Origin of the sequence: Goodfellowiella coeruleoviolacea (assembly GCF_024171785.1) — a bacterium.
Taxonomy (GTDB): Bacteria; Actinomycetota; Actinomycetes; order Mycobacteriales; family Pseudonocardiaceae; genus Goodfellowiella; species Goodfellowiella coeruleoviolacea.
The window spans coordinates 287,640-518,325 of record NZ_JAMTCK010000002.1 but is presented as its reverse complement, the minus strand read 5'-3'; the positions used below and the strand labels follow the sequence as shown (position 1 = coordinate 518,325).

Below are 230,686 nucleotides of genomic sequence, written 5' to 3'. Positions count from 1 at the left end.
AGGACGTGGTCAACACCGCGCTCGCCACCCTGCAACGGGAACGCGGCACCACGGTGAGCTACACCCTGCGGGTGCTGGGTGACGACTACGGCCTGGACCCGTACTCGGTGGACGTGCTGCGCAGTGCCGCGGCGCACCGGGTTGACGTCCTGGTCAACCCGATGACCATGGAGTTCGGCTCCAGCCGACCCAACTGGGGTGACGCGGTGATCGCCGCGGCGCAGGCCACCCTGGCCCAGATGCGCCAGGTCTGGCCCGCGCTCAGCGACGCCGAGCTGAAGAGCCGCCTGGGCGTCACCCCGATGATCGGCCGCAACTACAACGGGAAGGTCTTCGACACCGGCCACGCGCGGCAGTTGGTGAGCTGGGCCGCCAGCAACCACATCGGCCTGCTGGCGTTCTGGTCGGTCGGCCGCGACAACGGCTCGTGCGCCGGCGGCGGGGTGTCCCCGACCTGCAGCGGGATCGCCCAGGGCCAGTACGAGTTCACCCGGATCTTCGCCGGGTTCACCGGCTGAACCGGCCGGCCCGGCCTACCCCCGGGGTCCACTCGGGACGGTTCGTCACCGACCCCGACCGTCCCGAGTGGACCCCTCAGTCAGGCCACAGCGCCGCGATGTCCGCCGCGCTCCAGTGCCCCCGCGCCCCCGGCAGCCCGGCCAGGTAGCCGGCCGCCCGGTGGGTGTCCCAGCCGTGGGCCTGGCGCAGTCCGGCCACCAGCACGCGCAGGTAGGCCGCTGACGGGACGACCAGGGCCACCTCGTCGTGGCGCCAGGGCGCGGTGAAGGTCAGCAGCGGGTGCCCGTCGAGGTCACCGACCCGCAGCAGCGTCTCGTACCGGCCGGGGCCGAGTTCGACCCGCCCACCGGCCAGCACCGGCCGCAGGTCCAGGTCGGTGCCGGGCGGGCGGTACATCTCCTGCGCGGCGACATCGGCGAACTGCCCCGCGGTGATCAGATACGCCCTGGCCAGGGCGGTACCCGGCAGGTCGGGATCGTAGAAGGCCCGGCCCCCGCCCCAGACCAGCGACTCGGTGGCGAAGTAGACGCCGCCGCGCAGCCGGCAGCCGGTGCTGCGACGCGGTGCCCGCCGGTCCCGGCAGCCGGGGTAGCCGCGCCGAGCACCCGGCGGACGGCCGCCCGCGAGGTAGCAGGCGAACCGGTCGGCGTGCATGTTGGAGCCGTAACTGACGTACCACACCAGTTCGGGCTGGTGGTCGGCGCGACTGCCGGGCATGTCCGCCACCGTGGCACAGCACCGGCCGGCTTGTCACCCGCGCGGTCGGCCCCGGCCGGCTCAGGGCTGCCACGCCTGCCAGGCCAGGCTGGCGGCCAGTCCCAGTCCGGCCACCCCGATGGCGATCCGCAGCGGCGCGGCCGGCACGCGCCGCACGATCGCCGGGCCGAGCCACGAGCCCACCACCAGTCCGGCGCACAGCGCCAGCGCGCCGGGCCAGTAGACCTGGCCGGTGAGCACGAAGACCAGGCCGGCGACCAGGTTCGCCGCGCCGGTGGCGACGTTCTTCACCGCGTTGGTGCGGGCCAGCGACTGCGTCCACACCGTGGACAGCAGGGCCAGCATGATCACCCCGGCCGCCGCCCCGAAGTAGCCGCCGTAGATGGCGACCAGGAACGCGCCAACACCGGTCAGCGGGCTCAGTCCGGTGTCGCCGCCGGTGGCGATCCTGCGTGCCAGCAGCGGGGATGCCAGCAGCAGCACCGAAGCGCCCGCGACCAGCCAGGGAACCACGTGGGTGAACGTCTCCCCCGGCGTGAGCAACAGCAGCGCGCCGCCGACCGCACCGCCGACCGCGGTGATCAGGCAGAGCCGGACCAGCCGATCGCGCTGACCGACCAGTTCGGGCCGCGACCCGGCGATCACGCCGATGGTGTTGCCCAGCATCGCCACGGTGTTGGTGATGTTCGCGGTCACCGGCGGCACACTGACGGCGAGCAGCGCCGGGTAGGACACCAGCGAGGCCAGACCGGCGATGGTTCCGGTCAGGCCGGCGCCCACGCCCGCCACCACCAGGAAGAGGAGCCCCCACAGCGACGTGCTCATCGTGACAGTCCTAACAGGACTGCTGCTGGGGTCCTGCCGGCTGGGTGGTTCGTGGGCGGCACTGGACGGAAAATACCGCAGGCGGAACGCGAAACACCGCCGAGTAAGGCAGAACACACCCCACCCGGCGGTGATACCGCGCACCCGACTCCGGTCCCGGCGGGCCGAGGCGGCCCAGCACGGTCCGGTGCGGACGGTCAGGCCCGGCTGCCGAACTCCACCGACTCCCTGGTCCACGCGTGCGCCTGCTCGCTGAGGGTGAAGCCCAGCCCCGGCCGGCTGGACACCCACATGCGGCCGTCGCGGATCTCCAGGTGCTCGTTGAACAGCGGCTCCAGCCACTCGAAGTGCTCGACCCACGGCTCGTGCGGGTAGGCCGCGGCCAGGTGCAGGTGGATCTCCATGGCGAAGTGCGGGGCCAGCTGCAGGTGCTGGTGGTCGGCGAGCGCGGCGAGCTTGAGGAAGGGCGTGATGCCGCCGATGCGCGGCGCGTCCGGCTGGATGATGTCGGCGGCGCTGTGCCGGATCAGCTCCCAGTGCTCGGCCACGCTGGTCAGCATCTCGCCGGTGGCGATGGAGGTGTCCAGCGAGGCGGCCAGGGCGGCGTGGCCCTGGGCGTCGTAGGCGTCCAGCGGTTCCTCGATCCAGACCAGGTTGAACCGCTCCAGGGCGCGGCCGACGCGCTGCGCGGTGGGGCGGTCCCACTGCTGGTTGGCGTCCACCATGAGCGGGACCGCGTCGCCGATGTGCTCCCGGACCGCCTGCACCCGGCTGAGGTCAACGGCGTTGTCCGGGTGCCCCACCTTGATCTTGATGCCGCCGATGCCCCGCTCCAGCGAGGCGGTCGCGTTCTCCAGCACCTGCTCGACGGGGGTGTGCAGGAAGCCACCGGAGGTGTTGTAGCAGCGCACCGAGTCCCGGTGCGCGCCGAGCAGTTTGGCCAGCGGCAGACCGGCGCGCTTGGCCTTGAGGTCCCACAGCGCCACGTCGATCGCGGCGATGGCCTGAGTGGACAGTCCACTGCGGCCCACCGAGGCACCGGCCCAGACCAGCTTGGTCCAGATCTTGGCGATGTCGCTGGGGTCCTCGCCGATGAGGTTCGGCGCGACCTCCCTGGCGTGGGCGAACTGGCCCGGGCCACCCGCGCGCTTGGAGTAGCTGAACCCGATGCCCTCGTGGCCGCCCTCCGTGCCGATCTCGGCGAACAGGAACGCGATCTCGGTCATCGGCTTCTGCCGACCGGTCAGCACCTTGGCGTCGCTGATCGGGGTGTCCAGCGGGAGGTAGACCGAGGAGAGCCGGACCCAGCTGATCCGGTCCTGGGTCGCCTCCCCCGCCTGGAAGGCGGCGGGAACGGCGGCTGGCGTGGTCGGGGTGGTGGGCGCTGCGGTGGACACACGAACTCCTTTGCTCGGTGGTGTCGGTGGGCGGGGTGCGCGGCGGGCCGGGGACCGGCGTGGTCATCGCCAGGGCACCTGGTCGTGGTGCGGTCAGCTCACCTTCTTGACCAGGTCGGCCAGCTCCGCGAGTTCGGTGTCGTCCAGATCGGTCAGCGGGGCGCGCACCGGACCGGCCGGCCGGCCGATGACCTTCATGCCGGCCTTGACGATGCTCACCGCGTATCCAGCCTTGCGGGTGCGGATCGCGCAGTAGGGCAGCACGAACTCGGTGAGGTAGCGGTAGACCAGGTCGCGCTCGCCGGCGCGCACGGCCGCGTAGAAGCGCAGCGCGAACTCGGGGAGGAAGTTGTAGATGGCCGAGGAGTAGGTGGTCACCCCCATGTCGAGGTAGGGCAGGGCGTACATCTCGGCCGTGGGCAGGCCGCCGATGTAGGTCAACCGGTCGCCGAGCCGGGCGTAGACCCGGGTCATCAGCTCCAGGCTGCCCACGCCGTCCTTGAAGCCGACCAGGTTGGGGCAGTCCTCGGCGAGCGCGGCGACGGTGGTGTCCTGGTAGACCGCGTTGGCCCGGCTGTAGAGGATCACGCCGAGGTCGGTGGCGGCGCAGACGGCGCGCACGTGCGCGGCCAGGCCCTCCTGGGTGACCTCGGTCAGGTACGGCGGGAACAGCAGGATCCCGTGGGCGCCGGCGCGCTCGGCGGCGCGGGCCAGCTCCACCGCGGTGGCGGTGCCGTACCCGGCTGGGGCGATCACCGGGACACCCTCGGGTGCCTCCCGCACCGCGGCGGTGACCACCTGCTCCACCTCGGGCAGGGTGAGGGAGAAGAACTCGCCGGTCCCGCCGGCGGCGAACAGCCCGGCGGCGGAGAACTGGCCGAGCCAGCCGATGTTGTCCCGGTAGGCGGCCTCGTCGAAGGAGAGGTCGGCGCGGAAGTGGGTGACCGGGAAGGACAACAGGCCGGAGCCCAACTGCCTGGCGATCTCGCCTGGGGAATGCTGCGCCATCTACGGGCTCCTCACCTCGGTGCGCGCGTCCTCGCCCCACTCCACTGGGTCGCGGCCGGTCCGGTTCGACGACGCGCCGTCGCGAATACGTGCCCCGAGGCTAAAATCCCCGATCGATCCACGTCCAACATAATAATTGCATCCACTGATACAGGGAAAGTATCGATGTTCTCACTGACCCAGCTCACCAGCTTCGTGACCGTGGCCGAGGAACTGCACTTCGGCCGGGCCGCCGAGCGGCTGCGGATGACCCAGCCGCCGCTGAGCCGACAGATCCAGCTGCTGGAGAACGAACTGCGGGTCCGCCTGTTCGACCGCAGCAACCGGTCGGTCAAGCTGACCCACGCCGGCCGGACCTTCCTGGTCGAGGCGCGGCGACTGCTGCGCCAGGCCGAGCAGGCGGCCCTGGCCGCCCAGCAGGCCTCGGTGGGCGAGGCCGGGTCCATCACCATCGGCTTCACCGCGGGCAGCACCTACTCGGCGCTGGGCAGCCTGCTGCGGACCGCCCGAGGGGCCCTGCCCCGGGTGGAGGTCGTGCTCCGGGAGATGGTCACCATGGAGCAGTTCGAGGCGCTGTCCGAGGGCATCCTCGACCTGGGCATGGTGCGCCCACCCATCACCCGCCCCGACCTGGACAGCCGGGTGCTGGTGCGCGAGCCGCTGATCGCCGCCCTGCCCGTCGGACACCCGCTGACCGAGGTGCGGCCGTCGCTGAGCGTGACCCACTTCGACCGCCAGCCGCTGATCATGTACTCCCCGGTGGAGTCCCAGTACTTCTACAACCTGTTGATCAGCGTGTTCCGCGGCGCCGGGGTGACGCCGGTGTTCACCCAGTACCTCAGCCAGATCCACAGCGTGCTGGCGCTGGTCAACGACGGCTGGGGGGTGTCGCTGGTGCCGGCCGCGGCGGCGCAGCTGCAGTACCAGGGCGTCACCTTCCACCCGGTCGACCTGCCCGAGGCCAACCCGGTGGAACTCGACCTGGCGTGGCGCAGGAGCAACGACAACCCCGCGCTGGCCGCCCTGCTGCGCGCCCTGTGAGGGCCGGGCCGGGGCGATCAGCGGCCGACCCGACGATTCAAGGACGGTATCAGTAGATACAAAATTAAATCTGGACGTGCATCACACCAGAAACCTACGGTCAGTCCCCATCACACCTGTGGTGCCAGCACGGCGCAGCTAGGCGTAGCCGATCCCACTGGTCAAAGGAGACTGATCACGCCATGACCGCCCTCGACCGGGCCGCACCAGCCGCTCGAACCCCCAAGCCGGGCCGCGTCCGGTACTCGATCCTGGCGATGCTGTTCATCGTCACCACGGTCAACTACGCGGACCGCTCCACCATCTCCATCGCCGGTGACGCCATCCAGGCCGAACTCGGGATCAGCTCGGTCGCGCTCGGCTACGTCTTCTCCGCGTTCGGCTGGTCGTACCTGATCGCCCAGATCCCCGGCGGCTGGCTGCTGGACCGCTTCGGCTCCCGCAAGGTGTACTGCTGGGCGATCTTCCTGTGGTCGGCCTTCACCATGGCCCAGGGCGCGGTCGGCAACTTCAGCATGGGCACCGCGGTCGGCCTGCTCTTCCTGCTGCGCCTGCTCGTCGGACTGGCCGAGGGGCCGTCCTTCCCCGGCAACTCCAGGATCGTGGCCGCCTGGTTTCCCACCAGGGAGCGGGGCACCGCCGCGGCGATCTTCAACTCCGCGCAGTACTTCGCCACCGTGGTGTTCTCGCCGATCATGGGCTGGCTGGTGACCAACCTGGGCTGGGAGCACGTGTTCACCATCATCGGTGGCATCGGCGTGGTGCTCTCGCTGGTCTGGATGAAGGTCATCTACGCGCCGCGCAACCACCCGCGCCTCAAGCAGCCGGAGCTGGACCACATCATCGCCGGCGGCGCCGTGGTCGACATGGACCAGAAACGCGATCCCGGTGAGAAGACCGCGCCCCGCGGCGCGAACCTGCGCTACCTGCGCAAGCTGCTCACCAACCGGATGATGCTGGGCGTCTACATCGGACAGTACTTCATCAACACCCTCACCTGGTTCTTCCTCACCTGGTTCCCGGTCTACCTGGTGCAGGAGCGCGGCATGACGATCCTGGAGGCCGGCGTGGTCGCCTCGCTGCCGGCGCTGTGCGGGTTCGCCGGCGGCGTGCTCGGCGGCTTCCTCTCCGACTCGCTGCTGCGCCGCGGCCTGTCGCTGACCGCGGCCCGCAAGATCCCCATCGTCACCGGCCTGCTGCTGTCCACCAGCATCGTCATCTGCAACTACGTGGACGCCTCCTGGCTGGTCATCGGCTGCATGGCGCTGTCCTTCTTCGGCAAGGGGCTCGGTGCCCTGGGCTGGGCGGTGGTCGCCGACACCTCCCCCAAGGAGATCGCCGGGCTGAGCGGCGGCCTGTTCAACACCTTCGGCAGCCTGGCCGCGATCACCACCCCGATCATCATCGGCTACATCATCAACTCCACCGGCTCGTTCGAACTCGCCCTGGTCTTCGTCGGCGCCAGCGCGGTCATGGCCGTGGTGAGCTACCTGGTCATCGTGCGCGGCATCACCCGGCTCGACATCAGCGACCTGGACGACAAGCCCAGCGCGGTCGCCGCCTGACCGGTCGACCCGAGAAGCCGGCCCACACCATCCACAGTGGACGGGCCGGTTCCCCGGCGCTGAACCGCACGCGGCAGCGCCGCGCGGCCGACCCCGGGTGGTGCGCGGTTCAGTAGCGCCAGCGGAGCGCGGGCCAGAGCCGCGACCAGGGGGCGGTCGGCCCGGTGCACAGCGCGATCTCGGTGCCCTGCTCGTCGTTGGCCAGGCCGACGCCGTTGTCGTTCACCTGCGCCACCTCGCAGCCGGCCAGCGCGTCCCGCAGTGCGGGCGCCGCGCCGACACCGCCGACCAGCACCACCGGCCCGGTCCGCTCGTCCGGCGGTGGCCCCCAGTCCGCATAGGACATGTGCCCCGAGTACGGCGGCGGCAGCCCGTAGCGCGCGCCGTGGTGTTCGATCGCGCCGGCCTGACCGTAGTTCCTGGTGAGGATCACCGCCCCGGCCCGCTGGTCGGGCGGGATCCGCTGCCACACCCGTGCGACCGCCGCGGCCAGCTCCGGCCAGCCGACCTGTTCCCCCGCCTCCTTGTTCGCCGCGAGCACCGGGCCGGCCAGCCACGGGGCCGGCAGCACCGGCAGCCCGATCACCACGGATGCCCCCGCCGCCACCCCGGCCACCGCGCCGAGGGCCATTCGCGCGGCCGGGCGGCGGACGCGGGCCAGCCAGCGCACGGTCGGCTCGGCCCCGGCGGCCAGCAGCAGCACCAGCAGCGGCAGCGCGTAGTAGGGCTTCCCGCCGGACACCAGCACTTCCCCGCACAGGACCGGGTAGCTGACCGCGAGGCACCGGGCCCAGCGCAGCCCCGGGTCACGCCACAGCCGCACCAGACCGGCCAGCCACACCGGCACCAGCACCGGCGAGAGGTACACCAGCTGCATCGGCACGAACAGCGCCCGGTTCTCCGCGCCGTCCTCCGCGCTGATGCCGGCGGCCACCGCCAGCAGCGGGAACCCGTGCCCGGCCTGCCACACCACGACCGGCGCGGCGAGCAGGGCGGCCACCCCGACGCCGGCCAGCAGCCAGCCGCCGCGCAGCACGGCGCGCGGCCCGACCACGAGCAGCGCCACCCCCAGGGCGGACACCAGCAGCAGCACCAGCCACTTGTTGGCCAGCCCCACCCCGACGGCCGCCCCCACCGGCAGCCACCAGCGGGCATCACCGGTGCGCAGCAGGCGCAGCACCAGCAGCCCGATCACCACCCACACCAGCAGGTCCACCGTGGTGGTGGACAGCATGTGCGACACCGCCAGCACGAACGAGGACAGCGCGGTCGCCGCGGCCGCCAGCAGCTGCGCGCCCCACCCGCCACCCACCTCCCGGGCGACCAGGGCGACCACCACCACGGTGGCCGCCCCGATCAGGGTGGCCGCGACGCGCAACCCGCTCGGGGTGGCCCCGAACAGCGCGGTGGCGGCCCGGGCGAGCAGCGGCGTGATCGGCGGCTGGTCGACGTAGCCCCACGCCGGGTGCGCGCCCGCGGCCAGGAAGTACAGCTCGTCCCGGTGGAAGCCGTACCGCCCGGACAGCGCGGTGAGCACCGCGACCTGCGCGGCGACCACCAGGCCGACCGGCGTCAGCGCGAACCGGGGCAACCGGGCCGTGCGCCCGGTCCCCGCGGTGAGGGCAGCCCCGCTCATCCCGGCCTCCCGCCCGCCGGCGGCGGCCCGGCGGGTGGCCCGATCGTAGCCAGCCGACCCGGCCGGGACGGGCGGTTTCCCCCGGCGTGGCCACCGTGGAACGGCGCGGTCAACGACCGGGTGATCGGGGGCCACCCGGACCGCGTCGCTCAGCCGAGGTCCCCGTCGGCCGGCGTGGTGCTGCCCTGGTGGACGGCCGCGTGCACGCGGTCGCGCATGGCGTTCGCGTCCTGATCGGACAGTGTGCGGTGCAGGTGCCGCAGGGTGATCCGGACGAGCAGGTTCTTCTGGTCGGTGCGCGCGCCCAGCCGGGCCAGGGCGCGCTCGGGCAGGTCGGCACACGGTGTCTGCTGGAGGATCTCCACCGACTCCACGCAGTCGGCGTCCGCGCCGAGCGCCTCCCGAACCCGGTCGCCCAGGTCCTCGGTGTGGTCGTCGGCGCCGACGGCGATGGAGATGTCCCGGCGGATCGCCGGCATGGTGGACACGGGCCGGTAGCGGGTCAGGTCGCCCATCTGCTCGACCACGCCCGGATGGGTGGAGCGCAGCAGCCGGATGTCGGGAATGTCCTTGAGCAGCATGAGCATCCGGTCCAGCCCCAGGCCCAGGGCCAGGCCGCTCCACGAGTCGTCCAGCCCGGCCCGGGCCAGGACGGCGGGGTGGGCCAGGCCGCACTCGGCGACCTCGATCCACGCGCCGTCGCGCAGCACGTCCACCTGCCGGCCGGCCACGGTGTACGGGTGCGTTCGGGCCTCGCGCCGGTCGGTCGCGCCGGGCAGCAGCGCGCCCAGCACCGTGCTGATCATGTCGTCGAGATCGGCCTCGGTCAGGCGCGGCCGGCGGCGGGTGAGCCGCCACAGGTCGAGCTGGTGCGGGGTGCCGGTGTGCAGCCGGTCGATGGCGTCGCGGCGGTAGACGATTCCCGGACACACCAGCAGCACGTCGGCCGCGGGATCGCCGGCCAGCGTCCGCAGTGCCGCGGGGACCATCGCGCTGGAGTGGCTGCGCAGCACGCGCCCGTGGTCGACGTAGCGGGTGTAGCGCGCGTCGCGGGTGATGTCGCTGCGGTCGTAGCCCAGGTTGTCGTAGTTGTCCTCGACGGTGACGACGCGGTCGCCGCGCACCCACCGGACCTGGCACCTCCACCGCGCGGCCAGCGCGTCGACCACGCGGGTGAGGACGAGTTGGATCGCGTGGGGGCCGGCGGCGGGGTCGGTGAGGTCGCGCACGGACAGGTCGCGGGTGAGCTGGTCAGGGGTGAGCCAAGCGGACATGGCGGGTCTCCTGGGGCGAGCGAAGGGTGATCGGGACGAGGGCACTCCCCCTGACCCGATGGCTCGCCGGACGAGACCGGTCAGCGCGTCTGGCGTGGCACGACGTCGGCCCCGTGGCGCCCACGAGGGGCCAGGGGGCGGATAAATCGGCGCGCACGCGCGGCGTCTGCCACGGCGTCAGGGTAACAACGGGACACCCAATTAGCGAGCGCTTGCAATTGCTGTCGCCCACCATCCCCACCCGGGTCTGGGTGTCGCCGATGTGCCTGTGCTCGGCCGCCAACTGCTGCGCGAGCCCTCCTGGGGCGCGCCGCGCAGCAACTCGGCGGCACCGTGTCCACCCCCGACCAGTACGGCTACGCCATCAACCGGTGAGGCGGCCCCGGCGCGATCACCTCCAGCGCACCGGGCCGAACCCGGATGGTCGCCGGCAGGTCGGCGACGTGGTCGCCGTCGGCGTACAGCGCCAGCGGCCGGTTCGCCGACAGCGTGACCACCCGCCCGGTGCGCAGCCGGGTGCGCGGCCCATCCAGGTGACCGCCGGTGCGCGCCCGCAGCAGGGCGCGCGCCAGGGCGGGCCGGGAGGAGTCCCCCAGCGTCAACACGTCCAGCAGGCCGTCGTCCAGGACGGCCGTGGGCACGATGCGCACGCCGTTGCCGTACACCCCGGAATTGGCCACCACCACGGTGTGGCCGCGCACCCCGGTGCGCACGCCGTCGACCTCCACCGTGTAGTCGACCGGCCGCCAGGTGAGCAGGGTGCGGGCCGGGGCCAGCCGGTACAGCAGCGGGCCCGGCACCCAGCGCCGCCGGTTGATCACGTGGTTGGCCACCGAGTCGATGCCCGCGTACGCGTTGCCCACCACCACCTGGCCCGCGACCTCCAGCACGTCCACCCGGCGACCGACCCCGGACAGCAGCAGACCGGCCAGGGCCGCCGGGTCGCCGGGCAGGCGCAGGGCCCGAGCCAGGTCGTTGCCGCGGCCCGCCGGCACGATCGCCAGGGTCCCGTCGGCGGCCACCACACCGGCCGCGGCGTCCCGGACCAGCCCGTCACCGCCGACCGCGACCACCACATCACCCCGATGGGCGGCCTGTTCGGCCAGTTCGGTGGCGTGCGCGGCGCTGCGGGTCGGCACCTGCCGCACCACCGCACCTCGCGCCCGCAGCAGGTCGGCCAGTCGGGCCCAGATCAGCGCCGCCCGCCTGGTCCCGGAGATCGGGTTGACCAGTGCCGTGAACCCGCGCACGTCAGATCAGCACACCCGGGTTGAGCACGCCGGCCGGGTCCAGCGCGCGCTTGACCGCCCGCAGCAGGTCGGTCCCGAGCGGGCCGACCTGCTCGGCGTGGGCGGCGCGGTGATCAGTGCCCACCCCGTGGTGGTGGGTGACGGCCGCACCGCGGCGCAGGATGGCGGCGGTGGCCGCCTGCTTGGCCGCCGCCCACTGCGCGAGCGGGTCGTCGGCCTGGGCGCACACCACGGTGAAGTACAGCGAGGCCCCGGTCTCGTACACGTGCGAGATGTGGCAGAGCACGACGGCGGGGGTGCCCGCCTCGGCCAGCGCGGTGGTGAGCGCGTCGGTGACCGCCGCCCGCAGCGCCGGCAGCTCCGACCAGAACGCCGCCGTCTCCAGGGTCTCGGCCAGCGCGCCCGCGTCGAGCAGGGCGTCCCGCAGGTAGGGGGCCTGGTAGCGGCCGGAGCGCCAGGCCTCGCCCGGCTCCGGCCCCAGCGGTGTGCCACCCAGCTCGGCCAGCACCGCCGAGGCCGCGGCGCGCCTGGCCGCCACCTCGGCCGCCCCGCCCTCGTAGCCGGTGACGACCAGGCACCCACCCGGCCCGCCGGCCAGCGTGACCGCGGTCTCCAGCTCGTCGGACAGCCGCAGCACCGTGGGCAGCGGGCCGTCCTGGGCCAGGGCGCGCAGCGCGGTCGTGCCCGCCGCGAACGACGGGAACCGCCAGCCCTCGTACACCCGGCTCGCCGGCACCGGCCGCACCCGGACCCGCACCGAGGTGATCACGCCCAGGGCGCCCTCGGAGCCCAGCACGAGGTGGCGCAGGTCCGGTCCGGCCGCCGACTTCGGGGCGTGGCCCAGCGCGAGGGTGCCGCGCGGGGTGGCCAGCTCCAGCCCGACCACCATCTCGTCGAAGCGCCCGTAGCCCGCCGACGCCTGCCCGGCCGAGCGGGCCGCGGCGAAACCACCGATGCTGGCGCCCTGGAAGGACTGCGGGAAGTGCCCGAGGGTGAAGCCGCGCTCGTTGAGCAGCCGCTCGGCCACCGGGCCGCGCAGCCCGGCCTGCAGCGTGGCGGTGCGGGACACCTCGTCCAGCGCGACCAGCCGGCAGAGCCGGCGCACGTCCAGCGCGACCACCCCGGAAAAGCCCGCCCTGGCCGGGGTGAGCCCACCGACCACGGAGGTGCCCCCGGAGAACGGGACCACCGCGACGCGGTGCCGGGCGCACACCGCCAGCACGTCGACGACCTCGTCGTGCGTGCCCGGGAACACCACGGCGTCCGGGGCGTCGGCCACGTCCCCACGCCGCAGCCGCAGCAGGTCCGGGGTGGACCAGCCCCGGGTGTGCGCCAGCCGGTCCTCGGCCGCGGTGCTGACGTGCTCGGCCCCCACCGCCGCGGCGAGCGCGGACCGGGCCGCCTCGGGCAGCACCGCGGCCGGTAGCTGCACAGTGGACAGATCAACGGCCGGGCCGCGCGCACCCGGCCGCACGCCCAGGTGCCCCAGGGCGGCCCGGATCGCCTCGGGCAGGCCGGGCGGCGGGTTCGGGTTGCCCCACCGGTAGGGGTGCTGGTCGATCACGGACAGGTCGGGCTCGGTCACCGCGGTCCTCCACTCCCTCGCGCTGATACACTGTGGCACATGATGTCTCAGCGTCGCACCCCTGCGCTGGACGCCGCGGCGCGACCGGCCGAACCCGCCCGCGCCGCCAACGCCATCCCCGAGGACCGCATCCTCGACTGCGCGCACGACCTGCTGCTGGCCGTGGGGATGCGCGGACTCAACATGGCCGAGATCGCCCGCCGCGCCGGCATCTCCCGCGCCACCCTCTACCGGCGCTGGCCCAACGTCACCGCGCTGACCGCGGCCCTGGTCACCCGCGAGTTCGCCGCCGTGGTCGAGGCCAACATGCGCGACGACACCGGCACCGGACGCGAACGCCTGGTGCGCCTGGTCGTGCGGGTCGCCGGCGCGCTGCGCGACCACCCGCTGCTGCGCAAGATCGTCGACGTGGACCCGGAATTCCTGCTGCCCTACCTGCTGCACCGCCGCGGCCGCAGCACCAACCACCAGCTGGCCCTGCTGGAGGACAGCCTGCGCGCCGGCATCGCCGACGGGTCCGTCCGCCCCGGCGAGGTGGCGCCCCGCGCCAGGGCGGTGCTGCTCACCGCGTGGTCGTTCGTGCTCACCGGCCCGGTGCTGGCCAGCCCAGCGACTGGCCCAACACCGCCTGGCCCAGCACCGACCGGCGAGGTGTCCATCGAGGCACTGGACGCCGAACTGGCCGCCCTCCTCGACCGCTACCTCGCGCCGTGACCGCCCCCAGCGCCGCGCTCAACGCCGCCCGCCGCGCCCGCGACCTCGACGAACTCAGCCGGGGGCGACCCGTTGACGTGCTCGTGGTCGGCGGCGGCAGCACCGGCGCCGGCATCGCACTGGACGCCGCCTGCCGCGGCCTGTCCGTGGTGCTCGCCGAAAAGCACGACCTCGCCTTCGGCACCAGCCGGTGGAGTTCCAAACTCATCCACGGCGGACTGCGCTACCTGGCCAGCGGCCAACTCGGCATCGCCCGCGAGAGCGCGGTCGAACGCGGCATCCTGCTCACCCGCACCGCACCCCACCTGGTGCGGGCCCTGCCGCAACTGGTGCCCCTCACCCCCGCGGTGTCCCGGGCCAACGCGGCACTGGTCGGCGCCGGGTTCCTCGCCGGCGACCTGCTGCGCGCCACCGCGGGCACCCCCGGCCACGTCCTGCCACCACCCCGCCGCGTCAGCGCCACCGAGGTGCACCGCCACGCCCCCACCATCCGCACCGACCAACTGCGCGGCGGCCTGCTCAGCTGGGACGGCCAGGCGCACGACGACGCGCGGCTGGTCGTGGCCATCGCCCGCACCGCCGCCCGGCACGGCGCCCGCATCCTCACCCGCTGCGCCGCCGAACAGGTCACCGGCCGCGGCGCCGTGCTGCGCGACCAGCTCACCGGGCAGGCCATCAGCCTCGACGCCCGCGTGGTCATCAACGCGACCGGCGTGTGGGCCGGGCAGGTCGCGCCCGGCGTGGCACTGCGCCCGAGCCGAGGCACCCACCTCGTGCTGGCCCAGGACAGCTTCGGCGGACTGGCCGCCGGACTCACCGTGCCCGTACCCGGCGAACACAACCGGTTCGTGTTCGCGCTGCCCGCACCCGATCGCAGGGTGTACGTCGGACTCACCGACGAGCCCGCCCCCGGCCCGGTCCCCGACATCCCCCACGCCACACCCGCCGAGATCGACTTCCTGCTGGACACCATCAACGCGGTGCTGCGCACCCCGCTCAGCCACGCCGACGTGCTCGGCACCTTCTCCGGACTGCGCCCGCTGCTGGACACCGGCACCGGCCGCACCGCCGACCTCTCCCGCCGACACCAGGTGCACACCGCACCCGACGGCCTGGTCACCGTGGTCGGCGGGAAACTCACCACCTACCGGCGGATGGCCGAGGACGCGCTGGACGCCGCACTGCGCGCCGCCGGCATCCCGCACCGCCCGTGCCGCACCCACCGCCTCCCCCTGGTCGGCGCGGCCACCCGCGCACAGCTCGCCGCGATCGCCGCGCCCCGCCGGCTGGTGCGCCGCTACGGCACCGAGGCACCCGCCGTGCTCGCCCAGGCCCAGGGCGATCCACGACTGCTCGAACCCATCACCGAGGACACCGCGACCACCACGGCCGAACTGCTCTTCGCCATCCGGCACGAAGGCGCGCTGGACGAAGCCGACCTGCTCGACCGGCGCACCCGCATCGGACTCGTCCCCGCCGCCCGCACCCGCGCCCTGCCCGCCGCCCGCGCCGCCCTCGACCACGCCCTGCCCCACTGAACCCGACCAGCAGCGGCCGGCCAGTCGCCACACCGCCCCCACCGCACACCAGGGGCGCCGAAGCCGTCACCGACCCCGGCGCCCCTGGGCACACCCACACGTTCTAGTCCTGCTACCCCGTGGCCCGCACCAGGCTCAACGGACGCATGTCGGTCCAGTGCTCGGTGATGTAGTCAAGACAGGACTGCCGGTCGGTCTCGTTGAGCACGACCGACCAGCCGGCCGGCACCTCGGCGAACGACGGCCACAGCGAATGCTGGCCCTCGTCGTTGACCAGCACCACGAAGCTTCCGTCGGGGTCGTCAAACGGGTTGGTCATCGATCAGCAGCCTCCCTTGAGTCCACCGTGACGGCGTCCCGCCCATCTTGCCCTGCCAACACCGAACCGGACCGGGGAAATGCGGTCACCACCGAGGAAGCACCTGGACGGCGGCATGCCCCCGGCCCGCCGAGTCCGCTCACGCGGTCAGCGGCAGGTGGCCACCGCGGCCTGGTTGTCGCTGGTGCCCGCCAGCACGCCGGCATCGGTCAACGCCGAACCCGAGGCGCCCGCGCTGAAACCAACGGGTGGCGTGGCCACCGCCTGACCGTTCTGGAACAGCCGCTGGATCAACCCGTCCGGCACGCCCTGCCACCCGGTCACCAGCCCGTCGGCGTTGATCGCGTTCGCGCCGTAGCGCGGTCCCAGGTGCCACTGCACCGCACCGGACAGGTCCCAGACCACGATGCCCGCGTCCCTGCCACCGAACTCGGTGCCCAGCACGCGACCGTTGCGAATGCTCACCGGCGACGCCCAGGCCCCCGAGGCGACCGGCGGCAGCACCACGCTCTGGCCGGCCGCGTCCCACAGGCGAGCCTCGATCCGCACCCCCTCGGCCGAGTCCAGACCAACGGTGCCGATGACGTTGCCCGCGTCGTCGATGCCATTGGCCGACGCCTCGCTGCCCGCCGGCTTGGGCAGCAACCGGAACGAGCCCGGCTCGGCCGCCGGCCACACGATGATGTCCTCACCAGCCGTGCCGACGATGTCGCCGGCCGCGTTGACGTCCACGGCCTCCACCCAGTTCGCCCCGGCCGGCACGGGAAGGTCCTGGTAGCTCCCGTCGGCGAAGCGCACCGGGTGCCGCCCCAGCTCATCGCGGTAGTAGCCGACCGCGACACCAGCCTCGTTCAACGCGGTGACCGTGGTGGGCGCACCGTGCGCGGACCCCAGCACCCAAGGCGCCCCAGCCGCGTCCACGCTCCACACCACTGGCACTTCCGTGTCACCGTAGTCGTTGCTCACCGCACCGAACACGTGCCCGGCGTGGTCGGTTCCCCTGGCGTACTGCTGGGCGAACCCCTCGACCTCGGGCAACCGCTGAACCGTCCAGGCGCAGTCCGCCGACACCGGAGCGGCCTGGGCCGTGACCGGGTACAGCCCGAGGGCGAGGGCAACCACGGCGGCCCCGGCGAGCCGACGGCTGGTGATGACGCGCATTCACGCTCCCTACTCGATCGATATTCCACCTCGACCCTAATCAGGAGTCGATCGCCGTCGACGTCCTTCCGCCCACGCGATCACCGCCGCCCGGAGCAGCAACACCACCGCGCGTCCGGACACCGGGCGCGCGTTCACGCCCGGCCACCCCGACCGGGCGGACACCGACCGGCACGTCACCCAGACGAGCGATCCGGAGCGGGTGCCGGGCACCGGCCGCGCGGTTGACACTGCTTGCATGTCCGGCGCTGACCTGCCCCCGCCCGAGCACCCCATCGACACCGAGGCGTTCTTCTCCCGGTGGCCGACGGGTGCGGAAACCATCGAGCTGTGGAACGGCTGCCCCTACTTCGCCGGCGACTTCGACGAGCGCGACGTCGCCGTTGCCCAACGGGCCTTCCCCGGCCGGGAAGTCGTGCTCGCCGACGGCGCCATCATCATCTGCCCGGCCGGCCAACCCGACCGATACCGGCAACACGACCACGGCTTCTCACACCGGTGACCGGCGCGCCACCGGCAACCAGCACCAGCACGACACCACCGACCACAGTGGACACACCACCGACTCACTGGCGCCTGTGCACCACCTTCACGCGCGCCGCAAGCAGAACCAGCTCCACGGAGCCACTGACCCCAAGCCCACAGTGGACGGTCACCCCCGAACCCGACCGTCCACCGTGGATCAGTTCCAGCGGGCCAGGCACGCGCAGTCGTCGTCCACCTGGCGGCAGACCACGACCAGTTCGTGCCGAACCACCTCAGCCCGCAGGCACTCCAGGTCCGTGCACTCCAACGTGCCGTCGACGTGCACCACCAGGGTGCCGTGACAGTGGTCCACGCCGTGCCGGCAGCCAGGGCAGTGCACGCTCACGACGCCCGCCCGGACGCGCTCGCCTGCCCCACCGCGGCGGCCAACTCGTCCCGGTTCATCCGCGACCGGCCGGGAATCTCCAGTTTCCGGGCCATCCGGTCCAACTCCGCCTTGCTCATCGCCGCGACATCGCGAACCGCCCCAGCCTCACCACCGCGCTTGCGCCCGGCAGCCGGCCGCCGAGCCGACTCGGGCGAGCGCCGGCGCGCCGTCCTGGCCCCCGTGCGCTCCGTGCCTCGGCGCTGCCCGCCGTGTTGCTCCCGGGTGCGCTCCACACTGCGGCGCAACGCCTCCAGCAGATCGGTCACCTCGGTCGGCTCGGGTGGGCCGCTCTCCGCGACGACCTCCCGCCCCTCCCGCTTGTCCTCGATCAACTTGGCGACCCGCTCGGAGTAGGTGTCCTGGAACTCCTCCGGGTGCCACGGTCCGCTCATCGACCGCACCAGGGCCGTGGCCATGTCGAGTTCCCGGCCACGCGCCTTCGCGTCGTCCTCGGGCAGGTTGGTCAACTGCTCGTGCGGATCGCGGATCTCGTCGGCGAAGTGCATGGTCTGCAGCGCCAGCACACCCCGGTCGGCGCGCAGCGCGGTGAGGTACTCCTTGCCGCGCATCACGAACGTGGCGATGCCCACCCGGTTGTCCGCTTCCATGGCCTGCGCCAGCAGGCTGTAGGCGCGGACGTAGTCCGGTTTGGCCGGAGCCAGCCAGTAGGTCCGCTCGAAGAAGACCGGATCGATCTCGTCCAGGTCGACGAACACCGAGATGTCGATGGACCGGGAGCGGCCCGGCGCGATGTCCTCCAGTTCCTGGGGCTCCACCACCACGTACTGGCCGCCGCCCACGTCGTGGCCCTTGACGATGTCCTGGTAGGCGACCTCGTCACCGGTGCGCTCGTTGACCCGCTTGTAGCGGATCCGGTCCGACGTGCCCCGCTGGAACTGGTTGAAGTGCACGGTGTGATCCTCGGTGGCGCTGAACAGGCCCACCGGGATGGTGACCAGGCCGAAGCTGATCGACCCCGTCCAGATCGCTCGCGCCATGCCGCTGCCCTCCTCGTTCCAGCCCGCCCGTCCTACATACCCACTGCTCACCGCGGTTGAACCGGTTTTCCGTCACTGATCGACCGGACGCGCCCGCTTTCGCCGGACAGGCGGCTCGGAGGACTGTTTTTTGTCCACACTGAAGCAATAGTGAATTAATTTCACAAATTTTGCGCGGGCACCCGGTGCCAGCGGTTCCCACGCGGCGAGTCGGCCCGCTAGCGCCGGCCTGCCCGGGGCCGCACGACACGCGCTCGGTCGCCGTCCCCTCCGCCACGCACGCCCGCACGACCACTGACCGCACCAGCCCGCACCGCCTCGGCCGGTGCGGGCACCGGTCACCTGGCGAACAGGCCGACCAGGGTGCCGCTGCCGATCTGGTGGCTGCGGACCGCGGCGCTCACCTGGTCGGCCGGGGTGTTCTGGTCCAGGCCCAGTGGCGTGTCCACGGCGCGCAGCCGGAACACGTAGCGGTGCGGGCTGTCGCCGATCGGCGGCCGGGGGCCGCCCCAGCCGCGCTCCCCGTAGTCGTTGTGGCCCACCACCGCGCCCTCCGGGACCTGGCCCTCGGGCATCCCGGTCACCGTCGGCGGGATGCCGCTGACCAGCCAGTGGATGAACGAGCCGCCGGGCGCGTCCACGTCCTCGCAGACCAGCACGAGTTCCGCGGTCCCGTCGGGCACGGTCGTCCACTCCAGTGGCGGCGAGACGTTGCCGCCGTCCCAGGAGCAGCGCTCCGGGATGAAGGCGTGGTCGTTGAACCCCGAACTGCGCAGGGTGATGCCGCCCGGCGCGGGCGACGCGGGTTCGTCCAGCGACGGGGAGCCGCGGCTGGTTCCCCGGACCCCGCGCGGGCCGCCCGCCCGCTCGTCGTCCGGACGCCTCGGCGGGTGCTCCTGCTCAAGCTCGGCGTTGGCCTCCTCGTCGGCCCGCTGGTCGGGTATGCCGTGCTTCTCGTGGTCCGAGCGCAGCCGGGTCCGTCGCACGTCGTAGCCGTGACTGCCCGGGTCTGGCATGAGCCCACTCCTCACTGCCGGTGTCCTCCTGGTTTAGCCAGGCGTGCCCGGCCAGGGCGATCGGCAAACCTCGGCGCCGAGCCCGGTGCTACCTCGGGGCCAGCGCGGCGAGGCCGAACAGGTCGAACAACTGCTGCTGGGTGGCGTCTCGGCTGGTCAGCAGGTGCCGGGTGGGTGGGCGACCACCGGTGGACGGGTAGCGCAGCACGGTCTCGCCCAGCTGGGCGAGCTGCTCCAGCAGCTCCCGCACGGACAGGTCGAGGCCGGCCCGGTCCGCCTCCCGGCGCATCAGGTGGGTGACCGCGGTGGTCAGCATGGTCACCAGCGTGTGCACCGCGATCCGCTGGTCGGTCCAGTGCGCGCCCGGCGTGGGTGCGGCGACGAAGCCGCCGTTGAGCATCCGGAACGTGGAGTCGAGGTGGTAGCGCGCCCGGTGCGCGGTGATCACGTCGGCCACCGGCCAGTCGTCGTGGTTGGTGACCAGCAGCTGCTTGCCGAAGAACTCCTCGCCCAGCCGGGCCAGCGCGGCCTGGTCGATCCGCCAGTCCAGGGAGTCACCGGTGAGCCGCGCGGTGAGCACCCGGTCCACCCAGCGCACCCGGGTGATCCGGGCGATCTCGGTGCGCAGCTGGTCGCGGGGCCGGCGGTTGCGGCCCTCGGCGAGCGCCCTGGCCAGCCCGTCGAGCTGGCGGGTGGCGCTGCTCAGCGCCTGCGCGAGGCCACGGGCCTGCGCCGCGTGCAGCCGGGCCGAGTGGGTCAGCACCACCCGCCGCCGCACCCCGAACACGCTGGCCCGGGTGTCCAGCGCGGTCAGCCCGGCGAACCGGTCCGGGTCCACCGGCGTGCGCGCCGAGGCGGGTCTGGCCAGCAGCTCCGGGTGGTCGCCGAGCGGCAGCGCGCCCACGAACCGCTGGTCGGCGTCCAGGTCCAGTTGCGCGTGCTGGCTGGCGTCGAACACCAGCGTGCCGGAGGTCTCCCCGACCGCGGCCCGGTGCCGGGTGGCCAGCCGCTCGGCGACCGCGCCGAACGGCACCAGGCCCGGGCTGTCCCGCCGGTAGGCGTGCCAGGTCAACGGGATGGCCCCGTCCCTGGTGACCAGCACGGTCAGCCCGGTCGGGGTCGCCGCCGCGGTCTCGGTCTCCGCGTAGGTGGCGAACCCCGGCACGTCCACCGTGAGGGTGCTGGGCCGCGCCGGGCCCAGCCACCGCCACACCGACGCGGCCACCGCCTGCTCGACGCGGTCCAGGTGCGCCCCGGTGAGCCGGGCGGTCGCCCGCCAGAACAGCTCGTCGCGCACGGCGTCCGCGGGCGGTCGGGGCCGCACGAAACGCCGGGCGGCGGTGTTCGCCCACCACTCGGCGAGGCTCGTGGCCGGCGCGGTCGCCCGGTGCAGCACGGCGAGGGCGAGGTAGTTGCCCACCGACACCCGCCCTCTGCCCCGCCCCACCACCTCGTCGACCACGCGCGCCAGCTGGAGCCGCTCCAGCGTGGCCCAGACCGCGGCGACATCCCCGAAGGACAGCTGCCTGGTGCTCGCCGGCACGGCGCCGGCGCCGTCCAGTGCGGCGACGATGTCCTCGGCCGACCCCAGGTAGCGCTGCGCCACGATCCGGGGGCGGCCGTCCACCCGCCCGGACTCCACCAGGTAGTAGTACGTCCGCCCGTTCACCCGCTTGCCGATCACCGACGCCACACTTTAGGTAATACGCGTCCAGGGGTGCTGCCGACAACCGACCGGCACCGGTTGACCAGCCACGACGGTGGCGAGGCTTGACCTGATCGGTGGAGTCGCCGGAAACGGTGATGGGGCAGGCGATCCGCGCCGACCTACGGTTCTGGCATGGCTCTCGCTGACCCGCAGGACCGTCCGACCGCCTCCGCCATGCGCCGGGCCCTGGCCAGGGCCCGGGACGGCAAGTCACTCGACCCGGCCGAGGCGGGCGTGCTGCTGCACGCGCGCGACAACGACCTCGCGACCCTGTCCGAACACGCGTCCCGGGTCCGCGACGCCGGACTGGCCGCGGTGGGCCGACCGGGCGTCATCACCTACAGCCGCAAGGTGTTCATCCCGCTGACCAGGCTGTGCCGGGACCGCTGCGGCTACTGCACGTTCGCCACGGTTCCCGGGCGGCTGGACGCGCCCTTCCTGACCCCCGACGAGGTGCTGGAGATCGCCAGCCAGGGCGCGGCACTGGGCTGCAAGGAAGCCCTGTTCACCCTCGGGGACCGACCGGAGGACCGCTGGACGGCGGCCCGCGAGTGGCTGGACGCCCACGGCTACGACGACACCCTGTCCTACGTGCGGGCCATGGCCATCCTGGTGCTGGAGCGGACCGGGCTGCTGCCCCACCTCAACCCCGGTGTGCTCAGCTGGCAGGACCTGCAGCGGCTCAAGCCGGTGGCACCGTCCATGGGCATGATGCTGGAGACCACCGCGCGCCGGCTGTTCACCGAGCGGGGCGCGCCGCACTACGGCTCCCCGGACAAGGACCCCGAGGTGCGGCTGCGGGTGCTGGACGACGCCGGCCGCAGCGCGGTGCCGTTCACCACGGGCATCCTGATCGGGATCGGCGAGACCCACGCCGAGCGCGCCGACGCGCTGTTCGCCATCCGCCGGGTGGCCAGGGCCTACGGCGGCATCCAGGAAGTCATCGTGCAGAACTTCCGGGCCAAGCCGGACACCAGGATGCGCGCCACGCCCGACGCGGACCTCCAGGAGCTGGCCGCCACCATCGCGGTGGCCCGGCTGGTGCTCGGGCCGAAGACGCGGATCCAGGCGCCACCGAACCTGATCGGGCAGCAGTACGAGCTGATGGTGCGGGCCGGCATCGACGACTGGGGTGGGGTGTCGCCGCTCACCCCGGACCACGTCAACCCGGAACGCGCCTGGCCGGCCATTGCCGAACTGGACCGGCAGACCTCGGCGGCCGGCTACCGGTTGGCCGAGCGGCTGACCATCTACCCGGAGTACGTGCTGGCCGGTGAGCCGTGGCTGGACCCCCGGGTGGCCGGGCACGTGGCCGCGCTGGCCGACCCGGCCACCGGCCTGGCCCGCACCGACGTCGTCGTGCGGGGGATGCCGTGGCAGGAACCCGACGGCGGCTGGCAGCAGGCCGGCTCCGGCCGCACCGAACTGCACGTCGAGGTGGACACCACCGGACGCGGTCAGGACCGGCGCGGCGACTTCGACTCGGTGTACGGGGACTGGACCGAGCTGGCCACCAGGCTGCCGTCCGCCCCGCGCCGGATGGACACCGACATCGCGGCGGCGCTGCGCCGGGCCGAGCGCGATCCGGCCGGACTGTCCGATGAGGACGCGCTGGCGCTGCTGCACGCCGACGGGTCCGAACTGGACGCGCTGGCCGAGATCGCCGACGGGCTGCGGGCGGACGCGGTGGGCGACGACGTGACCTTCGTGGTCACCCGCAACATCAACTTCACCAACGTCTGCTACACCGGCTGCCGGTTCTGCGCGTTCGCCCAGCGGCGCACCGACGCCGACGCCTACACCCTGTCCCTGGCCCAGGTGGGTGACCGGGTGGACCAGGCGTGGCAGGCGGGCGCGACGGAGGTCTGCATGCAGGGCGGCATCCACCCGGACATGCCGGGGACGGCCTACTTCGACCTGGCCCGGGAGGTCAAGCGCCGCCAGCCCGGGATCCACCTGCACTCCTACAGCCCGATGGAGGTGGTCAACGGCGCCTCGCGGACGAACCTGTCCATCCGGGACTGGTTGGTCCAGGCACGCGAGGCCGGTGTGGACTCGCTGCCCGGAACGGCCGCGGAGATCCTGGACGACGACGTCCGCTGGGTGCTCACCAAGGGCAAGCTGCCGACGTCGAGCTGGGTCGAGGTGATCACCACCGCGCACGAACTCGGCATTCCCACCACGTCGACCATGATGTACGGGCACGTGGACACCCCGGCCCACTGGGTGGGCCACCTCAAGCTGATCGCCGACCTGCAGCGGCGGGGCATGGAACGGCACGGCCGGCGCGGGTTCACCGAGTTCGTGCCGCTGCCGTTCATCCACCAGAGCGCGCCCATCTACCTCGCGGGGCTGGCCCGGCCGGGCCCGACCGTGCGGGAGAACCGGGCCGTGCACGCGCTGGCGCGGCTGCTGCTGCACGGACTGATCGACAACATCCAGTGCTCCTGGGTGAAGCTGGGTGAGCAGACCTGCCGCGCGGTGCTGCGCGGTGGGGTGAACGACCTGGGCGGCACCCTGATGGAGGAGACCATCAGCCGGATGGCCGGGGCGAACAACGGCTCCTACAAGACGATCAGCGGATTGGCGTCCATTGTGGAGCCACTGGGTCGACCGCTGCGGCAGCGCACCACCACCTACGGCACGCCCGACGCCGAGCGCGTTGCCGCCGCGCTGGCCAGCGACGGTGTGGCCAGTGCCGTGCGCAACCCGCTGCCGATCGTGGGCTGACCCGCGCGGGCGAGTCCGCGGACAGCGGGGGGAGGTGGACGGTTAGCCGGCCCCGGACGGGGAAAGCCCCTGGTGGTCTGATCGGTCCAGTGTGGACCGCGGCCTGTCGTGTCCCCGCACTGAGGGAGTTCACGTTGAAGGTCTTGATCACCGGTGGGGCGGGCTACATCGGTAGCACGATCGGCTCGGCACTGCTGGACCGGGGCATCACCCCGGTCGTCCTGGACAACCTGACCACGGGCAGTGCCGAGTTCACCCGCGGCCGCACGTTCTACCGCGGTGACATCGCCGATCCGGCACTGCTGGACCGGGTGTTCGCCGAACACCCGGACATCCACGCCACCGTGCACTGCGCCGCGCTGACCGTGGTGCCGGAGTCGGTGGCCCACCCGTTGCGCTGCTACGAGGAGAACGTCGCCAAGTCGGTGGAGCTGCTGCGCAACCTGATCCGCAACGGCTGCGGCCGGCTGCTGTTCAGCTCCTCGGCCTCGATCTACCAGCCGGGTGAGGACTTCTCCGTGGACGAGACCTCCCCGGTGCGGCCGACCAGCCCGTACGCGCGCAGCAAGGCCATGATCGAGCAGGTGCTCGCCGACGCCGCGGCCGGCGGGGAGGTCACCGCGCTGTCGCTGCGCTACTTCAACCCGGTCGGCGCGGATCCTCGGCTGCGCTCCGGCTGCCAGCAGCCCAACCCGAGCCACGTCCTGGGCAAGCTGATCAGCGCGTGGGAGCGCGGCGGCACCTTCCAGCTCACCGGCGTGGACTGGCCCACCCCGGACGGCACCGGCATCCGCGACTACATCCACGTGTGGGACCTGGCCAGGGCCCACGTGCACGCCCTGCTGCGCTTCGACGAGGCCGTGTCCGCCAGCCAGGAACCCGGCTACCAGGTGGTCAACCTGGGCACCGGGCGTCCCACCACCGTCCGCGAACTGGTGCGGACCTTCACCGCGGTGGCCGGCACCCCGCTGGCGACCGAGGAGGTGGCGGCCCGGCCCGGCGACACCGTGGGCGCCTACACCCGCACCGAGCGGGCCCGGCGGCTGCTGGGGTGGCGGTGTGAGCACACCCTGGCCGACGCCATCCGCGACGCCCTGCGCTGGCGGGCCCGCTGGCACGGGCGCCACAACCCCCGTGCGGGGCAGCCCCTGCTGGCCGAGGCGGTGTCCCCAGCCGGCGAAGCGCCCTGACCTGCCCTACGGTGCGGTGGTGGGCAAACTGCATCCGTCCCTGGACCGGGTTCTCGACGCGCACACCCACCTGTCCGGCAGTGACAGCGGGGAAAGCCCCGACGCCATCGTGTCCACAATGGATGACGCGGGGGTGGACAAGGCGTTCGTGTTCGCACCGCTGCTCAACACCCGCTCCTGGCAGCTGGACGAGGACGACCTCGAACACATCCAGACGCACAACGACTACTGCGCGGACATCTGCAGCGCGGCGCCGGAGCGGCTGTACGGCTTCTGCGTGCTCAACCCGACGCCGTCGCTGGGCGGCGGTGACAAGCACCAGGCCGTGTCGCTGATGGTGGAGGAACTGCACCGCTGCTACCACGATCTCGGGCTGCGCGGCGTCAAGATGGTGCCTTCGGGCTGGTATCCCAACGACCCCGCCATGCTGCCGCTGTACGAGGCGATCGCCAACGCCCACATGTACACCGTCTTCCACGTCGGGATCTTCCTGGACGCCAAGGAGGGCAGCTTCTGCCGGCCGGCGTTCTACGAACAGGTGCACCAGGTGTCGACGATGCGCGTGCAGCTCGCCCACCTGGGCTGGCCCTGGGTGGACGAGACCCTCGCGGTGCTCGCCCAGGAGAAGATGACCCACGGTTCGGACCCGGCGCGGTGGCAGATGCGCGCCGACGTGTCCTTCGGGCCCCCGGACGACTGGCAGCTGTCCAGTTGGGAGCGTGCGCTCACCAGCGTCGAGCCGCAGCGGCTGATCTACGGCTCGGACGGGTTCTGGCCGATGGAGGCGGACCGGTACGTGCAGGCGCACCTGCTTCCCCAGCTGGGCGTGTTCGAGACCGCGGCCACCCTCGGTCACGTCGCCGAGGAGGGTACGGACGAGCGGCACCAGCTGCGGCAGCAGATCTTCTTCGACAACGCGTGGAGCCACTGGTGCAACGCGGTGCGCGAGCCCCAGGCACCGCGCCGGGCGGGGCGAACGATCAGCACCCCCCAGGCCGCGCAGAAGGCACACTGAGGCCGCGATGAGCGCCCGCCGGTTGCTGTTCGTCGCCGACTCCCTGGACGTGGGGGGCGCCGAGCGGGTGCTGGTCGGGCTGGCCGGCTCCCTGACCAGGCGGGGCCACCAGGTCACCATCGCCGCCTCGGTGGGCGGCAGCCTGGTCGACGAGGCCCGGCGCGTCGGGGCGGACGTGCGCGTCCTCGGCCAGCAGTTGGTCAAGCGCCGCGTCGACCTGGCCTTCGCCAACGGCCTGCGCGCACTGCTGCACCAGCGCCCGGTCGACCTCGTGCACACGCACATGTACGCCAGTTCGATCGCGGCGGTCCTGGCCACCCTGTCGTCCGGGCCACCCGTGGTGGTGCACGAGCACAGCGAGGCCGGGTGGCGCGGCGCGCGGGAACGGGCGATCTGCCAGTGGGCCTACCGCCGGGTGGGCGCGGTGATCGGCGTGTCCGAGCAGATCCGGCGCCGACTGCTCGACGTCGACCGGGTGCCACCGGACAAGGTGCACGTGGTGCGCAACAGCCTGCCGGCGCTCACCCCGCCGGCGGCGGGCGCGCCGCTGCCCCGCCCGGCCGGCCCGCTCGTGGGCGTGGTGGCGCGGCTGCAACCGGAAAAGGGCGTTCAGGTGTTCCTGCGGGCGGCGGCACGCCTCGCGGCCCGGTTCCCCACCGCCGGTTTCGTGGTCGTCGGGGAGGGCCGGCAGCGCGCGGCCCTGGAACGGCTGGCCGCCGATCTGCGGGTTCCGGTCACCTTCCTCGGTTTCCGCGCCGACGCGCCGGCCCTGGTCGCCCAACTCGACCTGCTGGTGGTCCCGTCGTTCAGCGAGGGCACGCCACTGGTCGTGCTGGAGGCGATGGCCGCCGGGGTCCCGCTCGTGGCCACCGCCGTGGGCGGCATCCCCTCGCAGGTCCGGCACGAGGTGCACGCGTTGCTGGTGCCGCCGGGCGACGAGGTGGCGTTGGCCGAGGCGGGTGCGCGGCTGCTCGGTGACCGCGCGCTCGCCACCCGGCTCGGCGCCGCGGCCAGGCTGCGGTGGCGGCGCGAGTTCAGCGGCGTGGCCATTCCCGAACTGGTCGAGGGGATATACGACAGCGTGTTGGACTCCTGGACACGGCGGGCGGCACTGCGATGAGCCAACGGGACGATCGGATGGGCACCGGCGCCGGCGGAACGGCGCAGGTGGTGGTGCGGCGGGCCACCGAAGGCGACGTGGCCGCGATCCTCGACCTGCTCACCGAGTACGACCAGCCGCGGTCGTACTTCGCGCCGTGGTACGAGGCGGATCCCAGCTACCGGCCGGAGCAGTCCTGGGTGGTGGCCGAGGACGGCGCGCTCGCCGCGCACGTGCGGCTGTACGAGCGGACGCTGCTCGTCAGCGGCGCACCGATGCGCACCGCCGGCGTCGGCAACGTGATCACCGTCAAACACGCCAGGGGACGTGGTTACGCGAGTCGGGTGATGCGGGCCGCGCTGGACGCCGCGACCGCCGCCGGGCACGCCTACTCGCTGCTGTGGACCCACCTGCCTGACCTGTACGCGCGCTACGGGTTCGGGCCGGTGCCCGAAGAAGCGGTGACGGCCACCGCCGACCCCGACACCGGCGCCGGTGGCACGCGGGTGCGCGCCGCGGTGGCGGACGACCTGCCGGCCGTCCTGGCGCTGCGCTGCCTGCGCAACGCCGACCGCAGTGGCCCCAGCATCCTCGACCTGGAACTGTTCCAGGCCGCGCGGCAGTGGCTCGGCGACGAGATCCTCGTCGCGGAAGAACACCTCGCAGAACAACACGTCGCGGAACAACCCCAGCAACGGCCGAGGGCGCAGACCGGGGAACCCGGTGGCCAGCAGGCGCCAGCGGCGGGCGCGCTCACCGGCTACGTCCGCTACCGTCCCGGGACCGAGCGGGTGGAGATCCTGGAACTCGGGGTCGACCCGAGGGACGCCGAGACCGGCCGCGCCCTGTTGGCCGCCGCGGCGCGGCCCACCCAGGGTCGGCTGCGCGCCGTGCTCCCGCGCACGCTGCGGCCCCTGCTGGACCCGTGGTCGGCCAGCGACACCAGCACGACGGGGCTGATGGGGCGTCCGCTGTCCGCGCCGGCACTGGCGAACGCGCTCAGCCACGTCTGGCCGGCACGGCTGGCGCGGGCCGGCTGGCAGCAGGCCAGGGTGCCGCTGGCCATGGCCGACCGCGGCGTCACGCTGCGGGTCACCGACGCGGCGGTCACCGCGGAACCCACCCTGCCGGAGTCCTCACCCATGCCCCACCCGGCCGAGCCCTCGGCCGCCGCGCCCGAGGACACCCGTCCACTCACCGGCGAGCAACTGAGCTGCCTGCTGCTGCGCGGCCACGACGCCGCCACCGCACGGCTGGTCGCCGACCGGCGGGACCGGGACGTGCTCGCCGCGCTGTGCCCGGAACAGGACTTCGTGATCTGGCCCGCCGAGCAGTTCTGACCCGCCCCGAGCGGTTCTGCCCTCCGCACTTCCGAGGGTCCCGCGCTCCCGGGGGTCCCGCACTCCCGAGGGCGGACGGCCAGCGGCCACACCGCACGCGGTGACCACAGTGGACCGTCCGCCCCGGCCCTCAGTGCTCCTCCCCTCCTCAGTGCTCCTCCCCGGCGCGCAGGAACGCCTCCAGTTCCTCCCTGGCCACCTCGTCCGGCCGCTGCACCGGAGGACTCTTCATGAGGTAGCTCGACGCGGACAGCACCGGACCGCCGATACCGCGGTCCTTGGCGATCTTGGCCAGGCGCACCGCGTCGATGATGATGCCCGCGGAGTTCGGCGAGTCCCAGACCTCCAGCTTGTACTCCAGGTTCAGCGGCACGTCGCCGAACGCCCGCCCCTCCAGCCGGACGTAGGCCCACTTGCGGTCGTCCAGCCACGGCACGTAGTCGGATGGTCCGATGTGGACGTTGCGGGCGCCGAGTTCGCGGTGCAGGTTGCTGGTCACCGCCCTGGTCTTGGAGATCTTCTTGGACTCCAGCCGCTCCAGCTCCTTCATGTTCAGGAAGTCCATGTTCCCGCCCACGTTGAGCTGCATGGTGCGGTCCAGCTGCACGCCGCGGTCCTCGAACAGCTTGGCCAGCACCCGGTGCGTGATGGTCGCGCCCACCTGGCTCTTGACGTCGTCGCCGATGATGGGCACGCCGGCGGCGGTGAACTTGCGCGCCCAGACCGGGTCGGAGGCGATGAACACCGGCAGCGCGTTGACGAACGCCACGCCAGCGCGCAGCGCGCACTGCGCGTAGAACTTCACCGCGGACTCCGATCCCACCGGCAGGTAGCAGACCAGCACGTCGGCCCGTGTCTCGCGCAGCGCGGTGACCACGTCCACCGGGGCCGTCTCGGACTCGCTGATCGTCTCGCTGTAGTAGCGGCCGAGCCCGTCCAGGGTGTGCCCGCGCTGCACGGTGACCCCGGTCGGCGGCACATCCGCGATCTTGATGGTGTTGTTCTCGCTGGACACGATCGCGACGCTGAGGTCGAAGCCGACCTTCTTGGCGTCCACGTCGAACGCGGCGACCACGTCGATGTCTCTCACGTGGTAGGGCCCGAGCCTGACGTGCATCAGGCCGGGAACGCGAGCTGTCTCCTCGGCGTCGGCGTAGTACACCAGGCCCTGCACGAACGACGAGGCGCAGTTGCCGACGCCCGCGATCGCCACCCGCACCGCGCCCCTGTTGTCCGAGGCAATGTCCTCAGCCATGGTCGCCCTTCTCCTTTAGCAATCAGGTGGAGCCTTCTGTTCGTGGAGCTACCAGGCTGATGGCGGACACGCTCTTCCCGACCGGCCGGAAACTGGTCTCGGTACCGGGCGGTCCCCGGCGCCGGCGATCCCCAGTGGACACTCCCCAGTGGACAGACTCGCCGTGCCGGGCGATCCGGAGCGGCTGCCGCGCCGTGGGCTCAGTTCCCTGATAACTCGAACGGAAGCTACCCGGGGCCGGAACCGGTAAACGGGCGGTGCGCCGGGGGCTACCCCGCGCCTCGACGCGAGCCGGCCAGGACGAGCGGCAAACCACCCGGCCGAGGTAGGGCGGCGGGTTCAGACGTCGATGGTCGCCGTCCCCGTCCAGCCCCGCTCGTCCCGGGCCATCCGCAGGCCGTGCAGGGTCACCGCCTTGGGCACGGCGCCGGTCACGTCGAGGGCGTCGACGGGGGTGACGGCCATGCGCAGCCGCGGCCCGCGCGCCCCGCGGTCGACGGCCACGTCCAGCGGGACCACGCCCTCGGTGTCGAGCAGGTAGATGACCTCGTCGAGCACGGCCACCAGGGCGTCCTCGGCGCTGTCCGCGGTCAGGTCGGACTCCACGACGCGCTGGGCCGACGCGCCGGCGGTGTCGGCGAAGCTGTCGACCAGCGCGGCCACCGCCTCGGCCAGGCACTCCTGTTCGGTCGGCGCCCACGCCTGGATGCGGATGTCCGCGGTGTGCGGCAGGCCGCGGTGGCCGCGCGGAGGGCGGTCGGCCGTCATCCCTTCACCACTCCCAGTGGCCGCAGCCGCGCGATGGTGCGGCACAGCCCGGCGCCCTCGGCGGTGGCCACCACTTCGGACACGTCCTTGTAGGCCACGGGTGCCTCCTCGACCAGACCCCGGCGCGACGCGCCGCGCACCGCGATGCCCTGCTGGCCGAGTTCCCGCAGCAGGTTGTTCGCCCGCACCGTCTTGGCCGCCTGGTGGCGGCTCTGCACCCGGCCGGCGCCGTGGCAGGTCGAGTGGAACGCACCGCCGCCGGGCACACCGGCCAGCACGTAGGAGGCGGTGCCCATGGAACCGGGGATGAGCACCGGCTGTCCGGCCGCGCTCAGGTCGGCCGGCAGTGCGCGGTGGCCGGGGGGCAGCGCCCTGGTCGCGCCCTTGCGGTGCACGCACAGCGTGCGCCGCTCGCCGCCCACCTCGTGCTCCTCGATCTTGGCCAGGTTGTGCGAGATGTCGTACACCAGGTCCAACCCGCACCCGGTCGCCGCGCGGAACACCGCGGCCGCCGCCTCACCCAGCACCTGCCGGTTGGCGCGGGCGTAGTTCGCCGCCGCGGCCATGGCGCCCAGATAGGCCTGTGCCTCGGGCGAGGACACCGGGGCACAGGCCAACTGCCGGTCCGGCACGTGGATGCCGTACCGCGTCATGGCCTTCTCCATCACCCGCACGTGGTCGGTGCAGATCTGGTGCCCCAGGCCGCGCGAACCGCAGTGGATCATCACGCACACCTGGCCGGGCCGGAGTCCGAAGGCCGAGGCCACCTGGTCGTCGTAGACCTCCTCGACGGCCTGCACCTCCAGGAAGTGGTTGCCCGAGCCCAGGCTGCCCACCTGTCCCAGCCCCCGTTCCACCGCGCGCTGGCTCACCTGGGTGGGGTCGGCGTCCGCGACGGCGCCGCCGTCCTCACAGCGGTCCAGGTCGCGCTGCACCCCGTGGCCCTGCGCCACGGCGTAGCGCGCCCCGCCGCGCAGCACCCGGTCCAGTTCGTCCGATCCGGACAGTGACCACACCGCGCCCCGGCCGACACCGCGCGGGATGGCCCGATCCAGGCCGTTCATCACCTGGTCGCACACCCGGGCGAACTCGTGGCGGTCCAGGTCGGCGGCCAGCAGGCGGACGCCGCAGGAGATGTCGAAACCCACCCCGCCGGGGGACACCACACCGTCGGCGTGCACATCGGTGGCGGCGACACCGCCGATCGGAAAGCCGTAGCCCCAGTGCATGTCGGGCATGGCGTAGGAGGCCGAGACGATGCCGGGCAGGGTGGCCACCTGGGCCACCTGGTCGAGGGACCGGTCCTGGTCGGGGTGGGGCAGCAGGGTCCTGGACACGAACACCACGCCCGGTACCCGCATCTCGCCGTGCCGGTCGATCCGGAAGCGGTACGGCGTTTCCTCGATGAGTTCCATCCAGGTCTCCGGCGGTGCGTTGGACAACGCCCGTCGCCGGCCTGGATCTCGTCCCCCTGGCGGTCAACGCCGTCGGCTCGGGGCGGGCGCGAAGCTGCCGTTCGTGCGGCACAGGGTCTTCGGCTACCCGAGCCCCAGCGGCTTAAACGCGCCAGCTCAGGTGCGCGGGAACCGACGTGGCTCGCCGGTCCCCGCCGCGTGTGGCAGGCGTTGCGCCGCTGGTCACTCCGCCTTGGCCGCGATGCGCGCCAGGCGCGCGGGCGTGGGCCAGCGGACGTTCCAGGCCCAGCCGAACTTCTCGAAGGCCCAGATGACGCGGGCGGAGATGTCGATCTGGCCGCGCTTGACGCCGTGCCGCGCGCAGGTCGGGTCGGCGTGGTGCAGGTTGTGCCATGCCTCGCCGAAGGACAGGATCGCCAGCGGCCAGAAGTTGGCGGCCTTGTCCCGGCTCTTGAACGGGCGCTCGCCGATCATGTGGCAGATCGAGTTGGTGGACCAGGTGACGTGGTGCAGCACCGCGACCCGGACCAGCCCGGCCCAGAAGAACGCGGTGACCGCGCCCCACAGCGACCAGCTGATCAGGCCGCCGAGCAGGGCGGGCAGCAGCAGGGTGGCCGCGGTCAGCAGGGGGAACAGCCGGTTCACCGCGACGACGTTCCGGTCGGCCAGCAGGTCGGGGGCGAACCGCTGCTTGTTGGTCAGGTCGCGCTCGAACAGCCAGCCCATGTGCGCGTGCCAGAAGCCCTTGGCCAGGGCTGCCGGACCGGTGCCGAACAGCCACGGCGAGTGCGGGTCGCCGTCCCGGTCGGAGAACGCGTGGTGGCGGCGGTGGTCAGCGACCCAGATGATGGGCGGTCCCTGCACGGCCATGCTGCCGGCCACCGCCAGCAGCACCCGCAGCCAGGGCTTGGCCTTGAAGGAACCGTGCGTGAAGTGGCGGTGATAGCCGATGGTCACGCCGAGTCCGGTGAACGCAAAGAAAGCCACGCCGAGGATGACATCGGTCCAGGTGAGTCCCCAGCCCCACGCGAACGGGATCGCGGCGATTAGCGCCGCGAAGGGCACCAGGACAAAAATGTAGACAAGGATCTGCCGCCCGGTGCCGGCCTGCCCTTCAAAGAGCGGCTGTGGTCCGGAATTCGTCGCCCTGGCCGGGCCGGAAAGTGTACTCGTCATAAAGTAAACCTCACGATGTCAAAGTAGGCTGGCCTTACCTACGGTACCGTAACTTCCGCGAGGCTACACACTGAGCAGCTCAAGCGCCAGAGTTTCGGGAGCCGGAACGCCTCGCGGAGCAGCGCGGAGAAAGCCGCTCCGGCTCGCCGACAGGCCAGGCCGAGCATCGTCCAGCACCCACCGCGGAACGTCCGCGGTGGGCCACAAAAGTAGCCCCAGGTCGAATAACACGAATCTCACACGAGACGCGCCGGACCACCGAAAACCAGTGACCGTTCCAGGCCGGTTACTCGGAATGCCAACGTTCTCCGCGCGCGGAGTTCCGGGCGTCGAGAAATCCCCGACAAGGCGTCGCGGAATTCCGAAACGATCCCGTACCACCGGGGTGGGCTAACCCCTGGCGGGTGCGGACCGCCCGACCAGGTGCTGACCGAACCAGTCCGCGGCGAGTCGGGCCACCTCCTCCAGCGCGCCGGGTTCGGGGAACAGGTGCGTCGCCCCGGGCACCACGTCCAGCCGGTGCGGCGCGGCCAATGCGTCGCCCGCCCGCAGGTTCAGGTCGAGCACCTGCTCGTCGCGGCCGCCCACGATGAGCAGGGTGGGCGCGCGCACCCGCACGAGCGCGCGGCCGGCGAGGTCGGGCCGGCCGCCCCGGGAGACCACGGCGCGCACCTGGTCCGGCCGCTGGGCGGCGGCCACCAGCGCCGCCGCGGCCCCGGTGCTCGCGCCGAACAGGCCCAGCGGCGGCGGATCGGCCGCGTCCCAGGCGTGGGCGGGCCGCCACAGGTCGAGCTGGTCGATGGCCGCGACCACCCGGGTGGCCAGCAGGTCGATGTCGAAGCGCAGTTCGGCGGTGCGGATGTCACGCTCCTCCTCCTCGGCGGTCAGCAGGTCGAGCAGGAGCGCGGCGAACCCGTCCTGGCGCAGGATCTCCGCGACCGCGCGATTGCGGCTGCTGTGCCGGGAACTGCCCGAACCGTGGGCGAACACCACCACCCCGCGGACCGAGTCGGGCAACACCAGATCGCCCGCCAGGTCACCGCCAGCGGTCTCGACGCTCACCGGGGTTGTCACCGCGCGCTCACCTCCCACCGCAGGGGGTACCACCGACCAACGCACAGAAAACCCGTCCACGCGCGAACGACGACCGGCACAGCAAAACCGGCCACACACCAACGGCGAGCGGCGAAGCAGCGTGCGGCGAAGCGGCGAGCCGCGGCGGGTCAGGCCGTCGCGCGCGCCGGCACCGGGACGCGCGCCAGGTCGGCGGCGAGCACGATGTCGCCGTCGAACACCTCGGCCGCCTGTTCGGCGAAGCCGCTGACATCGGCGTAACGCCGGGAGAAGTGGGTGAGCACCAGCCGTCGCACCCCGCACTCGGCCGCCACCCGCGCCGCCTGGGTGACCGTGAGGTGCCCGTACTCGGCTGCCAGCTCGGCGTGCTCGGCCAGGTAGGTGGACTCGATCACCAGCAGGTCCGCCCGCTCGGCCAGTTCGTAGACGCCGTCGCAGAGCCGGGTGTCCATGACGAAGGCGAACCGCTGGCCCGGTCGGGGCGCGCTGACCTGCTCGACGGTCACGGTGTGCTCGCCCACGCGCAGCGTCCCCTCCCGCTGCAACCGGCCCACGTCTGGCCCGGTGATCCCCCACCGGGCGAGCTGGTCGGGCAGCATCCGGCGGGCGTCGGGCTCCACCAGCCGGTAGCCGAACGAGTCGATCCGGTGGTCGAGCGCGCGGGCCTCCAGCACCCCGAACGGGCCGGTGGCCACCACCCCTGGCCCGGCGACCGGCTCCGCCACCAGCTCGGCGACCTCATGGAAGGCCGTGGCGTGGCGCAGCCGCTCGAAGTAGTGCTGGCCGGAGGCCGGGTAGTGGGCGATGACCGGGTGCGACACGTTGTCCACGGACAGCCGCTGGACGATCCCGGGCAGGCCGAGGCAGTGGTCGCCGTGGAAGTGGGAGACGCAGATCCGGTGGATCGCGCTGACCGGCACCCCGGCCAGCAGCAGCTGCCGCTGGCTGCCCTCCCCCGGGTCGAACAGCAGCCCGTGGCCGTCCCAGCGCAGCAGGTACCCGTTGTGGTTGCGGTGCCGGGTGGGCACCTGGCTGGCGGTGCCCAACACCACGAGTTCACGACTGGCCACGCCGGGACCCTACGGCACGCGCCCGGCCCATCCGAGGAGGTCGACCCGGCAGCGTGTGCTCGCCGTGACAGCGCACCAGCGATCAGCCCACGGCGGCCCGGTGTTCGGCGCTGGCGTCGGTGATCGGCTCGGCGTGTGCCTCGGCGACACCAGCGGCCGCGAGCGCGTCCAGGGCCCGTTGCAGCACCACGGTGTCCTCCAGGGTGTGCACCTCGGTGATCCGCGCCCAGCGCATCGCGATGAACTGCATGAACACGTTCTCGTAGCGGGTGCCGTCCGGCAGTGGGGCGCTGACCCGCACCCGGGTGGCGACCTTGGTGGACCACGGCCACCCGCTCACCACGACGTCCTCGACCTGGAACGTCGTGTTCGGCAGCAGCCGGAGGCTGCGCTGCCACCACAGCCGCAGCGCCGCCGTGGTGTGCCGCTCGCCGGACAGCGCGTGCTCGCCGTAGAAGCGGTAGGTGAACCGGGGCGCCATGCCGTCGACCATCGCCTCCCACCTGCCCGCACTGATCTCGTCGAACGTCGCGCGGACCTTGCTCGCCACGATCCGGTGGTACATGGACCCTCCCCAGTGAGTTCAATAGCAGTACTCACTAGACCAGAGTGAGTTCAATAGCGCAACCCAACCGGTACTACGCTGGTGGGGTGCGGCAGACAAGCTTCGCGGACATGCAGTGCTCGCTGGCCAGAACGCTGGACGTGGCCGGCGACTGGTGGTCTCCGCTGATCCTGCGGGACCTCTACTTCGGCATGCGCCGGTTCGACGACATCGCCCGCGATCTGGGCATCTCCCGCAACCTGCTCACCAGCCGGCTCAACGCCCTGGTCGAGCACGGGGTGGTCGCCAGGACCCAGTACCAGGACCGGCCGCCGCGCCACCACTACCAGCTCACCGAGTCAGGGCGCGAGCTGGTTCCCATCCTGATGGCGCTGACCGCCTGGGGTGACCGCTGGGCCACTCCGGAGGGCGGACCGCCGATCCGGTTCCAGCACACCGAGTGCGGCCACCGGTTCACCCCGACCGTGTCCTGCTCGTCGTGCGCGCGGCCGATCACCGCCGACACCGTGGCGCTCTCGCCCGGCCCGGGAGCGCGCACCGGCCCGGGCACCGCCCTGGTGCACGAGTTCGTCCCGGGCGCCGAACCCGGTGGCCCGGCCGAGGTTTGACGCCCCTGACTCCCCCGCCCCAGGCTGGGTCGGACCGCCGGCACTGCCGCCGCAGGGAGTCGCCATGACCTCCACCACTCCCCGGAGTCCCACCCCGCGGTGTCGCTGACCCGAACCGGACAGTCCGAACCGGACGCCCGCGCGCTCCACTTCGTCTCCTCCGACACGCGACCTCGTGTCGCACCTTGTCACAGCGGGCGGCGCAGCCCGTCCAGCACGAGGGTGACGACGTCGTCGGCCTCGGCCCGCCAGCCGGGGCGGTCGTGGGCCGCGCTGATGCCGTGCAGCACCATCATCACGGCACCGGCGTCCACGTCGTCGCGAACGGCACCGTCCCGCACCGCGGCGGCCACCAGGTCGGCGACAGCCTGCTCCAGCGCCCGGCTGCCCTCGGCGAGATCACCCGAGCGATCGGCCATGAGCGTGGCCAGCGTCCGGGCCAGGCCCTTGTGGGCATCGATGTGGTCGACCATGCCGCGCAGGAAGGCCGCCAGAGCCTCCGCCGCGGGCAGCGTGGCCCGCAGTTGGCGGGCGCGGTCGCACAGCGCGGTGACTTCCCCGTGGTAGACCGCCTCGGCCAGCGCCTCCCGGGTGGGGAAGTGGCGGTACAGCGTGCCGGTGCCCACCCCGGCCAGGCGGGCGAAGTCATCGAAGCGCAGGTCGAAGAAATCGCCGGCGTCGAAGACCTCTCGTGCCTTGGCGATCAGGGCGTCGCGGTTGCGTTGGGCGTCGGCCCGCAGCGGCTTGTCGGCGGTCATGCGCTACCTCGCGTTGACAAATGGAGATGATCTCCATATTTTCGAAAGTGGAGATGATCTCCAATTCAATCGTACCCCGCGAGGTGCAACGTGAAGATCCTGATGTTCGGCCGAGGCGTGATCGCCACTGTCTACGGTTGGGTCCTGCAACAGGCGGGACATGACGTCGAGTTCTACGTCCGGCCGGGCCGCGCGGCGACGTACGGAGACGCGGTGGACCTCGACCTGATCGATGCGCGGCGCCGGGTGTGGGGGCAGCGCGTCGTCGAGAAGTGGCCGGTGCGATACCGCGAGGCGCTGGCGCCGGACCACGACTTCGACCTGATCGTGCTCAGCGTGCCGCACCACCGCCTCGCGGAGGCGACGGCCTTCCTGTCCCCGCGTGTCGGCCAGGCCACGGTGCTGGTCTTCGGCAACATCTGGACCGAGCCGCTGGCCGCGATCGGCGCACTCCCCGTCGACCAGATCGCCTGGGGCTCTCCCCAGGCCGGTGGCGGTTTCGGCGCGGACGGCGTGCTCCGTGGGGCGCTGCTGCCTTCGGTCATCTTCGGCACTCTCGGCCAGCCCCCCACCGACCGGGAGCGGGCCGTGCGCCAGGCGTTTCGCGAGGCCGGGCTCCGCCCCAAGGAGCGGCCTGACTTCCGCGGCTGGCTGTGGGTCCACTTCGCGTCGGATGCCGGCCTGCTCTCCCAGGGCCTGCGGCTGGGTTCCCTGTCCAAGCTGGCCGGGGCAACGGGCGAGCTGCGCCAGGCGCTGCTGGCTGGCCGCGAGCTGCTGCCGCTCCTCCAGGCGCGCGGCGTTGACCTGCGCCGTCACCGGGGCGGTGTGCTGCTGTTCCGGGCGCCCACCTGGCTGACGGCCCCCGTGCTCGCCTGGCTGACCGCTCATGTCGCGCCCGTGCGCGTGAATTTCGCGGCGCACTCCGCCCCCGACGCCGAGGAGCCGCGTGAGATCTGCCGGGACACCCTGGCCGAAGCACGACGGCTGGGCATCTCGGTACCGCGACTGGAAGCGGCCGAACCGAACTTCGCCCGTGCGGGGACCGGTCGAGTCTGAATCCACCGGTGTTGTCGGTCCCGGTGGTCCACCGCGGCTCCCTGGTCCACCGCAGCCCAGAACCAAACCCGGTCGCACCGGTCGACCAACCGCAGTTCACACCCGGCTCTTCGCTGTCCCCGACGGCGGGTGGGCCTGGGTGGTCAGCCGCCACGAAGACGTGCGAACCGTGTTGAACGACCGGCGGTTCAGCGCCGACCGGCAGCATCCGGACTTCCCGCAGCTGGTCAAGGGCGAGGCCGCGGCCCGGCGGCCGGACGAGGAGCGCACCCTGATCGCGATGGACGCGCCCGAGCACGGGCCGGCGCGCAGGGCCGTACTCGGCGAGTTCACGGTGCGCCGGTTGGAGGCGCTGCGGCCGCGGATCCAGGAGATCGTCGACGGGCAGATCGACGCGCTGCTGGCCGGGCCACGGCCCGGTGACCTGGTGACAACGCTGGGCGGCGTGGTCGGACCCGCGCGAGGTCCACTGTGGACAATCACGTCGGGTCGGGTGGCGCCCGCACAACCCAGGACCACCCGACCCGGCCCGCCTCAGAACGCGCTGGCCCGGACGGCCAGGACGTGCCGGGACCCGGCGTGCTCGCTGAGGGTCCACATCTCGTCGCGGGACTTGACGTAGCTGAAGTCCTCGGTGCCGTAGGGCAGCGCCGCCGAGTTGATCTTGACGCTCTGCCCCTGCACCCAGGTGACCAGGTCGCCCTTGGCGCCGGGGTTGCTGCGGGAGATGTAGTACTTCCCGTTCACGCTGGCCGCGCCCTGCATCGCCCTGATGTTGACCTCGTAGGCCCAGGCCGCGGTGGCGGTCCCGTTGGTGGCGACCAGTTCGCGGTTGGTGTAGTCGATGTTGAACCGGAACAGCCGGCTGCCGTCGCCGACCTCGTCGAACTCGCCGACCAGGATGCTGTCCGGGCTGGTCGTGCGGTCCAGCGACACGAACGAGAAGCGCATCCTGGTCACCCCGCTGGGGACCGACTGCTGGTAGGAGAACTTCTGCGGCAGCACGTACAGGTAGCCGTAGGCGCTGTAGGTGCCGTCGCTGCCCCGGCCGATGACGCCGTCGTTGGCGGTGGACACCTGGAGGATGTTGTTCAGGTCGAACACGCGCAGGCCGTTGTTGGTGTCCACCACGTACAGCAGGTTGCCGTACCACATCAGCCCGCCGGCGTGGATGCTGATCGCCTTGTAGCTGGGATTGGACCCGCTGGTGGTCGGCTCGACCAGCAGCACGTGCCGGTACACCGGCTTGGTCGGCGTGGTCCGGTCCACGAAGCTGATCCGCACGCCCTTGGCCGGCGCGGTGCCCGAGTCGTACCACGACACCAACACGACGTCGCGCCCCTCGTAGGTACCGGCGTCGTAGGCGTCCGCGCTGGTGGTGATGCCCTGCGGAATCCACTCGGTGACGGTGTTGTCCCCGGACTGCCAGTCGAAGCCGGCGGCGAAGTTCTTGGCCTGGGCCGCGCCCGCGCTGGCCGACATCGGGGTGGCGGTGCGGTTGGCGCTGTCCAGCACCGCGCTGACGCTCGCCCTGGGCAGCGCGTTGACCAGGGCGTCGTACGCGCTGTTGTCCGCGCTCCGGATCAGCTTGAAGTTGCTGGACGGCAGGACCGCCGCCGAGGCGGTACCCGGGAGCAGGGCCCCGACCGCGCTCGCCAGGGCGGGCGCGAACAGGCCCGCCAGCACGGTTCTTCTACGCAGGGTCGTCATTGTTGGAATATAACCAACTAGGGAAGATTTCCGGTTCCTCCGAACGGATCATTCCCGGGTAACACGACGGCACCTGACAACGGGACCATCCGGCCGGCGGCCGCAGTGTGCGGGGCCGCCGGCCAGCGCGTCGTCAGGTGCCGCCAGCGAGTGTCGTGACCTACAGCGCCATTACCTACAGCGCCACTACCTGGAGCGCCACTAGCTACAGCGCCACCCCGAGCAGGGCGTCCACCGCCGTGCGGATCAGCGCCGGAGCCGCGGCGTCATCGGCGCCGGAGCGCCGGCTGAGCGCCTCGCCCACCCAGGCGTCCACGGCGGCCAGCGCCCTGGGCGTGTCCAGGTCGTCGGACAGGTGGTCGCGCAGCCGGGCGACCGTGTCCTCGGCGGGCGGCCCCGAGGGCAGCTCCACCGCCTCCCGCCACCGGGCCAGCCGGGCGGTGGCCGCGGTGAGCAGGTCCTGGGTCCACGGCCGGTCCTGGCGGTAGTGCCCGGACAGCAGCGCCAGTCGCACCGCCATCGGGTCGGCCCCGTCAGCGCGCAGCCGGGAGACGAACACCAGGTTGCCCCGGGACTTGGACATCTTCTCGCCGTCCAGCCCGATCATGCCGGCGTGGCTGTAGTGCCGGGCGAACGGGTGCTCGCCGGTCAGCGCCTCGGCGTGGGCGGCGCTGAACTCGTGGTGCGGGAAGATCAGGTCCGATCCCCCGCCCTGCAGGTCGAACGGCAGCCCGAGCCGGTTCAACGCGATGGCGCTGCACTCGATGTGCCAGCCGGGCCGCCCCGCCCCCAGCTCGGAGGGCCAGGACGGCTCCCCGTCCCGCGCCATCCGCCACAGCAGCGCGTCCAGCGGGTGGCGCTTGCCCTCGCGGTCCGGGTCACCACCCCGCTCGGCGAACAGCTCCACCATGGTGGCCTCGTCGTAGTTCGACTCGTAGCCGAACCGGCCGGTGGCGCTGTGGTCGAAGTAGATGTCGGGGTACTCCGGGTCGGCCACCCGGTAGGCCACCCCGTCGGCGAGCAGCTTGGCCACCGCCACCACGATCTCCGGAATGGACTCCACCGCGCCCACGAACTCGTGCGGCGCCAACACCCGCAGCGCCTCCATGTCCTCCCGGAACAGCGCTGTCTCGCGCATGCCGAGCACCACCCAGTCGTCCTGGTCGCGTTCGGCGCGCTCCAGCAGCGGGTCGTCGATGTCGGTCACGTTCTGCACGTAGTGCACCTCGTGCCCGGCGTCCAGCCACTGCCGGTGCACCAGGTCGAACGCCAGGTAGGTGGCGGCGTGGCCGAGGTGGGCGGCGTCATAGGGGGTGATGCCGCAGACGTACATCCTGGCGGTCTTGCCGGGTGTCGTCGGCCGGACCTCCCTGGTGGCCGTGTCGAACAGTCGCAGCGGGCGGGGCTGCCCGGGAACCTTCGGCACGGGCTGGGATGACCAAGTCTGCATGACACCGACCCTAACCTCTGCCGCCGGCGGTGAAGGACGGTCATGGCGGGCGTCCGCGCTGTGAGACGGTGCGCCGCCGCGGTATCACGGTCCGTCACCGCAGCCGGCCCCGTGTCCGCCCGACGGGCGCGGTGGTGACGCACGGTCCGGCACCGGCAGGCGCAGCGTGACGCCGGGCTCCCACCCGAGGTCACTCGCCGGCGCCCCGCTCGGCGGTGATCCGCAGCCGGCCGTCGGCAACGGTGACCCGGGCGGTGTCGCCGGGGTTGAGCTGCCCACGCAACAGCATCTCGGACAGCTCGTCGTCGAGGTCGCGCTGGATGGCCCGCCGCAGCGGCCGGGCACCGAACTGCGGCTGGTAGCCGCGGTTGGCCAGGTAGTCGACGGCCTCGTCGCTGACGTCGAGGGCGACGTGCTGGGCGTGCAGGCGACGTCGGCTGTGCTCGACCAGCAGGCCGGTGATCGCGTGCAGCTGCTGCCGGCCGAGCCCCTGGAACAGGATGATCTCGTCGATCCGGTTGAGGAACTCCGGCCGGAAGCGCTGGCCGAGCAGGTCCATCAGCTCCTGGCGCAGCTCCGCGACGGGGCGGCCGGCCGTGGTGGCCGCGAGGATGCGGTCCGCGCCGATGTTGCTGGTCATGATGACGACGGTGTTGGAGAAGTCGACCGTGCGCCCCTGGGCGTCGGTCAGCCGGCCGTCGTCGAGCAGCTGCAACAGGGTGTTGAACACGTCCGGGTGCGCCTTCTCGATCTCGTCGAACAGCAGCACGCAGTACGGCCGGCGCCGCACCGCCTCGGTGAGCTGCCCCGCCTCCTCGTAGCCGACGTAGCCGGGTGGCGCGCCGACCAGGCGGGACACCGTGTGCCGCTCCTGGAACTCGCTCATGTCGAAGCGGACCATCCGGTCCTCCGCGCCGAACAGCGCTTCGGCCAGGGCCCTGGCCAGCTCGGTCTTGCCCACCCCGGTCGGGCCGAGGAACAGGAAGGACCCGTCCGGCCGGCGCGGGTCGGCCATGCCGGCCCTGGCCCGGCGCACCGCCCTGGCCACGGCGCTGACCGCCTCGTCCTGCCCGACCACGCGCTCGTGCAGCTGCTTCTCCAGCCCCAGCAGTCGTTCCTTCTCCTCCTCGGTGAGCTGGGCGACCGGGATGCCGGTGGCCCGGGACACGACCTCGGCGATGTGCTCGGGCGTCACCTCGACCACCCCGCCCGCCGCCGACTCCCTGGCCCGCCGCAGCTCCTCCTCGGCCTCGGCCAACCGCTGTTTGAGCTGGCCAGCGCGCTCGTAGTCCTCGGCGGCGACCGCGCTGTCCTTCTCCCGCCGCAGCGAGGCGACACGCTCCTCCAGTTGCCGGGTGTCCGGGGCGGGCGTGCGGGACCGCAGCCGCACGCGGGCGCTGGCCTGGTCGATGAGGTCGATGGCCTTGTCCGGCAGGAACCGGGCGGTGATGTAGCGGTCGGACAGCTCGGCGGCGGCCACCAGCGCCTCGTCGGTGATGCGCACCTGGTGGTGGGCCTCGTAGCGGTCGCGCAGTCCCCGCAGGATCGCCACGGTGTCCGCCACACTGGGTTCGGGCACCAGGATGGGCTGGAACCGGCGTTCCAGGGCCGGGTCCTTCTCGATGTTGGTGCGGTACTCGTCCACCGTGGTCGCCCCGATCACGTGGAGTTCACCGCTGGCCAGCGCGGGTTTGAGGATGTTGCCGGCGTCCATCGAGGAATCCCCGCCGGCACCGGCGCCGACGATGGTGTGCACCTCGTCGACGAAGAGGACGACCTTGCCCTCGGCGGCACGCACCTCGTCGATGACGTTCTTCAGCCGTTCCTCGAACTCACCCCGGTACTTCGTCCCGGCCACCATGCCGGCCAGGTCCAGGGTCACCACCCGGCGGTCGGCCAGCGGGTCGGGCACGTCGTTGTTGACGATGCGCTGGGCGATGCCCGCCACGATGGCGGTCTTGCCCACGCCCGGGTCACCGATCAGCACCGGGTTGTTCTTGGTGCGCCGGGACAGCACCTCGATGGTCTGGTCGATCTCGTCCTCCCGACCGACAACCGGGTCCAGCTTGCCCTCCCGGGCGGACCGGGTCAGGTCCCGGCCGTACTGGTCCAGGGTGGGTGTCCTGCTCGTCGCGCCGGCCCGCCCGCCGTCGCCACCACCGGCAAGGCCCTCGCCGCCGGAGGTGCCCAGCCCGCGCAGTGCCTGCCCGGCCGGGGTCTCCGCGTTGGCCGCCAGGCCGAGCAGGATGTGGTCGGGACCGATGTAGCTGGCACCGGCCTGCCTGGCCTGCGCGTGCGCGTCCAGCAGCGCCCGCTTGACCGCCGGGGTCAGCGGTGGTGTCTCGGCCGAGGGCTCCCCCTTGGCGACGGCCTGCTCCATGCGGGTGGCCAGCCGCTGGGGATCGGCGCCGGCCTGCTCCAGGATCTGCCGGGTGGTCGGCAACTGCGTCGCCGCCCACAGCAGGTGCTCGGCGTCCAGGTTCGGGCTGCCCCACTCGGCGGCCTGCTCCGCCGCGCGCTGGATCAGGTCGCGCGCCTGGTCGGACAGCAACCGGGACAGGTCCACCCGCTGCACCGGCCGGCGGGGGGCCATCCCACCGAACGGGTCGCCGCCGAAGAACCGCTGGATCAGGTCGTCAAAGGGCGCGCCGAAACCGCGCCCGCCAAAGGGCTCACCGGACACCGCGCTCACTCCTCGTCCTGTTCGTCCTGTTCGTCCTGTCGAGCGGAAGCCGCCCAGCGGACAGCGGTTCCACCACCCGCTCCCGGGGATCTCCTTGCTCCCCAACGGCTTCCCACCGACACCCCCGGCTTAACCAGCCAACGCGCCGGGTGCGCCGAGCGCGCCGACGCACGGCCCGGGCAGTGTGCCCACGCTCGTTGGCACGGGTCCGCGAGCGTCGAGCACCGCGGGCCGGCCCACCGGCACGTGGCCGCCCGCTGCGCACACCCTCCCCGCGCGAGAGCTGACTACAGTCGGGCTGAGTGGTGGTCGGCCCAGGCCGAAGTAGCTCAAGGAGGGCGCGCCGTGCCAGCCGTGGACGTCGTGGTGGTCGGGGCCGGGATCGTCGGACTGGCGACGGCGCGCGCCGTGCTGCGCGCGGCACCCGGCACGTCCGTGCTGGTGCTGGAGGCCGAGGCGCGGTGGGCGGCCCACCAGTCCGGCCACAACAGCAACGTGATCCACAGCGGCCTGTACTACGCGCCAGGCAGCCACAAGGCGCGGATGGCCCGGGCCGGCGCCGAGCGGATGATCCGCTTCTGCGCGGAGCACGCGGTGCCGGTGCGGCGCACCGGCAAGCTCGTGGTGGCGACCAGCCCGGCGCAGCTGCCCCGGCTCGACGCGCTCGTCGCGCGCGGCACCGCGAACGGGGTGACCGTGCGCCGCATCAGCCAGGCCGAACTGGCCGAGCGGGAGCCGCACGTGCGGGCCGTCGCCGCCGCGCACGTGGCGGAGACCGCGGTGACCGACTACGCACGGGTGTGCGCCGCGCTGGTCGCGGAGATCACCGAACTCGGCGGCGCGGTGCGCACGTCCGCGCCCGTGCACCGCATCGACATCACCGACACCGAGGTGGTGCTCGGCCTGCCCCAGGGCCGGGAGCGGGCCGGCGCGCTGGTCAACTGCGCCGGCCTGCACAGTGACCGGGTGGCGCGGCTGAGCGGGATCAGACCACCCGTGCGCATCGTCCCGTTCCGGGGCGAGTACGCCGCGCTGCGCCCGCACCGGTCCGCCCTGGTGCGCGGCCCGGTCTACCCGGTGCCCGACCCGGACCTGCCCTTCCTGGGCATCCACCTGACCCCGTTGCTGGACGGCACCGTCCACATCGGTCCCAACGCGGTGCCGGCGTTCGCCAGGCACGGCTACCGCTGGCGGGACGTCGAGCCCCGGCTGCTCGCCGAACTGGCCCGCGATCCCGCCGTCCGCGGACTGGCCCGCCGGTACTGGCGCTACGGCCTGGCCGAGTTCGCCCGGTCGGCGATCTGGCCGCTGTTCGTCCGCGACGTCCGCGCCATGCTGCCCGACGTGCGCGGCGCTGACCTGGTGCGGCACGGCTCGGGCGTGCGGGCCCAGGCGGTGGACGACAGCGGCCGGCTCGTCGACGACTTCGTCATCACCCGGGCCAGGCGCGCGGTGCACGTGTTGAACGCGCCCTCCCCCGCGGCCACCGCCAGCCTGGTGATCGGCGAGCGGGTCGCCTCGGACGTGCTCGACGAGCTGCGCCGCAGCTGACCCAGCACGCCGGGCACGGACGCCCCACCGAGCCCCAGGGAGAACTTTGTCCTTAATGGACTGTCCACACGGCAGGGTGTGGGCGCGCCGGGTCAGCGGTACTTCGCCACGAGGTACTGCTGCCAGCTGACCGTGCCGGTCGGCTGGGCGTCGGTGGTGAGGTGTCCGCCCCGGAACGCCGCGCCCAGCGTGCCCGGCAGCGTCAGCCGCAGCACCGGGCGCCGCGTGCCCCGCACCTCCAGCCACTGCCTGGCCGCCTCGTCGAAGGCCAGCACCTCGGGGCCACCGAAGTTCTCGACCGACCCGCTGGGCCCGCGCTCGATCCGGTCCCGGATCCGTTCGGCGACATCGCCCACGGCGACCGGCTGGGCCGCGATGCCGGGATCGGTGATCAGCACACCCAGCTTCGCCATCATGGTGAACGCCCGGTCCACGAAGGCGTGGAACTGCGTTGCCCGCAGGATGGACCAGGGCAGCGGCGCGTCCCTGACCACCTCCTCGCCGCGCACCTTGCTCTGGAAGTAGCCCCACGGCACCCGGTCGGTCCCCACGATGGAGGTGTAGAGCAGGTGGCTCACCCCGGCCCTGGCCGCCGCCTCGGTGAGCAGCCGGGTGCCGTCGATCTCGACCCTGTCGGTGTACTTCCCCTTGTACGGCGCGGCCGCCAGGTGCACCACCGCGTCCACCTCGGCGACGGCCTCGGCCACGCCCGCGCCGGTGGTGAGGTCCGCGGTGATCCAGTCGATTCCGCTGCCCGTGTCCGGCCGGGGTTTCCGGCTCGTCGCCCGCACCGCGACACCCGCCTCCCGCAGCGCCGGCAGCACTGCCGAGCCCAGCACACCCGTCGCACCGGTCACCAGAACCCGCATCGCGTCTCCTCGGTTGCCTGTCATGCCCCACCTGACGAGGCAGCCGGGCAACGTGTGACAGTGATCCGGGCAACAGGTGCCAACAGGCGTGGGCAGCACGCCGACCTCGGCCGGCTAGCGGGGCACCGGCTCGACTGGCTGGTCACCGGCGCGGTCCCGGTCGCGGCGCAGTCCCATGCCCGCGATCGGCACCAGCACCAGGGTCAACCCGGCCGACACCGCCAGTCCACCGTGGACACCCACCGCCGTGATGAGCGGCCCGGCCAGGCCGAGCCCGATCGGCGCCGCCAGCACGGACACCGCCGACCAGAGCGTGAGCACCGGCTGCTGCTCGTCCTGGTGCAGCACCGACTGCACGAGCGTGTAAACCACCGGGGTGAACGGCGCGTACACCACACCGAGCGCGAAGAACACCGCTGTGGCCAGCGAGGCAGTGGGCACCAACAGCAACAGCACGACCACCAACCCCTGGGCCGCGATGATCGCGACGAGCAGCCGCTGCTGCGGTAACCGGCGCAGCCAGTTGGTGCCGATCGCGCCGATCAGCGTGCCGATCCCGAACCCCGCCCAGATCACCCCGAGGGTGGCACCGTCGCCGCCCAGCGGTCCCCGCACCAGCAGCGGCAGGGCCACCTCCACCGGCATGTAGAACAGGTTGACGCAGAACACCACCACGCACAGCCGCGCGGCCATCGGCACCCGGCGCAGAATGCGCAACCCGGACGCGGGGATGCTGGTGCCGCGCACCGAACCGGACTGGGCTGGCACCACCACCAGCAGCACGACCAGCAACAGGAAGAAGGAGAGCCCGTCGACCAGCAGCGCCACCCCCGGCTGCCCCACGGCCGACAGCACCCCGCCGAGCACCGGCCCGGCCGCGTAGAGCGTGATCCCCTGGCTGGTGCTGAGCAGTCCGTTGACCGCGAACAGGCCCGCCGGCTCCACCAGCGCGGTCATCACCAGACGCCGACTGCTTATCGCGACCATCCGGAACACCGACCCGAACAGCAGGCCGCACACCAACACCGGCAGTGACAGGTCCCCGGACAGCGCCAACACACCCAGCCCGACGAACAGCACCCCGCGCAACAGGCAGTCCCAGATCAACAGGGCTCGGGGTGGCACCCGCAACCGGCCGAGCCCGATGGCGAACGCCAACGCCGTGGCGAGCAGGTACGGCGCGGCCTCCACGATCGCGATCACCAACGCGGCCGGCGTGTCACCCCGCACCGCCAGCGCCAGCAACGGCAGCGCGGTGACGAGCATGCCGTCACCCACACTGGAGATCACAACTCCGACGAGCAGCGGCGCGAGCCGCCCGGTCCGCAACACCCGCCAGTACGACCAGTCATCACCGCTTTTCACGCGCGCAATCGTGATACTTCGACCGCAGTGGAGGTCAACAACTTTCCGGCCGACTGCCACCTGGTGAAAGAATCGGGCCATGGCCGTTTTCGCGCACCCCGACCGGCACCACGTCGCGGTACTCGTCCGGCACGGCTTCCTGCCCATCGAGGTCGGCATCGCCCACCGGTTGTTCCGGGAATCCCGCTCGGCCGGGGGCAGCCGGCTGTACGAGGTCGTGACGTGCTCACTCGCCCCCGGCGAGGTGCGCACCGACACCGACTTCACCGTCAACATCACCCACGGGCCCGAAGCCCTCGCCGAGGCCGACACCATGATCGTTCCAGCGTCCAAGGAGCACGAGCCGCGCGAGTCCCGGCTCAGCGGACCGCTGGCCGACGCCTTCGCCCTGATCAGGCCGGGCACCAGGATCGCATCGATCTGCACGGGTGCCTTCGTCCTGGCCGCGGCCGGGCTGCTCGACGGCCGCAGGGCGACCACGCACTGGCGAGCGGCGGACGAGTTCCGGGCGTTGTTCCCGTCGGTCGAACTCGACCCGAATGTCCTCTACGCCGACGAGGGGGACGTGCTCACCGCGGCCGGCGTGGCCTCCGGCATCGACCTGTGCCTGCACATGATCCGACGGGACCACGGTTCGGCCGTGGCCAACGACGTCGCCCGCCGCACCGTGGTCGCCCCGCACCGGGAGGGCGGGCAGGCCCAGTTCATCCGCCGGCCGGTTGCCAGGCCGATGTCATCCTCCACCGGCAAGGCCCGCGACTGGGCTCTTGAGCACCTGCACCTGCCGCTGAGCCTGGAGGACCTGGCCGCCAGGCAGGCCATGAGCGTGCGCACGTTCACCCGCCGGTTCCGTGAGGAGGTGGGGACTTCGCCGGGCCAGTGGCTGATCCAGCAGCGCGTCGAGCGCGCCAGACAACTGCTGGAGGAAACCGATTTGTCCGTTGACCGGATCGCGCGGGACGCCGGCTTCGGCACGGCCACCTCGCTGCGCCAGCACCTGCAGGCCGCGATCGGCGTCTCCCCCAGTGCCTACCGGGCCACGTTCCGCGGCCCGACAGCCGCAGCCAGTGCCTGAACGCCGGGGCGCGCCAGCAGCAACAGTCTGAGCAGAGCGGGAAACAGCGTGCCCGGGCAGCGGTCGCCAGCGCCTGAACGCCGGGGCGCGCCCAGCAGCACGGCCTGAGCGAGCGGGAAGCAGCGTGCCCGGGCGGCGGCCGGCAGTGCCGACAGCCCCCCGGGACAGTGGAACACGGTCAGCTGCTCTTCGCCACCAGGCCAGGGCTTGCGCTGACCCGCTCCCGGTCGTCCGCTGACGCGGCAGCGGCCGGGCGGATGATCGCGTACCCCTGGCGTTCGGACGCCCGGAACGAGGACTCGGGCGAGAACACCAACTCGGCCAGGGGAACCGGTTTGTGGTAGAAGCACATCGAGGTCGGGACCCCGAAGATGTCGGCCGATCCCACGAAGAAGGGCAACTCGGCCAGGAGGTAGCGCACGCCGGCCCGAACCTGTTCAGCGGTTGGCTCGTCGCCGTCGAGGTAACTGCGCAACACGACCCGGCTCATCGCCAGGCAGCGGCTGCTCAGTTCGGCATCCTGGTTGAACGCCTCCTCCGCCCGCGCGCGAAGGGCTTGGTAGACGGGATTGGTCAGCAGACTCGACAACAGGTGGAGATGCCCCTCCACCGGCGCCGAGTCGTCAACAGCCCGCCAGGCGCGCACCACGCGGTTGCGCACGGCGTTGATCTCGCCGCGTGCCTTCTGGGTGGCACGGGCCGGCGGGTAGCCGATCGCCATCAGGTTGTCGACAAACGCCGAGTCCGGCACGATGACGTCGACTTGGGTGAAGCGGGCGCGGACCCAGCGCAGCAGTTCGGTCAGCAGCCCGACCCGGAAGTAACTGTTGCCCGGGCTCACCCCGACGACGACGTGGTCTCCACGCTCGTAGATGCGCTGACAGGACGGTGTCAGCGGGATGAACTCGAAATCTCCGCGACCGGCGGTGGACGGGGCTGGGGAAGGACTTGGCTCACAAACGCCGCGTTGGACGCTCATCAGATCTCCCGGCCGTCTGCTCGTTTCGTTTTCGCGTCGGCACTAGGCTCGGGTGAGCGTCCAGGTCTCGTACAGCGCGTCCGCCCCGGCCGGCTGCTGCGAGTAGTTGTCGAACACCTGGATGTCGACGAACCCCGCGTCCCCGGCGAGCCGCCGGACGATGTCGTGCTCGTGCACGTACATGCGGTGCAACTCGGTGGTCCTGGTGTACAGCCCCTCGGGCAGGCTGCTGTCCCGGGTGAACTGGACGTAGGTCAGGTCGCTGTACCTGCCGGCCTCGTCGGCCGCGAACTTCCAGAGGAACGCCGCGTCACCGAGGTCGGTCGCCAGCACGTTCGTGCCGAACCGCTCGACCATGTGCTTCTGGAGCATGGTGCGCCCCATGATGTCGAAGACGAACGTCCCACCTGGACGGAGCACCTGCGCCACCGACTGGAAGGTCCTGCCGAGAACCGCCTCGGTGTCGGGCAGGTAGTTGAAGGCCGCCGCGGAACTGATCACCGCGTCGAACTGGTGCCGCAGCGGGATGTCCGGCAGCACGGCCTGGACCAGCTCCACCCCGGCGCCCAGCCGCTGGCGGGCCTGGGCGAGCATCGCGGCGGACTGGTCCAGACCGCTCACCGCGTACCCCCGCCGGATCAGCTCCTGGAGCATGAGCCCGGTGCCGCAGCAGATCTCCAGGACCTCGTGCGTCGGCGTGGCCTGCCTGGCCCACAGCTGCGTCAGGAAGTCACCCATGCGGGTGCGCGGGCTCTCGTGCCAGCCGCCGACGACCCACTCGACCAGGCGGTCGTAGTTGGTCGCGACCTCGTCGGCGTAGAACCTCTGCTGCCCGGCGATCACGTGCGCCGGTTCCATCGTCTCGGGTTGTGCGGTCATCTGGTTGCCCTCCAAAACGGACGGTGTTGTTTCCTGTTGTGCTTCCTGTGGCACAACAGCGGCTTGGGAAACTGGGGCTCGGGAAACTGGGGCTCGGGGAACTGGGGTTTGGGAAACAGGGGTTTGGGAAACTGGGAAGCCTGACGTGCGGGCACGGGCACCACTCGGCCGTGGACGCGGTGCCGGTGGTGGTGGTGTCGGGGGCTGGCCGCCGATCCGCTGGCGGATCTGCCGTGTCGTGATCAGATGCGGTAGGCCGTGACCAGGACATACCGCAGCTCTGCGAGTGTGTCCGCGCGTTCCAGCGCTGAGGTGGCGCGCTCGAACTCGTCCTCGCCGAGGTGTCTCACGTAGACATCGCGTTCCTGGCGCATCGCCTGGGCCAGGCGGGTGTACGAGTACCGGGTGTGCTCGGTGATGTCGCTGATGTCCACCAGTTCCAGACCGGCGGCGGCCAGCAGTTCCTGGTACTCCTCGGCGTTGCCGGGGCTGTTCAGCTGCATCGAGGCGCACAGCTCCGCGATCAGCGCGGCTCTGGACTGGTCCAGGGCGGAGACCAGCATGCCGTCCGCGATCACCAGGCGGCCGCGGCGGCGCAGCACGCGGGCGACCTCGGCCAGGGCCCGGCGTCGGTCGGTGATGTGGCTGAGCGACTCGACCATCCAGGCGGCGTCGAACGATTCGTCCGGATAGGACAGTGCGGTGGCGTCGGCGTGTTCGAAGTGCGTCCGTGCCGCCAAACCCGCTTGGCGGGCGAGTTCGTTGGCCTGCGCGACCTGGTGGTGGCTGACCGAGATGCCGACCACTTCGACGTCGAGCTTCCGCGCCAGGCGCAGGGCTGGTTTGCCGGTGCCGCAACCGATGTCCAGCACCCGCTGGCCCGGACTCGCGCCGAGACGGGTGATCAGTTCGTCGGTCATCCGGTCCGTGGCCGCGGCGAGCGTGTCGCTCTCCCGTTGCTCCGTCCAGTAGCCCACGTGGAGGTTTCCGTCGTAGGAGGCGGCGAACAGGTCGGTCACCGTGTCGTAGAAACTTCCGACGTCCTCGGCGGTGACCGGGGCGGCCGGCCGACCCGCCGTACTGGCCACATTGGCTGCCGTACTGGCCACCTCAGCCACCTCAGCCACCTTGGCAGGCTCAGCCGTCTCGACCGTCTCGGCCACGGGCGGAGCTTCGACAGGTTGTGCCGTGTCGGGGGCGCTGGAAACGGCTTCACCGTTCGCCGTGATGCGCGTTGTCGTCGTCAACACCTCCACCATCTAGCGCTTGTTTCCGGTGCGGTTCCAGTTGGCTCGCAGGCCACAGTGGACTATGGCTACTGCTACTAGCCGTACTGCCGCAGCACCGGAGCGTAAAGGACTGTCCCAGCAGCCAAAGCGACTTCCACTCGAACGTGGGTCACCCACTCGGGCGTAATACCCACGAATGCTGTTTCCGCAGTGTGTCAACAACGCGGATCGCCACGCCGGCCAGTAAAAGGGCCGCTGCCCGGTGCCGTTCCGGGGCAGCGGGGAGCTAGGCAACGGCCGACAGGATGCTGGGACTGGCAGGGGCTGAACCTGGCAGCGTGCTGGGACTGGCAGCGTGCTGGGACTGGCAGCGTGCCGGACCTGGTAGGGCAACTGGCGGGTGGGTCGTGGGGCGCGTTGGGAAAAAGACGATGGGTGTGGTCACCCTGACTGCCGTTCCGACTTCACACTCAATTTCCGCATATACGCGCGAGCTGGTAGCCCACTCGCCCTTCTGCCGTCGAGTCGCAAAGAGGTAGAACACCTGATCGAGTGATGAAAAGGGTGGGACGGTTACGTAACCTGGAAATATGTCCACCGAGGGGGAAATCGGAAAGCTGCTCGACAGGATAGTCGAGTACAGCGCGATGATCAACATCGTCGAGGGTCTGCGGATGCACGCCCTCGCCGAATACCAGCGCGCCCACAACCAACCCGAATTCGCCGCTGCCGAACTCGCGCTGGCCGCTCGGTGGACCGAAAACCACGCCAACACCCAACTGTCGTTGGCCACCGATCTGGCCACCCGGCTCCCCGCCACCCTGGCCGCGCTCCAGGCCGGCCAGATCGACGCCTACAAGGCCAGGACGCTGTCCGAACTCACCCTGCCCCTGACCACCGAGCAGGCCCGCGAGGTCGAGGACAAGGTGCTGGCCGTGGCGCCCAACCAGAACGCCGCCACCATGCGCCAGTACACCCGCCGGGCCGTCCACCGCGTCGACCCGGACGGCGCCGAAGCCCGACACCGGCAGCGCGTCGCGGACCGGTCCGTGCGACTCCAGTCCTGCGACGACGGCATGGCTGAGCTGCGCGCCCACCTGCCGGCGCACCTCGCGCTGGCCATCATCGACAAGATCAACGCCGCTGCCTGCCAGGCGCGCACCCCGGGCGACCCGCGCACCGCCGACCAGCGGCGGGCCGACGCTTTCGTGGACATCTGCCTGGGCGAGGCCAGCTACCAGGCCCAGATCCAGGTCACGATCGCGGCCACCACGCTGCTCGGGCTGGACGACCAGCCTGGTGAACTGGCCGGATACGGGGAAATCCCGGCCAGTGTGGCCCGCGAGATCGCCGCCGAGGGCACGTGGTGCCGGCTGCTCACCGACCCGGTCAGTGGTGCCCTGCTCGACCACGGCCGCCGCACCTACCGGCCGCCGGTCGCACTCGCCGACCACGTTCGCACCCGGGACAAGACCTGTCGATTCCCCGGTTGTCTCCGCGCCGCCGCACAATGCGACCTCGATCACCACGTGCCCTATCCCGACGGCCCGACCTCGGCGGAAAACCTGACCACCCTGTGCCGTCACCACCACCGGCTGAAGCACGCGGCCCAATGGCGGTCAAAGCGACTGGACAACGGCACGGTCGTCTGGACCAGCCCCACCGGGCGTGAATACTCCCGCGCATCAGAACCGGTTCTGGCGAATGGGCCAGCCACACGGGTTGGTGTTGACACCAACGACAGGCCACCTTTTTAGCGGCTGCCTTTAGTGATCGCCTCTTAGCGTCTGCTTTTTAGTGACCGCTTTCTAGTGACTGCTTTCTAGTGACTGCCTTTGTTCCTGGCGCCGGCATCAGTCCTTTGTGGACCGGGTGCGACGGGCGTAGGCGCGGGCGGCCCGGACCCGGTCACCGCAGCGGGTGGAGCACCAGTGGCGGCGGGCGTGGGTGCGCAACAGGTAGCGGTTGCAGGGGGTGGCACCGCAGGCGGCGATGCAGCCCGCGTCCGACCCGGTGAGCAGGTCGGCGGCGTTCGCGGCGAGGACGGCGAGAGCGCGGTCAACGATCTGCGTGACGGGGTGGGCGGTGGCGCGGTGCAGGCCACGGGTGGGGTCCCAGCACAGCAGTGCGGCGGAGGGTGCCCTGGTGAGCGCGTCGTTGAGCGCGGACAGCGCGCCAGGCGGGGCCGGCGCCTGGGCGACGTGCGACGCGAGCAGCGCGCGCACCTGTTCGCGCAGCGACCGCAGCTGCGCCGCGCACATCTCCTGAAGTCCGGCACCGGCCGGGGCGAGGTCGTGCTCGACCAGCCATCGGGTGGCGGTCGCCGGAGTGCCGAGGAGGTCGAGGAACTGGCCGCCGGGCAGCGCAATGGCGCTGTTCGCGAAGTCGAGCGCCGGGTACTGCTCCGCTCCCGGTGCGGGCGGCAGCACAGCGGTCACGGGCTCGGTGGCCACGGGCTCGGTGGTCACAGGCTCGACGGTCACGGGCTCGGCGGTCGCAGGCTCGGTGGTCACGGGCTCGGTGGCCGCAGGCTCGACGGCCACAGGCTCGACGGCCACAGGCTCGGCAGTCACAGGCTCGGCAGTCACGGATTCCCGCATGCCTCTCATGGTATGTCTTGTCTCTATCCGTGAGAGCTGCCTATGATCACCTCACGGCAAAACAGTCTTTCTACCGTGAGGTGTTTCATGGCCGGCGATGCCAGCAACCAGTTCCCCGTCCACGTCTTCGGCGGCCCGACCGCCCTGTTCGAGTACGGCGGGCTGCGGTTCCTCACCGACCCGACCTTTGACGAGCCCGGCGACTACCAGCGGCCCGGCCGACCGGTCCTGACCAAGACCGCGCCCTCGGCCGGCAGTCCCGCCGATCTCGGCCGCATCGACGTGGTCCTGCTCTCCCACGACGAGCACGCCGACAACCTCGACAACTCCGGCCGGGCCCTGCTCGCCGACGTCCCACTCACCCTCACCACGCCCGGCGGCGGACAGCGCCTCGGCGGCACGGCCAGGGGAATGGCCGACTGGGAGTCGGTCGAACTCGACCGGCCCGGCGGCGGCACGGTCACGGTGACGGCCGTGCCCGCGATCCACGGGCCAGGGGAACGTGCGGAGGTTGAGCCGGTCACCGGCGAGGTCGTCGGCTTCGTGCTGCACGGGGCAGGTCTGCCCACCGTCTACGTCAGCGGCGACAACGCCTCGCTCGACGTGGTCCAGCAGATCGCCGAGCGCTTCGCCCCGGTGGACACCGCCGTCCTCTTCGCCGGAGCACCCCGCTTCCCCGTTGTCTTCGACGGCGGGCCGCTCGTCCTCGACAGCGCCCAGTCCGCCGAGGCCGCCGAAATCCTCGGTGCCCGCCGGGTGGTTCCCGTCCACTACGAGGGCTGGGCCCACTTCACCGAGGGGCGCGACGAGTTGGTGGCCGCGTTCACCGCGGCGAGCCTGGCCGACCGCCTGGACTTCGGCGACCGGGGCTGACCCCGCGACGCGGCCACCCACCCGAATCGAGAACCGCTCAGCAGTAGCGGTAGGCCAGGTCAGGAAGTCTGAAGCCGACCGAGTGCAGGCAGTGCCAACACCAGTCGACCGACCGCCTCCGGTACAGCTTGTCCACGGGTACGGAATGTCCGCACTCCGCTTCGAAGAACTTCCGGTCCGCCTGCTCAAGCTGGTCCGCCCGGAAGGCGTGGCACATCCAGTCGTACTGGGACAGCCACCAGACGTGAGCTACCACCTCGGGTTCCACCGTCCCGGCGGTTTGCCCGTGGTCAGTTGGATTCGGGTCCGGCGAGCCCGCATCTCCGTCATGCTGTGGCCAAACAGCTCGCGGTCCAGGGCTTCCTGAAGACGCCGTCGCCATGCCCGCACCACCCTGCGGGCCAACGACATCAGCACCGTCATCAAGAGAATGCCGCCCAGCCCCAACAAAATGGTGACGACCAGTGCTGCTCCCGGATTCGTCGTCACCAGTTCTCGCATCGTCTGCCACCCACACCCCCGTGTAGCGCATTGATCTTGGCCACTTTGATCGGAGTGATTGGCACGGTTCCACACGGAACCCAGTTGGGTGGATTAACCCCGGAAGACTCCCAATCCCACGCGGCGTGGCCATAGCGTTGCACCACCCTGAAAGGAGGGGTCTATGGGCGATCGCCAACCAACCGTCGCAGCGCGTGAACTGGGCAAGGGGCTGCGCAAGCTGATGGAGCAGGCCAAGTTGGACGGCCGAGCCGCGGCACGGCGGTTGCAGTGGGACGAAAGCAAGGTGTCGCGGCTGCTCAGCGGCAAGGGCACGTTGAATCCCGAGGATGTGATCTTTTTCCTGGGTCTGTGCCAGGCACCGGCGACCGAGCGCGACCGGCTGATGCAGATCTGTTACGAGGCCAAGCGGCCCGGCTGGTGGATACAGGAGCTTCTCGGGCGCAGGGAGTCCCGGTCCTACACCTTCCTGGAGCACGAGGCCATAGCGACACGGTTGACGAACTGGCGGATCAACCTCGTGCCGGGCCTGCTACAGACTCCGGACTACATGCGGGCGATCTTCGCTACGGTACCGGGCGTTCCGGCTGAGGAAGTGGAGAGTTCGGTCACCACACGACTGGCTCGACAGGCGCTCTTTCGATCGCTGCATCGTCCGGAGTTCACCTTCCTGATGCACGAGCAGGTGCTCCGCCTGCCGATCGGCGGCATCGACGTGCTCCGCGACCAGTTGCATCACCTGCTCAGAATGTCGGTGCGCACGTACATCTCGCTGCGGGTCGTTCCCAGCACGGCAGGCGCTCATGCTGGCCTCGATAGCTCGTTCGTCTTCATGGAATTCAGCGAGATCAAGCCCGTGGTGTTCCTGGAGACGAGCACCGCCAACATGTTCGTCGAGGACAACGATCACATTCGCCGGTATCGGCAGGTGTTGGACAACCTTTCTCACGTTGCCCTCAGTGAGGAAGAATCCAGGGGGTTGATCGCCGCGATCGCGTCGAAGCTGGGCAACCCTGGAGAGGACTCACGTGATGACAACCCCGGTCTCCACCTGGCGTAAGAGTTCGCGTAGCAATTCGAACAAGAAGTACGACTGCGTCGAGGTTGCCCTCGGTGCAAACTGGGCCGGCTTGCGGGACAGCAAGCACCCCGAGGCAGGAAACATCCAGGTCAACACCGGTGCCTGGACGCAGTTCCTCACGGCGGCCAAGAGTGGTCGGTTCGATCTCGGCTGACCGTCTGCCCACCTGGGGACAGCAAACGGGGCTGGTAACGGGTGATCCGTCACCAGCCCCGAATCTCGTTGGTCTGTCAGGCGGTGCCGAGGAGTAAGCCGCCGCCGAACAGCAGGGCGGCGATGCTCACCACGCCGAAGAGGCCGACCCAGAGGATGCCCGGCGTCCGGGTCAGGCGGGCCAGCTGGTCGGCGTCGGAGTCCTTGGCCTGGCCGGTGCGGCGCTTGCGCTGCAACTCCCCCACCGGCCGGATGCCGCCGAACAGCAGGAACCACGCGACCAGGTAGCAGAACGCGGCCTGCACGCTCTGGTCGGCGTACCAGGAGACGAGGAAGAACACCGCGCCGGTCAGCACGATCGAGATCACGCCGAACACGTTGCGGATCACCACGAGCATGGCGACCAGCAGGCCGATGCTCAGCCACAGGGTCAACTCGGTGCGCTTGGCCGCGACCAGTGCGGCCAGGCCGAGTCCGACCAGGGATGGCGCGATGTAGCCGGCCAGCGAGGTGAACACCATGCCCGGGCCGGTTGGCCGGCCGACCGAAACCGTCACGCCCGAGGTGTCCGAGTGCAGCCGGATGCCGGCGAGCCGGCGTCCGGTCAGCAGGGCGACCAGGGCGTGGCCGGCCTCGTGCACGATGGTGATCACGTGCCGGGTGATCCGCCATGTGCGGCGCCAGCCAACGAGTAGCAGTGCGACCACGGCCGCGCCAATCGTCATTGCCGACCACGACTGGCCATCGCTCGCGGCCACCCATGACCACAGCTCGTCCAGGCTCTCCACCGGCCCTACCCGCTTTCCCATCGACGGCGTCCACTGACAGCGGTCAGGGCACCATCTTCCTGATGCGCCAGTTGATCGCGCGCACCGGCCCGGATGCCCACGGGTGGGCTCTCGGCGGTCCGCTCACCGCGGTGCCGGTGTGATCGCGCCCAGCGCGTCGGCCACCGCGTTCCTGACCTGCGCGTCGGTGGGGGTCGGGCGGTTCTGCTCGGCCGCGAGCTGGCTCAGCGAAGCCATCGTGACGTCGTGCAGGCCGCACACGGTGAACTGCTCGAACACGGTCATGTCCGGGTCGATGTTGAGCGCGAAGCCGTGACTGGTGATCCCGCCGCGAATCCGCATGCCGATCGAACCGATCTTGCGGTGGTCGGGCGTCCACACCCCGACCAGGCTGCTGGCGCCCTTGGGGGTCTCCCGGCGCACCGCGTCGAAGCCGAGTTCGGCCAACGCCTTGATCAGGCCGTTCTCCAACCACCGCACCACATCTCCCGGCCCGCGCTGGCGGATGTTCATCACCAGGTAGCCGATCAGCTGGCCGGGGCCGTGGTAGGTGGCGAAGCCGCCGCGATCGACCGGGAAGGTGGGGATGTGGTTGATCGCGGTGGCCTCGGTGGGCAGGTCGTCCAGTGGGGTGCGGTCACCGTAGGTGATCACCTGTGGATGGCTGAGCAGGTACAGGCGGTCCGGCACCTCGTCGGCGCGGCGTTGGACGACCCAGGCCGCCATGTCCTCAAGTGCCTGTGCGTAGGGGATTCTGCCCAGGTCGACTCGGTGCAGCGGGGGCAGGTCCGTGCCCGATCCACCGCCGTTGTCCCAGGTCTTTGCCACAACAAACGGTAACACCGAGGATCAGTCGAGTGCGTCGAGGTTGACGGCGTGGATGCGCCGTGACCGGTACATGATCCAGGCGATCGGCATCCACAGGAACGCGCCCAGGGCTGCGGCTCCGATCATCCCGCCACCCAGTACCTGCACCCATTCCACCAGGTCGCGCACGAACTGGTGCCGCTCGTCGATCCGCTCGTGCAGTGCGCCCGCGCCGAGAACCAGTGGAATGCCACAGACAACGCTCAGCGCCAGCATCGGGAGCGGCCCCGGCTGCCAGAACTGTCGACCTGGCAACAGCTGCGTGATGAGGAAGGACAGCAGGAGCAGCAGGGCGAATCCGTTGACCGGCAGGAGGAGGAGACCGAGCACGACGGGGATGTCCGCGTTGAGCAACCCCGGTGTCGGACTGAGCGCCATGACGGTGAGCGGGAGAACGGCGCCGATCAACCACGCCGCCCGGCCCCGCCGTGGGACCGCTGGGAAGTAGGCGAACTCCCAGAACAGTGCGTTGCCGTTCGGCGAGTAGCCGGGTGAGAGGGTGGTGCGCGTGGCGTTGCAGCGCAACGGGTAGAGCAGCCGCGCGCGCCGGCGCCAGTTGGTCGGGCCGGCGAGCATGTCGCGCATGACGCCTCGGGAGCGCGGCCGGCCGGCCGCCGTCCAACGCCCCGGGTCCTTGGTCGCCGTGCGCTGTCTCGCCGACACGCGCCGTTGCCCGCTGTTCCTCTTCGCCAACTCGCTGTCACCGCCCACTGTTCAGGTGCTGCCAGTGGGACGCCGCGCGGGCCGATCGGTTCCACCGCTGGGCCGGCCTGCTTCGCGCTGTGCCGGCCTGCTTCGCGCTGGGCCGGCCACCCCCGTGGGCTACTCCCGCCGGGCGGAAAAGTGACCGGCTCCGGCGCGCCAGTCGGATCAGCTGGCAGCCGTCGGGTAGTTCGCGCGGCCGGTGACGGCGGTCAGCGCCGCGCCGAGCGCGGCGGCCGGGTCGGCCGGCGTGGTCGTGGACCGCCAGGCGACGAACCCGTCCGGCCGCACCAGCAACGCGCCCGAGTCACCGATGCCCACGGACGCCGGCCACTGCCCGGTCGGGTCGGTGACCTCCCCGTCCTGGCTGGTCTGCCCGTCCTGGCTGGTCCCGTTGGCCGGGCCGGTGATCCGCACCGCCCGCAGGTCCAGACCGAGGTCCGCGCCAACCTTGCCGGCCGCCGCGCACCAGTCCGCACCGGCCGGGCCGGCCAGCACGGTGAACCGGGAGCCGATCAGGTCAAGGGTGGACACGTCTCCGCCGTCCGCGCCGCTCGGGCCGTTGCGCCGCAACCAGCGGTGCGGCAGGTGGCTGCCGGGTGCCCCGTCCAGGCTGGCCGCCAGGTCCTCGGTGGACGGCACCGGTGCCACCGGGCCGAACACCGCGTTCGAGCCGTGGTAGCGGTAGCCCATGGTGACCAGTGATGCGTTCCACGCGCCCACGGCCGCGCGCTCGGCGACCGCGCTCGGGTCCCAGTGCAGCCGGGGGTTCTCCCAGCGCAGCAGCGCCTGGCGGGTCACCAGTTCGGCGATGGCGTGGCGCTCCTGGTGGTAGCTGTCCAGCAGGGCGTCGCCGGCCTGACCGGCCAGCACCGCGGCCAGTTTCCACGCGAGGTTGTGCGCGTCGGCCAGGCCGGTGTTCAGCCCGAACGCGCCGAGCGGTGAGACGGCCCGTGCCGCGTCGCCGACCAGGAACGCCCTGCCGGACCGGAACTCGTCGGCCATCCGCACGGTGGCCCGCCACGGTAGCGCGCTGACGATCTCCACGGGCACGTCGTCCGCGCCGATCGCGGTGCGCACGGCTTCGGCGCAGCGCTGTTCGGTGAAGTCGGCGGCGCTCAGGCCGGCGTCGGCGGGCACGGTGACGTGCATGACCCAGCGCCGCTCGCCCACGGCCAGCAGCATGCCGGCCGCGTCCGGGTGGCTGATCTGGGTCATCAGCGGCATGGTGCCGAACCGGCCGTTCAGGTCAGCGTGGAACAGGATGTTGATCACGATGTTGCCGATCTCACCGGGTCCGGTGGTGCTGATGCCCAGCGACGTGCGGACGGCGCTGTTCAGCCCGTCGGCGCCGACCAGGTAGTCGGCGCGGATCACCCGCCCGTCGGACAGCGTCACGGACACGCCGTCGGCGTCCTGGTCCACCGCGTGCACCGCGACGCCGTACTCCACGGCGGCGCCGCGCTGCCGCGCCGCCGGTAACAGCACGGCGTCCAGGTGGTCCTGGGGGTAGTGGCCGCGAGCCAGCACCGGTGTCAGGGCGTCGGCCGGCCTCGGTCCCGGGCTGGGGGCCTTGCTCCGGTCGATCTCGGCGACGGTGCGCGCGTCCGCCTTCCAGAGCTGCGCGTTGCGCACGGCGGCGGTGTCCACCACGTCGGACAACCCGACCTCGCGGAACAGCTCCAGCGTGCGGGGGCTGAGGCCGAGCGCCCTCGGGTGGTTGGCCGGGGCTGGACGGCGCTCGACAACGAGTGCGGGCACGCCGTGGTGGCCGAGGAACACGGCGGTGGCCAGGCCGACCGTGCCGCCGCCGGCGATGAGGACCGGGATCTGGGACATGGCAACTCCTCAGGTGAACGAGTTGGGAACACTGTTCCCGCGATGGGCACACTGTACTCAATGGGTACACTGTTCCCATGTCGTCTCGGTCACAGCCCGAACCCCGGTCGCCCCGGGAGCCCGCACCCCTGCTGTGGATGCGCGAGCGAGAACGCCCCAGCCGTCCGGTGGTCACCGTGGCGAAGATCGTGCGCACCGCGATCCAGATCGCCGACGCCGAAGGCATCGACGCGCTGTCCATGCGCCGGATCGCCACCGAGATGGGATCGGGCACCACCTCGCTGTACCGGCACGTCACCAACAAGGACGAGCTGATCGACCTGATGGTGGAGGCGGTGCACGGCGAGCACCCACTGCCCGAGCCGGGCCAGCGGCACTGGCGGGCGGAGCTGGCCGACTGGGCCCGCCAGTCGCGCGCCACCATGCTGCGCCATCCCTGGCTGGTGCAGCAGGCGTCCCGGCGCACAGCACTCGGCCCGAACGTCATCGCCAAGTTCGACCACCTGCTCGGCGTGCTGGGCCGGGTGACCGAGGACGCCACCCTGGCCACCATGGCGTCGGAGGCGCTCAACGCCCACGTGCTGGGCGAGGTCACCGTGGAACTGGCCGACCTGGAGGCGCAGCGCCGCACCGGCATGACCGAAACCGAGTGGCAGGAGTCGATGGGCGCCTACGTGACGCAGGTGGTCGAGTCCGGACGCTACCCGCACTTCAACCGCAGGATTCTGGAGTCGGACAACCCCGACGCCGACCGGCGTTTCGAGTTCAGCCTGGAGTGTCTGCTCGCCGGAATCGAGGCGATGTTCCAGCGCGCCCGCTGACCCGGTTCGGTCCAGCAGGCGCTGCACGTCCACCGTGGACATTGGTGGGGCGGTTGGTGTTTCGTCGGCGCGGAACGGGGTTGTCGCCGACTAAACATCGTGTCGCGGACAAGCTTCGAGCTTTCACCGTTGGCCTCGTTGGGTTCGGTGCTCGGACGTACGCTCGGGGCATGGCAGTGGCGGATCAACCAGGCCAGTCCGCAGCCAGCTCGACGACCGGCTCCGCGGCCAACGAGGCAGCGGTGCAGCAGCTGTGCGGACTGGTGTCCGAACTCGCATGGCGGCTTGACGAGCACGTCCGGGGCAGCGTGGTGGGCATGGACCTGACCGCGCCACAGGCGGTCGCGCTGCGCGAACTGGACCAGCCGCTCACCATGCGCGAACTGGCCGCGCGGATGTGCTGCGAACCGCCGAACGTGACCTACGTGATCGACCGGTTGGAGCGCCAGGGGCTGGTGGAGCGGCGCCCGCACCCGCGCGACCGCCGCGCCAAGCAGCTCGTGCTCACCTCGGCCGGTTCGGCCACCCGGGACCGGCTGCTCAAGCGGCTCGTGCACCGGTCACCACTGGACCACCTGACCGACGCCGAGCGCGCCAACCTGCACGGGCTGCTGCTGCGCGCGGTGGACCGTCCCGCCGGTCGGCTGCAGAACTCCGGCAGCACCGAAGTCTGACCGGAGTGGACAGTCCTCATCGGACAGCCGGGACCCCTGGCAGGTCGATCAGTCCGGCGAGGCTCGCCCGGTGGTGGTCGGCGCTGCCCAGGGCGATGGCGTCGGCCTTGGCGCGCTTGAGGTACAGGTGCGCGGGGTGCTCCCAGGTGAAGCCGACCCCGCCGTGCAGCTGCACCATCTCCTCGGTGGCCAGCACGGCCAGCTCCGACACGAAGCTCTGCGCCACCGCGACCGCCACGCCCGCGTCCGGATCGCCGTCGGCCACCGTGCCCACCGCGTACCTGGCCACCGCCCTGGCCTGGGTGATCCCCACCCACAGGTCAGCCAGCCGGTGCTTGAGCGCCTGGAACGAGCCGACCGGCCGGCCGAACTGGTGCCTGGTCCTGAGGTAGTCCACCGTGGTCGCCAACGCCTGCTCGGCGAGCCCGAGCTGTTCGGAGGCCAGCAGCGCCGCACCCGTGTGCAGTGCGCCGCGCAGCGCGTCCCGCGCGGCCGTCCCGCTGGCCAGCAGCCGCCCGGGGGCGGCCCGCAGCGTGACATCGGCCAGCCGCCTGGTGAGGTCCAAAGAGGACACCCCGGTCAGCGTGACCCCCTCGGCCGCCCGGTCCACCGCGTACAGTGCCGGCCCGGCCTCGCCCAGCGCGGGCACCAGCAGCACATCGGCGGGCAGGACGTCGGCGACGCTGGTCACCGCGCCGGTGAGCACCTCGCCCGGCTCGACCCGCACGCCACCGGGGAAGGCGGCATCGGGCGCGGTGGACAGCGGCACGGCCAAGGCGGCCGTGCGGGTACCGCTGGCGAGGTCACCGACCAGGGCGGAATCGCCCACGGCCAGCAGTGCGACCGTGCTCAGCACGGCACTGCCCAGGAACGGCACCGGGGCGACCGCCCGGCCCAGCTCCTCGGCCACCACGGCCACCTCACGCCAGGACGCGCCGGCCCCGCCCTCGGCTTCCGGCACCGCCAGGCCGGCCACGCCCACCTCGGCGGCCAGCCGGCGCCACAGTCCCACGTCGTAGGGTTCGTCGGTTTCCACCCTGGCCAGCACGGTCGGCCACGCGCAGTGGTCGGCGAGCAGGGCGCGGACACTGGCCCGCAGCTCGTCCTCCACCTCGCTGTAGAGCAGGTCCGGGCCGGCGGTGTGGGTGTGGTCGTGAGCGGTTGACGGTGCGGTACTCACTTCGGCAGGTCCTTCCACGGCACGTCCTCGACTCCACCCGACAACAGCTCGGCAGCGACAACACCGACCCGCGCCACGGCGCTCACTTCGGCAGGTCCTTCCACGGCACGTCCTTGTCGATGCGTGGCTCGGTCGGTAGCCCGAGCACCCGCTCGGCGATGATGTTGCGCAGGATCTCCGAGGTGCCGCCCTCGATGGAGTTGCCCTTCGCCCGCAGGTAGCGGAATCCGGGCGAGCCGCCGAGCATGTCCACCTGGGTGGGTCGGCGCATGGTCCAGTCCGGGTAGCGCAGTGCCTGCTCACCGAGGAGGTCGAGTTCGAAACCGGAGATCTGCTGGTTGAGCCGGGCGAAGGCGAACTTGGCCGCCGATCCCTCCGGACCGGGCTGGCCGGCGGCGAGCCGCTGCCGCAACCACTCCTTGGTCAGCCGGGCCGCCTCCGCGTCCACCCACAGCCGCAGCAGCCGCTCGTGCAGGCCGGGGGTGCGCAGTTCGGGGTGTTCCCGCCAGGTGCGCGCGGCCAGCCCGATGATGCCCGCCTCGCGGGGCTCGGCCATGCCGCCGATGGACACCCGCTCGTTCATCAGCGTGGTCTGGGCGACCCGCCAGCCCTCGCCGACCGCGCCGAGCCGCTGGCTGTCCGGCACCCGCACGCCGTCCAGGAAGACCTCGTTGAACTCGGCCTCGCCGGTGAGCTGGCGCAGCGGCCGGACCTGCACACCCGGCGCGGTCATGTCCAGGACGAAGTAGGTGATGCCCTGGTGCTTGGGCACGTCCGGGTCGGTGCGGGCGACCAGGATGGCCCAGCGGGCCTCGTGGGCCATGGAGGTCCACACCTTCTGCCCGGTCACCACCCAGTCGTCGCCGTCGCGCACCGCCCTGGTGCCCAGCGCGGCCAGGTCCGAACCGGCCCCCGGTTCGCTGAACAGCTGGCACCACACCTCCTCGCCTGTCCACAGTGGACGAAGGAAGCGGGCCTGCTGCTCACTCGTGCCGTAGCGGAGGATGGTCGGCGCGGCCATGCCCAACCCGATGCCGATGCGGCGCGGGTTGTTGTCGGGCGCGCCGGCCGCGGCCAGTTCGGCGTCCACCACCTCCTGCGACACCCTGGGCAGGCCGAGCCCGCCGAGGCCGACCGGGAAGTGCACCCAGGCCAGCCCGGCGTCGAACCGGGCGCGCAGGAACTCCACCCGCTCGGTGGTCGCCGGATCGTGGGTGGCCAGCAGGTCGCGCACCCGCTGCCTGAGTTCGTCCGCGCTCGGTGGCGGAGCCTGGTGTGCCTCGGTGCTCACGACGACCTCCCTGTCGACCTGGCCGATCCCGCACGGGTGCTGGGTTGTTCGGGGATATCAGTCCAGCGGGCCGCCGGCCACGTAGATGACCTGACCGGACACGAACGAGGCCTCGTCGCTGACCAGGAAGGCGATGGTGTTGGCCACGTCCTCGGGCTGGCCGACCCGCTGCACCGGGATGCCCTTGGCGGCCGCCGCCTTGAAGTCATCGAAGTCCACGCCCAGCCGGGCGGCCGTGGCCGCGGTCATCTCGGTCTCGATGAACCCGGGCGCGACCGCGTTGACCGTCACGCCGAACTTGCCCAGCTCGATGGCCAGGGTCTTGGTGAAGCCCTGCATGCCGGCCTTGGCCGCCGCGTAGTTGGCCTGTCCCCGGTTGCCCAGCGCGGAACTGCTTGACAGGTTGACGATCCGGCCCCAGCCCTGGTCGACCTGGTACTTCTGCACGGCCCGGCTGGCCAGGAAGGCACCCCGCAGGTGCACGTTCAACACCGTGTCCCAGTCATCGGAAGACATCTTGAACAGCAGGTTGTCCCTGGTCACGCCGGCGTTGTTGACCAGGACCACGGGCGGACCGAGCCGTTCGGCCACGGTGTCGACCGCGGCGTTGACCTGCTGCTCGTCGCTGACGTCAGCGGCCACCGCCAGAGCCGTGCCCCCGTCGGCGACGATCGCCTCGGCAGTGCCCGACGCGCTCTGCTCGTCCAGGTCGAGCACGGCCACCGCGAACCCGTCCCTGGCGAGCCGGCGAGCCGTGGCCGCCCCGATCCCCCGGGCGGCTCCGGTCACCACGGCGACCCGGTTCAGGCTCTGCGACATCCTTGTCCTCCTTGGTCGGTCTCCGGCGTTCCCGATCCGGCCAGCCCACCGTAACGGGACGAGCCAGTGCCGTAAAAGGCTGCTACTGGCGACGATGGTGGGTGATCACCCGCCTTGTCAATCACCAGCGCGCCCGGCACAACCAGGACGGCGAACTTCTGTGCGGGGCAACTGATTCCTTGATCGGTCTCCCGCCCTGTGGAAGAACGGGTGGCATGCAGACCTTCACCTCACCCGCCGAACTGACCGCCGCCGTGGGCCGCGAACTCGGCCACAGCCAGTGGCACCGCATCGACCAGGACCAGGTCAACACCTTCGCCGACGCCACCGGCGACCACCAGTGGATCCACGTCGACGTCGAACGGGCCAAGGCCGGGCCGTTCAAGCAGACCATCGCGCACGGCTACCTCACGCTGTCCCTGCTGCCGGTCCTGGTCAGCGAGGTCTACCAGGTCAGCGGGGTGCGGATGGGCGTCAACTACGGCCTGAACAAGGTGCGCTTCCCCGCCCCGGTGCCGGTGGGCACGCGCGTCCGCGCCTCGGTCACCCTGCAGGACGTGCACGAGGTCGAGGGCGGTGTGCAGGTGGTCGGTCGGGTGACCATCGAGGCCGAGGGCGTGGCCAAGCCGGTCTGCGTGGCCGAGGCGGTCTCCCGGCTGTACTTCTGAGCCGGACCGCGTTCAGGACCCGACCGGCAGTTGCGCTGCGGGTTCGTCGCTGCCGACGGACACGATGACGAACTCCCCCGGGCCGCGCGCTTCGGATGCGCGTCGAACCCGCTCGGCCAGTTCGGGCGGCCACCGCGTGGCCACCGACCACCGCGCCCCGGCCAGTTGGGCGGTGTCCAGCGCGCGCACGCCCGTCAGGTTCGCCCCGCGCAGGTTCGCCCTGGTCAGGTCCGCGCCGGCCAGATCGGCCCCGGTCAGGTCCGCGTCGGTCAGGTCGGCCCCGGTCAGGTTCGCCGCGCCGAGGTCCGCCCTGGTCAGGTTCGCGCGCACCAGCACCGCCCCGAACGCGCTGGCCCGGCTGAGCGTGGCGGACGACAGGTCGGCGGCGACGAGATAGGCCCCGGACAGGTACGCGTCGGCCAACACCGCCCTGGTGAGAATGGCGCTGGCGAGGTTGACGTAGGACAGGTTGGCCGCGGACAGGTCCGCCTCGCTCAGCCGGGCGGCGAACAGCTTCGCGCCGGCGAGGTTGGCGGCCGCGAGGCCGGCGTGCGACAGGTCAGCCCGGGACAGGTCCGACCCGGCCAGGTGTGCCTGGCGCAGGTCAGCCGAGGACAGGTCAGCGCCGAACAGCGCCGCGAAGAAGAAGACCCGGCCCGCCAGGCTCGCCCCCCGCAGGTTCGCGCCTTCGAGGTTGACGTCGAGCACGTCGGCGTCGTCCAGCGACTCCCCGTCGTCCTGGTCAGCGCTGTTCTCGCCCCAGCCGGGGGCGGCCGGACCGGCGGCGGCCGGCTGTCCGGGCTGGACCACCGGCCCCGCCATGAGCGGCCCCTGGAACACCGGAACGGGGGCGGCCGCGACCGCGCCCCTGGCCGGACGGTCAGCCGACGCCCGCAGCGGGGTCACCGGTTCCGGCTGCCTGGCCAGGGCCGCGGTCAGGGCGCGCCACCCGGTGGTGCGGCACCGGCCGGGCTCGGCAAAGGGCGGGCTCTGCCTGGCGAGAGCGGCCACCAGGCGACCCGCGAAGCTGTCACGACGCATGGTCACCACCCGTGGCGGCCATGCGGGAATCCGCGCCGGCAGCGGGCTCAACCGGCATTGGCGGTTCTGCCGGCGCGGCCGGCGGCTGACCGGTCGGTGGGGTTTCCGGTGGTGGGGTCGGGTTCAGCGGGATCTGCCTGGCCAGTTGTTCGACCAGCAGCGGGGCGGCGATGCCGACCGCCAGCGCGCCGAACGGGCCGCTGACCTGATCGCTCAGGCCCGCCGCCGTGGCCAGCCCCGACCCGATGCCCAGCCGGATGATCACCGAGATCAACAGCGGCAGCGGACCGATCCCGTTGTCGTTCTGCCAGGGCCATCCCTTGTTTCGTCGAATCGCGGTACTGAATTCCAGCCCCTCGACGGCAAAGCCGCCGAACAATCCCCAGGCTGCGTATTCCAGCCCTGTCATATCACCGACGGTAGCGACGAATGTGCTTCGCGCGCAGCCGTTCGCCGGTTTTCGTTACCGAAAACGGCGCAGCGGTGTGCGGCGAGCTGGTCAGTGCGCTGGTTCGGCGGGATCACCGAAGACCTTGCCCGGGTTGAAGATGCCCAGCGGGTCCAGGGCGTTCTTGACCGCGTGGTGCATGGCCACCACCGCCGGGTCGAGTTCCCGGTGCAGGCCGCGCCGCTTGAGCAGGCCCACCCCGTGCTCGCCGGTGACCGTGCCGCCCATCGCGATCGCGTCGTCCACGATGGACTCGAAGGCCCGCTGGGCGCGCAGCCGCGCGGCGTCGTCACCGACCGGCGTGATGATCAGCGGGTGCAGGTTGCCGTCGCCGGCGTGGGCGATGTTGGCGATGTGCACGTCGTGTTCCCTGGCCGTGGCGTCGATCTTGGCCAGCATGTCGGCCACCCGGGCGCGTGGCACGCACACGTCCTCGGTGAGCACCGGGCCGAGGCGTTCCAGCGCGGGGTAGGCCAGCCGCCGCGCCGAGAACAGCGCCTCGGCCTCGACCGGGTCGGTGGACCGCGCGCTCCAGGTGGCACCACCGGCCTCGAAGCAGCGCAGCATGGCCTCGGCCTCCTGCTCACCGGCCTCGCCCGGCAGGTCGGAGCGGCCGAGCAGCAGCACGTCGGCCTCGTCGCTGAGGCCCATGTTCTTCCACTGGTCGACCGCGGTCAGGCAGTGTCGGTCGATCAGCTCCAGCGCCGAGGGCACGATGCCCGCCTCGGTGACCGCGGCCACGGCCCGGCCGGCGGCGGGCAGCGAGTCGAAGTAACCGACCACGGTGTGCTCGGCGCCCTGGCGGGCCGGCCGCAGCCGCAGGGTGATCTCGGTGATCACGCCCAGCGTGCCCTCGGAGCCCACCAGCAGGCCGCACAGGTCGTAGCCGGCCACGCCCTTGGCGGTGCGCCGACCGAGCCGGACCACCTCGCCGCGCCCCATCACCACCTGCAGACCGAGCACGTAGTCGCGGGTCACGCCGTACTTGACGCAGCACAGCCCACCCGCGTTGGTGGCCACGTTGCCGCCGAGGCTGGACCAGGGCGCGCTCGCCGGGTCCGGCGGGTACCACAGGCCGTGTTCGGCGGCGGCCTTGCGCAGGTCCTCGTTGATCACCCCGGGCTGCACCACGGCCAGGTGCTCCTGCGGGTTGATCTCCACGATGGCGTTCATCGCCTCGGTGCTCAGCACCACGCTGCCGGCCAGCGCGTTGGCGCCGCCGGACAGCCCGGTGCCGGAACCGCGCGGCACGATCGGGGTGCCGAACTCGGCGCAGCGGGCCACCACCGCGCGCACCTGCTCCACCGTGGTGGGCCGGACCAGTGCGGCGGGCAGCTCGTAGGGCGCCCACTCCGCGTCGTCGTGCGCGTACCGCTCGATCACGTCCGGGTCGGTCACCACGACCCCGGCCGGCAGGTCGGCCAGCAGGGCTCGCACGGTCTGGTTGTCCGTCACGGCCCCAGGTTAGTTCACCCGAACGGGTCAGTGTCAGCGCGCTCCGACCCACCCGCCTCCCCCGAGGCGACCGGCCGCGCCACGCCCGACCACCTGGTGCGGGTCACGCGCGAGGACTGCCCCGGCCGCACCACCAACGGCTGACCACTCCCCCGGAACCGGCGAATGATCGGCGCGCCGCGCGTGTCCTGGCCGGGTGGGCGCCGTCTCGCGGTCCACAGTGGATCACCTCGCAACCGAGCACCGCACTGGGAAAGGACCGGATGGCCACCATGTTGTCCAGGATGCTCCGGCTGATCGCCGTCGTCGCCATGCTGATCACCGTGCCCGCGCCCGGTCAGGCCGCCGCGAGCGGTGAACAGCCCCGGGGGGTGTTCACGTTCGGCAAGCTGGCCGAGATCGTCACCGCCACCGTCCAGTACGACCACCCGGACGCCGTGTGGACCCGGGCGTGGGCGGACACGCCGGCCGGCGCCGTCGACTCGGTCGGGTCCTGGCACTTCGCCTACCGGGCCCAGGTGGGCGGCGAGCCGGCCACGATCCGGGCGGAGGCCAACCTGGACGGCCTGATCGGGCTGCTGAAGGTGGTGCGCGAACCCGCGGCCGGTGACGCGGCACTGGCGTTGCCGGTCGTCATGGAGCCGGGCGTGGCCGACGCCCTGCTCACCGACGCCGGCTACCGGGCGCCCTACCGCGCGGTGGTGCTGCGGCGTCCAGCCGGTTTCGTCGTCGACGACCCGTGGTACGTCTTCGAGTTCGGGGACGGCGAGCAGGTCGGCGTTGACACGTGGACCGGCGAGGTCCGGTCGATCGGGTGAGCGGTTCAGGACGCGGCCGCGCCCGTGCCGGGTCACGCCCCTGCCCGGCGTGATCTCGACGGCCGATTCCCGCCAGCGAACGTCCGGTGTGGACTCCCACACTTCCAGGTGTGAACACCCAGTCCCCGGCACACCGGGCCATCGAGCCCGGCATCCTGTACTTCGGTACGCCGGTCGTGCTCATCTCCAGCGAGAACGAGGACGGCACGGCGAACCTGGCTCCGATCTCCTCGGTGTTCTGGCTCGGTTGGCGGGCCGTGCTCGGCATCTCCGCGAAGTCGCACACCACCCAAAACCTGCTGCGCACCGGCGAAGGCGTGCTCAACCTGCCCTCGGACGCGCTGGCCCCGGCGGTGGACCGGCTCGCGCTGACCACCGGTTCCGACCCGGTGCCGCCGGGCAAGCTGCGACGCGGCTACTTCCACGTCGCCGACAAGTTCGGTCGCGCCGGGCTGACCCCGGTGCCCTCGGAGACGGTGACGCCGCCTCGGGTGGCCGAGTGCCCGGTGGCGATGGAGGTCGTGGTCGAGGCCGTGCACCCGATCGCGGAGGATGACGAGAGCCAGCGCGGCGGGATCGTCGCGGTCGAGGTCCGCGTGCAGCGGGTGTTCGTGCACGAGGACGTGCGGCTGGCCGGCACCGAGGACCACATCGACCCGGACGCCTGGCGCCCGCTGATCATGAGCTTCCAGAAGTTCTACGGGCTCGGCCCGCAGGTGCACCCCTCGACGCTGGCCCGGATCCCCGAACACCTCTACCGCGGCCCGGACATCGACCGCGCCCGCACTGTCCCCGCCAGGAACCGCGACGACGGCCCCTCGGTTCAGGACGCGGCCACGTCCGAGTCGGACACCAGCCGCTCGGCCGCGCGCCGCCAGGCGTCGGGGTCGCCGGTGGGCTCGTAGCGGGGCAGCGCGTGGGTGCGGCGGACCAGCTCGCGCAACTGGTCCAGGCCACCGCGCAGCACCCCGGCCGCCCTGGCCTGGACCAGGACGTTGCCGATGGCGGTGGCCTCCACCGGGCCGGCCAGCACGGGCAGGCCGCACGCGTCGGCGGTGAGCTGGCAGAGCAGTTCGTTGCGCGCGCCGCCGCCCACCAGGTGCACCACGCTGATCTTCCGGCCGGACAGCCGCTGGGCGTCGCGCAGCGCCCGCTGGTAGGCCAGGGCCAGGCTGTCCAGCACGCAGCGGACCACCTCGGCCGGCTGCTCGGGGACGGGCTGGCCGGTGCGCCGGCACACCTCGGCGATGCGGGCGGGCATGTCGCCGGGCGGCAGGAACACCGCGTCGTCGGGGTCGATCACGCTGCGCAGCCCGGGCACCTCGGCCGCCGCCCTGGTCACCTCGGCCAGGTCCACCGGCCGACCGGCCAGCCGCCAGGTGCGCAGCGACTCCTGCACCAGCCACAGGCCCATCACGTTGCGCAGGTAGCGGATGGTGTTGTCCACGCCGCGCTCGTTGGTGAAGTTGGCCAGCCGGCTCGGTTCGCTGAGCACCGGCTCGGGCAGTTCCACCCCCACCAGTGACCAGGTCCCGCAGGAGATGTAACCGAAGTCCGCGCCGTCGGCGGGCACGCCCACCACGGCGGAGGCGGTGTCGTGCGAGCCGACCGCGGTGACCGGGGTACCGGCGGCCAGACCGGTCTGCTCGCCGACCCGGTCGGTCACCTCGCCGGCCGCGTCACCGGGGTCGCGCAGCGGCCCGAACAGCGCCGGGTCGATGTCGAACCGGCGCATCAGCTGGTGCGCCCACTGTCCGGTGTGGACGTCGAGGAGCTGGGTGGTGGACGCGTTGGTGCGCTCCACCCCCAGCACCCCGGTCAGCCAGTAGGACAGCAGGTCCGGGATGGGCAGCAGGTGGCGGGCCCGGCCCAGGTGCGGCCCGTCCTGCTCGGCCACCAGCTGGATCAGCGTGTTGATGGGCAACAGCTGCAACCCGGTCGCCTGGTACAGCTCCGGGCCGGCAACCCGGTCCAGCACCCGCTCCAGCACGCCGTCGGTGCGCGCGTCGCGGTAGCAGACCGGGTTGCCCAGCAGCGTTCCCGACTCGTCGAGCAGCCCGTAGTCCACCGCCCAGGTGTCAATGCCGATGCTGGCCACCGGGCCGGCGGCGCGCAGGCCCTCCAGCACGCCCCGGTACAGCCCCAGCACGTCCCAGTGCAGCGTGCCGCGCACCGGCACCGGACCGTTGGGGAACCGGTGCGCCTCGGTCAGCTCCAGCCGGTCCGGGCCGACCCGGCCGAGCACCACCCGGCCGCTGGACGCGCCCAGGTCCACCGCGGCGACCGCGATCGACGAGTCCACTCCGTGTCTCTCCGTTCAACTCGTTGCGGGTGGCACGGCCTCACAGCAGGCCGCGGCGCGCGGCCCAGACGATCGCCTGCACCGGCGCGCGCACGCCCAGCTGGTCGCAGATGGCCCGGGTGCGCCGCCGGACCGTGCGCGAGGACAGCTGCAGGCGGCGGGCCACCGAGTCCACCGGCAGGCCGTCGGCCAGCAGGGACAACAGCCGCACCTCCTGCTCATCAAGGATCTGGCGCTCATCGACGGTCGTAGTCACCTCGGACCTCCCGATTCGGAGTTCGGATGTCTCCTTGGTCGTTCAGGGCAGCGATCGCCTTGCCGCGCGTCCTCCCACGCGCCTGTTGCTCGCCGACAACCCCGGTCAGCCCGCGGCACCGGTCAGCGCAGGAACGCCGCGGCCACCCCGGCGTCGACCGGGATGTGCAGGCCGGTGGTGTGGGACAACTCGCCCGCGGTGAGCACGAACACCGCGGCGGCCACGTGCTCGGGCAGCACCTCGCGCTTCAACAGGGTCCGGCCCGCGTAGTACTCGCCGAGCTTCTCCTCGGGCACCCCGTACACGGCCGCGCGCTGCGCGCCCCAGCCGCCGGCGAAGATGCCGGAGCCGCGCACCACACCGTCCGGGTTGACGCCGTTGACCCGGATGCCGTGCTCGCCCAGTTCGGCGGCGAGCAGCCGCACCTGGTGGGCCTGGTCGGCCTTGGCCGCGCCGTAGGCGACGTTGTTGGGGCCGGCGAACACGCCGTTCTTGCTGGCGATGTAGACGATGTCACCGCCCATGCCCTGGGCGATGAGCACCCGCGCGGCCTGCCGGGACACCAGGAACGAGCCGCGCGGCATCACCCGGTGCTGGAGGTCCCAGTCGTGGTCGGTGGTCTCCACCAGCGGCTTGGAAATGGACAGCCCGGCGTTGTTGACCACCAGGTCCACCCCGCCGAAGGCCAGGCACGCCTGGTCGAACGCGTCGGCCACGGCCTGGGTCTCGCCCACGTCGACGCGGACCGCGACCGCGGCGTCGGCCGGGTGCAGCGCCTTCGCGCTCTCGGCGATCTCCTTGGCCACCTGTTCGGCCCTGGCCAGGTCCAGGTCGGCCACGACAACGCAGGCGCCCTCGGCGGCCAGCCGCAGTGCGGTGGCCCTGCCGATGCCCGAGCCCGCGCCGGTGACCAGGGCCACCCGGGTGGCCAGCGGCTTGGGCTTGGGCCGCCGGCGCAGCTTGGCCTCCTCCAGCTCCCAGTACTCGATGCGGAACTTCTCCCGCTCCTCGATCGGCTGGTAGGACGACAGCGCCTCGGCGCCGCGCATCACGTTGATGGCGTTGACGTAGAACTCGGCCGCCACCCGGGCGGTCTGCTTGTCCGCGCCGAAGGTGAACATGCCCACGCCGGGCACCAGCACCACGGCCGGGTCGGCGCCGCGCATGGGCGGCGAGTCCGGGGTGGCGTAGCGCTCGTAGTAGGCGCGGTAGTCCTCGCGGTAGGCGGCGTGCAGCTCGCGCAGCCGCGCCACCACCTCGTCCAGCGGCGCGCTGGCCGGCAGGTCCAGCACCATCGGCCGCACCTTGGTGCGCAGGAAGTGGTCCGGGCAGGAGGTGCCCAGCGCGGCCAGCGCCGGCATCTTCTGCCTGGCCACGAAGTCCAGCACGACCTCGGCGTCGGTGTAGTGGCCGACCTGCGGCCGGTCCGTGCTGGCCAGGCCGCGCAGCACCGGGGCAAGCGCGGCGGCCCTGGCGCGGCGCTCCGCCTCGGGCAGCGGCTGCCAGTCGGCCACCAGCGGCCCGAACGGCTCGGCAGTGCCCCGGCTGTCGATGAACTCCTGGGCGGTGCGGATGATCTCCAGCGAGTTGGCCTGGCACTCCTCGGCCGTGTCGCCCCAGGCGGTGATGCCGTGGCCGCCGAGCACCACACCGATCGCGTTCGGGTTGGCCCGCTTGATCTCGGCGATGTCCAGCCCCAGCTGGAAACCGGGCCGCCGCCACGGCACCCAGGCCACCCGGTCGCCAAAGCACTGCCTGGTCAGTTCCTCGCCGCCGGCGGCGGTGGCCAGCGCGATGCCGGCGTCCGGGTGCAGGTGGTCGACGTGGGCGGCGTCGACCAGGCCGTGCATGGCCGTGTCGATCGACGGCGCGGCACCGCCCTTGCCGTGCGCGCAGAAGTCGAACGCGGCGACCATCTCGTCCTCGCGCTCCACGCCCGGGTACACCTCGACCAGGGCGCGCAGCCGGTCAAGGCGCAGCACCGCGAGGCCCGCCTCGGTGAGCGTGCCCAGGTCGCCCCCGGAACCCTTGACCCACATCAGGTCGACCGGACCGCCGGTCACCGGGTCGGTCGCGGTGGCCTTGGCCGAGGCGTTGCCGCCGGCGTAGTTGGTGTTGCGGGGATCGGAACCCAGCGCGTGGCAGCGGTCGAGCAGCTTCACGACCTCTGGATGGGTGCTCATGTCTCGCCTTCGGTGTCGCTCGCGGTGTTCTCGGTGCGGATCACCTGGCGCAGCCAGGTGAGAGCTTGGTCGGTGCAGTTCACCTGGCGAAGCCAGGTGAGAGCTTGGTCGGTGCGGATCACCTGGCGCAGCCAGGTGAGAGCTTGGTGTCACCGAGAGAGAGAACCAGGTCTGGTGTGGATTGTCTACAGTGGAGAGAGCAGGTCAGGCGCCCCAGCCCATGGCCGAGCCACCGACGCGTTCGGCCTCGATGCGCTGCTGGTAGCCGGAGCGGTGGTAGGCGGCGATCGGGTCGGGGTCCAGTCCGGCGTCGGCGCGCAGCTCGGCCAGCAGCGGCCGGACATCGGTGTTGAAGGCGTCCATCAGCACCGCGTGCGCGCCGAGCACGTCGCCGTCGCGCTGCGCCGTCCGCAGCGCGTCCCGGTCCACCAGCAGTGCCTTGGCCGTGGCCTCCTGCACGTTGAGCACCGACCGGATCATCGCCGGGATCTTGGGCTCCAGGTTGTGGCACTGGTCGAGCATGAACGCCACGTTCGCCTCGGCGGCCAGCGCGTCGGCCGCGACGATCTCGTTGAGGATGCGGAACAGCTGGAACGGGTCGGCCGCGCCCACCATCAGGTCGTCGTCGGCGTAGTTGCGGCTGTTGAAGTGGAAGCCGCCGAGCTTGCCCTCGCGCAGCAGGGTCGCCACGATGAACTCGATGTTGGTGCCCGGCGCGTGGTGCCCGGTGTCCACCAGCACCTGGGCCTGCTCGCCCAGCCGCAGACAGTGGGCGAACGAGGTGCCCCAGTCGGGCACGTCCATGCTGTAGAAGTGCGGCTCGAAGAACTTGTACTCCAACAGCAGCCGCATGCTGGCCGGCATGCGGTCGTATGCCTCGCGCAGCGCGTCGTGCAGCCGGTCCTGGCGGCCGGTGATGCTGTCCTGGCCGGCGTAGTTGGTGCCGTCCGGCACCCACACCGAGAGCACGTCCGAGCCGGTGAGCTGACCGATCTCGATGCACTCCAGCAGGTGGTCGGTGGCCTTGCGGCGCACGCTCGGGTCCGGGTGGCACAGGCTGCCCAGCCGGTAGTCGTCCTCCTGGAACAGGTTGGGGTTGATCGCACCGATGCGGATGCCCCGGTCGGTGGCGTAGCGGGCCAGCGCGGCGTAGTCGTCGACCTGGTCCCACGGGATGTGGATGGCCACGCTGGGCGCCACCCCGGTCAGCTGGTGCACGGTGGCCGCGTCGTCGATCTTCTCGTACGGCGTGCGAGGTATGCCGGCCTGGGCGAACACCTTGAACCTCGTGCCCGAGTTCCCGTACGCCCACGAGGGCGTCTCGATGTGTTGCGCGCGCAGCGCCTGGAACACCTGGGTGCGGCGTGCGGGATCGAGCTGGGTCATGTTCCTCTCCTCGTGCTCGGACCGGCCCGGCGGCGGGGCGGTCCACCGACGACCCGGCGGGCGGGTCCTTAGTCCAGGTGGAAGACCTCGGGCAGCGGGCGCATGCGCTCGTCCGGCCGCGCCGGCCCGAGATCGGCGAAGTACTCGGCCATCTGGGCCTGCCAGCGCGCGTTCACCTCGGTGCGCTCCATGGCCGCCAGGCACTGGTCGAAGTCCTCGCACTCCAGGTAGCCGATGAGGGTGCCGTCCTCGCGGAGGAACAGCGAGTAGTTGTGCCACCCGGCGGCGCGCAGCGCCTCCCGCATCTCCGGCCACACCGCGCGGTGGCGTTCCCGGTACTCCTCGATCCGGTCCGGCCGCACCTGCAACGTGAAGCACACCCGCTGGACCACGCGCGCCTCCTGCCACCTCGTCCGGCCGACCAGCCGGTGCTCCATGTCTGTCCTGAGTAGACCAGAATTGTCCTGAGTGGACTAGAAGTCGAACTGGTCGATGTTGTCCCTGGTGAACACCGTGGGCGGACCCAGCACGACCTCGCCGTGCTCCCCCACGGTGTACTCGCCCATCTCACCCGCGGTGAACTTCTCCCCGCTGGCGCCGGTGATCTGCCCGGAGGCCAGCGCGGCCGCGGCGTAGGTGGCCAGGTAGCCGAGCTTGTTGGGGTCCCACAGGGCGAACGAGGTGACCGTGCCGTCCTGGACGAACTTGCGCAGCTGGTTGGGCGTGCCCAGACCGGTCAGCGCCACCTTGCCCTTGTACTCGGATGAGCTGAGGTAGCGGGCGGCCGCGGCCAGGCCGACGGTGGTCGGCGAGATGATCCCCCTGAGGTTGGGGTGGGCCTGCAGCAGTCCCTGGGTCTTCTGGAACGAGGTCTGGTCGTCGTCGTTGCCGTAGGCGGTCTCGACCAGCTTCAGCCCGGCGTACTCGGGCTTGGCCAGCTCGGTCTTCATCACCTCGATCCAGGCGTTCTGGTTGGTGGCGTTGGGAGTCGCCGACAGGATGGCGAACTCGCCCTGCCCGCCGAGCTGCTCGGACAGCAGCTTCACCTGACCGACCGCGATGTCCTGAGTGGACGCCTGGTTGACGAACACGTCCCTGGCGTCGGTGGCCGCGTCGGAGTCGAAGGTGACCACCTTCATGCCCTGCGAGCGGGCCGTTCTCAGCGCCGGGGCCACCGCGTTGACGTCGTTGGCCGCCAGCACCAGCGCGTCCTGCCGCTGTTGCGCGGCGGTGTTGATGTAGGTGACCTGCGAGGCGGCACTGGCGTCCGACGGGCCGGTGGCCTTGAACTGCCAGCCGAACGCCTGCGCCGCCTGCTCCCCACCGTGCTGCGCGGTGGTGAAGTAGGGGTTGTTGACCTGCTTGGGCAGGAAGGTGATCTTCAGGTCCTTCTTCAGCTCGGCGTTGGGGTTGGCCGAGGCCGTGGTGTTGTCGGCGTTCCGCGCGCCCGCCGAGCTGTCCCGGGTGGTGCCACCGCAGGCGCTGAGCACCACGGCACCGGACAACAGCAGGGCAAGGCCCGCGACGATGCGTCGTACTGGCCGTGCGGTCATCGGGAAGTCCCTTCTCGGCTTTCCACTGGGGTGGCTCGTTGGGTGGCACCGGTCGGTTTCACGGCGGCTCGGTTTCACGGCGGCTCGGTCTCACGGCGGGCCTGCCGCCGAGGTGGCCGCCCGTCTGCCTGCCCGCCGGCCGAGCCGGCTGTTGTCGACTCGCCGGCCGAGCCGGCTGTTGTCGACTCGCCGGCCGAGCCGGCGGCCAACCGCCGGAACCAGCACGCTGACCAGCAACAGCAGCCCGGTCACCACGGTGAGGACCTCGGTGGACACGTCGTCCAGGATCAACAGGTTGCGCAGCGAGCCCAGCAGCAGCACGCCCGCGACCACCCCGCCCAGCGTGCCGCGACCGCCGAAGATGGACACCCCGCCGAGCAGCACCGCGGCCACCACGGCCAACTCCAGCCCGGTCCCGTTGTCCGCCCTGGCACTGGAGAAGCGGAACGTGTAGACGATGCCGGCGAGCGCGGCCACCGCGCCGGTCAGCACGAACAGCACCAGCTTGGTCCGCTTGACCCGCACCCCGGAGAACCGCGCGGCCTCCTCGTTGGCGCCGACCGCGAACACCGCCCTGCCGAACGAGCTGGCGTGCAGCAGCACCGCGAACACCACGGCCAGCACCGCGAACAGCAGGATCGGGTACGGCAGGTTGGTTCCGGGCACCGGCGTGGTGCCGAACTGGGTGTAGCTGGCCGGGAAGTCAGCCACGGCCGTGTCGCCCAGCACCACCAGGGCCAGGCCGCGGAACAGCGCCATGGTGCCGATGGTCACCGCCAGCGAGGGCAGGCCGAGCCGGGTGACCAGCAGGCCGTTGAGCGCGCCGCAGGCCGCGCCGACCAGGACCACCACCGGCAGGATGGTCTCCAGCGGCCAGCCCGCGGTCCACAGCCAGCCGATCAGCGCGCTGGACAGCCCGAGCACCGAGGCCACCGACAGGTCGATCTCGGCGGCGGCGATGACCAGTGTCAGCGGCAGCGCGATCAGGGCGATCTCGGCGATGTCCAACCCGAGGTAGAACAGGTTGCCACCGGACAGGAAGGTGCCGTCGGTGCGGACCGAGCCGACCACTGCCACCGCGACGAGCAACACCACCAGCGCGGTCTCCCAGCGCAGCACGGCGCGAATCCGGTCAGCCACGGCCCCTCCCGCCCGTCAGCGCGGTCTCCCACCACAGCGCCAGCACGCGAACGCGGTCAGCCACCGTCGCCCCTCCTGCCCACCAGTGCCATCGCCCAGCGCGGGAGCACGACGCCACCACGGTCAGCCACCCTCGTCCCTCCTGCCCGCTCGGCTGCTCCGGCGCAGCGCCGCGGCCAGGCGCAGTGCCACCAGCCGGTCCACGGTGATCGCGGCCAGCAACAGCGCACCGGTGATGGCCTGCTGCCAGAAGGCCGGGATGCGCAGCACCACCAGGCAACTGGTGATGGTGCCCAGCAGCAGCGCGCCCAGGGCCGCGCCGGCCACCGTGCCCGATCCGCCGGAGATGACCACGCCGCCGACCACCACGGCGGACACCACCTGGAGTTCCAGGCCGGTGCCGGCCGCCGCGTCCACCGTGCCGTAGCGGGCCATCCACAGCGCACCGGCCAGTCCGGCCACCGCGCCGGACACGGTGAACGCGACGAACACCCGCCGGCCCACCGGGATGCCGGCCAGCACGGCCGCGTCCGGGTTGGAGCCGATCGCGTACAGCTCCCGGCCGGACCGGTAGGCGCGCAGGTACAGCGCGCCAGCCGCGATCACCACCAGGGTGATCAGCACCAGGTTCGGGATGCCCAGCAGGCGGCCGCTGCCCAGCGAGAGCAGCGCGTCGGGCAGGTCGGCCGCGTTGACCTGCCGGCCCCGCGCCAGGGTGAAGTCCAGGCCGCGGAACACGTACAGCGTGCCCAGGGTGACCACCAGGCTGGGCACCTGGCCGGCGGCCACCACCAGGCCGTTGAGCGCGCCGCAGGCCAGGCCGATGAGCACGCCCAGCAGCAGACCGGGCAGCAGCGGCAGGCCCGGGTTGGCGGCGAAGGTCTGCGCGGTCAGGAACGCGGCCAGGCCCAGCACCGAGCCGACCGACAGGTCGACGTTGCGGGTCACCACCACCAGGGTCTGGCCGACCGCGAGCAGCGCGATGATCGAGGCGTTCAACAGCAGGTCGCGCAGGCTCTGCGGGGACACGAAGGCCGGGTTGGCCACCGCGGTCACCGCGACCACGACCACCAGGGCGACCAGGATGCCCAGCTCGCGCACCCGGCCCACCCGGTCGACCAGCCGGCGCGCGGCGGCACCGCGCCGCGCCGGGCGCTGCCCGGCCGACGCCTGGTCCACATCGGACTCAACGGTCAGCCCGCTCATCCGCCCACCCCCAACCGGCCGGCGGCGGCCAACGCCACCCGCTCCTCGGTCGCCTCGGCCCGGTCCAGTTCGGCGACCAGCCGGCCCTCGTGCATCACCAGCACGCGGTCGGCCATGCCGAGCACCTCGGGCAGTTCGGAGGAGATCATCAGCACCGCCACGCCCTGGCCGGCCAGCTCCGAGAGCAGCCGGTGCACCTCGGCCTTGGTGCCGACGTCGATGCCCCTGGTCGGTTCGTCCACGATGAGCACGCGCGGCGCGCGCGCCAGCCACTTGGCCAGCACCACCTTCTGCTGGTTGCCGCCGGAGAGCACCCCGACCGGGTCGGTGAGCCTGGCGAACTTCAGCCGCAGCTTCACCGCCCAGTCCTGGGCCAGCCGTCGCTCGGCACGGCGCCGCACCAGCCCCAGCGGCCCCAACCGGCCCAGCGAGGCCAGTGCGGCGTTGCGTTCGATGGAGGCGTCCATGACCAGGCCCTGCTGTCGGCGGTCCTCGGGCACGAAGCCCACGCCGGCGGCCATGGCCGCGGTCGGGGAACCGGGGCGCAGCCGCTGGCCGGCCACCCACACCTCGCCGGCGTCGGGCCGGTCAATGCCGAAGACCGCCCTGGCCACCTCACTGCGCCCGGCACCGACCAGGCCGGACAGCGCCACGATCTCGCCGGCGCGCACGTCGAGGGAGACGTCGACGAACACGCCCTCCCTGGTCAGCCGCCGGACCGACAGCACCACCTCGCCCGGGGTGACGTCCTGCTTGGGGAACAACGCGGACAACTCGCGGCCGACCATCAGCCGGACCAGGTCGTCGGGGGTGTGCCCGGCCAGGTCACCGGCCCACACGTGCTCGCCGTCGCGCAGCACCGTGGCCCGCTGGCACAGCGAGAGGACCTCGTCCAGCCGGTGCGACACGAACAGCACGGCCGCGCCCTGCTCGCGCAGGGCCCGCACCACCCGGAACAGCCGCCGCACCTCGGCGTCGGAGAGCGCCGCGGTCGGCTCGTCCATGATCAGCACCCGGGCGTCGAAGGACAGCGCCTTGGCGATCTCCACCAGCTGCTGGTCGGCGATGGACAGGCCGCTGGCCGGTCGGTCCGGGTCCAGCCGCACCCCGAGCCGGTCGAACAGGGCCGCGGTGCGGGCCCGCATCGCGGCGGTGTCGATCCGCCGGCCGGATCGCAGCGGCTGGCGGCCCATGAACACGTTCTCGGCGATGGACAGCTCACCGAACAGGGTGGGTTCCTGGTAGATCACGGCGATGCCGGCGTCGCGCGCCTCGGCCGGACCGCTCAGCCGCCGCTGCCGGCCGTCGATCAGGAAGGCGCCGCTGTCCGGGCGGTGCACCCCGGCGAGCGTCTTGATCAGGGTGGACTTGCCGGCACCGTTCTCGCCGAGCAGGGCGTGCACCTCGCCCGGAAACAGCTCCAGCGACACCCCGCGCAACGCGCGGACCGCGCCGAAGGACTTCTCGACCCCGCGCAGGGCGACCACGGGCGTGCCGGCCCTGCCGCTCTCCGCCGGGTGACCAGGCGCCGACCTCGCGGCGCCAGTGCCGGGCTGCCCCAAAACGCCTCCCTGTGATGGAACGTTTCAACGGCATTGCATTGGCATGAAGAGTCCCCGCAGCTGTGAGATGTGTCAATACCCTTCGCCAATGTCGCAGGATGTCTGCGTGATTCCGGTCATACCGGCTACCATCCGGTGCACATCTGATTGAGACGTTTCACTTGCTCGTTCCCGAACCGCCTGACGTGCTGGAGGCAGGGTGAGGTCCTCGGTCAGCATCCGCGACGTCGCAGTGCGCGCCGGGGTGTCCGTCGGCACCGTCTCCAACGTGCTCAACCACCCGGACCGGGTGGCCCAGGCCACCCGGGCACGCGTGCTCAGCGCCATCAGCGACCTGGGTTTCGTCCGCAACGAGTCCGCCCGCCAGCTGCGCGCCGGCACCGCGCGGGCCATCGGCCTGGTCGTGTTGGACGTGGCCAACCCGTTCTTCACCGACGTGGCCCGGGGCGTGGAGGACGTGGCCAGCCAGGCCGGCCACGCGGTCATCCTGTGCAACAGCGACGAGTCGGCGCAGCGCGAGATCCGGCACCTGGAACTGCTGGCCGAACAGCGGGTGCACGGCGTGCTGATCACCCCGAGCGACCCGTCCCTGGAGCCGATCCGCCGGTTGCAGCGGCGCGGGGTGTCCGTGGTGCTGCTCGACCACCCCAGCTCCGAACCGGACATCTGCTCGGTGGCGGTGGACAACCGCACCGGCGGCGAACTCGCCGTGACCCACCTGCTCGCCGAGGGGCACCAGGCCATCGTCATGGTCAACGGGCCAGCGCACATCCGCCAGGGGCGGGAACGCCACCTCGGCGCGCTGGACGCGCTGCGCAAGGCCAACCGCGACAGCGACCTGCTGGAGGTGATCGAGGTGCCCATGCTCAACGTGGCCGCCGGCCTGCGCGCCGGCGAGCGGCTGCTCGCCCGCACCAGCCGGCCGACCGCGGTGTTCTGCGCCAACGACATGCTCGCCCTCGGCGTGCTCCAGGTGATGGTGCGGGCCGGCGTCCGGGTGCCGGACGACCTGGCCATCGTCGGCTACGACGACATCGACTTCGCCGCCGCCGCGGCCGTGCCGCTGACTTCGGTGCGCCAGCCCCGCCAGCTCATCGGCCGCACCGCCGCCGAACTGGTGATCGCCGAGACCATGTCGCCCGACGAGCACGAGCACCAGCGGGTGGTGTTCACCCCGGAACTGGTGGTCCGCGAGTCCAGCCGGCGCCGGCGCCGCACCCGCCGTCCCGCCCGCCGCGTGCCCGCCCCCGCCGGCTCCGAGGTGTGAGGCCCGGGGCGTGAGGCCCGAGGCGTGAGGGCCCGGGACGCCAGCGCCGGCCGCACGTGGGGTGGCCGCGGTGAACGAGGTCCGGCTCCCGGCGCGCCCGCCCGTCTCCCGAGGCCACTGCGCGCGGGACCCGCTCGTCTAGACTGTTCGGGTGCGTCGAGTGGTGGGCAAACAGGTTGTCGAGCTGACCGACGACGCGTTCGCGGAGTTGCGCGCCGGCTACCGGGCGGTCCTGCTCGACGTGGGCACCGGCGACGGCAAACACCCCTACGCGGTGGCCAGGCAGCGGCCGGACTGGCTGGTGATCGGGTTGGACGCCAACCGGGACAACCTGCGCAAGCTCTCGACCAGGGCGGCGGCCAACCCGGCCAAGGGCGGCCTGCCCAACCTGCTCTACGTCTGGGCCGCGGCCGAACGCCTGCCCGAGGCGCTGACCGACATCGCCGAACTGCACGTGCTCATGCCCTGGGGCAGCCTGCTGCGGGGCCTGCTGGACACCGACTCCACCATGCTGCGCGGCCTGGCCGCGGTGTGCCGGCCCGGCGCCGACTTCCTGGTCACGCTGAACCTGCACGCCTGGCGCCCGCCCGTGCCCGAGGTGGGCCAGACCGAGGAGCCAACGCCCGAGTCGGCCACCACCGTGCTGGCCGAGCGGTACGCCAGCGCCGGGTGGCGGCTGGCTGACGCGCGCTACCTCGACCAGCAGGAGATCACCGCGCTGTCCACGTCGTGGACCCGGCGGTTGAACTCCTCCCGCGACCAGCTCGACGTGCTGGCCCTGTCCGGCACGATCGCCCCGGCGCACGCCGCCGCGTCATGACCGAGGCCGCCCACCCGCTGGCCCGACGGGTCGAGTTCACCGCCGTCGGCCACCCCGACATCACCGCCAGGCACGACAAGACCCTGGAGTTCACCGCCGACCCGGTGATCACCGCGCGGGCCACCTGCGTGATCGGCACCGGGGCGCGGCTGGAGCACGCCGCGCTGCGCTCGCTGCGCGGGCGGGTGCGGATGAGCATCACCTGCGACGGGCTGAGCGCGGTGCTGACCGGGCAGGTCAACCCGCACTACGCAACGCCGGACCGGCTGGTGGTGCGGCGCAGCGCGGTGCCGTCGCCGGACACCTACCTGGTCAACGCCGACACCGTGGCCAGCGGGCTGGACCGGGACCTGGTGGCCCGGATGCGGGAGCCGGGCGCGGTGGTCGAGGTGGGCGTGGTGGAGCAGGCGCCAACACCGGTGCTGGTGGTCCTGCTCGCCGAGGCCGCCCGCGTCCCGCCGCCGCCGGCCGTGGCGGAGTTGCTCGACGAGGCCACCCTGGTGCTGCACACCGCGCCGCGCCCCGGCTTCCCGTGGCCGCCGCTGGCCGGCCGGCCCCGGCAGCGGCTGCGGCAGCCGGACGACGTGGCCGTGCTGGGCGAGCACCGGACGGCGGTGCTGCTGCTGGACAGTCTCGCGGAGCTGGCCGGCCGGAAGGTGCGGGAGATCCTGGCCGCGGCGCTGCCCTCGGTCCGGGTCGTGCTGTGGCCGGCCCCGCTGCCCGCGGCCGACCTGGTGCTGGCCGCCGGCCTGGTCGGCGACGACCAGCTGGCCGGCGGGGTGACCGCGGTGACCACGACCGCGGGCGGGTCGTGGCGGCGGTCCCTGGCCGAGGCGGGGCGACCGGTGGTGGTGCACGCCGGCCCGGACGACGCCGAGGACGTGCTGGCCGCGCTCGGCTCGGCCGAGGCGCCGGCCCGGACCGCGATCACCGCCGACGGGGTGCCCGGGCCGGGTGTGCGCGCCGTGCGCTGGCCGGTCGAGCGGCTGGAGCCGGCCGTGCTCGGGGCCGCCCTGGCCGCGCACCCCTGGCTCGTGGTGGTCGCGGACGCGCCCTCGGCGAGCGTGACGCTGCCGGCGGCCGCGCTGGCCGAGCGGCTGACCGCCGCGGGGGCGTCCACCAAGGACGTGGCCAGGACCCTGGTCGAGCTGGGGCTGGACCGGCGCTCGGCCTACGACGTCGCACTGCGGTCGCGGTCCTGAACCGGCCCCGGCCACCGGCGGCCGCCACCCGTTCGCGTGAACAGGCGGTTTCCCCTGCGCTCGGCGACACTGGACGAGCAGGGGAAACCAGCGAACAACGAGGTGAGCACCATGGCCAGTGCCAAGCAGTGGCGCGTTGACGTGCGGATCGACGAGCACGGCGCGACCACCCGTGCGGAGGCCTCACTGAGCGGCGAGGGCATCGACGAGGACGTGCGCGGGGTCGGCCACGCCCGGTGCAACCCACACGACGAGAACGTCCCCAGGATCGGCGACGAGCTGGCGGCCTCGCGGGCGCTCAGCGACCTGTCCCACGCGCTGCTGGACGCCACCATCCACGACATCGAGAACGTCACGCACGAGCCCTCCCACCTGCGCGCCTGAGCCGTTGCCCGGCGCGGACCGTCAGGTGGGCAGTGGCCCGGTGAAGGGCAGCACCGGCACCCCCCGGGTGCCCGGCCGGACGCTGAACACCGCCCCGGCCAGCGGCTCCGGGTCGGTCAACCCGGTGCGGGACGTGGTGATGTACAGGTCGGCCAGGTCGGGGCCGCCGAAGGCGCACGCGGTCACCTGCCTGGCCGGCACGTCGACCACCTCCAGCAGCTGGCCCTGCTGGTCGTAGCAGTGCACGGCGGAGCCGCCCCACAGCGCCACCCACAGCCGGCCGGCCTCGTCCAGGGTCATCCCGTCCGGGGAACCGGCCTGCTCCGGGATGCTGACCAGGGGCCGCCGGTTGTGCAGGGTGCCGCTGGCCGCGTCGAAGTCGAAGACGTCCACGCGCTGGGTGGGGGTGTCCACGTAGTAGGCGCTGTGGCCGTCGTGGCTCCACACCAGACCGTTGGAGATGGTCACGCCGTCCAGCACGGCCGTGGCCGTGCCGTCGTGGTCCAGCCGCCACAGCCGGCCCCGGCCCGGTCCCTCGTCGTAGGCCATGGAGCCGGCGTAGAACCGGCCCTGCGGGTCGCAGCCGCCGTCGTTCATCCGCACCCCGGTGTCCTGCCACAGCTCGGGCAGGGTCACCGGCTCCTGCTGGCCGGGTGGCAGGAACGCGAAGCCGCGCTCCACGGCCAGCACCAGGCCACCCGAGGAGGTGGGGCGCAGCACGGCCGCCACCGCACCGACGTGGGTGCGGCTGACGTGGCCGGTCGGTGGGGCCATGCTCACCACGTCCCCGGCGAGCATGTCCACCCAGAGCAGCTGCCCGGTCTCCGGGTTCCACACCGGGCCCTCACCGTGGTCGGTGCACACCGCTGTCACCGGTTGTGCGCGCATCGCCCCACCGTCCTCGTTGTCGTCGGAATGATCAGCCGGCCGTGGCGGTCCGCTCCGCCTCCCGCCGCTGCCACCCCTCGGCGTACAGGTTGAAGTTCACGTCCCGCCTCGGGTGCTCGGCGACGGCGTCCAGGTCGAGTTCGACGCCGAGTCCCGGACCGGACGGTAGCGCGAAGTACCCGTCCACCACTTCCGGGTTACCAGGTGCCACCGACTTGACGAACGAGTCGGCGAAGTCGTTGAAGTGCTCCTGGATCTTGAAGTTGGTGGTGCAGGCGGCCAGCTGCAGGTTGGCCGCGGTGAGCACCGGGCCGCCCACGTTGTGCGGGGCGATCAGCACGTGGTGGGTGTCGGCGGTGGCGGCCAGCTTCTTGGTCTCGGCGATGCCGCCGAAGTGGGAGATGTCCGGCTGCACGATGTCCGCGGCCTGCAACGCGAACAGCTGCCGGAACTCGTGCCGCGAGTGCATGCGCTCACCGGTGGCCACCGGCGCGGGCGCGCGCGAGGCGAACTTGGCCAGCGACTCCAGGTCGTCCGGCGGCACCGGCTCCTCCAGCCACGCCGGGTCGTAGGGTTCCAGCATCCGGGCCAGCTTCAGCGCGGTGGCCGCGGTGAACCGGCCGTGCATCTCCACCAGCAGCTCGACCTCCGGGCCGACGGCGTCCCGCACGGCCTCCACCAGCGAGATCGACCGGATGGTCTCGGCGTGGTCCAGTTCCAGCCAGCCGGGGCCGAACGGGTCCACCTTGAGGGCGCGGTAGCCGCGCTCCACCACCCGGCGAGCGGCGGCGTGGAACTCCTCCGGGGTCCGCTCCACCGTGTACCAGCCGTTGGCGTACGCCTTGATCCGGTCCCGGACCGCGCCGCCGAGCAGCCGGTACACCGGCTGGTTCAGCGCCTTGCCGACAATGTCCCAGCAGGCCATCTCCACGGCGGCGATGCCGGACATGACGATCTCACCGGCCCGGCCGAAGTCGTTGTGGTACATCCGCTGCACCAGCGACTCGGTGTCGAACGGGTCGGTGCCCAGCACGTGGTTGGGCACCGCCTCGGTGAGGTAGCCCAGCAGGGCGTCGGTGTGGTTGAGCATTCTGGCCTCGCCCACACCGGTGAGCCCCTCGTCGGTGTCCACCAGCACGAAGGTGAGGTTGCGCCACGGCGTCCCGAGCACCGCGGTGCGGACGTTGGAAATCTTCACGCACTTCTCCAGACTTGCTTTGCTTACTTACCCGTCAGGCGAATGACGTTCCAGGACAACGGGGGCAGCAGTGCCGACAGCTGGTCGCCGTCGAGCACGGCTCCCCCGTTGTCCGGGTCCAGGGGGGTGGGGCGGACCCGGTCGGGCCGCTCCAGGGTGTTGCGGGCGTGCCGGTCCGCGTCGGCGAGCACCCGGTGCTCGGCCACCCGGCTCGCGGTCAGCCCGCCGAGGCGGGCGGTCAGCCGCAGCGGCCGGCTGGTGTCGCGGTTGACCGCGAACAGCGTGGTGTCGCCGTCGGCGCCGACCACGGCGGTGGCGTGCAGCAGGCTGACCTCGCCGTGCGCGGCGGTGTCGTGCCGGCTGCCGACCGGTTCCACCCGCAGCACCTGGCCGCGGCCGTACCTGGCCGCGTCGGCGAACGGGTAGAAGGTGGTCTGCCGCCATGCCGGCCCGCCCGGCTCGGTCATGATCGGCGCGATCACGTTGACCAACTGGGCCAGGCAGGCCGCGGTGACCCGGTCGCAGTGCCGCAGCAGGGTGATCAGCAGGGTGCCGACCACCACCGCGTCGGTGACACTGTAGCTGTCCTCCAACAGTCGCGGTGCGACTGTCCACTCGGGCTTGTCCGCCGCGTGGAAGGCCCGCTGGTACCAGACGTTCCACTCGTCGAAGGACAGCTCAAGGCGCTTGCGCGAGCGCAGTCTCGCGCGGACGTGGTCGCAGGTGGCCACCACGCTGTCGATGAAGTGCTCCATGTCCTGGGCACAGGCCAGGAAGCTGTCCACGTCACCGTCGACTTCTTCGTAGTAGGCGTGGCAGGACACGTAGTCCACCAGGTCGTAGCAGTGCTCCAGCACGGTGGCTTCCCACGCGCCGAACGTCGGCATGCTGGAGCTGGAGCTGCCGCACGCCACCAGGCGCAGGTCCGGGTCGATCTGGCGCATGGCCCGCGCGGTCTCCGCGGCCAGCCGGCCGTACTCCTCGGCGGTCTTGTGGCCGGTCTGCCACGGCCCGTCCATCTCGTTGCCCAGGCACCACAACCGGATCCCGTAGGGCTGGTCGGCGCCGTGCTGGCGGCGCAGCTCGGAGCGGGCGGTGCCACCGGGGTGGTTGGCGTACTCCAGCAGGTCGCACGCCTCGCGCACACCCCGGGTGCCCAGGTTGACCGCCATCATCGGCTCGACCCCGGCCCTGGCCGCGAACGCCATGAACTCGCCGAGGCCGAACTCGTTGGTCTCCACGGTTTTCCAGGCGGGGTCCAGCCGCCGTGGCCGCTCGGCGACCGGCCCCACCCCGTCCTCCCAGCGGTAGGCGGAGACGAAGTTGCCGCCCGGGTAGCGCACCACGGTCACGCCGAGTTCGGCGATCAGCGCCAGCACGTCGGTGCGCAGTCCGGTGTCGTCGGCGGCCGGGTGTCCCGGCTCGAACAGTCCGGTGTAGACGCACCGGCCGAGGTGCTCGACGAACGAGCCGAACAGCCGGGGGTTGACCTCCCCGACGGTGAAGTCCGGGTCGAGCACCAGCGAGGAGCTGGGCTGGTCCGAGGTCGGTCGGTGCGGCATCGGCCACCTTTCCACGAGAGGACGGGGGGAGGTTGGGTCAGTAGACGTAGGGCCAGCCCTGGGCGTCCCAGCCGATCAGGTTGACGCCGAGCTTGACGGCGCCACCGGCGTTGCCGTCGTAGTAGTGGTAGACGAGCAGGTCGCCGTCGCTGTCACTGAGCACGCTCTGGCCGCCGGGCCCGATGATGTTGCCGTGGCTGGCCAGGATCTCGGTGCCACCGCCGTTCATCATCGAGGTGCCGTTGCGGTCGGTGTAGGGGCCGGTGGGGCTGGTGGACCGGCCGACCATCACCCGGTAGGTGCTCGACGTTCCCCGGCAGCACAGGTCGAAGGAGACGAACAGGTAGTAGTAGCCGCCGTGGGCGATGACGTAGGGCGCCTCCACGGCCGTGGACGACCCGCTCCGCCGGGCCAGCTCGTAGAGCTTGGTGTCCGAAGTGGACCGCTTGCCGGTGGCCGGGTCGATCCGGATCATCTTGATGCCGGTCCAGAACGAACCGAAGGACAGCCACCAGCGGCCCTGGGCGTCCACCAGCAGGGCGGGGTCGATGGCGTTGTGGTTGGCGCTCGTGGTGGTGGCGTAGACCACGCCCTGGTCGGTCCAGCTGCCCGGTCGGCCGGTGCTGCTGGTGGCCAGGCCGATCGCCGAGTTGTTGGACCCGAAGCTGGACGCGGCGTAGTACAGCCAGTACTTGCCGTTGTGGTAGGACACGTCCGGCGCCCACACGTCACCGCTGCCGCTGTACTGGTACACCCAGGACGGCACGCCGGACAGCGCCGACCCGGAGCGGGCGAAGGCGATCCGGTCGGTGGAGGTGCGCGCCTCGACGCGGTCGTGGGTGGAGTAGAGGACGTAGCCGGAGCTGGTGCGGATCATGGACGGGTCGTGTGCGGCGACGTCGCCGGTGACCAGCCCCGGTCCGGGGTAGGCGGCGTGGGCCGGCGTCGCCGTGGTGCACAGCAGCAGTGCCAGGCCGGCGGCGGTGGCGAGTCGCGGTAATCGCCGTGCGGTGGTTCCCATCGGGCTCTCCTCCGAGCTGCGGGATCTCTCGCGGTTCATCTGGTGCGCTCGCTTCACTGGCCGGACAGTCCGGTGTGGGCCACCCCGCGCACGATCTGTCGCTGGAACACCACGAACACGATCAGCAGCGGCAGCGCGGCCAGCACGGTGGACGCCATGATCTGGGCGTAGCGCAGGCCGAAGGAGCCCTGCACCACGGTCAGTCCAACCGGGAGGGTCATGGTGCCGGGGTCGGTGGTCACCACGAACGGCCAGAGGAAGTTGTTCCAGGTGGAGATGAAGGTGAAGATGGCAACGGCGGCCAGCACGGGTCGGGACAGCGGCAGGACGATCCGCCAGAAGATCAGCCACCGGCTGGCGCCGTCGATCACGGCGGCCTCCTCCACCTCGCGCGGCAGCGCCTGGAAGAACCGCACCAGGATGTAGACCATGGCGGGCGCCACGACCTGCGGCAGGATCACCCCCCAGTAGGTGTCCACCAGGTTGAGCGCGACCATCTCCGAGAACAGCGGCACCACCAGCAACTGCGGCGGCACCACCACGCCGGCCAGGGTGATCGCCAGCAGGGTCCGCCGGCCGGGGAAGGTGGTTCTGGCGAAGCCGTAGGCGGCCAGGCTGGACAGCAGCACCACCAGCACGGTGGTCAGCGTGGCGGTGATCAGGCTGTTGGCCATCCAGCGCAGGATGTCGCCGGCGGCCAGCACCTTGTGGTAGGCGTCCAGCGTCCACTGGCTGGGCAGCCAGCGCAGCGGGATGGCGGTGGTCTCCCCCTCGGGTTTGACCGAGGTGAGCACCGCCCACACCAGGGGCAGCACCCAGAGCACGGCCAGCGCCGCGGTGATCACCAGCAGCGCGGCCGTGACCAGCGGCCCGCCACCCAGCCGGGTCGTCCCGTCGCCGACCGACCGCCGCGCGCGCCGAGTTGTCCACAGTGGACCGCTGCCAACGGGCCGCGTCGCGGTGGTGTCACCGGTGCTCATGCCGCCTCCTCGGGTGAGCGGAACAGCCGGAGCTGGACCAGCGCGACCACCAGGACCAGGCCAAGGAAGACGTAGGAGATGGCCGAGGCGTAGCCGATCCGGAAGTTGGTGAAACCGGCCTGGTAGACGTACAGCAGCACCGGCCGGGTGGACTGCTCGGGGCCGCCGGCGGTCATCTGGTAGATCTGGTCGAAGACCTTGAGCGAGGCCAGGATCTGCAGCACCACGATCAGTCCGGTGGTGCGGCGCAGCAGCGGCAGGGTGATCGTCCACAGTCGACGCCAGCCGCCGGCCCCGTCCAGCGCGGCGGCCTCGTGGTAGGTGTCGGGGATGGCCTGCAGCGCGGCCAGGTACAGCAGGAAGTTGAAGCCGACCGTCCACCAGGTGGTGGCCAGCACGATGGAGAACATCGCCACGGCCGGGTCGCTGAGCCAGCCGATCTCCGGGGTGAGTCCGAGCGCGGCCAGCGCGCCGTCGGCCATGCCGAAGTCGGGTTGGAAGATCCACACGAAGATCAGCGACACGGCCGAGGACGGCAGCAGGTAGGGCGCGAAGAAGGACAGCCGCCACAGCCAGCGCGCCGGGGTGAGGTGGTGCACCAACAGCGCGAACACCAACCCGACCAGCACCAGCAGCGGGGTGCTCAGCAGGGTGAACAGCAGGGTGTGCCACAGCGAGGACCACACCACCGGATCGTCGAGCGCCTCGCCGAAGTTGGCCAGGCCGACGAACTGGCCGTCCTTGGCCAGGGTGGTGTCGGTGAGGCTGGTGCCCAGGCCGAGCACCAGCGGCCAGACCAGGAACAGCGCGAAGAAGGCCAGGAAGGGCAGGACGAACAGCAACCCGGACCAGTCTCGCCGCCGGGTGGGCTGCGTTCGCGCGGGGTGCGGCGCCATTGCTGTCCTTCCGCAGTCGGGTCGGGCGGGGTGGTTCGCGGGTCACTGCACGGGGTTGGGCGTGGCCAGCAGGCGGCGCACAGCGGCCTTGGCGGCGGCCAGTCCCTCGGCCGGGGTGGCACGTCCGGTCAGCACCGGGGACAGCGCGGCCCCCATCTCCAGCCAGAGCGTGGATGCCGAGCCGGCGAACCACACGGGTGGGTCCAGCGCGAGTTCCTCGACGACCGAGGCGTACAGCGACTGCGGGCGCAGGGCCCGGTACTCGGCACTGCGCGCGACCGGCTGGTAGGCGGGCACGTGTCCGCCCTCGGCCCAGGTGACGCTGTGCCGCAACAGGAACGCGATGAGCTGGTAGGTGGCCCGCGCCTGGGCCGGGGAGCGGGTCCGCCGGTGCGGCAGGACCAGGCTGTGCCCGTCGGCCTGGGCCGAGGCGTTGTCGAACACGGCGGGGAAGCGGGTCATGCTGAACGGCACGCCCGAGGCGAGCAGTGTGGTGACCTCCCAGTCGCCCTGCCACATGAACCCGGCCTGGCCACTGCTGAACAGCGCGATCGAGCCGGAGCCGTCCGCCTCCCTGATCGCGGCGCCGCTGCTGGTCAGCTGTTGCATGAAGGTCAGGGCGCGCAACGCCTTGGCGTCGTCGATGGCCAGGTCGCGGCCGTCCGGGGTGAGCAGTTCCCCGCCCAGCTGCCGGTACAGCGTCCACCACATGCGCCACGGGTTGACCCCGTCGGTGCCGTAGGTCTCGGTGACCAGGCCGTAGGCGCCGGTGACCTGTTTGGCCGCGGTGAACGCGGCCAGCACCGCGTCCGGGCCGCGCAGCGGGATCAGCTGGTCGTCGGCGTCCAGCAGGCCGGCCTCCCGGCAGACGTCGACGTTGTAGTACATGACGTAGGGGTGGGTGTCCAACGGGATGGCGTAGACCTGCCCGTTGTACTGGGCCCGCTGCCACACCGCGGCCGGGAAGTTCTCCTCGGTGAGGTCGAACTCGGCGAGCAGGTCGGGGTCGAAGGGGTCGAGCAGGCCAGCCGGGGCGTAGCCGGGCAGTCGGGCCAGGTGCAGCACGGCCACGTCCGGGGCTCGGCCACCGGCGCCGGCCATGGCCAGCTTGGTGTAGTAGGTGGGGCCCCACTGGAGGGTGACCGCTTCCAGGTCGATCTCGGGGTGCTCGGCGCGGAACGCGTCCAGCATGGCCCGCATGGTCGCGCCGTCGCCGCCGGTGAACAGGTCCCAGTAGCGCAGCGACCGGCCGTCGTCGGCCAGGCCGGCGCCGGCCGAACAGCCGGCCAGTGCGCTGGCCGCGCCCACGGCGAGCGCGCCGCCGAGCACGGCGCGACGGCTGATCGGGCTCACCGCGCGATCCGCCGGGTTCGCCGGGAACGCGCTCCGAAGTCGCCTTCGGGAGTCAGTCGCAGATCGTCGACCACAACACCCCACCCGTTCGATATCTCGGAGCTAATCCGTCACACCGAACAACGCTAGAAGTCGTCACAATGTCCGTCAAGCCTGGTCTTGCCGCCGGAAGCTGGGATAGGTGACGAAGATCAGGACTGCCCCAGTTGGCGCAAAGCGGGTGTTACAGTGCATCAAGCTTCCAAGGTCAATCCGAAATATCGGACAGGAGTGGCGTAGCCGTGTCCACCGATCAACCCCGCCCACCCGTTGACCCGCTGCCGGACACCTGTTCCGCCGTTGAGGTCACCGCTCCCGGCGAGCACGCCCTGATCACCACTCCGGTCCGGTCCCCGGGCGCGGGCGAGGTGCTGGTCGCGGTGGCCGCCGCCGGCATCTGCGGCAGTGACGTGGAGCTGTTCCAGGGCCGCCGGCCCGCCCCCTACGTGCGCTATCCCGTGGTGCCCGGACACGAGTGGGCCGGGCGGGTGGTGCGGGTGGGCGCGGACGTCACCGGGGTGGCGCCCGGCGATGCCGTGGTGGCCGAGGGCTTTCGCTCCTGCCAGGTCTGCGCGCGCTGCCGCAACGGCGAGCCCACCCTGTGCACCGCCGACTACGCCGAGACCGGCTTCACCCACCCGGGCGCGTTCGCCGGGTTCGTGGTGGTCCCCGCCCGACTGGTGCACCGGCTGCCCGACCTGCCCGAGGGCACCCTGCTGGAGCACTGCGCGCTGCTGGAACCGGCCGCGTGCGTGGCCGCCGGGCTGCTGGCCGCGGCTCCCCGGCCGGCCGGCCACTACGCCGTGCTGGGCACCGGCACGCTGAGCCTGCTGGCCGTGCAGATGCTGGCCGCGCTGCGCCCGGCGTCGCTGACCGTGCTCGGCCGCCGGGATCACCAGTTCCCGCTGGCACGGCGCTTCGGGGCCACCCGGACCGTGCTCATCGACCAGGCCGAGGACCTGCGGGGCGGTGCCGACCTGGTGTTCGAGGCGACCGGCTCGGCCTCGGCCGTTCCCCTCGCCCTCGACCTGGCCCGCCGAGGCGGCAGCGTGGTGCTGGAGGGCATCGCCGGCACCGGACCGGTCTCGCTGGACCCGGATGTCTTCGCCCTCAACCAGCTGCGGGTGTTCGGCGTGTTCGGCGCGGACTCGCGGGCGTGGCAGCACGCGATCGCACTGCTCAGCAGCGGCGCCCTCGACCTGCCCGCGCTGGTTTCCCACCAAGTGGGACTGGCCGATTACGGCCAGGCGCTGAGCCTGCTCACCGAACGGCCGGCCAACCTCGGCAAGGTGCTGCTGCTGCCCTGACCGGAACGGCCACACGGAACGGGCGAGCTGTCCGAGATTTCGGCGAGGACACTCCGCCACTCGGTCCGCGTCTCCGGTTCGGCCAGCGGAAACGACCAGCGGGACCGACAGCACGGCAGCGCACGCCACACCCCGTGATGTCCGATTTCTCGGATGCGACCCGGTATATTGGACGTTATTTCCGGTGACCTCGTTGCGAAAGGACGTGGACCCCGACCATGCCGCGACACGTGCCAGCGGTGATGCGCGCCGCCGACATCCTCGAACTGTTCCTCGGGGAGCGCAACACGCTGTCCGCACCGGAGATCGCCGCCCGGTTGGACCTGCCCCGCTCCACCGTGCACGAACTGCTGGCCACCCTGGTGCACCGCCGGTTCCTGGACCGGCAGCCCGGCGCCGAGACCCAGTACCGGCTCGGTCCCCGGCTGCTCGAACTCGGTGCCCGCTACCAACAGGGCCTGGACCTGGCCCTGGAGGGTGAGATCGTGGCCAAGCGGATCGCCGCGGAGTGCCAGGAGACCGTGCACGTGGCCGTGCTCGACGGCATCGAGGTGGTCTACGTCTGCAAGATCGACTCGACGCACTCGGTGCGGATGGTCTCGGCGGTGGGCCGGCGGCTGCCCGCGCACTGCACGGCCATCGGCAAGGTGCTGCTCGCCGGGCTGCCGCAGGGACAGGTGGACGAGCTGTACCGGGGCCGGGAGATGGTCGGCCTGACCCCGCGCAGCATCACCTCGATCGCGGCGCTGCGGGCGCAGTTGGCCGAGGTCCGCCGGACCGGGGTGGCCTTCGAGATGTGCGAGTCCAATGTGGACGTCGGCTGCGTGGCCGCGCCGGTCACCGACCACGCCGGCGAGTGGGTGGCGGCGATGAGCATCTCGGTGCCCACCGTCCGGCACCGCGAGGAGTCGTGGCCCACCTGGGAACGCCTGGTCCGCGACGGTGCCACCGAACTCTCCCGCCGTCTGGGCAGCCCGGTGCGCTGACCGCGCGCCGACCGGCGCCGCCCGGCTGTTCGCTCCCGGAGCGTTCAGTCCAGCGAACCGGGCACGGAGTGTCGGACCGGTACGGATCCGGCGTCAATCGGCCAACCGCAGCAGAATTCCTGCTGCCGTCACGCGATTGACCCCGACCCCTGGAGCGCCCTAACTTCAGCGGTGGGCATTTCGAACACCATTCGGTATATCGAACGTGCCATCGATGCTCTTGCAACGCGGCAACCGCATCGCGCCCCGCTGCCACCGATGGCACCCCGCCGTTGGAGGCATCCATGACGCACGGCCGTCTCTCCCGCCGCCACGCGTTCCGGCTCACCGGCGCGGCCACCGCGGCCAGCGTGCTGGCCGGTCTGACCGCCAGACCGGCCACCGCGGGCGTGTCGCCCGCCCAGCCCGGTGCCCCGCTCGCCCGGGTGGCACCCCCGGTGGCCGCCTTCGCCCTGTCCGACGTCCGGCTGCTGCCCGGTCCCTTCGCCGACAACCAGAACCGCACCCTCAGCTACCTGTCCTTTGTGGACGCAGACCGGCTGCTGCACACCTTCCGGCGCAACGTGGGCCTGCCCTCCACCGCCACCCCGTGCGGTGGCTGGGAAGCCCCCGACGTCGAGCTGCGCGGACACTCGACCGGGCACCTGCTCACCGCGCTCGCCCAGGCGTTCGCCAGCACCGGCGACAGCGCGTACCAGGCCAAGGCGAGCCGGATCGTCAGCGCGCTGGCCGCCTGCCAGGCCGCCGCCCCGGCCGCCGGGTACGGCCGGGGCTACCTGTCGGCGTACCCGGAGAGCTTCATCGACCGGGTGGAGAACGGGCAGCAGGTGTGGGCGCCCTACTACACCCTGCACAAGATCATGGCCGGGCTGCTCGACCAGTACCTGCTGGCCGGCAACCAGCAGGCGCTGGACGTGCTGGTGGCCAAGGCCGCCTGGGTCAAGGCCCGCACCGACCGGCTCAGCACCGCGCGGCTGCAGGCCATGCTGCGCACCGAGTTCGGCGGCATGAACGAGGTGCTGGCCAACCTGTACCTGGTCACCGGCGACCAGAACCACCTGACCACCGCGACCCGGTTCGACCACGCCGAGATCTTCGACCCGCTGGCCAACCGGCTCGACCGGCTGGCCGGCTACCACGCCAACACGCAGATCCCCAAGATCATCGGCGCCATCCAGGAGTACCAGGCCACCGGGCAGGCGCGCTACCGCGACATCGCCACGTTCTTCTGGGACACCGTGGTCGGCCACCACACCTACGCCAACGGCGGCAACAGCAACGGCGAGCACTTCCACGCCCCGGACGCCATCGCCAGCCAGCTGTCCGACTCGACCACCGAGTGCTGCAACACCTACAACATGCTCAAGCTGACCCGGCAGCTGTTCCGCTACGACCCCAGCCGCATCGACTACCTCGACTACTACGAGAACGCGCTGCTCAACCAGATCCTCGGGTCCCAGGACCCGGCCTCGGCCCACGGGTTCGTGTCCTACTACGTGCCGCTGCGCGCCGGCGGCATCAAGACCTACAGCAACGACTACGACACCTTCTGGTGCTGCCACGGCACCGGCATGGAGAACCACACCAAGTTCGGCGACACCATCTACTTCCACACCGACGACGCGCTGTACGTCAACCTGTTCATCCCCTCCGAGCTGACCTGGCGGGACCGCGGCCTGGTGCTGCGCCAGGAGACGCGGTTCCCCACCCAGCCCAGCACCCGGCTCACCGTGCGGCAGGCCGGCGGCACCGCGCTGGCGCTGCGGCTGCGGGTGCCGTCCTGGGTGGCCGGTGCCGACTCGGTGCGGATCACGGTGAACGGGGTGGCGCAGCCGGTGTCGGCCAGGCCGGGCAGCCACGTGGAGCTGAACCGGGTGTGGCGCGCCGGCGACGTGGTGGAGCTGACCATGGGCATGTCCCTGACCCTGGAGCCGACCCCGGACGACGCGTCGGTGCGTGCCGTGCGCTACGGGCCGGTGCTGCTGGCCGGCGAGTACGGCGGCAGCAACCTGACCGCGTTGCCCAGGCTGCAGCCGGACTCGCTCACCGCCACCGGCCAGCCGCTGGTGTTCCGGGCCAGGGCGAACAACGCCAGCGTCACGCTGAGTCCCTTCCACGCCCTGCACCACCAACGGCACAGCGTCTACTGGCGGATCGGCTGAGGCGGTGCTTGCCAGCCGGTGGCTGGCTCCCTACCGTCCTTGTCGGCTGTTACTCCGGTGTTCCACCCCTGTTTGCGTGAGGAGCCGCGATGGAAACGCCCCAACCCAACCGCCTGCCCCGCCGCGCCGCCCTGGCCGCGGGCCTGGCCGCCACCACCGTCGGCGTCGTGGCGGGCCAGGCCGGCGCCGAGCCCGGTGCGCCCGACCAGCAGGACGCCGACCAGTCGGGCACTGCCCGAACCCTGGCCACCGGCCGGCAGTTCGAACTCGCCAGTGGCCAGCAGCGGGCCGTGGTGACCGAGGTGGGTGGGCGGCTGCGGTCGTGGCGGGTGCGCGGCCGGGAGGTGCTGCTCACGCACGGGGCCGACGAACTCGGCGACAGCTACCTCGGGCACGTGCTGCTGCCCTGGCCCAACCGGATCGACCACGGCAGGTACACGTTCAACGGTGTCGAGCAGCAGACACCGCTCACCGAGCCCGGCCGGGACTGCGCCCTGCACGGCCTGGTCAGCTGGGTGCCCTGGGTTCCGGTGGCGCAGCGGCGGGACCGGGTGCGGCTGGCCTACGTGCTGCACCCGCAGTACGGGTACCCGTTCACGCTGTCCTTCCAGATCGAGTACGCGCTCACCGGCGACGGACTGCGGGTCACCCTCACCGCGCGCAACGTCGGCACCGCGGCGGCGCCGTTCGGCGCCGGCTACCACCCCTACGTCCAGGTGGGCTCGCGCACCATCGACTCGGCGCTGCTCACCATCCCGGCCGACACCTACTACACGGTCAACGACCGGCTGATCCCCACCGGCAAGGCCAGCGTCGCCGGCACCCCGCTGGACTTCCGCACACCTCGGCTGCTGGGCGACACCAAGCTGGACACCGCCTACACCGGACTGTCCCATGTGGATGGTGAGGCGGTGGCCGCGCTGGAGCTGCCCGGTGGTCCCCGGGTGGAGGTGTGGATGGACGAGACCCACCGCTACGTCCAGGCGTACACCGACGACGGCCAGAACGGCCGGCCCAACCGGGCCGGCATCACCCTGGAGCCGATGACCTGTGCCCCCAACAGCTTCAACACCGGTGACGGGCTGATCGTGCTCGAACCCGGCCAGCGCTACCAGGGCAGCTGGGGCCTGCGCGCCACCGGCTGAGCGCCTGGCCGGCAGGTGCGGCGCGGCCCGTCCGGTGCGCGCCGCGTCGCACCTGTCCGGTGTCAGTCGCGCGCGGAGCCCACCAGGATCCGCCGCACGTCCTCGGGGGCGTCCCAGAGCAGGTCGTGCTCGCGCAGCCGCCGCGCCAGCGGCGCGTACTACCAACCGCCGTGGCCGGCGCCGGGAACGAGAACGGAGGTGGGCATCTCAGGCACTTCTCAGCTGGTGGGTGTCGGCGCCGGTCGCGCGCCGGTAGGTTTCGGTGATCCGGGCGAGTTCGCCGGGGGTGCGCGCGTCGCTGGCGCGATGCATCTCGCGGTTCGCGGCGACGACGGCCGCGGTGGCCGGGCGGCGGATCCGCTCGTACCCGGTCAGTCCGGTGGCGAAGTCGCGGGCCAGTTCCTCGGCCAGCACCCGGGCGTCGACGATCGCCTGGGAGGCGCCGTTCGCGCCGACCGGATACATCGGGTGCGCCGCGTCGCCGAGCAGCGTCACCCGGCCGCGGCCCCACCACGGCAGCGGGTCGCGGTCGACCATCGGGTACTCCAGGACCAGTGCGCTGTTCCCGATCAGGCCGGCCACGTCGAGCCAACCCAGCGCCCAGTCGCGCAGGTGCGCGAGGACGTCGTCGGGCCGGCCGGGCTGGTTCCAGTTCGCCTCGTCGGGCAGCGGCCCCGGCTCGGCGACCGGCACCATGACGACCCAGTTCACCGTGGACCGTCCAATCGGGTACGTGATCAGCTCGACGTTGCCGGGCCCGAGCGCGATCACCATTGACCGTCCACTGAGGAATGGCGGTAGCTCGGTGACACCCCGCCACATCCGCACCCCGGACCAGCGCATCGGTCCCTGCCCCGGGTGCAGTCGCTCGCGCACCACCGAGTGCAGGCCGTCCGCGCCGACCAGCGCGTCGGCCACGATCTCGCCGTCGGGGACGCGAACCCGGACCCGGTCCTCGTCCTGGGTGAGATCGAGCAGCGGGGTGCCGGTGCGGACCGCGTGCGGGCCGATCCGGTCGCGCACCGCCGCCAGCAGCAGCATCTGCAACTGGCCGCGGTGCACCGAGTACTGCGGCCACCGGTAGCCGCCGGCGATGCCGCGCGGCTCGGTGAACAGGGTGTTGCCGAGGTGGTCGCTGTAGACGATCTCGGCGGTGGCCACGCCGATGCGGTCCAGGTCTGGGCCCAGCCCGAGGTCGGTCAGTTCCCGCACGGCGTGCGGCTGCAGGTTGATGCCCACGCCCAGCGGGCGCGGTTGGCGGACGCGCTCGATCACCGCCACGTCGATGCCCACGGCGTGCAGGCTCAGCGCGGCGGTCAGTCCGCCGATCCCGGCTCCGGCGACGAGCACTCGCATGGTCAGCTCCGATTCCCACCTCGGCCGGTGGCCGTCACTCCGGTGGAGACCGGCGTGGTGACGGCGGTGTCGCAGGTGGTCGTGGTCGTTCTCCCTTGGTCGTCACCCAGCCTGCGCCCGACCACTCCATAAGTCCAACATCTGGTTGTTCTTGTATCTATAATCTGTTGTTATGGAGCTTCGGCAGTTGGAGTACTTCGTCGCCGTGGTGGAGGAAGCCAGCTTCACCAGAGCGGCGCAGCGGGTGCACGTGGCCCAGCCCGGGGTCAGCGCGCAGATCCGCCGGCTGGAGCGGGAACTCGGCCAGGAACTGCTGGACCGCTCCGGCCGTTCGGTGCGGTTGACCGAGGCGGGCGCGGCCGTGCTCCCGCACGCCAGGGCCGCGCTCGCGGCGGTGGCCAGCGCGCGCCTCGCCGTGGACGAGCTGACCGGGCTGGTGCGCGGCCGGGTCGCGGTCGGCACGGTGACCTCGCACGACGCCAACCTGCCCGCGCTGCTGGCCGAGTTCCACGAGGACCACCCCGGGGTGGAGATCACCCTCACCGAGGCCAACTCCGACCAGCTGGTCGACGGGCTGCGCAGTGGCCGGCTGGACGCGGCGATCATCGCGCTCGGCGCCGAGACACCGCCGGACCTCGGGCTGCACACCATCGTGGACGAGGAGATCGCCGCGGCCGTCAGCCCGGGCCACGACCTGGCCAGGCACACCGCGATCCCGCTGACCGAGCTGCGCGACCAGCCGCTGATCAGCCTGCCGCCGGGCACCGGCATCCGCTCGCACCTGGACGCCGCCTGCGCCGCGGCCGGGTTCGTGCCGCGCATCGCCTTCGAGGCCGGCAACCCCGCCGTGCTCGGGGAACTCGCCGCGCGCGGGCTGGGTGTGGCGGTCCTGCCCGTCTCGCTCGCCACCACCCACCCCGACCTGCACGCGCTGACCATCACCGACCCGGAACTGCGCGGCTGCCTCGCCCTCGCCTGGCGGGCCCAGGGCCCGATCAGCCCGGCCGCGCGCACCCTGATCCAGCGGGCCCGCCAGGTGTTCACCACCGGGTGAGGCGGCGCTCAGCCGCGGTCGAGCACTTCGACGCGCAGGCCGTGCCGGGGCCGCATCGCGGCCAGGCTGACCGGCCGGACGCGCTGGGCGGGCAACCGCAGCGAGGTGCGCGCCACCAGCCGGGCGAGCATCACGGTCAGCTCGGTGGTCGCCAGCACCGAGCCGACGCACCGGTGCGGACCACCGCCGAACGGCAGGAACTCGTGCGGACCCGGCTTGCGGTAGCCGGGCTGGCTGGCGTCCCAGCGCTCCGGCAGGAACTGCAGCGGCCGCGGCCACAGTTCGGGCAGCCGGTGGGTCACGTACGGGCTGTAGAGCAGCGTGCTGCCGGCCCGCACGGTGCGCCCGGCGAACGCGAAGTCGCGCACCACCTTGCGCGGCACCACCACCCCGGGCGGGCACAGCCGCAGCGTCTCGTGCACGACGCCGTTGAGGTAGGTCAGCGCGCGCAGGTCGGCCGGGCCCGGCGGGCGGTCCCCGAGCACCGCGCTGACCTCGGCGCGGGCCCGCTCCCAGGCGTTCGGCGTGGTCAGCAGGAAGTACACGGCCCAGGCCATGGCGGCGCTGGTGGTCTCGTAGCCCGCGGCGATCAGCGACACCGACTGGTCGCGGACCTCCTGGTCGCTCAGGCCGGCGCCGTCCTCGTCGCGGCCGTGCACCAGGGTGGCCAGCACGTGGTCGTCGGTGTCCGCGCCGCCGCGCCGGGTTCGCTCGATCTCGGCGAACAGGCGCTGGTCGACCTCGGCCCTGGCGGTCATGGCCCGCCGCCACAGCGGGGTGCGCAGCCGCTGGTGCGCGGTCACCACCTGCGGCAGCCGGTCGGTCAGGTCCAGCAGGGCCTGCAACCGCTCGCCGAAGAAGTCGGCGCCGGCGGCCAGCCGCCGGCCGAACAGCGACTGGATGGTGCTGCGCCGGATCGCCGAGCGCAGCTGCTGGTACACGTCGACGACCTGGCCGGGCCGCCACCGGCCGATGACGGCGTCCGCGTTCTCCGCCATGACCGCCAGGTAGCCGGTGATCTGCCGGTGGTGCATGGCCGGCTGCACCAGCCGGCGGCGCCGGTGGTGGTCCGCCCCGTCGCTGACGATCAGCGCCGTCTCGCCGTCGACCGGCATCAGCGAGGCGAACGCGTCGCGCCACCGGAACAGCGCCGAGTTGGCCAGGACGAACCGGTTGGCCTCGGCACCGAGCAGGTACACGAAGCCGTGGCGGCCGCCGGAGCCGAACACCGGTCCGAACCGGCGGTAGCCGGCCAGCAGCAGTTCGGCCGGCCAGTACCGCACGGGACGGGGCGCACCACAGGTCGTCGGGGTCGTGATCGCGGTCATCCAGCCTCCCCAGTTCGCTACAGCTGTAGCGACTACAGCTGTAGCGGAAGGCTACCGCTGGCCGAGGTGGCCGCGCAGCACCACGTCGACCGAACGGCGCAGCCGCTCCCGGTCGTCACCGCCGAGGAACGGACGGGCCAGCGCGTCGTAGAGCAGGCCGTCCAACTGCGCCAGCAGCAGCCGCGCCGACTCCTCCGGGTCGGGCAGCCCCACCGCGCGGAAGCCCTCGGCGGCCCGGTCCACGAACCGCCGGTTGGCCATGGCCAGTTCCGGTGCCAGCTCGGTGCGGCGCGCCGCGTCCAGGTACAGCTCCAGCCGGGCCCTGGTGCGCGCCCTGGCCGGCCCCAGCCAGTGGACCAGCAGGTCGGTCAGGGTGTCGGCGATCCTGGCGACGTGCGCGGGGGTGGCGATCGACCAGCCGGTGACCGGGATGCCCGCGAGCACGTCCTGTTCCGCCTCGACCAGCCGGTCCAGCACGGCGGCCAGCAGGGCGAGCCTGGTGCGGAAGCAGCTGCTGGTGCTGCCCGGTGGCAGGTTCGCCCTGGCGTCCACCGCCCGGTGGGTCAGCCCGCGCAGGCCGTCCGCGGCGATCACCTCGATCGCCGCGTCGACCGCGCGCTGCTTCCTGGACCGCTCTTCCCGCTCGGTTGTCATGCCCACCAACATGGTGCGCCGGCACGACCGAGCGCAAATCCGGTCCACCGCGGACCGACCTGGGGTGTCCACAGTGGATCGTGGTGGGCCCGCCTCACCCCGGCGAGCGGCGTGACCGCCACTCGTTGAGGGTCACCGCGGCGATGATCACCAGTCCCTGCACGGCCTGCTGCCAGTAGGCGCTGACCTGGAGGGCGATCAGGCCGTTGGTGATCAGGGTGAGCAGCGTCCCGCCCAGCACCGTGCCCAGGATCGACCCGCTGCCGCCGAACAGGCTGGCCCCGCCGATCACCACCGCGCCGATGGCGGTCAGCTCGTAGCCGACCCCGGCGCTGGGCTGGGCCACCGACAGCCGGGCGGTCTCCAGCAGGCTGGACAGCGCGGCCATGGTGCCGGCCACCGCGTAGACGAACAGCTTCACCCGGTCGACCCGGATGCCGGACAGCTGCGCCGCCGGCTCGTTGGAGCCGACGAAGTAGACGTGCCGGCCCAGCACGGTGCGGGTGAGCACCAGGTGGGCGAGCACGGCCAGCACCAGCGCCACCCACACCGGGATGGGAATGCCCAGCCAGGAGCCCTGGCCCAGGGCCAGGAACGGGGCGCCGAACCCGGTCTTGGTGGAGCCGCTGGTCAGGCCGAGGGCCACGCCGCGGGCGATGCCGAGCATGCCCAGGGTGATGATGAACGGTGGCACCCTGGTGAGCAGGATGAGCGCGCCGTTGACCAGGCCGCAGGCCAGTCCGGTGGCCACGGCCAGCGGGATGGCCACGGCGAAGGGCAGGTCGGCGCTGATCACCCAGTAGCCGGTGGCCACCGAGGTCAGCGCGACGACCGAGCCGACCGACAGGTCGATGCCGCCCGTGGCGATCACGAAGGTCATGCCCAGCGCGATGATCACCACCAGGGCCGCCTGCCTGGCCATCACCACCAGGTTGTCCACGGTGACGAAGTTGTCGGTGACCAGGCCGAGCACCACGATGATCGCGGCCACCACGACGAGCAGGCCCAGTTCCCTGGCCCGCAGGGCGCGGCGCCACCACGGCTCGCGCTGCTCGTCCGGGGCGATCGCGTTGTCCGGTGGGGAGCCGGCGGTGGCGGTGCTCGTCATGACCGGGCCTCCCCGGCAGCGTCGGCGGGCCGCGCCCGCACCCCGGTGGCCAACGCGACCACTCCTTCCTCGGTGGCCTCGTCGGCGGCGAGTTCGCCCGCCGTCCGGCCCTCGCACAGCACCACGATCCGGTCACTCATCCCGAGCACCTCGGTCAGCTCGCTGGAGATCAACACGATTCCCACACCCTCGGCGGCCAGTCCGCGGATGATCCGGTAGATCTCCGCCTTGGCGCCGATGTCGACACCCCTGGTCGGCTCGTCCAGCAGCAGCACGGCCGGTTCGGTGGCCAGCCACTTGGCCAGTGCCACCTTCTGCTGGTTGCCGCCGGACAGACCGCCGACCCGGGCGTCCACCCCGGGACAGACGATGCGCAGCGCGGCCCGGAACCGCTCGGCCAGCCGACGCTCCCGGCGGGGCTGGAACCAGCCCCGGCTGGCGACCTGACGCGGCACGGTCACCGCGATGTTGGACCGCACCGGCTGGTCCAGGAACAGCCCGGTCAGCTTGCGGTCCTCGGACAGGTAGGCCAGCCCGGCCCGGATGGCCAGGCCGGGGTGGCGGAACCGCACCGGCCGGCCCCGCAGCCGCACCTCGCCCGCGGTGATCGGTTCCGCGCCGAACACCGCCTTGGCCGTCTCGGTGCGGCCGGAGCCGACCAGCCCGGCCATGCCGACCACCTCACCGGCCCGCACCTGGAAGGACACGTCCCGGACCCGGGGGCCGGCGCGCAGCCCGCGCACCTCCAGCACGACCTCGCCGACGCCGGCCCGGCCGTGCTCGCCGAACAACCGGTCGATCTCCCGGCCCACCATGCGGGTGACCAGGTCGTCCGGGTCGGTCTGCGCGGCCGGCAGCACGCCGGTGACCTGACCGTCGCGCATCACCGTGATCCGGTCGGCCACCTCGAAGATCTCGCGCATCCGGTGGCTGACGTAGACCACGGCCACGCCGTTGTCGCGCAGCCGGCGCACGGTGGCCAGCAGCCGGTCCACCTCGTCCTCGGTCAGCGCCGAGGTGGGCTCGTCCATGATGATCAGTCGGGCCCGCTGGGCCAGTGCCCTGGCCACCTCGACCATCTGCTGGCGGGCCAGGGACAGCCGGCCCACCGGGGTCCACGGGTCCACCTGGACACCGAGTTCCGCCAGGGCGGACCGGGTGGCGCTGGCCATGGCGGACCGGTCCACCAGCCCGGCCCTGGTCCGGGGCTCCCGACCCACCATCACGTTCTCGGCCACGGACAGGTCCGGGGCCAGGGTCAGCTCCTGGTGGATGACGGCGATGCCGTGCCGCTGGGAGTCGCGCGGCCCGGCCAGCCGCACCGGCTCGCCGGCGATCTCCACCTGACCCGCATCCGGGCTGACCACCCCGCCGAGCACCTTGAGCAGGGTGGACTTGCCGGCGCCGTTCTCCCCGACCAGCGCCAGCACCTCGCCCGCCCGCACGGTCAGGTCGACCTCGGCCAGGGCGCGCACCCCGGGATAGCTCTTGCTGATCCCGGTCATCCGCACCAGGGGAACGGCCGCCTGCTCCTCGGTGCCGGTCACGCCGTGGTCTTCTCGAACTCGGCGAGGTTGGCCTGGGTGATCGCGACGACGCCGGTGTCCAGCTCGGTGGTGGCCGGCGGCTGGTTGGCGGTCATGGCGACCAGCATCTGCAGCGCCGCCGCGGTCATGCCGTAGGGGCGCTGCGAGACCAGCAGCTGCACGCAGCCGGTGCGCATCAGGTCGCGGGACTGCTGGATCGCGTCGAAGCCGGCCACCTTGACCTTGCCGCAGCGGTTGGACTGCTGCAGCGCGGTGGCCGCACCCGGCGCGTCCCCGGCGTTGATGCCGACGATGGCGGCGATGTCCGGGTGCGCGGACAGGATGGCCTCGGTCTTGCTGGCCGCGGTGGCGATGCTGTCGTTGGACTCCTCGGTGGCCACCAGTTCGACCTCGGGCGAGGTGGCCAGCGCGTCCTTGAGGCCGGTCAGCCGCTGCTGGCTGTTGACCGCGCCGAGCGAGCCGACGATGACGGCGATCTTGCCCTTGCCGCCGATCTCCTTGATCAGGTTCTCACCGAAGGTCCGGCCCGCGGTGGTGTTGTCGGTGCCGATGTAGCCCTGCACCTGGCTGTTCGGCACCGGGGAGTCCCAGGCGATCACGTTGATGCCCTGCTCGCGCGCCTTGGCGATGGTGGCCTGCACCGAGTTGGGGTCGTTCGGGGAGATGGCGATGCCCTTGGGCTTGCGGGCCAGCGCCGCCTCGAAGATCTGCACCTGCTGGCCGACGTCGGTGGTCTGCGGTCCCAGGAACTCCGCGGTCACGCCCAGTCGGCCGGCCGCCTCCTCCATGCCCTTGCGCGCGTCGTCCCAGTACGGGTTGTCCAACGACTTGGGCAGGAACACGTAGCTGTCCCCGGAGGCGCCCTTGACCTCGGGAATGCCCAACCGCTTGGCCAGTTCGCTGGCCTCGGCCTGGCTCTGGCTGCTCCCCTTGTCGCTGCCCTGCTGCTGGCCGCCGGCGGTGTCGGAGTTGGAGCCGCAGGCCGTGGCCACAAGTGCGGTCACCAACGCGCAGGCCACGGGAAGCGCCTTGCTCAGCCGCATCGTGATCCCCTCCACAGGATGTCCGAAATATCGAACGAGATTCGATATTGTGGATGAAACTAGGGTTACTGGGATGCAACGTCAACCCCCGGACGGCACAGTCGATACCACCCGGACGGCGCAGTGCGCACCGCTGCGGCAGCGCCTGCGGCCAGCGCGGGCAACGGTTGCCCCAGTTGGCCCCGTGACCGGTCGTCCCTTTGGTGCATCCGACGGAAAACCGGGGAAGTTCGCCAGGAAAGAGCTTTCCCGGCGAGCCGGTTGCGGGCAGCACGGAAGGCAGCGGCGGCGCGGCCACCCCGGACAGTGGCAGCGACAGCGGCTTCCCGTCAACACTGACGGGCCGTGGCGGCCGGCACCGGCCAACCGCCACGGCCCGCGCGACGTCCGCCTCAGCGGACGAGACGTGTTCGAAATCCCGATTCGAGCCCGACCGGTGTGTGCCGGGCCCGCTCAGGACCGGACACAGCGGGCGGCGCCGGAGACCGCCCAGGGCACCCCCAGTTCGGAGAACAGCGCGAGCCGCTCGGCAGCGGCGGCGACCTCCACGTCGATGCCCCTGATCACCCGGCGGGCACTGGCCCCGCACCCCTCGGTCCTGGTCCACCCGGCGGGGATGGGCACCGGATCGGGCGCCTCCCGCACGGCCTGCAGCACACCGGTGAACCCCCTGGCGTTGCGCAGCGGGGACAGCAGGGGCACACCGTGCGGGTCACTCCGGTGGTCCAGGAGGTTCTCCAGCAGGTCGGTGGGCGGCGGCACGCGCAGCAGCCGGTCGTTGATCTGCACCAGGTCCGTCTTGTAGCGCAGCACCGCGCGGCCCCTGGTGCCGTGCACCACCAGGTACGGCTCGTGGTCGAGTTCCGCGCACAGCGAGCCGGCCACCACGACCTCCGGCTTGCCCGCGCAGCGGATGCGCACGCACGAGGTGTCGTCCGCCTCGATGTCCCTGGCGCGGTGCAGTTCGACGGTGACCTCCTCGGGCATCCGGTCGGCCGCGCCGACCACGGCCAGCGCCGAGGCCACCGCGTGCGAGAACGGGTTGGTCAGCACGCCGTCCACCACGGGCTGTCCGTCCAGCCAGCGCCGGCCGGCCCAGGCGTTGCGGCGGTAGTAGGAGTCGGTGCGGGTCCACGCGCCGACCGCGCCGACCCCGACCACCTCGCCCAGCTCCCCGGCGTCGATGGCCGCCCGCAACACCGCGAACCCGGGTGAGCCGAAGCTCTGGAAGCCGACCTGGCAGGCGCGCCCGGTCCGCTCGGCGAGCGCGACCAGTTCCTCGAAGCCGCCGAGGTCGGGCACGGGCGGCATTTCCAGCAGCAGGTCACTGCCGTGGCAGAGCACGCGCCTGGCCAGGTCGAGGTGGGTGTGCGGTGGCGTGGCCACCACCGCGACGGCTGGCGCGCAGGCGGCCAGCAGCTCGTCGACGTGTCCGTGCACCGAGGCGCCGCGCGGCAGCAGCGCCAGCGCCTCGTCGTCCGGGTCGCGGATGTCGCACACCCCGGCCAGCACCACCCGTCTCCGGTCGTGCAGTTCGCGAAGCCGCCGTAGGTGCCGGCGGGCGTGGCCGGCTGTGCCGGCCAGCACCACGCGCGGTGGATCCGTGATAGGCACCATTGCCTCCCGCAACTGATCCACGTGAATGCGTTGACCACGTTCTCCGTCAGGACCCGCGGGAAGGTCCGGCTGGCGTGTGGCGCGTTCCTCCAGGACGTGCGGGTGTGACACGCCGAGGCGCGGCCGGAGGAGTCCGGGGGCGGCCGCGCCCAGCCGCGCCCTGTGGCGACACCTTCCAGCGAGGTCACTAGAACGTCGCACAGCCCACCGGCCGCGTCAAGGGCGGCGCCACCCCGGGCGGGAAGCGCTTTCCAGGTTGACCGGCAAGAGGATTCGTTTGCGGAGGTGAGTGGTGCGGGTACCGGCGGGTCTACTCGGCGCCGGCGGCCGCGGGAACGCGGTGGGCGAGGTAGTCCTGGATGGCCGGTGTGGACCAGGCGCCGTCCGCGATCACCACGTGGTAGTCCAGCGTCAGCGTGTCACCGGCCGGCAGCAGCAGCGGCTGGTCGAAGGCGAAGGCGAAGCTGACCACCGGGTAGGGCGTGCTGCGCACGAACCACGGGGTCGGCCAGCGGGGATTGCCCGGCGAGTCCACGAACACCAGGGTGGATCGTTTCAGGCTGCCGTCGTGGGTCCCGGTGTAGGCCAGCCACGCGGACCGGTGGCCCATCGCGGCGTCCCCCACCACCCCGTCGGAGGTGCGCACCGAGCCGGACACGAACGAGCGGGGGCCGCGCCAGAACAGCCCGCCGTAGCCGGCCATCGGCCGCCCCTCGGTGGTCGGGCTGCCCCAGCGCAGCGGCGCACCGCTGATGTTGCGCAGCCGGGTGGAGAAGCGCAGCAGCCAGGCGCCGCGCTCGAAGTCCACGTCGCGCACCTGCAGGGTGCGCTCCTCGGCGATCCAGTCCTGCCCCTGGCTGGTGGTCCAGCGCAGGTCGTGGCTCAGCACCACGTGGCCGGCCCGGGTGGCCAGCTCCCGCCACCGCAGGTGCCGGATCGACCCGTTGTTGGGCAGCGGCACGTATCCCTGGTCGCGCACGTAGGTGCGCCCGCCCCAGAAGTTCTGCCCGGACAGGTTGGCCGAGGTCAGCTGGAGCCCGTTGTGCCAGGGGTGGTCGTGCGGCCGGACCGCGGTCACCACCTGACCCGCGGTGGTGCGCAGCGGGTGCAGGTAGGGCTTGGGCGAGTCGCGCTGGGCGGTCTCCGGCAGCGTGACGTAGCGCAGCAGCGCCCTGCGGTCGACCAGCACCCGGACCCCGTTGCGGGTCCGGTCCAGGTGGACCCCTGCCGCGCCGGTGGCGGCTCCGGCGGAACCCTGCAGCGACCCGCCGCCGCCCCGACTTCCCGCGAGATCGTGTGGACTGCCGGCCGCGGCCCGGTGCCACGTCGTCGGCAGCTTGGTGCTCGAACTCGTCATGGCCGGTGCTCTCCGTTCGTCGGGCTGGCCGCCGGGCCCCGGCACGGCGGTGCAAGGGCCCGGTCGCCAGCGTTACCAGGTCAGGACATCGGCCACCCGCACCGGCGCGCCGGTCCGCAGCGAGGTGTTGGCGGCCAGTCCCAGGGCCAGCGCCCGAGCGCCCGCGAGGTGGTCGGCCGCGAACCCAAGCCCGTCCGCGCCCGGCCCGGTCGACGCCGCGGTGGCGCGCCCGCCCAGCAGGTCGTCCAGCATGCGTTGGTCACCGCCGCCGTGTCCGTCGCCCAGTGGCTCGTCCACGATCACCGCCGGCGGCTGCCACAGCCGGTGGTGGGTGAGCAGTGCCCGGTTGTTCGAGGCCCGGTCGACCGCGCCGGGCGCGAGTCCGACCCGGGCGCCGCCCGAGCGCGGCGGCAGGGCGAACTCGTTCTCCCGCACGGTCAGCTCCAGCCGGCCCGCACTGCCGTTGAACGCCACCCGGTAGCCCTCGAACGGCGAGTAGGCCACCAGGTGGTAGGACAGCCGGGCGCCCCGGGTGTAGCGGGCCACCACGGCCACGTCGTCCTCGATGGTGATGTCCTCGGCGAAGACGTTGCTGTCCCGGTGGTAGCCGTCCTCGTGCTCGGCCCGCAGGTACAGCGCCGCCAGTCGCGGCGAGTCGGCCAGGTGCAGCGCGAACGGGTCGGCCGCGGCTTCGGCCGACCCGGCGGCCCGCGCGTACTCCCGGCGGTAGCCGTGCCTGGTCCCGTTCGCCGCGCCGTAGAAGGACAGCCCGCCGTCCGCGTACACGGTCTCCGGCTCGTCGCCGAGCCACCAGTTCACCAGGTCGAAGTGGTGGCTGGACTTGTGCACCAGCAGGCCGCCGGACCGCTGCTTGTCCCGGTGCCAGCGGCGGAAGTAGTCCGCGCCGTGCTGCACGTCGAGCAGCCACTCGAAGGTCACCGACAGCACCGTGCCGACCGCGCCGTCCGCCAGCAGCTCGCGCACCTTGGCGTGCACCGGGTTGTAGCGGTAGTTGAAGGTCACCGTCACCGACCCGCCGGTGCGGCGCTGCGCGTCGAGAATGCGTTGGCACCGCTGGGCGTCCACCGTCATGGGCTTCTCGGTGACCACGGCGCAGCCGGCGTCGAGCGCGGCCACGATGTACTCGTCGTGGGTGCTGTCCACAGTGCACACCACCACGGCGTCCACCCGTTCCCGGCGTAACATCGCGCCGAACTCGGCCGCCGGGTAGGTCGGCACCGGCTGCCCTCCGCCGCGTGCCGCCAGCCACTGGTTGTGCACGTCCATCCGCGTCTGGTTGCTGTCGCAGAAGGCGACCAGCTCCACGTCCGGCCGGGCCGGATCGGTCAGTGCCTCGACGTAGAGTTCGGCGCGGGACCCCAGCCCGACCACCGCCCACCGCCTGGTTGCCGTTGGCCGCTCGACCACCTCGGTCACCCGGGTCAGCTGCTCACCCTGCACTCGCCCACCTCGCTGTTCCGCTCGCGGTCGATCGCCGCGCCTCGTCCCTGCCCACCGCCGCTTCGACACGGCGTGGTGTCACACCGGCCCGAACCGGTGGTGCCAGAACTGGTGATCGCCCAACCCGTGATCAGGCGACCCGTGCTCGCCGGCGGGCTCAGCCCAGTGAGTTGCCGGCCTGCTCGAAGAAGGTCCGCACGCTCTGCTCCACAGTGGATCGTCCGAACGCGACTTCTTCGTACTGCCGCTGCAACAGCAGCTGGATCGACCCCGCGCCCTTGGGCGGCGTGGGCGGAGCTGCGGAGAGTTGGGCGTCGATGCTGGCCTCGTAGTCGTAGATGGCCCTGTCCGTGCCGGTGGCCGCGGCCGCCAGTTCCGCCCGGTTCTTCTCGTTGGGCGGCAGCCCCCGGTTGGTGCCCAGGATCTTGGCCGCCTCCGGGTCGTTGATCAGGAAGTCGACCAGCTTGACGGCGGCGTGCCTGGCGGTGGACCGGTTCGACACCGACAGCAGTTGCGATCCCCTGCGGTACTGGCCCAGCTGGCCGTTGTCGGTGGGGTACGGGGCCAGCGCCAGGTTGTGCCCGGTGGCGTTCTGGTAGCCGGGGAAGACGCTGTCGTAGGCGAACTCCGCGGCGCTGAGCTTGCGGCCCAGCGGCGCCTGCTCCGGTGCGCCGTTCATCGAGGCGATCTGCTCACCGGTGGAGGCCGCGTTGCTCTTGGCCAGCCCGGTGGTCAGGGTCCAGTACTCGGTCAGCTCGGCCGGGCCGAAGCCCAGCTTGCCCTCCTGGGTGAACAGGTCCTTGCCCCGCTGGCGCAGCCAGATCTCCAGCGCGTGGTCCGAGCCGCCGAAGTCGGTGATGCCGCGCACCGCCAGGTTGTTGGCCGCGCTGACCCTGCTCGCGGCCGCGGCCAGGTCCGCCCAGGTCATCGTGGCGCTGATGGTCGTGCCGGCGGCCTGGAACAGCGCCGGGTCGTAGACCAGGGCGTGAGCGTTCTGCGCGAAGGGGATGCCGTACTGCTTGCCCCCGGTCTTGCCGGTGTCGACCAGGGCCGGGTTGAGCCCGCTCAGGTCGAGGTCGCTGGCGGCCTGGTCACCGCCCAGGTCCAGCAGCACACCCCGGCCGCCGTACTCGGCGAGGTAGCGGGTGTCCATCTGCATGACGTCCGGCGCCTTGCCGCCGGCCGCCTGGGTGGCCAGCTTGTCCCAGTAGGCGCCGTACGCCGAGAAGGAGGTCTCCACCTGGATGGTGGGATTGCGCCGCTCGAACAGCTCCACGGCCTGGTTGGTCAGGTCGGCCCGCTGGTTGTCACCCCACCAGGTGAAGGTGATCGTCGCCGGCGCGTTCGGGTCCTGCTGCTCGCCGACACCGCAGCCGGCGAACAGGCCCAGTGCGGACAGCACGGCCAGGGGGGCGGCCAGGCGCTGCCGCCAGCGGCGCGGCCGGGTGCTCCAGGGTTGACGTCGATGCGTCATCACAACCCCACTTCGTCGTGGATCACGTTCTGATCGACCGGCCGTGGGATTATTGCTACAAACGTTTTCAGCAGGTGTCAAGGATCAGCGGAGCCAGGCCGTGGCCACAAGCGGCCACCAGCGAGAATCGGTCCAGCCGCGAGCACCCCGACGCGCGCCGCCGTTCGGGCCGGGGTCGCTGTTGACAGTTGCAGCAATCGTTTGCATGATGGGCGTTCCCGAGGGCGGAGGAGAGCTGCGTTGTCGGTCACGATCCGCGACGTCGCACACAAGGCGAACGTGTCGGTTTCGACGGTGTCCCGCGCCCTGAGCGCGCCCAACCTGGTCAGGCAGCAGACCAGGGATCGGGTGATCGCCGCCGCCGACGAGTTGGGGTACCGGCCCAACACCGCCGCCCGCAGCCTGATCACCGGCAAGACCGGGATCCTCGGCATCGTGGTGACCGATCTGGGCAACCCCTTCTACACCGGCATCCTCAAGGGGGTGCAGGCCAGGGCCAGGCAGGACGCCTACTCGGTGCTGTTCGCCGACGGCGAGGAGGACCCGGCCACCGAGGAGAGCCTGGTCCGCACCATGGCCAAGCAGGTCGACGGGCTGGTGGTGTGCGCGCCGACCATGTCCGACCAGCAGTTGCGCGACCTCGCCGAACTCACCCCGATGGTGTTGGTGAACCGGCACGTCCCGGAGATCCCCGCCGTGCTGATGGACAGCGCCGGCGGCATGCGCCAGGTGGTGGACCACCTGGCCGCGCTGGGCCACGAGCGCATCGCCTACCTGGGCGGCCCCCGCGGCGCCTGGTCGGACCAGGAACGCCGGGCCGGTCTGCTGGCCGCGGCCGAGCGCCAGCACATCGGCGTGGCCGAGTTCGGTCCGTTCCCACCCCGCTTCGACGGCGGCATCCAGGGCGCCGACCTCGCCCTGGCCGCGGAGGTCACCGCGATCGTGGCCTACAACGACCTGATGGCCTTCGGCACGCTCAGCCGGCTGCGCTCCCGCGGTGTGCGGGTGCCCACCGACGTCAGCGTGGTCGGCTTCGACGACCTGGTCTTCTCCGCGACCTCGGCCCCGCCGCTGACCACCGTGGCCATGCCGACCGAGGCGGCCGGCCGCGCCGCGGTGCACCTGCTGCTGGCCCGGCTGGCCGAGTCCGGAGCCGGAGCGCCGGCCACCGCGCAGCGGCTCGACACCTACCTGATCGTGCGCTTCACCACCTCCCCGCCGGGCGCGCCGGTCTCGGTCAGCGCCCACCACTGACGCCGCACACACTCCACATCGGACAGTGGCGGCGGTGGCCCTCACCCTGGTCGGGGCAGCGGGATGGCCGCGGCCGCCTCACCCCGGCCGGCGGCCGGGCGCACCGACCGAGGAGCAGCACTTCGCCGACACGGCCGGGGTAACCCCTCCGGGCCACCGCCGGCTCCGGTCGCGCCGCGCCCCAAACCGGCCCCACCAGCGCCGACCCACCGGCGGAACCGTTCCCCGACCGCCACGGCGGGTTAACCACCACCCGTGGTGGTGGTGTCGGCGGCGGTTCAGCCGGTGGCGGCTGGTGACTCGCCCATTACGCTCACTTGCGTTTCACCTGAGGCGGACCGGGTAACTACCGCCATTGGTGACCGTGCGCCAACCGCGCGGGGTGTCGGTCCGTCGGGACGTGGAGGTGCGGATTGGGCCAGGTGGAGGACCTTCCGGTACGACGAAGCCGATCCGTCGGACACGGCCGCTACCGGCTGGGGCAACGGCTCGGGCGGGGTGGCGCGGCCGAGGTGTACTGGGCCAGGGACACCCGGCTCGACCGCCCGGTCGCGGTGAAGCTGTTCCGCCTCGCCGGTGACATGGCCAGCCGCGCCCGGTTCGAGCGGGAGGCCCGGCTGCTGGCCAGCCTGTCCCACCCCAGCCTGGTCACCGTGCTGGACGCGGGCGAGCAGGACGACCAGGCGTTCCTGGTCATGCAACTGGTCGAGGCGGGCACGCTGCGCCAGCGCCTGGACGACGGTCCGCTGAGCCCGCGCGGGACGGCGCTGCTCGGCACCCAGGTGGCGGCGGCACTGGCCTACGTGCACGCCAGGGGGATCATCCACCGGGACGTGAAGCCCTCCAACATCCTGCTGGACGCCGACGGGTCGGCGCACCTCGCGGACTTCGGCCTGTCCCGGGTGCTGGGCAGCACCCACCTGACCGAGAGCGGGCAGTTGGTGGGCACCCCCGGCTACCTGGCGCCGGAACAGGTCATCGGGGGCGAGGTCGCGCCGGCCGCCGACATCTACGCGCTCGGCCTGGTGCTGCTGGAGTGCCTGCGCGGCGAGCCGGAGTACACCGGTACGCACGTGGAGATCGCGGTCGCGCGCCTGCACCGGGAACCGCACGTCCCGGCCAGCCTGCCGCCCGCGCTGGCCGGCCTGCTCCGGTCGATGACGGCCAGCGAGCCCAAGGCGCGGCCGAGCGCGCAGCAGTGCGTGCGGCGGCTCCGCGAACTAGCCGCTGACCTGCCCAGGAGCACCCCGATCAGTGGTGGCGCGGTGGACACCGTGCCGGTGCACCGCCAGGCACAGCACCTGGCCGACGAGCCCGACGGCCCGGCCGGCCCGGTGCGGGGCGACCAGGGCAGAGCCGGGCGCCGCTGGGCCCTGAGCGGTGTGGTGGCCAGCCTCGCCGCCGCCACCGTTGTCGCGGTCAGCCTGCTCGGCCCGGAGACCAAGCCGCCGCAGTCCACGCCGTCCCAGCCACAGGGCAGCAGCCTGCCCACCTCCGAGCCCGGTCAGCCCGACGGGTCCACCCCGGTGGACACACCGGTCGAGCAGAACGCCACCGAACTGGCCGAGCAGCCGGCCGACCAGAACGCCGCGCCCGCACCCGAGGCGCCGCCGCGAACCCAGCCCGGCCAACCCAACGAGACGGTGACCGTCTACCAGACCCCGGACGCTGCGCCGGGTACCGGATCGGCCGACGACATCGACAGCACCGCGGACAGCGGAACCGAGGAGTCCGAAGCCGACAACGGCAACAACGGCAACGGCGGCAACAACGGCGGCGAGAGCAGCGGCGACAACCAGGGCAGCGGGGAGAACGAGAGCAAGCACAAGTCGAGGAACAAGGGACGCGGCTGACACCGACCACCTCGACGGTGAACGACCAACGATCGGACTCTTGTGCGGCGGGGAAAGCGGGCCGTAGCATCGCCGGATCGAAGCGCTTCAACTCACTGTTGAGGGAGGTGCCCGTGGTCACCATCGCCGACGTCGCCCGGCACGCCGGGGTAGCCCCCAGCACCGTCTCCTACGTGCTCAGCGGCAAGCGCTCCATCTCCGCCAGCACCCAGGCCAGGGTTCAGGACAGCATTCGCACCCTCGGCTACCACCCGCACGCCGGTGCTCGCGCGCTGGCCAGCAACCGGTCCAATGTGGTCGCTCTGGCCCTGCCGCTGCGCACCGGCATGAACGTCCCGGTGGTCATGCAGTTCGCCGCGTCGGTGGTGACCAGCGCGCGGGAACAGGACCACGACGTGCTGCTGCTCACCGCGGACGAGGGTCCGGCCTCGCTGGAGCGGGTGGCGGCCAGCGCCATGGTGGACGGGATGATCCTGATGGACGTGGAGATGCACGATCCCCGGGTGCCGACGCTGCGGCGGCTGTCCCAGCCCTCGGTGCTGATCGGCTTTCCCGCCGACGCCACCGGTCTGACCTGTGTGGACCTGGACTTCACCCGGGCCGGTGCGCTGTGCGTCGAGCACCTGGCCACCCTCGGCCACCGCTCGGTGGCGCTGATCGGCGCGCCGCAGGCGGTCTACGAGCGGGAGACCGGCTTCGCCCAGCGCACCCTGGCCGGCTTCACCACCGAGGCGGTGCGCCGCCGGATGGACGTGACGTCCCGGTCCTGCGAGGCCTCGCACACCGCCGCCCTGCACACCCTCACCGAGCTGTTCACCGAGCGGCCCGCGCTGACCGGGCTGGTGGTGCACAACGAGGCGGCGCTGAGCTACCTGCTGGAGGCGCTGCGCCGGCTGGACCGGCAGGTGCCAAGGGACGTCTCGGTCGTGGCGATCAGCCCGGACGAGATCGCCGAGCGGCACGATCCGCCACTGTCCTCAGTGGTCATCCCGGCCGACGAGGTGGGCCGCCAGGCCGTGCACCTGTTGATGAGCAAGCTCGACGGCAGCCCCACGCCCGCGTCGACGCTGCTGCCGCCGCGCCTGGCCGTGCGGTCCAGCACCGCGCCCCCGCCGCACTGACTCGCGGGGCTGACCGCGCTGGCCGGGTGCGCGGTCAGCCGGTCAGCGGTGGGCGAGCACGTTGACCACCCGTCCGTTGGGGTCGCGGACGAAGAACCGGCGCACCCCCCACTCCTCGTCGCGCAGGCGGTGCACGATCTCCGTCCCGCGCTCCCGCAGCACTGCGTGGACCGCGTCCACGTCGTCCACCTCCACGCTCAGGTCGGGGTGGACGGACGCGGTCCTGTCCCTGGTCATCAGGCTGATCTGCGCCGTGGGGCAGGACGGGGACGCGAGGGTCGCGATCCAGCCGAGGTCCATGACCTCCTGGAACCCCAGCAGCCGGTAGAACTCCTGGCTCTCCCGCACAGCCACGGACTGGACATTGGGCACGACACGGCGAACGGCCATCGACAACTCCAAGCGCGTGGGAACGGACACGTCTCGGAGATTCCCCGGCTCGTCCCGCCACCGCAGGGGCTCTCCGTCACGGCACCAAGCCTGCCTCGGCCACCGCGGCGATGGCTTGGACGTTTCGGAACTCCTCCGCCAGCCAGCGCGTGGGCGAGCACCCGGCCAGGGCGTGGAACTCGCGCGCGAGGTGGGCCTGGTCGCAGTACCCGCAGTCCGCGGCGATCGCGGCCAGGGTTGGGCCCGATCCGGCCGACACCGTCCGGGCCAGCGTCCGACGGGCTCGGTCGAAGCGCACCACCCGGGCGACCTGCTTGGGCCCCAACCCAAACTCGGCCCGGAACCGCTGGCTCAGGTGCCTGGTGCTCCACCCGATCTCGTCGGCCAACTGGGCGACCGCCACGCTGCCGCCGGAACGCAGCAGGCGTTGCCAGGCGTGCGCCACCGCCCCGGGCACGGCGGCGTCGCCACGGAGGTGGGCCAACAGCGTGGCATCGAGCGCGGCGAACCGTTCGGACCAGTCCCGGGCGGCCAGGAGCCGCTCGCGCAGCCGGTGTGCCACCGGGCCGAGCACGGTCGCGGCGTCCAGGGTGGCGCCGGCGAGTTCGCCGGCCGGCAGACCGAGCAGCGCTCGCGCTCCCAGCGGGGTGAGGGCGAGTTGGACGCCGGACTGCCTGCCCTGGTGGGTGATCAGCGCCGGCACCGTGTGCAGGCCGCCGACCAGGGTGTCGTGCTGGCTCGGCAGGACGCCCGGGTTCGGGTGGGCGGTGATGACGAGCGGCTCGCCCAGGGTGAGGATCAGGATCAGGAACGGCGAGGGCAGCCCGCGGTGCCGCCCTGGTGGCCCGCCCGCCTCCCGGTACCCGCTGTAGGACACGACGAACCGCCGCAGTGGGGCCGCGGGCGCGGCGTGCACGAACTCGGCGGTGGGGACGTCCGGGACCGCGGGCGCCCGCCCGACGCGCGCCGCGTGCTCCGTGGTGGGCATGCCTCATCATGCGCTGCCCGTCCTGCCCGCTCCACCGGACCGCGGCCCAGACATCGGCGGGTGCAGCACGACCACACCAAAGGTAGATAAGAAACTTAATTAGTTTCTGATACGCTTCGCCGCGTGTCGCCGCGATCCCCCGAGCTGAGCATCGCCGAACTGACCTCCGTGCTGGAGAACTTCACGCGGATGTCCATCCGGCTGCCGTCCGTGCAGCGACTGAGCTTCACCACGCTGTCCGTGCTGCACACGCTCAGCCAGCGCGGACCGAAGCGACTCACCGAGCTGACCGCCAGCGAGCAGGTCACCCAGTCCGCGATCACCCAGATCGTCACCAAGCTGGAGCGCGACGGCCTGGTGCGCCGCGAGCCGGACCCGTCGGACGGGCGGGCGGTGCTGGTGCACGTCACCCCGGCCGGAGCGGCCATTGTGGACGGACGAAGGGCGGAGCGGATCGCCCGTCTCACCGAACTCGCCGACCAGCTCACCCCGGCGGAGCGGGCGGCCATCGCGGCGGCACTGCCCGCTCTGGCGCGGCTGGTCGAACTCAGCCAGCAGCAGCACTGATCACGACTCCCAGCAGCGGAGGAGATCCCGATGTCCCAGGAAACCACGGCAGCGCGGGCGGCCGGCGCTCGACCGTTCCCGCTGACGCCAACGCCGATCCACGTGCCCGACGACGTGCTCGCCGACCTCCGGCAGCGCCTCGCGCTGACCCGCTGGCCGCTGGACGCGGGCAACGAGGACTCGTACTACGGCGTGAACCGCGAGTACCTGCGGGAACTGGTCGAGTACTGGCGGACCGACTACGACTGGCGCGCGGCCGAGGCGGCGATCAACGCCCACGAGCACTACCGGGTCGAGGTCGACGGCGTGCCCGTGCACTTCATGCGCAAGGCCGGCGTCGGCCCCGACCCGACCCCGCTGATCCTCACCCACGGCTGGCCCTGGACGTTCTGGCACTGGGCCAAGGTGATCGGCCCGCTGGCCGATCCGGGCGCGCACGGCGGTGATCCGGCCGACGCGTTCGACGTGATCGTCCCGTCGTTTCCCGGTTTCGGGTTCTCCACCCCGCTGCCCGACCACCCGGACATGAACTTCTGGAAGGTCGCCGACCTCTGGCACACCCTGATGACCCAGATCCTCGGGCACGACCGGTACGCCGCCGCCGGCTGCGACGTCGGTGCCCTGGTCACCGGCCAGCTCGGGCACAAGTACGCCGACGAGCTGTACGGCATCCACATCGGCTCCGGCCAGAAGCTCACCCTGTTCAACGGTGACCGCGGCTGGGACTTCAGTGGCGGCCAGCCCATCCCGGACGGCCTGCCCGCCGACGTGCACGCGCGGGTGCTCGCGCTGGACAAGCGCTTCGCCGTGCACCTGGCCGTGCACGTGCTCGACCCGAGCACGCTGTCCTACGGGCTGTCCGACTCCCCCGCCGGCATGCTCGCCTGGATCCTGCGGCGCTGGCAGACCTGGAGCGACAACGGCGGTGACATCGAGACCGTCTTCACCAAGGACGACCTGCTGACCCACGCCACGATCTTCTGGGTCACCAACTCGATCGGCACCTCGATCCGCACCTACGCCAACAACAACCGCTACCCGTGGACCCCGTCCCACGACCGGTGGCCGGTGGTGGAAGCGCCCACCGGCATCACCTTCGTCGGCTACGAGAACCCGCCAGGCGTGCGCACCGACCAGCGGGTGCAGCACTTCATCGACTCCGAGCGCGGCGCCTGGTACAACCACGTGAACCTGACCGTCCACGACCGGGGCGGCCACTTCATCCCGTGGGAGATCCCGCACGAGTGGGTCGACGACCTGCGGCGCACCTTCCGCGGCCGCCGGTAGCGCCGGGCCGGCTCACCGGGCCCGCCCCCGGTCGGTCCGCTCGTCCAGCTCGGCCAGCCGTCGGCGGGCCTGGTCGGCCTCGACCGCGCGGTGCTGCGCCCGGTAGAGGTCCAGCGCCTGCTGCCAGCGCACCCGGGCGAGCCCGTGCTCGGCCTGGGCGGCGTGGGCCTCGCCGAGGCGGTACAGCGTGTCGGCCAGCTGGTAGGTGGCGCCCACCTCGCGCCGCAGGGCGAGCGCCTGCTGGTAGTGCTCCAGCGCGGCGGCGTGCGCTCCGCTGGCGTGCGCGAGGAAACCGAGGCTGTCCAGGGTGGCGGCCTCACCGAAGCGGTGCTGGTGGCGCCGGAACAGGGCGAGGGCCTCGGTGCAGGCGGCGTGGGCGGCGTCGTACTGGCCGAGGCGGGCGTGGTGCCGGCCGGCCAGGTTGAGCGCGTGCGCCTCCCACACCTGGTTGCCCAGCGTCCGGAACAGCCGCAGCGCCTGCTGGGCGTGGTCCAGGGCCCGCTGGTCGTCGCCCCGGGCGGCATGGGCCATGGTGAGGGTGAGGTGGGTGCCCGCGTGCCCGGGGACGTCGTTGACCTGCTCGGTGAGGGCGAGCGCCCGGTCGAGGTGGTGCAGCGCCTCGGCGTGCCCGCCCAGCCGGGTGTGGGCGTGCCCCAGGCACTGGTGGGCCCAGGCCTGGGCGGTCGCGTCACCCAGCGCGCGCGTCGCGTCCAGCCCCACCTGCCAGACCGCGAGGTGGTCGCGCAGGTGACTGCGCCGCCAGTGGAAACCCTCCTGGGCCCAGGCCAGCTGCCAGGCCGCAGTGTGCCAGCCGTGCTGGGCCGCCAGCCGCTGCACGGCGAGCAGGTGCGGGTGCTCGGCGGTGAACCAGGCCAACGCGGCGGGCTCGTCGGTGAGCCGGGTCGGCGCGCAGCCCCTGGCCGGCGGGTCCAGGTCGAGCTGCCGCCCGTGCGAGCCAAGCACCTGCTCCCCGTGGTAGGCGGTGTGCAGGTAGTGGTCGACCAGCCGGCGCAGTGCCGCCTGCCGGTCCTGCGGTGCCTGTTCGGCGGCGGCTCGTTCGGCCGCGTACAGCCGGACCAGGTCGTGCACGCGGTAGCGCTCGGGCGCGTGCTGGTGCACCAGCGACACCCGTTCCAGGTCGCGCAGGAGTTCGCGGGTGTGCGCGCTGGCCGTGCCGATGAGGCTGGCCGCGGCCGGCAGGCTGATGTCCGGGCCCGGCGCCAGCCCGAGCAGCTGGAACGCCGTGGCCACGTCGGTGTCCAGCGCCGCGTGCGACCAGGAGAACACCGCGCGCAGGCTGGCGTGCAGGTCCCCGGTGTCCAGCGCGCGCAGCCGGGTGGCGGTCTCCCGCAGCTCCTCGGCCAGTGCCGCCAGCGGCATGCCCGGTTGCAGTGCGGCGCGGCCGGCGGCGATGCTCAGCGCCAGCGGGAAACCCGCGCAGTGGCCGAGCAGCTCCGCGGTGGCCTCCGGCTCGGCCGCGACGCGGTCCGGGCCCAGCCGGGCGGTGAGCAGTTGCTCGGCCTCGGCCGCGCTGAGCACGTCCAGCGGCAGCACCCGCGCGCCGAGGTTGGTGACCAGGCCGGGCAGCTGGCCTCGGCTGGTGACCAGCACCGCGCAGCTGGGGCTGCCCGGCAGCAGCGGCAGCACCTGCGCGGTGTCCAAGGCGTTGTCCAGCACCACCAGCATCCGCCGGTCGGCGACCAGGCTGCGGTACAGCGCGGCCTGCGCGTCGGCGTCGGCGGGAATGCCCTCGGCGGCCACGCCCAGGGCGATGAGGAACCCGTGCACGGCAGCGGACGACGGCACCGGCTCACCCGCGGGGTCGAAGCCGCGCAGGTTCACGTACAGCTGCCCGTCCGGGAACCGGGCCAGGTTCTGGTGCGCCCAGTGCAGGGCGAGCGCGGTCTTGCCGATCCCCCCGGTGCCACCCACCACCGCGATCGTCACGGCGTGCCGCGCCGCGTCCCCGCTGGTGCCCAGGGTGGTGCTCAGCGCGGCGAGTTCCGCGGCGCGGCCGGTGAACAGCGCGGGCGCCGCCGGCAGCTGCCTCGGCACCGGGGCGGTCGAACCGGTGGCGGCGGGTAGGGCCAGCGCCCGGTCCGCGGTGAGGATGTGCTGGTGCAGCCGTTGCAGCGCGGCGCAGGGGTCGGTGCCCAGGTCCTCGGCGAGGCGGCGGCGGATCCGCTGGTAGTGCTGGAGCGCGTCGGCCTGGCGGCCGGCGCGGTAGTGGGCGAGCATGAGCTGGCCGGCGAGGCGTTCGTCCAGCGGGTGGCGGTCGGCGTGCCTGGCCAGCTCGGTGAGCAGCGCGGCGTGCTCGCCGCGGCGCAACCGGATGTCGTTGTGGTCCAGCACCGCGGCGAAGTGCTCGGCCCGCACCGCGTCCCTGACCTCGGCCAGCCACAGCGTGTCCAGGCCGGCGAACGGCTCCCCGCGCCACAGCGCCAACGCCTCGGCGAACAGGCCGGCCGCGTGCTCGTCGGACGCGCTGGACCTGGCCTCGGCCAGCAGGCGGCGGAACCGGTGCAGGTCGATCGCGTCCTCGTCGATGAGCAGGGCGTAGCCGCCGGACCGGCGCACCAGCGCGCACCCGGTGGTCACCGACAGGGCGGTGCGCAGCCGGGACAGGTAGCTGCGCAGGGTGCCGCTCGCGCGGTCCGGCTGCCGCTCACCCCAGACCCGGTCGGCCAACTGGTCCAGCGACAGCGTCTGGTTGGCGTCGACCAGCAGGATCGCCAGCACGCACCGCTGGCGGGCGTGCCCCAGGTCGATGTCCTGGCCGTCCAGGCGGGCCTCCACCGGCCCGAGCACACCGAATTCCACCTTCAAGCAAGCCCTCCGCTGGCTGCCCGCCCATGCGCACCATCCGCCCCGACCAGCGGTTTTCCCTGAACCACAAGGGTTTCCCGTACAGGCCGGGCATCGCTTCCCCACCGTAGCGTGTCGCCGGCTGGCGGCCCCGGGTTAGGGTTGCCGGGGCAGTGGTGTGCCAGCCGCGAGGAGGGTCGTGTGACAAGCCGACGTGCCCTGGTGGTGCGGGGTGGCTGGGCGGGCCACCAGCCGCGCGAGACCACCGAGCTGTTCCTGCCCTTCCTGCGCGACAACGGGTTCGACGTCCACGTCAGCGAGACGCTGGACGCCTACACCGACGCCGACCTGATGGCCGGGGCCGACCTGGTGGTGCAGTGCTGGTCCAGGGACGAGATCAGCGCGGAGCAGGCCGCCGGGCTGATCACGGCGGTGGCCAACGGCACCGGCTTCGCCGGGTGGCACGGCGGGATCGTCGGCGCGTTCCGCAACAACCTGGACTACCACCGGCTGACCGGCGGCCAGTTCCTGGCCCACCCCGGGGGTTTCATCGACCACGAGGTGCTGATCTGTCCGAACAGGACGGACCATCCCATCGTGCGGGGCTTCGACCGGCTGGTGCTGCACACCGAGCAGTACTGGGTGTTCTCCGACGCCGGCAACGACGTGCTGGCCACCACCACGGTCGCGGCCGACGCGGACACCCCCTGGCACACGCCGATCACCGTGCCCGCGATCTGGACCCGGCGCTGGGGCGCGGGCCGGGTGTTCGTGTCCACCATCGGCCACCACGTGCCCGACCTGGTGCTGCCCGACGTGCGCACGATCACCGAGCGCGGCCTGCTCTGGGCCAGCCGCCCGGCGCGGCCGGCGCACTAACGTTGCGGTCCATGAGCGATCTGCTGAAGCCGGTGCGCTGGGGTGTGGTGGCCACCGGGGGCATGGCGACCGTGTTCGTCACCGACCTGCTGCGGGTTCCCGGCGCCGAGGTGGCTGCGGTGTCCTCCCGCGACCTGGCCAGGGCACGGGACTTCGCCCAGCGGCACGGCATCCCCCGCCACTACGACGACTACCGGGCGCTGCTGGCCGACGCGGACATCGACGTGGTGTACGTGGCCACCCCGCACAGCCAGCACCACGAGGTGGCCTCGGCCGCGTTACGCGCGGGCAAGCACGTGCTGTGCGAGAAGCCGCTGACGGTCAGCGCGGCGCAGACCGAGGACCTGGTCGGCCTGGCCCGCCAGTCCGGGCGGCTGCTCGTCGAGGCCATGTGGACGCGGTTCAACCCGCTGGTCCAGCAGGCGCGGGAGCTGGTCGCCGACGGTGCGATCGGCCAGCTCCGGTCGGTGCGCGCGGACTTCGGGGTGGTGGCGCCGCCGGTCGCGCCCGACCACCGGCTGTGGGATCCGGCCAAGGGCGGCGGCGCCCTGCTCGACCTGGGCGTCTACCCGGTGTCCCTGGCCCACCTGCTGCTCGGTGAGCCCGATGACGTGCTCGTGCACGGGCGGCTGGCCGACACGGGCGTGGACGCCGAGGCGGCACTGCTGCTGTGCTACCCCGACGGGGTCCACGCCTACGCGTCCTGCTCCCTGCTCGCGGATTCACCGCTGACCGCCACGGTGCTGGGCACGGCGGGGCGGATCGAACTGGCCGCGCCGTTCTACCGCCCCACCGAACTGACCCTGGTGCGCGGCGACGCCGAGCCGGAGGTGCGCCGCATCGACCTGCTCGGCGCCGGGTACACCTACCAGGCCCTCGAAGTGATGAACCTGGTGCGGGCCGGCCGGACCGAAAGCCCGCACATGCCGCTGGCCGACAGCGCGGCGGTGGCGCGCACCCTGGCCAGGGCCCTGGACCGGTTGGGCGTGCGCCACCCCGAGCCGGCCTGAGCCGGGCCCGAGCTGACCCGGGCCGGCCTGACCCGGGTCGGCCCGCTCAACCCCGCTGGGCGGCCACGGCGTCGCGGTACCAGGCGAAGCTGGCGCGCGGGGTGCGCTCCAGCGTGTCGTAGTCCACGTGCACCAGACCGAACCGGTGCTTGTAGCCGTGCGCCCACTCGAAGTTGTCCAGCAGGGACCAGCAGAAGTAGCCGCGCACGTCCACTCCGGACTCGACGGCCCGGTGGGCCGCGCGCAGGTGTCCGTCCAGGAACGCGATCCGGTCCGGGTCGGCGATGACGCCGTCGGCGTTGCGGTGCTCCGGGAACACGCCGCCGTTCTCGGTGAGGTAGATCGGCGGCAGGCCCGGGTAGCGCGCGGCCAGGTCGGTCAGCGTGTCGGTCAGCCCCTCCGGTTCCACCGGCCAACCCATGCCGCTGAGCGGCACGTCCGGCCGCCAGCTGGTGTCAACGCCGATGTCGTTGGCGCTGCGCAGGGCCGGGTCGGGCTGCCGGTGCGGGGCGTCGGCCACGTGCAGCCGGTAGTAGTAGTTGATGCCGAGGTAGTCCAGCGGGGTGCCGATGATCTCCAGGTCGCCGTCCTGGCGGAACGACGCGTCGGTGATCGCGCCGAAGGTCTCGGTGAAGTCCTCCGGGTAGGCACCGCCGAACAGCGGGTCGGTGAACTGGCGGCGCAGCAGGCAGTCCATCCGCCGCGCCGCGGCCACGTCGGCCGGGTCGGCGCTGACCGGCACGGCCGGCGACTGGTTGAGCACGATGCCGAACCGGTGCTCGGCCCTGCCCTGCTCGCGCATGGCGCGCACGGCCGTGCCGTGGGCCAGCATCAGGTGGTGGGCGGCGGCCAGGGCGCCGTGCCCCTCCCGGGCACCTGGCGCGTGCCGCCCCTCGGCATAGCCCACGATCGAGGTGCAGTACGGCTCGTTGAACGTGGTCCAGTGGTGCACCAGGTCGCCCAGTGCCTGCTGCACGGTGAGGGCGTAGTCGACGAACCGCGCCGCGGTGTCGCGCTCGGGCCAGCCCCCGGCGTCCTGCAGTGCCTGGGGCAGGTCCCAGTGGTAGAGCGTGGCGAACGGCTCGATGCCGCGTTCCCGCAGCCCGTCGGCCAGCCGCCGGTAGAAGTCCAGGCCGCGCTGTTCGACGCGGCCCAGGCCCTCCGGCAGCACCCTCGGCCAGGAGATGGAGAACCGGTAGGCGTCCACCCCCAGCTCGGTCAGCAGGTCGAGGTCCTGCGCCCAGCGGTGGTAGTGGTCGCAGGCGCGGTCACCGGTGTCCCCGTTGGCCACCGCGCCAGGCACCCGGCAGAAGGTGTCCCAGATGGACGGTCCACGGCCGTCCGCGTCGGCCCCGCCCTCGATCTGGTAGGCCGAGGTGGCCACGCCCCACCGGAACCCGGGCGGGAACGCGGGCAGGACGGTCGAGGGCTGGTCGCGGTCGGTGGAGTCGGAAACGGCGGTCACTCGGAACTCTCCAGGGGTGAGAAGCAGGACGGCGGGTCGGTGGATCGGTTGCTGGGTCGTCTCGGCGCCATCACCCCTTGACCGCGCCCTGCATGATCCCGCCGACGATCTGTCGGCCGAACGCGAGGAAGATGACCAGCACCGGCACGGTGGCGATGCTCGCCGCGGTCAGCACCAGGGTGTAGTCGGTGGTGTAACCGCTGGCCAGCGCGCTCAGCGCGGTCTGGACCGTGGGGTTGTCGTCGTCGAGCACCACCAGCGGCCAGAAGAAGTCGTTCCACGCGGTCATGAAGGTGAACAGACCGAGCACGGCGGCGGCCGGCCGGGCGGCGGGCACCACCACGTGCCAGAACAGCCGCAGCGTGCTGCACCCGTCCATGCGGCCGGCCTCCAGCAGCTCGTAGGGCACGGCCCGGTCCAGGTACTGGCGCATGAAGAACACGCCGAACGCGGTGACCAGGCTGGGCACGATCACCGCCTGGAGTTCACTGGCCCAGCCGAAGTCGGACATCATCATGAACAGCGGGATGACGCCCAGCTCGTGCGGGATCGCCTGGGTGGCCACCACCACGACCAGCAGCAGGCCCCGCCCTCGGAAGCGGAGCTTGGCGAAGGCGAAGCCGGCCAGGGTGGAGAAGAAGACCACCGAGACCGTGATCGTGCCGGACACGATCAGGGAGTTGCCCAGGGCGAGCGCGAACTCGGTCTGGTCGAAGACCTTGGCGATGTTGTCGAACAGGTGGCCGCCGGGCACCAGCACCGGCGGGACCTTGCCGATCGCGTCGGGTGTCTGCGAGGCGACCACGAACGACCAGTAGACCGGGAAGGCCGAGCCGAGCAGCACCGCGAGCAGGCAGGCGTACACCCACGGCCCGGCGATGCGGCCGTCCCCGTGGCCGGTGCCCCGGCGGCGGGGTGCCCGGCCGGTGCGCCGGTTCCCGTCTCCCCGGGCGGCCGGGTCCGACACCGCGGGCTGCGACAGCGTAGTCACGTCGAGGCGTCCTCTCAGTCGGTGCGGATGCGCCGGGTGACCAGGTAGTTGACCCCGGTGACCAGCAGGATCGCGATGAGCAGCAGCATGGCGATGGCCGAGCCGTAGCCGAAGTCGAACTGCCGGAACGCGGTCTCGTACAGGTACAGCGCGCCGGTCTGGAACTGCCGGTCCGAGCCACCGCTGGCCACGCCCCCGGCGAAGAGCAGGGGTTCGGCCAGCAACCGCATGTTGCCGGTGGTGGAGATGATCGTGGCGAACACGATGGCCGAGCGCATCATCGGGATGGTGATGTGCCAGAACTGCTGGCGCGCGCTGGCGCCGTCGATCGTGGCCGCCTCGTAGACGCTGCCGGGGATGGCCTGCATGGCGGCCAGGAAGACCAGCGCGTGGTACCCGGTCCACCGCCACACCACCATGACCGCCAGGGCCACCTGGGAACTGGCCGTGCCCGCCACCCAGTCGATCTTGCCGAGCCCGAACGCGTCCAGTGCCAGGTTGATCAGGCCGAAGTCCCGGCCGAACAACTGGGCGAAGATCAGCGTCACCGCGGCGACCGAGGTGACGTTGGGCAGCAGCACGCCCATCCGGAACAGCGTCCTGCTGCGCAGCCTGCGGTTGAGCAGCTGGGCGATCCACAGGGCCAGCAGGATCTGCGGGATGGTGGTCAGCAGCCACAGGCTGATGGTGTTGCCCATGGCGTTCCAGAAGTACGGATCGTGGAACAGCAGCCGGGTGTAGTTGTCCAGCCCCACCCAGTGGGCGCCCTCGGGGTCGTTGAGGGCGCGCTCCTGCAGCGACACCCACGCGGTGTAGAGCAGCGGGTACAGCCCGAAGACGCCGAAGATCACGAAGTAGGGGGCGATGTAGAGGTACGGCGACAGCCGCACGTCCCACCGGTACCAGCGGTCGCGCCGCCGCGGTGGGGACGTGTCGGCCGACGTCGCCGCCCCGGAGCGCGGTGGGGTGGTCGTCGTCATCGTCAACTCACTTGATCAGGCGCTGGACGTCTCCGACGGCCTGGTTCCAGGACTCGTCCGGACTCTGCTTGCCCTGCTCGACGCGCAGCATGGCGTTGGCCATCTCCTCCTGGATGGCACCGGCCTGCGGCCCCTGGTACTGCGGCTCCAGCTTGCGGGCGGCGTCGGTGAACAGCTTGCCGACCGGCGCGTCGCTGAAGAACGGGTTGGTGTAGCTGGTGATCTCCGGCCGGTCGTACAGCTCCGGAGTGGACGGCAGCAGGCCCTTCTTGGTGAACACCTTGGCCTGCTGCTCCGGGGCGGTCAGCCAGGTCACCAGCTCCACCGCCTGGTCGATGTGGTCGCCCTGGCTGGGCACGGTCAGATAGGAGCCGCCCCAGTTGCCGCCGCCACCGGGCACCGGTGCCACGTCCCACTTGCCGGCCGTGTCCGGGGCCTGCTGCTGGATCTTGGCCATCTGCCAGGCCGGGCAGGCCACGGTGGCGAACTGGTTCTGCTTGAACCCGGTGTTCCACTCGGGCGTGCTGTACTTCAGCCCGGCGGACAGGCCGGCGGTGACCCCGCCGGTCACCAGGTCCCACGCCTGCTTGATCTCGGCGTTGTCCTTGAGCACGACCTGGTCGGACTTGTCGTAGTAGCCGACCCCTGCCTGGCCGACGATGCTGTTGAACAGGGTGGGGCCGCCGTCGAACCACTTGGTGCCCTGCGGCGCGCGGGCCTGGAACTGCCGGCCCAGGTCCAGGAACGCCTGCCAGGTCGGCCACGCCGCCCCGACCTGGTCGCGCTCGGTGGGCAGTCCGGCCTCGGCGAACAGGTCCTTGCGGTAGCAGATGGCCAGGCCGCCGACGTCGGTGCCGTAGCCGATCTGCTCGCCGCCCTTGCCCAGCGAGGACTCCCACTTCCAGCTCAGCCAGCGGTTCTTCAGGTCGGCCCCGCCCTTGGTGTTGAGGTCGACGAACGCCTTGGGGTTCTGCTTGAACTGGGCGATGTAGCCGGTGTCCACGGCCTCGATGTCGGCCGCGCCGCTGTTGGTGGCCAGGTGGGTGGCCAGGCTGGTGTGGTGGTCGTCGTACTTGGCGACGCTGTCCACGATGTCGATGTCCGGGTGGGACTGCTCGTACTCGGTGAACAGGTCGGCGTAGCCGAAGTCGCCGAACAACCCGATGGTGAGTTTGGTCTTGCCGCTGCCCGCGCCGCCGCAGCCGGCCAGTAACGCGGTTGCCAGCAACCCGGCGCTGAGCGCGCCGGCGACTCGGCGCGCTGAACCCCTCGGACGCATCACGGTTCTCCGTTTCCGTTCTCCGACTCGCTCCAGCTCGAAACGCACGGCACGCCGGTGACGCCCGACCGGTCAGCCAGAACAAGCTCGTTGGGAAACATGGCGATCGCCCAGGTGAACAGCACTGGAAAACCCCGGTGCCGAGGCCGGTGAAAACCGCGTCCCAACAGGGCGACCGCCACATTGTGTGAGACACATGACAGACCCGGAACAAAACGATGTCAAGCAACAGAACGGTAACAAGCCAAGTTTGGGCGATGCGGTGCCCACTGCGGCCCAGACCCCTGCCGTGCCCGGTCTAGCTGCTACAACCTGGGTCAACGGGGGTCAACTTGACCCTGTGCCACCCTGCGGATACGGTGATGAAACCGGTTACAAAAATTAGCTGAACGACTAGGGTGACATGACGACGATCCGAGAGCTGGCCCAGCTCTGCGGGGTTTCTCTGGCGACCGTGTCGCGTGTTTTCAACAAGCCCGACTCAGTGAGCCCGAAAACCCGGGAGCGAGTCGAGCGAATGGCCCGCGAACTGGACTACCGCCCCAACGAGTCAGCACGCACCCTGGCCACCGGCCGGTCAACCATGGTGGGCCTGGTGTGGGACACCGACCACCGGCGCTCCGGCTGGCGGCACCCGTTCCTGCAGGACCTGCTCATCGGGCTGAAGTCGGCGCTCAGCGCGCACGGCTACCACCTGCTGATGCTGGCCACCGGCGAAGCCGCCCACCACCGGCAGGTGGGCGCGTCCCTGGCCGACCCGGTCGGCTACGTGGACACGGTGCGCCGGCACGACCTGGCCGGCGTGGTGCTCATCGACAGCGGCTCGGACGCCGAGGCGTTCGCCCTGTTCGCCCAGTCCGGGCTGCCGTGCGTGGCCATCGACGTGGCCGTGGACGGCCCCAGGGCGACGTACGTGACCTCGGCCAACGCCGAGGGCGCCGGGCAGGCCGTGCGGCACCTGCTGGGGCTGGGGCACCGGCGGATCGCCACCATCGCCGGGCCGGCGCGCACCAGGCCCGGCGCCGACCGGCTGGCCGGTTACCGGGCCGCGCTGGCCGAGGCGGGTGTGCCGGTCCGGGAGGACTACGTGGCCGAGGGCGACTTCTACCGCGCCAGCGGGCACAGCGCCATGCGGAAGCTGCTCGCGCTGCCGGAGCCGCCCACGGCGGTGTTCGCGGCCGGCGACGAGATGGCCGTGGGCGCGCTGCTGGCCGCCAGGCAGGCCGGCTGCCGCGTGCCGGACGACGTTGCCCTGGTGGGCTTCGACGACATCGAGGTGGCCGCGCTCGTCGAGCCCGCGCTGACCACCGTGGCGCAGGACAAGTCGGGGTTCGGCCGGGCCGCCGCGGCTGCGGTGATGGCCATGGTCGAGGGCGGCAAGGCGGCGCCCACCCCCGCTCCCGTCGAACTCGCCACCACCCTGGTCGTCCGGGACTCCTGCGGCGCCGCCGCTCCCCGGTAGCGGCGGCGGCGAAAGCCAGGAGTGGACCAGGGCGGCACGCCATCCTGGTCCACTGTGGACATCTCGTTGTCCGGTGGCCGGCGGTCAACCGGTGGTCGTGTCCATCGGCAGCCGGATCAGCAGCCCGTCGGGCAGGGCCGCGTTGGCCGAGTACACCTGACCGATCTCGGCGTCGGTGAGCGCACGGCCGTACAGCCGCACCTCGTCCAGGGCACCGCGCAACCGCTGCTCTCCGTCCAGCCGCTGGCCCAGGTGGATCTGGAACGGCCGCTTCGGGCTGACCGACCCGACCGCGGACACGTCGACCGAGCCGGCGCGCACCCCGTCCACGTGGATGCTCAGCGTGCCGCCCGCGCGGCGCAGCGCCACGTGGTGCCACTTCCGGTCGTTGTACGCCTTGGTGGTGCTGACCACCGCCGCGGTCTCGCCGCTCTGCGCCAGCGCCCGCAGCCGGCCGTTGGCCGGTTCGGCGCGCAGCCACAGCTGGGAGTACACATCGCCCTGGTTGTAGGCCCACACCAGCGCCTGGGTCGAGGTGCTGGCCCCGTAGTTGAACCACCCGGTCCAGGTGAAGTCGTTGCTGCTGACCGCCAGCTTCTCGGCGAACGGCAGCTGCACGCGGTCGTCGGTGCCGTCCAGTGCGATCGCCCTGCCGAACCTGCCCGTGGTGGCGCTCACCCCGCCGCGCAGGTAGGCGTCCAGCTTGTTGGGCGAGGAGTCGGGGGTGGTGGGCAGGCCGCTGGTGTTCCCGTCCGGCAGCCCCAGATCGGCCTCGGTGAACGTGGTGAACCAGAGGTAGCCGTGCGACCAGTTGGTCGCCCGCTCGTAGGCCAGCCCCACCGTGTTGGCGTTGACCAGGGTCATGTCGGTGTAGGCGGCGTAGCCGGAGTAGATCACCGTCCCGCCGCGGGGATCGACCCATTCGTTGCCGCCCTTGAAGGTGGACCGGATGGTGAGGTTCTTCCTCGGATTCCCGTCCGGACGCACCTCCTCGGTGGTGGGCGAGGCGACCAGCACGCGGTTGTACCGGTCACCGCGGTCGGTGGCCCGCAGCTCCAAAGTGGACGCCTGCACGGTCGGGCTGGCCCAGCCCGTCTCGGCCGCACCGGCGTGGAACGGGACGGAGAAGCTCTGCCCGGCGTCGGTGGACACCGCGGCGGCCACAGTGGACGGACTGGTGCCGTTCTCGTTGCGGGCGAACGCGAACAGCGAGCCGTCCGGGCGTTCGAACACCGACAGCTCCTGCACCCGCAGGTCGGGGTCGGCGGACTCGTCGTGGGCGCCGAGCTGCCAGGTCAGGCCGCCGTCGTCGCTGTAGATGAGGGCACCGCCCTTGACGCCGTCAACCGTGGTGTAGTTGGTGCCGACCACCAGCCGGCCGGCGTGCGCTCCCCTGGTCAGCTGGATGCCGTGGGACGGCCCGGTGGCGTAGCCCTGCCAGTTGGGCAGTTTCACGCTGCTGGTGATCTCCCGAGGCGCCGACCAGGACTCGCCGTTGTCATCGCTGTGCTGCGCCCACACCGTCCGGTACGCCCGGGTGGTGAGCAGGGTGATCCGCCCGCTCTCCCGGTCCACCACGGGCACGGGGTTGTGCGCGGTGGAGCCGGCCCCCTGGTGGATGACCTCCGGGGTCTTCTCCCAGTTCTTCCCGCTGTCCACGGAGCGGATCAGCACCACGTCGTGGGTTCCGGTGTCACCGCAGGTGGGTTTGCGGGCCTCGGCGAACAGCAGCAGCGTGCCGTTCTCGGCGGTCGCCAGGGCGGGGATCCGGAAACAGGTGTAGCCGCTCACGTTGGGGGCCAGGACCGCCCTGCCCTCCAGGCTCGCCGCGGCCGCGCTGGCGGTCGGGGCGGCGGGGGTCAGGGCTGCGGCGGGCGCTCCGGGTGCCGCCGCCACCGGAACGGCCGTGGCGGCCGTGAGGACGGCCGCCACCAGCACAGCTCGGACACCGCGCCACCCTTGTCTGCTTCTGCGCATCGCTCCCCCTCACAACAGCGCCGGACGCGCCGTTGATGAATGGACCAATAGGTAAAAATTCACATACTGACTGATTGTGCAGTCAGATTCTCACCAGACCGGTGACGCGCAGGAGACATCCAGATGAACAGCACCTGACCGCTGGATGAACGCCAGGTGTGGCCGCGCCGGATCGCACCACCAGCCGCACGCCGTGACATCGTTGGCACTGGCGCGCGGCGGGGGTGTCAGCTGGAGGCGCGGCGGATCAGCTCGGTGGGCAGCAGCACCGACGGGGGCAGGTCCTCCTCGCCGGCGAGCTGGGCGAGCAGCCGCCAGGTCGTGGTCCGGCCCAGCTCCTCCACTGACTGACGCACCGTGGTCAGCGGCGGCACCGTGGAGCTGGCGAAGATCGAGTCGTCGTGCCCGACCACGGCGACGTCGTCGGGAATGCGCCGGCCGTGCGCGGTCAGCGCCTGCATGGCGCCCACCGCGATGATGTCCGCAGCGGCGAACACCGCGTCCACGTCCGGATACCTGGTCAGCAACTCGGTCATGGCCGCGGAGCCGCCCTCGACGGTGAAGTCGCTGTGCACCACCGCGTCCGCCGGCAGACCGGCCTCGGACATGCCCCGGCGCCACCCGACCAACCGGTCGATGCCCGCGGCCATGTCCTTGGGCCCGGCGATCGTGGCGATCCGGCGGCGACCGGTCGCGACCAGGTGCCGCGCGGCTTCCCAGCCACCGTGGAAGTTGTCCGAGTCCACATAGGGCACGTTGCCCCCGGCCAGCGGTCGGCCGACCAGCACCACCGGCACCCCGGCCTCGGTCAGCCGCCTCGGCAGCGGGTCCCGACCGTGCAGGCTGACCACGAGCACCCCGTCCACGTGCCCGTTGAGCAGGTACTGCTCCAGCTGGCTGTCATCGCCCGGCTCCTGGCTCATCAGCAGCACGAGCTGGCGCTGGCTGCCCGCCATGCCGGCGTAGATGCCACGCAGCACCCCGGCGAAGAACGGGTCGCCAAAGACCCGGGTTCCGTGTTCGGAGAACACCAGGGCGACCGAGTTGGTCCGCTTGGTGGCCAGGCTCCGGGCCGCCTGGTTGGGCACGTAGCCCAGCGTCTGGATGGCCCGTGCCACGGATTCCCGCGCCTTGCGGCTGACGTGCGGCAGATCGTTGATCACTCTGGAGACGGTGGAGCGGGAAACACCCGCGACCCGCGCCACCTCCTCCAGGGTCGGGATGTTCCGATCCTCGCCAACCGCGTTCAAGGGTTCGATCACAGGTTCTCCGCTGCCGGCAGGCCGTTGTCGCGCACGACCTGCGAGTACCACCTGGCACTGAGCTTAGGCGTGCGCACCTGCGTTTCGTAGTCGACGTGGACGATGCCGAACCGTTTGGCGTAGCCCTCGGCCCACTCGAAGTTGTCCAGCAGCGACCAGCAGAAGTAGCCGCGCAGATCCACTCCGGCGCTCAGCGCGGCGTGCGCGGCGCGCAGGTGCCCGTCCAGGAACGCCACCCGGTCCGGGTCGTGGATGCCGCCGTCGACGACCGAGTCGTGGTAGGCGGCGCCGTTCTCGGTGATGTAGAGCGGGATCTTCGGGTACTCCCGGTTGAGCCGCAGCAGCACCTCGGTCAGCCCGTCCGGGTGCACCTCCCAGTCCATGGCGGTGCGCGGGCGGTTGAGGCCGCGGAACCCGATGGTCTCCACGCCCAGCCACTCCGAGGGCCGATCCGTGTTCTGCCGGTCGGTGGGCTCGGGCCGGGCGGTGACGTTGTGCACCGTGTAGTAGTTCACCCCCAGCAGGTCCAGCGGCGCGGAGATGGTCTGCAGGTCGCTGGCGGCGATGTGGTCGGCCAGGCCGAACGGCTCCAGGTCGGCCAGCACGTCCTCGGGGTAGGCGCCGCGCAGCAGCGGGTCCAGGAAGATCCGGTTCTGCAGACCGTCCACCCGCCGCGCCACCTCGACGTCCTCGGGCGAGTCCGGGTCGGCCGGCCGGACCGGGTACAGGTTGACGGTCACCCCTGCGGAGGCGTTGGGCGCGTGGGCGCGGATCGCGGCCAGGCCGAGACCGTGCGCCAGCAGCAGGTGGTGCACGGCGGCCACGGTGGCGCGCGGATCGGTGCGCCCCGGCGCGTGCACGCCGTTGCCGTAGCCGAGGAAGGCCGAGCAGTACGGCTCGTTCAGCGTGGTCCAGTTCGACACCCGGTCGCCGAGCCGCACCAGCACGGACTCGGCGTACTCGGCGAACCGGTAGGCGGTCTCCCGGTTGGCCCAGCCGCCCTGGTCCTCCAGGGTCTGCGGCAGGTCCCAGTGGTACAGCGTCACCCACGGGGTGATGTCGTGCTCCAGCAGGGTGTCCACCAGGCGCTCGTAGAAGTCCAGCCCGGCGCTGTTGACCGGGCCGGCGTCCGGCCGCACCCTCGGCCAGGCCACGGAGAAGCGGTAGGCGGGCAACCCCAGGTCCGCCATCAGGCGCACGTCCTCGCGCATGCGCCGGTAGTGGTCGACCGCGGGCTCCCCGGTGTCGCCGTTCACCACCGCGCCGGGCACCCGGCAGAAGGTGTCCCAAATCGAATCGGTTCGACCATCGACAGTCGTCGACCCCTCGATCTGGAACGCGGCCGTTGCCGCGCCCCACACGAAGTTCGTCGGGAACGTGATGGCACCTCGTGACGAGTCAGCCGAACCAGCGGTCACTTCGGCTCGATCAGACAAAATGGACACTGCTCACCCCTTAATAGCGCCTTGCATGATGCCGGCGACGATCTGCCGGCCAAGCAGTACGAAAACGATCAGCACCGGCACGGTCGCCATGGTGGTCCCGGCGAGCACCAGCGAGTAGTCGACGTAGTAGCCGCTCTGCAGCTTCTCCAGGGCCACCTGCAGCGTGGGGTTGGTCGCGTCCAGTGCGACCAGGGGCCACAGGAAGTCGTTCCAGGACTGCATGAACGTGAACATCGCCAGGAACGCCGCGGCTGGCCGCACCGCCGGGAGGCAGACGTGCCAGAACACCCGGATCATGCTGCACCCGTCCATCCTGGCCGCCTCGACCAGTTCGTAGGGCAGCGCCTCCACTGTGTACTGACGCATCCAGAACACGCCGATCGCGGTGACCAGGTTGGGCACGATCACCGCCTCCAGCTCGTTGGCCCAGCCGAACTCGGCCATCGCCATGTACAGCGGGATGATGCCCAGCTGGGTGGGCACCGCCAGGGTCGCCACGACGAACACGAACAGGATGTTGCGGCCCCGGAACCGGAGTTTGGCGAAGGCGAACCCGGCGAGCGTGGAGAACAGCACCGTCGTCAGGGTCACCGTGCCGGACACGATGATGCTGTTTCCCAACGCCTTCCAGAACGGGATCGTGTCGATCACCTTCGCCGCGTTGGACAGGAAGTTGCCGCCGGGCAGCAGCGGCGGCACCCGTTCGGACAGCATCGAGCTGTCCCGGCTGGCCACCAGGAAGGACCAGTAGAACGGGAACGCCGAACCGAGCACGAACGCGATCAGCAGGCCGTAGACGAGGAAGTTGGGCCGGTGGATCATCGAGCCGTCCCGACCGCCCCGACGCCGGTTCCTGCGGAACGGCAGTGGAACCGTGGTCATCAGCGATCCTCCCCTGTGGACGCCAGCCGGCGCGTGATCACGAAGTTGATCATCGCGATGGCCAGGATCAGCACGAACAGCACCCAGGCGATCGCTGAGGCGTAGCCGAAGTCGAGATTCTCGAAGGCGGACTGGTACATGTAGAGGGTGATCGTCTGGAACTGTCCGCTGGAACCACCGGTGTTCAGTCCGGGCCGCGCGTCGAACAGCTTGGGCTCGGTGAAGATCTGCAGGCCACCGATGGTGGAGGTGACGACCACGAAGATCAGAGTGGGCCGCAGCAGCGGCAGGGTGATGCTGAAGAACCGGCGCACCGCCTTGGCCCCGTCGACCAGTGCGGCCTCGTAGATGTCCTTGGGGATCGCCTGCATGGCGGCCAGCACGATCAGCGCGTTGTAGCCCGTCCAGCGCCAGTTGACCATCGTGGCGATCGCGATGTGGCTGGCGAACCTGTTGGCCTGCCAGTCGATCCGGTCCAGGCCCACCATTTCGAACAGGGAGTTGATCAGACCGAAGTTGCTGCCGAACAGGTTGCTGAAGATGAGGCCGACCGCCACCAGGCTGACCACGTAGGGCAGCAGCACGGCCACCCGCCACCCGGTGGGGGCCCGCAGCTTGGTGTTGAGCAGCGCGGCGAGGAACACCGCGATGACGAGCTGCGGAACGCTGGAGAGCACGAAGATGCTGACGGTGTTGACCAGCGCGTTCCAGAACTGCGCGTCACCGAACAGCGTGACGTAGTTCTCCAGCCCCAGGAACGTGGGGGTGTCGTCGGCGAGTTCCCAGTCGTACAGCGACACGTAGGCCGTGTAGAGCAACGGGAACAGCCCGACCACCCCGAACAGGATGAAGAACGGGGCGATGTAGAGATACGGGGAGTACTTGACGTCCCACTGGCTCAGGCGCTGCCGGAACGTGGGGCGCGACCTCGGCTGGCGCCGGTCGGGCTCACCGCTACCGGCACTTGCCCGGTGCGCGGGTTCGCTCCGCTCGCCGACGTCCAGAGTGGCCTCGGACAATGTCTCCCCTCCTTCCCAGAAGTTGTCGCGTCAGGACGGACGGGCGCGGTCAAGAGCGCCCACAGCGGCCAAACCGGCGGAACGCGGCTCGTCCGCGTTCCGCCGGTGGCACAGGTGTGCTTGGGTCACTTGGCCAGCTTCTTCGCCCCCTCCACGGCCTGTTTCCAGCCGTCATCCGGTGCGGTGCCCTGTTCGACCGCCTGCAGGGCCGGGGCGATCACGTTGTCCTGGATGTTGCCGTCCTGCTCGCCCTTGAACTGCGCGCGCTCGACCTTCTTGGCCTGGCTGGCGAACACCTGCGCGGTGTTGGGCGTGACGAAGTAGTCGTTGGCCAGCGAGAGCAGGTCGGGCGAGTCCAGCGCGCCGAGCTGGCTGGGGAAGGGGCCCTTGGCCTTGAACGCCTTGATCTGCTGCTCGGGCGCGGTCAGCCAGGCGGCGAGTTCGGCGGCTTCCTTGGGGTGCTTGCTCTGCTTGGGCACGGTCAGGTAGGAACCGCCCCAGTTCGTGGGTCCACCCGGGACGGCGTCGGTGATCGCCCACTTGCCCGCGTTCTCCGGCCCGGAGTTCCCCTCAACCGGTCCCATCATCCAGGAGGGGCAGGTCTTGGTGGCGAAGGCACTCGTCTTGAAGCCGGTGTTCCACTCCGGCCCCCACGCGACCAGCTTGGCCGACTGTCCCTCGGTGACGGCCCTGGTCACCTTGTCCCAGTTCGCCTTGATCGCGGCGTTGGTCTCGATGACCAGGTTGTTGCTGGTGTCGTAGTAGCCGGTCGGCAGCTGGTTCTGCATGACGTTGAAGACCTGCGACGCCGAGTCGAACCAGGCGACCTCGGAGTTGTCGACGAACCGCTTGCCCGCCTCGAAGTAGCTGTCCCAGGTCGCGAACATCGCCTTGACCTGCTCGGGATCGGTGGGCAGGCCGGCGGCCTCGAACAGGTCCTTGCGGTAGCACATCGCCACCGGGCCGATGTCGGTGCCGTAGCCGATCACCTTGCCGTCCTTGGTGGTGGCGGCGTCGGCCTTCCACTTCAGCCACCGCTCGGGCTTGACGTCGGCCGGGCCGATCTCCTTGAGATCGTTGAACTGGCCGGACTTGTCCAGGACCTGGGAGAGGAAGCCCTCCTCGATCGCCTCGATGTCGGCCAGGCCGGAACCCGCGCCCAGCTTGGTGAGCAGGTTCTGGTGGTGCGGTGCCGACTGACCGGTCTTGGTCTGCTCGATCTTGATGTTCGGGTGGCTCGCCTCGTACTCCGGGATCAGGTTCTCGTACCCGAACTCGTTGAAGGTGGCGATGGTCAGGTGGATCTTGCCGTCCGCTGCCGGACCGTCGTCCGAACCCCCGCAGGCTGCCAGGGCCCCACCCGTGACCAGCATGGCCGAGGTGAGGGCGACCGCCCTCCATAGCTGTTGACGCACATCAAGCCCCTTGCTGGCTGGACCGTCCGCTGACCCGGGAACGAGAGGAACCCCCAGAGGTCAGTGACAGATGCTGTTGTGGTGTGAGAGCGGTCCCGCCAGCCAAACTGGGAGCGCTCCCGGATCATGCGGTCAGTGTGTCGGCGACCACTCCGAGCGTCAAGACGCCGTGTCCAGCACGTTACAAATCGGAGTAACCACAGGTTGACAGCAACTAACCAGGACGCAACCATGCTTACACCCGCGATCTCCACTGTCAGCTGACTCAGGGAAGAATCCGGGAAAAACTGGGAGCGCTCTTAGAAATCGCGGGCACACAACGGACGCGGAGAGCACGACCAATCGGTGGGCGCGGCAGTCTGATCCCGGCTCGGCCGAGATGGAGGATTCCTAGTTGAACCAGTTACCGCGCCGCCGCGGCTGGCTCGCGCGCGGCACGCGCCACGCAGCGGCCATGACCGCCCTGCTCATCCCGTTGGCCACGGTGCTGCCCGGAGCGGCCAGCGCCGCGCCGGTCGAGCAGATCAACAACGGCGGCTTTGACGAGGGCACCGCATCCTGGTGGTGGACGGCCAACTCGCCCGGGCAGGTTGTCGACGGACAGCTCTGCGCCGACGTGCCGGCCGGCACGACCAACGTGTGGGACGCGATCATCGGCCAGAACGACATCCCGCTGGTCGCCGGCGAGGGCTACACGCTCTCGTTCACCGCGTCCGCCTCGGTACCCGTGGTGATCAGGGCGAACGTCCAGTTGGCCGACCCGCCCTACCCGACCGAGCTGTCCGAGGCCGTGCCGTTGACCAGCACGGCCCAGGACTTCGAGTACTCCTTCACCTCGGGCACCGACTCCGAGGCCGGACAGGTGGCCTTCCAGATCGGCGGCAGCGCCCAGGCGTACACCTTCTGCCTGGACAACGTCTCCCTGCTGGGCGGCACCGAGGTGCCGCCGTACCAGCCGGACACCGGCCCGAGGGTGCGGGTCAACCAGGTCGGCTACCTGGCCGGCGGGTCCAGGCACGCCACCCTGGTCACCGCCGCCACCGAGCCGGTGGCCTGGGAACTGGTCGACGCGGCCGGCGCGGTGGTGGCCACCGGCACGACCGGCCCTCGGGGTGTGGACCCCACGTCGAACCAGAACACCCACGACATCGACCTCAGCGCGGTCACCGCGACCGGCAGCGGGTTCACCCTGCGCGCCGACGGCGACACCAGTGTGCCCTTCGACCTGGGCGTCACCGCCTACCAGCAGCTGCGCGCGGACTCGCTGGCGTTCTTCTACCACCAGCGCAGCGGGATCGCGATCGACGCCGACCTGGTCGGCGCGGCCTACGCCCGTCCGGCCGGACACCTGGGGGTGGCACCCAACCAGGGTGACACCGACGTGCCCTGCCAACCCGGGGTCTGCGACTACCGGCTGGACGTGCGCGGCGGCTGGTACGACGCGGGCGACCACGGCAAGTACGTGGTCAACGGCGGCATCTCCACCGCCCAGCTGCTGAGCGAGTTCGAGCGCACCAGGACCGCGCCCACCGCCGACCCGCACGCGCTGGGCGACGGCAGCCTGCGGGTTCCCGAGCGCGCCAACGGCGTGCCCGACATCCTGGACGAGGCCCGCTGGGAGCTGGAGTTCCTGCTGCGCATGCAGGTTCCGGCCGGGCAGCCGCTGGCCGGCATGGTGCACCACAAGGTGCACGACAGCACCTGGACCGGGCTGCCCCAGCGCCCGGAGCTGGACGACCGGGCCCGGGAACTGCACCCGCCGTCCACCGCCGCCACCCTCAACCTGGCCGCGGCGGCCGGGCAGTGCGCCCGACTGTTCCAGCCCTACGACGCCGCCTTCGCGGCCCGGTGCCTGAGCGCGGCGCGCACGGCGTGGAGCGCGGCCAAGGCCCATCCCGACGTGTACGCCTCGCCCACCGACAGCACCGGCGGCGGCGCCTACAACGACAACGACGTCACCGACGAGTTCTACTGGGCGGCCGCCGAGCTGTACCTGACCACCGGGGAACAGCAGTACCTCGACGCGCTCCACGCTTCCCCGCACCACACCGGTGAGGTCTTCACCGACTGGGGCATCTCCTGGGGCTCGGTCGCCGCGCTCGGCCGCCTCGACCTGGCCACCGTGCCGAGCCGGCTGCCCCAGGACGAGCTGGCCCGGATCCGCGCCTCGGTCGTCGCGGGCGCGGACCGCTACCTGGCGACCGCGCGCGGTCAGGCCTACGGCGTGCCCTACGCCCCGGAGGGCGGCCGGTACGTGTGGGGGTCCAACAGCCAGGTGCTCAACAACATGGTGGTGCTGGGCACGGCCTTCGACCTCACCGGCCGGGCCGAGTACCGGGACGCGGTGCTCAGCGGCTTCGACTACCTGCTCGGCCGCAACCCGCTCAACCAGTCCTATGTGACCGGTTACGGCGAGCGCGCCTCGCACAACCAGCACCACCGGTTCTGGGCCCACCAGCTCGACCCCAGCCTGCCGAACCCGCCGGCCGGGTCGGTGGCCGGCGGCCCGGACTCGCAGCTGGAGGACGACGTCGCCAAGGACAAGCTCACCGGCTGCGCTCCGGCCATGTGCTACCTCGACGACATCCAGTCGTACTCCACCAACGAGGTGGCGATCAACTGGAACGCGCCCCTGGCGTGGGCCGCGGCCTTCGCCGCCGAGCAGGCCGGCACCGGGTCGCCGGCCCAGTCCCCCTGCCGGGTCAGCTACCAGGTGCACAGCGAGTACCAGGGTCGGTTCCTGGGCCAGGTGACCATCACCAACACCACCGCCACCGCGGTGGACGGCTGGTCGCTGGGCTGGTTCTTCCCGGGTGAGCAGCGGGTGACCAGCGTGTGGAACGGCACGGTGAACCAGGCCGGCGCCGGGGTCCGGGTCAGCGACGCGGGCTGGAACCGCCGCATCGGCCCGAACCGGTCGGTGACCTTCGGCTTCGAGGCGTCCGGGCTCGGGAAGAGTTCGAAGCCAACCCTGTTCGTCCTCAACGGTCTCACCTGCCGCACCGGCTGAGTCGGCTGGGTCCGCGGGATCCGCACCGAACGGGGAGTGGTCGCGTCAGCGCGGCCACTCCCCGGCTGTGTTCAGTCGGACCGCCCGGGCTCGGTGCGGCGCCCGGCGGTGCCCGCTCGCACCGGAGTGGCCGCGCCGTCCTCGGCCGTCCAGATCGTGCTGTGCAGGTCCGTGCCCCGGACCAGTTGCACCCGCCACGCGTCGATGCGCAGCACCTGGTACCCCGGGTCGGTGGGGCCACCGGGCCAGTAGGTGTGCGGGTCGTAGCCGACGCCGGCCGGACTGCCCGAGCGGTACAGCTCCCAGGCGTAGCGCCGGGTCGGCTCGTCATCGACCCAGGTGGACACGCTGTCCACGAACACCGCGTTCTGCCGGGGACTCCAGTACGAGTAGGTGGTGTGCGGGTTGTTCGCCAGGTGTGCGGTTTTCACGGGTGTCCGGAAGGCGGCGAGCCAGCCGACGGGTCGGCCGTCGACGACCTCCCAGATCGGCAGCAGCACCCGTGCTCTCGGCCGCCCTCTTCTGTCCACAGTGGTCATCGTCGCGTACTTGATGTCCCTGATGTAGGCGAAGAACGTGCCCTGCATCTCGGCGAAGTCGTGCACCTTGCGGGCCATGCTGATCTCCTTCTCGCTGTGTCGCCCTGGTTTGTGATCGACCGGCTCAGTGGAGCGCCCCGGACGGCACGGCCGGATCGTCCTGTTCGGACCGTCCAGACTGTTCGGACTGTCCGGTCCCGTCGTTGGCGCGCGCGGCAGCGGAGCGCCGGCGCAGGCCGAACAGGCCGGTGACCGCAGCGAGCACGGCCGCGACGAGCGGCACGAGCAGGCCGGCGTGGTAGCCGTCGAGCAGGTCGTCCGGCGTCCGGTCGTCCCCGGTGGCGGCCCCGCTGACCGCGGTGACCGCGGACAGGCCCAGTGCGGCCCCGAACTGGAAGCAGGTGTAGAGCAGCCCGCCAGCCAGGCCCTGTTCCTCCTCGGCGACGCCGTCGGTGGCCACGATGGTCAGCGGCCCGTAGGCCAGGGTGAAGGCCAGGCCGAGCAGCAGCAGGCTGGGGAACATCGCCGCGTACGTCCAGTCCGCGCCGACCGGCAGGAACAGCGCGTAGGACAGCGCGGCCAGCACCAGGCCACCGAGGATGACCCTGGCGTTGCCGAAGCGGTTGACCAGCCTCGGGGTGAGCGTCGGCGAGAGCACCGCGTCAATGCCGATCACCAGCAGCGCGAGGCTGGTCTGCACGGTGGACCAGCCGCGCAGTTCCTGCAGGTACAGCACGGCGATGAACTGGAAGCCGAAGAAACCGGCGGAGAACAGCAGCGCGGCCAGGTTGGCGCGCAGCAGCGATCCCGTCCGCAGGATGCCCAGACGCACCAGCGGTGTCCTCGCCCTGCGCTCGACCAGCACGAAGACCGCGAACAGCGCGAGGCTGGCGGCGACGGTGACCACTGTCCACATCAGACTGGTGTGGGCGGCGCGCTCCACGGCGAGCACCAGCAGCACGATCGCGCCGGTCACGGTGACCGCGCCGACCAGGTCGACGCGCTGGCCCGCGCGGTCGGGCCGTTCGGAGCGGGGCACGAAGACCACCGCGGCGACCAGGATGAGCAGCGTGAGGATCACCGGGGCCAGGAACACCCACCGCCAGTCGACCGCGGTCAGCAGCCCACCGACCACCAGGCCGATGGAGAAGCCACCCGCCGCGGTGCCGGAGTAGATGAGCAGCGCCCTGTCCCGCTGGGGTCCTTCGGCGAAGCTGGTGGTGATGATGGACAGGCCGGCCGGGGCCATGAACGCCGCGGCCACACCGGTGACGAACCGGGCGACCACGAGCATCCAGCCCGTCGAGGCGAACGCGCCGAGCCCGGAGAACAGCAGGAACACGCCCAGCCAGAGCAGGAACATCCGGCGCCGGCCGAACAGGTCGGCGGCCTTGCCGCCCAGCAGCATGAACCCGCCGTAGCCGAGCACGTACGCACTGATCACCCACTGCAGTTCCCCAGTGGACAGACCCAGCTCGGCGCGGATCGACGGCAGGGCCACGTTGAGCATGGCCACGTCGATGCCTTCCAGGAAGATCGCGCCGCACAGCACGAAGAGCATTCCCCAGGCACGCCCGCGCAGCCGGTCGTCGCGGGCAGCGGGTAGTGACGGTGTGGACACAGAACGGCTCCTTGAGCACAGCGGATGGAGGAGGACGAGGGCACGACGAGGCCCGGTTACCGGACCGCATGTCAGTTCCCTCTTGTTACCGCTCTGATCCTGATGCACCCTGGTCAGCTGTGGAAGAAGGCATTTCGAAGTCACTCAGTCACTGCCGGGGAACCGACGACGACCAGGTACGACAGTGGGACGCACGGGAGGGGTGCGAGGTCCGCCAGATCCTCGACCGGGTGGCGGACAAGTGGTCGCTGCTCGTCATCGCGCTGCTCGACCGCCGGACCCTGCGGTTCACCGAACTCCGGCGGGAGATCGACGGAATCAGCCAGCGCATGCTCGCCGTGACGCTGCGCCAGTTGGAGCGCGACGGTCTGGTTCGGCGCACGGTCTACCCCGTGGTCCCGCCTCGGGTGGACTACGAGCTGACGCCGCTGGGGGCGACGCTGCACGACACCATCCAGGCGCTCGTCACGTGGACCGAGGCACACCAGGACGAAATCGCGGCGGCGCGCGTCGAGTACGACCGGCGCGAGGCCGGGGCCGTGGGGACGGAGGCCCCGGAGAGTCCACGGGCGACCGCGGGCGCGGCCTGAGCAGGGCAGCGCAACCGGGCCGGCCGCATCCGGCCGGCCACACCCGGGCGCAGCTCACCCGGACAGTCCGAGTGGACTGTCTACTCCAGACGCTCGGTGCGTGCGGTGGGTCAGATCGAGTCGGTCTGGCCCTGCTCGCGCAGTGCGAAGTTCAACTCGCCCTTGACGTTCTTCTGCACGTCGAGCACCTTGTCGTCGAGGTAGTCCGCTGCTTCGGGTTGCAGGAACACCTGGGCGCCTTCCGAGGAGGTCACCACCTGGTCGCCCTCGTCGGGGTGCTGAGCCACCGTCACCGCGAGCGCGGCGCCCTCGTTGGTCTCCTCCTGCACGCTGAACCGCAGACCGGCCTGGTGGCTGCCGTTGGCGTTGCTGTCACTGGCGGTGAGCATGCTGATCGCCTGGGCAGCCGCGTCTGTCACCGTGAGCATGCCGCGTTCCTTCCGGATCGACTGCTGCTTGTCCTGTCCGCAGCCCCACCGTAACCCCGGGCCCGGCTCAGCGCCGGGACCAGCGCCGCAACCAGCACCGACTGCCGCGCAGCGCCGGTGCCGAGGCCGGCGCGGACCAGTGGGCGGCAGGGGGCCGCGGTGGGGACGGGCTTGGTATCCCCACCGCGGCCGGACGGTGTCGCCACCGTCGCGAGCGGGCGAGCCGGGCAGCCGGCCAGCCGCTGGTGCGGTCCTGCCTCGCCGTTGGGGCGAACCGCTGTTCCACCCGGCTGACTCGTCCCTGCCCTGCCCGGCCCGCCCTGTCCGGGTGTGATCAGCCCAGGGAGAAGGAGAACGAGTGGGTGGCGAGCCCGGTGCCGCCCTGCCACGGCTCGAAGCCGGCCTGCACACTGGTCAGGTACCAGCTCCGGTTGATCGACCCCCTGGACACGGCGTCCTGGGTGAACGCGTTGAGGTCGAGGTTGCTGACCGAGGTCGTCGGGCTGGTGCGCACGTAGCTGATCACGTTCCAGCCGATGTTGCCCGTCCACACGTCCCAGGTGGCACCGGCCACCTGCGCGGTGGCGACCTTCGAGCCGACCGGTTGGACACTGCCCCGGTGGTTGAGCCAGATCATCAGCTCGCCCGCGTTCTGGCCGGTCTGGTTGGGGTTCGGGTCGTACCACAGGTCGTAGGCCGTGTCGTAGACGCCCTGGCTGGGCACGCTGGTGCTCCAGCTGCTGCGCGCGCCGCTGAGCTGGCTGACCGCCCTGGGCAGCCCACTGCCGGTGGTGCAGTTCCGGTAGTGGCAGCCCGCGTAGATCGACGGGTAGGACGCTGGCGAGCCGTTGGTGGCGTTGTTGTGCCCGGCCGTGGTCACCGTGAAACCGGTGCCGTTGACGTCGATGCACTGCGGGGTGGACGCGCCCCAGACGTTGTTCTGCACGATGTAGCGGCCCCCTTCGACGGGGGTCGAGTCCCATTTGCCGCACAGCTGCGCGGCTGCGCCCACCTGGCCGGCCACGGCCGGTGCGGCGGTGAGCGTCGCCAGGCAGCAGGCCACGGCAAGACCGGTGGTGAGCACGCGTGCGGTGGGTCGCGGGGACATGGTGGGGATTCCTTTCGCCGTTGTGCGGGCTGGTCCCGCGCGGCCCTCGCGGACCGCACGGGGTGCACGGCTGACCGCCGCGGTCCTCGGCCGGGCCGGTCAGCCCGGCCGAGGACGCTCCCGGTGGGATCAGAACAGTTCGGCGTGCACGGCGAAGGCGGTGGCGATCTCCGCCTGCGACCAGAACCGGTGGTAGGTGAAGGTGGGCACGGCGCCGCCGTTGAGGTAGCTCTGCACCTTCGACCAGTCCGGGTCCTGCTTGTAGAACGAGCGGATGGACAGGAACGTCGAGCTGGAGTTGATGGTGTCGCCGTTGGCCATCTTCCCGGTCCAGCCGTTGGGCACGTACAGCCCGCCCTGCGAGTAGGTGTCGTCGAACCGGTTGTAGTCGGCCCGGGTCTCCGGGACGGCGATGCCCTTGCTGTCGGTGTTGCCCAGCAGCGCGTCGAGCAGCTTCTCACCCGTGGTGCGCGCCTGGGTGTTGCCCGAACCCGCCGCGTAGTACAGCAGGGTCTTGGCCAGCGACGCGGCAATGCCGACGTCGTTGTTCTTGTTGAGCACGCTCACGTGCAGGTTGGTGTTGGTGCTCGGGTTGCCGGTCCAGTTGTTGGGCTGGCCGGACCACTGCAGGTCGGCGGGGATGGCGAAGCTGCCCCCGGTGCCCACGGTGGTGTTGTTGATCGCCCACGGCACCCACTTGTCCAGAATGGACTTGGCGCGGGAGTCCTTGGTCACGTAGTAGTACTGGGCGACGCGCTCCATGCCCCAGGTCTGGAAGCCGAACCACCGGTTGCTCGGCGGGTCGTGCCACACCGGCTGGTAGTCGTAGGCCATGCCGTAGAACTTCGGGGAGTTGGCCGGCGGCGTGCCGTAGGAACCGCCCCAGCTGTTGCTCGCGCCACCGGCGATGCCGCCCTCGGCGGACTGCAGCCACTGGAGGAACTCCAGCTGGCGGTTCAGGCTGGTCGCCCAGTCGGTGGCCCCGGTCGCCGACTTCGGCTTCAGCTGCGGGTCGTTGGCCAGGGCCCAGGCCGCCAGCGGGTTCTGGTAACCCTGGTGCGGCGCGCTGGAGCCGATCCGGAAGGCCCACGGGTACTGGGCGCTGGCGTCCGCGCCGCCCCAGGAGTAGTACCAGCCGAGCAGGTAGTGCGCGCTGTTCTTGCCACTGCCGGCCGGGCAGGACGGGCTGGTGCAGTTGCCGATCTTCTTGAAGTACTTGTCGTACATGGAGTAGCGCAGGTAGTCGCCCATCTTGGCGGCGTTGGCCACCGCCGAGGAGATCTGCGAGCCCTTGCCCTGCTTGTCCGCCCAGGTCTTGGCCCAGTAGGCCACCTGCACCGCGCGGGCGTCCGCGTCCGGCGCGTTGGTGTAGCGCCACTGCTTGGAGTAGCTGGAGTCACCGGTGAACAGGTCCAGGAACCCGTTCTTGCCACCGAACTTGAACGTCTCGCAGGACGGGTGGGTCACCGTCTCCCACACCGACTCCTGCTCACCCCGCTGGAAGGTGTTGATGTAGGCGGGAGCGTTCTTGGAGCCGTCGCCGCAGAACCCGTAGCCGTAGACGTTGTCCACGTCCAGCAGCCAGTGCATGCCGTAGATGTTGTTGGTGCCGTACGTGGAACTCAGTTCATTGGCGATCGGGTCCTGGCCGACCGAGACACCACTGTCCAACCTGGACGGATACCCGGACGGGTCGCCGTGTTCGGCGGCGTAGGTGGCCGGCTTGGCCGGGTTGTAGCCGGAGTTGGTTGGCTGGTCCTTCTGGGCCGGGATGATGTAGGTCTCCATCGACCTCCACGCTTTGTTGAACGGCTCCCAGTTACCGGTGATCTGGCCGTAGGTGGCCTCCAGCCAGAGGTAGTAGCTGAACGCCTCGGAGGTGGTCTCGTGACCGTGGTCCGGGGCCTCGACGATCAGCGTCTCCACCGAGTGGTAGGGCACCAACAGGTCGCCGAACTGGCGGAAGTAGCCGTTGGCCGGGTCCTTGATCTTGTTGTACTGCGTCAGGAACGCTGCCTCGTAGTCGGCGGCCAGCCGGCTGCCGAGGTCCTGCTCGGCGAGTGGCGCGGCGGAAACCGCGCTGGCTCCGGCGGGGAACACCAGCACCCCGACCGCGGCGGCGGCGAGCAGCCCGCGCAGCGGGCCCCACTTCCGCGGACGTGCTCTGAACCGAGTTCTCATGGCGCGGCTCTCCTCCATGCTCCACTGGTCGTTCGTTGCTTGCTGTTTCTTCCCTTCGACTCGGTGGTCGGCCCGGTCGACGGCCCGCCCAACCGTGTCCGCCGCCGTTGGCGGGCACGGCACCAGGGACCGCGTCACGCACCGAGTGTGAGCGTGCGGACGAGGTCGTCCACACCGCTCGACTGTGGGCTGAACGTCCACTGTGGTCTGTTCAGCGAGGGCTGCCCCGGCCGCCGGTGGCAACCGGTCGTCGGCCGTGCGGGCACTGGCCCGGTGGGAGGGGTGGAACCCGGTCCGGGGCGCCGGGCGCGGTTAGACGCCCCGGACCGAGGCTTGATGGGCGGGCCCGTTCCAGAAGAGGAGAGAGGAAGGGGAACGGGCCCGCCGGCCTCATCAGGGTGTGCGTCCCCAGACGAGGCGGTTGGCGCTGTCGAACAGCGCGATGTTCTGGGTGTTCACCGGCTGGCTGCCGGCGGCGGGCAGGTTCTGGTAGGACCAGTCGTTGCTGGGGTCCCAGCGCCCGGCGCTGGTCACCCGGAACTGGATCTCCCGGCGGTAGCGGCTCTGGCCGGCGGGTGCGATGTCACCGGAGCACACCACCTCGACGTAGTAGACGGTGCCGGTCGCCTGGCGCGGGGCCGCGGGTGCGTCGCACTGGTTGTAGGGCGACTGCACGCTCAGCTGCGCCGGGGTGACGCCCTCCTCCAGCGTGAAGTAGTAGCGCACCCTGCTGTCGGTCAGCTTGCGGGCCGGGAACGCCGAGGTGTTGACCACGTACATCTTCACCTCGGTGAAGTTGCCGCCGGTCTGGTTCAGCGCCGCCTGCACCAGCAGTTCCGGGCCGTCCGCGGTCTCCGCGGTGGGGAAGTCGGCCAGTGGCTGCCCGCCGTACTCGCGGTAGAGCTTGGCCAGCGCGCCGGTGTAGGCGGCGTTGTAGTCCAGCGCGACCTCGTTGGACACGTAGTCGGACCGGCTGTCGGTGTAGGCGTCGTTGGCCGAACTGGGCCCACCCACCAGCGCGCCGTAGAGCACGTGCCGACTCTGTTGGGGCTGTTGGATGTTGTCCGTCCAGGAGCCGTGCGCGGTGCGGTGGTGCGGGTTGCGCGGCGGGTTGTTGCCGAAGCCCACCATGTAGCTGGCCTTGCGGGGGTTGTCGCCCAGCGTGTAGTTGACCTGCCGGACCGCGAAGTCGTGGTAGCGCGCCCTGCGCTGCGGGTCGCTGACCTGCTCGCTGTGCACCAGGGCCACGAACGCGGTGTTCACCGCGTAGCGCAGGGATCCCCAGGTGTCCAGGAAGGCCTGCCCGCCCGGCGAGTAGGACACCTTCTGTCCGTTGTAGCCGGTCGTCCAGTAGTCCAGCCAGCGGTTGGCGTCGGTGACGTACTTGTCCTTGCCGGTGAGTTCGGCGAGCAGCACGTAGGTGCCGTAGGACTTGTCGTCCCAGGCGATGGTCCACCGGTAGGAGTGTTCCGGCCGCTGCGGTTCGGTCGACAGCTTGTCGTACTCGGTCTCCGCCTTGGTCAGGTAGGTCTGCTCCCCGGTGGCCCGGTGGAGCCAGATCGCACCCCAGACCAGCTCGTCCTGGTAGCCGCTCCAGGAGTTGTAGAAGTTGGCGGCGTCGGTGATGCAGCTGCTGTACTTGCCCCGGTAGGAGTCGGCGAAGCCGTACAGCTGTCTGGCGTGCGTGACCAGGGTTCGCGCGTAGTCGGGGTCGCTGGTGGTGAACACCATCGAGGCGGCGGCCAGCGCGGCGGCGTACTCACCGGCCAGGTCCGAGCCAGGGCAACTGGCGTCGACCTTGTAGGCCGGGCGGGCCATGGGCATCGCCTCGGCAGGGCCCCACCAGGCGTGGTCGGGGTTGCCCGCGCCCACCTGGCCGTAGACCACGTTGGGCGCGGGGTGGGCCTTGAGGATCCAGTCGGTGCCCCACCTCAGGTTCGACCGCAGTGCCGCCAGCTGCCCGGAGTTGGCGTAGGCCTGCGGCTCCTCGATCGCCCCCCAGGCGAGCATGGTCATGCTGAACGCGAAGGGCAGGCCGAACTTCACGTGGTCGCCGGCGTCGTAGAAGCCGCCGGACAGGTCCAGTCCCACGTCCTGGCCGTCGGTGACCGCGGAGTTGCCGCGCCAGCTGACCCGGTTGTCCGCTGGCAGCGTGCCGGAGCGCTGTGCGTCGTAGAACCAGATCGATTTCTGCAGCGCCTCGCCGTAGTTGAAGGCCGGTGCGGCAACGGGGGTGGCCGCTGGCGCGGTGTCGGCACCGGCTGGTGGTACCGCGGCCGACGACACCAGCAGCACACCGGTGATCGCGACCACCAGGTGCGTACCGGTTCGCAGAAAACCGATCCTCACAGCTGCCTCCTCTTCGAAGCAGGATTCGGAACTCGGGTGCTGGCGGACGTTGGCTGTGACCGCAGTCACTGGGAGCGCTCCCAGTTTCGGCAGAGTAGCGAGATTGCAACATCCTGTGAAGACCCCCAGAACCACGTTTGTGATCCAACAACGACCTTGACGCTCTTCGGCCCACCCGGCACGCGGCAAGTCGCCGCACCCGCTGCCCCAACTGCCGCGCATCCGCCGCGCGGGCGGCCGCGGTGCACGCCTCCCCGCCGATCCGCCCCCGGTTCAGCGGGAATCACACCCCGGACGGCCCCGGACTGGGACCGATCCCAGGCCCACGACCAGCCAGAACAAGTGCCGAACCGACCGCGGGCCCCGGGCCGGCCAGCGGCCCGGCCCGGGGCGGGCGCGACCCGGCACCACGGCGCGGTCCGCACCCGCCCCCACCACCCCACCGCCACCCGGCCGGTCCCACCGGCAGGCCGCACCGGGCGCCGCCCGGCGCGCCGGCCACACCATGCCGGGTCCAGCAGCCCGTTGTCGGTCCACACAGGATCGACTGTCCAGCAAGGGGATCCGTACCTCGTCCGTCCGAACAGGACAGGAATCGAAGGGCAGGCGGTGCGGGCCAGGATCAGCGCGCGGCGTCCCTGGTGATCGCGGCGAGCACGGCCGGATCGGCCTTGGGCTCGCGGTGCTCGGTCAGCAGGCCGTTGCGCTCCTGCAGGGTGTCGGTGAGCTGGGTGTAGCAGAAGCCGGCCAGCGCGCTGCTGGCCTGGACCGCCGCCATCAGCTCGCGGTAGCGGTGCACCAGGGCCTCGGCGTCGCCGGCCGCGCCGTAGCCGTTCCACGCGGTGTCCGGATCGGCGGTGCACAGGATGCCGCCGAACTCGGTCAACACCACCGGTGCGGCCGGCACGCCGCCGTCCACGGTCAGCCGGCGACCGCCCGGCCGGACCTCGCGCACGGTGCGCGCCACCGCGTCCCGGTCGCGGTAGCGCTCGGTCAGCAGGCCGGGGTCGTTGCAGTAGTCGTGCACGCCCAGGATGTTCCCGGTCACGTACTCCCAGCCGTCGTTGCCCAGGGTGGGCCGGGACGGGTCGACCGCCCGCAGCAGGTGGTGCACGGCGCGCACGGCGTCGCGCTGGTCCTCCCGCTGCTCCGCGGCGGGCACCCCCCAGCTCTCGTTGAACGGCACCCAGGCCACCACGCAGGCGTGGCTGGCGTCGCGCTCCACCGCGGCCAGCCATTCCCGCACCGTCCTGGCCACCGACCGGGAACTGAACCGGTAGGCGGCGGGCATCTCGCCCCAGACGCACATGCCGATCCGGTCGCACCAGTACAGCAGCCTGGGGTCCTCGACCTTCTGGTGCAGCCGCATGCCGTTGAAGCCAAGCGACCTGGCCAGCTCCACCTCCCGGCGCAGGGCGTCGCCGGACGGGGCGGCCAGGTGCGTGTCCGGCCAGTAGCCCTGGGCCAGCACCATGCGCAGGTAGTAGGGGCGGCCGTTGAGCAGGAAGTGGGTGTTGTCCACGCCCACCGCGCGCAGCCCCACGTAGCTGAGCGCCTCGTCGGTCACGCCCTGGTCGGCCGGCTCGACCGTGACGCGCACGTCGTGCAGGTTGGGCGTCTCCGGGCTCCACAGGTAGCGCTCGGGTTCCACGTCGTAGGGCAGCTGGTCGAGGGGCAGCCGGCGCCGCACGGTGTCGCCGCGGACCAGGTAGGTGTCCTCGGCCAGTGGGTCGTCCGGCTCGCCCACCCGCACGCTCACCCGCACCGGCCCCGGTCCCACCCCGGCCAGGCCGATCTCGACGTCGAGCACGCCCTCGCCGAGCAGCGGGGTCAACCGCAGGTGGCGGACGTGCGTGCGGGGGACCGCCTCCAGCCACACCGGCTGCCAGATGCCGGTCGTGCGGTGGTACCAGATCACGTGCGGCTCGCTCCGCCAGTCCTGCTTGCCGCGCGGCTGTTCCAGATCGGCGGAGCCGTCCTCGGCCCGCACCGTCACCACCTGGGTGCCGGAGTCGGCGAGCGCGTCGGTGACATCCACCGAGAACGGGGTGTGACCGCCCTCGTGGCTGGTCAGGTGCTGCCCGTTGACCCACACGTCGGCCCGGTAGTCCACGGCGCCGAAGTGCAGCAGGACGCGCCGGTCCGGCCCGGGCGGGACCAGGTCGAACTCCCTGCGGTACCACACCACGGGATGCCGTCCCGGCGCGGCGACGCCGCTGGCCGCCGACTCCGGGGGGAAGGGCACGGTGATGGTGTTCTGGAACGGCGCCTGCTCACGCCACCAGCCGTCCCGGACGCCCACATCGCCGTCGTCGTGGGCAAAGCCCCACGGGCCGCACAGGTCCTGCCAGTCGGGGCGAACCAGGCGCGGACGCGGGTGGGCCTCGCGGAGTGCGTGATCCATCGGTGCTCGGGCTCCTCACGGGTGGCGACACGGTCCACCGGGCCGGGCCACGGCGCCGAGGTGGTCAGCCGGCCGCGCGGCCCGCCCAGCACCCCGACCCTCACAAAACCCGCACCCGGTTGGCAACCACCCGGGCGTTCGGCGCGTCGCCCCGGCTCGCGCGGACGCGGGACAGGGCTCAGCGCGGCGCTGGCCCGGTGCTGGCCCTGGGCACCAGGATCGGGTCGGCGGTGCGCACGCTGTCCGGCCGCTGCCCGGCCAGCACCTGCTGGAGCAGGGTCACCGCGGCGACGCCGTACTCGGCGATCGGCCGGCGGACCGCGGTCAGCGCCGGGTGCACCAGCCGGCACAGCACGGAGTCGTCCCAGGCCACCACGGACAGCTGGCCGGGCACGGCGATGCCCAGTTCCTGGGCCACCGCCACGGCGGCCACGGCCATCAGGTCGTTGTCGAACAGCAGCGCGGTCGGCGCCTCGGCCGAGGCCAGCAGCCGCCGGGCCACCCGCGCGCCGGCCTCGCCGGAGTAGTCGGTGTGCACGATCCGGGTCTGGTCGAGGCCGAGCCGGGCGGCGCACTCGGTGAACGCCGCGGAGCGCGCTTGGGTGTGCAGGAACTCCTCGGGCCCGGCGACCCGCACGATCCGGCGGTGGCCCAGCGTGCTCAGGTACTCCAGCACCTCGGCGACGGCGACGCCGTCGTCGGTCCACACGCACGGCAGCCCGGCCACCCCGGCGGGGCCACCGAGCACCACCGCGGGCAGGCCCAGTTCCTGGACCAGGTCCACGCGCCGGTCCCGCTCCTGCAGGTCGACCAGCAGGGTGCCGTCCACCCGGCGCTCGGCCCACCACCGGCGGTAGGTGGCCAGCTCGGCCTCCTGGTGGTCGCTCACCTGCAGCAGCAGCGCGGTGGGGCTGCCGGCGAGCGCGGCCTGGATGCCGGAGATCAGCTGCATGAAGAACGGTTCGACGCCCAGCACCCTGGCCGGCCGGTCCACCACCAGCCCGATCGCTCCGGCCCGGCCGTCGGAGAGCGCACGGGCCGCGCTGCTGGGCGCCCAGCCCAGTTCCTCGGCGATGGCCATGATCCGCCGCCGGGTGGGCTCGGACACGCCGGGCCGGCCGTTGAGCGCGTAGGACACCGCGCCCTTGGACACGCCGGCGGTCCTGGCGATGTCGGCGATCGTCGGACGTTTCACCGCTCTCCTCCCCCGCACGGCCTCGCACCCGTGCCCCACCGAACTGAACCGGTTTTGCCCCGTGCCGCAGCTTACCGGTGCTACCTGGGCAGATGGCGGGCAGTCGGGCGCGCGGGCGAGCAGAACAGCAGGATGTGGGCATGGACCTGGACGCAGCACGAGAGTTCATCCGCCAGCAGCACCACGCGGTGCTGGCCACCCTGCGCTCGGACGGCACCCCGCAGCTGTCGCCGGTGCTGGCCGCCGTGGACGAGCAGGGGCACGTCGTGATCAGCACCAGGCAGACCGCGTACAAGCTGCGCAACGTCCGCCGCGATCCCCGGGTGTGGCTGTGCGTGCTGCCCGACGGGTTCTTCGGCCGCTGGATCCAGGTCGAGGGCACCGCGGAGATCGTGTCGCTGCCCGAGGCCATGCCCGGTCTGGAGGACTACTACCGCCGGGTGTCCGGGGAGCACCCGGACTGGGCCGAGTACCGCGCGGCCATGCGGCAGGAACAGCGGGCGCTGCTGCGCGTCCGGCCGCACCGCGCCGGGCCCGACCGCAGCGGCTGACCCGGCGCGCCGGGCCGATCGCGCGCTGTGGTGGCGGCCGCGAACCAGCGGCGGGTTCGCGGCCGCCAGGCGCTCGGCCGGTGTGCTCAGCCGGGGTGCTCAGCCGGGGTGCTCAGCCGGCGTCGAGAGCCAGGTACTCGAACCAGTCGAAGTCGGCGTGGTTGCTGCTGGGCTGGCCGTCGCTGGTGGCGTACACGCCCAGGTAGGTGCCGACGAACCCGCCGGCCACCGGGGTGCTCAGCAGCCGCCCGTCCACCGGCTCTCCCAGGGGCTTCCACCGGTCCGGCCGGGTCGCGAAGCGCATCTGGTAGTTCTGGCCGCGCGCCTCCACCCCGAGGTACACCCGGCCCTCGGCGACGGGCGCCTCAGCGAGCACCTCGGTGCTCCGCTGGTAGCGCCGGGCGAGGCGGACCACGCGCTGGCGCCGCCCGGTCACGGTGAGCGTGAGGTGGAAGGCGTCGCTCTGCACCAGGGCCAGCCCGGCGCTCTCGTGCTCGGACTCCGGCTGGAAGTCGACCGCGGTGCGCGCGGCGAAGTCGATGTGCTGCTGCCGACGGCCGACGAAGCTGGGAGTGTCCAAATCGGCCAGTGTCGGTGGTCGCACCCGCAGCCGCAGGTGGCCGAACCGCTCCTCCAGCGACCAGAACTGCTTGTCCGGGGTGCGCAGCACGTTCCACAGTGGAGCGAGGGTGGGTGCCTCGAAGTTGTCGGTGGCCGGCTCCGCCGGCCACCGGTGCTCGGGCAGGTCGGGTGCTGGGTAGCTGTCCTCGACCCGGCCGGTGCCCTCGCTGGCCACCGGCCACCCCTCCGCCCAGCGCACCGGCACCAGGAAGGTCTCCCGGCCCAGGTTGTAGAAGTAGCCGCCGTAGGGGCGCATGCCCAGCAGCACCATCCACCACTGCCCGCCGGGCGTGCACACCAGGTCCCCGTGGCCGGTGCCGACGATGGGGTGGTCCCGGCCGAGGTGGCGGTGGGTGAGCACGGGGTTGCGCGGGCTGCCCTGGTAGGGCCCGGTGATCTGGTCGGCCCTGGCGATCATCACCGCGTGGTCGTGCCCGGTGCCGCCCTCGGCGGTCAGCAGGTAGTACCGACCGTCCACTTTGTACAGGTGCGGCGCCTCGGTCCACACCGCCCCACCCAGCGCGGACCGCCAGATCACCTGTTCCGCACCGACCAGGCGCATCCCGATCGGGTCGAACTCGCGCAGCCAGATCTCGGTCTGCCCGGGGTAGTCGGGCTCGGTGAGCGGCCGGCAGCCGACGCACCACGCCCTGCCGTTGTCGAAGAACAGCGACGGGTCGATGCCCTCGGCCTCGGGCAGCCAGTACGGGTCCGACCACGGGCCGGTCGGGTCGGCCGCGGTCACCACGAAGGTGCCGGCCCGGTCGTGCCCGCCGACCAGGGTGCAGATCACGTAGAACCGTCCGTCGTGGTACCGGATGGTCGGCGCGAACAGCCCGTTGGAGGACCGCACCCCGGCCAGCGGCAGCTGATCGGGCCGGTCGAGCACGTGCCCCAGCTGTCTCCAGTGGACCAGGTCCCTGCTGTGGTAGAGCGGCAGGCCGGGGAAGTACTCGAACGTGGAGGTGACCAGGTAGTAGTCCGTGCCGACCCGGCAGATCGAGGGATCGGGGTGGAAGCCGGGGAGCACGGGGTTGCGGAAGCGCGCCAAGGTGGATCTCCGTCTTTCTCGCGGTGCTGGTGCGGTCGCCGACACCGCTGGGCGGTGGCCGGACCTGGTCTACTTGCCGCCCACGCCCATCAGGCCGTTGACGAGCGCCCTGCGGGCGAACAGGTACGCGACGAAGATCGGCAGTCCGGACAGCACCACGGCGGCGAGCAGCCCGGGCACGTTCACCCCGAACTGGCTGCGGAACTCCCACAGCGCCAGCGTCAGCACGCGCTTGTCCTCGGACTGGGTCAGCACGAGGGGGAACAGGAAGCCGTTCCACGCCTGCAGCGCGGTGTAGATGCCCACGGTGGTGATCCCCGCCCTGGACAGCGGCACCACCAGACCGAACAGCACCCGGGTGGTGCTGGCGCCGTCCAGTGCCATGGCCTCGTAGACCTCCTCGGACACGTCACGCATGGCGCTGGACAGGATGAGCACGGCGACCGGCAGGGCGAAGGCTGCGGTGGGCAGGACCACGGCCAGCAGCGAGTCGTACAGGCTGAGCCGGGTGATCATCAGGTAGACCGGGACGATCGTGGCCTGGGCCGGGATCGCCAGTCCCAGCAGGAACAGCCGGAACCCGGTGGAGGCCAGCCGGCTGCGCGAGCGGACCACGGCGAAGCCGGCGGGCACGGCCACCACCAGCACCAGCGCGACGGTGGCCACGGTGACCAGCACCGTGTTGATCAGGGCCTGGACGAATCCCTTGTCGACCACGGACAGGTAGTTCTCGAAGGTCGGCGCGGTCGGCAGGTCGAGCGGCCCGGCGTCGAGGTAGTCCTCGGTGCGCCGCAGCGTGCTGGTGACCATGGAGTACAGCGGTACGGCCACGATCACCAGCCACACCAGGGCGGCCAGCCCGGCCAGCACGTTCGGCCGCCCGCGCCGGCCGCGCGCGCGGGTCCGGCCCGGCCGGCGCGGCTCGCTCGGCCGGGCCCCGGCCTCGGGTGTCGCCCGTGTCGGCGTCAACGCTGGCACGTTGTCACATCCCCTCTCGGGTGCTGCGCATCCGGGCGAACCCGGAGACCCGGACCAACAGCAGCGAGATCGCGGTCGCCACCAGGACCAGGGCGAACGCGATCGCGCTCGCGTAGCCGTAGTCGTAGCTGCGGAACGCGGTGGTGTACATCCGGAACGGCACGATGTAGGTGGCGGTCCCCGGTCCGCCGTTGGTGAGGATGAGCACGGTGTCGAAGAAGGTCAGCGCGCCGACCACCATCAGCACCGACGAGCTGACGATGGTGTTGCGCAGCTGCGGCAGGGTGATGTGCCGGAACTGCTGGACGCGGCTGGCCCCGTCGATGAGCGCGGCCTCGTAGAGCGACTCCGGGATCTGGCGCGCACCCGACTGGTAGAACAGGGTGTGCAGCGGGATGAACTGCCAGGAGGCCACGAACGCCACGCAGAGCAGGGCGCCGGTCGGGGTTCCCGCGATGTTGCCGTCGGCGAAGCCGACCAGTGGTCCCAGGGTGGCGGCGAGGCCGAAGTTCGGGTCGAGCAGCGCCCGCCACAGCACCGCGATCGCGGCGCTGGACAGCAGCAGCGGCAGGAAGAAGATCGCCGACAGCACGGCCCGGTTGCGCTGCCTGCCGGCCGCCCAGACCCCGAGCAGCAGGCTGATCGGGGTCTGGATCACCCAGGACAGCACGGTCAGCAGGACGCTGAGCCGCAGCGAGTCGAGCATGGCGGGATCGGTGAACAGCCTGGTCCAGTTCGCCATGCCGATGAAGCTGGGGTTGCCCAGCCCGTTCCACGCGGTCAGCGACAAGTACCCGACCAGCAGCATGGGCAGCAGCGCGAACAGTCCGAACAGGACCAGCGCGGGCAGCGCCCACACCCCGCCCGGTCGGTCAACGCGCCGGTGGGTGGCGGTGGTCACCTGGCCTGCTCCACGGTCTGCACGAACTGCTCCGGGGTGAGCTGCTTGTTGAACAGCTGCTGGATCGCGGTGATCACGGCCTGCCCGATGTTGGGGTCCAGCGCCTGGTCCCAGGACTGGGTGAACTCGGGGGCGCGCTGCACCAGGTTGTACTGGAAGGTGGCGAACTCCGGGTTGTCGCTCTGGCCGAGCCGGTCCTGCGCGCTGGTGGTGGTGGGCACGTCACCGGCCTGCAGCAGCTTGGTCACGTAGCTGTCGGTGGCCATCTGGTCCAGGAAGGCGATGGCGGTGTCCTTGTTCTTGGACTGGGCGCTGACCGAGAAGTAGTTGGTGGGGTTGCCGACCAGGTTGGCCGGGTCGCCCTTGCCGCCCTCGATGCCCGGGAAGGTGGTGTAGCCCAGCTTGGTCCTGGCGAAGTCGGGGTCGTCCTGCAACTGGTTGGCGTACTCCCAGGAGCCCATCAGGTGCATGGCGGCGTTGCCCCTGGCCAGCAGGGTGGAGGCGGCGTGGCTGTTGTAGTCCACCGAGGCGAAGTTGGTGCCGAACGCGCCCCGGTCGACCAGGTCCTGCACGGTCTGCGCGGCCTGCAGCACGCTCGGGTCCCGCCAGGCGCTCTGGTCGCCGTGCACGATCCGGTCGAACACCTCGGCCCCGCCGTACCGGTCGACCAGGTACTCGACCCACATCAGCTCGGTCCACGCGGTGGCCCCGCCCAGGGCGAACGGGGTGATACCTCGGCTCTTGAACGTGTCGATCAGGCTGAGCAGGTCGTTCCAGCTCTGCGGCGGCTGGACGCCGGCGTTGGCGAAGACGTCCCTGTTGTAGAACAGCACCACGGGCTGCATGCCGCGCAGCGGGATGCCGTAGTACTTGCCGTCCAGCCCGCCGGCCTCCAGCACCGCGGGCAGGAACGCCTGCTTGAGCTGGGGCTTGGCGTCCAGCGTCGGGGTCAGGTCCACCAGTGTCCCGGCCTGCACGTAGGACTTGATGGACCCGCCGCCCCAGTTGAAGAACACGTCGGGGGCGTTGGGCGAGCCCATCGCCACCCTGAGCTTGTCCGGGTAGCTGTCCGGGCTGAAGCGGTCGATGACCACCTTGACCGACGAGTTCTTGTTGAACTCGTCCGCGGCCTGCTGCTGGGCCGCGTTCATCTTGTCGTCCTCGAGCACCCACACGTGCACGGAGCCGTCGTCCGGCGCGCCTCCCTGGGGACCGGTCGTCCCGCATCCGACGAGTGCGGTGAGCAGAGCGACCATGGTGGCGCCAACCGCACCACGTCGACCTAGCGACTTGAACATCTGACGCCTCCAGTGGCGTGCCGATAGTTTCACCAGCCGTTCCGAACGTTTCGGCACCCTATGTGCGTGATGTCACAAGGTCAATACTCTTCGTCCCTGAACCCTCGAAAGGCAAAGGATTGCTTTCGACTCGCATACACTTTGCGGCATGGCGCCAAAGACCAGCTCAGCAACGCCGGACCGGCACCGTCAGCCCCCCGTGACGATCGCGCGCATCGCGGCGGAGGCCGGCGTTTCAGTGCCGACAGTTTCGAAAGTCGTGAACGGGCGAGCCGATGTCGCCCAGGAAACCCGCCAGCGGGTCGAGGCGATCATCAAGAAGCACGGCTACCAGCGCCGCACCGACCAGCGGGCGACCCGGACCAACCTGCTCGAACTGGTCTTCCACGAGCTGGAGAGCGCCTGGGCGCTGGAGATCATCCAGGGCGTCGAGCAGGTGGCCAGGGAGCACGACATGGCCGTGGTGCTCTCCGAGTCCCAGGGCCGGCGCACGCCCGGCCGGGGCTGGGTGGAGGGGGTGCTCGCGCGTCGGCCGGCCGGCGTGGTCTCGGTGCTGTCCGGGCCGTCCGCCGACCAGCACGCCCGCCTGCACGCGGCCGACATCCCGATCGTGGTGGTGGACCCGGCCGGTGACCCCGAGCCGGACGTGCCCTCCATCGGCGCCACCAACTGGAACGGTGGGCTGACCGCCACCCGGCACCTGATCGAACTCGGCCACCGGCGGATCGCGGTGATCGGCGGGCCGGACAACATGCTGTGCAGCCGGGCCCGCATCGACGGCTACCGGGCCGCGCTGGAGACCGCGGGCATCACCGTGGACCCCGAGCTGGTGCGCAACGGCGACTTCCACGTGGAGGCCGGGTACCGGGAGACCATGGCCCTGCTGCGCCTGCCCGACCCGCCCACCGGCGTGTTCGCCGGCAGCGACCTGCAGGCGCTCGGCGTCTACGAGGCGGCGAGGGAGGCCGGGCTGCGCGTGCCCGAGGACCTCAGCGTGGTCGGCTTCGACGACCTGCCGGTGGCCAGGTGGGTGAGCCCCGGGCTGACCACCGTGCACCAGCCGCTGCAGGAGATGGCCGCGGCCGGCGCGCGCATGGCCCTGGGACTGGCCAGGGGCGAGGTGGTGGGCCCGCAGCGGGTGGAACTGGCCACCAGCCTGGTGGTGCGGCAGAGCACGGCAGCACCGGCGTGAGGCGCCGCCGGGGTGGGCTTGGCCCCGGCGGCGATCGGTGGTCCGAAACTTTCCGGGCGCACCCGGGCACCCGGTCAGCGCCCTGCCTTCGTGCTCCTGCTCCACCACCACGGCCGTGCCACCATCGGTCCCGCACCCTGGTACACCTTGATCCCGCCAGAAGTTTCGGATAGCTTTCCGATACTATCGGCCGCCCCGTCGACGGTGACGTTGGTGCGCGCCGTCTGTGTCGACGCCATCCCGGTGCCGTTGCCGGCTCCCGGGCAGGGCAGAGCGGAGAACCCCGGCATGGATCAGTGGGTCAGCGAGATCTCGGCAGCGGCTCCGGCGGGCAGCGGCTCCCCCGGCGACGAGACCACCCCGCCGTGGCGCGACCCGGCCCAGCCCGTGTCCGTGCGGGTCGCCGACCTGGTGGGCAGGATGACCCTGGACGAGAAGCTGGCCCAGCTGGTCGGGGTGTGGGTCAGCGCGTCGGCCAGCGGTGAGGGCGTCGCACCCCACCAGCACGAGATGATCGAGCAGACTCCCGTGTGGACGGAGGTCATCAAGCACGGCCTCGGCCAGCTCACCCGCGCCTTCGGCACCACCCCCACCGACCCGAGGGCCGGCGCGCTGGCGCTGGAGCGCAGCCAGCGGGAGATCATGGCCGCCAACCGGTTCGGCATCCCCGCCATGGCGCACGAGGAATGCCTGGCCGGGTTCACCGCCTGGCAGGCCACGGCCTACCCGGTCCCGCTGGCCTGGGGCGCGTCCTTCGACCCCGTGCTGGTGGAGCGGGTGGCCGCGACGATCGGCAGGGACATGCGCGGCGTCGGCGTGCACCAGGGCCTCGCCCCCGTGCTCGACGTCGCCCGCGACCTGCGCTGGGGCCGGGTCGAGGAGACCATCGGCGAGGACCCCTACCTGGTCGGCGTGCTCGGCACCGCCTACGTCCGCGGCCTGGAGGGCGCGGGCGTGGTGTCCACGCTGAAGCACTTCGCCGGGTACGCCGCCTCCCGTGCCGGCCGCAACCACGCGCCGGTGTCCATGGGGCCCAGGGAGTTCGCCGACGTGGTCCTGCCCCCGTTCGAGATGGCCGTGCGGCTGGGCCGGTCCCGCTCGGTCATGCACGCCTACACCGAGGTCGACGGCCTGCCCTCGGCCGCGAACGAGCAGTTGCTGACCACCCTGCTGCGCGACGAGTGGGGCTTCGACGGGGTGGTCGTGGCCGACTACTTCGGCCTGTCCTTCCTGGAGACGCTGCACGGGGTGGCCGCGGACGCGGGCGAGGCGGCCGCGCTCGCGCTGGCCGCCGGGGTGGACGTGGAACTGCCCACGGTGCGCTGCTACGGCGAGCCCCTGGCCGAGCTGGTGCGCGCGGGCACCGTGCCCGAGGCACTGGTGGACCGGGCGGTCACCCGGGTGCTCACCCAGAAGTGCGAGTTGGGCCTGCTCGACCCGGGCTGGTCGCCCCGGCCGGCCGCGCTCACCCAGCAGGACCGCGTTGACCTGGACCCACCAGCCAACCGGGCACTGGCCAGGCGGCTGGCCGAGGAGTCGGTGGTGCTGCTGGCCAACCCACGCGGGGTGCTGCCGCTCGGCCGGCCCGCCCGGGTGGCCGTGGTCGGCCCGCTGGCCGACGATCCCCTGGCGCTGCTTGGCTGCTACTCGTTCCCGGCGCACGTGGGCACCGCCCACCCGGACACCGGGCTGGGCGTGGCCATCCCCACCTTCGCCGAGGCCCTCACCGCGGCCCTGCCCGGCAGCGAGGTCGGCGTGGCGGCCGGGTGCGGGGTCCGCGACGAGGACCGCTCCGGCATGGCCGAGGCGGTGGACCTGGCGGCCGGCGCCGACGTGTGCGTGGCGGTGCTCGGCGACCGCGCCGGGCTGTTCGGCCGGGGCACCTCCGGCGAGGGGTGCGACGCCCCGGACCTGCGGCTGCCCGGGGCGCAGGCGGAGCTGCTGGACCGGCTGATCGACACCGGGACCCCGGTGGTGCTGGTGGTGTCCAGTGGCCGGCCCTACGCCCTGGGCGGGGTCATCGACCGGTTGGCCGCCGCGGTCCAGGTCTTCTTCCCCGGCGAGGAGGGTGCGACCGCCGTGGCCGACGTGCTCACCGGCCGGGTCAACCCCTCCGGCAAGCTGCCGGTGTCCCTGCCGGCGGACCCGGGTGGCCAGCCAGCCACCTACCTCAGCGCGCCACTGGGGCGGCGCAGCGAGGTCAGCTCGCTGGACCCCACCCCGCTGTTCCCGTTCGGCCACGGCCTGTCCTACAGCACCTTCGGCTACGACGACCTGCGCATCGACGCCGAGGGGCCGGGCGGCACCTCGGTCGCGGTGGACGGGTCGGTGGAGGTCTCGTGCGTGGTGACCAACACCGGTGACCGCGACGGCGCCGAGGTCGTCCAGCTCTACCTGCGCGACCCGGTCGCCCAGGTGACCCGGCCGGTGCGCCAGCTGGCCGGGTTCGCCCGGGTGTTCCTCCCGGCCGGCCGCTCGTGCCGGGTGCGGTTCGGCCTGCACGCCGACCGAACCGCCTTCACCGGCCGCACCGGCGAGCGCGTGGTGGAACCCGGGCGCATCGAGGTCCACATCGGACCGTCCAGTGCGGACACCCCGCTGACCGGCGCCTTCGACCTGGTCGGCGAGCCCCGGGTGGTGGGCGCCGACCGGGTGCTGGAGACCGCGGTGTCGGTCGAGCGGCTGGACTAGTGGCTCGGCTCGGATCCTCGGTCGGGTAATTGCCGGGGCGGTCCGGCGGGTAACCCGGGTGCTGCGGCCCGTCGGGCGCCGGCGCGGTCTCCGGCTCGCCCATCCCGTCCGGGCTGACCCCCACCACCCCGTCCCCCGGTTCCCGGACAGGCAGCTCACCAGGGAACCGGGCCGTGCTCGTCGAAGAAGCCGCCGGTCGGCCCGTCATCGGGCAGCGTGGCGAGCCGGACGACCACGGCCGCGCCGTCGGCCGCGGTGCGGGTCAGGCCGGGGAACGCCGTGGTGAAGTCGGTGGCACACGGCCCCGGATCGGCGGCGTTGACCAGGATGTTGCGGCTGCGCAGTTCCTTGGCGTATTGCACGGTCAGCGAGTTGAGTGCGGTCTTGGACGGGACGTACGCGGCCAACGGGGGCCGGGTCGTGAAGTAGTCCTCGGGATCGGTCATCCGGGTGATGGAGCCCAGTCCACTGCTGACATTGACGATCCGGGCGGCGGGGGAGCGGGCGAGCAGCGGCAGCATCGCGGTGGTCACGCTGATCACGCCGAACACGTTGGTTTCGAACACCTCGCGTACCACGGGCAGTTCGACACTGCCAGGGCTCTGGGCGGCGAGGTCGCCAGCGATGCCGGCGTTGTTGACCAGGATGTCCAGCCGGCCAAAGCGCTCCTCGATCCAGCGGGCGGCGGACAGGACACTGGCGCGGTCGGTGACGTCCAGGGTGACCGGGTACACCCGCGGGCCCAGGTCGGCTGCGGCTGCCGCACCGCGGTGCGGGTCGCGCGAGGCCAGCAGGACGTTCGTGCCGAGCGAGGCGAGCTGGGCTGCGACCTCGCGCCCGATGCCCTTGTTGGCACCGGTGACCAGGGCAGTCGTGGTTTCTGTCATGCGTTCAGCCCACCACGGGGGCGACCGGGAGTTCCAACACCGATCAGGTGCGCAGCGATACCGTGCGGGTATGGAAAGACTGGAGGTCCGCGAACTCGTCTACTTCACCGCTGTCGCCGAAGAACTGCACTTCGGTCGGGCGGCCGCCCGGTTGGGGATGGCCCAACCGCCGCTCTCCCGCGCCATTCAGCAGCTCGAACGACGGCTGGGCGTAGCCCTGTTGGAACGTGGCAGTCGCCGGGTCGCACTGACCGAGGCGGGGGCCGTCCTGCTCCGCGAGAGCCGTACGGTGCTCGACGCCGCGTCGGCCGCGGCGCGCCGCACCCGGCGGGCCGGCCGCGCCGACCCGCGCCTGGTCCTGGCCATCAAGCCGGGCGGCGACGGTGGCCTGCTGCCCGCGATCCTCGACGCCTATCAGGCTGAGCCGGGCGCGCTGCCGGTCGAGCTGATGTGCAGCTTCGGCGAGCGTGAGGTCCTGCTGCGGGAGGGTCGTGCCGACGCCGCCCTGCTTCACCGCCCCCACCACGACCTCACCGGCCTGGACACCCAGGACCTCCTGACCGAGACTCAACTTCTCGTGATGCCGAGTTCGCATCGCCTCGCGGGCCGTACCCGGGTCTGCCTGAACGACCTCGCCGGGGAGCCCCTGCCGCGCTGGCCGGGCGCATCTGAGGGTGGCGCACACGGACCCGAGATCCACGACCTTGGGCAGCTTCTCCACCTCATCGCCTTGCGCCGCATGGTCGCCGTCCTCCCCTCCTCCATCCGCGGCCAGCTCCGCGACGACCTGGTCGCTGTCCCAGTCGATGATGCCGAGCCCACCACGCTCGTCCTCGCCTGGCCCGAGCACGCCACCTCCCCAGCCCTGGCCGCCTTCGTCCGCGCGGCCGCCGCCGTGGCGGGCAAGGTGACGGGCCACGGCGGGTAGAGCGGGGAGACACGCGGGGTGGGAGGCGCCCTCGCCCATGCTCGCAGGCGTGCGAACACTCCAGGACGCCCTCACGGCCACCGTCGAGATCACACCTGGAGGCAGCATGACGGGCACCGGACGGCGAACCAGTTACGCGGTCGACAATCCGAGCCAAGCCACTAGCGCCGCCAGGGCCGGGCGAACTCGTGCAGGGCCCGTTGGGCCGACTCGGCCAGCACCTGGTCGTTGATCGACGTGCCGGCCGGGTGGAAGAAGTGGTCCAGGCCGGGCAGCACGCGCAGACCGGGCCCGCTGGTGCCGGCCAGGGTGAGCGCGCCCAGCAGCGGCGGCGTGGTCGCGCAGGGGACGTTGACGTCGGCGGTGCCGCAGGTGACGGTGACCCGGGTGCCGCGCTGGACCCGCCTGGCCACGTCCGGCGGGTAGATCGCGTCGTCGGTGCGGGTGAACCGCGCGATCGGCCCGAACAGCTGCCCCAGGAACAGCGCCAGCTGGGGCACGATGCCGGTCAGGTCCACCGGCCGCTCCGCGCGGAAGTCCGCGATCGCCCGCGTGATCGCCGCCTTGCTGGTGCGCGCCTGCTCCTCGGTGATGACGCCGAGGGCCACGTCCTGGTCGAGCTGCCGCGCCAGCTGGTAGTCGACCATGTCCAGCAGGCGGATGTCCTGCGGTGCCAGCAGCGCCAGGCCGGCCGGGCGCTGGGCCACCCGGTCGGCCAGCAGCAGGGCGTGCAGGCCGCCCTCGCTGTGGCCGACGACGAGCAGGGCCCGTGCGTCGGTCTCGGGCTGGGCGCGCAGGGTGTCGTAGGCGGCCACCGCCTGGCGGGTGAACGCGTCCATGTCGATCCGCCCGGGGTCGTCCGCGAACCGCCCCAGGCCGGTCTGTCCGGTGCCGTACTTGTCGAAGCGCAGGGTCATCACCCCGTCCTCGCCCAGCTCCTCGGCGATCAGCCGGAGCGTGTCCGGGGTCAACGCCGGTGGTTCGTTGCCGTTGCGGTCGGTGGGCCCGCTGCCCGGTAACAACAGCGCCGCGGCCAGCCGGGCACCCGGCCGGTGCGCCGGCACGTGCACCGTGCCGTAGGTGGTCGTGCCGTCCGCGTCGAAGCGCACCTCCCGGTCGGTGGCCGGCACCGCCGCGGGCGCGGCCTCGGCCGGCACCACCCCACCCGCGCCGATCGCCAGCACCGCGAGCACACCGGCTGCGGCCCTCGCTCGCCAACGCATTCCCCGCTCCCCCGTTCGCCGTGGTCGTCCGTGGTTCGATCCTGCCCGACCGCACCGGACAACTCCACTGTTTTCACCCTGGTTGACCAACGTTCCGCCGGAGACCGGAGGACAGCACCGGCGATCCCCGATCAGTCCACTACAGACAGTCCACTATGTACTAGTAACCACCTGCCGCAGGCCGGTCAGAGCCAGCCGTTGCGCCGGAACGCGCGGAACAACCCGTAGCAGATGGCGGCCATGACGCCCAGCACCAGGGGGTAGCCGATGGACCAGTGCAGTTCGGGCATGTGGTCGAAGTTCATCCCGTAGATCCCGGCGATCGTGGTGGGCGCCGCCGCGATCGCCGCCCACGCCGAGATCTTGCGCATGTCCTCGTTCTGCCACGTGCTGATCTGGCCGAGGTGAGCGTCCAGAATGGAGTTGAGCAGCTCCTCGCTGGTGCGGATGGTGGCGGCGGCGCGCAACACCCGGTTGGCCACCTCCCGGAAGTACGGCTCACGGGCCTCGGCGGTGAGGGGGAGGGTGCCGGACAGGAACTCCCGTGCCTCGACCTCCAGCGGCTGCACGGCTTCCCGCCCTTCCAACACCTCGCGCTTGAGCGCGTAGATCGCGTCCACCGCGTTGGTCCGACCCGGCGCGAAGATCCGCTCCTCCAGCTGCGCGATGTCGGTCGCCAACTCGTCGGACACCTCGTTGTAGCCGTCGGCCACCGCCCCGCCCACCGCGTAGGCCAGTGACTTGGCGCCGTGCCGCAGCAACCCGGGGTGGGCGGAGACGTTCGCCCACACCTCCGGGAAGGGGTCGCCCGCACCCTGGCGAACGGTCACCAGGAAGCGCTCGCCCAGGAACAGGGTGAGCTGCCCGGTCTCCACCTTCGAGGTGGGATCGTCGTACTGGAGCGTCTTGAGCAGCACGAACAGGATGCGGTCGTACAGCTGGTAGCGGGTGCGCTGGTGGGGCCGCAGGCTGGCCGCCACGGCCAGCGGCGGCAGGCCCACTTCCTCGGCCAGCTCGTGCATGTCCGAGGGCGACGGCTCCACCAGGCCGATCCAGACGAACGACGACTCGTCGGGCAACGACCGCAACCGGTCCAGGGCATCCGCCAGTCCGCCGACCTCGCGCCGCAGTTCACCCCCGGTGCAGACCGCGTACTCCACCACGAACACCACCTGCTCGTCCTCGTTCCTCGCCCACCGCGGCGGGCCTGGCCTGCTGCCATCCTCAACCAGAAGTCACCGCGGCGTCGGTCCGACCCGGCGCACCACCGCACCTCGGCCAGGCGCCCGGGCACCGGCGGTCCACTCTGGACAGTGTGTCGCCGTTTCCCACCGGGGCCGCGCCGGCCCGGCCCTGACCACGGGCGGGGTCCACGGGCGAGGTCGCGGAGCGCGCGGTGGCCGCGGCCGCACCGGTCGGTGCGGGAGCCCGCTACGCCACCCGGCGTGGAAGGCCGGGCACTCCTCGTCGTGATCGCGCTCCCGGCGCGGGTGTCCCGGAGCCCACCGGCGCGACCACCTCCGCCCCTGGCTCGGCCTGGGACAATGGCTGGACGGTAGGTGATCGACATGGGACGCTGCGTGCCCCGGTCTTGGTGCGCGAGGGGGTGTGGTGGAGTTTCAACTGCTTGGCCCGCTGGAGATACGGGGTGACCAGGGGCGGGCTCCGATCGCGGGCAACAGGTCAACCGCGCTGATCGTGGCGCTGCTGATGCGGCCGAACCGGGTGGTTCCGGTTGATCACCTGATCGAGTCGGCCTGGGGCGACGATCCGCCCAGACGGGTGTCCGCGTCCGTGCAGACCCGGATCTTCCAGCTCCGCAAGTCACTGGGTGAGGCCGAGGCCGACGGCGGGCGGCGGATCAGCACCACGCCAGCCGGCTACCTGCTCCGGGTGGATCCGGGTGAGCTGGACCTGGAGGTGTTCCGGGCGCGCCGGGCCGCGGCGCGCAAGGCCAACGGCATGGGTGCGCTCGACCAGGCCGCCACCGAGTTGCGCGCCGGCCTGGCCCTGTGGCGCGGTCCGGCCCTGGCCGGCGCCGAGGGCGAGTTCGCGCGCAAGGTCGCGGCCGGCCTGGACGAGGAACGCCTGGACGCGCTGGAGGAGCGGATCGAGGTGGACCTGGCGCGCGGCCAGGCCGGCGCCGTGCTCGCCGAACTCCAGGACCTGGTCGGTGCCCACCCCCGGCGGGAACGCCTGCACGGCCAGCTCATGCTCGCGCTGTACCGGACCGGGCGGCGGGACGAGGCGTTCCAGGCGTTCCGCGCGGCCGAGCAGATCCTGGTCGACGAGCTGGGCATCGAGCCAGGCCCCGAACTCCAGGAACTGCACCGGCGCCTGCTCGCCGACGACCCGGCACTCACCCAGCACCGGCCGGCGGTCACCGTCGAGAGCCGGTCCCGGCCAGTCCCCCACCAGCTGCCCGCCGACGTCTACCACTTCACCGGCCGCTCCGAGCACCTGAACGCGCTCGCCGCCGTGCTCGACCAGGCCGACGCCGACCACCCCGCCGAGCAGGGGGCCGCGGACCGGGCCGAGGCGTCCACCGCGGTGGTGATCACGGCGATCGACGGCACCGCCGGGGTCGGCAAGACCGCGTTGGCGGTGCACTTCGGCCACCGCATCGCGACGCGGTTCCCGGACGGCCAGCTCTACGTCAACCTCCGGGGCTTCGACCCGCAGCGGCCCCCGGTCCCGGCCACCGACGCGCTCGGCCAGTTCCTCCGCGCCCTGGACGTCGACCCCCACCAGGTGCCGCTCGAACTGGACGAGCAGGTCATGCTCTACCAGTCGATCACCAGCACCAAGCGGATGCTGGTGGTGCTGGACAACGCCGCCGACACCGACCAGGTGCGCCCGCTGCTGCCCAGCAGCCCGTCCTGCTTCACCCTGGTCACCAGCCGCAGCCGGCTCACCGACCTGGTCACCGACCACGACGCCCACCAGCTCACCCTGGGGCTGCTCACCCCCGAGGAGGCGATCGCGCTGCTGGTCCGGGTGCTGGGCAGGGAGCGGGTGGACGCCGAGCCCGAGGCCGCGGCCGAACTGGTCCGGCTGTGCGCGCGGCTGCCACTGGCCGTGTCCATCGCCGCGTCCAACCTGGCCGCCCGGCCCGACCGGTCGATCGCGGAGACGGTGTCCGCGCTGGCCGAGGGCAACCGGCTCGCCGCGCTGCAGACCGGCGACGACGAGCTGGCCGCCGTGCGGGCCGCCTTCGACCTGTCCTACCACGCCCTCAAACCCGACTCCCGGTACCTGTTCCGCTGCCTGGGGCTGGTCCCCGGGCCGGACTTCACCCCGGACGCGGCCGCCGCGCTCACCGGCCTGCCCGTGGCCGAGACCAGCACGTTCCTGCGCCACCTGGTCACCGTGCACCTGGTCGAGCAGCACGCGCCGGGCCGCTTCCGCCTGCACGACCTGCTGCGGCTGTACGCGCAGGACATGGCGCACGCCGAGGACGGCGACCACCAGTGCGACCGGGCGCAGCGGCGGCTGTTCGAGTGGTACCTGCACAGCGCGGACAACGCGGTGGGACTGGTCAGCCCCGAGTTCGCGCAGCTGTCCCGGCCCCCGGTCGAGCCCTCGGTCACCCCGGTCGGGTTCGCCACCGACACCGAGGCCGTGGCCTGGCTGGAGGCCGAACGCCCGAACCTGGTGACCGCGGCCCAGCACGCGGCCGGCTCCACCCCGCACCACGCGGTGGCCTGGCACCTCGCCGACGTCCTGCACGGCTTCGTCCGGCACCGCCGCTACCACGACGACTGGCGCACCGTGGCCAAGGCCGGCCTGGAGGCCGCCATCCGGGAGGGCGACCGGCAGGCCCAGGCGGCCATGCACCACAGCGTGTCCAGCGCGCACTGGAGCCGGGCCCAGTACCAGCTGGCCATCGACCACGAGGTCAGGGCGCTGGCGCTGAGCCGGGAGGTGGCCTGGCCGCAGGGCGAGGCGGTCTCGCTGAACTTCCTGGGCCACATCCACAAGGAACTCGGTGACACCGACCAGGCGGTGGACTACTACACCAGGGCGATCGCCATCAACCGGGCCAACGGGTTCCGGCAGGGCGAGACGCAGAACCTGTTCGCGCTGGGTGCGATGAGCTGGCAGCGCGGCCGGATCGAGCAGTCCATCGCCTACTACGAGCAGGCCCTGGTGATCGACCGGGAACTCGGCTCGACCCACCTGGAGCACTTCCACCTCGGCTGCCTGGGCAGCGCCGAGCGCGACTTCGGTGAGCACGCCAGGGCCGCCGAGCACCTGAGGCAGTCCCTGGCGTTCCAGCGCGAGACCGGCGCCCGCGACCTGGAGTCCTACCTGCTGGACGACCTGTCCGCGCTGTCCAGGGAGATCGGCCGGTTCCAGGACGCCTTCGACCAGGCCAGCGCGGCACTGGCGATCGCCGTCGACATCGACGACCTCGGCGCGCAGTCCGACGCGCACAACAGCGTGGCCCACGCCCACCTGTGCCTGGGCCGGCTGGCCGAGGCGGTCGAGCACTTCCAGACCAGCCTGCGCATCTGCCAGGACACCGGGTACGCCTACGGCGAGGCGCTGGCGCTGGCCGGGCTCGCCGTGGCCGAGCTGCGGTTGGGGCGGCTGGCCGAGGCGTCGACCCACGCGGACAAGGCGCTCGCGCTGACCCGGCGCACCGGCTACCGGCTGTTGGAGGGGCTCACCCTGACCCACCTGGCCGCCATCCACCTCGCCCGGGGTGAACTGGCCCAGGCCCGCGGCTTCGCCAGGCAGGCGCTGGCCATCCACGAGGAATCCGGCCACCGCCTCGACCGGGCCCGCACCCTGCGCGTTCTCGGGCAGGTGTGTGAGGCGACCGGGAACCCGACCGAGGCGGTCGCGCACTGGCGGCAGGCGCTGGCGCTGTTCGGGGACGTGCGCATCCCCGAGGCCGACGACGTCCGCGAGCGGCTCGCCGAGGCCGACCGAGGCTGACCCGGGGCCCTGCTCGACAAGGCGCGGCCGGCCGGGCAGCCTGGGGCGGTGTTCCTCGGAGTTGACATCGGCACGGGCTCGACCAAGGGCGTCGTGGTGGACGACGCGGGTGTGGTGCTGGCGCGTGCGGAGCGAGCCCACCAGACCTCCTCTCCCCGGCCCGGCTGGTTCGAGCACGACGCGGTCGCCGTGTGGTGGCAGGACTTCACCGCGGTGGTGGCCGAGCTGTCCCGGCGGGTCGACCTCGCCGGCGTGGCCGGTCTGGCCGTCTCCGGCATCGGCCCGTGCCTGCTCGCCGCCGACCAGGACGGCCGCCCGCTGCGCCCGGCGATCCTCTACGGCGTGGACACCAGGGCCACCCGGGAGATCGCCGAGCTGACCGACGAGTTCGGCGCGGACCAGGTGCTCGCGGTGGGCGGCTCTCCCCTGACCAGCCAGGCGGTCGGCCCGAAGCTGCGCTGGCTGCGCCGGCACGAACCCGAGGTGTGGCAGCGCACCCGCCGGCTGCTGATGGCCTCCAGCTACCTGGTCCACCGGTTGACCGGGGAGTACGTGCTCGACCACCACTCGGCCAGCCAGTGCACCCCCCTGTACGACCTGGCCGGCACCCGCTGGCACGAGCCGGCGCTGGAGCGGCTGGCCCCGGATCTCGCCGCGCCCCGGCTGGCCTGGCCCGGCGAGGTGGTGGGCACCGTGCACGCCGAGGCCGCCTCGGCCACCGGCCTGCCGGTGGGGCTGCCGGTGCTGGCCGGCACGATCGATGCCTGGGCCGAGGCCACCAGCGTGGGCGTGCGCGAGCCCGGCGACGTGATGGTCATGTACGGCTCGACCATGTTCCTGGTCGCGATGTGCCGGCACGCGCTGCGCCACCCCCGGCTGTGGGGCACGGTCGGGGTGCGGCCGGGCACCTACAGCCTGGCCGCGGGCATGGCCACCTCGGGCACGCTCACCGACTGGGTCCGCACGCTCACCGGCGCCTCGTACGCCGAGCTGCTGGCCGCGGCCGAGCAGGTGCCGCCCGGCGCGCGCGGCCTGCTGGTGCTGCCGTACTTCGCGGGCGAGCGCACTCCCCTGTTCGACCCGCACGCGCGCGGCGTGATCGCCGGCCTCACCCTGCACCACGGTCGCGGCGAGCTGTACCGGGCGGTGCTGGAGGCGACCGCGTTCGGGGTGCGGCACAACCTGGACACCATGCGCGAGGCCGGGGCCGAGCCGAACCGGCTGGTGGCCGTGGGCGGCGGCACCCGGGGCGGGCTGTGGCCGCGGATCGTGTCGGCCGTGCTCGGCCTGCCCCAGCAGGTCCCCACCGAGACCGTGGGCGCGGCCTACGGTGACGCCGTGCTGGCGGCGGACGCGGCCGGCGTGGACACCCGCGGGTGGAATGCGACCAGCTCGGTGGTCGAGCCGGACCCGGACTGGCAGGCGCACTACGCCCGGCGCTACCCCGACTACCTCGACCTCTACCCGCGCACCAGGGACACCGTGCACACCCTGGCCGAGGCGCAGCTGGCCGACGAGCGGCTGTCCCACCCCTGACCGGGTCCGCGCGAACGGGACGCCAACCGGTCAGGGGTGGCGGAGCGGCCGGGTGTTCGGTTAGCTCCCCCCATGAGCTGGCGAACGAGCAGAGCCTGGCCGGTCCGCGTCCTCGCCGTGCTGGCGGCACTGCTCGCGCTGGTCACGACGGCACCAGCGGGCACGGCGGCACCAGCCGGCACGGCGGCGCCGGCGCGGAGCTGTCAGCCGGGGCCGGGCCGGCACGTCATGGTGGCCGCGGCCAACCCCGCCGCGGTGCTGGCCGGCTGCCAGGTGCTGCTCGCCGGCGGCTCGGCCGTGGACGCGGCCGTCGCCGTGCAGGCCGTCCTCGCGGTCGTGGAGCCGCAGTCCTCCGGCCTCGGCGGCGGGTCGCTGCTCACCCACTACGACGCCGCCACCCGGACCACCCGGGTCTACGACGGGCTGGCCGAGTCGGGCCGGCGGGTCACCGCCGGGCTGGGCGTGCCGACCGCGTGGGAACAGCGGCGCTACGGCGTCGCCGAGTTCGACAGCGGCGTGGACCACTCGGCGCGGGCGGTGGGCGTGCCCGGCACCCTGGCCGCGCTGGAGTTGGCCCACCGCGAGCACGGCAGCCGGCCGTGGCGGTCGCTGTTCGACACCGCCATCACCCTGGCCGACGCGGGCTTCCCCGTGGCGCCCTACCTGCACGACGTGCTGGCCAACGCCAGCACGGTCACCCCCAGCTGCGCCTATCCCGACCTGCGGGCGCTGTTCTGCGACGGGGACCAGCCCAAGCCGGTGGGCGCGCGGGTGCGCAACCCGGAGCTGGCCGGGGTGCTGCGGGAGGTGCGGGACGGTGGTGCCGCCGCCTTCTACTCACCCACCGGTGACATCGCGCCGGCCATCGTCCGCCGGTTGCACGCCGGCGCGTTCGACGCGACCGCGGACGAGCACGGTCCTGCCGTGATTCCCAGCCTGCTGACCGTGGCCGACTTCGCCGCCTACCGCGCGGTGCGGCGCGACCCGGTGTGCACCGCCGTGCTGGCGCACACCCTGTGCACCGCGCCGCCCCCGGCCACCGGCGGGCTGACGCTGACCGCCCTGCTCGCCATGGCACAGGCACGGGGCGTCACCGGCTTCGCGCCGGACTCGGCCGAGTACGCGCACCTGGTGGTGGAGGCGAGCCGGCTGGCCGGGGTGGACTCCCGGGCCCACGTCGGCGACCCGGACGTGGAGCCGGTTCCGGTCGCCGGGCTGACCGACCCCGGTTACCTGGCCGCCCGCGCGGCGCTGATCAGCCCCGACTCCGCCAACCACCCCGTGCTGCCCGGCCACCCGGACGGCGCGCCCGCGCGGGTGGCCGTGGACGCGGCCGGCGGCGGCGACACCACCAGTCAGATCAGCGTGGTCGACGCCAGGGGCGACGCGCTGGCCATGACCACCACGGTGAACCTCAACTTCGGGTCCCGGGTGCTGGCCAGGGGCATCGTGCTGAACAACGTGGCCACGAACTTCAGCGCCGAGGGCGCCGAGGTGAACGCGATGGCGCCGACCAAGCGGCCGCGCACCTCCATCGCCCCCACCATCGTGTTCGACCGGGCGGGTCAGCCGCGCCTGGTCGTCGGCGCCGCCGGTGGTGGCCCCATCCCCGACTACGTGGCCCAGACCGTGCTCGGCGTGCTCGGCTACGGCCGGAGTCCGCTCGCCGCGATCAGCGCCCCGCACGTCAGCGGGCAGACCAGGGTGGCCGACTGCGGCGGCAGCGCGGACGTGGCCTCGGACGTGGAGGCCGGCACCGGGCTGACCCAGCCGCTGCTGGCCGCGCTCACCGCTCGGAACCACCCGTGCGCGCGGGCCGTGCCGCTGCGCAGCGGCCTGGCCGCGGTCGAGGTGACCGGGCAGACCCTGCTCGGCGCGGCCGACCCCCGCCGCGACGGCACCGCCCTCGGCGGGTAGCGGGTCCGGGCGGAGACGGGGTCAGACGGGGTCAGCCCGCGTCGAGCAGGTGGGCCAGCTGCTGCGCGTTGGTCTGGGCGTAGTCGCGGTAGCAGTTGTTCATCAGCACGTGGGTGGTGGCGGCGTTCTCGGCGAGTTCCCGGATCCTCGGCGCCCACTCGGCCAGTTCCGCGCCGCTGTAGCGGTAGCCGAACCTGCGGTGGATGTCGTGGCTGGTCCACTCCGCGGAGTGGCCGTGGAACCGGACCACGGCCAGCTCGGCGGTGGCGGCCAGCACCGGCGGGATGGAGGTGGGGTGGCCCTGCGGCATGTCCACGCTGACGTAGGGCAACCCGTGGTCGCTGAGGAAGTCCAGTGTCTCGTGCTGGTTGCGCTCGCTCATCCAGGTGTGGTTGCGGAACTCCACGCACACCGGTACCGGGTCGCACCGCCGCTGACAGTCCACAATGTACTTCTTGTGCTGCCCGCTGATCGGGAACCACTGCGGGAACTGCAGCAGGATCGCGCCGAGTTTGCCCGCCTCCGCCAGTGGGCGCAGCGCGGACAGGAACCGCCGCCACAGCTCATCGACCACGGTCGGCGCCACGTCGCGCAGGTAGAGGTTGCGGCCCCGGTCGGACTCGGCGCGGTCCGGCCGCAACTCCACCGGCAGCGCGGACGGCTTGGTGGGGTGGTGGGTGAACAGCGAGAAGGCCTTGATGTTGAAGGTGAACCGCGGTGGGGTCCGCTCCGCCCACAGCCGGGCGGTGTGCTCGGCCGGCGGGGCGTAGTAGGTGGAGTCGACCTCCACGAGCGGGAACTGGCTGGCGTAGTAGGCCAGCCGGTCGGCCGGGGACTTCACCCCGGCCGGGTACCACCCCGACTCCACCAGGGTGCGGTCGGTCCACGAGGCCGTGCCGACCAGCACCTCACCCATGGCACGCGGCGGCCGACCTCATCGCGACCTGCCCGGCAGGAACTCCCGCATCTTGACCTTGGCGCCCTCCACCACCATGTGCCACGCCTCGGGGTCGCCCTTGAGCACCGCCTCGGCCGCGGACTTGACCTGCTCGAAGGTGGCGTGCGGCGGGATCGGCGGCACCTCGGGGTCGCAGCGCACGTCCAGCACGGCCGGCCGGTCGGCGTTGAGCGCCTCGTCCCAGGCCGCCCCGAGCTGGTCGGCGCTGTCCACGGCGATCCCGGTCAGGCCGAGGCTCCTGGCGAACTCGGCGTAGTTGACGTCGGGCAGCACCTGGGACTCCTCGAACTTCGGCGCCCCGCCCATGGCCCGCAGCTCCCAGGTCACCTGGTTGAGGTCGTTGTTGTGCAGCACGCACACCACGCAGCGCGGATCCGTCCACAGTGCCTGGTAGCGGGTCATGGTGATCAGCTCGGCCAGGCCGTTCATCTGCATGGCTCCGTCGCCGACCAGGGCCACCACCGGCCGGTTCGGGTGGGCGAACTTGGCACCGATCGCGTACGGCACGCCCGGCCCCATGGTGGCCAGGGTCCCGGACAGCGAGCCGCGCATCTGGCCGCGCATCTTCAGGTGACGCGCGTACCAGTTGGCCGCCGAACCCGAGTCGGCCGTGACGATGGCGTTGTCCGGGATGCGCGCGGACAGCTCCCACACGATCCGCATGGGGTTGACCGGGTTGGCCTCCACCATGGCCTGTTTCTCCATTGTGGACCACCAGGCGGCCACGTTGCTCTCGACGCGTTCCCGCCACGAGCGGTCGGTCTTGCGGTGCACCAGCGGCAGCAGCGCGCGCACCGTCGCCCCGGCGTCCCCGACCAGGTTCACCTCGGTGGGATAGCGCATGCCGATGAAGCTGCCGTCCACGTCGATCTGCACGCCCCGCGCCTTGCCGAACTCCGGGAGGAACTGGGAGTAGGGGAAGTTCGAGCCGATGATCAGCAGGGTGTCGCACCCCACCATCAGCTCCCAGCTGGGCCGGGTGCCCAGCAGCCCGATCGCACCGGTCACGTACGGCAGGTCGTCGGGCAGCACGTCCTTGCCCAGCAACGCCTTGGCCACGCCCGCACCGGTCAGCTCGGCCAGCTGCCTGACCTCGTCGGCCGCGCCCCTGGCGCCCTGCCCCACCAGGATGGCCACCCGGCTGCCCGCGTTGATCACGTCGGCCGCCCGCCGGATCTCCTCCTCGGCCGGCACGGACGTGGACCACGGGTGGCTCGGCGGGCTGGACGGCACGTGCTTGAACGTGTGCTGCGGCGGCTTGTAGGGCTCCTCCTGCAGGTCGTTGGGGATGATCAGCGCGGTGGGCGCGCGCCGGGCCTCGGCGGTGCGGATGGCCCGGTCCAGCGCGTTGGGCAGCTGCTCGGCCACGTCGACCTCGACCAGGTACTCGCTGGCCACGTCCTTGAACAGCGCCTTGAGGTCGACCTCCTGCTGGTAGCTGCCGCCGATGGCGGTGCGGGCGGTCTGACCGACGATGGCCACCACGGGCACGTGGTCGAGCTTGGCGTCGTAGAGCCCGTTGAGCAGGTGGATGGCGCCCGGCCCCGAGGTGGCCATGCACACGCCGACCCTGCCGCTGAACTTCGCGTAGCCGACCGCCTCGAACGCGGCCATCTCCTCGTGCCTGGCCTGCACGAACCTGGGCTTGTTGTGCGCCTTGCCGAACGCGGCCACCAGACCGTTGATGCCGTCCCCGGGATAGGCGAAGACCTGTTGCACCTGCCAGTCGCGCAGCCGCTGGAGAACGTAGTCGGCGACGGTTTCGGCCATGTTTTCCTCCCAGGTTCCTCGGGCACTCCAGTGACGGGCTACCCAGCGTCGGCGGCGCCGACACCTCACCACCGTCGGCGGCGCCGACCGCCTCGACACCTCACCAGCGCCGCGGGAGGCGGCATGGTCACTGCGTTCCCGGCACCCACCGGAGCCGGCCAGCTCGCCGGGCTGGCCGAGGCGCTGCGCGCGCGGGTGCGCGGCGAGGTCCGGTTCGACCGGGGCACGCTGGCCGCCTACGCGACCGACGCGTCGAACTACCGACGGGTGCCGCTCGGCGTGGTGCTGCCGGTCTCGGTGGACGACGCGCACCAGGCCGTGGCGGTGTGCCGGGAGCACGACGTGCCCGTGCTCTCCCGGGGCGGCGGGACCAGCCTGGCGGGCCAGTGCTGCAACACCGCGGTCGTGCTGGACTGGTCCAAGTACTGCCACCGGCTGGACTCGGTGGACGTGGCGGCCCGCACCGCCGTGGTCGAGCCGGGCATCGGCCTGGACGCGCTCAACGACCGGCTGGCCCGCCACGGGCTGATGGTGGGGCCAAGGCCGGCCAGCCACGCCAGCTGCACGCTGGGCGGGATGATCGGCAACAACTCCTGCGGCGCCACCGCGCAGGCCTACGGCAAGATGGTCGACTCGGTGCAGCGCCTGGAGGTGCTCACTTACGACGGGCTGCGCCTGTGGGTCGGTGCGACCGATGACGCGCACTACCAGCGGGTGCTGGCCGGGGGTGGCCGCGCGGCCGAGATGTACCAGCGGCTGCGGCGGCTGCGGGACCACCACCTGGCCGACATCCGGACCGGCTTCCCGGCCATCCCGCGCCGCGTGTCCGGCTACAACCTGGACGAACTGCTGCCCGAGCGGCACTTCCACCTCGCGCGTGCCCTGGTGGGCAGCGAGGGCACGCTGGTGACCGTGCTGCGGGCGGAGATCAGCCTGGTGCCTCGGCCGGCCGCCACCGCACTGGTGGTGCTGGGCTTTCCCGACGTGTTCCGGGCCGCCGACGCCGTGCCCGCGGTGCTGCCGCACCGGCCCGTGGCGGTGGAGGGACTGGACAGCCGGCTGCTGCGCCTGGGTGGCCAGCTGACCGCGCCGGTCGTCGGCGAGCTGCCCGAGGGCGGGGGCTGGCTGATGGTGGAGTTCGCCGGCGACTCACCGGACGAGGCGGCCCAGCGCGCGGCCCGGCTGTGCCGGGAACTGCGGCGCCTGCCCGCGCCGCCCGGTGCCGTCGTGCTGGACCCGGCGAGCCGGGATCGGCTGTGGCGGGCCAGGGAGACGGGCCTCGGCCTGACCGCCTACCCGCCCGAGGGCCCGGCCACCCACGAGGGGTGGGAGGACGCCGCGGTCGCGCCCGACCGGCTCGGCGCGTACCTGCGTGAGTTCGCCGCCCTGCTGGACGGCTACGGCTACGGCGCCACCGCGCTGTACGGCCACTTCGGCCAGGGGTGCGTGCACAGCCGCATCCCCTTCGACCTCGCCTCGGCGTCGGGCATCGCCACCTACCGGCGATTCGTCACCGAGAGCGCCGCGCTGGTGGTCGCCCACGGCGGGTCGCTGTCCGGTGAGCACGGCGACGGCCAGGCCCGGTCGGAGCTGCTGCCGCTGATGTTCCCCGACCGGATCATCCAGGCGTTCGGCGAGGTCAAGGCGGTGTTCGATCCGGATGACCGGATGAACCCCGGTAGGGTGGTGCGGCCGCGCCGGTTGGACGAGGACCTGCGGGAGGCGCCCGTTTCCCGGCCGTGGGAGCCCCGCACGTTCTTCGCCTACCGCCAGCACGGGCACCGCTTCGGCGCGGCCGCGGCGCGCTGCGTGGGCGTGGGCAGGTGCCGGGGGCACGGCAGCGGCGTGATGTGCCCGAGCTACCGGGTCACCGGTGAGGAGGAGCACTCCACCCGGGGCCGCGCCCGCCTGCTGGACGAGATGCTGCGCGGTGAGGTCATCACCGACGGGTGGCGGTCCACGGCCGTGCGCGACGCCCTGGACCTGTGCCTGGCCTGCAAGGGGTGCCGCAGCGACTGTCCGGTCACCGTGGACATGGCCACCTACAAGGCGGAGTTCCTGGCCCACCACTACGCCGGTCGGCTCCGGCCGCGCTCGCACTACTCGCTGGGCTGGGTGCCGGTGTGGGCCCGCCTGGCCGAGGCGGCCCCGAGGGCGGTCAACGCGCTCACCCACGCGCCCGGGCTGGCCCACCTGGTCAAGGCGGCCGCCGGCGTCGCCGCACAGCGCACCCTGCCCCGGTTCGCCACGCAGCCGTTCACCACCTGGTTCGGCGCCCAGGGCTGCCGGGACGTCCCGAGCGGACCGGGTCGGGCGGAGGTCGTGCTGTGGCCGGACACCTTCACCAACCACTTCCAACCCGAGGTGGGCCGGGCCGCGGTCGCGGTGCTGGCCGACGCCGGGTTCGCCGTCACCGTTCCCGGGCCGAGCGTCTGCTGTGGACTGACCTGGATCTCCACCGGCCAGCTGCGCGTGGCCCGCCAGGCCCTCCGGCGCGCGCTGCGGGTGCTGCGCCCCCAGTTGCGCCGCGGGGTCCCGGTCGTGGTGCTGGAGCCGAGCTGCGCGGCGGTGTTCCGCGCCGACCTGCCGGAGCTGCTGCCCGACGACGCGGACGCCGACCGGCTGGCCCGGCAGACCCGCACCCTGGCCGAGGTGCTGCGGGAGCGCGCCCCGGACTGGCGGCCCGCACCGCTGAACCGGCACGCCATCGCCCAGCCGCACTGCCACCAGCACGCCGTGCTCGGTTTCCAGGCCGACGTGGCCCTGCTCACCGCGTGCGGGGTGGCCGTGGACGTGCTCGACGCGGGCTGCTGCGGGCTGGCCGGCAACTTCGGGTTCGAGCAGGGCCACTACGAGGTGTCCATGGCGTGCGCCGAGGATCGGCTGCTGCCCCGGCTGCGCCAGGCGGACCAGCACGACCTGGTGCTGGCCGACGGCTTCAGCTGCCGCACCCAGATCGAGCACGCCGGCATCGGCCGGACACCGCTGCACCTGGCGCAGGTGCTCGCCGCCGCGCTGGCTGGACAGCGCTGAACCCGGCCCCGGCCACTGTGGACGGTGTGCCCGCCGGGTGGAACAGCCGAGAACGCCCCCGGCTCCACCGCGGTGCCGCTCGGCGGTGGAGCCGGGGGCGAGGGCCGGAGGGCCGCTGCCCGCTTCCGGTCAGTGGGCGTGCACGGAGCGGCGCTGGTCCGCGTGCACTCCCTCGGCGATCTCCTCGACCATCTTGGCGCAGAAGGCGTCGAGGTCGTCGGGTTTGCGGCTGGTCACCAGCCCCTTGTCGGTGACGACTTCCCGGTCCACCCAGTTGGCGCCGGCGTTGCGCAGATCCGTCCGCAGGCTCGGCCACGAGGTCAGGGTGCGGTCCCGGACCACGTCCGCCTCGACCAGCGTCCACGGCGCGTGGCAGATCGCGGCCACCGGCTTGCCCGCCTTGAAGAAGCTCCTGGCGAACTCCACCGCCTGGGGATCGGTGCGCAGGAAGTCGGGGTTAGCCACCCCACCCGGCAGCACCAGGGCGTCGTAGGAGTCGGGGTCGGCCTGGCCGACCGTGGCGTCCACGCGGCGCTGGTCGCCCTTGTCGAGGTGGTTGAACGCCTGGATGGTGCCCTCCTTGAGGGACACCAGCTCGGGCTGGCCGCCGGCCTCCCGCACGGCCTGCCAGGGCCGGTCGAGTTCGACCTGCTCGACTCCGTCGGCCGCGAGGAACGCGACGCGCTTGCCGTCAATGCGTCCTGCCATTGCTCCTCTCCATCCTCTCCTCGGACATCCGCCCGTTGGTTGTCCGGCAGCCCCCCGGTTCAAACCTCGGCCCGACCGACCACCACGACACCGGCCCGACGGGCGGCGGTCAGACCGCGGCGACCTGGCCGGCGCACAGTCGCTCCAGGTCGGCCACGGCGGCCTGGATCGGCGGCAGCGCGAGCATCTGCCGCTGGGCCTGGCGCGCCCGTGCCGTGACCGAGGCGTCCGCCAGCAGCCGGGTGCAGGTGCGTGCGATCTCCTCGGCGCTGGCCTCGGCCACGCGGGCGCCCAACCCGAGTTCCTGCACCCGGTCGGCGTTGTGCGGCTGGTCACCGAACTGCGGCAGCACCGCCATGGGCACGCCAGCGCCCACGGATTCGCGGACGCTGTTGTAGCCGCCGTGGGTCAGGAACAACTGCGCGCACTGCAACAGCAGGGGCTGCGGGAACCGGTCCACCAGCCGGACGTTGTCCCCGACCAGCTCCTCGGGCACGGGGAAGCCCGCGGTGGCCACCACGGCCGTGCAGTCCACAGCGGACAGTCCGGCGACGATCGCGGCCATGGTCCGCTCGGTGTTGAAAAGGCCGGCCAACTGGGGTGGCAGCTGATCAACGCCGAGGTTGAGGCTCTGGACCAGGGGCAGGGCGGTGCCGATGGCCGCGATCACCAGTGGGCGGTCGGCCGGCAGTTCGGCCAGCCACTCGGGCAGCACCTCATCCCGCGCCACCGTGGCCGGCTGGCGGTAGGCGAACGGCTCCGGGTGCGGGTCCACGGCGAAGGAGAAGCGCGGCGGCATGCAGTCGATCCGGCCGTACCGGTAGATCGAGTACGGGTCGTCGCTGGTCGGCAGCCCCACCTCGGCCCGGCGCTCGTTGAGCGCCGGCAGCACGAGCGCGGGGTCGACGGCGTTCCCCATTCCCGACGGCACCGACAGGTGCGGAATCCCGAGTGTCTCGGCGACCAGGGAGACGGCCAGTTCACCGCCGTCCCGCAGCACCAGATCCGGGCCGAACTCCTGCGCGAGCGGCAGTAACAACCGGTAGTTCTCGGTGACCTGGGGGCCGGCCACCATCATCACGGCCATCTGCCTCATGTCGAAGCTGGCGGGATCGAAATCCGGTGGCACGGGACTACCGCCCTGCTCCATCCGGTGCCGCAGCTGTTCCACCATGTCGGGAATGACGCTGCGCACCCGCACGGGTTCGTTCGCGAAAACCGACTCCAACGCCGAGGGCGCGGCCACCAGAACCTCGTGTCCCGCCTCGGCGAGGGCCCGGGCCAGTGGAAGCATCGCCCTGGCGTGCGAGGGCGATCCCGTGACGCTGCACAAAACACGCACAGTCAAGAACCTTTCATTCCGGATCGATGTGACGGCTGCTCGTGATCTTCCCGCCACGCTGCGGGCGGACGGTGGGAGTGGTCGGCGGTCGGCCTGGTCGCGCCCGGCACCGGCCGCCCCGGCCACGGTGGTGGTTCAGGCGGGCACCCGCACCGACGACGCCGGCACGACCGGCTGGTTACCCAGGCCGTGCCAGGACAGGCCGGCACGGGACAGCACGTCCGGGTCGAGGTGGTTGCGCGTGTCGACCACGACGCGCCCGGCCAGCAGGTTGGCCATCCTGCCCCAGTCCAGCGCGCGGAACTCGGGCCACTCGGTGAGCAGCACCAGGCCGGCGGCGCCCTCCGCCACCGCGTACGGCTCGTCGAGCAGGCGCACGACCTCGGTGAGTTCCGCCTGGTGCACGGACAGCGCCGGGTCGTAGGCGACCAGTTCGGCGCCCTGTTCGCGCAGCAGGGTGGCGACGGCGAGCGCGGGTGAGTCGCGCAGGTCGTTGGTGCCGGCCTTGAAGGTCAGGCCCAGCAGGCCGAGCCGCACACCCCGCAGCGAGCCGTGCGGCCCGACGCAGGCGTGCGCGATCTTGTCCACCATGCGTTCCCGCTGGCGCGCGTTGCTGTCGGTGGTCGCGCGCAGCAGGGTGAAGTCGAAGCCAACCGACTCGGCGACCTGCAACAGCGCCTGGGTGTCCTTGGGCAGGCAGGACCCGCCCCAGCCGGGTCCCGGTTGCAGGAACGCCTGGCCGATCCGGCGGTCGTAGCCCATCCCCTCGGTGACGTCACCGATGTTCGCCCCGACCCGCTCGCACAGCTCGGCCATGGCGTTGACGTAGGACAGCTTGGTGGCCAGGAAGCAGTTGGCCGCGTACTTGACCAGTTCGGCGCTGGCCGCGTCGGTGAGCACGGTCGGCGCGCCCAGCCGGGCGTAGAGCGCGGCGACCCGTTCGGCGGCGGCCGGGGACTGGGCGCCGACCACGATCCGGTCCGGGTTGAGGAAGTCGTGCACGGCCGAGCCCTCCCGGAGGAACTCGGGGTTGCTCACCACGGACACGTCCGGCCGGCCGATCAGCTCCGCCACGCGCTCGGCCGTGCCCACCGGCACGGTGGACTTGTTGACCAGCACGCATCCCGGGGGCAGGAGGTCGCGCACCTCTTCGACGACCGACTCCACCGCGGCCAGGTCGGCCGCCCCGCCCTCGCCCATCGGGGTCGGCACGCACAGGAACACCACGTCCGCGTCGCGGACCGCGTTGGCGGCGCCGAGCACGAACCCCAGCCGGCCGGCGGCAAGGCCCTCGCGGACCAGTTCCGCGAGGCCGGGTTCGAGAATTCGCACCTCGCCCCGGGAGAGCTGCTCCACCTTTCTGGCATCCACGTCCGCGCACAGCACGCGGTGCCCCAGTGAGGACAGGCAGGCGCCCGTGGTCAACCCGACGTATCCGGTGCCGATCACGGCGATGTCATACCGGTACACGCGGTCACCCCGTTCCTTTCGATTTGTCCATCAGCCCAACAACCACACCGGCTTCGAGAATGTCCGCGACCGCGACCGGAAAACGCGACGGAAATCCGGCAGCCGCCCCGCCGAGAACACACCCGATTCCGGGTCGTGCAGATCAAGGAGAAACGTTCAGCGCATCGGCGCGGCTGTCGTCGGCACTGACCGCCTGCCCCGACCGCTGCCACTCCGGTCCCGACGGCCGGTGGAACACGTGCGGTGGCCGTGGAGACAGCGACGACGTCAAGGTGAGACCCTTCCCGTCCGCGTGACCTGCCAGGTTGCCCCAGGCCAGGCGGTGCGGTCGGATGAAGTCAACGGTGGATTACTTATCCGACGGTAGCGAGTTGCGGAGAGTCAAGTCAACACAGGATTACTTAGGCGGTGATCGGGTTGAACCCCCTGGATCGAAGCAAGCCCACGACTGGATGTCCTGCCCACGACGCGGCGCCCACACCGGCCGAACCGGCCGTGACCAGCGCGCCACGCCGCAAACGTGACGCCGCCGCGACCCGGTCAGCGCTGCTGGCCGCCGCGACACTGCGGTTCGCGCAAGATGGTTATGATCACACCAGCGTTCGGGACATCGCTGCCGACGTCGGGGTGAACCAGGCACTGGTCTACCGCTACTTCGGTTCCAAGGACGCACTGTTCGAGGAAGTCGCCGCCCACTCGGCAGGCATCGCCAGCTTCCTGTCCGCACCGCTGGACGCCGTCGCCGACCGCATGCTGCGACACCTCTTCCAGAACGAGCGCCGCCCGGACGGCAGCGCCCTGCTGGCCATGCTCCAGTCCGCCAGCCACGACGAGACCCGCCAGCGGCTGCGCGAGCTGATCCGCCAGGACTTCACCGACACGTTCGCCACCCGGCTCGCCGGCCCCGAACCGGAACTGCGCGCGGAGCTGCTGGCCGCCTGGCTGATCGGGATCGGGTTCCTGCGCTCGGTCGTCGGCACGCCCGCGCTCTGCTCGGCCACGGCCGAACAGGCCGACCGATGCGTCCGGCGGGTAACCGCGGCCCTGCTGTACGACCACGACTGACCCCGGTCGACGCCGACGCCCCGGACGCCCGCCCGCCCGGCGGGCCCGGCCCAGCACCGACACCGGTCACGTCAGCGGGAATCGCCGATCGAGTTCATCACCGCGAACCGCAGGGGAAGCGACCGGCGAAACGCTTCCCCGCCTCGACGCGCACGGAACTCACGCAGCCCGGACAACAAATTCAGTCGCACCCTGAATTGCGCCGAACGGCGGGCCCACCGTCCGACGGCCACGACTATTCTGCGAATTGTTCATCCGGACGGCGGTGCCGCACACCTGCCGAGCACCGCCTCTTTCCGTTGGACCAATGAGCACTGCACTCGGTTCTCCTGTTCGGATCCGCTTTTCCGGACTTTCCCGACACCTCGTGGAGCAACTCGATGCGTCGAAGACTTGTGGTTCACGTCGCCAGCACCGCGCTGTTCGCCGCCACGGTGCTGGCCGCCGGCCTGCCCGCGACCGCCGCTCCGGCCGCGACCGAGTCCGCCCCGGCCGCCACCGCGCCCAGGAGCACCACCCCCACGATCACCGCCGCCCTGGCCGGTGCCATGCAGCGCGACCTGGGCCTGACCCGGGCCCAGGTGGACCAGCGGCTGGCCCAGGAGGCCGCCGCGACCCAGGCGGAGCACATCGCCGAGCAGGCCCTGGGCGCCGGCTACGCCGGTTCCTGGTTCGACGCGGCCAGCGGACGGCTGGTCGTCCACACGACCGGGACGGCCAGCACGGCCAAGGCCGGCGGGCTGCGCGGGGTCGACGTGGAGATCAGGACCGCCGAGCACAGCCTGGCCGAGTTGACCGGCGTGAAGAACGCGATCGACGCGCTGGCCGGCCGGGCCGCGCCGGCCGGGGTGAACGGCTGGTACGTGGACGTGCCGAGCAACAGCGTGGTGCTCTCGGTCAACCCCACCAAGGCCGATGCCGCCACCACCGACTTCGTCGCCAGGGCGGTCGCGCTGTCCGGCGGCAGCGCGCGGGTGACCGAGTCCGCCGACTCGCCCCGCACCTACGCCGACATCGTCGGCGCCTACCCGTACTTCATCAACAACTCCTCCCGGTGCTCGATCGGGTTCGCCGTGTCCACCGGGTTCGTCTCGGCCGGGCACTGCGGCGCGGTCGGGGACAGCGCCACCGACGTCGAGGACGCGGCACTGGGCACGTTCGCGGGCTCGGTGTTCCCCGGCGCCGGCGACTACTCCTACGTGCGGGCCGCGGCCGGCGCCAGCCCGTACGGCTACGTCTACGGCTACGACGGGTACTACTACTACGTCTACGGCTCGGCCGAGGCGGTGGTGGGCGCGTCCATCTGCCGCTCCGGCGCCACCACCGGCATGTGGTGCGGCACGGTGCAGGCCAAGGACCAGACGGTCAACTACGCCCAGGGGGCGGTCACCGGACTGACCCAGACGAACGTGTGCGCGGAACCGGGTGACTCCGGGGGCTCCTGGATCAGCGCCAACCAGGCTCAGGGCGTGACCTCTGGCGGCTCGGGCAACTGCACCTCCGGTGGGACCACCTTCTTCCAGCCGGTCAACGAGATCCTCTCCGCCTACGGCCTCACCCTGCTGACCACCGGCTGATCCGCACGGCGGGCGATTGCCGCCGGCCCCGCGACGACAACTACCCTCCACTGTGGTCGATTCCAGCCACAGTGGAGGGTGCGACATGGACACACCGCGACTCGGGCCGGCGCACCAGGCGCTGACCGCCCTGGTCGGTCGTTGGGCCGGCGAGGAGGAACTGGCCGCCTCACCGTGGGCGGCGGCGACCACCGCCACCGCCGAGGTCAGCTACCGCGTCGGGCTGAACGGGTTCGCCGTGATCCAGGAGTACCAGCAGCGCCGCTCCGACGGGGGCGGCCTGGTCGGCCACGGGGTGTTCACCGTCGACCCGACCACCGGCGACACGCTCTGGTACGGCTTCGACAGCTACGGCTACCCGCCGGACGCGCCGGCCAGGGGCGGCTGGCAGGAGGACAGCCTGATCCTCACCAAGACCACCCCACGCGGCGTGGCCAAGCACGTGTTCACCCTGTCCGACGACCACCTGCGCCACCACATCGACATCCGCATGGGCGATTCCGCCGAGTTCGTCCCGTTCATGCGGGCCAGCTACGGCCGCGTGGGCTGAACCCCACCGCTGGCGCGGCCGAGAACCGGCGGGTTTCCCTCCGGCGACGCTGGGTAGCCCAGGGCAGGCAATGCCAGGCGGGCCGGTGTCCGGGCGCGGCGCCGTCGGTCGCGGCAGCGGCGCCGGCCCCGGAGAGGAGGGCTGCGGAATGGCCGAGACCGTGGACGACGTCGACGAGCTGTGGGACGAGTTCCACCGGGTGGTGAACATGTCCTCGCACGAACTGGAGGACTGGCTGCGGACCCAGTCGGCCGCCCCGGACACCGAGGCGTTCCCCGACGAGGCCGGCAGCCCCACCGGCCAGCAGGTGCTGCACATCCTCGGCAAGCGCAAGACCGACCTCAACCCGGGCGACCTGCACGTGATGCGCAAGGTCGTCGACCGGGTGCGCGCGGAGCGGCGGGACGACCTCGAACCCACCGCCGGCCAGGCCCACTGGCGGCACCGGCTGATGTCGCTGGGCCACGACCCGTTGAAGGCACCGCGCTGAGTGGGAGACCGAGAGGAGTGCTGTCGTGTCGGTACTACCCGAGGACCGCGAGGGCATCCTGACCAAACGCGCCTTCGCCCACGTGGCCACGATCGGCCCGAACGGCGAACCCCAGTCGAGTCCGGTGTGGATCGACTGGGACGGCGAGTTCCTCAAGTTCAGCCAGACGACCGGTCGGCAGAAGTACCGCAACCTCAAGCGGGACAACAGGATCGCCATCTCCGTGCACGACCCGGACGAGCCGCACCGCTACCTGGAGGTGCGGGGCCGGGTTGACCGGATCGAGGACGACGCCGACAACGCGTTCATCAACAAGATGACCAAGAAGTACCTCAACGAGGACGTGTACCCCTGGGCCCAGCCGGGCGAACACCGGGTCGTCGTCCACGTGCGACCGGAGCACACCAGCAAGCAGTGAGCGGGAGCGGTCCGGTGCCGGTGTCCGCCTCGGGCACCGGCACCCCCACCCGCCTCGCGGATCACCTGCCCCGGGGATCGCCGCTGCTGCCGCGCTCGTCCTCCTGCATGGTGGCGGCCAGCACCTCGGAGGGTGCCGCCGGGCCCATCCGCTCCCGCCGTCCCCACCCCACGTGCGACTCCACCCGCATCTGCTCGGCCATGTGCGGGTAGTGCAGCTCGAACGCCGGCCGCTCGGAGCGGATCCGGGGCAGCTCGGTGAAGTTGTGCCTCGGCGGCGGACAGGACGTGGCCCACTCCAGCGAGTTGCCCGCCCCCCAGGGATCGTCCACACCGGCCAGCTCACCGAACCGGTAGCTGCGCACGACGTTCCAGATGAACGGCAGCGTGGACGCGCCCAGCACGTACGAGCCGACCGTGGAGATGGTGTTCAGCGCGGTGAACCCGTCGGTGGGCAGGTAGTCGACGTAGCGCCGGGGCATCCCCTCGTTGCCCAGCCAGTGCTGCACCAGGAACGTGCCGTGGAAGCCCAGGAACGTCAGCCAGAAGTGCAGCTTGCCCAGTGGCTCGTCCATCATCCGGCCGGTGATCTTGGGAAACCAGAAGTAGATCCCGGAGAACGTGGCGAACACGATCGTGCCGAACAGCACGTAGTGGAAGTGCGCCACCACGAAGTAGGTGTCGGTGACGTGGAAGTCCAGCGGCGGTGAGGCGAGCAGGATCCCGGTCAGCCCGCCGAGCAGGAAGGTGACCAGGAAGCCCAGCGCCCACAGCATGGGCGTCTCGAACGTCAACTGCCCCTTCCACATCGTGCCGATCCAGTTGAAGAACTTGATGCCGGTGGGCACCGCGATGAGGAAGGTCATGAACGAGAAGAACGGCAGCAGCACCGCGCCGGTGGCGAACATGTGGTGCGCCCACACCGTCATCGACAACCCGGCGATCGCGATCGTCGCGTAGATCAGTCCTTTGTAGCCGAACAGCGGCTTGCGGCTGAACACCGGGAAGACCTCGGAGACGATCCCGAAGTAGGGCAGCGCCACGATGTAGACCTCGGGGTGGCCGAAGAACCAGAACAGGTGCTGCCACAGGATGGTGCCGCCGTTGGCCGGGTCGAACACGTGCGCGCCGAGGTTGCGGTCCGCGGCCAGGCCCATCAGCGCGGCGGTGAACAGCGGGAACACCAGAATCACCAGGATGCTGGTGACCAGGATGTTCCACGTGAAGATCGGCATGCGGAACATGGTCATCCCCGGGGCGCGCAGGCACACCACCGTGGTGATCATGTTGACCGCGCCGAGGATCGTGCCGAGACCGCTGATCACCAGCCCCATCACCCACAGGTTGGCACCCGGTCCCGGCGAGAACCGGCCGTCCGAGAGCGGGGTGTAGGCGAACCAGCCGAAGTCGGCCGCGCCGCCCGGGGTGAGGAACCCGGAGAGCACGATCAGCCCGCCGAACAGGTACAGCCAGTAGGCGAACGCGTTCAGCCGGGGGAACGCCACGTCGGGCGAGCCGATCTGCAGCGGCAGCACGAAGTTGGCGAAGCCGAACACGTTGGGCGTGGCGTAGAGCAGCAGCATGATCGCGCCGTGCATGGTGAACAGCTGGTTGTACTGCTCGTTGGACAGGAACTGCAGTCCCGGTCTGGCCAGCTCGGTGCGCATCAGCAGCGCCATGGCCCCGCCGACGACGAAGAACCCGAACGAGGTCGTCAGGTAGAGGATGCCGATCTGCTTGTGGTCGGTGGTGTGCAGCAGCCGCAACAGCCGCGCGCCCTTGGGTTGCCGGTGCATCGAGGTGGCGCGCAACTCGACGGGCGTCCGGGTGAGCGTCACGGTTTCCTCCACATCACCACCGGTGAGCACCGGCCCCGCGGGCGCGCGGGCGCCGGATCGGCTACAGCCTGACCCAGCACGGCCGTTCCCGCAGCGGGAGAACCCGATCGAGTGAAGCCGGGTCGGCGGGCGCGAGGAAACGGACCACAGTGGACTCCCACAGTGGACGCACTGTGCCGAACGCGCCAGCGCCCTCGGCGCGACGGCGGGTGCCCGTGGGCGGCCTGCCCGGAAAGGGGCGTGGACCTTGCGAGCGAACGAACGCCCTGGGGATCACCTCGGCGACCACCGGCTGCTGGTGTTCCACCGCCGCGCCGCGACCACCACAGGTGTGCTGGTTGTCGCCCTTGGGCTGGCGCTGACCTGCGGGGACGTCATGCGGCTCAGCGAGGCACCGGCCGGCCGCTGGCTGCCGGCGCTGCCCGTGCTGGTGGCGGGACTGGTGTTGTTGGCCTCGGCGCAGGTCGGCGGCACGTGGGCGTCCACCGCGCTGGGTCTGGTCGGCCTGGGGTCCGTGGTCGCCGGTGTGCTGCGCATCGTGCTGCTCGACCAGACCCCGGGCAACGCCGCCGCACTGGTGTCGCCGCTGACGGTCGCCGCCTGCGGCACCGTGCTGCTCGGGCTGGGCACCTACGGCCGGATCAGCGGGTGTCTGCCGGCGGACAGCCCCTACCGCCGCTCCCCCGACCCCACCGGCGGCGCCGACTGGCCGGGCCGGCTCGCCGCCCCGGCACCCGGGCTCAGCCTGGACGAGTTGGCCGAGGCGGAACAGGCCATGGCCGAGGGCCACCCCACCCTGGACCAGGAACACCTGCTGCTCCTGCACAGCCCGGCCGCCTGCCGGGCGCGCCGCGTGCTCGACGCCCGCCGCCGGCGGTTTGCGACCCGGGGTGGCGGCGGCCAGCACGCCCGTCGCCGCGCCAACCGGCGCCGCCGGCGTTTGCCACCCCGCTGACGGGGGAACCGCAGTCAGGGCAGTCAGCGGAAAGGGGTAGCCAGGTGATCGAGGTCAGTCGCGTGGTCCAGGCTCCGCCGAACCAGGTCTTCGCCGTGCTCGCCGACGGCTGGTCCTACGCCGGGTGGGTGGTGGGCGCCTCCCACATCCGGGAGGTGGACGCCGAGTGGCCCACCCTGGGCTCGCGCATCCACCACAGCATCGGCCCCTGGCCGCTGCAGGTGCGGGACGTGACCGTGGTCCGCGGCGTGGAACCGGGGCGCTGCCTGGAGTTGCAGGCGGGCATGTGGCCGTTCGGCGCGGCCCGGGTGGTGCTCACCCTGGAGCCGGTGGGCACCAACACCACCCGGGTGGTCATGGGTGAGGAGTTCGTGCACGCACCAGCCCGGCTGCTGCCCCGGGTGGTGCAGGAGGTGCTGCTGCGGCCCCGCAACACCGAGGCGCTCGCGCGCCTGGCCAGCCTGGCCGTGCGCAAGCAGTCCCCCGCCTGACGCCCGCGCCCGGTCAGGCCGTCAGGCCGCGCCGCCGCGCCCGGTCAGGAGCAGACCGGATCAGGAGTAGATCAGGCGGTGCGCGGCCCGGACGGCCGCGGCGTACGCCGCCCCGCCCAGTCCGGCCCTGGCCAGTGCGGCCCTGGCGGCGTTGGCCCCGCAGGCCCCGTGCACCCCGCCTCCGGGGTGCGCTGACGCGCTGGCCAGGAACAACCGGTCCACCGGGGTGTCCGCGCGGCCCAGCCCCGGAACCGGGCGCAGCACCAGCTGCTGGTGGATCGCGGCGGTGCCCGCGTTGATCGCACCCTCCACCAGGCTCCGGTTGTGCCCCTCCAGGTCGGCCGGCCCCTGCACGCTGCGGGCCAGCACGCGGTCGGTGAAGCCGGGCGCGTGCCGCTGGATCACCTGTTCCAGCCGGTCGGCGGCGCGGCGCAGGTCGTCGCCGCTCCAGCGGATGCCCCGGGGGACGTGGGTGTAGGCCCACACCACCTCGGTGCCCTCGGGCGAGCGGGACGGGTCGCTGGTGGTCATCTGCCCCAGGATGACGAACGGGTCGCGGGGCACGGTCTTGTTGGTCAGCTCGGCGCTGAACGTGCTCAGCCCGTCCAGGTCGGTGCCCAGGTGCACCACGGCCGAGCGGCCGACCCGCTCGTCCAGCCAGGGAATGGGCGTGGACAGCGCCCAGTCCACCTTGATGGTCGAGTTGTCCCACTGGAACCCGTCCAGGTCGGCGAGCAGCCGCGCCGGCAGGTGGTGGGCGGCCACCAGCTCCCGGTACAGGGCCGGGGCCGGCACGTCGGCCAGCACCGCGTGCCTGGCCCGCACCGGTTGCCCGGCCGCGTCCCGCACGCCGAGCGCCCGCCCGCCGGCCACCAGCACCTCGCTGACCCGCCGGCCGCACTCCACCCGGCCGCCGCGCGCGGTGAGCCGGCGCAGCAACGCGCCGGTGATCTGGTCCGCGCCGCCCTCGGGCACGGGAAAGCCGACGTCCTGGGCGAGCATGGCCAGCAGCCAGCCGAACGCGGCACTGCCCGCGACATCCGGACCGAGATCGGTGTGCAGCGCGTTGCCCGCGTACAGCAGGCGTGCGCCCGCCCCGGCGAAGCGCTCCTCCCCCAGCCGCCGCACCGACAGGGTGAGCCGGCGCACCAGGCGCAGCGCGTCGGCCGTGCCCACCCGGCGCAGCAGCCGAGCCCCGGCGCGCACCGGCGGGAACGGACGCAGCAGGGCGTCCAGCAGGTCGGTGCGCAGCCGCTGCCAGTCGGCCACCTCGGCCTGCCAGGCAGCCGCGTCAGCCGGGGCGAAGGCGGCCACCGACTCGGCGGTGCGCTCGGCGTCCGGCCACACCACGGCGACCCGCTGGTCGGGCAGCACGTGCGCCAGCACCGCGGGCGCGCGCCGCCAGCGCAGCCCGTAGTCGCCCAGGTCGAGTTCGGCGAACACGGGTGAGGCCACGCCGAGCGGGTAGAACGCGCTGCACAGGTCGCTGCGGAAACCCGGCGCGGTGATCTCGGCGCTGGCCACCGAGCCGCCGGGGACGTCCGCCGCCTCCAGCACCAGCACGTCCCAGCCGGCGTCGGCCAGGACGTTGGCCGCGACCAGGCCGTTCTGCCCGGCCCCGACCACCACGGCGTCAACGGTCTCGACGCTCAACTCATCCCCCTTGATCGGCTGTCCCGCCCACTCTCGCACGAGCTGGCACCGGCCGCCGGGCTGGTGGTCAGCGCTGGGACTGGTGGCTGGGCCGACCGAGGCGCATCCCGCGGACCCGCTCGGTCAGGCCGGTGTGGTCGAGCGGGGCCAACGCCCCGGTGGCGGTGCCCGCGCCCCTGGCCATGCCCGCGACCAGGTCGGCCAGGGCGCGCACCGCGTCGTGGCGGGGCCGCCAGTCCAGCACCTCGCGCGCCCGCGAGGTGGTGACCAGACACGCCCGGTCGGCCAGGGCCAGCCAGCCCGGGTGGGCCGGTTGCACGCCGACCCGCCAGCTCGGCCAGGCCAGTGCCGCCCACACCGCACGGGGCAGCGGCACCGGGAACCCGCCGAGCAGCCGGGCGAGCTGGTCCGCGCCGAGCACCGGCTCCGCGGCCAGGTTGAACTGCCCGGCCACCCGATTGGCCACGATCAGCCGCAACGCCTCGGCGACGTCGTCGGCGTGCACGATCTGCGCGCGCAGCCCCGGCCACACCGGCACGGGCAGCCACGACCGCCCCACCAGGCCGGGCGGCACCAGCGGGCTGAGCGTCCACCGCAGGATCTGACCGCCGGCGTCGTGCTGCACCACCGCGGCCGGCCGGATCCTGGCCAGCCGCACGCGAGGGTGGGCCAGGGCGAAGCCGTCCAGCAGCTGCTCCAGCTCGGCCTTGCCCCGGCTGTAGGCGCTGTCCGGGATACCGCCCAGCGGCCAGTTCTCGTCCACCCGCTGCCAGCGGTTGCCCGGCGTGTACGCGGCGACCGAGGACGCGCACACCACGTGCGGCACCCCGGCCAGGGCAGCGGCGTGCAGCACCTGGCGGGTGCCGCGGATGTTGGTCCGGCGCATGGGCGGATCACCGCGGCGCGGCTGGATCGCCCAGGCCAGGTGCACCACCGCGGCCGCGTCGGCGAACACCGCGCGCAGCCGGTCCTCGGCATCGGGCGCCCCGAGTTCGCAGCTCACCCAGGACACTCCGGCGTGCTCGCCGGTGTCCGCGGTGGGGGTGCGCCTGGCCAGGCCGACGACCTGCCACGGCAGCGCCCGGGCCAGCCGGACGAACGCGGTTCCGATGCTGCCGGTGGCTCCGGTCACCACGACCTTCATCTGGTCGACTCCTCTCGGCGGACAGGCGGAGGTTCCACCACCCGGAACCGGATCGACCACAGTGGACGGACCAGCACCCGGCGCGCTCAGCCGGTCAGGTCAACCCGTGCTGGACGAGGCGGGCAGGGGTGGCCGGGGCGGGGTCCTGGTTCAGCCGCTCCTGCGGTCCAGCGGCCCCCACTCCGCCGCGCCCCGCTCGTCGGCGACCACCCGCTCGCACTCGCGCAGCGCTGACTCGGCGACCCAGGCGACGGGCCGGTGGCAGACCACCAGCGGCTCGTTGTCCGGGCCGCGGGCGACTTCCTCACCGGCCAGCACCCACGGCGCCACCCCGGGCCCGCGCAACTCGCGGAGGTGCCGGTAGTCGTGCAGCCGGCGGGCCACCCACAGCCGGACTGGCCGGTCGCCCCACCACGGCTCGACCTGCAGCGGGTTGGCCGACAGTCCGGGCAGGGGGATGCCGGTGAGACCGTCCCGACTGGACTGTTCACCGCCGTGCGCGGCCAGGTCCACGTCCGGTCCCTTGGACCAGCGCAGGTACAGGGCCTCGTCGGTGCCGGCCGTGGAGACCAGGTCGGCCAGTTCGTCCAGGGTGCCGATGGTGTCGAGGTCGTACCCGCCCCGCTCGGGGGGCTCATCCGTCCCGCGCATTCAGTGCCCCATTGCCCGGCGCAGCAGTTCCCGAACCCGCTCCACCAGCGCCAGCGGGGTGGCGACCAGCACGTTGCCGGTCGGGCGGGCCGGCCCCAGGTGCGGCCGGGTGGGGGCGGCGGCCTCGGCGGCCCGCACCACCCCGGCCATCCGCCGCAGCTTCTCCTCGTCGCACTGCGCGCGCAGCCTGGGGAACTCCTCCTGCTCCTCGTGCCTGGAGTGGGCCAGCACGTCCTCGCGCAACTGGATCAGCAGGCTGTCAAAGCCCTCGGCATCCGGCCCCAGTTCGGTGAGGGTGCCCAACAGCTTCTTGGCCCGGACCTCCTCGCCGACGCGGGCGTCCACAATGGCCGCGCCGCCGGCCGCCCGCCTGGCCACCGGGTGCACGACCTCCTCCTCGGCGGTCTCGTGCACCACGAGCAGCCGTACCAGCTGGCGGAACGTCTCGGCGCGCTGCGCACCGGTGGCCGTGTCCAACTCCCTGAACAGGGCGCGCAACTCCTGGTGCTGTCTGGTCAGCAGGGCGATGACGTCCTCTTCGGACTCCGTGGAGTGCCTGTCGGTCATGGTGATTCCCCTGGTCTGCTCGGATACCCCTGTGCGGTTACCCGAGCAGACCAGGGGTTAACCAGTTCCCGTCCCGACCGGCAGGCGGACGGGGGTGCGGCCGGCGCGGACCGGGTTCTGGCTGTCCTGGTTGTGCGGTGGTGATCGGCCGGCTCAGCGGTTGACGCCGGTCACCTGACCGCTGCCACCGTCGAAGACCACGTCGGAGCAGCCGTAGAAGGTCTCCTTGCTGTCCGAGCGCTTCCACACCGAGTAGATGATGTGCTGGCCGCTCTTGTTGCTGGGCAGCTTGCCGGTCCAGGTGTACTGGGCGCTCTCGCTGCCGACCGAGCCGCTCAGCGGCGGGTGGTCGGCGCTGAGGAAGGGCTGGTCCTCAAGGTCGTTCCAGGTCAGGGTCTTGCTGGGGTTGAACCCGTCCTTGGTGACGTACATGTAGAACCAGCCGGGGTGGGCCGCCCAGGCGTTGTAGGACCAGTTGAAGGTGGCGCCCGCGGTCAGGTGGGTGAGCGGCCAGTCGGTGCGGGGCTGGTCGAAACCGGTGAAGGTCGAGTTGCCACCGCTGCACAACTGTCCATCCGGGATGAAGCCGCGGGTGCGGCCGTCACCGTCCGAACGCAACACGCTGAACCAGTTGTAGAAGGCGTTGTCGCCGCCCTTGGCCTGCGCGGCACCACAGGCCGGGTTGATCGGAATGATGTTGCCGTACTGCGAGCGCCCGTCCTTCCAGCACAGGTAGGTGCGGCTGCCCGGCTTCATCATCGCGCCGTGCGCGGAGGCGGGGCTCACGTTGAGCAGGAGCATGAACAGGGCCGACAGGACGGCAGTCCCGGTGAAAGCGATACTCCGTCGTATCCTCACGGTACTTCCCTTCGATCAACTACGGCCCGCCGTCGGGTCGGTGACGGCAGGCCACCACCGCGCCCGTGCAGTAACCAGCTGTCGTAGTCGTCAGACACCAGCGTTGATCGTTTCGGCTCGTGGTACCGGCCGGGCGGCCAGCACACCGGCGGTCGCGGCATCGCCTCCTTCCCGCGCGTCGCCGCGCGGCTCGGCAGGCCGACACCGACCGCGTTGGGAGCGCTCCCAGAAGTGACCCTCCCGACTGTAACGCGGTTCGCCCCCGGTGTGAATAGCCCGGGAAGTCGGCTCACCGGAATGCCGGCCGCCCCGGGGCCAGAACCGGCCGCGCCAACTCCCACCAGGCGCGCGGACCACCAGCCCGCCGCCGCACAGGCCCGGCCGGTCAGCGCCCCCGGCTCAGTCCTTCACCCACACCCCGCCGGCCATCACGTCCCGCACCCGCAGGTCCTCGTCCAGCACCACCAGGTCGGCCGCCAGCCCGGCCCGCAGCGCCCCCACGCGGTCGGCCACCCCGAGCACGGCCGCGGGCCGGGCGGCGGTGGCGGTCACCGCCTCGGGCACGCTCAGGCCGCAGTGGCGCACCAGGTTGCGGAAGGCCACGTCCATGGTCAGCGAGCTGCCGGCCAGCGCGTCGCTGCCGGCCAGCGTGGGCACCCCGTTGGTCACGGTGACCTCCAGCCCGCCGATGTCGTAGGTGCCGTCACCGGCCCCGGCCGCCGCGATCGCGTCGGTGATCAGCACCACCCGCCCGGCGCCGGCGTGCTGTGCGGCCAGCCGGACCACGGTCGGGTGCAGGTGCACCAGGTCGCAGATGAGTTCCACGGTGACCCGCTCGTCGTCGAGCAGCGAGCCCACCGGCCCCGGCTCGCGGTGGTGCAGCGGGCGCATGCCGTTGAACAGGTGGGTGGCCACGGTCGCGCCCGCGTCCACCGCCGGCCGGACCTGCGCCTCGGTGGCGTCGGTGTGCCCGACCGCCGCCACCACCCCGTTGTCCACCAGCTGGCGCACCGCGGCCACCGCGCCGTCCAGTTCCGGTGCCAGCGTCACCATGCGCACCGCACCGCGCCCGGCCGCGAGCAACCGGGCCACCGACTCGGTGTCCGGCGGGCACAGAATGGCGGGATCGTGCGCGCCGCACCGGGCGGCCGACAGGAACGGCCCCTCCAGGTGCACCCCGGCGACCAGGCCCTCCTCGGTCAGTTCGGCCAGCGCCGCGATCTGCTCGGCCAGCTCGGCCACCGGCCGGGACACCAGGCTGGCCACGATCGTGGTGGTGCCGCGCCTGCGGTGGGCGGCCACGGCCGTGCGCACCGAGTCCACGTGGGTGTTGGTGAACGCGGCACCGCCCCCGCCGTGGCAGTGGATGTCGACGAACCCGGGCACCACCCAGGCGCCGGCCACGTCCACGACCGCGCCCTCGGGCGGCTGGCCGGCACCCACGTCCTGGATCAACCCGTCCCGCACCCGCACCCAGCCGGATTCCAGGACACCGTCGGGCGTCACCACCCGCGCCCCGGTCAACGTCGTCTCCACCCGTCCGCCCGTCGTCATGTCGTCTCCACCACGTCCCGGCCAGCGACCTCACTGCCTGGCTCTGATCCCTGCCATTGGTCTACACCACGTCAGCGGCGACGTGAAACCCGCCATCGGGTAGTTCCCCTGCCAAGACAGTACTGTCCACGCAGCTCAGAGCTGTATCACGAGTTGTTGTTATCGAATCTTGAGACACATGAGATCATGGTAAGAAATTCACCAGACGGGACGCGCCCCGGCGCGCCGCCCGGGCGCCGGGGGACTCCCGCCCTTCGTCCACACTGGAACGAACCGGTCACCGGACCGGGTTCCAGCCGTCCGACCCGGCGAGGTAGTCGCGCGCCAGGTAGCTGGCGGCCTGGCCGCTGCTCAGCTGGGGCCGGTTGCTGTTGACCGTGGCACCCGGCCCGGTGTTCTGGTACTCGCTGAACCGGGCGTCCTTCCAGGAGAACCCGCTCATGTCGGTCCACGGCTGACTGGTCCTGATGTGCGCGCCCAGCGTGGAGTTGCGGATCAGCACCTGCGCCACCGCGTTCACGTCACCGCTCGGGTGCCACGGCCGGCCCAGGTACACCGTGCCGGCCGCGGCGTTGCTGGTGAACGTGGAGTTCACGAACAGCAACCCGTACGGGTTGTTGGTGTAGGTGCTGGCCGCCGTGATGTAGCCGTTGTTGGACGTGCTCCCCCGGCTCAGCGAGTGGATCTGGCTGTTGTCGAACACGGCCGTGCCCGAGCCGTAGATGAAGTCGACGTCACCCTCCACGTAGCAGCGGTAGAAGTACTGCCGCATCACCTTGCCACTGCTCCCCGTCCAGGTCAGCAGCGTGTCCTGGTTGCCGAGGAAGCGGACGTTGGTGTAGGTCTGCCGGTCGCCGTTGGCGTACAGCGCCAGCGCCTGGGACGCACCGTTGGCCGCCTCGTCGTAGGCGTTGCGGATGGTCAGGTCCCGCACGGCCGTGTCGGGCGCGGCGATCAACACCGTGGCACTGCCGTCCGTGCCGTACTGGCTGGCCGGCCGACTCTCGGAGAGCACCACGTCCGAGGCGGTGCCGGTGGCACCGGCGAAGGTGATGTGGGGCTTGTTCGCCGGCACCCGCACCAGCCCGGTGTAGGTCCCCTTCTTGATCGAGATCGTCACCGCCGCGGTGTTGTTGCTCGGCACCGAATCCACGGCGGCCTGCACCGTCCGGTAGTTGCCGCTGCCGTCCGCCGCCACCACGATGGTGGCCGCCACCGAGGGCGGCGCCGCCACCGCACTGCCAGCTGTCGGAACCAGCGCGGCCACGGCGGCAGCCGCCGCCACCCACCACGGGCGCTGCCTGGTCACTGTCGGGGTCATCATCGACCTTCCCTTCCACGTCAACGCGCGACCACTCGAATCGGGCGTCTGGCGCGCGCCCAGGACAGGAAAGTTCGTTCCACCACCACCACCACCACCGACCGCCGCCGGCGGCACCGCGCAGCGGACGGGACGGTAAGCGCTATCCCACTGTAGCCATCAGCACAACGGCTGTGGCACCCCGCGTTCCACCGGCGCGAGTCGCCTGGCCGAGCGACTCACTTCTCCCACACCACCGCCCTGGTCCGGATGTTCTCGCCGAGGCCGAGCACCTCAAGCCGGAACACCCGGCCCTCCGGCGTCGTACCGCACACCAGGCTCCCCGTGACCAGTCCGTCCACCGCTCCCGAGCCGCGTGCGGCCGTCTCGGCCGCGCACTGCTCCTTGCCCGGCACCGAGTCGGACTGCTGCCACTCGGCGAGCGCGAAACCACCTTCGCTGTAGAGCCAGTCGTCACCCAGCCGCGTGATGCTCTTGCCCGCCACCGGACGTGGTTCCCGGAAGTCGAGGTTGAGCCTGCCGAAGGTCACCTCGCCGGCGAGACGTACCCCCGGCTCACCCTCGGCGGGTGTGACCTGTCCTGACTGCGCCGCCTGACCACTCGCCGCGGTCACCCCGCCGGCCGAGTTGGTGACCGTCTCCGTCACGGTGGCGGTCACCGTGGCCGTGGTGGTGGTCCCCGTCTGGTCGGACGTGCTGGACCTACCGGCGAAGAACGTGCCAACGGCCAGGATCAGTCCGGTGACCGCGGTGATCCAGAAGTGTCCGTGCTCAAGAATTCGCCCCTTGCCGCCCTCGGCCCGGTTGTTCGCCACGCCCAGCTCCTCCGCCCGCGATCCTGCCGGATTGGCAAGGGTATGTCCTGGCGCGCCAACTTGTGGGCGTTTCCGGCATGATCCCCCTCGCTCTGTCCGGGCCAACGTGTGGGGTCGGGCAACGGGAACGCCAACTGGAACGGGAGGGGATCACCGCAACGTCTTCAGCGTCTCCACAGCGAACTCCGCGCCCTTCTTGGCATTGGCGCACAACTGGTCCAGGGTCATCGCTCCTGCCGTGATGAGGGTGAACTGCACGTCGAGGCTCTGTCCCTCGGCGACGTCCACCACCACGTTGCAGGCCAGGTCGTGGTCACCGGGCAACCGGGTCTCCACCGCGCCGAACTCCCCCACCCGCACAACCTTCACCACGACGTTGTACTTCCCCGTCAGCCACGTGTCCGCTCCCTGCTGCGGCACGGGTATGACGGAGTAGCCGTAGCCGGCCGCACCGAAAACGCGGTTGTAGTCGCACGCGTAGTTGCCCAGCCGGTCGGGCTCATCAGCCAGGCTCGGCTGCCGGTCCGTGCCGAGTTCCCGCTGCTGGTCCGGGGTCAACAAGGCACAGGGGTCGACGCCGTCGACCCTCAACTCCCGGGGTCGTGCCGGCAGGCCCTGTTCCCCGTTGCCGCCGCCCGGCGGGTTGGCCGAGGACGAGGTTGTCGCCGGCGCGGGCGTTGGCGAGCCCACCACAACCGACGTGCAGGAGACGAGAACAATCCCGGCGAGCGCACCGGCTGCCGCACCCACCACGACACGTTGACGACCGGACATGGAGATCAACAAAACTCCCTTGTTCTCGGTGGACGGTCTCGCCGGTCCGGCGCCTAGGCCCTGCCCCCCAACGCCCGCTCGATCTCCTCGTCGGTGAAGCCGTAGCTCCTCGCCACCGCCACGAGTTCGTCGGCCGTCAGGCGGAGGTTCTCCGCGTACTGGCGCGCTCTGGCGGTGTAGGAGTCCGGCGCGTCGATGAGCAGCTCGTTGAGGACCTCGGCCATGTCCTCGCTCACCGGATCACCCCAGGCGGGCTCGCTGCGCATCTGCTCGGCTCGCCGCTCGATCCTTTGGTACAACTGGTCGCTCTCGTCCGCGAAAATCCGGGCGACCTGGAGAACGTTGTCCTTGTTGACGGTGATCTTGCCGGCGCGCCACGGGCTGACTTCCGGTGCGGGCTGGTCGAACCTGCCCCAGGGTCGCTCCGCCGGCCCATGCAGCTCACCCATGAAAGCCCCCGTCCACCTAACCCCTGATTCAGTGGATTTTCCGAACGTAGCAGCATCCTGGGCGCGCTTCACCGGTTTTCCCGGAATGTGTGAGAACACGAGAATCCGTTAACAGATAAACAGAACCGCTCGTGCCGCACGCCAGTGATTCTCGCCGTTATGGAATAGCTAAGAGCGGAAGATCGGGAACGGCTGCGGTCATGACGGCGCACTGTAGCGGCTTGGCATTCCCCATGAGCACGACTCCGGCCAGCTTCGAGCGAGGACAACCCCAGTGGGTTACCCGAAAACACCGGTAGGATGAGTCGTGCACCGAGTGCAAGCCAACCCAGCGTAAACCAACCCAGCGTAACCCAAGGCGGCGCAAACCAACGCGGCGCCGGGAAAACCCAGGCATCGAGCGGTCTCGTCCATCAGACCACAAACGACCGGCTGAATTCCAGGGGACGAAGAATTTCGCGGCCGGGTGCACCGTGCCAGCCCCGCGGTCAGGACGTCGTCCTCAGCGTGCCGCCGCTGCCGCTGTGACGTGGCCGGAAGCCGACCGGGTGGGCGGGGTGGTCGCGGTGCGGGTCAGGGTGCGGGCCGCCGTCAGGGTGGTGTGGATGGCGGTCTCCGCCAGGTGGGCCAACTCGCGGCGGTGGGCGGCGCGGCCGGGGGCGATCTCCGGGCACACCCACAGCTCCAGCACCAGCCCGCGCACGCTGGCCACCCGGCGGATCGAGGTCAGCAGGCTTTCCTGGTGCAGGAAGGCCGCGCTGGTGGTGTCCCGGCCGTCGGCCAGCCGGTAGCGCAGGGCGATGGGGCGCACCGGCACGCCGCCGTCGATGGCGGCCTGGAAGGTGGCCGGCCGGAACCGGCCCGAGGCCAGGCCGCACCAGGTGGTGCCCTCGGGGGTGACGTTGACCATGGCGCCGTCCCGCAGTGCGCGGGTCAGCCGCGCCACGGTGGCGGGCAACTGGGACAGCCGGTGGCGGTCCAGGAAGATGCCGCCGGACCGGGCGACCAGCCGGCCGAGCACGGGCCAGCTGGCGATCTCCTTCTTGGCCACCGAGGGCATCGGCCGCACCGCGTTGACCGCCAGGCTGTCCAGCCAGGAGATGTGGTTGGTGACCACGAGTGCGCCGCGGCCGGCGCGGGCCGCCTCGGCCAACTCGTCCGCCCCGCGCACGAGCAGGCGCACGCCCAGTGCCCGCAGCAGCAGGCCCAGCAGGCGCCGCAGGACCCGCGCGGCCGCCTGGCCGCCGAGCAGGGTCATCGCCGGTGTCGCCAGCAACAGCAGCACCAGGACGGCGAATGTCCACATCAGACGGATCAGCTGGCGGGGCCGGGCCACGGTGGGGACGCTGGCGTGGTCGAGGCAGCTCGGTCCGCACGGGGACACCGGCGACCACGGGTGCACCCGGACGCTCATCGCCGCTCCCCCAGGAAGAACGTCAGGTAGCGCTCGTCGACCTGGCGCATGTCCAGCAGCACGAAGAAATCCGCGACCTGGAAGTCCGGGTCGAACGCGGGCGGTCCGCAGACCACGGCCCCCAGGCGCAGGTAGCCCTTGAGCAACGGCGGCACCGCGGTCCTGGCCGGCCGTGGCACGTCGTCGCACTCCCACGGCCGAAGTGGACGGACGCGCAGCTCCTCGGGCGCGTAGTGCTTGTGCCGCACCACGTCCCACACCGCGGCGGCCAGTGCGCCGCCGTCGGTCAGCGGCACCGACGCGCAGCCAGCCAGGTAGCGGTGGCCGGACAGCAGCATGTAGCGGGCGATGCCCGCCCACACCAGGCCGACCACCGCTCCGTTGCGGTGCCCCGGGTGCACGCACGACCGGCCGGTCTCCACCAGCGAGCCGCGCAGTCCGGTGAGCGCGCCGAGGTCGAACTCGGTGTCCGAGTACAGCATGCCCGCCGCGGCCGCTCCGGTGGGCGGCAGCATGCGGTAGGTGCCCACCACCGCGCCGGTGGTGTCGTCACAGACCAGGATGTGGTCGCAGTGCCGGTCGAACTCGTCCACGTCGTGTCCGGGTACCGGGGAACGCAGCGTCGCGCCCATCTCCTCGGCGAACACCTGGTGGCGAAGCCGTTGCGCGGCAAGGACTTCCTCGCCGTCCTGAACAACGCGCAGGGTGTATCGCCCGGCGTCACCGCCGGTACCGGTGGCTGCTCGGTCGGTGCTGACGAGTACCTGGGACCGCGTCATGGTCCTAGGTCTACCGGGCGGGTAGGAACTACCGAGAGCGTCGCCGATGACACCTCGGTGGACACTCCGTGAACGACCGGGTCACCCGGCTTGCGCCAGGTCAGGCGCTCGCCGTGTCCAGGGCCGCCTCGCCGGCGGGCGCGCGGCCGGTGGTGACCGGGACGAAGGCGATGACCAGGATCGCGAGCAGCGCCGCCAGCGCCCCGAGGACGAACATCAGGTTGAAGGCCGCCGCCGAGGGCAGCACCTGGCCGCCGAGGCTGATCGTGAAGGTGGCGAGCAGGCTGCTGCTGATCGCGCTGGCCAGCGACGTGCCGATGCTGCGGGAGAGGGTGTTCAGCCCGTTGGCCGCGGCGGCGTCCCTGGCCGGGGTGGCGTCCAGGATCAGCGACGGCATCGCGGCGTAGGCCAGGGCCACCCCGCCGCTGGTGATGGTGGAGCAGATCATCACCTGCCACAGCTGGCCGTGGGCGACCTCCAGCAGCAGGTAGCCGCTGGCGATCACGGCCGCTCCGGCGATCAGCGAGGTCTTGGGGCCGCGTGCCGCGGTCAGCCGGGCCGACACCGGGGACATCACCGCCATCAGCAGCCCGCCGGGCAGCTGGGTCATGCCGGCGGCCACCAGGGACGCGCCAAAGCCGTAGCCGGTCGCCACCGGGGCCTGGACGAAACTGACCGTGACCAGGAAACCGGTGAACATGGCGAAGCCGACCAGCACCGAGGCGAGGTTGGTGAGCAGGACCGGGCGGGAACGGCTGGCCCTGACGTTGACCAGCGGGTCCCGGTGGTTCAGTTCGTAGCGGACGAACACCAGGGCGCCGAGCACGGCCAGGCCCAGCAGGCCCAGTGTCAGCGGGTTGGTCCAGCCCCACTTGTTGCCCTGGGCCAGCGGCAGCAGCAGTGCGGTGAGCACGACGGCGAGCAGGACCGCGCCGGGCACGTCCACCCGGCCGGGGGAACCCGTGCCGGACTCGGGCACCACGAACCACACCGCGGTCAGCGCCAGCAGGGCGACCACCGCGCACAGCCAGAACAGCACGTGGAAGTCCCACTGCTCGGCGATCAGGCCGGACAGGGGCAGGCCGACCGCACCGCCGACCCCGAGGGTGGCGCTGATCAGGGCGATGCCGCCACCGCGTCGGTCGCGGGGCAGTTCCGTGCCGATGATGCTGATGCCCAGGGGAATCGCGGCCATGGCCACGCCCTGCAGGGCCCGGCCGGCGATGAGCACGGGAAGGCTGGTGGAGACGCCGCACAGGGCCGAGCCGGCGACCAGTGCGGCCAGCGCCACCAGCAGCATGCGGCGCTTGCCGAACTGGTCGCCGAGGCGACCGAACAGCGGGGTGGCGATCGCGCCGGCGATGAGGGTGGCGGTGACCATCCAGGACACCGCGGACGAGGTGGCGTTCAGTTTTGCGGGCAGGATCGGTAACAGCGGGATGACGAGGCTCTGCACCAGTGAGGATCCCAGGCCGGCGAAGGCGAGGACGACGACGAGCCAGCGGGTGCGACCTGGGAACGCCGGTGCCGCGAGCGCGGCTGTTGTCGGCGCATTGACCTGGTCGAAGGCCATTGTTCTCCTACAACGCTATGTGATCGCGACAGGTTCGACGGGCTGACGTTGACCAGCGACCGCGTCGGATCATTTTGTTTGTGTCATGCAAACTTTAGAGCAGCTTGATCCCCGGTGGGGTGGCAATTGCCTAGGCCGGGTGGCGCCGCGTCAGGTCGTCCGGTCCCAGCGTCCTGGCCACGCGGGGACAGCTCGGCGCGACCCGCCGAGGTGGCGTGTCCGAATGCGAGGGGTGCCTGTCCTTGCCGACATCACCCGTGGTGACCAAGGCTGGGTGCATGGCTCGCTCGCCCCGACTGGTCACCCTGGTCGTCTACCCGGACGTGCAAACGCTCGACGTGGTCGGACCGGCCGAGGTGTTCGCGGTGGCCAGCCGGCTCATCGGCGCGACCGCCGGCTACCGGGTGCTGCTGGCCTCGGTGGCCGGTGCCGAGGTGCGCACCGACTCCGGGCTGCGCCTGGCCACCGACACCACCCTCGCCGACCTGCGCGAACCCGTTGACACCCTGGTGGTGGCCGGTGGGCTCGGCTACGCGGGCGCGGCCGGGTCGGTCGAACTCACCGAGGGCGTGCGCCGGCTGGCGGGCCGGGCCAGGCGGGTCTGCTCGGTGTGCAGCGGCGCGCTGGTCCTGGCCTCGGCGGGCCTGTTGGACGGTCGCCGGGCCACCACGCACTGGGCGGTGTGCGACACGCTGGCCCGCCGCCACCCGAACGTGCGGGTGGAGCCGGACCGGATCTTCGTCCGCGACGGCAACGTGTTCACCTCGGCCGGTGCCACCGCCGGCATGGACCTGGCCCTGGCCCTGGTCGAGGCCGACCACGGCAGTGAGATCGCCAGGCAGGTGGCCCGCTGGTTGGTGCTGTTCCTGCAACGCCCCGGCGGGCAGTCGCAGTTCTCCCAGCGGCTGGCGCTGCCGGTGGCGGCCGGGTCGCCGCTGCGGCCGCTGCTGGACGCCATCGCCGCCGACCCGGCGGGCGACCACCGGGTGCCGGTGCTGGCGCGCCGCGCCGGGCTGTCCGACCGGCACCTCACCCGGCTGTTCCTCGACCAGACCGGCACCACCCCGGCCCAGCTCGTGGAGCGCATGCGGGTCGAGGCCGCGCGCGAACTGCTGGAGGGCAGCGCCGCCCCGGCGGACACGATCGCGCGGCGGGTGGGCTTCGGCAGCTGCGAGACCATGCGCCGCGCCTTCCTGCGCACCCTCGGCATCGGGCCCGGTGACTACCGCGAGCGCTTCCGCAGCACACCGCTGCACCCCTGGGCCGAGCCGCGCTCCGCCTGAGCCACCAGCCCCGCCCCTCGGCACGACACCACCCGCCCCAGGTACCCCGTTCGACCCCGACAGAGAGGAACACCCCCGTGCAGATCGCCGTCGTGCTGTACCCGGGCATGACCGCGCTGGACGCGATCGGCCCCTACCAGGTGCTCGGATTCGCGCCCGGCGTGGAGATGCGCCTGGTCAGCCACGCCCCCGGCCCGGTGGTCACCGATGACGAGGTGCTCGTGCTCGGCGCGACCCACTCGTTCGCCGACACACCGGCGCCCGACATCGTGCTGGTGCCCGGCGGCGAGACCGGCACCGAACCGGCCATGCGCGACAGCGACCTCATCGCATGGCTGCGCCAGGTGCACCGGACGAGCAGGTGGACCACGTCGGTGTGCTCCGGCTCGCTGATCCTGGCCGCCGCCGGCATACTCGCCGGGCAGCCCGCCACCACGCACTGGATGGTGCAGTCCACCCTGGCGGAGCTGGGCGCGCTGCCGCAGCCGGACAAGCGGATCGTGCACACCGGTCGGATCGCCACGGCCGCGGGCGTGTCCGCCGGCATCGACCTGGCGCTGTGGCTGGTCGGTGAGGTCTGGGGCCGGGAGCGGGCCGAGATCATCCAGCTCTACATCGAGTACGACCCGCAGCCGCCGTTCACCGCCGGCCACCCCAGCACGGCGACCGAGCGGGTGCGGGAGCTGGCCCGCACCGAGGCGGCGGACCGGACGCGCCGGGCACGGCCGGTGGGCGGCGCCCCGGCGGTGTGGCCGGCCACGAGCCGGTAGCGGTGTGGGTGGGGCCTCGGCGTGCCGGTTCCCCACCCACCACCCACCCGATCAGCGGCGACGCAGGCTGGCGTCCTGCAACGCCGGGGAGATCCAGCCGGAGTCGTGCGGGTTGAACGTGGTGCCCGGCGGCACGATCTGGTCGATCCGGTCGAGCACGTCCTGGTCGAGCCGCACGTCCACTGCGGTCAACTGGGACTCCAGGTGGTCCATGGTGCGCGGCCCGATGATCGCCGAGGTGACCCCGGGGTGGCGCAGCACGAACGCCAGCGCCAGTTCGACCAGGGAGATGCCGGCCTCGTCGGCCAACGCGGCCAACCGGTCGGCGGCGTCCAGCTTGCGCTGGTTGCTCTCCAGCGACATGTCGTAGCGCAGCGGCAGCATCACCGAGCGCCGGCTCTGCGGCACGTCCTGGTCCCTGCGGTAGCGGCCGGAGAGCCAGCCCCCGGCCAGCGGGCTCCAGGTGAGCACCCCCATGCCGTACTGCTGGGCCACGGGCAGCACCTCGGACTCGATCCCGCGCACCAGGATCGAGTACGGCGGCTGCTCGCAGACGAAGCGCTCCAGGCCGCGGCGCTCCGCCGCCCACTGCGCCTGCACGATCTGCGAGGCCGGGAACGTGGAGCTGCCGATGTAGCGGACCTTGCCCGACCGCACCAGGTCGGTCAGCGCGCCCAGGGTCTCCTCGATGTCGGTGCTGGGGTCGGGCCGGTGGATCTGGTAGAGGTCGATCCAGTCGGTGCCCAGTCGGCGCAGGCTGTTCTCCACTTCCTGGATGATCCACCGGCGCGAGTTGCCCCGCTGGTTCACGTCCTCGCCCATGACTCCGTTGGCCTTGGTGGCCAGCACGACCCGGTCCCGCACGCCGGCCTCGGCCAGGGCCCGGCCGACGAACTCCTCGGACTGGCCGTGCGAGTACACGTCCGCGGTGTCGATGAAGTTGATGCCGGCGTCCAGCGCCCGACCGATGATCTTGGCCGACTCCTCGTAGGACTGCTCGCCCCACCAGCCGAACATCATGGCGCCCAGGCACAGCGGGCTGACCCGCACGCCGGTCCGGCCGAGTACTCGGTAGTCCATTGTGTCCATCCTCTGTGGTCGGTGGTCGGTGGTCGGTTGGTCGGTGATCGGTGCTCGGTGCGGTCGTCCTGTGGGAGCGACCGCGGTGGCGCGGCTCAGGCGTTGGCCGATTCCAGTGCCGGGTCGTGCGGCTGCGCGCCGCGACGCGTCGACGTGGGGTCGTGCGGCGGCTCGGGCATGCCGTGCCGGCTCCACCAGCGGGCCAGCGGCGCCGGGGACCACCACGCCCACTTGCCCATCAGCCGCATGGTCGCCGGGACCAGCAGGCCGCGCACGATGGTCGCGTCCACCAGGATGGCGATGACCAGACCGACGCCGACCATCTTCATGAAGGTGATGCCCGAGGTCAGGAACCCGCCGACCACCACGACCAGCAGCAGCGCCGCGCTGGTGATGATCTTGGCGGTGCGCTGCGTGCCCAGTGCCACCGACTCCACCACGTCGCCGCTGGCCACCCACTGCTCGCGCACCCGGGACAGCAGGAACACCTCGTAGTCCATGGACAGGCCGAACGCGATCGCCACGATGAGGATCGGGAAGTCCACGTCCACCGCGCCGACCGGCACGAAGTCGAGCAGACCGGACAGGTAGCCGTCCTGGAAGATCAGCTTGATCGCGCCGAACGACGCGGACAGCGAGAGCAGGTTCATCAACACCGACTTGAGCGGCAGCGTCACCGACCCGAACGCCAGGAACAGCACCACGAACGAGACCACCGCCACGAACACCGCCATCCAGGGCAGCCGCTCGGTCACCATGTTGACGATGTCCACCCGGGACGCTGGCATGCCGGTGACCGAGGCGCGTGAGTCCGGCGGCGGCGCCTGGGCGCGCAGGTCCTCCACCATGGTCCTGGCCTCGCGGGACTGCGGGTCCATGGCGTAGCCGAGGGTGAGCCTGGCCTGGTTCTGGTACGTGCCGGTGACCTCGGCGCCGTTGACGCCGGCCACCGCGTCCAGCCGCTGCGCGTACTCGGCCAGCCGCGTCTGGGCCTGGGCGGTGTCGGCCGGGCCGGGCATCTCCACCACCACGGTGACCTTCTTGGCCGGGTCGGCCACGAAGTCGGTGCTCATGATGTTGGTGACCACCCGCGCGTCCGCCTCGACCGGCAGCACCCAGTCACCGGGCCGCGCCCAGTTCACGCCGAGGAACGGCACGCCGAGGGCCACCAGCACCACGACGATGCCCACGGTGCTGGCCACCGGCCGGCGCATCACCGCGTGGGCGGTGCGGTACCAGCGGCCCTTGGTCTCGTCGGCGGCCACCAGCGCGGTGCGGGGCAGCCTGGGCAGCGGGATGCGCAGCGAGTTGACCCGGCGCCCGGCGAAGCGGAGCAGGGCGGGCAGCAGCACCAGCGAGCTGATCACCGCGAACAGCACGGTCGCCACGCCGGCGTAGCCCATGGACAGCAGGAACCGCGACGGGAACACGATCAGACACGCCAGGGACACGGCCACGGTCAGTCCGGAGAAGGCCACGGTGCGCCCGGCCGTGGCCATCGTGCGCTGGATCGCCGCGTCCACCGTCAGCCCGCGCCCCAACTCCTCGCGGAACCGGTTGACCATGAACAGGGCGTAGTCGATCGCCAGCCCCAGGCCCAGGATGGTGACCACCTGCACGGAGAAGGTGGACAGGTCGGTGAAGTAGCCGACCACCCGCAGCACGGCCAGCGAACCGACGGCGACCACGATGCCGACGACCAGGGGCAGCGCCGCGGCCACCGCGCTGCGGAAGATCACGATCAGCAGCAGCACCAGGATCGGCAGCGAGATCACCTCTGCCAGCAGGATGTCCTGGCTGACCTGGGCGTTCACCTGCTGGGTCATGGCGGTGAGACCGCCGAACCGCACGGTCAGCCCCGGCGCGGTCAGCTCGTCCTTGATCTCGTTGAGGGCCTCGACGCGTTCGTAGTCGTCGCCCGAGGTGAACTGGATGCCGACGTAGGTGGCGTGTCGGTCGGTGGAGATGAAGGCGGCGTCCCCGGTCGACCAGTAGGACTCGATCCGGGCGATCCCGTCGCCGGGGACCTTGGCCACCGCCTGCTGCACGGCGTCGGCGAAGGCCGGGTCGTCAACGGTGCTCGTGTCGCTCTCGTAGAGCACCACCGCGTCGGTGACGTGGCGGCCGAGCGGGCCGTCGACCAGGTGGTCGGCGTGGGTGGACTCCGCGCCGGGATCATCGAAGCCGGCACCGCCGGTGAAGGCGCCGAACGCGCCGGCGCCCCAGGCTCCGCCAAGGACAACGAAGAGCAACGTAGCGACTACGACCCACCATCGGTGCCGGGCGGTCAGTCGGCCTATGGAGGCGAACATGATCCCTCATCCCTGGGGTTGAATAGATAGCAGCACGATCCACTGTCGGATAGTTATCCTATCCATACCCGAGGAGGTGTGCGGCAAGTGTTAACTTGTGGCCGACGACGGGAGGGACATGCGCATCGGAGAACTGAGTCGCCGCACCGGGGTACCGGTGCCGACGATCAAGTACTACCTGCGCGAGGGCCTTCTCCCGCCCGGCGAGCTGTCCAGCCCCAACCAGGCGTCCTACGACGACCGGCACGTGCACCGGCTCAAGCTGGTGCGCGCACTGGTGGACGTCGGCGAGTTGTCCATCGCGGCGGCCAAGGACGTGCTGGCCGCCATCGACTCACCGGGCCTGCCGGTGCACAGCATGCTGGGCCGCGCCCAGCGCGCGGTGATCACCTCGCGCGCCGGCACCGACGACGAGTCCAGGGAGTCCGCCCGCCGCGAGGTGGCCGACCTGTTCGACCGGCACGGCTGGGCCATCAAGGAGCACAGCACCAGCCGGCAGGCCCTGGTCGAACTGCTGGCCACGCTGCGGTCCCTGGGCCACGACGACTTCATCGACCTGCTCGACGACTACGCGGCCGCCGCGGCCACCCTGGCCACCGCGGAAATCGACTGGATCAGCCAGGACACGACCTCTGACGTCATGGTGGAACGCGCGATCGTCGGCACCGTGCTCGGCGACTCGCTGATGATCACGCTGCGCCGGCTCGCCCAGGAACACGAGTCGGCCACCCGCTTCCTGGACGGTTCGCCCCAGCCGGACCGTGTCAGCGGCCCGGACGGCCCCTGACCGCTCCTGACCGTTCCTGAACGTCCCCCGCGGTCCTGACCGAACCGGTCGGACGGCGGGGCGAGCACACCCACACCCCAGGCGAACCGGGCCACCCCGGTCCGGTCGGCCTGTCACGCACCGATGTTCTCCGCTCACGCCATCTGGCGATCACCCACATCACCGCACAGAGACTGGAGGGGGCATGAGCGAGCGAGGAAACGGCTTACCCACCTTTCTGATCACCGGTATCGCGTCCTTCATGGCATCACTGGACAACCTGGTGGTCACCACCGCGCTGCCCAAGATCCGCGCCGACTTCGACAGCAGCCTGGAAAGTCTGGAGTGGACGGTCAACGCCTACACCCTGACCTTCGCGGTCTTCCTGCTCACCGCGGCGATCCTCGGTGACCGGTTCGGCCGGCGCACCGTGTTCATCGCCGGGCTGAGCCTGTTCACCCTCGCCTCGGCCGGCGCGGCCGTGGCCAACTCGGTGGGTGCGCTCATCGTGGCCAGGACCGTGCAGGGCGTGGGCGGCTCGGTCATCTTCCCGCTGGCCCTGACCCTGGTGGTGCGGTCGGTGTCGGCCCGGCGGCGCGGCGGGGCCATCGCCGGGCTGAGCGCGATGAGCGGGCTGGCCATCGCACTGGGCCCGCTGGTCGGCGGGCTCATCGTGGAGTACGGCGACTGGCACTGGATCTTCTGGATCAACGTGCCCATCGGCGTGGTCCTGGTGCCGCTGGCCGCGCTGCGGCTGCGGGAGAGCCACGGCCCGCACTCCCGGTTGGACATCGGCGGCACCGTGCTGGTCACGGCCGGCCTGCTGGGCATCGTGTACGGGCTGGTCCGCAGCAGCGGGCTGGGCTGGGCCAACCCGCAGGTCTGGCTCGCCATCACCGGGGGCGTGGTGCTGCTCGGCGGTTTCCTCGCCTGGGAGCGCCGCCACCCGTTCCCGGTGCTGCCGCCGCACCTGTTCCGCAGCCGCGGTTTCACCCTCACCAACCTGGTGGCGTTGGTGATGCAGGGTTCGCTGTTCGGGGTGGTCTTCCTGCTCACCCAGTTCCTGCAGAACGTGCTGGACTACTCACCGCTGATGGCCGGCTCGCGGACCCTGCCGTGGACGCTGATGCCGCTGGCGGTGGCGCCGCTCGCGGCGGTGTTCGCCAACCGGGTCGGCACCCGGCCGCTGCTGGCCGCCAGCGCGGCGGCCCAGGGGCTGGCGCTGCTGTGGTTCAGCGCCGTGGTCACCACCAGCACGTCCTACCCGGCGCTGGTGCCCCCGATGCTGCTGACCGGGCTGGGCATGGGCGTGTTCTTCTCGCTGATCGCCCGCCAGGCACTGGACTTCGTCACCCCCGAGCAGGAGGGCGTGGCCTCCGGGGTGAACAACGCCATGCGCCAGGTGGGCGTGGTGGTCGGCATCGGCTCGCTGTCGGCGGTGTTCGCCGCCAACGGCGGGTACGCCACTGACGGGTCCTTTGTGGAGGGACTGGACGTGGCGCTGTGGGCCGGGGCGGTGCTGTTCGCCCTGGCCGCGGTGGCCGTCCTGCTGACGCCGGCCCGCCCCACGCCCCACCGCCCCGCCCAGCCGGCGGCACAGCCCGCCGAGCCCGCCGCGCCGGTGGCCTCGGCGCGCGACGCCACGTCCTGACCAGGACACGACACCGGGGGCCGCCGGCGGCACGGCCGGCGACCCCCGGTGGTCGGGTGGCGGCTAACGCAGCACGATGCAGGCCGGGGTGGGCACGGCGACCGGCTCGCCAACGCGCTCCAGCAGACCGGTCCCCCGGTCCACCCGGAACGCGGCCACCGCTCCGGCCAACTGGTTGACCACGTACATCAGCCGGTCGGTGGGGTCCAGCACCAGATCCCACGGCAGCGCGTTGATACCCGGCTGTTCGGTCACCCGCTGGGTGGTCACCCGGCGCAGCCGCCGGCCCGAGTCCTCCACCGCGAAGGTCACCACGCTCTCGTGCCCCCGGTTGGCCGCGTAGAGGAACTGGCCGTCGGCGGACAGCCGGATCGCCGAGGCCGCGTTCCACATGTCCGTGCCCGGCGGCACGGTGGAGGTGGACTCCAGTGTCCACAGTGCACCGGTGGCCACGTCGTAGCCGCACACGGTGACCGTGGAGGACAGTTCGTTCACCAGGTAGAGGAACCGCCCGGACGGGTGGAAGACCAGGTGGCGCGGGCCGACGCCGGATCCGATGTGGACCTGGCTGTGCGGGGTCAGCTCCCCGCTCTCCCGGTCGAACCGGTGGACGTGCACCGAGTCGGTTCCCTTGTCCGGCACCAGCACCCGCTCACCCGTGGGGTCGACGACCACCATGTGCGGGTGCGGGCCCTGCTGGGCCAGCGGGTCGGGCCCGGCCCCGAGGTGGCGCACCGAGTGCACCACCTCGCCGACGCCGCCGTCCGCGTCGACCGGGTGCACCACCACGGTGCCGGAGTCGTGGTTGGCCGCGAGCAGGTACCGGCCGTCGGGGTGCACCGTCAGGTGCACCGTGCCGGACCCCTGGCTGGCCGCGCTGCCCAGCCGGCTCAGCGAGCCGTCCTCGGCCACCTTGAGCGCGTGGACCCGGCCCTCGACCACGTTGCTCGCGGCGTAGAGCACGCTCCCGTCCTCGGACAGGGCCAGGTGGAACGGGTTGGGCACCTCGGCCAGGGTGCCCAGCACGGTGAGGGCGCCGGTGTCCGGGTCGACACCGGCCCAGCTCACGCCCTGCGACGGGGTTTCGGTGCCCGCGTACCCACCGACGAAGGCGTGCCGCACGAGCTGCCCGGGGTTCACCTCCTCGGCGCCGCGCACCTGGGCAGCCGCTCCCTCGGTCACTGGACTGACAGTCAACTCACTCACTCCTCACCACGGCGGGGGTTCCCGTCCTCACGTTGCCGGGCAAGCCCGTTGGCTCGCCGTCGTTGAGCCGGGCAGACCGCACGGTCTGCTCGCCGAGCACCGACAGCACGTCGGCGACGATCTGGTCAACCACCTCGGAGTGGTTGTCCTGGAAGTAGAAGTGGCCCCCGGGATGCGCGCGGACGCCCAGGAAGCGCTCGGTGTAGCGCGCCCAGCCCGCGATCGCCCCGGGTGGGACGGCGACGTCGGCCAGCCCGCAGAACGCGGTCATCGGCACGGGAACCAGCGGCGCTGGTTCTGGCCGCCACGTTTCGGCGAGCACCAGGTCGGCCCGCAGCAGCGGTTCGACGAGCGACCACATGCCGTCGTCGGCGAGCACCCTGTCGGGCACGCCGCCCAGGGTGGCCAGCACCGCGCGCAGCCGCACCGAGGACAACCGGTGCAGCCGCGGTTTGGGTGGACCGTCCGGCGTCCTCGGCCCCGGGTGGGCTGACACGCCCAGCCAGACCGGCGGCCGCCGCTGCTCGCACAGGGCCGCGGTCAGGGCCAGCCCGGCCAGCGCGCCCATGCTGTGGCCGAACACGGCGAACGGCCGGTCCAGCCACGGGTCCAGTTCGGTGAGCAGGTGCTCGACCAGGTCCTCGACCCGCTCGGCCGGGGGCAGCCGGGCCATCCGGCCCCGCCCGGGCGCCTCGACGAGACAGACCTCCCAGTCGGCGGGGAACAGCGGGACCCACGGGCGGAAGATCCGGTGCGAGCCGCCCGCGTGGTGCAGCAGGAACAGCCGCAGCGCGGGCGCGTGGACCGGCCGGGGGCGGATCACCCCGCTGGCGTTGCTGGCCGCTGCCGGCATGGCTACTCCTTCAGCGCGACGAGCACGCGCGGCATGACCAGGACCTTGTCCGCACCGCACGTCGCGGTCACGCTGACCCGGACCCGCGGGCTGTCCAGTTTCTCCGCCACCACCGCCTCGACCTGGACCCGCGCCGGCTCACCGTCGTCGGGCACCACCACCGGCTTGCTGAACCGCGCCCGGTAGTCCCGCACGGCGGCCGGGTCGCCGGCCCAGTCGGTCAGCGCGCGCAGTGCCAGCGCCATGGTGAGTGCGCCGTGCGCGATCACGTTGGGCAGACCGGCGTCCCTGGCGGCGCGCTCACTCCAGTGGATGGTGTTGAAGTCCAGGGAGGCGCCCGCGTAGCGGACCAGGTCGGCGCGGCCCACGGTGAAGACCCGGGTGGGCAGCCTGGTGCCTGGCTGGACGTCGGTGTAGTTGACCGGCTCCGTCACGGCCGGCCCCCCGCGGTCCGCTCGTCGCCCGCCTCGTCCGCGCGGGCCACGAAGGTGGTGGTGGCGGTGCACACGAGTTCGCCGGTCGCGCCGCGGATCTCGTCCTGCAGGGTGACCACGTCGTTGCCGTCCACCGTGTCCAACTGGGCGACCTTCACCAGCACCGTCAGCAGGTCGTCGGCGCGGACCGGGCGCTGGTAGCTGAACCGCTGGCCGCGGTGCACCACCCGGGAGAAGTCCAGGCCGAGCCGCTCGTCGAACACCACCTGCCCGTCGGCCTTGAGGGTCAACAGCATCAGGAAGGTGGGCGGGGCGATCACGTCGGGGTGGCCGAGTGCCTTGGCCGCCTCGGCGTCCCGGTACACCGGGTTCTCATCGCCGATGGCGTCGGCGAACTCCCTGATCTTCTCGCGACCCACCGCATAGGGTTCCGTGGGCGGGTAAACCCGCCCGAGGAACGTCTGGTCCAGCGACATGGCGCCTCTCCTCGTCGTTCCACACGCCGTCTGCTCGGGCAGTGCCGGGAAGGGGCCGTCGGTCTTCGGGTGGACGACGGCGTCCCGAACACGCCAGTGGTCACCTCTGGCATAGTGCGGCCTGTTCGGCGTGGCCGCTGGTCAGGCTGGTGGCGCGTCACCCGACATTCCTCGACCGGACATCTCCGCCGCCACTCGATGCTAGTCAGGAACGGCGCTCTCCCAAGGGAAACCGGGTGCAACTTAGGAGAGCCGGCGGTGTTTCCTTGGAAACATTAGCCCTCACTTAGGGCGCACCCCGGTTGCCGGGCACAGCACCGCTTCCTAGCATTTCCTGGCCGGGCAAGGGGACCTTCACCGCGGGGCCCGGTCATTCGCCCTGGTAGCCGTTGCCGTCGACCGGAAGACCGGGCTGGTGCCGCGGAAACATGCCATCTGGGGGTTTGATGATCCGGTTCAGCGTTCTCGGTTCCCTTGAGTTGCAGACCCCCCAGGGCGCTTATGTGCCCAGGGGGCCGAAAGTACGCAAGGTCTTCGCACTGCTGTTACTCCGCGCCAACCAGATCGTCGACGTGGACACCCTGACGGATGAACTGTGGGACGAGAACCCGCCGCGCACCGTGATCACCACGGTACGCACCCACGTGTACCACCTGCGTAAAATGCTGGACCGGGAAAGCCGGGTGTCCACAGTGGCGCAGCTGCTGACCACCCAGCCCACCGGCTACCTGCTGCGCACCGCGCCCGACCAGCTCGACGCCACGGTGTTCGCCCGACTGGTCGACCAGGCCCGGGTGCTGCTCGCCCAGGAACACGTCACCGAGGCCAGCCACCTGCTGCGCAAGGCCCTGGGCCTGTGGCGCGGTCCGGCGCTGGCCAACGTGGCGGCCGGCCGGGTGCTGGGCCGGCACGTGCTGCACCTCAACGAGCTGCGCACCAGGGCCCTGGAGCTGCGCATCGAGACCGACATGCTGCTGGGCCGGCACCGCGAGCTGGTGGCGGAGCTGCGCGGCCTGCTGGCGGCGCACCCGTTGAACGAGTGGTTCCACGCCCACCTCATCAGGGCCCTGCACCGGTCCGGCCGGCGGGGCGAGGCGCTGGCCGCCTTCCAGGACCTGCGCGCCCTGCTGGACCGGGAACTGGGTCTGGAGCCCTCGCCGGAGCTGCACCGGCTCCAGCACGAGATCCTGACCGGCACCCCGGCCGAGGTCCGGCCGGCGCACCAGGTGCTCGCCGGCCTGCCCGTGGACGCCCGCGCGGTCAGCTGAGGCGAACCCACCGCCCCCGGGTGTCCGCAGTGGACGTCCACTGCGGACGGTGGCGGTCCCGGGTGTCGCCCGCCCCAGCGCTGTCGGCGGGCGACCACCACGAGCGCAGCCGGTCTCAGTCCTCCAGGGTGCACAGCACCGTGCCGACCGGAACGGTGGCGCCCACCTCGGCGGTCAGCCCGCTCACCCGACCCGGCTTGTGGGCGTTGAGCGGCTGCTCCATCTTCATCGCCTCCAGCACCACCAGCAGGTCCCCCTCGGCGACCTGTTGGCCGTTCGCCACCGCGATCTTCACGATGGTGCCCTGCATCGGGCTGGCCACGGCGGTGCCGTCGCCCGCCGCGGGGCCGGTCCCGCCGGCGGCGGACCGCCGGGTGCGAGCCCGCTCCGGCCGGTCCCGTACAGGCCCCGACCCGCCCGGGGCGGCCAGGCCGCCGAGCACGGCCGGCAGGGTGACCCGCAGCCGCCTGCCGTCCACCTCGACCACCACGGTCTCGGTTGGCCCGCCCCGCTCGGTGTCCACCGGGCCGGCCGAGGACGGCGGGATCTCGTTGCGGAACTCGGTCTCGATCCACTGGGTGTGCACGGCGAACTCGCCCGCGTCCGCCACGAACGCCGGATCGGTCACCACCGCGCGGTGGAACGGGATGGTGGTGGGCAGTCCCTCGGCCTGGAACTCGGCCAGCGCCCGGCGCGCCCGCTGCAGCGCCTGCGTCCGGTCCCGGCCGGTCACCACCAGCTTGGCCAGCAGCGAGTCGAACTCCGGCCCGACCACGCTGCCCGGCTCGACCCCGGAGTCCACCCGCACACCCGGTCCGGCCGGCGGACGCCACGCGGTCAGCGCCCCGGGCGCGGGCAGGAAGGCCCGGCCGGGGTCCTCACCGTTGATCCGGAACTCCAGCGAGTGGCCGCGCACCGGCGGGTCGTCGTAGCCCAGTTCCGCGCCGGCCGCCACCCGCAGCATCTCGCGCACCAGGTCCAGGCCGGTGACCTCCTCGCTGACCGGGTGCTCGACCTGCAACCGGGTGTTGACCTCCAGGAAGGAGATGGCTCCGTCCCTGGCCACCAGGAACTCGCAGGTGCCGGCGCCGACGTAGCCCGCCTCGCGCAGGATGGCCTTGGACGCCCGGTAGAGCGCCTCGGTCTGCTCCTCGGTGAGGAACGGCGCCGGCGCCTCCTCCACCAGTTTCTGGTGGCGCCGCTGCAGCGAACAGTCCCGTGTGGACACCACGACCACGTTGCCGTGCGTGTCGGCCAGGCACTGGGTCTCCACGTGGCGCGGGCGGTCCAGGTAGCGCTCCACGAAGCACTCGCCCCGGCCGAACGCCGCGGTGGCCTCCCGCACGGCCGACTCGTAGCACTCCGGGATCTCCTCGATCGTCCTGGCCACCTTCATGCCCCGGCCGCCCCCGCCGAACGCGGCCTTGATCGCCACGGGCAGGCCGTGCTGCCTGGCGAAGGCCACCACCTCGCCGGCGTCGGCCACCGGGTCGGCGGTGCCGGGGGTCAACGGCGCACCGGCCCGCTGGGCGATCAGCCGCGCCGACACCTTGTCGCCGAGGTCCCGGATCACCTGTGGCGGCGGGCCGATCCAGGTCAGCCCTGCGTCCAGCACGGCCTGGGCGAACTCGGCGTTCTCCGCCAGGAAGCCCCACCCCGGGTGCACGGCGTCCGCGCCGGAGCGCCGGGCCGCCGCGACGACCTTGCCGATGTCGAGGTAGCTGGTCGCCGGGGTGTCACCGCCCAGCGCGAACGCCTCGTCGGCGAGCCGCACGTGCGGGGCGTCGCGGTCGGGGTCGGCGTAGATCGCGACACTGGCGATGCCGGCGTCGCGGCAGGCCCTGGCGATGCGCACGGCCGCCTCTCCCCGGTTGGCGATGAGGACTTTGCGCACTGTGTTCCACCTTCCTGGTCGGCGCCGGCCACGGCGCGCGGCCACACGGGACGATCAACGAGCGGACGACGACAGCCAGGCGCCGGGTGCGGTGTAGCGGGCCGGCCGCGTCCACCCCGGCCGGGCCCGGGCGGTGGCGGGCACGGGCCCGGCGGGCGGTCGGGCGGCCAGCGCGCGCAGCACCGCCAGCACGGCGGCGAGTTCGTCGTCGTCGGGCCGGCCGGTCACCCGCAGGGCCGACACCGCGCTGGGGTCGACAGTCGCGTCCGGTGTGGACAGAGGATGAGCTGGCATGGTGGCACCGCCGGTCACATCGGGGGGTTGCTGTGCTTGCGGAACGGGGTCGGCGCGTGCTTGCTGCGCAGCACCTCCAGGGCTCGCGCCAGCACCTCCCTGGTCTGGCGGGGGTCGATGACGTCGTCCACCAGGCCCCGCTCGGCCGCGTAGTAGGGGTGCATCAACGCCTCCCGGTACTGGCCGATCAGCCGCGTCCGTTCCGCCTCGGGGTCCTCGGCCGAGGCGATCTCCCGGCGGAAGATCACGTTGGCGGCGCCGTCCGCGCCCATCACGGCGATCTCGTTGGTGGGCCAGGCAAAGGACAGGTCCGCGCCGATCGAGCGGGAGTCCATCACGATGTAGGCGCCGCCGTAGGCCTTGCGCAGGATGAGCTGGATGCGGGGCACGGTCGCCGCGCAGTAGGCGTAGAGCAGCTTGGCGCCGTGCCGGATGATGCCGCCGTGCTCCTGGGCGGTACCCGGCAGGAACCCGGGCACGTCGACCAGGGTCACCAGCGGGATGTTGAACGCGTCGCAGGTCTGCACGAACCGGGCCGCCTTCTCCGAGGCGCTGATGTCGAGCACCCCGGCCAGGAACCGCGGCTGGTTGGCGATCACCCCGACCACGTGGCCGCCGATCCTGGTGAGCGCGCAGATGATGTTGGCCGCCCAACGCTGGTGGAACTCGAAGAACTCGCCGTCGTCGACCACCTCGGCGAGGACCTCGCGCATGTCGTAGGGCTGGTTGGGGTCGGCCGGCACCAGGTCGAGCAGCACGTCGTTGCGCCGCCGAGGCGGGTCGTCGGTCGGCTCCACCGGGGGCAGCTCCTGGTTGTTGCTGGGCAGCAGGGAGACCAGGTAGCGCACGTCCTGCAGGCAGCTCACCTCGTCGTCGTAGACGAAGGTGGCCACCCCGGACTCGGCCGCGTGCACGTCCGCGCCGCCCAGCTCCTCGTGGCTGACCGACTCGCCGGTCACCGCCTGCACCACGTCCGGGCCGGTGATGAACATCTGCGAGGTCCTGCGGACCATGAACACGAAGTCGGTCAGGGCGGGCGAGTAGGTGGCGCCACCCGCGCACGGCCCGAGCATCACGCTGATCTGCGGGATCACCCCGGAGGCGCGCACGTTGCGCTGGAAGATGCCGCCGTAGCCGGCCAGTCCGGTGACGCCCTCCTGGATGCGCGCGCCCGCGCCGTCGTTCAGGCTGATCAGCGGGGCACCCACGGACTCGGCGAGGTCCATCACCTTGTGGATCTTCTGCGCGTGCGCCTCGCCGAGCGAGCCGCCGAACACGCGGAAGTCGTGGGCGTAGACGAACACCTTGCGCCCGTCGATGGTGCCCCAGCCGGTGACCACCCCGTCCCCGGACGGGCGCTTGTCCTCCATGCCGAAGCCGACGGCGCGGTGCTGGCGCAGCCCCTCGATCTCCACGAACGAGTCGTCGTCCAGCAGCAGTTCCAGCCGCTCGCGCACGGTGAGCTTGCCGCGCGCGTGCTGCGCCTCGGTCGCCCTGGCGCCGGGGCCCAGCCGCAGGGACTCGCGGATCCCGCCGAGTTCGGCCACCCGGCCGCGCATGGACGTCTCCGCCGGGCCGCGCTCGGCCTGCTCGGGCGGAAACGGGTCGGCCGGCAGTTCGGCGGGATCGACCAGCCGTGCCCCCCGAATGGTGTTCCTGTCGTCGACAGTTGTCATGACCGCACACTCCCGAATGTCAAAACCACCGATGCGTGCCGGCCCCTCGGCGCTGCTCGGCGTAGATCGTCCACGTGACGATCCGTCTTCGGATGATCCCCGCATCGGATAGAACCTGGTTCAAGCTCGGATCAAATCCGCGAAACGGGTTCCGGCAGACGTTCGGCGCCGCTTTCCGAAACGACTTTCACCGGGTTCCCCGCGCACGGAACACGCAATATCACAAAATTCCGAACGATGGCGCTGAACTGCGGCTACAGGAGTCCCGATGGTTCTGACGAGCGGGCTGGGCAACCGGTCGGACACACACCGGACAGGCCTGTTCGTTCTTCTGGAGAAGCAGCGGGATCTTAGGGCACAGCCGCTGTTCTCCTTTTGAGGCATGGCCTGGCGGGCACTCGGGTGATGTCATGGCTGACGTCGATTTCGAGGCCGCGCCGGAAATCGTGGCGGCCCGCGCCGAACAGCGGTTGCCGGGCACGCCCGGGGAGATCCCCGGCGAAGAGGTGGAAGGGCGAGGGGCAGCACTGTGCGGACCAGAATCGTGAGGACCGAACCGTGAGGGCAGAACCGTGAGGGCAGAACCGTGAGGATCGATTACCACACGATCTCCGTCTCCCCCACCGCGCTGGCGGACACCGCGCGGGAGATCGAGGATACCGGGTACGACTCCCTGTGGACCTCCGAGGTCCAGTACGACCCGTTCGTGGGTCTCGCCGTCGCGGCCCAGCGCACCGAGCGCCTGGCGCTGCGCACCGGCATCGCCGTGGCGTTCGCGCGCAACCCGATGACGACCGCCATGCTCGCCAACGACCTGCACCTGGTCTCCGGCGGCCGGTTCGTCCTGGGCATGGGCTCACAGCTCAAGGCGCACATCACCCGGCGGTTCAGCATGCCCTGGTCGCACCCGGCGGCCCGGATGCGCGAGTACGTGCTGGCCATGCGCGCCATCTGGCACACCTTCGCCACCGGGGAACGCCTGCGGTTCCGGGGCGAGTTCTACCGGCACACCCTGATGGTGCCGTTCTTCAACCCCGGCCCCAACCCCTACGGTCCGCCGCCGGTGTACCTGGCCGCGGTCGGCGAGGTGATGACCGAGGTCGCCGGGGAGGTCGGCGACGGGCTGATCGCGCACAACATCAGCACCAGGCGGTTCCTGGAGGAGGTGTCGCTGCCGGCGCTGCGGCGCGGGCGGGCCAGGGCGGGCCGGTCCATGGACGGCTTCGAGATCCACGCCGCGCCCATGGTCGCCACCGGCACCACCGAGGAGGAGATGGCCACCTCGATCGCCAGGATCCGCGAGCAGATCGCCTTCTACGTGGCCACCCCCACCTATGGCCACCTGCTCGACCTGCACGGGTTGAGCGAGCTGCGCGAGGAGCTGCACCGGCTCTCCGCCGAGGGCCGCGTCGACGAGATGGCCTCGGCCATCGACGACGACGTGCTCAACACCATCGCCGTGGTCGGTGAGCCCAAGCAGGTGGCCGCGGAGATCCTGGCCCGCTACGGCGATCTGGTGACCAGCCTGTCGTTCTACTCGCCGCACAACAGCGACCCGGCCGCCTGGCTGCCGGTCTACCAGGAGCTGCGCCGGCTCCAGGAGCAGCAGACCAGGCAGACCGAGGCCGCCGCGCGGCTGGCCGTGTCCTGATCGGACTGTCCAGTTCGGTCACAGTGTCAGCAGCTGGCCGTCCTCGGCCAGCTGGGCACCGGCCTCGGTGAGTTGGGCGCGTTCCGGGCCGGCCGCGTCCAACACCGGGTTGGTGTTGTTCAGGTGGGTGTAGCAGAACCGGACCGAGGGGTGGTGGGCCAGCCGGCGCAGGCTCCCGTGCTCGCCCCCGATCGGCAGGTGCCCCATCTGCCGCGCGGTCGCTGCGGTCCGCTCGCCCGTGCTGTGCGCCAGCTCCTCGTCGCGCCAGAACGTCCCGTCCAGGATCACCCAGTCCGCCCCGGCCACGGCCGCGTCGAAGGCCGGTGACCACTCGGCCAGGCCCGGCGCGTAGACCAGCACACCGCCGGTGCTGGTGTCGTGGAACCGGTAGGCCAGCACCCACTCCGGGCCGGCCGGCAGGGCGGCCGCGTAGCGCGGGCGCTTGTGGCCGAGCGCGATCGGCGTGGCGGTCAGCTCGGCGGCCAGCCGGATGGGCTGCCCGGGAAGCACCGCGTGCCAGCGCAGGCCGCCGTAGCCGGCCAGCAGGGTGCGCACCGGGAAGCCCTCGGTCAACGCGCGCAGCACCACCGGGCTGGCGTGCACGTCCAGCGCGCTGCCCTCGCGCAGCGCGGCGATGCCCAGGGTGTGGTCGAGTTCGGCGTCGGTGAGCAGCACGCCGCGCAGCGGTGTCTGGCGCCGGCCCGGCCCCGGCGCCAGCTCGGGTGTGGCCAGCACCTGGGCGCGCACGTCCGGGGAGACGTTGACCAGGAACCAGCCCTCGCTGCCGGCCACGGCCAGCGCGTCCTGGCCGCGCCACGCGCCCGCGCCCTGCCGTCTGGCCCGCGTGCACTGCGCGCACGCGCAGTTCCACTGCGGCACGCCGCCGCCGGCGGCGCTGCCCAGTACCCGTACCCGCACGATCATCCCTCCACTTCGGACGGTGCTGTCACCTGGACGGCCGGGGCAGCGGCTGGATCGCCGGCTGGGTGGCCGGTGCGAGCAGCTGCCGAACCAGGTCGTGGTGCGGTGAGAGCTGGCAGACCGGGTCGGTGGCGGCGGCGTCACCGAGCAGCTGGAAGGCCTGGCAGCGACAGCCGCCGAAGTCGACGTCCCGGCGGACGCAACCGCGGCAGGGGTCGCGCATCCAGTCGGTGCCGCGGAAGCGCTCGAACGCCGGGCCCGACCACCAGATGTCGGCCAGGTCCCGGCGGGTCACGTTCTCGATGCCCAGGCCGGGGATCTGGGCGGCGGCCGGGCAGGGCAGCACGTCGCCGTTGGGGGCGACGGTGAACTGCCGCCGACCCCAGCCGTTCATGCACGGCTTGGGCTGGCTCTCGTAGTAGTCCGCCACCACGTGCACGATGTCCATCACCCCGCCCCACCGCTGTCGCGCCCGGGCCACCTGCTCGGCGGCCAGCGCCACCTGCGCCGGTGTCGGCAGCAGCGCGGCCCGGTTGCGCAGCGCCCAGCCGTAGTACTGGGTGTGCGCCAGTTCCAGGCGCTCGGCGCCCAGCCGGGCGGCCAACTCGGCGATCCGGTCCACGTGGTCGGCGTTGCCCCGGTGCAGCACGGCGTTCACGGTCAGCGGCAGCTGGTGCGCGCGCACCAGCTCGGCCGCGGCGAGCTTGCGGTGGAACGCGCGGGTTCCCGCGATCCGGTCGGCCGATTCGGGTGTGCCGTCCTGCACGCTCAACTGCACGTGCGCCAGCCCGGCCTCGGCCAGCGCCGCCATCCGGGCCCGGGTCAGCCCGAGCCCGCTGGTGACCAGGTTGACGTAGCAGCCGGCCTGGGCGCCGCAGGCGACCAGCTCGACCAGGTCCCCGCGCACCAGTGGTTCGCCGCCGGACAGGTGCAGTTGCAGCACGCCCAACGCCCTGGCCCGGGTGATGGCGGCGCACCACTGCTCGGTGGTCAGTTCGGCGCGGTAGGCGGCCAGCTCCACCGGGTTGGAGCAGTACCCGCAGTGCAGTGGACACCGGTAGGTGAGTTCGGCCAGCATGCCCAGGGGCCGGTCCACGCCGTGGCGCTCGGTCGGGCCGTGGTGCTCGGTCAGGTGGTGGTCAGCCACGGCGCACCTCCAGCAGCCGGCGGTCGCGCAGCCGGTCGAGCAGGTCGGTGACGTCGGGCCGGGCCACGTCGCGGTAGTCGGCGGCCAGTCCGGCGATGATGTCCTCGGTGCTGGTGGCGCCGTCACAGCGGCGCAGCACGGCCGCGGCGGTGTGGTTGAGCAACAGCACGCCTTCGGGGTAGAGCAGGGCGTGCCGGTCGCGGACCGGGTCGTGCACCAGCCGGACGCCGCGCCGCAGCACCGGCCGGCCCCCGGAGTGGGCTTGCGGCGTGGACTGTTCGCTCATCCGGCGCTCACCAGTGGCCTCGGCCGCTCGGCCGCGGCGGCCGCTCGGTGTCCCCGGCAGGCCGTCGCGTGCTCGATGGTGTCCACAATGGACCAGAGCACGTCGCACTTGAAGGTCAACGCCGCCACGGCGGCGTCCTGCCGCGCCCGGGTGCGGCAGTGCTCGACCACCAGGCGCAGGGTGTGCTCGGCGTCCGAGCCGACCTCCGCGATGCGGGACTCGAAGTAGGTGTAGCCAGCCGGCGCGATCCACGGGTAGTGCTCCCGGAACGCCGCGACGCGGTCGCGCATCAGCGTCGGGGAGAACAGCTCGGTCAGCGCCGCCGCGATCCCCTCGGTCCACGGCCGGGTGCGGGTGAAGGTGACGTAGGCGTCGACCGCGAAGCGGACCCCGGGCAGCACGTGCCGCTCGTCGAGCACCTCGGCCCGGCTCAGCCCGACCGCCTCGGCCAGGTCCAGCCAGTCGGCCAGGCCACCGGTGTTCGGCTCGGTGCCGTCCTGGAAGGCGATGCGGTGCAGCCAGGCTCGGCGCACCGCCACGACCGGGCAGTTGGCGATGATCGCCGCGTTCTTGACCGGCAGGTTCTTCTGGTAGTACCAGCGGTTGGCCACCCACGAACGCAGTTCGTCCGGGCTCAGCCCGCCCTGGCGCAACCGCACGTGGAAGGGGTGATCGGCCCAGTAGCGCTGGCCGCACGCGCGCAGCCGGGCCACGAACTCCCCTGTGGACAGTGGTGCCGGGTCCGGACTCGGCTCGACGGACATGGTGGCGCACTCCTCACCGCGCCCCGCCTTGCACGCGGGGCGCTGGTCGGACGACGGGGATCGCGGGGCGTGAAAAAAAGGGGGGACCCCGGCTGGTGTCCGTCCACTGCGGACATCGCCGTCCACCCAGGGTCCCCCACGGGCGGCCAACTACCGGCGCGCGACGTAGGCCGTCACTTCCATGGCCGTCTCGAAGTCCTCGATCTCCGGCCGCTGCCAGTGCGGGCGAGCCGAGACATCGGCCTGGACCGACGTCTGGACAACCGGATCGACCGCGGTGTGCTTGTCCGCCATCAGGCACCTCTCTGCGTGCTGGGGTGGAACACGGGTCACCGGCCGCCGAGGGAGAAGGCGTAGAAGGTGTTGCCGTTGTGGCCCTCGCCGAAACTGGTCTTGCCGTTGCTCCAGTACACCGTGCCGTTCACCACGGCGGGGCCGGCGACCGAACTGCCCTCACCGACGTAGTCGAACAGGATCTTGCCGGTCCTGGCGTCGATGGCGTACATGTTGCCCTTCTCCGAGCCGGCGTAGAAGACCCCGTTGGCCACGGTGACCGCGCCCAGCAGCACGCCGCCGGCCGGGTCGGGGATCTGCCAGACCACCTTGCCGGTGGCCGCGTCGACCGCGGAGAAGTTGCCGGAGGTCACCGTCCGCCCGTCGGGCAGCGTCCACGGGGTGCGGTCGGTGTTGGCCTGGGCGATGTAGACGCGCTGGCCGTCGGTGGCGGTGCCCCACTCGATGCCGCCGTGGATGCCGCCGGGGCCGGTGGCCTTGCGCCAGATCACGCTGCCGTCGTCGGGGTTGAGCAGCCAGTAGTCGCCGCTCTTCTCCCCGGCGCCCAGCACCTGCCGGATGCGGCCGTCGGCGCCCCTGGTCCAGAACAGCTGCGGCCCGGCGGCGAACCCGTAGTCGGGGCCGTTGTTGTCCGGGCAGTTGTGACTCGGGTAGCCGGGCAGGCAGCCGGCGTTCCAGTCGTCGAAGCGCCGCTCCCCCTGGGCCCACTTGATCCGCCCGGTGGCCATGTCCAGGGCGAGGATGGAGTCCATGTGGTTGTCCGGCGACAGGCACTGCTCGGGCGTGCCGCCCGCCTCCTGGCACCGCTTCACCTCGGCCGGCAGGATGTAGTTGTTGCCGGTGCCCACGTAGATGGTGCGCCGGATCGGGTCCACCACCGGGGTGGTGCCGAACACCGAGCCGCCCGCGTAGCCGCCGGGCACGCCCCCGTTGTCCGGGATCGTGTAGGTGGTCCACAGGATCTTGCCGGTCCTGGCCTCCACCGCCACCACGGCACCGCGGAACGTGCAGCACACGTACCCGGGCAGGGTGGACAGCGGCTCCTCGCGGGAGGAGACGCCCTGGTAGATCACGCCGTTGTGGAGCACACCGGCACCGGTGAGCGCGGCGACCGGGTGCGGGTGCACCCTGGTGATCCAGCGCAGGTTGCCGGTGGCGGTGTCGATGGCCATCAGGTGCGCGCCGTTGGCCGGCTTGCCGGGCGGCTGGTCCCCGATGTAGACGGTGTCGCCCGAGACGATCGGGGCGGTGCGCGACACCGCGCCCTCGACGCCGTTGTACTCGGAGATCTTGTGCTTCCAGATCAGCTTGCCGGTCTTGGCGTCGACCTTGTAGAAGTACCCGCCCCAGTCGGGGAAGTACACCGCGCCGCCGACGACGGCGGGCGTGGCGGTGGTGTCACCGGCGGTCTCCAGGCTCCACTTGAGCGCGAGCTTGTTGGCGTTGGCCGGGGAAATGGTGGTCTCGAACGGGTTGGAGCGGGTGTTGTGGATGTTCTGCCCACCCACCGCCCACTGGGTCAGCGGCAGTCCGAGCGTGCCGGCGTCCTGGCCTGCCGCCGCGTCCTGGGCCGCGGGTGCGGCAGGGGCGGCGGGCACGGCCGGTGCCACGGCCACCGTGGTGGCCACGACGGCCGCGGCGACGCCGAGCCCGCTGGCCAGGCGGTGGATCCAGTTTCGAGCACGGGCCATCAAAAGAGGTTCCTTCCTGGTGTGGCCCCCAGTGCCTGGCACGCTCCACATCGGACGGTGGCCGGGAGTCGGCCGCGCCGAGGGCAACAGGCGTGCGGGACACCGGTGGCCGGTGATGGGTCAGCCGGCCAACGACGGCGCTCCGGCGGCCTGCTCGGCCGCGAACAGGGCGGCACCGGCGTCGGCCGGGGTGGGGTGGTCCGGGGTGAACACGCCGATCTGGCGCAGCAGCTTCAGTTCGTCCCTGGCGCCCCAGTGCTCCACGGCCTGGCCGCCGGCCACCCGGTAGAAGTGCAGGTGCTGCACCCTGACCTCGTTGCCGGTGGGCGGCACGCCCAGGAACTCGCCGGTGTGCCGGCCGCTGAAGGTGACCCGCACGGCGAACCGGTCGCCGAAGGCGAAGAAGTCGTCGGGCTGCCAGGTGGCCTCGGAGAACGCGGTGCGCATGTAGCGGGCGGTGGTCAGGTAGCCCTGCGGCCCGCCGCCCACGCCGGGGGACGCCTCGTGGTCGACGAAGTCCGGCGCGATGTAGCGGCGCGCCGCCTCCTCGTCCAGGGTGGCGAACACCCGGCTGACGCCCAGGGCGACCTCCAGGATCTCCGGCGGAATCTGCGCTGCCGTGTTCCGCAGGTCCTGCGGGACCCGCGCGGCCGCGCCCTCGGTGTGCTCGGACATCTCCTGCTTCTCCTCTGCCGACTGGTGGTCTGCTGTGGACAGTGCGCGCGCCCCTCGGGGCGCGGTCGTGCGGGGCAGGTGCCTCAGTGGCCCATGCCGTTGCCGCCGCTGACCGGGATGAGGGCGCCGGTGACGTAGCTCGCCTCGGCGCTGGCCACGAACCGCACCACCGGTGCCACCTCGTCGACCGTGCCCACGCGGCGCAGCGCGGTGTTGTTGATGACGTGCTCGCGGGCCTTGCCGGTGATGGTGTCGCCCATGTCGGTGTCGATGATCCCCGGGTACACCACGTTGACGGTGATGTTGCGCGGCCCCAGTTCCCAGGCCAGCGACCGGGCCAGGCCGACCAGCCCGGACTTGGACGCCGCGTAGTTGGTGACCCCGGCCCCACCCCAGAACGCGGTGGTGGAGCCGATGAAGATGACGCGGCCCCAGCGGGCGCGCACCATGTCCTGGCTGGCGCGCTTGGCCACCCGCACGGCGCCGAGCAGGTTGGTGTTGACCACGTCGAAGAAGTCCTGTTCGGACATGCCGACCAGCAGTCCGTCCCGGGTGGTGCCGGCGTTGGACACCAGCACCTCGACCGGCCCGTGCTGGGCGCGCACCTCGTCGAAGGCGGCCTCCACCGAGTCGGTGTCGGTCACGTCGCAGCGCACCCCGAACAGCCCCGCGGGCGGTTCGCCGGACCGGTAGGTGATCGCCACCTTGTCGCCGGCGTCGGCGAACGCCCGCGCCACGGCCAGGCCGATGCCCCGGTTTCCCCCGGTGACCAGTACCGAACGGCTCATCGCAGCGCTCCGGCCCGCTCGCCGAGCAACGTGTCCAGCAGGGTGATGGCCGTCGCCGTGTCGGTGAAGTGGATCGCGCGCCACCCGGCCGCCTCCGCGCCCGCGCAGTTGCTGTCCAGGTCGTCGACGAACACGCTGTGCTCGGCGGCGATCCCGGAGCGCCGCACGGCCAGGTCGAAGGCCTCCCTGGCCGGCTTGCGGTGACCGATCTCGAAGGACAGCAGCACGTCGTCGAACTCGCTCGCGGGCACCATCCGCCGCCAGTGCGCGTCCCAGGCCGGCACCATGTTGGACAGCAGGCCCACGA

At 71.9% G+C, this 230,686-nt stretch carries 200 protein-coding genes and 1 pseudogene (2 of these 201 only partly in view); 66 read left to right on the top strand and 135 right to left on the bottom strand.

Features of this window, described 5'->3' with window-relative positions; genetic code table 11:
• Window positions 1-518, top strand: the 3' portion of a protein-coding gene (locus LX83_RS05665; protein ID WP_253767766.1) for a chitinase. It extends 505 nt beyond the left edge of the window; 518 of the gene's 1,023 nt are visible here — the last part of the coding sequence; the start codon falls outside the window, past its left edge; its stop codon occupies window positions 516-518.
• Between the two features lie 76 nt (window positions 519-594).
• Here the strand turns inward: LX83_RS05665 and LX83_RS05660 are convergent, their stop codons facing one another.
• The 4 genes from LX83_RS05660 to kdgD form a co-directional block, all read right to left on the bottom strand.
• Window positions 595-1,236 (bottom strand): histone deacetylase, encoded by a 642-nt coding sequence (locus tag LX83_RS05660; RefSeq protein WP_253767764.1) that lies wholly within the window; start codon window positions 1,234-1,236, stop codon window positions 595-597.
• A gap of 60 nt (window positions 1,237-1,296) precedes the next feature.
• Entirely contained in the window at window positions 1,297-2,061 is a 765-nt protein-coding gene (locus tag LX83_RS05655) for a sulfite exporter TauE/SafE family protein (protein ID WP_253767762.1), read from the bottom strand.
• A gap of 197 nt (window positions 2,062-2,258) precedes the next feature.
• Window positions 2,259-3,458, bottom strand: a complete 1,200-nt coding sequence (locus tag LX83_RS05650) for an L-talarate/galactarate dehydratase (RefSeq protein WP_253767760.1) — start codon at window positions 3,456-3,458, stop codon at window positions 2,259-2,261.
• Window positions 3,459-3,551: 93 nt separating this feature from the next.
• A complete protein-coding gene (kdgD, locus tag LX83_RS05645) occupies window positions 3,552-4,466 on the bottom strand; it encodes a 5-dehydro-4-deoxyglucarate dehydratase (RefSeq protein WP_253767758.1) in 915 nt (304 codons plus the stop codon).
• Window positions 4,467-4,631: 165 nt separating this feature from the next.
• Between kdgD and LX83_RS05640 the strand changes: the two genes are divergently transcribed.
• Together LX83_RS05640 and LX83_RS05635 are read left to right on the top strand one after the other, a co-directional pair.
• Window positions 4,632-5,507, top strand: a complete 876-nt coding sequence (locus LX83_RS05640; RefSeq protein ID WP_253767755.1) for a LysR substrate-binding domain-containing protein — start codon at window positions 4,632-4,634, stop codon at window positions 5,505-5,507.
• A gap of 182 nt (window positions 5,508-5,689) precedes the next feature.
• On the top strand, window positions 5,690-7,072 hold the full coding sequence (locus LX83_RS05635; protein ID WP_253767754.1) for an MFS transporter: 1,383 nt from the start codon (window positions 5,690-5,692) through the stop codon (window positions 7,070-7,072).
• A 109-nt stretch (window positions 7,073-7,181) separates the two neighbouring features.
• Here the strand turns inward: LX83_RS05635 and LX83_RS37680 are convergent, their stop codons facing one another.
• From LX83_RS37680 to LX83_RS05615, 4 genes are all read right to left on the bottom strand, one after another.
• Window positions 7,182-8,708, bottom strand: a complete 1,527-nt coding sequence (locus LX83_RS37680) for a glycosyltransferase family 39 protein (protein WP_301327634.1) — start codon at window positions 8,706-8,708, stop codon at window positions 7,182-7,184.
• Between the two features lie 149 nt (window positions 8,709-8,857).
• Complete coding sequence (gene srmL, locus LX83_RS05625) at window positions 8,858-9,982, bottom strand: PheS-related mystery ligase SrmL (RefSeq protein ID WP_253767752.1); 1,125 nt, start codon at window positions 9,980-9,982, stop codon at window positions 8,858-8,860.
• A gap of 356 nt (window positions 9,983-10,338) precedes the next feature.
• Window positions 10,339-11,232, bottom strand: coding sequence for a diacylglycerol/lipid kinase family protein (locus LX83_RS05620; protein ID WP_253767750.1), 894 nt, complete (start codon window positions 11,230-11,232; stop codon window positions 10,339-10,341).
• A gap of 1 nt (window position 11,233) precedes the next feature.
• A complete protein-coding gene (locus tag LX83_RS05615) occupies window positions 11,234-12,817 on the bottom strand; it encodes an FAD-binding oxidoreductase (RefSeq protein ID WP_253767749.1) in 1,584 nt (527 codons plus the stop codon).
• 39 nt (window positions 12,818-12,856) lie between these two features.
• On the opposite strand from LX83_RS05615, the gene LX83_RS05610 reads away from it, so the two are divergent.
• Both LX83_RS05610 and LX83_RS05605 read left to right on the top strand, forming a co-directional pair.
• Entirely contained in the window at window positions 12,857-13,531 is a 675-nt protein-coding gene (locus LX83_RS05610) for a TetR/AcrR family transcriptional regulator (RefSeq protein WP_253767747.1), read from the top strand.
• Window positions 13,528-15,069, top strand: coding sequence for a glycerol-3-phosphate dehydrogenase/oxidase (locus tag LX83_RS05605; protein ID WP_253767745.1), 1,542 nt, complete (start codon window positions 13,528-13,530; stop codon window positions 15,067-15,069). The genes LX83_RS05610 and LX83_RS05605 overlap by 4 nt, the downstream gene beginning before the upstream one ends.
• Window positions 15,070-15,181: 112 nt before the next feature.
• On the opposite strand, the gene LX83_RS05600 is transcribed toward LX83_RS05605, so the two are convergent.
• Together LX83_RS05600 and LX83_RS05595 are read right to left on the bottom strand one after the other, a co-directional pair.
• Window positions 15,182-15,388, bottom strand: a complete 207-nt coding sequence (locus tag LX83_RS05600; protein WP_253767743.1) for an MbtH family protein — start codon at window positions 15,386-15,388, stop codon at window positions 15,182-15,184.
• Between the two features lie 147 nt (window positions 15,389-15,535).
• On the bottom strand, window positions 15,536-16,549 hold the full coding sequence (locus LX83_RS05595; protein WP_253767741.1) for a hypothetical protein: 1,014 nt from the start codon (window positions 16,547-16,549) through the stop codon (window positions 15,536-15,538).
• Between the two features lie 238 nt (window positions 16,550-16,787).
• Between LX83_RS05595 and LX83_RS05590 the strand changes: the two genes are divergently transcribed.
• Window positions 16,788-17,051: a hypothetical protein gene (locus LX83_RS05590; RefSeq protein ID WP_253767739.1), complete on the top strand. Its 264-nt coding sequence runs from the start codon at window positions 16,788-16,790 to the stop codon at window positions 17,049-17,051.
• A 180-nt stretch (window positions 17,052-17,231) separates the two neighbouring features.
• On the opposite strand, the gene LX83_RS05585 is transcribed toward LX83_RS05590, so the two are convergent.
• The 4 genes from LX83_RS05585 to LX83_RS05570 form a co-directional block, all read right to left on the bottom strand.
• A complete protein-coding gene (locus tag LX83_RS05585) occupies window positions 17,232-17,420 on the bottom strand; it encodes a hypothetical protein (RefSeq protein WP_301327755.1) in 189 nt (62 codons plus the stop codon).
• Window positions 17,417-18,460 (bottom strand): non-homologous end joining protein Ku, encoded by a 1,044-nt coding sequence (gene ku, locus LX83_RS05580; RefSeq protein WP_253767737.1) that lies wholly within the window; start codon window positions 18,458-18,460, stop codon window positions 17,417-17,419. The genes LX83_RS05585 and ku overlap by 4 nt, the downstream gene beginning before the upstream one ends.
• Window positions 18,461-18,798: 338 nt before the next feature.
• Window positions 18,799-19,476, bottom strand: coding sequence for a YbhB/YbcL family Raf kinase inhibitor-like protein (locus LX83_RS05575; RefSeq protein WP_308203915.1), 678 nt, complete (start codon window positions 19,474-19,476; stop codon window positions 18,799-18,801).
• 88 nt (window positions 19,477-19,564) lie between these two features.
• Window positions 19,565-21,169, bottom strand: coding sequence for an IS1634 family transposase (locus tag LX83_RS05570; RefSeq protein WP_253767735.1), 1,605 nt, complete (start codon window positions 21,167-21,169; stop codon window positions 19,565-19,567).
• Between the two features lie 147 nt (window positions 21,170-21,316).
• Between LX83_RS05570 and LX83_RS05565 the strand changes: the two genes are divergently transcribed.
• The 5 genes from LX83_RS05565 (at window position 21,317) to LX83_RS05545 (ending at window position 28,558) form a co-directional block, all read left to right on the top strand.
• Entirely contained in the window at window positions 21,317-23,914 is a 2,598-nt protein-coding gene (locus LX83_RS05565) for a bifunctional FO biosynthesis protein CofGH (RefSeq protein WP_301327633.1), read from the top strand.
• A 134-nt stretch (window positions 23,915-24,048) separates the two neighbouring features.
• Window positions 24,049-25,104 (top strand): UDP-glucose 4-epimerase GalE, encoded by a 1,056-nt coding sequence (galE, locus tag LX83_RS05560; RefSeq protein ID WP_253767733.1) that lies wholly within the window; start codon window positions 24,049-24,051, stop codon window positions 25,102-25,104.
• Window positions 25,105-25,123: 19 nt separating this feature from the next.
• Window positions 25,124-26,119, top strand: coding sequence for an amidohydrolase family protein (locus LX83_RS05555; protein ID WP_253767731.1), 996 nt, complete (start codon window positions 25,124-25,126; stop codon window positions 26,117-26,119).
• A 7-nt stretch (window positions 26,120-26,126) separates the two neighbouring features.
• Window positions 26,127-27,239 carry a glycosyltransferase gene (locus LX83_RS05550; protein ID WP_253767729.1) on the top strand — a complete coding sequence of 371 codons (1,113 nt, stop codon included), beginning with the start codon at window positions 26,127-26,129 and terminating at the stop codon, window positions 27,237-27,239.
• A complete protein-coding gene (locus tag LX83_RS05545) occupies window positions 27,236-28,558 on the top strand; it encodes a GNAT family N-acetyltransferase (protein WP_253767727.1) in 1,323 nt (440 codons plus the stop codon). The genes LX83_RS05550 and LX83_RS05545 overlap by 4 nt, the downstream gene beginning before the upstream one ends.
• Before the next feature lie 148 nt (window positions 28,559-28,706).
• On the opposite strand, the gene LX83_RS05540 is transcribed toward LX83_RS05545, so the two are convergent.
• From LX83_RS05540 to LX83_RS05510, 7 genes are all read right to left on the bottom strand, one after another.
• On the bottom strand, window positions 28,707-29,813 hold the full coding sequence (locus LX83_RS05540; protein WP_253767725.1) for an inositol-3-phosphate synthase: 1,107 nt from the start codon (window positions 29,811-29,813) through the stop codon (window positions 28,707-28,709).
• Window positions 29,814-30,152: 339 nt separating this feature from the next.
• A complete protein-coding gene (locus tag LX83_RS05535) occupies window positions 30,153-30,581 on the bottom strand; it encodes an archease (protein ID WP_253767723.1) in 429 nt (142 codons plus the stop codon).
• Complete coding sequence (locus LX83_RS05530; protein ID WP_253767721.1) at window positions 30,578-31,996, bottom strand: RtcB family protein; 1,419 nt, start codon at window positions 31,994-31,996, stop codon at window positions 30,578-30,580. Before LX83_RS05530 ends, LX83_RS05535 begins: the two co-directional genes overlap by 4 nt.
• A 222-nt stretch (window positions 31,997-32,218) precedes the next feature.
• Window positions 32,219-33,172 (bottom strand): acyl-CoA desaturase, encoded by a 954-nt coding sequence (locus LX83_RS05525; RefSeq protein WP_253767718.1) that lies wholly within the window; start codon window positions 33,170-33,172, stop codon window positions 32,219-32,221.
• Window positions 33,173-33,562: 390 nt separating this feature from the next.
• The gene (locus LX83_RS05520; protein WP_253767716.1) at window positions 33,563-34,246 is read right to left on the bottom strand and encodes a dienelactone hydrolase family protein; all 684 of its coding nucleotides are present in this window, start codon (window positions 34,244-34,246) and stop codon (window positions 33,563-33,565) included.
• A gap of 149 nt (window positions 34,247-34,395) precedes the next feature.
• Entirely contained in the window at window positions 34,396-35,316 is a 921-nt protein-coding gene (locus LX83_RS05515) for a ribonuclease Z (protein WP_253767715.1), read from the bottom strand.
• 82 nt (window positions 35,317-35,398) lie between these two features.
• The gene (locus tag LX83_RS05510) at window positions 35,399-35,881 is read right to left on the bottom strand and encodes a nuclear transport factor 2 family protein (RefSeq protein ID WP_253767713.1); all 483 of its coding nucleotides are present in this window, start codon (window positions 35,879-35,881) and stop codon (window positions 35,399-35,401) included.
• Between the two features lie 86 nt (window positions 35,882-35,967).
• Between LX83_RS05510 and LX83_RS05505 the strand changes: the two genes are divergently transcribed.
• Window positions 35,968-36,489 carry a winged helix-turn-helix transcriptional regulator gene (locus LX83_RS05505; RefSeq protein WP_253767711.1) on the top strand — a complete coding sequence of 174 codons (522 nt, stop codon included), beginning with the start codon at window positions 35,968-35,970 and terminating at the stop codon, window positions 36,487-36,489.
• Window positions 36,490-36,677: 188 nt separating this feature from the next.
• Here the strand turns inward: LX83_RS05505 and LX83_RS05500 are convergent, their stop codons facing one another.
• A complete protein-coding gene (locus tag LX83_RS05500; protein ID WP_253767709.1) occupies window positions 36,678-37,247 on the bottom strand; it encodes a TetR/AcrR family transcriptional regulator in 570 nt (189 codons plus the stop codon).
• Between the two features lie 90 nt (window positions 37,248-37,337).
• Between LX83_RS05500 and LX83_RS05495 the strand changes: the two genes are divergently transcribed.
• Together LX83_RS05495 and LX83_RS05490 are read left to right on the top strand one after the other, a co-directional pair.
• Window positions 37,338-38,303 (top strand): ketopantoate reductase family protein, encoded by a 966-nt coding sequence (locus LX83_RS05495; RefSeq protein WP_253767707.1) that lies wholly within the window; start codon window positions 37,338-37,340, stop codon window positions 38,301-38,303.
• Window positions 38,304-38,418: 115 nt separating this feature from the next.
• Window positions 38,419-38,742, top strand: a pseudogene (locus tag LX83_RS05490) (cytochrome P450); the annotation flags it as partial.
• A gap of 95 nt (window positions 38,743-38,837) precedes the next feature.
• Here LX83_RS05490 and LX83_RS05485 read toward each other — a convergent pair.
• From LX83_RS05485 to LX83_RS05475, 3 genes are all read right to left on the bottom strand, one after another.
• The gene (locus LX83_RS05485; RefSeq protein WP_253767706.1) at window positions 38,838-40,013 is read right to left on the bottom strand and encodes a hypothetical protein; all 1,176 of its coding nucleotides are present in this window, start codon (window positions 40,011-40,013) and stop codon (window positions 38,838-38,840) included.
• Between the two features lie 205 nt (window positions 40,014-40,218).
• On the bottom strand, window positions 40,219-41,463 hold the full coding sequence (gene mshC, locus LX83_RS05480; RefSeq protein WP_253767704.1) for a cysteine--1-D-myo-inosityl 2-amino-2-deoxy-alpha-D-glucopyranoside ligase: 1,245 nt from the start codon (window positions 41,461-41,463) through the stop codon (window positions 40,219-40,221).
• Window positions 41,464-41,653: 190 nt separating this feature from the next.
• Window positions 41,654-44,146, bottom strand: coding sequence for an ATP-dependent Clp protease ATP-binding subunit (locus tag LX83_RS05475; protein ID WP_407649491.1), 2,493 nt, complete (start codon window positions 44,144-44,146; stop codon window positions 41,654-41,656).
• Between the two features lie 345 nt (window positions 44,147-44,491).
• Between LX83_RS05475 and lhgO the strand changes: the two genes are divergently transcribed.
• Window positions 44,492-45,697, top strand: a complete 1,206-nt coding sequence (lhgO, locus tag LX83_RS05470; protein WP_253767700.1) for an L-2-hydroxyglutarate oxidase — start codon at window positions 44,492-44,494, stop codon at window positions 45,695-45,697.
• A gap of 92 nt (window positions 45,698-45,789) precedes the next feature.
• Here the strand turns inward: lhgO and LX83_RS05465 are convergent, their stop codons facing one another.
• Together LX83_RS05465 and LX83_RS05460 are read right to left on the bottom strand one after the other, a co-directional pair.
• The gene (locus LX83_RS05465) at window positions 45,790-46,566 is read right to left on the bottom strand and encodes an SDR family oxidoreductase (RefSeq protein WP_253767699.1); all 777 of its coding nucleotides are present in this window, start codon (window positions 46,564-46,566) and stop codon (window positions 45,790-45,792) included.
• A 114-nt stretch (window positions 46,567-46,680) separates the two neighbouring features.
• Complete coding sequence (locus tag LX83_RS05460) at window positions 46,681-47,931, bottom strand: MFS transporter (RefSeq protein WP_253767697.1); 1,251 nt, start codon at window positions 47,929-47,931, stop codon at window positions 46,681-46,683.
• A gap of 79 nt (window positions 47,932-48,010) precedes the next feature.
• Between LX83_RS05460 and LX83_RS05455 the strand changes: the two genes are divergently transcribed.
• The gene (locus tag LX83_RS05455) at window positions 48,011-49,006 is read left to right on the top strand and encodes a GlxA family transcriptional regulator (RefSeq protein WP_253767696.1); all 996 of its coding nucleotides are present in this window, start codon (window positions 48,011-48,013) and stop codon (window positions 49,004-49,006) included.
• A 178-nt stretch (window positions 49,007-49,184) separates the two neighbouring features.
• Here LX83_RS05455 and LX83_RS05450 read toward each other — a convergent pair whose 3' ends face one another.
• From LX83_RS05450 to LX83_RS05440, 3 genes are all read right to left on the bottom strand, one after another.
• A complete protein-coding gene (locus LX83_RS05450; protein ID WP_253767694.1) occupies window positions 49,185-49,985 on the bottom strand; it encodes a tRNA-dependent cyclodipeptide synthase in 801 nt (266 codons plus the stop codon).
• A gap of 42 nt (window positions 49,986-50,027) precedes the next feature.
• Entirely contained in the window at window positions 50,028-50,864 is an 837-nt protein-coding gene (locus LX83_RS05445) for a class I SAM-dependent DNA methyltransferase (protein WP_253767692.1), read from the bottom strand.
• A 242-nt stretch (window positions 50,865-51,106) separates the two neighbouring features.
• Complete coding sequence (locus LX83_RS05440; RefSeq protein ID WP_253767690.1) at window positions 51,107-51,991, bottom strand: SAM-dependent methyltransferase; 885 nt, start codon at window positions 51,989-51,991, stop codon at window positions 51,107-51,109.
• Between the two features lie 692 nt (window positions 51,992-52,683).
• Here LX83_RS05440 and LX83_RS05435 point away from each other — a divergent pair.
• The gene (locus LX83_RS05435) at window positions 52,684-53,850 is read left to right on the top strand and encodes an HNH endonuclease signature motif containing protein (protein ID WP_253767689.1); all 1,167 of its coding nucleotides are present in this window, start codon (window positions 52,684-52,686) and stop codon (window positions 53,848-53,850) included.
• Between the two features lie 96 nt (window positions 53,851-53,946).
• On the opposite strand, the gene LX83_RS05430 is transcribed toward LX83_RS05435, so the two are convergent.
• Window positions 53,947-54,561 carry a CGNR zinc finger domain-containing protein gene (locus LX83_RS05430; protein WP_253767687.1) on the bottom strand — a complete coding sequence of 205 codons (615 nt, stop codon included), beginning with the start codon at window positions 54,559-54,561 and terminating at the stop codon, window positions 53,947-53,949.
• A gap of 219 nt (window positions 54,562-54,780) precedes the next feature.
• On the opposite strand from LX83_RS05430, the gene LX83_RS05425 reads away from it, so the two are divergent.
• Window positions 54,781-55,566 (top strand): MBL fold metallo-hydrolase, encoded by a 786-nt coding sequence (locus tag LX83_RS05425; RefSeq protein WP_253767685.1) that lies wholly within the window; start codon window positions 54,781-54,783, stop codon window positions 55,564-55,566.
• A 37-nt stretch (window positions 55,567-55,603) separates the two neighbouring features.
• Here the strand turns inward: LX83_RS05425 and LX83_RS05420 are convergent, their stop codons facing one another.
• Complete coding sequence (locus LX83_RS05420; RefSeq protein WP_253767683.1) at window positions 55,604-55,822, bottom strand: hypothetical protein; 219 nt, start codon at window positions 55,820-55,822, stop codon at window positions 55,604-55,606.
• Complete coding sequence (locus LX83_RS05415; protein ID WP_253767681.1) at window positions 55,816-56,067, bottom strand: hypothetical protein; 252 nt, start codon at window positions 56,065-56,067, stop codon at window positions 55,816-55,818. Before LX83_RS05415 ends, LX83_RS05420 begins: the two co-directional genes overlap by 7 nt.
• Window positions 56,068-56,230: 163 nt before the next feature.
• Here LX83_RS05415 and LX83_RS05410 point away from each other — a divergent pair, with 163 nt between their 5' ends.
• Both LX83_RS05410 and LX83_RS05405 read left to right on the top strand, forming a co-directional pair.
• A complete protein-coding gene (locus tag LX83_RS05410) occupies window positions 56,231-57,127 on the top strand; it encodes a helix-turn-helix domain-containing protein (protein WP_253767679.1) in 897 nt (298 codons plus the stop codon).
• Window positions 57,099-57,302 (top strand): DUF397 domain-containing protein, encoded by a 204-nt coding sequence (locus tag LX83_RS05405; protein WP_253767677.1) that lies wholly within the window; start codon window positions 57,099-57,101, stop codon window positions 57,300-57,302. The genes LX83_RS05410 and LX83_RS05405 overlap by 29 nt, the downstream gene beginning before the upstream one ends.
• A gap of 76 nt (window positions 57,303-57,378) precedes the next feature.
• Here the strand turns inward: LX83_RS05405 and LX83_RS05400 are convergent, their stop codons facing one another.
• The 4 genes from LX83_RS05400 to LX83_RS05385 all read right to left on the bottom strand — a co-directional run bounded on the left by LX83_RS05400 (window position 57,379) and on the right by LX83_RS05385 (window position 61,497).
• Window positions 57,379-58,110 (bottom strand): M50 family metallopeptidase, encoded by a 732-nt coding sequence (locus tag LX83_RS05400; RefSeq protein WP_407649489.1) that lies wholly within the window; start codon window positions 58,108-58,110, stop codon window positions 57,379-57,381.
• Between the two features lie 102 nt (window positions 58,111-58,212).
• Window positions 58,213-58,917, bottom strand: coding sequence for a lipoyl(octanoyl) transferase LipB (gene lipB, locus LX83_RS05395; protein ID WP_253767675.1), 705 nt, complete (start codon window positions 58,915-58,917; stop codon window positions 58,213-58,215).
• 21 nt (window positions 58,918-58,938) lie between these two features.
• Window positions 58,939-59,532 carry a hypothetical protein gene (locus LX83_RS05390; protein ID WP_253767673.1) on the bottom strand — a complete coding sequence of 198 codons (594 nt, stop codon included), beginning with the start codon at window positions 59,530-59,532 and terminating at the stop codon, window positions 58,939-58,941.
• Window positions 59,533-59,826: 294 nt separating this feature from the next.
• Window positions 59,827-61,497 (bottom strand): FAD-dependent monooxygenase, encoded by a 1,671-nt coding sequence (locus tag LX83_RS05385; RefSeq protein ID WP_253767671.1) that lies wholly within the window; start codon window positions 61,495-61,497, stop codon window positions 59,827-59,829.
• 77 nt (window positions 61,498-61,574) lie between these two features.
• On the opposite strand from LX83_RS05385, the gene LX83_RS05380 reads away from it, so the two are divergent.
• Window positions 61,575-62,318 (top strand): TetR/AcrR family transcriptional regulator, encoded by a 744-nt coding sequence (locus LX83_RS05380; protein ID WP_253767669.1) that lies wholly within the window; start codon window positions 61,575-61,577, stop codon window positions 62,316-62,318.
• A gap of 170 nt (window positions 62,319-62,488) precedes the next feature.
• A complete protein-coding gene (locus LX83_RS05375) occupies window positions 62,489-62,992 on the top strand; it encodes a MarR family winged helix-turn-helix transcriptional regulator (RefSeq protein WP_253767666.1) in 504 nt (167 codons plus the stop codon).
• A 16-nt stretch (window positions 62,993-63,008) separates the two neighbouring features.
• Here LX83_RS05375 and LX83_RS05370 read toward each other — a convergent pair whose 3' ends face one another.
• From LX83_RS05370 to fabG, 3 genes are all read right to left on the bottom strand, one after another.
• Complete coding sequence (locus LX83_RS05370) at window positions 63,009-64,172, bottom strand: acyl-CoA dehydrogenase family protein (protein WP_253767664.1); 1,164 nt, start codon at window positions 64,170-64,172, stop codon at window positions 63,009-63,011.
• An 82-nt stretch (window positions 64,173-64,254) separates the two neighbouring features.
• Window positions 64,255-65,406 (bottom strand): acyl-CoA dehydrogenase family protein, encoded by a 1,152-nt coding sequence (locus LX83_RS05365; protein WP_407649490.1) that lies wholly within the window; start codon window positions 65,404-65,406, stop codon window positions 64,255-64,257.
• Between the two features lie 114 nt (window positions 65,407-65,520).
• Entirely contained in the window at window positions 65,521-66,282 is a 762-nt protein-coding gene (gene fabG, locus LX83_RS05360) for a 3-oxoacyl-ACP reductase FabG (protein WP_253767660.1), read from the bottom strand.
• Between the two features lie 215 nt (window positions 66,283-66,497).
• On the opposite strand from fabG, the gene LX83_RS05355 reads away from it, so the two are divergent.
• Window positions 66,498-66,950, top strand: a complete 453-nt coding sequence (locus tag LX83_RS05355) for a MaoC family dehydratase (protein ID WP_253767658.1) — start codon at window positions 66,498-66,500, stop codon at window positions 66,948-66,950.
• Between the two features lie 12 nt (window positions 66,951-66,962).
• On the opposite strand, the gene LX83_RS05350 is transcribed toward LX83_RS05355, so the two are convergent.
• The 3 genes from LX83_RS05350 to LX83_RS05340 form a co-directional block, all read right to left on the bottom strand.
• Entirely contained in the window at window positions 66,963-67,991 is a 1,029-nt protein-coding gene (locus tag LX83_RS05350) for a pentapeptide repeat-containing protein (protein WP_253767656.1), read from the bottom strand.
• Window positions 67,981-68,400 carry a hypothetical protein gene (locus tag LX83_RS05345; protein WP_253767654.1) on the bottom strand — a complete coding sequence of 140 codons (420 nt, stop codon included), beginning with the start codon at window positions 68,398-68,400 and terminating at the stop codon, window positions 67,981-67,983. Before LX83_RS05345 ends, LX83_RS05350 begins: the two co-directional genes overlap by 11 nt.
• A 90-nt stretch (window positions 68,401-68,490) precedes the next feature.
• On the bottom strand, window positions 68,491-69,894 hold the full coding sequence (locus LX83_RS05340; RefSeq protein WP_253767652.1) for an FAD-binding oxidoreductase: 1,404 nt from the start codon (window positions 69,892-69,894) through the stop codon (window positions 68,491-68,493).
• Between the two features lie 263 nt (window positions 69,895-70,157).
• Between LX83_RS05340 and LX83_RS05335 the strand changes: the two genes are divergently transcribed.
• Window positions 70,158-70,712 carry a hypothetical protein gene (locus LX83_RS05335; RefSeq protein WP_253767650.1) on the top strand — a complete coding sequence of 185 codons (555 nt, stop codon included), beginning with the start codon at window positions 70,158-70,160 and terminating at the stop codon, window positions 70,710-70,712.
• A 110-nt stretch (window positions 70,713-70,822) separates the two neighbouring features.
• Window positions 70,823-71,617 carry a flavin reductase family protein gene (locus LX83_RS05330; protein WP_253767648.1) on the top strand — a complete coding sequence of 265 codons (795 nt, stop codon included), beginning with the start codon at window positions 70,823-70,825 and terminating at the stop codon, window positions 71,615-71,617.
• On the opposite strand, the gene LX83_RS05325 is transcribed toward LX83_RS05330, so the two are convergent.
• From LX83_RS05325 to LX83_RS05285, 10 genes are all read right to left on the bottom strand, one after another.
• Window positions 71,536-73,014: a rhamnulokinase gene (locus tag LX83_RS05325; protein WP_253767646.1), complete on the bottom strand. Its 1,479-nt coding sequence runs from the start codon at window positions 73,012-73,014 to the stop codon at window positions 71,536-71,538. The two genes, LX83_RS05330 and LX83_RS05325, sit on opposite strands and share 82 nt — an antisense overlap.
• Window positions 73,015-73,054: 40 nt before the next feature.
• Entirely contained in the window at window positions 73,055-73,270 is a 216-nt protein-coding gene (locus LX83_RS05320) for a LuxR C-terminal-related transcriptional regulator (protein ID WP_253767644.1), read from the bottom strand.
• A 122-nt stretch (window positions 73,271-73,392) separates the two neighbouring features.
• Window positions 73,393-75,453, bottom strand: coding sequence for a bifunctional aldolase/short-chain dehydrogenase (locus tag LX83_RS05315; RefSeq protein ID WP_253767642.1), 2,061 nt, complete (start codon window positions 75,451-75,453; stop codon window positions 73,393-73,395).
• Window positions 75,450-75,575, bottom strand: a complete 126-nt coding sequence (locus LX83_RS37675; RefSeq protein WP_301327631.1) for a hypothetical protein — start codon at window positions 75,573-75,575, stop codon at window positions 75,450-75,452. The genes LX83_RS05315 and LX83_RS37675 overlap by 4 nt, the downstream gene beginning before the upstream one ends.
• A gap of 82 nt (window positions 75,576-75,657) precedes the next feature.
• Window positions 75,658-76,839, bottom strand: coding sequence for an L-rhamnose isomerase (gene rhaI / locus LX83_RS05310; protein WP_253767640.1), 1,182 nt, complete (start codon window positions 76,837-76,839; stop codon window positions 75,658-75,660).
• Between the two features lie 68 nt (window positions 76,840-76,907).
• A complete protein-coding gene (locus LX83_RS05305) occupies window positions 76,908-77,276 on the bottom strand; it encodes an L-rhamnose mutarotase (RefSeq protein ID WP_253767639.1) in 369 nt (122 codons plus the stop codon).
• A 36-nt stretch (window positions 77,277-77,312) separates the two neighbouring features.
• A complete protein-coding gene (gene rhaS, locus LX83_RS05300; RefSeq protein WP_253767636.1) occupies window positions 77,313-78,392 on the bottom strand; it encodes a rhamnose ABC transporter substrate-binding protein in 1,080 nt (359 codons plus the stop codon).
• A 90-nt stretch (window positions 78,393-78,482) separates the two neighbouring features.
• On the bottom strand, window positions 78,483-79,532 hold the full coding sequence (locus tag LX83_RS05295; protein ID WP_253767633.1) for an ABC transporter permease: 1,050 nt from the start codon (window positions 79,530-79,532) through the stop codon (window positions 78,483-78,485).
• A gap of 123 nt (window positions 79,533-79,655) precedes the next feature.
• Window positions 79,656-80,738 carry an ABC transporter permease gene (locus LX83_RS05290; RefSeq protein WP_253767631.1) on the bottom strand — a complete coding sequence of 361 codons (1,083 nt, stop codon included), beginning with the start codon at window positions 80,736-80,738 and terminating at the stop codon, window positions 79,656-79,658.
• Window positions 80,735-82,225 (bottom strand): sugar ABC transporter ATP-binding protein, encoded by a 1,491-nt coding sequence (locus LX83_RS05285; RefSeq protein ID WP_253767930.1) that lies wholly within the window; start codon window positions 82,223-82,225, stop codon window positions 80,735-80,737. Before LX83_RS05285 ends, LX83_RS05290 begins: the two co-directional genes overlap by 4 nt.
• Before the next feature lie 274 nt (window positions 82,226-82,499).
• Between LX83_RS05285 and LX83_RS05280 the strand changes: the two genes are divergently transcribed.
• From LX83_RS05280 to LX83_RS05265, 4 genes are all read left to right on the top strand, one after another.
• Window positions 82,500-83,567 (top strand): LacI family DNA-binding transcriptional regulator, encoded by a 1,068-nt coding sequence (locus LX83_RS05280; RefSeq protein WP_253767629.1) that lies wholly within the window; start codon window positions 82,500-82,502, stop codon window positions 83,565-83,567.
• 151 nt (window positions 83,568-83,718) lie between these two features.
• Entirely contained in the window at window positions 83,719-84,387 is a 669-nt protein-coding gene (gene kamB / locus LX83_RS05275; RefSeq protein ID WP_253767627.1) for a 16S rRNA (adenine(1408)-N(1))-methyltransferase KamB, read from the top strand.
• Window positions 84,384-85,589: a DUF371 domain-containing protein gene (locus LX83_RS05270; protein ID WP_253767625.1), complete on the top strand. Its 1,206-nt coding sequence runs from the start codon at window positions 84,384-84,386 to the stop codon at window positions 85,587-85,589. Before kamB ends, LX83_RS05270 begins: the two co-directional genes overlap by 4 nt.
• A 36-nt stretch (window positions 85,590-85,625) precedes the next feature.
• On the top strand, window positions 85,626-85,973 hold the full coding sequence (locus tag LX83_RS05265; protein WP_308203914.1) for a DUF1876 domain-containing protein: 348 nt from the start codon (window positions 85,626-85,628) through the stop codon (window positions 85,971-85,973).
• Between the two features lie 21 nt (window positions 85,974-85,994).
• On the opposite strand, the gene LX83_RS05260 is transcribed toward LX83_RS05265, so the two are convergent.
• The 7 genes from LX83_RS05260 to LX83_RS05230 are packed head-to-tail and all read right to left on the bottom strand — an operon-like array spanning window position 85,995 to window position 93,871.
• Window positions 85,995-86,861 (bottom strand): SMP-30/gluconolactonase/LRE family protein, encoded by an 867-nt coding sequence (locus LX83_RS05260; protein WP_253767624.1) that lies wholly within the window; start codon window positions 86,859-86,861, stop codon window positions 85,995-85,997.
• A gap of 31 nt (window positions 86,862-86,892) precedes the next feature.
• The gene (locus LX83_RS05255; RefSeq protein ID WP_253767622.1) at window positions 86,893-88,059 is read right to left on the bottom strand and encodes a mandelate racemase/muconate lactonizing enzyme family protein; all 1,167 of its coding nucleotides are present in this window, start codon (window positions 88,057-88,059) and stop codon (window positions 86,893-86,895) included.
• 23 nt (window positions 88,060-88,082) lie between these two features.
• The gene (arfA, locus tag LX83_RS05250) at window positions 88,083-89,621 is read right to left on the bottom strand and encodes an arabinosylfuranosidase ArfA (protein ID WP_253767620.1); all 1,539 of its coding nucleotides are present in this window, start codon (window positions 89,619-89,621) and stop codon (window positions 88,083-88,085) included.
• A gap of 37 nt (window positions 89,622-89,658) precedes the next feature.
• A complete protein-coding gene (locus tag LX83_RS05245; protein WP_253767618.1) occupies window positions 89,659-90,642 on the bottom strand; it encodes an arabinan endo-1,5-alpha-L-arabinosidase in 984 nt (327 codons plus the stop codon).
• Between the two features lie 53 nt (window positions 90,643-90,695).
• Window positions 90,696-91,622, bottom strand: coding sequence for a carbohydrate ABC transporter permease (locus tag LX83_RS05240; protein WP_253767616.1), 927 nt, complete (start codon window positions 91,620-91,622; stop codon window positions 90,696-90,698).
• Window positions 91,619-92,518: a carbohydrate ABC transporter permease gene (locus LX83_RS05235; RefSeq protein WP_253767614.1), complete on the bottom strand. Its 900-nt coding sequence runs from the start codon at window positions 92,516-92,518 to the stop codon at window positions 91,619-91,621. The genes LX83_RS05240 and LX83_RS05235 overlap by 4 nt, the downstream gene beginning before the upstream one ends.
• Before the next feature lie 42 nt (window positions 92,519-92,560).
• The gene (locus tag LX83_RS05230; RefSeq protein ID WP_253767612.1) at window positions 92,561-93,871 is read right to left on the bottom strand and encodes an extracellular solute-binding protein; all 1,311 of its coding nucleotides are present in this window, start codon (window positions 93,869-93,871) and stop codon (window positions 92,561-92,563) included.
• Window positions 93,872-94,152: 281 nt separating this feature from the next.
• Here LX83_RS05230 and LX83_RS05225 point away from each other — a divergent pair, with 281 nt between their 5' ends.
• The 4 genes from LX83_RS05225 to LX83_RS05210 all read left to right on the top strand — a co-directional run bounded on the left by LX83_RS05225 (window position 94,153) and on the right by LX83_RS05210 (window position 99,510).
• Window positions 94,153-95,217: a zinc-dependent alcohol dehydrogenase gene (locus LX83_RS05225; RefSeq protein ID WP_253767610.1), complete on the top strand. Its 1,065-nt coding sequence runs from the start codon at window positions 94,153-94,155 to the stop codon at window positions 95,215-95,217.
• 218 nt (window positions 95,218-95,435) lie between these two features.
• Window positions 95,436-96,203: an IclR family transcriptional regulator gene (locus tag LX83_RS05220; protein WP_253767608.1), complete on the top strand. Its 768-nt coding sequence runs from the start codon at window positions 95,436-95,438 to the stop codon at window positions 96,201-96,203.
• Between the two features lie 284 nt (window positions 96,204-96,487).
• Complete coding sequence (locus tag LX83_RS05215) at window positions 96,488-98,365, top strand: glycoside hydrolase family 127 protein (RefSeq protein ID WP_253767606.1); 1,878 nt, start codon at window positions 96,488-96,490, stop codon at window positions 98,363-98,365.
• An 89-nt stretch (window positions 98,366-98,454) separates the two neighbouring features.
• Window positions 98,455-99,510, top strand: coding sequence for an aldose 1-epimerase family protein (locus tag LX83_RS05210; RefSeq protein WP_253767604.1), 1,056 nt, complete (start codon window positions 98,455-98,457; stop codon window positions 99,508-99,510).
• A gap of 207 nt (window positions 99,511-99,717) precedes the next feature.
• Here the strand turns inward: LX83_RS05210 and LX83_RS05205 are convergent, their stop codons facing one another.
• Entirely contained in the window at window positions 99,718-100,866 is a 1,149-nt protein-coding gene (locus LX83_RS05205; protein ID WP_253767602.1) for a flavin-dependent oxidoreductase, read from the bottom strand.
• A gap of 172 nt (window positions 100,867-101,038) precedes the next feature.
• On the opposite strand from LX83_RS05205, the gene LX83_RS05200 reads away from it, so the two are divergent.
• Window positions 101,039-101,920 (top strand): LysR family transcriptional regulator, encoded by an 882-nt coding sequence (locus LX83_RS05200; protein WP_253767600.1) that lies wholly within the window; start codon window positions 101,039-101,041, stop codon window positions 101,918-101,920.
• 8 nt (window positions 101,921-101,928) lie between these two features.
• Here the strand turns inward: LX83_RS05200 and LX83_RS05195 are convergent, their stop codons facing one another.
• The 9 genes from LX83_RS05195 to LX83_RS05155 all read right to left on the bottom strand — a co-directional run bounded on the left by LX83_RS05195 (window position 101,929) and on the right by LX83_RS05155 (window position 113,509).
• Complete coding sequence (locus LX83_RS05195) at window positions 101,929-103,248, bottom strand: cytochrome P450 (protein WP_253767598.1); 1,320 nt, start codon at window positions 103,246-103,248, stop codon at window positions 101,929-101,931.
• Window positions 103,249-103,299: 51 nt separating this feature from the next.
• Complete coding sequence (locus tag LX83_RS05190; protein WP_253767596.1) at window positions 103,300-103,902, bottom strand: TetR/AcrR family transcriptional regulator; 603 nt, start codon at window positions 103,900-103,902, stop codon at window positions 103,300-103,302.
• Window positions 103,903-103,996: 94 nt separating this feature from the next.
• Window positions 103,997-105,010: an ABC transporter permease gene (locus tag LX83_RS05185; protein ID WP_253767594.1), complete on the bottom strand. Its 1,014-nt coding sequence runs from the start codon at window positions 105,008-105,010 to the stop codon at window positions 103,997-103,999.
• Complete coding sequence (locus LX83_RS05180) at window positions 105,007-106,557, bottom strand: sugar ABC transporter ATP-binding protein (RefSeq protein ID WP_253767592.1); 1,551 nt, start codon at window positions 106,555-106,557, stop codon at window positions 105,007-105,009. Before LX83_RS05180 ends, LX83_RS05185 begins: the two co-directional genes overlap by 4 nt.
• The gene (locus tag LX83_RS05175; protein WP_253767590.1) at window positions 106,554-107,600 is read right to left on the bottom strand and encodes a sugar-binding protein; all 1,047 of its coding nucleotides are present in this window, start codon (window positions 107,598-107,600) and stop codon (window positions 106,554-106,556) included. The genes LX83_RS05180 and LX83_RS05175 overlap by 4 nt, the downstream gene beginning before the upstream one ends.
• 453 nt (window positions 107,601-108,053) lie before the next feature.
• Window positions 108,054-109,214 carry a Gfo/Idh/MocA family protein gene (locus LX83_RS05170; RefSeq protein WP_308203913.1) on the bottom strand — a complete coding sequence of 387 codons (1,161 nt, stop codon included), beginning with the start codon at window positions 109,212-109,214 and terminating at the stop codon, window positions 108,054-108,056.
• A 313-nt stretch (window positions 109,215-109,527) separates the two neighbouring features.
• Entirely contained in the window at window positions 109,528-110,574 is a 1,047-nt protein-coding gene (locus tag LX83_RS05165; RefSeq protein WP_253767588.1) for a DUF6807 domain-containing protein, read from the bottom strand.
• A 72-nt stretch (window positions 110,575-110,646) separates the two neighbouring features.
• Complete coding sequence (locus tag LX83_RS05160; RefSeq protein WP_253767587.1) at window positions 110,647-112,035, bottom strand: Gfo/Idh/MocA family protein; 1,389 nt, start codon at window positions 112,033-112,035, stop codon at window positions 110,647-110,649.
• 157 nt (window positions 112,036-112,192) lie between these two features.
• Window positions 112,193-113,509 (bottom strand): ABC transporter substrate-binding protein, encoded by a 1,317-nt coding sequence (locus LX83_RS05155; RefSeq protein ID WP_253767585.1) that lies wholly within the window; start codon window positions 113,507-113,509, stop codon window positions 112,193-112,195.
• Between the two features lie 240 nt (window positions 113,510-113,749).
• Between LX83_RS05155 and LX83_RS05150 the strand changes: the two genes are divergently transcribed.
• The 3 genes from LX83_RS05150 to LX83_RS05140 all read left to right on the top strand — a co-directional run bounded on the left by LX83_RS05150 (window position 113,750) and on the right by LX83_RS05140 (window position 117,737).
• Window positions 113,750-114,763: a LacI family DNA-binding transcriptional regulator gene (locus LX83_RS05150; RefSeq protein WP_253767583.1), complete on the top strand. Its 1,014-nt coding sequence runs from the start codon at window positions 113,750-113,752 to the stop codon at window positions 114,761-114,763.
• A 422-nt stretch (window positions 114,764-115,185) separates the two neighbouring features.
• Window positions 115,186-116,616, top strand: coding sequence for a serine/threonine-protein kinase (locus tag LX83_RS05145; RefSeq protein ID WP_253767581.1), 1,431 nt, complete (start codon window positions 115,186-115,188; stop codon window positions 116,614-116,616).
• A gap of 113 nt (window positions 116,617-116,729) precedes the next feature.
• Window positions 116,730-117,737 (top strand): LacI family DNA-binding transcriptional regulator, encoded by a 1,008-nt coding sequence (locus LX83_RS05140; protein ID WP_253767579.1) that lies wholly within the window; start codon window positions 116,730-116,732, stop codon window positions 117,735-117,737.
• Window positions 117,738-117,779: 42 nt separating this feature from the next.
• Here LX83_RS05140 and LX83_RS05135 read toward each other — a convergent pair whose 3' ends face one another.
• On the bottom strand, window positions 117,780-118,127 hold the full coding sequence (locus LX83_RS05135; RefSeq protein ID WP_253767577.1) for a VOC family protein: 348 nt from the start codon (window positions 118,125-118,127) through the stop codon (window positions 117,780-117,782).
• A gap of 76 nt (window positions 118,128-118,203) precedes the next feature.
• Window positions 118,204-119,115: an AraC family transcriptional regulator gene (locus LX83_RS05130; protein WP_253767575.1), complete on the bottom strand. Its 912-nt coding sequence runs from the start codon at window positions 119,113-119,115 to the stop codon at window positions 118,204-118,206.
• A gap of 123 nt (window positions 119,116-119,238) precedes the next feature.
• On the opposite strand from LX83_RS05130, the gene LX83_RS05125 reads away from it, so the two are divergent.
• Complete coding sequence (locus LX83_RS05125; protein ID WP_253767573.1) at window positions 119,239-119,682, top strand: MarR family transcriptional regulator; 444 nt, start codon at window positions 119,239-119,241, stop codon at window positions 119,680-119,682.
• Between the two features lie 30 nt (window positions 119,683-119,712).
• Window positions 119,713-120,969: an epoxide hydrolase family protein gene (locus tag LX83_RS05120; protein WP_253767570.1), complete on the top strand. Its 1,257-nt coding sequence runs from the start codon at window positions 119,713-119,715 to the stop codon at window positions 120,967-120,969.
• A 12-nt stretch (window positions 120,970-120,981) separates the two neighbouring features.
• On the opposite strand, the gene LX83_RS05115 is transcribed toward LX83_RS05120, so the two are convergent.
• Window positions 120,982-123,789, bottom strand: a complete 2,808-nt coding sequence (locus LX83_RS05115) for an AfsR/SARP family transcriptional regulator (RefSeq protein ID WP_308203918.1) — start codon at window positions 123,787-123,789, stop codon at window positions 120,982-120,984.
• Window positions 123,790-123,975: 186 nt separating this feature from the next.
• Here LX83_RS05115 and LX83_RS05110 point away from each other — a divergent pair, with 186 nt between their 5' ends.
• Both LX83_RS05110 and LX83_RS05105 read left to right on the top strand, forming a co-directional pair.
• Window positions 123,976-124,653: a ThuA domain-containing protein gene (locus LX83_RS05110; RefSeq protein ID WP_253767566.1), complete on the top strand. Its 678-nt coding sequence runs from the start codon at window positions 123,976-123,978 to the stop codon at window positions 124,651-124,653.
• A gap of 11 nt (window positions 124,654-124,664) precedes the next feature.
• Window positions 124,665-125,663 carry a Gfo/Idh/MocA family protein gene (locus LX83_RS05105; RefSeq protein ID WP_253767564.1) on the top strand — a complete coding sequence of 333 codons (999 nt, stop codon included), beginning with the start codon at window positions 124,665-124,667 and terminating at the stop codon, window positions 125,661-125,663.
• 46 nt (window positions 125,664-125,709) lie between these two features.
• Here the strand turns inward: LX83_RS05105 and LX83_RS05100 are convergent, their stop codons facing one another.
• The 4 genes from LX83_RS05100 to LX83_RS05085 form a co-directional block, all read right to left on the bottom strand.
• Window positions 125,710-127,128 carry a GH1 family beta-glucosidase gene (locus tag LX83_RS05100; RefSeq protein ID WP_253767562.1) on the bottom strand — a complete coding sequence of 473 codons (1,419 nt, stop codon included), beginning with the start codon at window positions 127,126-127,128 and terminating at the stop codon, window positions 125,710-125,712.
• Window positions 127,129-127,198: 70 nt separating this feature from the next.
• Window positions 127,199-128,008 carry a carbohydrate ABC transporter permease gene (locus LX83_RS05095; RefSeq protein ID WP_253767924.1) on the bottom strand — a complete coding sequence of 270 codons (810 nt, stop codon included), beginning with the start codon at window positions 128,006-128,008 and terminating at the stop codon, window positions 127,199-127,201.
• Window positions 128,009-128,133: 125 nt separating this feature from the next.
• Window positions 128,134-129,099 carry a carbohydrate ABC transporter permease gene (locus tag LX83_RS05090; RefSeq protein ID WP_253767560.1) on the bottom strand — a complete coding sequence of 322 codons (966 nt, stop codon included), beginning with the start codon at window positions 129,097-129,099 and terminating at the stop codon, window positions 128,134-128,136.
• 7 nt (window positions 129,100-129,106) lie between these two features.
• Window positions 129,107-130,378 carry an ABC transporter substrate-binding protein gene (locus LX83_RS05085; RefSeq protein WP_253767558.1) on the bottom strand — a complete coding sequence of 424 codons (1,272 nt, stop codon included), beginning with the start codon at window positions 130,376-130,378 and terminating at the stop codon, window positions 129,107-129,109.
• Window positions 130,379-130,781: 403 nt separating this feature from the next.
• On the opposite strand from LX83_RS05085, the gene LX83_RS05080 reads away from it, so the two are divergent.
• On the top strand, window positions 130,782-131,840 hold the full coding sequence (locus tag LX83_RS05080) for a LacI family DNA-binding transcriptional regulator (protein WP_253767556.1): 1,059 nt from the start codon (window positions 130,782-130,784) through the stop codon (window positions 131,838-131,840).
• 84 nt (window positions 131,841-131,924) lie between these two features.
• On the opposite strand, the gene LX83_RS05075 is transcribed toward LX83_RS05080, so the two are convergent.
• The 6 genes from LX83_RS05075 to LX83_RS05050 all read right to left on the bottom strand — a co-directional run bounded on the left by LX83_RS05075 (window position 131,925) and on the right by LX83_RS05050 (window position 139,798).
• Window positions 131,925-133,772 carry an exo-alpha-sialidase gene (locus LX83_RS05075; RefSeq protein ID WP_253767554.1) on the bottom strand — a complete coding sequence of 616 codons (1,848 nt, stop codon included), beginning with the start codon at window positions 133,770-133,772 and terminating at the stop codon, window positions 131,925-131,927.
• Window positions 133,773-134,044: 272 nt separating this feature from the next.
• Window positions 134,045-135,079 (bottom strand): LacI family DNA-binding transcriptional regulator, encoded by a 1,035-nt coding sequence (locus tag LX83_RS05070; protein WP_253767551.1) that lies wholly within the window; start codon window positions 135,077-135,079, stop codon window positions 134,045-134,047.
• Window positions 135,076-136,461, bottom strand: coding sequence for a GH1 family beta-glucosidase (locus LX83_RS05065; RefSeq protein ID WP_253767922.1), 1,386 nt, complete (start codon window positions 136,459-136,461; stop codon window positions 135,076-135,078). The genes LX83_RS05070 and LX83_RS05065 overlap by 4 nt, the downstream gene beginning before the upstream one ends.
• A 66-nt stretch (window positions 136,462-136,527) precedes the next feature.
• On the bottom strand, window positions 136,528-137,346 hold the full coding sequence (locus LX83_RS05060) for a carbohydrate ABC transporter permease (RefSeq protein WP_253767919.1): 819 nt from the start codon (window positions 137,344-137,346) through the stop codon (window positions 136,528-136,530).
• A 59-nt stretch (window positions 137,347-137,405) separates the two neighbouring features.
• Window positions 137,406-138,425, bottom strand: a complete 1,020-nt coding sequence (locus LX83_RS05055; protein WP_253767549.1) for a carbohydrate ABC transporter permease — start codon at window positions 138,423-138,425, stop codon at window positions 137,406-137,408.
• A gap of 125 nt (window positions 138,426-138,550) precedes the next feature.
• Window positions 138,551-139,798 (bottom strand): ABC transporter substrate-binding protein, encoded by a 1,248-nt coding sequence (locus tag LX83_RS05050; RefSeq protein ID WP_253767918.1) that lies wholly within the window; start codon window positions 139,796-139,798, stop codon window positions 138,551-138,553.
• Between the two features lie 496 nt (window positions 139,799-140,294).
• On the opposite strand from LX83_RS05050, the gene LX83_RS05045 reads away from it, so the two are divergent.
• A complete protein-coding gene (locus LX83_RS05045; RefSeq protein ID WP_253767548.1) occupies window positions 140,295-142,850 on the top strand; it encodes a glycoside hydrolase family 9 protein in 2,556 nt (851 codons plus the stop codon).
• Window positions 142,851-142,921: 71 nt separating this feature from the next.
• On the opposite strand, the gene LX83_RS05040 is transcribed toward LX83_RS05045, so the two are convergent.
• Complete coding sequence (locus tag LX83_RS05040; RefSeq protein WP_253767546.1) at window positions 142,922-143,467, bottom strand: pyridoxamine 5'-phosphate oxidase family protein; 546 nt, start codon at window positions 143,465-143,467, stop codon at window positions 142,922-142,924.
• Between the two features lie 46 nt (window positions 143,468-143,513).
• The gene (locus LX83_RS05035; protein ID WP_407649487.1) at window positions 143,514-145,010 is read right to left on the bottom strand and encodes an MFS transporter; all 1,497 of its coding nucleotides are present in this window, start codon (window positions 145,008-145,010) and stop codon (window positions 143,514-143,516) included.
• A gap of 119 nt (window positions 145,011-145,129) precedes the next feature.
• Here LX83_RS05035 and LX83_RS05030 point away from each other — a divergent pair, with 119 nt between their 5' ends.
• A complete protein-coding gene (locus tag LX83_RS05030) occupies window positions 145,130-145,600 on the top strand; it encodes a winged helix-turn-helix transcriptional regulator (RefSeq protein WP_253767544.1) in 471 nt (156 codons plus the stop codon).
• Between the two features lie 110 nt (window positions 145,601-145,710).
• On the opposite strand, the gene LX83_RS05025 is transcribed toward LX83_RS05030, so the two are convergent.
• The 6 genes from LX83_RS05025 to LX83_RS05000 all read right to left on the bottom strand — a co-directional run bounded on the left by LX83_RS05025 (window position 145,711) and on the right by LX83_RS05000 (window position 155,265).
• Window positions 145,711-146,028, bottom strand: a complete 318-nt coding sequence (locus tag LX83_RS05025; protein WP_253767542.1) for an iron-sulfur cluster biosynthesis family protein — start codon at window positions 146,026-146,028, stop codon at window positions 145,711-145,713.
• Between the two features lie 334 nt (window positions 146,029-146,362).
• Window positions 146,363-147,136, bottom strand: a complete 774-nt coding sequence (locus tag LX83_RS05020) for a GH12 family glycosyl hydrolase domain-containing protein (RefSeq protein ID WP_253767539.1) — start codon at window positions 147,134-147,136, stop codon at window positions 146,363-146,365.
• 129 nt (window positions 147,137-147,265) lie between these two features.
• On the bottom strand, window positions 147,266-149,317 hold the full coding sequence (locus LX83_RS05015; RefSeq protein ID WP_253767538.1) for a glycoside hydrolase family 48 protein: 2,052 nt from the start codon (window positions 149,315-149,317) through the stop codon (window positions 147,266-147,268).
• Between the two features lie 393 nt (window positions 149,318-149,710).
• Window positions 149,711-151,666, bottom strand: coding sequence for a glycoside hydrolase family 9 protein (locus tag LX83_RS05010; RefSeq protein ID WP_253767535.1), 1,956 nt, complete (start codon window positions 151,664-151,666; stop codon window positions 149,711-149,713).
• A 622-nt stretch (window positions 151,667-152,288) separates the two neighbouring features.
• The gene (locus LX83_RS05005; RefSeq protein ID WP_253767534.1) at window positions 152,289-154,070 is read right to left on the bottom strand and encodes a glycoside hydrolase family 2 protein; all 1,782 of its coding nucleotides are present in this window, start codon (window positions 154,068-154,070) and stop codon (window positions 152,289-152,291) included.
• A 178-nt stretch (window positions 154,071-154,248) separates the two neighbouring features.
• Window positions 154,249-155,265 carry a LacI family DNA-binding transcriptional regulator gene (locus LX83_RS05000; protein ID WP_253767532.1) on the bottom strand — a complete coding sequence of 339 codons (1,017 nt, stop codon included), beginning with the start codon at window positions 155,263-155,265 and terminating at the stop codon, window positions 154,249-154,251.
• 140 nt (window positions 155,266-155,405) lie between these two features.
• On the opposite strand from LX83_RS05000, the gene LX83_RS04995 reads away from it, so the two are divergent.
• Complete coding sequence (locus LX83_RS04995; protein WP_253767529.1) at window positions 155,406-155,816, top strand: PPOX class F420-dependent oxidoreductase; 411 nt, start codon at window positions 155,406-155,408, stop codon at window positions 155,814-155,816.
• 112 nt (window positions 155,817-155,928) lie between these two features.
• Here the strand turns inward: LX83_RS04995 and LX83_RS04990 are convergent, their stop codons facing one another.
• The 4 genes from LX83_RS04990 to LX83_RS04975 form a co-directional block, all read right to left on the bottom strand.
• Window positions 155,929-157,488: a glycoside hydrolase family 43 protein gene (locus LX83_RS04990; protein WP_253767528.1), complete on the bottom strand. Its 1,560-nt coding sequence runs from the start codon at window positions 157,486-157,488 to the stop codon at window positions 155,929-155,931.
• Between the two features lie 69 nt (window positions 157,489-157,557).
• The gene (locus LX83_RS04985; protein ID WP_253767525.1) at window positions 157,558-158,457 is read right to left on the bottom strand and encodes a carbohydrate ABC transporter permease; all 900 of its coding nucleotides are present in this window, start codon (window positions 158,455-158,457) and stop codon (window positions 157,558-157,560) included.
• 13 nt (window positions 158,458-158,470) lie between these two features.
• Window positions 158,471-159,367 carry a carbohydrate ABC transporter permease gene (locus tag LX83_RS04980; protein WP_253767522.1) on the bottom strand — a complete coding sequence of 299 codons (897 nt, stop codon included), beginning with the start codon at window positions 159,365-159,367 and terminating at the stop codon, window positions 158,471-158,473.
• On the bottom strand, window positions 159,364-160,665 hold the full coding sequence (locus tag LX83_RS04975; RefSeq protein WP_253767520.1) for an extracellular solute-binding protein: 1,302 nt from the start codon (window positions 160,663-160,665) through the stop codon (window positions 159,364-159,366). Before LX83_RS04975 ends, LX83_RS04980 begins: the two co-directional genes overlap by 4 nt.
• A gap of 148 nt (window positions 160,666-160,813) precedes the next feature.
• On the opposite strand from LX83_RS04975, the gene LX83_RS04970 reads away from it, so the two are divergent.
• The gene (locus LX83_RS04970; RefSeq protein ID WP_253767518.1) at window positions 160,814-161,857 is read left to right on the top strand and encodes a LacI family DNA-binding transcriptional regulator; all 1,044 of its coding nucleotides are present in this window, start codon (window positions 160,814-160,816) and stop codon (window positions 161,855-161,857) included.
• A gap of 288 nt (window positions 161,858-162,145) precedes the next feature.
• On the top strand, window positions 162,146-164,548 hold the full coding sequence (locus tag LX83_RS04965) for a beta-xylosidase/alpha-l-arabinosidase (protein WP_301327702.1): 2,403 nt from the start codon (window positions 162,146-162,148) through the stop codon (window positions 164,546-164,548).
• A gap of 155 nt (window positions 164,549-164,703) precedes the next feature.
• Here LX83_RS04965 and LX83_RS04960 read toward each other — a convergent pair whose 3' ends face one another.
• On the bottom strand, window positions 164,704-165,435 hold the full coding sequence (locus tag LX83_RS04960; RefSeq protein ID WP_253767512.1) for an SDR family oxidoreductase: 732 nt from the start codon (window positions 165,433-165,435) through the stop codon (window positions 164,704-164,706).
• A 70-nt stretch (window positions 165,436-165,505) separates the two neighbouring features.
• On the opposite strand from LX83_RS04960, the gene LX83_RS04955 reads away from it, so the two are divergent.
• Window positions 165,506-166,363 (top strand): LysR family transcriptional regulator, encoded by an 858-nt coding sequence (locus LX83_RS04955; RefSeq protein WP_308203911.1) that lies wholly within the window; start codon window positions 165,506-165,508, stop codon window positions 166,361-166,363.
• A gap of 161 nt (window positions 166,364-166,524) precedes the next feature.
• Here LX83_RS04955 and LX83_RS04950 read toward each other — a convergent pair whose 3' ends face one another.
• Both LX83_RS04950 and LX83_RS04945 read right to left on the bottom strand, forming a co-directional pair.
• Window positions 166,525-167,586: a serine aminopeptidase domain-containing protein gene (locus LX83_RS04950; protein WP_253767510.1), complete on the bottom strand. Its 1,062-nt coding sequence runs from the start codon at window positions 167,584-167,586 to the stop codon at window positions 166,525-166,527.
• A gap of 185 nt (window positions 167,587-167,771) precedes the next feature.
• On the bottom strand, window positions 167,772-168,758 hold the full coding sequence (locus tag LX83_RS04945) for a magnesium and cobalt transport protein CorA (protein ID WP_253767508.1): 987 nt from the start codon (window positions 168,756-168,758) through the stop codon (window positions 167,772-167,774).
• A 439-nt stretch (window positions 168,759-169,197) separates the two neighbouring features.
• On the opposite strand from LX83_RS04945, the gene LX83_RS04940 reads away from it, so the two are divergent.
• The 3 genes from LX83_RS04940 to LX83_RS04930 all read left to right on the top strand — a co-directional run bounded on the left by LX83_RS04940 (window position 169,198) and on the right by LX83_RS04930 (window position 175,983).
• Window positions 169,198-172,530, top strand: coding sequence for an AfsR/SARP family transcriptional regulator (locus tag LX83_RS04940; protein ID WP_253767506.1), 3,333 nt, complete (start codon window positions 169,198-169,200; stop codon window positions 172,528-172,530).
• A 48-nt stretch (window positions 172,531-172,578) separates the two neighbouring features.
• Window positions 172,579-174,066 carry an FGGY-family carbohydrate kinase gene (locus LX83_RS04935; protein ID WP_253767504.1) on the top strand — a complete coding sequence of 496 codons (1,488 nt, stop codon included), beginning with the start codon at window positions 172,579-172,581 and terminating at the stop codon, window positions 174,064-174,066.
• Window positions 174,067-174,138: 72 nt separating this feature from the next.
• Window positions 174,139-175,983 (top strand): gamma-glutamyltransferase family protein, encoded by a 1,845-nt coding sequence (locus LX83_RS04930; RefSeq protein ID WP_253767502.1) that lies wholly within the window; start codon window positions 174,139-174,141, stop codon window positions 175,981-175,983.
• Between the two features lie 31 nt (window positions 175,984-176,014).
• On the opposite strand, the gene LX83_RS04925 is transcribed toward LX83_RS04930, so the two are convergent.
• Both LX83_RS04925 and LX83_RS04920 read right to left on the bottom strand, forming a co-directional pair.
• Complete coding sequence (locus LX83_RS04925; protein WP_253767500.1) at window positions 176,015-176,899, bottom strand: DUF72 domain-containing protein; 885 nt, start codon at window positions 176,897-176,899, stop codon at window positions 176,015-176,017.
• A gap of 18 nt (window positions 176,900-176,917) precedes the next feature.
• Window positions 176,918-178,711 carry a thiamine pyrophosphate-requiring protein gene (locus LX83_RS04920; protein WP_253767498.1) on the bottom strand — a complete coding sequence of 598 codons (1,794 nt, stop codon included), beginning with the start codon at window positions 178,709-178,711 and terminating at the stop codon, window positions 176,918-176,920.
• A gap of 123 nt (window positions 178,712-178,834) precedes the next feature.
• On the opposite strand from LX83_RS04920, the gene LX83_RS04915 reads away from it, so the two are divergent.
• On the top strand, window positions 178,835-181,744 hold the full coding sequence (locus LX83_RS04915) for an FAD-binding and (Fe-S)-binding domain-containing protein (protein ID WP_253767496.1): 2,910 nt from the start codon (window positions 178,835-178,837) through the stop codon (window positions 181,742-181,744).
• A gap of 129 nt (window positions 181,745-181,873) precedes the next feature.
• Here LX83_RS04915 and LX83_RS04910 read toward each other — a convergent pair whose 3' ends face one another.
• From LX83_RS04910 to LX83_RS04900, 3 genes are all read right to left on the bottom strand, one after another.
• Window positions 181,874-182,452 (bottom strand): type 1 glutamine amidotransferase domain-containing protein, encoded by a 579-nt coding sequence (locus tag LX83_RS04910; RefSeq protein WP_253767494.1) that lies wholly within the window; start codon window positions 182,450-182,452, stop codon window positions 181,874-181,876.
• 109 nt (window positions 182,453-182,561) lie between these two features.
• Window positions 182,562-183,746: a glycosyltransferase gene (locus LX83_RS04905; RefSeq protein WP_253767492.1), complete on the bottom strand. Its 1,185-nt coding sequence runs from the start codon at window positions 183,744-183,746 to the stop codon at window positions 182,562-182,564.
• A 183-nt stretch (window positions 183,747-183,929) separates the two neighbouring features.
• Window positions 183,930-185,264: a UDP-glucose dehydrogenase family protein gene (locus tag LX83_RS04900; RefSeq protein ID WP_253767490.1), complete on the bottom strand. Its 1,335-nt coding sequence runs from the start codon at window positions 185,262-185,264 to the stop codon at window positions 183,930-183,932.
• Window positions 185,265-185,759: 495 nt separating this feature from the next.
• Here LX83_RS04900 and LX83_RS04895 point away from each other — a divergent pair, with 495 nt between their 5' ends.
• The 5 genes from LX83_RS04895 (at window position 185,760) to LX83_RS04875 (ending at window position 189,364) form a co-directional block, all read left to right on the top strand.
• On the top strand, window positions 185,760-186,329 hold the full coding sequence (locus tag LX83_RS04895; protein ID WP_253767488.1) for a TetR/AcrR family transcriptional regulator: 570 nt from the start codon (window positions 185,760-185,762) through the stop codon (window positions 186,327-186,329).
• A 380-nt stretch (window positions 186,330-186,709) separates the two neighbouring features.
• Window positions 186,710-187,906, top strand: coding sequence for a S1 family peptidase (locus LX83_RS04890; protein ID WP_253767486.1), 1,197 nt, complete (start codon window positions 186,710-186,712; stop codon window positions 187,904-187,906).
• Between the two features lie 85 nt (window positions 187,907-187,991).
• The gene (locus LX83_RS04885; protein WP_253767484.1) at window positions 187,992-188,456 is read left to right on the top strand and encodes a DUF1579 family protein; all 465 of its coding nucleotides are present in this window, start codon (window positions 187,992-187,994) and stop codon (window positions 188,454-188,456) included.
• Window positions 188,457-188,604: 148 nt separating this feature from the next.
• Entirely contained in the window at window positions 188,605-188,946 is a 342-nt protein-coding gene (locus LX83_RS04880) for a DUF3140 domain-containing protein (protein WP_253767482.1), read from the top strand.
• A 25-nt stretch (window positions 188,947-188,971) separates the two neighbouring features.
• Window positions 188,972-189,364, top strand: coding sequence for a PPOX class F420-dependent oxidoreductase (locus LX83_RS04875; protein ID WP_253767480.1), 393 nt, complete (start codon window positions 188,972-188,974; stop codon window positions 189,362-189,364).
• A 61-nt stretch (window positions 189,365-189,425) separates the two neighbouring features.
• Here the strand turns inward: LX83_RS04875 and ctaD are convergent, their stop codons facing one another.
• Window positions 189,426-191,159, bottom strand: coding sequence for an aa3-type cytochrome oxidase subunit I (gene ctaD / locus LX83_RS04870; protein ID WP_253767915.1), 1,734 nt, complete (start codon window positions 191,157-191,159; stop codon window positions 189,426-189,428).
• A 289-nt stretch (window positions 191,160-191,448) separates the two neighbouring features.
• On the opposite strand from ctaD, the gene LX83_RS04865 reads away from it, so the two are divergent.
• Both LX83_RS04865 and LX83_RS04860 read left to right on the top strand, forming a co-directional pair.
• Complete coding sequence (locus LX83_RS04865) at window positions 191,449-192,156, top strand: hypothetical protein (protein WP_253767478.1); 708 nt, start codon at window positions 191,449-191,451, stop codon at window positions 192,154-192,156.
• Between the two features lie 44 nt (window positions 192,157-192,200).
• On the top strand, window positions 192,201-192,647 hold the full coding sequence (locus tag LX83_RS04860) for an SRPBCC family protein (protein ID WP_253767476.1): 447 nt from the start codon (window positions 192,201-192,203) through the stop codon (window positions 192,645-192,647).
• A 60-nt stretch (window positions 192,648-192,707) separates the two neighbouring features.
• Here the strand turns inward: LX83_RS04860 and LX83_RS04855 are convergent, their stop codons facing one another.
• The 13 genes from LX83_RS04855 to LX83_RS04795 form a co-directional block, all read right to left on the bottom strand.
• Window positions 192,708-194,300, bottom strand: a complete 1,593-nt coding sequence (locus tag LX83_RS04855) for a phytoene desaturase family protein (RefSeq protein ID WP_253767475.1) — start codon at window positions 194,298-194,300, stop codon at window positions 192,708-192,710.
• Window positions 194,301-194,367: 67 nt separating this feature from the next.
• On the bottom strand, window positions 194,368-195,444 hold the full coding sequence (locus LX83_RS04850; RefSeq protein ID WP_253767473.1) for an NAD-dependent epimerase/dehydratase family protein: 1,077 nt from the start codon (window positions 195,442-195,444) through the stop codon (window positions 194,368-194,370).
• Window positions 195,445-195,594: 150 nt separating this feature from the next.
• Window positions 195,595-196,095, bottom strand: a complete 501-nt coding sequence (locus LX83_RS04845; protein WP_253767470.1) for a DUF6098 family protein — start codon at window positions 196,093-196,095, stop codon at window positions 195,595-195,597.
• Window positions 196,096-196,662 carry a hemerythrin domain-containing protein gene (locus tag LX83_RS04840; RefSeq protein WP_253767468.1) on the bottom strand — a complete coding sequence of 189 codons (567 nt, stop codon included), beginning with the start codon at window positions 196,660-196,662 and terminating at the stop codon, window positions 196,096-196,098.
• A gap of 153 nt (window positions 196,663-196,815) precedes the next feature.
• The gene (locus LX83_RS04835) at window positions 196,816-197,448 is read right to left on the bottom strand and encodes a lytic polysaccharide monooxygenase auxiliary activity family 9 protein (protein WP_253767466.1); all 633 of its coding nucleotides are present in this window, start codon (window positions 197,446-197,448) and stop codon (window positions 196,816-196,818) included.
• Between the two features lie 471 nt (window positions 197,449-197,919).
• Entirely contained in the window at window positions 197,920-199,074 is a 1,155-nt protein-coding gene (gene nagA / locus LX83_RS04830; RefSeq protein ID WP_253767464.1) for an N-acetylglucosamine-6-phosphate deacetylase, read from the bottom strand.
• Window positions 199,075-199,351: 277 nt separating this feature from the next.
• The gene (locus LX83_RS04825) at window positions 199,352-200,395 is read right to left on the bottom strand and encodes a pectinesterase family protein (protein WP_253767462.1); all 1,044 of its coding nucleotides are present in this window, start codon (window positions 200,393-200,395) and stop codon (window positions 199,352-199,354) included.
• A 218-nt stretch (window positions 200,396-200,613) separates the two neighbouring features.
• A complete protein-coding gene (locus LX83_RS04820) occupies window positions 200,614-201,210 on the bottom strand; it encodes a hypothetical protein (RefSeq protein ID WP_253767460.1) in 597 nt (198 codons plus the stop codon).
• A gap of 150 nt (window positions 201,211-201,360) precedes the next feature.
• A complete protein-coding gene (locus LX83_RS04815) occupies window positions 201,361-201,960 on the bottom strand; it encodes a DUF3558 domain-containing protein (protein WP_253767458.1) in 600 nt (199 codons plus the stop codon).
• Between the two features lie 77 nt (window positions 201,961-202,037).
• Entirely contained in the window at window positions 202,038-202,433 is a 396-nt protein-coding gene (locus LX83_RS04810; RefSeq protein WP_253767457.1) for a hypothetical protein, read from the bottom strand.
• A gap of 502 nt (window positions 202,434-202,935) precedes the next feature.
• On the bottom strand, window positions 202,936-203,847 hold the full coding sequence (locus LX83_RS04805; RefSeq protein ID WP_253767454.1) for a lysophospholipid acyltransferase family protein: 912 nt from the start codon (window positions 203,845-203,847) through the stop codon (window positions 202,936-202,938).
• Complete coding sequence (locus LX83_RS04800) at window positions 203,844-204,626, bottom strand: GNAT family N-acetyltransferase (RefSeq protein WP_253767452.1); 783 nt, start codon at window positions 204,624-204,626, stop codon at window positions 203,844-203,846. The genes LX83_RS04805 and LX83_RS04800 overlap by 4 nt, the downstream gene beginning before the upstream one ends.
• Window positions 204,627-204,726: 100 nt before the next feature.
• Window positions 204,727-206,199, bottom strand: a complete 1,473-nt coding sequence (locus LX83_RS04795) for an MFS transporter (protein ID WP_253767450.1) — start codon at window positions 206,197-206,199, stop codon at window positions 204,727-204,729.
• Between the two features lie 278 nt (window positions 206,200-206,477).
• Here LX83_RS04795 and LX83_RS04790 point away from each other — a divergent pair, with 278 nt between their 5' ends.
• Both LX83_RS04790 and LX83_RS04785 read left to right on the top strand, forming a co-directional pair.
• Window positions 206,478-207,482 carry a GlxA family transcriptional regulator gene (locus tag LX83_RS04790; protein WP_253767448.1) on the top strand — a complete coding sequence of 335 codons (1,005 nt, stop codon included), beginning with the start codon at window positions 206,478-206,480 and terminating at the stop codon, window positions 207,480-207,482.
• A 77-nt stretch (window positions 207,483-207,559) separates the two neighbouring features.
• Window positions 207,560-208,252, top strand: a complete 693-nt coding sequence (locus tag LX83_RS04785) for a DJ-1/PfpI family protein (RefSeq protein WP_253767446.1) — start codon at window positions 207,560-207,562, stop codon at window positions 208,250-208,252.
• A gap of 51 nt (window positions 208,253-208,303) precedes the next feature.
• On the opposite strand, the gene LX83_RS04780 is transcribed toward LX83_RS04785, so the two are convergent.
• Complete coding sequence (locus LX83_RS04780; protein ID WP_253767444.1) at window positions 208,304-209,332, bottom strand: aldo/keto reductase; 1,029 nt, start codon at window positions 209,330-209,332, stop codon at window positions 208,304-208,306.
• A 95-nt stretch (window positions 209,333-209,427) separates the two neighbouring features.
• Window positions 209,428-211,584 (bottom strand): MMPL family transporter, encoded by a 2,157-nt coding sequence (locus LX83_RS04775; protein ID WP_253767442.1) that lies wholly within the window; start codon window positions 211,582-211,584, stop codon window positions 209,428-209,430.
• Between the two features lie 178 nt (window positions 211,585-211,762).
• On the opposite strand from LX83_RS04775, the gene LX83_RS04770 reads away from it, so the two are divergent.
• Both LX83_RS04770 and LX83_RS04765 read left to right on the top strand, forming a co-directional pair.
• Window positions 211,763-212,431, top strand: coding sequence for a MerR family transcriptional regulator (locus LX83_RS04770; RefSeq protein ID WP_253767441.1), 669 nt, complete (start codon window positions 211,763-211,765; stop codon window positions 212,429-212,431).
• Window positions 212,432-212,615: 184 nt separating this feature from the next.
• A complete protein-coding gene (locus tag LX83_RS04765; RefSeq protein ID WP_253767439.1) occupies window positions 212,616-214,061 on the top strand; it encodes an MFS transporter in 1,446 nt (481 codons plus the stop codon).
• 63 nt (window positions 214,062-214,124) lie between these two features.
• Here LX83_RS04765 and LX83_RS04760 read toward each other — a convergent pair whose 3' ends face one another.
• Genes LX83_RS04760 through LX83_RS04745 form a run of 4 tightly spaced genes read right to left on the bottom strand, consistent with a single transcriptional unit; the run spans window position 214,125 to window position 217,030 of the window.
• The gene (locus LX83_RS04760; protein ID WP_253767437.1) at window positions 214,125-215,258 is read right to left on the bottom strand and encodes a lactonase family protein; all 1,134 of its coding nucleotides are present in this window, start codon (window positions 215,256-215,258) and stop codon (window positions 214,125-214,127) included.
• 1 nt (window position 215,259) lies between these two features.
• Entirely contained in the window at window positions 215,260-216,120 is an 861-nt protein-coding gene (locus LX83_RS04755) for a thioesterase II family protein (protein ID WP_253767435.1), read from the bottom strand.
• A 2-nt stretch (window positions 216,121-216,122) separates the two neighbouring features.
• Window positions 216,123-216,554: a MaoC/PaaZ C-terminal domain-containing protein gene (locus tag LX83_RS04750; RefSeq protein ID WP_407649485.1), complete on the bottom strand. Its 432-nt coding sequence runs from the start codon at window positions 216,552-216,554 to the stop codon at window positions 216,123-216,125.
• Window positions 216,551-217,030, bottom strand: coding sequence for a MaoC family dehydratase N-terminal domain-containing protein (locus tag LX83_RS04745; RefSeq protein ID WP_253767433.1), 480 nt, complete (start codon window positions 217,028-217,030; stop codon window positions 216,551-216,553). The genes LX83_RS04750 and LX83_RS04745 overlap by 4 nt, the downstream gene beginning before the upstream one ends.
• A gap of 446 nt (window positions 217,031-217,476) precedes the next feature.
• Here LX83_RS04745 and LX83_RS04740 point away from each other — a divergent pair, with 446 nt between their 5' ends.
• A complete protein-coding gene (locus tag LX83_RS04740) occupies window positions 217,477-218,298 on the top strand; it encodes an AfsR/SARP family transcriptional regulator (protein WP_253767432.1) in 822 nt (273 codons plus the stop codon).
• Between the two features lie 115 nt (window positions 218,299-218,413).
• Here LX83_RS04740 and LX83_RS04735 read toward each other — a convergent pair whose 3' ends face one another.
• The 3 genes from LX83_RS04735 to LX83_RS04725 are packed head-to-tail and all read right to left on the bottom strand — an operon-like array spanning window position 218,414 to window position 222,162.
• Window positions 218,414-220,192, bottom strand: a complete 1,779-nt coding sequence (locus LX83_RS04735) for an acetyl/propionyl/methylcrotonyl-CoA carboxylase subunit alpha (RefSeq protein WP_253767430.1) — start codon at window positions 220,190-220,192, stop codon at window positions 218,414-218,416.
• Between the two features lie 54 nt (window positions 220,193-220,246).
• Window positions 220,247-220,486, bottom strand: coding sequence for an acyl-CoA carboxylase epsilon subunit (locus LX83_RS04730; RefSeq protein WP_253767428.1), 240 nt, complete (start codon window positions 220,484-220,486; stop codon window positions 220,247-220,249).
• Window positions 220,487-220,500: 14 nt separating this feature from the next.
• Window positions 220,501-222,162 carry an acyl-CoA carboxylase subunit beta gene (locus LX83_RS04725; RefSeq protein ID WP_456356008.1) on the bottom strand — a complete coding sequence of 554 codons (1,662 nt, stop codon included), beginning with the start codon at window positions 222,160-222,162 and terminating at the stop codon, window positions 220,501-220,503.
• 410 nt (window positions 222,163-222,572) lie between these two features.
• Between LX83_RS04725 and LX83_RS04720 the strand changes: the two genes are divergently transcribed.
• Together LX83_RS04720 and LX83_RS04715 are read left to right on the top strand one after the other, a co-directional pair.
• Complete coding sequence (locus LX83_RS04720; protein WP_253767426.1) at window positions 222,573-222,710, top strand: hypothetical protein; 138 nt, start codon at window positions 222,573-222,575, stop codon at window positions 222,708-222,710.
• 38 nt (window positions 222,711-222,748) lie between these two features.
• Complete coding sequence (locus LX83_RS04715) at window positions 222,749-223,813, top strand: TIGR03617 family F420-dependent LLM class oxidoreductase (RefSeq protein ID WP_253767424.1); 1,065 nt, start codon at window positions 222,749-222,751, stop codon at window positions 223,811-223,813.
• Window positions 223,814-223,831: 18 nt separating this feature from the next.
• Here LX83_RS04715 and pqqB read toward each other — a convergent pair whose 3' ends face one another.
• The 9 genes from pqqB to LX83_RS04670 form a co-directional block, all read right to left on the bottom strand.
• Window positions 223,832-224,737 (bottom strand): pyrroloquinoline quinone biosynthesis protein PqqB, encoded by a 906-nt coding sequence (pqqB, locus tag LX83_RS04710; protein ID WP_301327624.1) that lies wholly within the window; start codon window positions 224,735-224,737, stop codon window positions 223,832-223,834.
• A gap of 22 nt (window positions 224,738-224,759) precedes the next feature.
• Window positions 224,760-225,812 (bottom strand): pyrroloquinoline quinone biosynthesis protein PqqE, encoded by a 1,053-nt coding sequence (pqqE, locus tag LX83_RS04705; protein WP_253767911.1) that lies wholly within the window; start codon window positions 225,810-225,812, stop codon window positions 224,760-224,762.
• A gap of 61 nt (window positions 225,813-225,873) precedes the next feature.
• Window positions 225,874-226,167 carry a pyrroloquinoline quinone biosynthesis peptide chaperone PqqD gene (gene pqqD, locus LX83_RS04700; RefSeq protein ID WP_253767420.1) on the bottom strand — a complete coding sequence of 98 codons (294 nt, stop codon included), beginning with the start codon at window positions 226,165-226,167 and terminating at the stop codon, window positions 225,874-225,876.
• On the bottom strand, window positions 226,164-226,931 hold the full coding sequence (gene pqqC, locus LX83_RS04695; RefSeq protein WP_253767418.1) for a pyrroloquinoline-quinone synthase PqqC: 768 nt from the start codon (window positions 226,929-226,931) through the stop codon (window positions 226,164-226,166). Before pqqC ends, pqqD begins: the two co-directional genes overlap by 4 nt.
• 150 nt (window positions 226,932-227,081) lie before the next feature.
• The gene (gene pqqA, locus LX83_RS04690; protein ID WP_253767416.1) at window positions 227,082-227,225 is read right to left on the bottom strand and encodes a pyrroloquinoline quinone precursor peptide PqqA; all 144 of its coding nucleotides are present in this window, start codon (window positions 227,223-227,225) and stop codon (window positions 227,082-227,084) included.
• A gap of 35 nt (window positions 227,226-227,260) precedes the next feature.
• A complete protein-coding gene (locus LX83_RS04685; protein WP_253767414.1) occupies window positions 227,261-228,916 on the bottom strand; it encodes an outer membrane protein assembly factor BamB family protein in 1,656 nt (551 codons plus the stop codon).
• Window positions 228,917-229,036: 120 nt separating this feature from the next.
• The gene (locus tag LX83_RS04680) at window positions 229,037-229,591 is read right to left on the bottom strand and encodes an ester cyclase (protein ID WP_253767412.1); all 555 of its coding nucleotides are present in this window, start codon (window positions 229,589-229,591) and stop codon (window positions 229,037-229,039) included.
• Between the two features lie 83 nt (window positions 229,592-229,674).
• Complete coding sequence (locus tag LX83_RS04675) at window positions 229,675-230,379, bottom strand: SDR family oxidoreductase (protein ID WP_253767410.1); 705 nt, start codon at window positions 230,377-230,379, stop codon at window positions 229,675-229,677.
• On the bottom strand, window positions 230,376-230,686 hold the 3' portion of the coding sequence (locus tag LX83_RS04670; protein ID WP_253767408.1) for an HAD family hydrolase. 358 nt of this gene lie beyond the right edge of the window; the window shows 311 of its 669 coding nt (coding positions 359-669); the start codon falls outside the window, past its right edge; its stop codon occupies window positions 230,376-230,378. Before LX83_RS04670 ends, LX83_RS04675 begins: the two co-directional genes overlap by 4 nt.

Bases quoted from the DNA above. Each gene is read 5' to 3' on its own strand.
- LX83_RS05660 (WP_253767764.1), bottom strand. From the start codon at position 1,236: ATGCCCGGCAGTCGCGCCGACCACCAGCCCGAACTGGTGTGGTACGTC.
- LX83_RS05655 (WP_253767762.1), bottom strand. From the start codon at position 2,061: ATGAGCACGTCGCTGTGGGGGCTCCTCTTCCTGGTGGTGGCGGGCGTG.
- kdgD (WP_253767758.1), bottom strand. From the start codon at position 4,466: ATGGCGCAGCATTCCCCAGGCGAGATCGCCAGGCAGTTGGGCTCCGGC.
- LX83_RS05640 (WP_253767755.1), top strand. From the start codon at position 4,632: ATGTTCTCACTGACCCAGCTCACCAGCTTCGTGACCGTGGCCGAGGAA.
- LX83_RS05635 (WP_253767754.1), top strand. From the start codon at position 5,690: ATGACCGCCCTCGACCGGGCCGCACCAGCCGCTCGAACCCCCAAGCCG.
- LX83_RS37680 (WP_301327634.1), bottom strand. From the start codon at position 8,708: ATGAGCGGGGCTGCCCTCACCGCGGGGACCGGGCGCACGGCCCGGTTG.
- srmL (WP_253767752.1), bottom strand. From the start codon at position 9,982: ATGTCCGCTTGGCTCACCCCTGACCAGCTCACCCGCGACCTGTCCGTG.
- LX83_RS05610 (WP_253767747.1), top strand. From the start codon at position 12,857: ATGATGTCTCAGCGTCGCACCCCTGCGCTGGACGCCGCGGCGCGACCG.
- LX83_RS05600 (WP_253767743.1), bottom strand. From the start codon at position 15,388: ATGACCAACCCGTTTGACGACCCCGACGGAAGCTTCGTGGTGCTGGTC.
- LX83_RS05595 (WP_253767741.1), bottom strand. From the start codon at position 16,549: ATGCGCGTCATCACCAGCCGTCGGCTCGCCGGGGCCGCCGTGGTTGCC.
- LX83_RS05590 (WP_253767739.1), top strand. From the start codon at position 16,788: ATGTCCGGCGCTGACCTGCCCCCGCCCGAGCACCCCATCGACACCGAG.
- ku (WP_253767737.1), bottom strand. From the start codon at position 18,460: ATGGCGCGAGCGATCTGGACGGGGTCGATCAGCTTCGGCCTGGTCACC.
- LX83_RS05575 (WP_308203915.1), bottom strand. From the start codon at position 19,476: ATGCCAGACCCGGGCAGTCACGGCTACGACGTGCGACGGACCCGGCTG.
- LX83_RS05565 (WP_301327633.1), top strand. From the start codon at position 21,317: ATGGCTCTCGCTGACCCGCAGGACCGTCCGACCGCCTCCGCCATGCGC.
- LX83_RS05550 (WP_253767729.1), top strand. From the start codon at position 26,127: ATGAGCGCCCGCCGGTTGCTGTTCGTCGCCGACTCCCTGGACGTGGGG.
- LX83_RS05545 (WP_253767727.1), top strand. From the start codon at position 27,236: ATGAGCCAACGGGACGATCGGATGGGCACCGGCGCCGGCGGAACGGCG.
- LX83_RS05540 (WP_253767725.1), bottom strand. From the start codon at position 29,813: ATGGCTGAGGACATTGCCTCGGACAACAGGGGCGCGGTGCGGGTGGCG.
- LX83_RS05535 (WP_253767723.1), bottom strand. From the start codon at position 30,581: ATGACGGCCGACCGCCCTCCGCGCGGCCACCGCGGCCTGCCGCACACC.
- LX83_RS05530 (WP_253767721.1), bottom strand. From the start codon at position 31,996: ATGGAACTCATCGAGGAAACGCCGTACCGCTTCCGGATCGACCGGCAC.
- LX83_RS05525 (WP_253767718.1), bottom strand. From the start codon at position 33,172: ATGACGAGTACACTTTCCGGCCCGGCCAGGGCGACGAATTCCGGACCA.
- LX83_RS05510 (WP_253767713.1), bottom strand. From the start codon at position 35,881: ATGTACCACCGGATCGTGGCGAGCAAGGTCCGCGCGACGTTCGACGAG.
- LX83_RS05500 (WP_253767709.1), bottom strand. From the start codon at position 37,247: ATGACCGCCGACAAGCCGCTGCGGGCCGACGCCCAACGCAACCGCGAC.
- LX83_RS05485 (WP_253767706.1), bottom strand. From the start codon at position 40,013: ATGACGACCCTGCGTAGAAGAACCGTGCTGGCGGGCCTGTTCGCGCCC.
- mshC (WP_253767704.1), bottom strand. From the start codon at position 41,463: ATGCAGACTTGGTCATCCCAGCCCGTGCCGAAGGTTCCCGGGCAGCCC.
- LX83_RS05465 (WP_253767699.1), bottom strand. From the start codon at position 46,566: ATGCGGGTTCTGGTGACCGGTGCGACGGGTGTGCTGGGCTCGGCAGTG.
- LX83_RS05455 (WP_253767696.1), top strand. From the start codon at position 48,011: ATGGCCGTTTTCGCGCACCCCGACCGGCACCACGTCGCGGTACTCGTC.
- LX83_RS05450 (WP_253767694.1), bottom strand. From the start codon at position 49,985: ATGAGCGTCCAACGCGGCGTTTGTGAGCCAAGTCCTTCCCCAGCCCCG.
- LX83_RS05445 (WP_253767692.1), bottom strand. From the start codon at position 50,864: ATGACCGCACAACCCGAGACGATGGAACCGGCGCACGTGATCGCCGGG.
- LX83_RS05435 (WP_253767689.1), top strand. From the start codon at position 52,684: ATGTCCACCGAGGGGGAAATCGGAAAGCTGCTCGACAGGATAGTCGAG.
- LX83_RS05425 (WP_253767685.1), top strand. From the start codon at position 54,781: ATGGCCGGCGATGCCAGCAACCAGTTCCCCGTCCACGTCTTCGGCGGC.
- LX83_RS05415 (WP_253767681.1), bottom strand. From the start codon at position 56,067: ATGCGAGAACTGGTGACGACGAATCCGGGAGCAGCACTGGTCGTCACC.
- LX83_RS05410 (WP_253767679.1), top strand. From the start codon at position 56,231: ATGGGCGATCGCCAACCAACCGTCGCAGCGCGTGAACTGGGCAAGGGG.
- LX83_RS05405 (WP_253767677.1), top strand. From the start codon at position 57,099: ATGACAACCCCGGTCTCCACCTGGCGTAAGAGTTCGCGTAGCAATTCG.
- LX83_RS05400 (WP_407649489.1), bottom strand. From the start codon at position 58,110: ATGGGAAAGCGGGTAGGGCCGGTGGAGAGCCTGGACGAGCTGTGGTCA.
- LX83_RS05390 (WP_253767673.1), bottom strand. From the start codon at position 59,532: ATGCTCGCCGGCCCGACCAACTGGCGCCGGCGCGCGCGGCTGCTCTAC.
- LX83_RS05385 (WP_253767671.1), bottom strand. From the start codon at position 61,497: ATGTCCCAGATCCCGGTCCTCATCGCCGGCGGCGGCACGGTCGGCCTG.
- LX83_RS05380 (WP_253767669.1), top strand. From the start codon at position 61,575: ATGTCGTCTCGGTCACAGCCCGAACCCCGGTCGCCCCGGGAGCCCGCA.
- LX83_RS05375 (WP_253767666.1), top strand. From the start codon at position 62,489: ATGGCAGTGGCGGATCAACCAGGCCAGTCCGCAGCCAGCTCGACGACC.
- fabG (WP_253767660.1), bottom strand. From the start codon at position 66,282: ATGTCGCAGAGCCTGAACCGGGTCGCCGTGGTGACCGGAGCCGCCCGG.
- LX83_RS05355 (WP_253767658.1), top strand. From the start codon at position 66,498: ATGCAGACCTTCACCTCACCCGCCGAACTGACCGCCGCCGTGGGCCGC.
- LX83_RS05350 (WP_253767656.1), bottom strand. From the start codon at position 67,991: ATGCGTCGTGACAGCTTCGCGGGTCGCCTGGTGGCCGCTCTCGCCAGG.
- LX83_RS05345 (WP_253767654.1), bottom strand. From the start codon at position 68,400: ATGACAGGGCTGGAATACGCAGCCTGGGGATTGTTCGGCGGCTTTGCC.
- LX83_RS05335 (WP_253767650.1), top strand. From the start codon at position 70,158: ATGGCCACCATGTTGTCCAGGATGCTCCGGCTGATCGCCGTCGTCGCC.
- LX83_RS05315 (WP_253767642.1), bottom strand. From the start codon at position 75,453: ATGAGCACCCATCCAGAGGTCGTGAAGCTGCTCGACCGCTGCCACGCG.
- rhaI (WP_253767640.1), bottom strand. From the start codon at position 76,839: ATGACCCAGCTCGATCCCGCACGCCGCACCCAGGTGTTCCAGGCGCTG.
- LX83_RS05305 (WP_253767639.1), bottom strand. From the start codon at position 77,276: ATGGAGCACCGGCTGGTCGGCCGGACGAGGTGGCAGGAGGCGCGCGTG.
- rhaS (WP_253767636.1), bottom strand. From the start codon at position 78,392: ATGACCGCACGGCCAGTACGACGCATCGTCGCGGGCCTTGCCCTGCTG.
- LX83_RS05290 (WP_253767631.1), bottom strand. From the start codon at position 80,738: ATGAGCGGGCTGACCGTTGAGTCCGATGTGGACCAGGCGTCGGCCGGG.
- LX83_RS05270 (WP_253767625.1), top strand. From the start codon at position 84,384: ATGACCGAGGCCGCCCACCCGCTGGCCCGACGGGTCGAGTTCACCGCC.
- LX83_RS05260 (WP_253767624.1), bottom strand. From the start codon at position 86,861: ATGCGCGCACAACCGGTGACAGCGGTGTGCACCGACCACGGTGAGGGC.
- arfA (WP_253767620.1), bottom strand. From the start codon at position 89,621: ATGCCGCACCGACCGACCTCGGACCAGCCCAGCTCCTCGCTGGTGCTC.
- LX83_RS05245 (WP_253767618.1), bottom strand. From the start codon at position 90,642: ATGGGAACCACCGCACGGCGATTACCGCGACTCGCCACCGCCGCCGGC.
- LX83_RS05240 (WP_253767616.1), bottom strand. From the start codon at position 91,622: ATGAGCACCGGTGACACCACCGCGACGCGGCCCGTTGGCAGCGGTCCA.
- LX83_RS05235 (WP_253767614.1), bottom strand. From the start codon at position 92,518: ATGGCGCCGCACCCCGCGCGAACGCAGCCCACCCGGCGGCGAGACTGG.
- LX83_RS05220 (WP_253767608.1), top strand. From the start codon at position 95,436: ATGCCGCGACACGTGCCAGCGGTGATGCGCGCCGCCGACATCCTCGAA.
- LX83_RS05215 (WP_253767606.1), top strand. From the start codon at position 96,488: ATGACGCACGGCCGTCTCTCCCGCCGCCACGCGTTCCGGCTCACCGGC.
- LX83_RS05210 (WP_253767604.1), top strand. From the start codon at position 98,455: ATGGAAACGCCCCAACCCAACCGCCTGCCCCGCCGCGCCGCCCTGGCC.
- LX83_RS05205 (WP_253767602.1), bottom strand. From the start codon at position 100,866: ATGCGAGTGCTCGTCGCCGGAGCCGGGATCGGCGGACTGACCGCCGCG.
- LX83_RS05200 (WP_253767600.1), top strand. From the start codon at position 101,039: ATGGAGCTTCGGCAGTTGGAGTACTTCGTCGCCGTGGTGGAGGAAGCC.
- LX83_RS05195 (WP_253767598.1), bottom strand. From the start codon at position 103,248: ATGACCGCGATCACGACCCCGACGACCTGTGGTGCGCCCCGTCCCGTG.
- LX83_RS05190 (WP_253767596.1), bottom strand. From the start codon at position 103,902: ATGACAACCGAGCGGGAAGAGCGGTCCAGGAAGCAGCGCGCGGTCGAC.
- LX83_RS05185 (WP_253767594.1), bottom strand. From the start codon at position 105,010: ATGACGAGCACCGCCACCGCCGGCTCCCCACCGGACAACGCGATCGCC.
- LX83_RS05175 (WP_253767590.1), bottom strand. From the start codon at position 107,600: ATGCGGCTGAGCAAGGCGCTTCCCGTGGCCTGCGCGTTGGTGACCGCA.
- LX83_RS05165 (WP_253767588.1), bottom strand. From the start codon at position 110,574: ATGACGAGTTCGAGCACCAAGCTGCCGACGACGTGGCACCGGGCCGCG.
- LX83_RS05155 (WP_253767585.1), bottom strand. From the start codon at position 113,509: ATGACGCATCGACGTCAACCCTGGAGCACCCGGCCGCGCCGCTGGCGG.
- LX83_RS05135 (WP_253767577.1), bottom strand. From the start codon at position 118,127: ATGGCCGTTCGCCGTGTCGTGCCCAATGTCCAGTCCGTGGCTGTGCGG.
- LX83_RS05130 (WP_253767575.1), bottom strand. From the start codon at position 119,115: ATGCCCACCACGGAGCACGCGGCGCGCGTCGGGCGGGCGCCCGCGGTC.
- LX83_RS05120 (WP_253767570.1), top strand. From the start codon at position 119,713: ATGTCCCAGGAAACCACGGCAGCGCGGGCGGCCGGCGCTCGACCGTTC.
- LX83_RS05105 (WP_253767564.1), top strand. From the start codon at position 124,665: ATGAGCGATCTGCTGAAGCCGGTGCGCTGGGGTGTGGTGGCCACCGGG.
- LX83_RS05090 (WP_253767560.1), bottom strand. From the start codon at position 129,099: ATGACGACGACCACCCCACCGCGCTCCGGGGCGGCGACGTCGGCCGAC.
- LX83_RS05085 (WP_253767558.1), bottom strand. From the start codon at position 130,378: ATGCGTCCGAGGGGTTCAGCGCGCCGAGTCGCCGGCGCGCTCAGCGCC.
- LX83_RS05080 (WP_253767556.1), top strand. From the start codon at position 130,782: ATGACGACGATCCGAGAGCTGGCCCAGCTCTGCGGGGTTTCTCTGGCG.
- LX83_RS05060 (WP_253767919.1), bottom strand. From the start codon at position 137,346: ATGATCCACCGGCCCAACTTCCTCGTCTACGGCCTGCTGATCGCGTTC.
- LX83_RS05050 (WP_253767918.1), bottom strand. From the start codon at position 139,798: ATGCTGGTCACGGGTGGGGCCCTGGCAGCCTGCGGGGGTTCGGACGAC.
- LX83_RS05045 (WP_253767548.1), top strand. From the start codon at position 140,295: ATGACCGCCCTGCTCATCCCGTTGGCCACGGTGCTGCCCGGAGCGGCC.
- LX83_RS05040 (WP_253767546.1), bottom strand. From the start codon at position 143,467: ATGGCCCGCAAGGTGCACGACTTCGCCGAGATGCAGGGCACGTTCTTC.
- LX83_RS05025 (WP_253767542.1), bottom strand. From the start codon at position 146,028: ATGCTCACGGTGACAGACGCGGCTGCCCAGGCGATCAGCATGCTCACC.
- LX83_RS05020 (WP_253767539.1), bottom strand. From the start codon at position 147,136: ATGTCCCCGCGACCCACCGCACGCGTGCTCACCACCGGTCTTGCCGTG.
- LX83_RS05015 (WP_253767538.1), bottom strand. From the start codon at position 149,317: ATGAGAACTCGGTTCAGAGCACGTCCGCGGAAGTGGGGCCCGCTGCGC.
- LX83_RS05005 (WP_253767534.1), bottom strand. From the start codon at position 154,070: ATGGATCACGCACTCCGCGAGGCCCACCCGCGTCCGCGCCTGGTTCGC.
- LX83_RS04995 (WP_253767529.1), top strand. From the start codon at position 155,406: ATGGACCTGGACGCAGCACGAGAGTTCATCCGCCAGCAGCACCACGCG.
- LX83_RS04975 (WP_253767520.1), bottom strand. From the start codon at position 160,665: ATGTTCAAGTCGCTAGGTCGACGTGGTGCGGTTGGCGCCACCATGGTC.
- LX83_RS04970 (WP_253767518.1), top strand. From the start codon at position 160,814: ATGGCGCCAAAGACCAGCTCAGCAACGCCGGACCGGCACCGTCAGCCC.
- LX83_RS04965 (WP_301327702.1), top strand. From the start codon at position 162,146: ATGGATCAGTGGGTCAGCGAGATCTCGGCAGCGGCTCCGGCGGGCAGC.
- LX83_RS04960 (WP_253767512.1), bottom strand. From the start codon at position 165,435: ATGACAGAAACCACGACTGCCCTGGTCACCGGTGCCAACAAGGGCATC.
- LX83_RS04955 (WP_308203911.1), top strand. From the start codon at position 165,506: ATGGAAAGACTGGAGGTCCGCGAACTCGTCTACTTCACCGCTGTCGCC.
- LX83_RS04950 (WP_253767510.1), bottom strand. From the start codon at position 167,586: ATGCGTTGGCGAGCGAGGGCCGCAGCCGGTGTGCTCGCGGTGCTGGCG.
- LX83_RS04930 (WP_253767502.1), top strand. From the start codon at position 174,139: ATGAGCTGGCGAACGAGCAGAGCCTGGCCGGTCCGCGTCCTCGCCGTG.
- LX83_RS04925 (WP_253767500.1), bottom strand. From the start codon at position 176,899: ATGGGTGAGGTGCTGGTCGGCACGGCCTCGTGGACCGACCGCACCCTG.
- LX83_RS04920 (WP_253767498.1), bottom strand. From the start codon at position 178,711: ATGGCCGAAACCGTCGCCGACTACGTTCTCCAGCGGCTGCGCGACTGG.
- LX83_RS04915 (WP_253767496.1), top strand. From the start codon at position 178,835: ATGGTCACTGCGTTCCCGGCACCCACCGGAGCCGGCCAGCTCGCCGGG.
- LX83_RS04910 (WP_253767494.1), bottom strand. From the start codon at position 182,452: ATGGCAGGACGCATTGACGGCAAGCGCGTCGCGTTCCTCGCGGCCGAC.
- LX83_RS04905 (WP_253767492.1), bottom strand. From the start codon at position 183,746: ATGCTTCCACTGGCCCGGGCCCTCGCCGAGGCGGGACACGAGGTTCTG.
- LX83_RS04890 (WP_253767486.1), top strand. From the start codon at position 186,710: ATGCGTCGAAGACTTGTGGTTCACGTCGCCAGCACCGCGCTGTTCGCC.
- LX83_RS04885 (WP_253767484.1), top strand. From the start codon at position 187,992: ATGGACACACCGCGACTCGGGCCGGCGCACCAGGCGCTGACCGCCCTG.
- LX83_RS04880 (WP_253767482.1), top strand. From the start codon at position 188,605: ATGGCCGAGACCGTGGACGACGTCGACGAGCTGTGGGACGAGTTCCAC.
- ctaD (WP_253767915.1), bottom strand. From the start codon at position 191,159: ATGCACCGGCAACCCAAGGGCGCGCGGCTGTTGCGGCTGCTGCACACC.
- LX83_RS04850 (WP_253767473.1), bottom strand. From the start codon at position 195,444: ATGAAGGTCGTGGTGACCGGAGCCACCGGCAGCATCGGAACCGCGTTC.
- LX83_RS04845 (WP_253767470.1), bottom strand. From the start codon at position 196,095: ATGCGCGGGACGGATGAGCCCCCCGAGCGGGGCGGGTACGACCTCGAC.
- LX83_RS04840 (WP_253767468.1), bottom strand. From the start codon at position 196,662: ATGACCGACAGGCACTCCACGGAGTCCGAAGAGGACGTCATCGCCCTG.
- nagA (WP_253767464.1), bottom strand. From the start codon at position 199,074: ATGACGACGGGCGGACGGGTGGAGACGACGTTGACCGGGGCGCGGGTG.
- LX83_RS04825 (WP_253767462.1), bottom strand. From the start codon at position 200,395: ATGACCCCGACAGTGACCAGGCAGCGCCCGTGGTGGGTGGCGGCGGCT.
- LX83_RS04810 (WP_253767457.1), bottom strand. From the start codon at position 202,433: ATGGGTGAGCTGCATGGGCCGGCGGAGCGACCCTGGGGCAGGTTCGAC.
- LX83_RS04805 (WP_253767454.1), bottom strand. From the start codon at position 203,847: ATGAGCGTCCGGGTGCACCCGTGGTCGCCGGTGTCCCCGTGCGGACCG.
- LX83_RS04800 (WP_253767452.1), bottom strand. From the start codon at position 204,626: ATGACGCGGTCCCAGGTACTCGTCAGCACCGACCGAGCAGCCACCGGT.
- LX83_RS04795 (WP_253767450.1), bottom strand. From the start codon at position 206,199: ATGGCCTTCGACCAGGTCAATGCGCCGACAACAGCCGCGCTCGCGGCA.
- LX83_RS04790 (WP_253767448.1), top strand. From the start codon at position 206,478: ATGGCTCGCTCGCCCCGACTGGTCACCCTGGTCGTCTACCCGGACGTG.
- LX83_RS04780 (WP_253767444.1), bottom strand. From the start codon at position 209,332: ATGGACTACCGAGTACTCGGCCGGACCGGCGTGCGGGTCAGCCCGCTG.
- LX83_RS04770 (WP_253767441.1), top strand. From the start codon at position 211,763: ATGCGCATCGGAGAACTGAGTCGCCGCACCGGGGTACCGGTGCCGACG.
- LX83_RS04765 (WP_253767439.1), top strand. From the start codon at position 212,616: ATGAGCGAGCGAGGAAACGGCTTACCCACCTTTCTGATCACCGGTATC.
- LX83_RS04755 (WP_253767435.1), bottom strand. From the start codon at position 216,120: ATGCCGGCAGCGGCCAGCAACGCCAGCGGGGTGATCCGCCCCCGGCCG.
- LX83_RS04745 (WP_253767433.1), bottom strand. From the start codon at position 217,030: ATGTCGCTGGACCAGACGTTCCTCGGGCGGGTTTACCCGCCCACGGAA.
- LX83_RS04740 (WP_253767432.1), top strand. From the start codon at position 217,477: ATGATCCGGTTCAGCGTTCTCGGTTCCCTTGAGTTGCAGACCCCCCAG.
- LX83_RS04730 (WP_253767428.1), bottom strand. From the start codon at position 220,486: ATGCCAGCTCATCCTCTGTCCACACCGGACGCGACTGTCGACCCCAGC.
- LX83_RS04725 (WP_456356008.1), bottom strand. From the start codon at position 222,162: ATGACAACTGTCGACGACAGGAACACCATTCGGGGGGCACGGCTGGTC.
- LX83_RS04720 (WP_253767426.1), top strand. From the start codon at position 222,573: ATGGCTGACGTCGATTTCGAGGCCGCGCCGGAAATCGTGGCGGCCCGC.
- pqqB (WP_301327624.1), bottom strand. From the start codon at position 224,737: ATGATCGTGCGGGTACGGGTACTGGGCAGCGCCGCCGGCGGCGGCGTG.
- pqqE (WP_253767911.1), bottom strand. From the start codon at position 225,812: ATGCTGGCCGAACTCACCTACCGGTGTCCACTGCACTGCGGGTACTGC.
- pqqD (WP_253767420.1), bottom strand. From the start codon at position 226,167: ATGAGCGAACAGTCCACGCCGCAAGCCCACTCCGGGGGCCGGCCGGTG.
- pqqC (WP_253767418.1), bottom strand. From the start codon at position 226,931: ATGTCCGTCGAGCCGAGTCCGGACCCGGCACCACTGTCCACAGGGGAG.
- pqqA (WP_253767416.1), bottom strand. From the start codon at position 227,225: ATGGCGGACAAGCACACCGCGGTCGATCCGGTTGTCCAGACGTCGGTC.
- LX83_RS04685 (WP_253767414.1), bottom strand. From the start codon at position 228,916: ATGGCCCGTGCTCGAAACTGGATCCACCGCCTGGCCAGCGGGCTCGGC.
- LX83_RS04680 (WP_253767412.1), bottom strand. From the start codon at position 229,591: ATGTCCGAGCACACCGAGGGCGCGGCCGCGCGGGTCCCGCAGGACCTG.
- LX83_RS04675 (WP_253767410.1), bottom strand. From the start codon at position 230,379: ATGAGCCGTTCGGTACTGGTCACCGGGGGAAACCGGGGCATCGGCCTG.